This window comes from Corynebacterium glutamicum ATCC 13032, from assembly GCF_000011325.1.
GTDB classification, from domain to species: Bacteria; Actinomycetota; Actinomycetes; order Mycobacteriales; family Mycobacteriaceae; genus Corynebacterium; species Corynebacterium glutamicum.
Genome location: NC_003450.3, coordinates 2765905 through 2996590 on the forward strand (window position 1 = coordinate 2765905; position 230686 = coordinate 2996590).

Below are 230686 nucleotides of genomic sequence, written 5' to 3' on the forward strand. Positions count from 1 at the left end.
TGCGTTCACGGAACTCACGATCACCAATCACCTCGGTGTATCCCAAAGGACCCGAGCGAAGAGCGATCTCTGCTTCTTCGATGACTGCTTCTGGCGCACCAGTTGACGGCTGGCCAGCGCAGAACATTAAGGTGTCTTTGCCTTCGCGCCTGCGACGGTGGACTCGGTCCAACATCTGCATGACGCGAAACGGCTGAACATTGCTTCTAGTGCTTGGCTTCATAAGAGACAAGCCTATCTGCGTACTGCTTTTAGATCGAGATACGACCCTCTAATGCAGCCAATGCGATATCGCTGCGGTAGTGGCTTCCCTCAAGTTCAATGTCCTTGATGGTGGTGTACGCGTTATCGCGTGCAGCCTCCAGGGTCTCACCCACACCGATCACGTTAAGAACACGACCGCCCGCAGAGACCAGCTCGCCTTCAGCATTGAGTGCGGTACCAGCGTGAAGAACGTTATCTGCATCAGCGTTGCGGATGACATCACCAGTACGAGGTGCCTCTGGGTAGTTGTAAGAAGCCAACACCACAGTCAGGGCGTAAGCATCCTCCCACTCCAGTGCTGGCTGCTCTGCCAAGGTTCCAGTAGCAACTGCGTTGAGCAGTACTGCTAGAGGAGTCTTCAGTAGTGCCAGTACAGCCTGGGTTTCTGGATCGCCGAAGCGGCAGTTGAACTCCACTACTGCAGGGCCTTCTGCACCCCATGCGATACCTGCGTAAAGCAGACCGGAGTACGCGCAACCACGTGCCACCATCTCACGAGCAACAGGAACGCAGACCTCATCGACAATGCGCTGGACGCCATCTTCAGGCAGCCAAGGAAGCGGCGCATAAGCACCCATGCCACCAGTGTTTGGGCCCTCATCGTTGTCGTACGCACGCTTGTGATCCTGCGCTGGCAGCAGAGGAACTACCGTCTCGCCATCAACCAGGCAGAACAGGGAAACCTCAGGGCCATCAAGGAAGGACTCCAGCAAAACTGGATTTCCGCCCTCAAGCACTGCATCTACGTGAGCACGTGCTGCTGCACGATCGGGGGTAACCACAACACCCTTGCCCGCAGCCAAACCATCATCCTTCACAACCCAGGTTGGGCCGAAACGATCGATGGCAGCATCAATATCTTCAGAAGACGCACCAGGAGTAATAGCCTCAGCATGAGCAGTACGAACACCCTGCGCAGCCATGACATCCTTAGCGAAAGCCTTGGAGCCCTCGATACGAGCAGCGTCCTTGTTAGGACCAAACACAGCGATACCCGCCGCGCGAAGTGCATCAGCAACACCCGCAACCAAAGGGATCTCTGGGCCGATAACAACCAGATCAGAGTTCAGTTCTTTAGCCAACGCAGTGACAGCCTCTGGATCATCAGCCTTGATGCCAGGGTGGACAGTTGCGATCGATCCAAGACCAGCGTTACCTGGGGCAACGTGGAGTTCAGTGGTTGCAGGGTCAGTTGACAGTCCACGGAGGAGGGCGTGCTCACGGGCGCCCGAGCCGATTACCAGAATGCGCATGGTTGCACAGTTTATCCTGCAAAACTTGATCCAAGCTATTCCAGTATTCTTGGCGGTTCGGAAATGGTTGAAAGTGGCGTCGAAAAGCGCCTTAAAATGACCGGCTCACCTGCATTATTTTATGCAACCTCAATTTGGTTGCACGCCAAGTAGTAGTCTGTGCATATGGCTTCTGTATTCACGAAAATTATTAATGGCGAGCTCCCCGGCCGATTTGTGTATCGTTCCGAGAATGTCGTGGCTTTTCTATCCATCGAACCCCTCACCTACGGCCACACCCTAGTCGTACCCGTTGCAGAAGTTGACCGCTGGACCGACCTTCCTCAGAACATCTGGAGCGAAGTAAACGAGGCCTCCCAGCTCATCGGAAATGCAATCCGCACAGCATTCGACGCCCCTCGATGTGGTTACATCATCGCAGGATTCGATGTTCCCCACACTCACATCCACCTCTTCCCCACCGACAAAATGGCCGATTACGATTTCCGCAACGCCATGGCCGCAGACGCCACCGACCCTGCAAAAATGGATGAAGCTGCAGAGAAGATCCGCGAAGCGCTGGACGGTCTGGTCTAGTTCTTGTAGTTCTAATTGCTTTATTAAGAAAAGCCCACCCCTTTGCTTGGCTTTGGGGTGGGTTTTTGCGATCTGGGTGGGTCGATTGCGGAAAACCAAACCAGGTGACCGAAAACTTCCCGCACCGACATTTTCGGTCACCTGGTTTGGTTCTCGGGATTAAAAACCGTCCTATATGGCCAAGTATCAGGAATACATGCGGATCTTGGTCACCTGGTCTGTTTTTGAAAACTCGAAGGCCCAAACCCCAAAAATCATGACCATCCAGAATCGTTTCTAAGCGCCTTAAACCTCGATAGCTATACAAGTAGTCATTCCAGATTCTCGACCGCTTAAAACAGCACTAACTGGATTTAATTCCCCTGAATAGGAACTGCGGAGTCGACTCATGCCCTGGTGAGAGGCCAAATCGCTGGTCAAGTTCAGCCAGCCCCTCAATGGGTGTCAATGTGACTTCTTTGAGGCCAGCGTTGTGGAAAAGCTCTGCGAAATTGTGGCCAGTGGAGGTCGTTGACATGGGAAGATTCCTCAAAAGTTCCGGGGTATAGGTCTCTACGAAAGCACTCGGACCATCCACTGAATCTACTTCCGTGCCAGCATCAATGCCCTTCGGATACCAAGCCGCATCTACGCACGCAATAACCCCACCAGGTTTTAGCAAAGACACCCAACGATTAATCGCTGCCTGGGGATCCAGCAGAGTCCACAACACATACCGGCTGGTTATCGCATCAAAAGAGCCTTCCCGGAACTCGGGATCATGCGCATCCCCGACCTGAAAAATGGCAGTCGCCCGACCCGTCGACCTGCGAAGACCATTCTCCTGCGTAGCTTGATTGATCATTTCCTCAGAACCATCAACGCCGATTGTTTCGTATCCGCAATCGCTTAGAAGGTGGGTGACATAACCAGCGCCACAGCCAAGATCGAGAACCTTTACCGCTTCTTCCGACACGATAGGCAAAGCCTTCGACCACACCTTTTCCCAGATGGGGCGTTCAAATTGTGCACGCTCGCTTTGGGTTTGGTTGAGGTGGTAAGCCTCTGCCCTGCCGCTCCAATAATTGTTAAGGATGTTTTGTAATTCAGGTGATGTCACAGATTTTTCAGCCCAATCAGGAATACGTCATTTCAATATCACCCAAGATTAACCCTGTTATCCAACCTTCTTGGCCACCATCAGTGAACCGACACCGATGACGATGATCGAAATGCCAAATACCGCGAAGTATCGGAGCTCGGAGGTGTGGTTGGTGGGGTCGTAAAATTTGGACACATTACCTGCAATAGACATGCCGATGGCGAGTGTGAGGAAATACAGGGCGGAGAATCGTGTGGCAAATATTCGTGGTGCGTGGTGCGCAGTCGCAGCCATTCCTCCGGGTCCGATGAAAAGTTCTCCCAGTGAGATGAGGAAAACACTTAAAGGCAGCACCCACACTGGCGCGAGCGGCATTCCAACAAATGGAATAAGAACTAGAAGCCCACTTCCCGCAATGATCACTCCAATGCTGATTCCAATTTTCACTCTTGGGGCGCGTGATCCGCGCATAAACCACAGGGAAATCGGGATGGACAGCGCCAGGATGAAAAAAGGATTGAGTGATTGTGACCAGGCTGCTGGGATCTCAAAATCGCCAACCATGCGGTCAACACGTTCTTGGGAGTACACAGCTAGTACGCCGTAGGTTTGTGCTTGCACTGCCCAGAATGCGGTTGAGCAGACGAAGATCGGGATGAATGCCAGCACTTTTCGTTTCTCTTCGGAGCTGACTTGTGGGTGTCGTAAGGGCTGGATAATGAGCCATAGTGCTGCACCGATTGTTACTAAAAGCAGAGCTCCAGCTAGTTGGTCTGCGCTGACTGTTTCTGTAAGGAGAAGATAAAGCAGCACTCCGCAAAGCACAGCCACTGCAGCAAATGCCGTGCTAATCACATGTTTTTCTGCAGGGTTTTGGGCGCGGAGCAGCGCTTTCTTCACCTCGAGCGGGAACGATTGCAGCATTGGTTTCCGCAACGCTGCGTAGATTCCCAATCCGCCGATCATAAGGACTGCGGCTGCGCCGAATCCCATTTCAAAGGAATACCTGCTGGAGAGCCAACCGGTCAGGAGTGGTCCGAGCAGTGCACCAACGTTGATGCCTAGGTAGAAGAGTTGGAATGCGGGATCTGCCTTTGCGTCTCCTTCTTGTTCACCATGCCTGGATCCCAGCACGGTGATGGCTGCTGTTTTCACAAATCCTGAACCGATCGCGATGCATCCAAGGCCAATGGCTAGACCAATTTTCCCGCCGAGGCCAGCAAGCACAAGGTGTCCGATGGTTACTGAGATCGCACCGCCCAGCAGGGTTTTTTCTGCGCCCAGGACTCTGTCACTGACCCAACCGCCTGCCCAACAGCAGAGGTAGAGCAGTGCGCCATAAACGCCGACCAGTCCTGTTGCTTGGGTTTGATCAAGGCCTAATCCACCGGCTGCAACATCAAAATACAGGTAGTACACCAAGAGTGCTTGCATGCCGTAGAAGCTGAATCGCTCCCACATTTCAATACTGATTATTGAGGTTGCGCTTTTGAACCTAACCCGTTGATCCAGTTGGACCATGACTTCTCCTAAGACAAAGCTGCGGTAATTAAAAACACTTAGCGCCAAAAATTGAACACTGTTCAATTAACCTATTACACTGCAGATATACATCCAAACCAAGTGACGGAGGAAAATGGAAAACCCCAGCTTGCGCGAGCTTGATCACCGAAACATCTGGCACCCGTATGCCGCGCCGGGCGTGCGCAATAGACTCGTCACCAAAACCGATGGAGTGTTTTTGACGCTGGAAGATGGCAGCACCGTGATTGACGCGATGAGCTCCTGGTGGTCGGCAATTCATGGACACGGACACCCCCGACTGAAAGCTGCCGCCCAAAAACAAATCGACACCATGAGTCACGTCATGTTTGGCGGACTAACCCACGAGCCCGCCATTAAGCTCACCCACAAACTCCTCAATCTCACTGGAAATTCCTTTGACCACGTCTTTTATTCCGATTCGGGCTCGGTCTCAGTGGAGGTCGCCATCAAAATGGCACTGCAGGCCTCCAAAGGACAAGGCCACCCGGAACGAACAAAACTCCTCACCTGGCGGTCCGGCTACCACGGAGACACATTCACCGCGATGAGCGTGTGCGACCCAGAAAATGGCATGCATAGCCTCTGGAAAGGCACACTCCCCGAGCAGATTTTCGCCCCCGCCCCACCAGTTCGGGGGTCATCGCCGCAGGCGATTTCCGAGTACCTGCGCAGCATGGAATTGCTTATCGACGAGACCGTCTCCGCAATCATCATCGAACCGATCGTCCAAGGCGCTGGAGGCATGCGCTTTCACGATGTCGCACTCATTGAAGGAGTCGCCACACTGTGCAAGAAGCACGATCGTTTCTTGATCGTCGATGAAATTGCCACTGGTTTCGGCCGCACCGGTGAACTATTTGCCACGTTAAGCAATGGCCTACAACCAGACATCATGTGTGTGGGCAAGGCCCTCACCGGTGGATTCATGTCCTTCGCCGCTACTTTATGCACGGACAAGGTGGCTCAATTAATCAGCACCCCAAATGGCGGAGGTGCGCTGATGCACGGCCCCACTTTTATGGCTAATCCTCTGGCCTGTGCGGTTTCGCATGCTTCATTAGAAATCATTGAGACCGGCATGTGGCAGAAACAGGTAAAAAGAATCGAAGCCGAACTTATCGCAGGCCTTTCCCCACTTCAACACCTTCCAGGGGTTGCCGATGTCCGGGTTCTCGGCGCGATTGGTGTCATCGAAATGGAACAAAATGTCAATGTCGAAGAAGCTACTCAGGCTGCATTAGATCACGGTGTGTGGATCCGCCCCTTTGGACGCTTGCTCTATGTCATGCCTCCATATATCACCACGTCAGAGCAGTGCGCACAGATCTGCACTGCGCTTCATGCTGCAGTTAAAGGGAAATAAACCATGCCATTTTTATTTGTCAGCGGTACCGGAACTGGGGTTGGGAAAACCTTCTCCACAGCCGTTTTGGTTCGATACTTAGCCGATCAAGGACACGATGTTCTGCCCGTAAAGCTAGTCCAAACCGGTGAACTTCCAGGCGAGGGAGACATCTTTAACATTGAACGCTTGACTGGAATTGCTGGAGAGGAATTTGCTCGTTTCAAAGACCCTCTTGCGCCAAATCTGGCAGCCCGACGAGAGGGGGTCGAGCCAATACAGTTTGATCAGATTATCTCGTGGCTTCGTGGTTTTGACGACCCAGATCGCATCATTGTGGTGGAGGGCGCTGGTGGCCTGCTGGTCAGATTAGGGGAAGATTTCACCCTGGCAGATGTTGCCTCCGCTTTGAATGCACCCTTAGTGATTGTGACAAGCACCGGATTGGGAAGCCTCAACGCTGCTGAATTAAGCGTTGAGGCAGCAAACCGCCGAGGACTCACAGTGTTGGGAGTCCTCGGCGGTTCGATCCCTCAAAATCCTGATCTAGCTACGATGCTTAATCTCGAAGAATTTGAGAGAGTCACCGGCGTGCCCTTTTGGGGAGCTTTGCCGGAAGGGTTGTCACGGGTGGAGGGGTTCGTCGAAAAGCAATCTTTTCCGGCCCTTGATGCCTTTAAGAAACCGCCGGCAAGGTGATCGTGAACACCGTGCCTTCGCCTTGCACGCTGTCGACGGTGACTGTGCCGCCGTGGCCTTCGACCAGGGATTTCGTGATCGCAAGGCCGAGGCCCGATCCGCCGGATGCGCGTGAGCGGGAGGAATCGGCGCGGTAGAAACGCTCGAAGATATGCTGAGCATCTTCTTCAGACATTCCGACACCGTTGTCTGCCACGAGAATCCTCACGTTTTGTCCATCGGTGTTGATCTCAATGCTGACTTCCGCGTCCGGTCCGCCGTGGTTTAGTCCGTTGGCAACCAGGTTGGTAAGCACTTGGTGGAGGCGAGTTGGGTCGCCTTTGACAACCGGAATGGACTCAGCTTTGTTGGATACATTGACTGTGCGATCTGGCCAGGCTGCTCGCATGGATCCGCGTACTGCCAAGGCGAGTTCCAGCACGTCAACGCGGTGCTTCTCCATTTGCTGGCCTTCGGCACGCGTCAGTGACAGGAGGTCTTCCACAAGCACACTCATGCGTTGGGCTTCGCCACCGATCTTGGACATGACCCAGTTGGCATCATCTGTTGCACCTGATGAATACAGCTCGGTGAAGCCCTTCACAGAGGTCAGTGGTGTGCGGAGCTCGTGGGAGGCATCGCCAACGAATCGGCGCATCTGAGCTTCTTTTTGCTGGGCGGTCAGAATTGAGGCTTGGAGCTGCTCCAACATGATATTGAGGGCATTCGACAGCTGTCCGACTTCTGTGGTCATTGGCCACTGCGGGACACGTCGATCCAAATCACCGCCCGCAATCCTGGTGGCGGTCTCTTCAACTTCTCTCAACGGCCGCAACGAGCGTCTGACTAGGAAGAGTGAAGTAATCAAAATAGCAACCAGAATCAGCGCGCCGATGATCATCTGCACCATCACCAATCGGTACAGCAGGTTTGTTTCACGCCCCATGCTTTTACCCACCACGGTGATAATGTCACCGTTCTTTTCCGCCATCACACGCCACGGAGTGTTGGAGGCAGAACCGCTAGCAGCATCCACAGTGTGTGGACCAGTACCGATGGTGGTTTCAGCTAGATCGGGTGCCGATTGTGCATCGTTGAAGATGATGCTGGATCCATCAGGAAAAACCTTGGCCACATAATAATCGCTGGGTGGCCCTTGGCGGACGCCATCGAAATTAAACAGCTCAACGTTATGCGCCCACGTCCCCATCGAGGTCTCTAGCTCTTGATCCATGCGGGTATAGGAAACTTCACGCATGAGGCTGGAGACAGCAATCGCGTTGACCAGCAAACCAAGCCCGGCGATACCCACCACGATCAAAATGATGCGGGTGCGCAGCGGTATGGCTCGTCCGGCAGCTCTGATGGGACCTATTTCAGGTTCTTTTTCTGCTTCTTTTTTTACGCCGACTTCTTGGTTTTCGTCATCGAGCGCAGCAACATAAGGATTTTCCATAGGAGAATTTAGCTACGTGGGGTGCGCAGAACATATCCAACGCCACGAACAGTCTGAATTAGCTGCGGATCCTGGGTGTCCACCTTGCGGCGCAGGTAGGAGATGTAGGATTCCACGACGTTGCCGTCGCCACCAAAATCGTAGTGCCACACGTTATCCAGGATCTTTGCCTTGGACAGCACCACTTCAGCGTTGAGCATGAGGTAGCGCAGGAGGTTGAATTCAGTTGGGGAAAGATCGATCAGTTCGCCAGCCTTGGTGACCTCGTGGGTTTCATCGTTGAGGGTGAGGTCTGCGTACTGCAGGGAAGTTGAGGTGTCTTCTTCAACTGCTCCACCGCGACGAAGAATCACGCGCAGGCGGGTGATTACTTCTTCCAGGGAGAAAGGCTTGGTCACGTAGTCGTCAGCGCCGATGGTCAGGCCGTGGATGCGGTGCTCCACGGCATCCTTTGCGGTGAGGTACAGAACTGGGCTGTCAAGGCCTTCGCCGCGCAGCTTGGTCAGCAGCTCGAAGCCGTCCATTCCTGGCATCATGACATCGAGGATGTATGCGTCTGGACGGAACTCACGAGCAATCTTCAGGGCTTCATTGCCATCGTTGGCGGTCATCACTGCGAAGCCTTGGAATTTAAGGCTTACGGTGAGCAGCTCGACGATGTTTGGCTCGTCATCAACGACGAGTACGCGGATTTGTCCGTCAGACTGGTTGTCCATTTTTATCTCTTCCATTGGTGTCCATTAGCGGAATGATTAACTTCCCACTAGTGAACACCCTGGAACTTCAACACCACTGAATACTAACTGTGAATGTACTGAAAGAGTTGAAATTGGGATTATTCCCACTCCACATTCTCCAAGTCCACGCCTTCTACCTGCGCCAATGCTTCAATAAGTGTTAAAAGATATGAGGCGTGTCCTTTGTAAGTTTCGTTAAAACGCTCGTCTTCCACGTACATCCGAGCCAAAATTACTTGCTTGTTTGCACTCACGGTGTACCACTGACCGATGCTTGCGCGGTGCGCAAGCGCTAGCTCATTGCCCTCTGCAGAGCCGGGCGCGATGCCGCGCAGGGAGGCGTCGATAAGCTTTTCGACGAACCCCTCATGTTCATCTTTCGCCCTCTGAAAATCCTCCTTGGTCATCTTCTCCTGGATCTTTTGGGATTCTTTCCACTCCGGGGTGTCGCCCCAGCGCTGGAAAGCCTCCTCTTGGTACTTGGGCAGATCCTCGCCGAAGATCTCAATCTTTTCCTTCACGCTAATCGCATCCTTTCCAAGGATTTCATCTACTGCCCGGACCATCCGATGCAGCTGACCGATCTGTTCCACTAGGAGTTCCCGCTGGCGGCGCAGGTGCTGATTGGCCGAATCCGGCTGATCAAGCACCTCCGCAATATCCTTCAACCCGATTCCGGCGGCCCTGTAAATAAGAATCTGCAGGGCGCGCTCGACATCGTCTTCTGTGTAAAGGCGATAATCCGTTGTGGTTCGCCAGCTCGGTTGAAGCAACCCGATGCTGTCCCAATGCCGCAGTGTGCGGGTGGTGACACCGAGTAGTTCAGCAGCCTCGCCAATGGTTCGATCTGTCATGACTGTTAGTTAAATCCTTGACGTCGCGTGAAGGTCAAGAGGTTTCCCTAATTGTTTCTGCCGCGGGCAACTACCTTCCAGGTACGGAAAGTGCCATCGGCTTCCCGAACGTAGACCTCATCCACCAAATTAATCACGTTGCAGGCATGGTTGGGCACGATGTTGAGCTGCTCCCCGATTACTGGAAGTAGCACTTTATCTGGCCAGAAAATGGTTGCGTGATGCTCCGACAAAGCAGAGATTCGGGCTTCAGGATTCCCCAGAACAAAACCATTGCCATCAATCCATGCTGGTTTATCAGTGCTGAGGATTTTGGATCCCGCATCCAAAATGATCCGACGATCTGACACATTTCGGCTGACCACAGTAGACAGCACCGTCATTGCCACCTGCTTCTCAGTGCATGCTCCCGAGGTGATCTGCTGGGAATCGTTAAACACATACACGCCTGGTCGCATCTCATCGATTGCGTCTGTAAACTGCGCAGACGGCGAGGAACCGCCAGAAGTCAGGCCGCCAGCAAGTCGCTGGACGCTGTTGTTTAGAGCCTGAAGCTCATCAGCTGCTGCCTGCTCACCATTTCCCGGGCCATAAGAATGCCCAGGAAAAGTAAACACTCCTGCATACCTGCTGCCCAGCGCCTCGCGGATCTGACTCAATTCTGAAGCAGTCGCCGTGACTCCACTTCTACGATGTCCCGAATCCACTTCAATCAGAGCCTTGATATCTTCCCGCAAACCCGCCGTCGCCTGTGCCATCTCTACCGAATCCACGCCAATGGAAATTTCTCCGGGGATCGCGTTCAGGCGTTGCACTGCATGATCGGTTAGATACAGCGGATATGCAATAAAGATGTCCGTAAAACCTGCGCCGGCAAAAATTTCCGCCTCGCCAATGGTTGCGCAGGTGATCCCTCGGGCACCGGCGTCGACCTGCATCTGCGCAATTTCAATGATTTTGTGCGTTTTCACATGCGGACGCAGGGCAATCTCATGGGCACCGGCGTGAGCTGCCATCCTGGAAATGTTGGCAGTTAAGCGCTCGCGGTCAATGAGAACAGCAGGTGTATCAATCATCATGGAGTAGGAATATTCCTTATGTTCGAACGGGCCAGATCGATCATCGCTCCTACTCCTCCACCAAAGACGGTTCGGGTGGCCGCCTTGCTGAATCCCATGACCTGTTCCCACGTGATGGTTGGTGGGATCGACAGCGCATTAGGATCCGTGACGATATCGATCAGTACAGGTCCAGGATATGCCAATGCCTCAGCTAGCTGCTCGCGAACTTTCTTCGGATCGGTGATGCGTACCGATTTGATACCCGCAGCCGCCGCAATCTCTGCGAAATTCACTTCCTCATGGTCAGTACCAAATTCTGGCTGTCCCTCCACGAGCATCTCCAACTTCACCATGCCCAAAGAACTGTTGTTAAACACCACAGCCTTCAGCGGAAGTTGGTGCAGCTTAACGGTCAGAAGCTCACCCAGCAGCATGCCCAAACCACCATCGCCACACATCGCGATCACCTGGCGGTTTCGATCAACACTTTGCGCACCAATCGCATGAGGCAACGCATTAGCCATCGTGCCGTGGCGGAATGAACCCACAAAGTCGCGCGTTCCCTCCGGATTCTCGATGTACCTCGCATGCCACACATTGCACATGCCGGTATCCACAGTAAACACCGCATCCTTATCCGCCAGCTCGTTCAAAATAGAGGCAACGTATTCAGGGTGAATAGGCACATGCTTCTCGACGTTATGTGTGTACGTCTCTACCACCGAGCTCAACTTACGCTCGTGTGCCTTGAGCATCCGATCAAGGAAGGAACGATCTGTTTTTTCCTTCACATGAGGCAAAATATTTTCGATTGTTGCAGCAACATCACCGGTCACCGGATACTTCACCGTGGTACGTCGACCAATGTGCGCACCGTTGATATCCACCTGGGCAACGTTGTCTTTAGGAAGGAAATCAGAATAAGGGAAATCCGTACCCAATAGAATCAGCAGATCCGCCTCATTGGACGCATCCACGCAGGCGCCGTAACCAAGCAGGCCAGACATGCCGACCTCAAACGGATTCTCATGCTGGATGTACTGCTTACCACCCAGCGCATGCCCGATCGGTGATTTAATCTTCTCCGCCAACTCCAACACCTGCGCGCGAGCATTCTTCACGCCCGCACCGCAGAACAAAGTGACAGACTTAGCGTTGTTAATCGCCTCCACCAGCGCTGCAGCCTCAGTAGGATCCGGGAACACCACAGGAGTGCCAGAAGAAATAGTGGAATTGGAATAAGTACCGTCACCTGCGTCTTCCTTAGCGATATCACCAGGAATCACTACCACCGACACACCTTTACCCGCCATGGTGGACTGAATCGCGTGATGCAAAATGCGTTCACCCTGCTCACCACCATTCACCATCTCGCAGTAACCAGAGCATTCCTTAAACAAAATCTCCGGATGCGTTTCCTGGAAGAACGTCGAACCAATCTGGGCACTCGGAATATGGCTAGCGATGGCCAACACCTTCGCACCATTTCGATGCGAATCATAAAGACCCTGAATCAGGTGTGTGTTTCCAGGACCACAAGAAGCAGCACATACTGCCAGCTCCCCAGTGATCAACGATTCCGCACCGGCTGCAAACGCCGCCGCTTCCTCATTTCGAACGTGCACCCACTCAATATCTGATTGGCGGACAGCATCCACGATCGGATTAAGGCTGTCACCCACCAAACCATAAATTCGCTTCACACCTTGAGCTTCCAAAGTGTCAATTAATTGTTCTGCGTAGCTGTGTGCCATCTGAACTCCTCAACGTTATGGCTATTGTGTTGCCTAACTTGGTGCGACTTCAATTGTGCTCTTAAATTCCAGTTGTTGCCACGCTTCGCCCGCCTGCCAGGGAGTTTCAGGCCCGGGTGGGTACTCGGTACCAAACAGGGATGCCCACTTTTGGGATTTCCGTCGTTGCTGGGCAGTCTGGTTTGGTTTCAGCCCGTCGAAACCAAACACAGATGCCCACCGATCGCCTATTTAAACATCGTGGGCACGCCTGTCTGGTCGCCTCGAAAACTGGCCAAATTTAGACCCCGACCCCACAAAAAGTGACCTCACAGAATCGCCTCTAAGCGCCTCAAAGAACCCGACCCACGCTGACAGTCCCCTACGATTTCCGACGTCTTAAATCGCCACACAGCGCCGTGGTCTAAAACACCAACAAAAGAGTTGTAACTGTACCGACCATTCGTTACAGTTACGATCCATGACTTCAGAAACCTTACAGGCGCAAGCGCCTACGAAAACCCAACGTTGGGCTTTCCTCGCCGTTATCAGCGGTGGTCTCTTTCTGATCGGTGTAGACAACTCGATTCTCTACACCGCACTCCCTCTGCTGCGTGAACAGCTCGCAGCCACCGAAACCCAAGCGTTGTGGATCATCAACGCATATCCCCTGCTCATGGCGGGCCTTCTTTTGGGTACCGGCACTTTGGGTGACAAAATCGGCCACCGCCGGATGTTCCTCATGGGCTTGAGCATTTTCGGAATCGCTTCACTTGGTGCTGCGTTTGCTCCAACTGCGTGGGCTCTTGTTGCTGCGAGAGCTTTCCTTGGCATCGGTGCGGCAACGATGATGCCTGCAACCTTGGCTCTGATCCGCATTACGTTTGAGGATGAGCGTGAGCGCAACACTGCAATTGGTATTTGGGGTTCCGTGGCAATTCTTGGCGCTGCGGCAGGCCCGATCATTGGTGGTGCGCTGTTGGAATTCTTCTGGTGGGGTTCGGTTTTCCTCATTAACGTTCCGGTGGCTGTTATCGCGTTGATCGCTACGCTTTTTGTGGCGCCGGCCAATATCGCGAATCCGTCTAAGCATTGGGATTTCTTGTCGTCGTTCTATGCGCTGCTCACACTTGCTGGGTTGATCATCACGATCAAGGAATCTGTGAATACTGCACGCCATATGCCTCTTCTTTTGGGTGCAGTCATCATGTTGATCATTGGTGCGGTGTTGTTTAGCAGTCGTCAGAAGAAGATCGAGGAGCCACTTCTAGATCTGTCGTTGTTCCGTAATCGCCTTTTCTTAGGCGGTGTGGTTGCTGCGGGCATGGCGATGTTTACTGTGTCCGGTTTGGAAATGACTACCTCGCAGCGTTTCCAGTTGTCTGTGGGTTTCACTCCACTTGAGGCTGGTTTGCTCATGATCCCAGCTGCATTGGGTAGCTTCCCGATGTCTATTATCGGTGGTGCAAACCTGCATCGTTGGGGCTTCAAACCGCTGATCAGTGGTGGTTTTGCTGCCACTGCCGTTGGCATCGCCCTGTGTATTTGGGGCGCGACTCATACTGATGGTTTGCCGTTTTTCATCGCGGGTCTATTCTTCATGGGCGCGGGTGCTGGTTCGGTAATGTCTGTGTCTTCCACTGCGATTATCGGTTCCGCGCCGGTGCGTAAGGCTGGCATGGCGTCGTCGATCGAAGAGGTCTCTTATGAGTTCGGCACGCTGTTGTCTGTCGCGATTTTGGGTAGCTTGTTCCCATTCTTCTACTCGCTGCATGCCCCGGCAGAGGTTGCGGATAACTTCTCGGCGGGTGTTCACCACGCGATTGATGGCGATGCGGCGCGTGCATCTTTGGACACCGCATACATTAACGTGTTGATCATTGCCCTAGTATGCGCAGTAGCGGCTGCTCTGATCAGCAGTTACCTTTTCCGCGGAAATCCGAAGGGAGCCAATAATGCGCACTAGTAAAAAAGAGATGATTCTGCGCACGGCCATCGATTATATCGGCGAGTACAGCCTCGAGACGCTGAGTTACGATTCGCTCGCCGAGGCGACCGGTCTGTCCAAGTCGGGCTTGATTTATCATTTCCCCAGCCGCCATGCGCTGCTTTTAGGCATGCACGAGTTGCTTGCCGACGACTGGGACAAGGAATTGCGCGACATAACCCGCGACCCAGAGGATCCACTTGAGCGATTGCGCGCCGTCGTGGTTACGCTTGCTGAAAACGTTTCGCGCCCCGAGCTGCTTTTGCTTATCGACGCCCCCTCCCACCCGGATTTCCTTAACGCCTGGCGCACTGTAAATCATCAATGGATCCCCGACACCGATGATCTGGAAAACGATGCCCACAAACGCGCCGTCTACCTGGTGCAGCTCGCAGCCGATGGCCTCTTCGTGCACGATTACATTCATGATGATGTCCTCAGCAAGTCCAAGCGCCAAGCCATGCTGGAAACAATTCTCGAGCTGATACCAAGCCAGACTTAAATTTCTACCTTAAAGTCTTGAGCATGACTGTTCAGGAATTCGACCGCGCGACCAAACCCACACCAAAACCCCCAATTGTTTCTTGGGCGTTTTGGGATTGGGGTTCCGCCTCTTTCAACGCGGTCCTCGTGACCTTTATTTTCTCGGTCTATCTCACTGATTCAGTCGGCGCCACCCTCCCCGAGGGTTCCAACGCCACATCACTGTATTCGATGGCGGTCGCCATCGCTGGCGTCATTGTTGCGGTTGTTGCCCCAGTCATGGGCAGGCGATCAGATATCAAGGGCACTCGCCGCAGGTCACTGCGCATGTGGACACTTGTCACCGTGTTCTTGATGTTTTGTCTCTTTACAGTAAAGAACACTGATCCCACATTTTTCTGGTTTGGTGTAGCCATCATGGCGATCGCCAACATCACCTTTGAGTTCGCTGAAGTTCAGTACTATGCGCAGCTCTCCCAAATCTCGACCCGCGAAAACGTGGGCCGAGTTTCTGGTTTCGGCTGGTCCATGGGTTACTTCGGTGGCATCGTTCTACTGCTTGTTTGTTACCTAGGTTTTGTTGCCGGTGATGGCGATACCCGCGGATTCCTAAACCTGCCCATCGAAGACGGCATGAATATCCGCCTCGTCGCAGTGCTTGCAGCCGTTTGGTTCTTGGTCTCTGCGATTCCGGCACTTCTTCGAGTCCCAGAAATTGAGGCACAGGTAGCTGCCGAAGACCACCCCAAAGGCCTCATAGCTGCCTACAAGGATCTCTTTGGGCAGATCGCTGAGCTGTGGAAACAAGACCGCAACTCCGTGTATTTCCTCATCGCAGCAGCTGTTTTCCGTGACGGACTCGCCGGAGTATTTACCTTCGGTGCCATCCTTGCGGTCTCTGTGTACGGACTATCTGCCGGTGATGTCCTCCTCTTCGGTGTCGCAGCCAACGTGGTCTCTGCGTTGGGAGCACTCCTCGGAGGATTCCTAGACGATCGCGTCGGGCCAAAACCCATCATCTTGATTTCTCTTGCCATCATGATCGCCGATGCTGCAATTCTCTTCTTCGTTGAAGGCCCCACTAATTTCTGGATCTTCGGATTAATCCTCTGTGCGTTTGTGGGACCTGCACAGTCAGCGTCGAGAAGCTATTTAACACGTCTTTCCCCAGATGGCCAGGAAGGCCAGCTCTTCGGCCTTTATGCCACTACCGGCCGTGCCGTGAGTTGGATGGTGCCGTCGCTGTTTGGTGTATTTGTGGGGCTCACCGGCGATGACCGCACTGGTATTTTGGCCATCGCGCTGATTCTGCTATTCGGTATTGTGCTGCTGAGCATGGTGAAGCCACCGCACAAGGTGAAGTAGACAAAGCGCCCACAAGGATTACTTGAACTGTCTCATGAACTGATTAATCAAATTCTGCAATGCTTCTTGATTGAGAGCCAGTGTGAAGACCAGCGAGCTCAACGCGGTGAACAACGAGATCCAGCTCACGGTCTCAGCTGTAGAGCTTCCGGTCGAACCAACCTCCAGGTCGCTGCCATCATCAGAGTCTTCAATACCAACATTGTCTGGGATTTCATTCGCAGCGTCAGGCCATACATTGTCCACAGAGTCAGACTCGATATCTACTGCCACATGGTCAATTTGGAAGCGGTGTTCTGGGAACGCCTCGTTATTGTCGACCGCTGTAATCCAGCTGTCTTTGCCAGACTGCTCCACCATGGTGTTCAAAATAAGGTGCCAAGGCTGCCCGATGACTTCACGGTATTCCTCTTCCGACAACTTGAAGTGCGCGGGGCGAAGAGGTGCAGCGGCTGGGGTAACAGAGTTGCCAAAGACATCTTTGCCAGAGGAAGTTACTGCCTTGCCGTCAATGGTGAATACGATCTGGCCGTCGAAGACTTCGACGCCCCAGTCATGCCAATCCCCAAACATGGACTCTTCCATTTCCATTTGGCGAAGCTTCATCTCTGGGCGGTTGCCAGCACATCCAAGGTGTACTGCCGAGTACTGGGTGTTCACACGAGAGCTGTAGAACTCAGTAATATCCAGTTCACCATAAGGGCGTCCATCGTTGTCAGCACAGAAGTTGGTATTGTTCTGCATCCAGATAGCGGGGCGGACGCCGTCGACAAGCTCTTCGGACTGCGCCCGTGCGCGCACGGTGAGCCGGAAGTTGCCGGCGGGGATCTCTGGAAGGTGGACACGCGCTGAGCTGTAGCGTGTCACCTCACCCGGCGCGCACGGTTCCTCCTGTGCGTTTTCCGGAGTGGCGATGTCATCAGTGGTGGCCAGACAGTGGCGACGGGTCACGATATCCATGCGTCCATCAACGAATTCGACAGCTTCTGGGCGTTGCTCGAGTTCTGGATTCTGCCACGATTCCTTCAAATTGAAGTAGTTCCAGGAAGGCCTGCGGCCATCGGCAAAATCAGCACTTGCTGGCTCGTAGCGTTCCAGCACTGGCATGCGACCGAGGTATTCCAGAGTGTCTTGGGTCAAAAGCTGGGTGGTATCTGGCATGGGGGTGTCTTCAGATACTGCGGGAGATCCGGTGACCTCGATGCGGTCAATCACCATGGACCGGACTGGGAAATCTTCCTCAGAGGAACGTGGTTTTGCCCAGTCGGCGCTTTCTACCTTTTGATTAAGAGTGAGAGTCCATTCGCGGTCGACGATCTCATCAAACGTCTGCGCGGAGATCCCGAAATCATCAATTTCGGCATGCCCCAAAGTGACATCGTTGCGCCATGACTGGCGGTTAATCGCCTCATCATCAATGAAGTACTCAACGCCGTCGCGGGTGGTGCTCACAGTCCAGGTGTGCTCCACGCCATCGAGTGACTCATCTAGTTTAAGTTCACGAGGTGCACGGTTGGTGCCGTTGACACTTTCAGGATCACAACCCAAGTGGGTGTTTGATGGAGACCATGGCGAGCGAAGATCGTAAGAAAAGTGCTCTACCAGGTCTAGTTCTCCGTAGAGGCCATTGTTGGTTGCTGAGGAACACGCCTGTTCACCGTTTTGCATCCAAATGGCACTTCGGACACCTTCGACGCCACCGGTGTTAAGAGTTGCAGTGACAGAAAGGTCGAACTCTCCACGAGCAATTTTCGGAGTGACGATGCGCGCACTGGTGAACTTTTCAAACTGACCTGGAGCACAAGGTTCAACTTGCGCGGTGCTGTCATTGAGCTTTCCGCGGTTGACAGGATCACTGATCGCGAAGTCTTCGTCAACGCAGTGGCGCTGAGTGGTGATGGTGAGCTTGCCATCTTCGATACTTAAAGCATCTTCGGTATAGAGAACTTTGTCGCTGCCATAATCTGGCTGGCGGAAAATGTTCCACCCTTTGAGAGCATCCTCGGAATCAAACTCTTCCACCCATGTATACGGCGCAGAAAGATCTGGAGCTGGATTAGCCACTTGGGCAACAGCAGGAGAAACGGCAATACTTAAACCAAGCGCAGCCGTTGAAAAAGCCGTCACCACGGCGGTAACGGCTGAGGTCACATGCTTTTTCAAGATGGATAACCTTCCTTTTTCAAACTTGTTTATACGTCTATTTAAACAAGTTGCTAAGGAATTTCATATTTATTGACAACTACAAATAAGGTTTAAGCCAGCTTCTGTACTGTGTGCTGCTCTGCTGGTTTCCCTCACGATCATCGGACTAGTAAGCAACCCACCAAGCAATTACTTAGAAGACGCGGCATATCCTGCCTTAGCTCCTCCGGATTTTCCCGCTTTCCCCACCGCGTGCTGTGCTGCGATCCAACCAAAGGTCATTCCGGAACCAACCTGTGAACCAGCACCAGGATATTCAGAAGCCATGACAGATTGGGCATCATTTCCTGCGGAGTACAGTCCAATGATGGGCTCCCCATCTTCACTAACAACCTGTCCGTTGGGGTTGATGCTGATGCCAAAGGCAGTGGCCAGAGGGGTTGGGACTACAGCGATTGCGTAGAACGGTCCCTTCTTGATTGGTCCGACGTTGGGGTTTGGCTTGTTGTCTGGATCGCCGGCGGCTTGACCGAAGAGGAGTTCGCCCTTGTGGAAGTCTTCGTCGATACCCGTTTTAGCGAAGGTATTGTAGCGTTTGACGGTTTGTTCCAGGCCGCGAGCGTCCACACCAATGCTGCGTGCCAATTCATCCAAGGATGATCCTGCGTGCAGGTATCCGGAGTCGATGTATTTTTGCAGAGCGAGTTTAGGCAGGTGTGGCATGGTGATCATGCCGAGGCCGTATTTTGCCAGGGTGTGGGAATCAACAATGAGCCAGGCTGAAACAGTCGGGGTGGTTTTGTTGGATTCGTACATGGCGCGCACGAAGCGGTGGTAGGAGACGGATTCATCGACGAAACGCTCGCCTGCTGCGTTGACTGCGATGACTCCGAGGCGGCCACGGTCCCAAATGTGTGGGTACACCGCGGTGGATCCGTCGGCGCGGGTGCCGATGGACGATGGGAACCACAGTGCGTTTTCACCGTTGTCGTCGCCTAGGCGTGCTCCCACTTTCGCAGCAAGGGCCATGGTGTCGCCGGTGGCGCTTTCGTTGGTGCGGGAGAACTGTGGGGTGGGTTCTGGCATGTACTTCTTGCGCAGTTCTGGATTCTGGGAGAATCCACCTGCTGCCAGCACCACGCCCTTGTTCACGCGGATACGGTGGGATACTCCCCCATGATTGACTACCGCGCCAACAACAGCGCCATGTAAGGATCATTAACTTGCTGGCTGATCCTCGGCACAAAACCAGCCTCAGCACACAACTGAAAGGTGGAATTCCTAAACACAGACCCCGCAAACTCCGGCGTCGTCACAAACCCATCTTTAGCCAGATCCACCAAATCCACCACTCCTTCCCCCGCAAGACGATGATCCTTCGGCAACACCACGCAAAACTCTTCCAAACTAATCAGCCGAGTCTCAATCTCTGGATCCTCAATGGGCAAACCCATCAACGTAATATCCAACGCCCCCAAGCGCAGCAAACTTACCGCTTCCCTCGTCAACTTCTGACCAACGAGCTCCAACTCCACATTAGGAAGCCGTTTATGCACCTCACTGGTCAAAAGCGGCAGCGTGGAATAGTTCAGCACACCAGAAAAACCAATGCGAACAACACCAACGATCTCCCCCTCGGCAGCATTCACAGCTTCCCTCGCCACCGCAGCGCTCGCCACAATCCCCCTGGCATGTGGCAAAAACGCCCGACCCGCGGCAGTTAACTCCACCGACCGGGTACTGCGATCAAAAAGCTTCTGCCCCAACTCCGACTCCAACCGCCGGATCAACTGACTCAACGGCGATTGCGGCATCCCCAAACGAATCGCAGCATTACTAAAGTGCAATTCTTCCGCGACCGCGATAAAGCCTTCCAACCAACGAATCTCCACGAGACCCAATCCTATCGTGGAAAATCCCAGCTGTTCGTGGTTTTAGCTCCAATCGTCCATTTAAGACGTCGAGATTTCCACATGGGTATCGGCCTAGGTTGGTCCGCTAAAGGCCCTTAGAAGCGATCCTGCGAGGTCGAACTTTTAGAAGTCTTGGCCATGAAATCACCTCATCCGAGGCAAACCAGACAGGCGTGACAAGATTGGCGAAAAAGCCGAAGTTTTGGCACGTGTGTCCGGTTTCTCATCCCCTAAACCAGACAGGCGTGCCAAAACCTGGCGGAAATCCAGATTTTTGTCACGCCTGTCTGGTTTCCTCTTGGTCCAGCGAAGACACCCTCTGAAAAGGCTAAAAGAGGCAAGGAAACCACACTGTTTCCTTGCCCCTCGAGCTAAATTAGACGTCGCGTGCGATCAGATCGTCCAAGTTCTCTGGGGAGAGCAGGTATGGAGCAACTTCGAGGACGGTGAAAGCTCCGCTTTGGCCCTGCTGCTTCATGCGGTGAGCTGCGCGACCGAAAGCGATCTGTGAGGAAGCGGTGAAATCTGGGTTTCGGTCCAGCTTGAGGATGTATTCCACGGTGTGGTTGAAGCCACCGGTGTCGCCGGTGGTAATCACGTGGCCACCGTGTGGCATGCCGGTGTGCTCGGAGTCGAAGGTTGCTTCGTCGATGAAGTTGACTTCGACTTCGTAGCCAACGAAGTAATCAGGCATGGTGCGGATGTCGTTTTCGATGCGCTCGTGATCGGCCGCGTCGGCAACCACGAAGCATTGGCGCTTGTGGGTTTGCTTTCCGGTAAGGTCGCCGGCTTCGCCGCGGCGGGCCTTTTCCAGGGCGTCTTCGGATGGGAGGGTGTACTGGACTGCCTTTTGAACGCCAGGGATGCGTCGCAAAGCATCGGAGTGGCCCTGTGACAAACCTGGGCCCCAGAAGGTGTGCTGCTGGTGCTCGGCTAAGACTGCCGCTGCGTAGACGCGGTTGATGGAGAACATTCCTGGATCCCAGCCGGTAGAGACCAGTGCAACGTTGCCGGCTGCGGTGGCGGCTTCGTTCATGACCTGGCGGTGGCGTGGGATGTCGCGGTGGTTGTCGTAGGTGTCTACGGTGCAGGCGAACTGCGCGAACTTTGGTGCCTGCTCAGGGATGTCGGTGGCGGAGCCCATGCACAGGAACAGCACGTCCACGTCGTCGGCGTGCTTGTCCACGTCGGCGACATCAAAGACTGGCGTCTTTGTGTCGAGGGTGGCCCGGCGCGAGAAGATTCCTACAAGGTCCATGTCGGGCTGCTTGGCAATAAGCTTTTCGACGCTGCGTCCCAGGTTTCCGTAGCCCACGATAGCTACGCGGATGTTGGTCATGTTCTTGTAATCCTCCAAAATTGTGGTGGCACTGTCCTGGTCGAGCTTACCGAGATGCATACTTAGATGATGATTCAGGGACATCTCTTTCATCAGGACCGAAAGCGAACGTTTCGTATTGTTGAGCCTTTTGGTTCCACCACGGATGCGCTGATCTATTTTCATGGCTCCCAGCAGTCAGGATCTGTGGGGCGCAGCTTCACCAACAGGACTTTTGATCCGTTGCCGTTCATGGTGGTTTATCCGGATGGGGTGGATCAGCATTGGAATGATGCGCGGTTGGGTTTGGATGAAAATACCCGCCATTTAGGCATTGATGATGTGGGGTTCTTTGTAAAACTCGCCACGCACTTGGGCAACACGTATGGCATCAAGAGGATCTTTATTGTTGGCTATTCCAACGGTGGGCAGATGGTGTTGCGGCTCATGCATGAGGTTCCCAAGATGCTCAGTGGCGCTGCAACCATTGCATCCAACATGCCAGTTGCAGAGAATACGCTGCCGCAGGTGAAAACCTTCAAGACACATCCGGTGCCTTATTTGGCGATGGCTGGAACTGCCGATACTTTTTCACCGTATGAGGGTGGCGATGCCGGTATTGGTCGCGAACACCGCCGTGGCGTGGGCATGTCCGCCTTTGATTCAGCTGCCTATATTGCCGCCCGAAACGGACTGACCGAACACCGCCACGACGTGATTGATGATGTGGTGTCGATCGATACCTGGGATGGAGAAAATCCCGTTGAGTTTTGGACACTCAACGGGATCGGCCACTTGGTACCAAGTGGGAAAACTTATCCAGAATTTCTAGGCCCCTCAACCACATCAGTGATAGCGGCTGAGGAGATTGGGAAGTTCTTTGATGGGGTCAGGCGTCGATAAGCTCAAGCTTTAAAAACGCATTGCGCAAGCCGTCCTGCCCAACAGCATCCGTGACCAGGTCAGCAGCAGCCTTGAGCGATTCGGTGGCCTCGCCCATCGCGACGCCGTAAGCGCTCGCCTCAAATAGGGAGAGATCCTCATCGCTGTCGCCGAACGCAATGGTGTTTGCGCGATCTGCGTTCAGGTACTTCAGCAGGCGATCCACGCCGATCTTCTTGTTGACAGACACACCGATCGTGCCGAACAACGCACCCGTCTGACCACCCCACGTGGTGTGCTCCAGGTTAGGGAACGCCTCACGCGCTGCGTCCAAATCTTCCTGAGAATTGAAGATGTAACTGATCTTGTTCACATCGTCACGATCAAGGCTCGCGCCCCAGAACATATCCGGGTACATGCTATCGACTGTCACGTCGGTCTTCTCCGAAAGGCGAGACAGCACTGGCTTAGAAGCCTCACGGAAACCACGGCTTGCATACAAACCGTTGTTGGACTCGAGATAAAACTCCAAACCACGGTTGTAGAGCCACTCCACAATGTGGCGGGTCTCCTCACCCGACAAACGGCGGTGGAACACAGACTCCTGTGCGCTTTCCACATATCCACCATTTGCGCCAATGAGGCCATCCACTCCGATATCCCACAACTGAGAAGTCACCTCAGCGCTGCTTCGACCAGAGCTCAAGTACACGCGGTGTCCTTTGGCGCGTGCCTTACGGATCGCGTCAACGGCCGAACGCGGAACTTCATTTGAGTAATCCAGCAGTGTGCCACCGATGTCTACGAAAAGTAACTTTCCCATGCCCCAAACTTTACGCGTAAATGAGGTACATAATCGAGAAAATTAAAGAACTTCCAATCTGAAGGAAACTCCCGCTACCCTGCAGCCTTACCGACAAGCCCCCTCAGCTTCGCCTCAAACTTGTCACTAACAGCCAAAACAGCGAAACTCGTGGCCCAGAAATCTCCGTCATCCAGAAAAGCTTCGTCATTAAAACCAATGCTTCCATAGCGGGAATCGTGTTGGGAAGCTGGTTGAAAAAATACGATAACCGTGCCCTCACGCGCATACGCTGGAACGCCGTCTCGCACCTGAGGATCAAGGTGTGGCGCTTCATCCTTAACAACCCTGTGCAACAACTCCGCGATCTGTCGATCAAGCCCCTCCAACGACTCAATCAACGAGACACAATCTGCCGCCTCACGTTCTTTCTCTTTGGTGCCGGTCCCTCCAGCACCCTCCGCTCTCAATTCAGCAGCACGCAGCTTTAACGCTTGTAGCTCAGCAGCACTAATACCCTGGGCCATCTGGCTCTCCCTGTCATCGATTAGTTTCAACTTTTCAGTTCGATCCTAGGGTAACGATTTTAGGAGGATTCGCCTAGGGAAATTAGCCCTAATCATTCATATTGAATTTCGCCCCACCTGCCAGGCTTTCGATCCTGGACCGAGCTCAATGCCGAGCAGTGCAAAGTTTAACTCAAGATCTTAGAATGTTGCATATTGTTTTTTAGTTGTGTTGCATATTAAAACAATTTTTCATAACTTACATCCATGACAACAAATCAAGAAAAGTATCCAATCAGCGATCTAGTTCGCAACCAGCGCCGAACCCTCGACATGAATCAAGAGCATCTAGCTAAAGCCATAGACAAAACCCGATTCTGGGTAATCGACCTCGAAAAAGGAATATCCCGGAGAACCGGTGAACCATTCACCGTCGATCCAATGATGTGTATGAAGCTTGCAGAGGCTCTCGACCTTGATCCAGTAGAGGTTTTAAGTGCAGCGAAAGTTCCCGAATCTGAATGGCCAAATTTTTCGAAGATCATCTCCCAAAGTGACTATGTGAAGCATGTAGACATAACAAGACTGACCGTCCGCCAGCAAGATCTAGTCATCAATCTGGTCAACGAATTTAAGGAGCTTAATTTGAACACGCCATATGAAAAGTGACTAATTTCAACCCAAACGGGAGCCTAAGTGAAATGAAATAATCCCCTCACCAACTGGCGACATTCAAACACCGTTTCATTTCCAAACATCGAGCCAAGGGAAAAGAAAGCCCCTAAGCCCCGTGTTATTAAATGGAGACTTTTTGGAGACCTCAAGCCAAAAAGGGGCATTTTCATTAAGAAAATACCCCTTTGACCTGGTGTTATTGAGCTGGAGAAGAGACTTGAACTCTCAACCTACGCATTACAAGTGCGTTGCGCTGCCAATTGCGCCACTCCAGCACCGCAGATGCTGATGATCAACAACTACGAATACGTATCTTAGCGTATGTGTACATCACAATGGAATTCGGGGCTAGAGTATCTGGTGAACCGTGCATAAACGACCTGTGATTGGACTCTTTTTCCTTGCAAAATGTTTTCCAGCGGATGTTGAGTTTTGCGACCCTTCGTGGCCGCATTTCAACAGTTGACGCTGCAAAAGCCGCACCTCCGCCATCGCCACTAGCCCCGATTGATCTCACTGACCATAGTCAAGTGGCCGGTGTGATGAATTTGGCTGCGAGAATTGGCGATATTTTGCTTTCTTCAGGTACGTCAAATAGTGACACCAAGGTACAAGTTCGAGCAGTGACCTCTGCGTACGGTTTGTACTACACGCACGTGGATATCACGTTGAATACGATCACCATCTTCACCAACATCGGTGTGGAGAGGAAGATGCCGGTCAACGTGTTTCATGTTGTAGGCAAGTTGGACACCAACTTCTCCAAACTGTCTGAGGTTGACCGTTTGATCCGTTCCATTCAGGCTGGTGCGACCCCGCCTGAGGTTGCCGAGAAAATCCTGGACGAGTTGGAGCAATCCCCTGCGTCTTATGGTTTCCCTGTTGCGTTGCTTGGCTGGGCAATGATGGGTGGTGCTGTTGCTGTGCTGTTGGGTGGTGGATGGCAGGTTTCCCTAATTGCTTTTATTACCGCGTTCACGATCATTGCCACGACGTCATTTTTGGGAAAGAAGGGTTTGCCTACTTTCTTCCAAAATGTTGTTGGTGGTTTTATTGCCACGCTGCCTGCATCGATTGCTTATTCTTTGGCGTTGCAATTTGGTCTTGAGATCAAACCGAGCCAGATCATCGCATCTGGAATTGTTGTGCTGTTGGCAGGTTTGACACTCGTGCAATCTCTGCAGGACGGCATCACGGGCGCTCCGGTGACAGCAAGTGCACGATTTTTCGAAACACTCCTGTTTACCGGCGGCATTGTTGCTGGCGTGGGTTTGGGCATTCAGCTTTCTGAAATCTTGCATGTCATGTTGCCTGCCATGGAGTCCGCTGCAGCACCTAATTATTCGTCTACATTCGCCCGCATTATCGCTGGTGGCGTCACCGCAGCGGCCTTCGCAGTGGGTTGTTACGCGGAGTGGTCCTCGGTGATTATTGCGGGGCTTACTGCGCTGATGGGTTCTGCGTTTTATTACCTCTTCGTTGTTTATTTAGGCCCCGTCTCTGCCGCTGCGATTGCTGCAACAGCAGTTGGTTTCACTGGTGGTTTGCTTGCCCGTCGATTCTTGATTCCACCGTTGATTGTGGCGATTGCCGGCATCACACCAATGCTTCCAGGTCTAGCAATTTACCGCGGAATGTACGCCACCCTGAATGATCAAACACTCATGGGTTTCACCAACATTGCGGTTGCTTTAGCCACTGCTTCATCACTTGCCGCTGGCGTGGTTTTGGGTGAGTGGATTGCCCGCAGGCTACGTCGTCCACCACGCTTCAACCCATACCGTGCATTTACCAAGGCGAATGAGTTCTCCTTCCAGGAGGAAGCTGAGCAGAATCAGCGCCGGCAGAGAAAACGTCCAAAGACTAATCAGAGATTCGGTAATAAAAGGTAAAAATCAACCTGCTTAGGCGTCTTTCGCTTAAATAGCGTAGAATATCGGGTCGATCGCTTTTAAACACTCAGGAGGATCCTTGCCGGCCAAAATCACGGACACTCGTCCCACCCCAGAATCCCTTCACGCTGTTGAAGAGGAAACCGCAGCCGGTGCCCGCAGGATTGTTGCCACCTATTCTAAGGACTTCTTCGACGGCGTCACTTTGATGTGCATGCTCGGCGTTGAACCTCAGGGCCTGCGTTACACCAAGGTCGCTTCTGAACACGAGGAAGCTCAGCCAAAGAAGGCTACAAAGCGGACTCGTAAGGCACCAGCTAAGAAGGCTGCTGCTAAGAAAACGACCAAGAAGACCACTAAGAAAACTACTAAAAAGACCACCGCAAAGAAGACCACAAAGAAGTCTTAAGCCGGATCTTATATGGATGATTCCAATAGCTTTGTAGTTGTTGCTAACCGTCTGCCAGTGGATATGACTGTCCACCCAGATGGTAGCTATAGCATCTCCCCCAGCCCCGGTGGCCTTGTCACGGGGCTTTCCCCCGTTCTGGAACAACATCGTGGATGTTGGGTCGGATGGCCTGGAACTGTAGATGTTGCACCCGAACCATTTCGAACAGATACGGGTGTTTTGCTGCACCCTGTTGTCCTCACTGCAAGTGACTATGAAGGCTTCTACGAGGGCTTTTCAAACGCAACGCTGTGGCCTCTTTTCCACGATCTGATTGTTACTCCGGTGTACAACACCGATTGGTGGCATGCGTTTCGGGAGGTAAACCTCAAGTTCGCTGAAGCCGTGAGCCAAGTGGCGGCACACGGTGCCACTGTGTGGGTGCAGGACTATCAGCTGTTGCTGGTTCCTGGCATTTTGCGCCAGATGCGCCCTGATTTGAAGATCGGTTTCTTCCTCCACATTCCCTTCCCTTCCCCTGATCTGTTCCGTCAGCTGCCGTGGCGTGAAGAGATTGTTCGAGGCATGCTGGGCGCAGATTTGGTGGGATTCCATTTGGTTCAAAACGCAGAAAACTTCCTTGCGTTAACCCAGCAGGTTGCCGGCACTGCCGGGTCTCATGTGGGTCAGCCGGACACCTTGCAGGTCAGTGGTGAAGCATTGGTGCGTGAGATTGGCGCTCATGTTGAAACCGCTGACGGAAGGCGAGTTAGCGTCGGGGCGTTCCCGATCTCGATTGATGTTGAAATGTTTGGGGAGGCGTCGAAAAGCGCCGTTCTTGATCTTTTAAAAACGCTCGACGAGCCGGAAACCGTATTCCTGGGCGTTGACCGACTGGACTACACCAAGGGCATTTTGCAGCGCCTGCTTGCGTTTGAGGAACTGCTGGAATCCGGCGCGTTGGAGGCCGACAAAGCTGTGTTGCTGCAGGTCGCGACGCCTTCGCGTGAGCGCATTGATCACTATCGTGTGTCGCGTTCGCAGGTCGAGGAAGCCGTCGGCCGTATCAATGGTCGTTTCGGTCGCATGGGGCGTCCCGTGGTGCATTATCTACACAGGTCATTGAGCAAAAATGATCTCCAGGTGCTGTATACCGCAGCCGATGTCATGCTGGTTACGCCTTTTAAAGACGGTATGAACTTGGTGGCTAAAGAATTCGTGGCCAACCACCGCGACGGCACTGGTGCTTTGGTGCTGTCCGAATTTGCCGGCGCGGCCACTGAGCTGACCGGTGCGTATTTATGCAACCCATTTGATGTGGAATCCATCAAACGGCAAATGGTGGCAGCTGTCCATGATTTGAAGCACAATCCGGAATCTGCGGCAACGCGAATGAAAACGAACAGCGAGCAGGTCTATACCCACGACGTCAACGTGTGGGCTAATAGTTTCCTGGATTGTTTGGCACAGTCGGGAGAAAACTCATGAACCGCGCACGAATCGCGACCATAGGCGTTCTTCCGCTTGCTTTACTGCTGGCGTCCTGTGGTTCAGACACCGTGGAAATGACAGATTCCACCTGGTTGGTGACCAATATTTACACCGATCCAGATGAGTCGAATTCGATCAGTAATCTTGTCATTTCCCAGCCCAGCTTAGATTTTGGCAATTCTTCCCTGTCTGGTTTCACTGGCTGTGTGCCTTTTACGGGGCGTGCGGAATTCTTCCAAAATGGTGAGCAAAGCTCTGTTCTGGATGCCGATTATGTGACCTTGTCTTCCCTGGATTTCGATAAACTTCCCGATGATTGCCAAGGACAAGAACTCAAAGTTCATAACGAGCTGGTTGATCTTCTGCCTGGTTCTTTTGAAATCTCCAGGACTTCTGGTTCAGAAATCTTGCTGACTAGCGATGTCGATGAACTCGATCGGCCAGCAATCCGCTTGGTGTCCTGGATCGCGCCGACATCTTAAGGTGCCAGGGCTTTAAAGTGCCAGGGGTTCTGTGGGATCCGTACACTGGTTCCCATGACTTTGACTATTGAGGAAATCGCCAAGACCAAAAAGCTTTTGGTTGTGTCCGATTTTGATGGAACCATCGCAGGATTTAGCAAGGACGCTTACAACGTTCCTATCAACCAGAAATCCCTCAAGGCGGTAAAAGACCTCTCCCAACAAGCAGACACTGATGTTGTCATTTTGTCGGGACGTCACCTGGAGGGATTGAAGACGGTTCTTGATCTTGGTCAGTACGACATCACCATGGTGGGTTCACACGGTTCTGAGGATTCCTCCCGCCCGCGTACCCTCACTCCTGAAGAGGTAGCTCGCCTCGCCAAGATTGAAGCAGATCTGGAAAAGATCGTCGACGGCATCGAAGGCGCATTCGTGGAGATCAAGCCTTTCCACCGCGTGCTGCACTTCATCCGTGTTTCCGACAAGGACAAAGTCCAAGGAATCCTCGCCCAAGCAGCACACGTAGACTCTTCCGGCCTGAAGGTTACTAACGGCAAGAGCATCATCGAATACTCCATCAGCTCCACCACCAAGGGCACCTGGCTGAAGGAATACGTTGACCGCACCGAGCCCACTGGTGTGATTTTCCTCGGCGATGACACCACCGATGAGCACGGTTTCAAAGCTTTAGAAAACGATGATCGTGCCCTAACCGTCAAGGTTGGCGAAGGAGACACTGCAGCCAAAACCCGCGTCGACGATGTTGATAATGTGGGAATTTTCCTAGAGAAACTCGCCTACCACCGCATGCAGTATGCGGAAAGCGTGCGATTGGGGATTTAAGAGAGCCTAAACGCACGAAAAGTGCCACAAGCCTAGATTGGCGCAACCGTGGAACCTGGGTGGAAGGAAGTTTCCAATTCCACTTCTGGTTCCACGTATTCTTTGTCAATCATTTTCAACAGTGTTTCGCCGGCTTTGAACCCTTTGAGTTTGTTGGGTTGGATGACGGTGGTGAGATCCCGTGCGAGTGCCATGTGGGTGCCATCGAAACCAGTGAGGGATAGATCTGCAGGCGCTGATTTACCTACGCTTTTAAGGTATTCCAGAACGCCGAATGCCAGTGCATCGACGGTACAGAGTACTGCGGTGAGGTCTGGGTGTGTTTCTAGAAGTTCTTTGGCCACTTCGAAGTTGTGTTGGCGGTTGTTGATCCAGCATTCCATGATCGGCACGGTGCCGGGATCGATTCCCGCTTCGATAAAGACTTCCATGGCACCCCTGACTCGGTCGCGTTGTACCTGGTATTGGGCGTTTTCGAGGCGCTCGCGGGTGACTTCGCCGTCGTTGTTTGCGCGGTCTAGGCGGATGGACAGGATGCCGATTTTGCGGTGGCCGGCGTCGATTAGCGCTTGAGCTGCAGGGGCGATGGCTTTGCGGTTATTTGGGGCAATAAACGGCATGCCTTCTTCGCGTGCAGGCTGGTCGGCGATGACTGCGGGCAAACCACGGGCACGGATGGCATCGATGTGTGGATCACCCTTGGCAACGGAGTAAATAACCACTCCGTCAACTGCAGCGTTGTTGACTAATTGTTGAGCCGAGACATGGTCAACGCTGCTCGCGGGCGAGGCAGGAATCAGCGTTAGTTGGGTGTCTCCAGCAGCTTGAGCCACCCCGGCAAGAAAGTCCACGGAGGCCATATCTTCGAAGGCATAAGTGAGGTCCTCAGTAAGCAGCACTCCGATTGCGCCTGCTCTGCGTGTACGAAGGCTGCGGGCCACCGGATCAGGGCCGAGATAGCCCATATCTTCAGCGGTGTCGAGGATGCGTTGGCGAAGTTCTGCGGAGAGTTGCTCCGGCCGGTTGTAGGCGTTGGACACTGTGGTCCTTGAGATACCTAGTTTCGCGGCGATGGACGCGAGGGTTCCGTATTGTTGTTTCCTACCCATAATCATTTCAATCTACCAGTTACCCCTATGGCGTATCCGAGGTCTAACGCGATTTTGCGATTTTCAATAAGTTTTCATGTTGACATCCTTTTTCAATAAGCATTTAATGGCAGGTATGAAAAAGCTTCTTTGGACACTCCCCATCCTCCCACTGGTACTAGCTGGCTGCTCAACTGGATCAGCAGATTCCGCGGATTCCACCAACGCTGCCGGATCCAATTCCCTTAAAGTGGTCACCTCCACCCAGGTGTGGGCTGACGTCGCCGAAGCTGTCGCCCCAGATGTAGACATTGAAGCAATTATTACCGGTGGCGACATCGACCCTCATTCCTTCGAGCCTTCCGCTACCGATATGGCTAAAGTTTCCGAAGCTGACATCATTATCGTCGGTGGCGGCGGCTATGATTCCTGGCTCTACGGCACCTTGGAAGACGATGATCGCATCATCCACGCATTGGATCTCTCAGAGCATGACCACAGCGAGCATGATGATCACGAGCACGAAGCCGAAGAAGCCCACGAACACGACCACGATGAAGAGGGCCACGATCATGACGTCGACAACGAGCACGTCTGGTACTCCACTGAATACGTCTCTGAGGTAGCTGAAGAGTTCGCAGAAAAAGTCACCGAGCTTGATCCCGAGGCACAGGCCGATGCAACGGCTGTGACCACCAAGATGGACGAGCTGCACAATCAGATTCACGATCTTCCAGCAGTTCGCATTGCTCAGACCGAGCCGATCGCCGATCACATTTTGTCCCACTCCGACATGGTGGAATCCACCCCTGAGGGTTACCGCGCAACCACGTTGAGCGAGAGCGAGCCAACCGCAGCAGATGTTGCGTCGTTCCAGGATGCAATTAACAACGGTGACCTCGATGTTTTGATCTACAACCCACAGTCCGCGTCGACTGTCGCGACCAGCTTGAAGGATTTGGCAGAAGAAAAAGGCATCCCAGTTGTTGAGATCTATGAGACCCCTCAAAACACCGAGAATTTCCTCGATGCATTCACCAAGGCAGTTGATGATCTCACCGCTGCCACTAACCAGGTTTAGAATTATTTAAATGCTGTTGACTTTCAATGATGCTGCGGTGGATCCCCTCTGGAGGGGCCTGAATTTAGAGCTCCGACAGGGGGAATTTCTTGCGGTTTTAGGCCCCAACGGCGTGGGAAAATCCACGCTCATCGGTACGATTTTGGGCACCCGAAAACTCACCCACGGTTCGGTTAAAACTGATGCCCGGGTGGGTTATATTCCGCAACAACGAATTTTCGATGTCCCGTTGCGTGCCCGCGATATGGTTTCGCTGTCCGCGGCGCATGGCGTGGTTTCCAAAAGGGGACCCGCGAAGGGTGACGTCGATAAGCTTCTTGCCCGCGTGGGCGCTTCCGGAATCGCCGATCGACGCGTCGGCGAGCTCTCCGGCGGGCAGCAGCAGCTCGTCCGCCAAGCCCAGGCCCTTGCCACGCGCCCGCAATTATTGCTTGCCGACGAACCCCTCCTCAGCCTTGACCCCGGCGTCGCGCAGCGCACGGTGTCCCTATTTGGTGAATTGAAGGCCGAAGGCGTCGGCGTTGTTGTGGTCACCCACGATGTCAATCCACTAATGGGCCTGGTAGATCGCATTTTGTACCTCGCCCCCAACGGCCACACCATCGGCACGGTTGGCGATGTCATGCAGTCCGAAAAACTCAGCGAACTCTACAACGCACCCGTCACGGTGGCTCGCATCAACGACAGAATCGTGGTGGTTTAAGTGGATCTATCCACCTGGCTTTCCGACACCCAATATCTCATCAGCGTCGATTTCGTCCAGCACGCACTCATCGCCTCCGCGCTGTTGGGCCTGCTCTCCGGTGTGATCGCGCCGCTCATCGTGGTGCGCCAACAGTCCTTCGCAGTCCACGGCACCGCCGAACTCGCCCTCATGGGAGCCGCCGCCGCGCTGCTCTTCGGATTGAATGTAGGCGGCGGTGCAGTGATCGGTTCCGTGGTCGCCGCGATCCTACTGGCATTACTCGGCATGAAACAACAAGATTCCGCCGTCGGTGCCGTGATGAGTTTCGGACTCGGTCTGTCCGTGCTGTTCATTCACCTCTACCCCGGCCGAAGCTCCACCGCGTTCTCCCTGCTCACAGGGCAAATCGTTGGTGTTTCCTCATCATCGCTGTGGATCCTTGTGGCAGTCACCGTGATCGTGGTTAGCGCCGTGGTGATTTTCTGGCGCCCGCTGCTTTTCGCCAGCGCCGATCCGATCATGGCGCAGGCCTCCGGAGTAAACGTCCGATTCATCGCCGTTGCCTTCGCAGTTCTGGTTGGCCTCACCACGTCCCAGTCCGTGCAGATTGTCGGTGCGCTGCTGGTCATGGCATTGCTGATCACTCCCGGCGCGGCCGCTGTGGCGGTGACCGCCAATCCAGTGAAAGCCGTGGTGCTGGCAGTCATCTTCGCGGAAGTATCGGCTGTCGGTGGCCTGCTATTGTCGCTAGCGCCTGGTTTGCCGGTGAGTGTTTTTGTCACCACCATCTCTTTTGTGATTTACCTGGTCTGCCGCCTGATCGGTTGGCTCCGCGGCCGTGGAGCTCAGCGTGACGAAGATGCTTATCGACGCCGCCAGCACGATCACCACCCTCACTAGGCGTTTCGAAGTCCTATTTCAAGGGTCCACTTAAAAGGGGAAACCAGACTGTTTTGTGTCAGAGGGTTGTGCACACTCAGTGTCATGACCTTATGCACACTTAATGCCATGACCTTGTGCATGCATAGTGTCATGACCTTGTGCACACCCCAGACCTACACCACAGGCATAGTCCTAGGCTGCTCACAATTGACATCATGCCTAAACCCCTACCCCCAGAAACCCGACGCAAGATCATCGATTTCGATCCGTTCGCACCGAACAGCCCCTCGATCGAAGAGTTCTGCAGTCGGCTAAAAATATCGCGGCGCAGCTTCTACAACATCCGCAACCGATACCAACAAGACGCCAACGCAGCACTGCATCCACACTCCAGCGCCCCAATCACCGCCCGGCGAACGTACGATGAATCCATCACCAGCACCTTGCTGTCCATCCGCGCACGCCTGAAAGCCCAAGGATGGGAGTACGGCCCGATCTCTATTCGATTCGAAGGCATCTCCACCGGGGAACTGACTGCACCGATTCCATCTGTTTCAACCATTGCTCGTTTGTTACGCGCCGCAGGAGCTGTTGAAAGTAACCCTAAGAAGCGACCGAAGTCGTCGGTGGTGAGGTTTCAACGAGGTCAAGCCATGGAAATGTGGCAAATAGATGGTTTCATCTACACACTGCACGATACTGATCTGACTCGGGTAACGATCTATCAAATCCTTGATGATGCCACTCGGTTTGATGTCGGAACCTGTGTCTTCCCCGCGAATGAAAACTCAGTCGATGCCCGAACAGCGCTAGAACAAGCGATTGCTCATTTCGGTGCCCCGCATGAATTACTCAGTGATAACGGCTCAGCGTTTAACCGGATGCGGCAAGGATACGTCGGAAGCTTGGAAAGCTATCTCGCGACGGTGGGGTGTTTAAGCATTACCGGCAAGCCTGGGCATCCTCAAACCCAAGGTAAAAACGAACGCAGCCACCGCACACTATTTCGTTTCCTTCAAGCTCATCAACCACACACACTTGAGGAATGTGCGCACTATATTGAACAGTTCCGCGATCATTACAACAATCGTCGCCCGCATCAGGGGTTGCCGAATAATCTCACCCCGGCCGCGGCCTGGGAGATTGTGGGCTGTGTGGAACAACAACCCCCGATTGATCCCGTCGTGCTTCAACAGCAAGCCGATCACTATGCCCGTCGTCGAATTGAGAAGCAATCAGATGTCCCGCTTGTTCGGCAGGAGGAATCTGTTCCGGTGTCTAAGATGCAGCAGACCGAGCAACGTCGACGGGTACGTCGTTTTGGTAAAAAGCCGGTGGATCCTGATGTGTTTACGTTTGCTGGGAATAATCAGAAGGTGGTGTTCCAGGGGATGCGTATTTCTGTTCCTCGTACGATGAGGGACAGGGAGTTTTATCGGACGGTGACGGCAACTGAGCTTGGTTTCTGGGATGCGATAACCGGGGAGCTTGAGTTGTCGATTCCGTTGCCGGTTGTGGCGATTGCCCGGGGTAAGTCGTATATCAATTCTTACAACATTCGTGGGGTGTGGATGCAACACCCGACACCGTTGTGGCAACGCAAACGTGATGAGGCTGAGAAGCGATTCAAGTCGATAGATCCGGGGGATCTTCTGCGCTAGAAACTTGTCCCGAGGGGCTGGGTTGGTGTGCACACTGCTGTGGCTTTGTGTGTGCACAACCTAGTGGGATAGGGCGTGCACAAGGATATGACATTGGGTGTGCACAACGTGCTGACACTTTACAAGGGGAAACCAGACAGGCGTGACAAAAATCTAGATTTCCGCCAGGTTTTGGCACGCCTGTCCGGTTTAGGGGATTGGAAACCGGACACACGTGACAGAACTTCGAGTTTTTCGCCAATCTTGTCACGCCTGTCTGGTTTGCCTCGAGAAGGGTGATTTCACGGCCAAGACTTCTAAAAGTTCGACCTCACAGAATCGCTTCTAAGGGCCTAAAGCTGCTCTCCCCAGAACTCACTACCCATATGGAAATCTCGACGCCTTAAACGCCTATGTTTCGAGGTTGCTTCTTAACAGCGATTTCACGGTTCCAATACCTCAAGCTCAATTTCTCAGCGGCGATTTCGCTCGGTTTTCCCCGGTTTTCCGACCGAAATCGCTGTTAAGAAATCGACATTTAGGAGTTAGCCAGTTCTTTGCCCGCGATGTATCCGAATGCCAGCGCTGGGCCAAGGTTGATGCCACCTGCTGGGTAGAAACCACCCATGATGGAGGCACGATCGTTGCCTGCGGTGTAGAGGCCATCGATGATCGTGTCGTCATCGCGGAGAACTCGTGATTTTCCATCGGCTTTGATGCCATCGAAGGTGCCAAACGAACCCGGAACAACTTTCACAGCGTAGAACGGGCCCTTTTCGATTGGTGCGAGTGATGGGTTGGGGCCGATCTTGGGGTCGCCACCGTACTTGTTGAATGAAGTGGATCCGCGACCGAATTCTGGGTCTTCGCCCCGGCGCGCGTTTTCATTGAATTCCGTGACGGTGGCGCGCAAACCTGCAGGATCAATGCCACATTTTTGGGCTAGTTCCTCGATGGTTTTGCCCTTTACCAAGTATCCAGAACGCAGGTATGGGGTGAGTGGTACGGGTAGTGGCTTGGCCATTCCCAGTGGGTATTTGCGCACGAAGGTGGAGTCGGCGATCTGCCAGGATGCAACTGGTTCGCCTTCGGGGGCTGCTTTCAGCATGGCGTCAACGTAGTCGTAGTAGCCGTTGGCTTCATTGACGAATCGCTTACCTGTGGAGACAACACCGATGGAGCCTGGTTTTGCGCGGTCCATGATGTGGGGGAAGGTGCCGACTTTTCCGTTGAAGTATGGGACCAATGAAACAGGGCACCATGCTGCTGGGGATTTCAGGTCGTTGACAAAACCTGCACCGATTTCCCGAGCCATGGATAGTCCGTCGCCGGTGGTTTCTGCTGGCGCGAGGGTCCAGTGTTCTTGACCTGATGGGGTGCGTGGGAAGAGTTCCTTGCGCAGGTCAACGTTGTTGGGGAATCCACCAGTGGCGAGCACGACGCCGGCAGTGGCTTCGAAATCTACCAAGCCCTGTGGGGTTTGTACTTTCACGCCGGTAACGCGGTCGTTTTTGTAATTCAACGACACTGCGGAGTGATTGACCAGGAGATCAACGCCCAGCTTGTCTGCAGAGGTAGCCAGTCGAGCGGTGAGTGCTGCACCGTTGACCATCTGCATATTGCGTTTGTGCACGACCATGTCCCACATGTGCACGATGACGCGCCTGGCGGCATGTACCCAACCACGTGGATCGAACTGTGAAGCAGAGAGGAATTTCGTCAGGTCAGGCCCAGCCATGATGCCCATTCCCAGGAAGGAGGTTTCATACAGCTGGTGGCGCAGTTTTGGAAGAACACTCTTGGGTACTTTGCGTCCGTTGAATGGTTTTGGCCCAACGGAGCGGTGTCCAGTGCCAGCACCGGGGAGGTTGCCGTAGATGTCGTTGATTTTCGCGCCGGGGGTCCACTGCAGGTCGGTGTTTTTTTCAAAGAAATCGACCATTTCAGGGGCTGCGTCCAAGAAGGCGGAGATGTTGTCTTCTTGGTAGTACTCCCCCACTACCGCTTGCAGGTAGGTTTGGAATTCTTCTTTGGATTCCACTACTCCGTCTTTGCGCGCAAGGCTGGTTCCAGGAGTCCAAGCCCAACCGCCGGACCAGGTGGTGGCTCCACCGAGTACTGAGGCCTTTTCAATTACAGCGACTTTCTTACCGCCGTAAGCTGCACTGACTGCAGCTGATAATCCGCCAGCGCCGGAACCGACAACGATGACATCATATTGGTGTTTCATTTAGACTGCTTCCTCAATTTTTTCTAACAGAGCTTGGGTGGTGTTGTAGAGGTGGTTGATCCATCCGGCGTCGCCACGAGAGGCTACTTCCCCATCGTTGGGGGTCTCCACGCTGAGTGGGACGTTAGAATCCAGGGCGTTGACAAAGGTCAGGAGGTTTTGTTCACCTTCGCCGGGAGCCAGACGCAGGGAGCGGGATTCTGTAACCAGTCCGTCGAGGTCAGCCGGGCGTTGCAGAGGGCTATCGCAAAGCTGGAGAACTCCTAGAACATCGGTGACGTCGGTGAGTTCTTCTGGGGTGGCTCCGAACCTGGCCATGTGCAAGGTGTCCGCCACGACTTTTCCGCCGGAGTCTCTGGCGATTGCTGCTGCCTGCGGAATGGAATGCACGCTGCGGTAAGAGATTGGCTCTAGGGCTGGGGTGACTCCGAAATCACGGGCATCGTCAACCATGGCACCGATCGTGTCGGTCAGGGGCGCAATGTTGTCATCACCGGCGGCGATGGTGAAGGTTTTAGCTCCCAGTGCTCCGGCGGCTTCTAGTGCGGGAAGCCAGGCCTCGCGGGTGGTGTCTGCGTTTACCTGTAGGAATTCAGTGTCGAGCACATACAGGGCGGTTTCTTTCAACGCTTGTTGGGTTGCAGCCAGCAGTGGGGATCCTGGGGAAAGGTCATATACACGTTCGTTGGGGGTTACTGCGATGACGCGCAGACCGACAAAGGAGAAACCAGTGGCAGCTGCGAGGCGCACTAGTTGATCAGGTGGTGTGGACAGGGAGGATAAAGGTGCAAGACCGATTTGGCGTGACGTTTTAAAAGCTTCCGTTAGATCAAAGAGACCGGCTGGTGGGTGGCTGCTGATTCGTAGACACCAAGGAGAACTTTCAGAGCTCTGGTGGCATCGCGGCCGGTGATCAGTGGTGGGCGGCCTTCGTTGAGCGCATCGATAAAGTCTGCGATCTGGGCGGTGTGATACGGGATCAAAGCACCGTTGATGATGGAAAGATCGGCATTGGGATAAAGATCCGCGGGGTGGGATGGGGTGGTTTCGACGGTGTCGTTTTCACTGCGAACAATGAGCCTGCCGTCGGTACCTTCAGGGAATTCCAGGATCGTCATGGTGGCACCCTTTGTTCCCATCACCTGCACTTGTGCGCCGAGTGCTGGCTCTGCGGCGGTGGTGGCTGAAATTGTGGCCAACGCGCCCGATTCAAAACGCACAGTGGCAACGGCGCTGTCTTCGACTTCGATGTTGTCGCCGTGTTTGAAGGAGTTGGTGTAGCCGAAAACTTCCACGGGTTCGCCCAACAGCCAGTACAAAAGATCGATGTAGTGGATGGCTTGAGTCATGAGCACTCCACCGCCATCGGCTGCCCAGGTTCCTCGCCATGGGGTTGCTGTGTAATAGGAATGCTCTCGGTAAAGCGCTACCGTGCATTGGCCCATGACGGCTCCTTTTTCATTTTTTGAGCCGCGGGCCAGAAGCGGCGCTGGAAGAGCACGCCAAGTTGGACCCCTGCGGACTCGCAGGCATCGATCATGCGCTGTGCGGAATCGAGTTCGATGGCGATTGGCTTCTCACAAAGCACGTGCACTCCGGCGGCAGCAGCGGCGAGGACCACTGTTTCGTGGGTTGGATGTGGGGTGCAGACTGCGACAATGTCCACCCCGGAGGCGAGGATCTCATCGACAGACGTGAAACTGGGAGAAATTCCATATTTCGCTGCGGTTTCCGATGCTTTCGCACCATCCACATCACAGACTGCGCTGACTTCTGCGCCGGGGATTGCCTGAACTGCTTCGATATGGTTTCGGCTGATTGCACCGCAACCGATGATGCCGACTTTCCAGATCTTGTCAGACATTATTTCTTCCCTAGATCTTCAAGCTTGGTGAAGGCGGTTTCCTTGGTGGTCAAAATAACTGCGGCAGACAGTGCGATTGCGCCGATGATGAATCCCGCAACAGCTTCCCAACCGTTCCATGCGTACAGGGCGGTGGCGATGGTTGGTGCGAAACCAACGATGATCAGACCGAGCTGGTTGCCCATAGCCATGCCGGTGTAGCGCACGGAAGATGCGAACATTTCTGGGAAGAAAATGGTCCACACGCCGTTCCAGCAGGAGTAGAACAAACCTTGGTTGACCAAGCACAGTGCGAAGATCAGCACAAGGTCAGCTTCAGAGATTGCCTGGAAGTAGAAGTAGGTGGTGATTGCACAGGTGATGGCCCCGAACAGCAAGACTGGCTTGCGGCCAATGCGGTCAGAGACCCACGCGGCCAAAGGAATCGTTCCGATGGAAAGCCCCAGCGCGATGGTGTTCACCATCACCATGAAGGAACGATCGATGCCGATTTCGTTGGCGGCGTATGCCAGTGCGTAAACGTTGAAAGTGGTCTGAACAACGGCGAAGAAGGTGATCAGGAAAACTCGTGCGACATCAATGCCCTGGGTGCGCAGCACAGCCAAAGCCGGAGCGCCTGCGTCCTCTTCGGCCTTCTCAGTTGATGCTTCCTCCAGTCGGGTGCGCACGAAGTATGCGACAACTAAAACCAGTGCGGAAAGCAGGAAAGGTACGCGCCAGCCCCATGACATGAGGTGTTCTTCCGGCAGCATCAAGAACGGGATAAATACCAAGCCAGCCAGGACGTTTCCAACTGAGCAACCCGCCATCACCGATGAGGTGAAGAATCCACGCTTGCCTTCAGGAGAATGTTCCATGGTCAGTGTGGATGCACCTGCAGCTTCTGCGACTGCAGAGAATCCCTATGCGATGCGGGCGATCATCAACAGCACGGTCGCCCAAATGCCGATCTGTCCGTAGGTGGGCAGAAGTCCGATGGAAATGGAGGCGATACCCATGATCATCAACGTCACCATGAGGGCGGTTTTGCGACTGATCTTATCGCCAACATGTCCCATCACCAGACCACCGATGGGGCGCGCAATGTACGCAACACCGAATGAGGCGAGAGAGCCGATCGTCGCGACGACTGGGTCGCCCTGTGGGAAGAAGAGGTGATTGAACAGCAGCGCGGAGGCGGTGCCGTAAATGACAAAGTCGTAGTACTCCAGAGTCGAACCCAAAAGTGACGCCAAGGCGGCTTTCTTTGGGGACTTTGCTGGGCTTTCTGCCTCACGCAGCTTCAAAGATGCAGTTTCAGGAGCGGCGGTTGCGGTCCTCACGGTTTCCATGTGATCACCCTTTCTCATTAAGAATCATGAACTTAATCACGTTTAATGTTCTTTAGAATAGGTGTCACAAACACACAACCAAGTTCTTCCCATTCAATGGGAAGAGGTGGGTGTAGGGGCATTCACGCCAAATGGGCGCGTTCGAAATGCGAACTTAATATAGAGAGTCTTTTTGTAGCCTTACGCTGAGCTTTTGGCATGCATCAAGCACCACAGAAACCGCCTGATTCACATCAATTTCATCGTTCCTCGCCACTACCCCCACTGATGCCCGAACAACCCCTTTTCGATCAAAAACCGGAGCCGCAACCGCCGTATTCTCCGGAATCAGACCACCCACAAATACAAAATGCCCCGTCGCGCGAATTTCCGGGAGCATCGCAGCTACAGCAGCACCATCCGTAATATCCCCCGAAATGGAATCCTTAAACGGCGAACTCGTCACTGCCTTAATGGTTTGCGGCGAAGCAAACGCCAACATCACCAACCCCAATGATGTGGTGTGCAAATCCAAACGCCCCGCATGCCTGCCCAAAAGACGCAGCTGACTATCCGTCGAATCGAAACGCTCCACATACAAAATCGTACGATCCACAAAATCCGGCACCGCCAAACACACGTATTGCCCCAGCTCTTCACGCACATCACTCAAGATGGTCTGAGCTTGCAGCCTCATGCGCTCCAAAGGATTCGCCCTCACAAACGTCTCCCACGCATGCGTGCCGATGCCATATTTGCCGTCAGAAAAGCGCTCCAGCAACTTCACCGACGTCAATTCCACGACCAAACGGTGCGCCGTCGAGCTAGGCAAACCACTGCGACGCGCGATTTCCGAGGCCCCAACCTCGCGTTTTCTGCATCAAAGCAGTGCAACACCCGCATGGTGCGTTGCAACACCGTTTCCCCCGATGAAGAATTAGCCATGCCCAAAGTATAGGGAAGCGTCGAAAAGCATTTTGCTTTTCGACGCCAACCTCCGGCTTAACCCTTAATGCGACGCTGGCGCGAGAACTCCGACAGCACGACGCCGGCAGCAACCGAAGCGTTCAGCGATTCAACCCAGCCCTCGGTGGGTATGGACATGATGGTGTCGCAGTTTTCGCGAACGAGACGGGAAATTCCCTTGCCCTCAGAACCGACGACGATGACAACGTTGTCGGTGCCGTCGTAGGTGTCCAAAGTGTGGTCGCCGCCAGCGTCAAGGCCGACGACCTGGTAACCGTTTTGCTGGAATTCCTTCACGACACGAGTCATGTTGGTTTCCTTCGCCACTGGCACACGCGCTGCGGTACCAGCAGAAGTACGCCATGCAACAGCGGTCACAGATGCTGAACGACGCTCCGGAATGATGACACCGTTGCCGCCGAAAGCACCGACGGAACGAATCACAGCACCCAAGTTACGTGGGTCGGTGATGTTATCCAGAATCACGAACATGCCTGGCTTCTTAGAAGCCGCAGCATTGGCGATCAGATCATGAACATCTGCGTACTCGTAAGGAGGGATCGCCAGGCCGATGCCCTGGTGCATGCCGTTGCCGGTCATACGATCCAGCTCCAGCTTGTTAACCTCCAGCACTGGAAGATTTCGGCCAGCCGCAGTGTGCACTGCCTCGCTCAGACGCTCATCGTTCGCCGCACCCTCTGCAACATACAAAGCAGTCGCTGGAACGCGTGCATGCAGACATTCCAGCACTGGGTTACGGCCCACAACCAACTCTGGCATTTCACGCTGGTGGCGTCCACGATCACGACGATCACGCTCCACCTTGCGCTTGTGAGCTGCGTGATAGGTGCGATCCTCAGCTTTAGGGGTAGGCCCCTTACCTTTCAGACCGCGACGAACCTGTCCGCCACTGCCCTTGGTTGCACCTTTTTTATTGGTCTTGCGTAAGCCGCCTCGACGACTGTCATTTCCTGCCATGTTTAAATTATCTCCTTAAAAGTGTCTGTAATTACTGCAATTTCCATGTAGCGCCATCTGCGGTATCCACAACCTCAATACCAGCATCGGCAAGACGATCTCGAACCTCATCAGCAACCGCCCAATTCTTCTCAGCACGAGCAGTTGCACGACGCTCAAGCTCCGAAGAAATCAGCACATCAAGCGCCTTATCTGCCTTGCCATCAGCGCCTGCATCTGAACCCCATTCAACGGGGTCGAAGCCCAAAACGCCAGTCATCGCACGAACCGAGGAAGCAAGCTTCTCCGCTGCCTCACGATCACCCTTATCCAAGGCAGCATTGCCCTCGCGGACAGCGTTATGGATTTCAGCCAAAGCCTTAGGAACTGCAATATCCTCATCCATCGCAACTTCAAAACCTGGCGTCCACTCGCCTACCTCAACATCCCCCACACGCTCAAGGAAAGACTCAATGCGACGGTAACCCACCGCAGCTTCACTCAAAGCGCTCTCGGAATACTCAAGGACGGAACGGTAATGGGCAGACCCAAGGTAATAACGAAGCTCGACAGGACGAACCTGCTTTAGCATTTCCGGCACAGCCAAAACATTGCCCAAAGACTTGGACATTTTCTCGCCGGCCATTGTTACCCAGTGATTGTGCATCCAGTAGTTGGCAAATTTATCGCCAGCCGCATGTGCCTGGGCAATTTCATTTTCATGGTGTGGAAATTGCAGATCCAAACCACCACAGTGAATATCAAATTGCTCACCCAAATAGTAGGTGGCCATGGCAGAGCATTCCAAATGCCAACCCGGCCGGCCGTCTCCCCAAGGGGTTGGCCATGACGGCTCACCCGGTTTGGCAGCCTTCCACAGAGCAAAGTCCTGTGGCCCCCGCTTACCAAAGTTATCGGGCTCGCCCTGCTCCATATCTTCAACACGGTTTCCGGACAAAGAACCATAGTCAGATCCTTCAGCCTTGGACCACGCTGCGACATCAAAGTACACAGAGCCATCAACGGCGTAAGCAAAGCCGTTATCAATCAAGCGCTGCATGTACTTAATCATCTGAGTGACGTGGCCTGTTGCACGAGGCTCCGTTGATGGAGGAAGCACACCCAACGTGTTGTACGTCCAGGTGAATTCACGTTCATAGGTGGACACCCATTCCCACCAAGGGCGACCATTTTCAGATGCCTTGGTGAGAATCTTGTCATCGATATCAGTGACATTGCGAACAAATGCCACATCAAGTCCCTTAGCCATGAGCCAGCGGCGCAAAATATCAAACGCTACTGCTGAACGAACATGTCCAATGTGGGGTGAAGATTGCGGGGTGGCACCACACAGGTACACCGAGGCATGACCTGGTTGAACAGGTTTAAAATCTCGAAGCGTACGGGTACCGGTGTCAAAGATGCGTAGAGTCACGTCCCCTAGTCTAACCTGTGTGCGAACACTCAAGGTTTCAACTTATGGTGTTGCTGGCACCGCTTCTTTCTTTGCGACGTTGAGCAGGTTGGCTCCCGCTTCAATTTCGCCCAAACCGTAAGTGTTTACAGGTCCGGTTTTCTTGTAATTCGAAACAACAATCGGCGTGGTTACCTCATAACCTGCAGCCTTAATGGCATCAATATCGAATTCACACAGCAGCTCCCCTGCTTTGACTTCATCGCCCTGCTTCTTCAGCGGGTTAAAGTGCGTGCCGTTGAGGTTTACTGTGTCGAAACCAATGTGCATCAAGATATCCACATTGGAACCATCCTCAGCCTTGGTGCGAACTGCGAAAGCATGGCCAGATGGGAATGCCACCACAATCTTTCCACTCACCGGAGAAACTAACTGCCCCTTGGTTGGGACGATGGCAACGCCCGAGCCAAGCTTTCCGCTGGCAAACATGGCATCGCTGACGCTGCTCAGTGCAATAGCTTCACCGGTCAAAGGTGCCTGGATGATGGTGGAATCGTTTGAAAATTCTGCGGGTGCTTCTGCTTCGGCTTTGGTCGTTCCTGCAGGCACTGGAGCAGCGGTTGCATCTGGATCAATGCTGCCGTTGCGGCGAACCAAGTAAAGGCCATAAGCAATCGCTGCGCCGAATGCGATGAAGAAGGTAACAACTGCACACACCAAGAACATGACCATATCTGGAGCATCAATAGAAACAACACCCAAGAAACCTGCAGCGCCCAACGCAACTGCCTTGATATTAAAGAGTGCAATCAAAGCGCCACCGATAGCTGCGGTACCGATACCGATGAAGAACGGCCAGCGCAGGCGAAGGTTCACACCGAAGATCGCAGGCTCCGTAATACCAAGAACAGCGGAGACACCTGAAGCACCTGCAAGGCCCTTGAGCTTTTCACTCTTCGCCAGGAAGAACACTGCCAAACATGCCGCACCCTGGGCGATATTAGCCATAGATGCCGTTGCGAAGATGAAGGATCCACCCTGGTTAAACAGCTCCAGCTCAATTGGCGGGAAGGACTGGTGCAGACCAGTGATGACGATTGGTGAGTAGACCAGACCGAAGAGCAGACCGCCGACTGGACCACCGAAATCATAAAGTCCCTGTAGACCGTGTGCCAGCACATCGCCCACCCAGCGCATTGCTGGGCCAATGGCGATGAATGTAAGGAATCCGGTGAGCAGCAACGTCAGCACTGGAGTGATCAGGAAGTCTGCAGTGCCCTTGAGTCGCTTGTGCAGGAACTTCTCGATCGTTGCCAGAATCCAAGAAACCACCAGCACAGGAAGCACGGTGCCCTGGTAACCGGCTTGGGCAACATCTAAACCAAACAGGGACCACATTGGCATTTCGCCCGCAGCCATGGTGGCGGCCACGTCGTAGCCGTTCACCAAGCTCGGGAACACCATCGCCATACCAATACCGGCGCCCAGGAACTCATTGCCGCCGAAACGCTTGGTTGCGGTGAAACCAACCAACACTGGCAAGAACGCGAACGGCGCAGATGCCATGAGGTTGATCATCTCAGCAACACCGCTGATCTGAGGGAACATCTCCACCAGTGATTGCGGACCGAACAGATCCTGCGCAACCAACACATTGTTGATAGCCATGAGCAGACCGCCACCAACCAAGATTGGAATCAGCGGGACGAAAATGTCCGCCAATACCTTCACAGCACGGCTGAACCAGTTGGCGTTGTTAGCCACAACATCTTTGAGCTGCTCTGTGGACACAGCGATGTCTTTGGAGGTTGCGTCATCGAGTTCTTTGAAAACATGATCCACATCGCCTGGCCCGACGATGATCTGGAACATACCACCCGTTTCAAACGTGCCTTTCAGATCTGGATCATCATCCAGACTTTGGCGATCCACATCCTTGGTGTCTTTGAGCACGAGGCGTAAACGCGTTGCACAGTGTGCGGCGGCGACAATGTTGTCTTCGCCGCCAATGTCGCGCAGGATGCGTTGCGCGAGGTCCTTATGGTCCATGAATTTCTCCTTAACCGGGAAGAAGCAAAAATATTCAGACATGAATGTTTGTTCAAAAGCTAAACAACATTAAACCTGTTTATTTGTGTCCGATCAAGGGATTTTGCGAAGTATTTGTACAATTCGCCACAAAAGACCCTTTTTTATGACTTATCTCTCAATAGTGTCACCTTTGAAAGCCCGGAAAGCGAATGAAACCTGTCCATCACCTGCAGTTATCTCAATGGCTGTATTATCGTCCGCGATCACTAATTCGCCAGGTTTTACCTCAGCTACGCGACGATCACCACCACGATCCACAGACAAACGGACACCATCCCACTCGAGGGAAATATTGCCTCGGATGTCTACTCGGACAGGTTCAGAACCTAATACAGATCTGATTACCCCTGACTCCCCCTCTGGGAGAAGAAGCTCTTGATAGATCGCGTGGTTGCGCAAATGAAGCTTGCGGGGCACAGTCAGGCAGTGCACCCATCCTTCCCGTGCAACTGTTGGGTGATCATCCTGCGCGGGCAGCCCCATCCAGCCCACGAGCCAGGCATCAGAACCGTTTACTGCAACCTGCGGTGCGTAGAATTCATGGCCGAAATCCAGCTCGCTGAATCCTCGCAAGACGCGGAAGGTCGTTCCTTCAAGCTTGCCGACGACATATCCGCACTGGTCAGAGCTTGCGTAGTGAGTAACCTCATCGTGGATTCGGTCCAATCCTTGTGGACAGAAAATCAGCACGTCGAGATCTTCGCCAGTTTCTTCATCGCGAAGCGTAAAAAGGTTGGGGCATTCCCACATGTAGCCACCGGGAACGAGATCAGGAGCAGAACCAGGTTGTGCATCACTGAGGTCAAAGGTGATTTCACCGGAGAATTCCCAGTTTTCAAGATCTGTCGAGCGGTATAGAACCGCTGCACCGGTGAGGTTTTCGCGTTGGGCCCCAAGAACCATTTTCCAACCATCACCATCAGGGCTGATCATGGGATCGCGGTAATGGGGTGTGAAACCGCTGGCGGGTCCGTCGATAAGCGGATTTTTAGGCGAACGGCGATGAATGCCGCCCATCAGCCCAGTTGGGTCCTCGACTTCGACGAGGTTTTGGGTGGCGCGGCGCTTGCCGTCAATTTTTAGGTTGCCGGTGTAGAAAAGTTTAAGTGTGCCGTCAGTAAATACGGCTCCACCGGAATAGCATCCATCCAGGTCATAGGATGCATCCGGGTAAAGAGCGTCGGGCAGGTGCGTCCACTGCAATCGCTGCGGTCCGGTCAACGGCGTGGTGGTGTGAGCCCAGCCGGTGCGCTTTGGTGCGAAGGGGAAACCTGGATCGTGCTGGTAGTAGACGTGGAGGGTATCGCCATCGACGTACATTCCGTTGGGATCATTGAGCCTGCCCTGCGGAGGAGTCACATGGTACGCAGGGCGCAAACTGGAAAGTTCTGTGTGCATAGCCCCACACACTACTTTCCTTTTTGTTTCTAGCGCAGCTTTAATTGCTCCATGAGACGGTAGTGATCAGCGTTTTCCAGCTTGGATGCTGCTGCTTCATCAACGATGATGGTGGCATTGTTGTGCATCTGCAGGATGGAACCTGGGCACATGGCGGTCAGTGGGCCTTCCACAGTTCCGCGGATGGCGTCGGCTTTTCCTTCACCAGTTGCCACCAACACGATGTTTTGCGCGCGGGACAAAGTGCCCAAACCCTGGGTGAGGGCGTGGGTTGGGACCTCTTCGATGGTGTTGAAGAATCGAGCGTTGTCCTCCACAGTTTTAGGGTGCAGCGCCTGGACCTTTGTCAGTCCTGACAGAGAAGATGATGGCTCATTGAAAGCGATGTGGCCGTTTCCGCCGATGCCAAGGATTTGAACATCAACGGATTCTGCAGCGATCTTTGCCTCATACTCTGCAGCTGCTTCGTATGGATCAGGGTTTGCACCATCTGGGCTGTAGACCTCTTCATCAACGATGTCGATGTGGTCAGTGAACTCTTTACGAATGGTTTTGAAGTAGCTGTTTTCATCGTCGCGCGTTAATCCCACGTATTCATCCAACAAGAATGCCTTGCAGTTCTTGAATGACACTTCCCCAGCTTCATACATGCGAATGAGCTCTTGGTAGGTGCTCAAAGGTGACGATCCAGTTGCAAGCCCCAAGGTTCCGCCCTTAGTTGCGAAGGGTGCGATCAGGGCTGCCGCTGCTTTGCCGACTTCTTGCTCGTCTTTGCAGATGATGATGTCCATGGTCGGACTCCTTTTATTATCAGGAAAGTTTTGCTCGTATTTAAATTACTTGATGGTCTAAATGGACCTGTTGTAACTGGCCGTTTGAGTCAAAGACCACAAAATTTACAGGGTTGGATTTAACGATTTCGTGATCGCTAAGTCCGAGAATTTTGGCGGCGACGGTTGAGGTGTGGAGGGTCGCGTCGATAAGCGTCATACCCCTGCGCACGTGGTGCACGAACTGACTCGCTAGTGTGCTGGTACCCCCGGCGATGGCGCCGCCATCGCGCAGACGGGCGACGCCATCGGTGACGGTGACGTTCAAAACGCCCAAAATGTACTCACCGTCTGGCATTCCGGCGGCTTCCATGGCGTCCGTGATGAAAAAGGCGTTGTTGGAACGAGCTAGATCGACCGTTCCATCGGCCAAATGCACGCCGTCGGCGATCAACTCAACATATGCGTCCCCGGCACGTGCCGCAGCAAGCAAAGCGCCCACGCTGCCGGGATCCCTATGATGCAGCGGAGGCATCGCATTGAACAAATGCGTAGCCGTGACCGTCACATTTTTCTCTTTAGCCAAGGCAATTGCGCTGGTAGTGGTATCAAAATCTGCATCAGTGTGCCCGAAGGAAGCAATGATGTGGTGCGCTGCGCAGAGATCGAGAAGCTCAGTAAGATTGTCAGTTTCCGGCGCTACTGTGATCGATTTGATCCAACCTTTTCCCGCATGGATCACCTGGGCAAGATCTGTTGGGTTGCCGGGAAAAATAAAATCCGGGTTTTGAGCACCACAACGGCATGCGTTGATGAAAGGACCCTCGAGGTGAATGCCGCACAGCAGGCCCTCTTCACACAAGGGAATAAGGTTTTCCACCTGCGCTGCCAGTGCGTCAGCCGGCGCCGAAACCATGCTTGCCAACATCACGGTCGTGCCATGTTCGCGGTGATACTGCGCGGCATTCCTCGCCTGGTCCTGCGTTCCCGTAGGAAACGCGCCACCGTTTCCACCGTGATTATGAAGATCAATAAAACTGGGAACAATCGTGGGGAGTTCGGGGTGGAATCCTGCGTTTTTAGGTGCTGGTTCTCCAGAGAGTTCCGTGATGATGCCGTTTTCGAGTTGGAGAAAGCCATCAATCACCCCGTGGGGGGTAACAATTCTTCCTTCAATTTTTTTAACTGCTTGACCTGCATTTTCTTGATAATGCACCACTTCTGCCATCTTTCTGAGGTTATTTGCTTCCTTCCAGCAAGCATAGGACGTATGATGTCTTATGTCTACGGATTTAGGTTAATTATCTTCGGACTTGAGGCCTGCTGTTGCAGGTCTACTGAATTACCTCAGCCTTCCAAGCTGATGATGCATTACTTAAAAACTGCAGACACTTGAAAAACTTCTCACCCGCACTCGTTCCCTCAACCCACAAGGAGCACCATGGCTTCCGCAACTTTCACCGGCGTGATCCCACCCGTAATGACCCCACTCCACGCCGACGGCAGTGTGGATGTAGAAAGCCTCCGCAAGCTCGTTGACCACCTCATCAATGGTGGCGTCGACGGACTTTTCGCACTGGGCTCCTCAGGCGAAGCGGCATTCCTCACCCGCGCCCAGCGCAAACTCGCACTGACCACCATCATCGAGCACACCGCAGGCCGCGTTCCCGTAACTGCTGGTGTCATTGAAACCACCACTGCTCGCGTGATTGAGCTCGTGGAAGATGCCCTGGAGGCTGGTGCCGAAGGCCTCGTTGCCACTGCACCTTTCTACACCCGCACCCACGATGTGGAAATTGAAGAACACTTCCGCAAGATCCACGCCGCCGCTCCAGAGCTTCCACTGTTTGCCTACAACATCCCAGTGTCGGTGCACTCCAACCTCAACCCAGTCATGCTTTTGACGCTGGCCAAGGATGGCGTTCTTGCAGGCACCAAGGATTCCAGTGGCAATGATGGCGCAATCCGCTCACTGATCGAAGCTCGTGATGATGCTGGACTCACTGAGCAGTTCAAGATCCTCACCGGCAGCGAAACCACCGTTGATTTCGCCTACCTTGCGGGTGCCGATGGAGTTGTCCCAGGCCTGGGCAATGTTGATCCTGCAGCATACGCAGCTTTAGCAAAACTCTGCCTCGATGGAAAGTGGGCAGAAGCTGCTGCTTTGCAGAAGCGCATCAACCACCTCTTCCACATCGTCTTCGTGGGAGACACCTCCCATATGTCCGGATCCAGCGCTGGTTTGGGCGGTTTCAAGACAGCACTCGCACACCTTGGCATTATTGAATCCAATGCGATGGCAGTTCCTCACCAGAGCCTCAGCGACGAAGAAACTGCTCGCATTCACGCCATTGTTGATGAATTCCTGTACACCGCTTAAGGCCCACACCTCATGACTGATCCCACTTGCACCCTTGCCCTTGATATTGGTGCCACAAAGATTGCCTACGCACTAGTCCCCGATAACACCCCGACGACAACATTGTCCACGGGACGCTTGGGAACAAAAGAAGGCGACAGCCCTATCGAGCAGATCCGGCTGGTTCTTCTGGCAGGCTTAAAAGCTGCCGAGGAACACGGTCTCAGTGTCGCCCGCATCGGCATGGGCGCTCCTGGTGTAATTCTGGGACCAGAGGGAACCATCGTGTACAACGGTGAAACCCTCACAGAGTGGGCAGGCACTGACCTGCGAGGATTATCCCGAGAAGTCCTCAACGTTCCATTCGCGGCACACAATGATGTCCGCGTATGGGCCTACGGTGAGCACCACTTAGGCACCGGCAAAGACCTCACCGGCAGGGTACTCTACGTGTCCCTCGGCACTGGAGTCGGCGGAGCAATCATCGAAGACGGAATCATGATGAGTAGCCCCACTGGAACTGCGGGAGAATTCGCAGAAGTTGTGTGCTCTGACCATGCAGGATTAGCCGTTCGGTGCGAAAATGTAGCAAGTGGCACCGGCCTAACCAGGTACTACAACGAGGCCGCCGCAACTCAACTTGACCTTCCCGCCATCATGGAGCGCTTCCACCAAGGTGACGGCCTGGCACAGCAAATCATTACTGGAAATCTCCGAGGCTTTGGCCAAGCGCTAGGCGCATTAGTCACAGTGCTGGACCTTTCCGCAGTAGTAGTTGGAGGCGGAGTCGCAGGCATCGGCGCACCCGTCATGGATCCCATCACCGCAGGGATTTTCGATCGAGTGTTAACCCCCAACAAATCCGTACAAGTTTTAAGCACGTCCCTTGGTGCCCAAGCAGCCGTCATCGCAGCAGCAAAATATGCCCGCGATAACGCCTTTTAAGCACCTAAAACGCTGTTCTCAACACAGGAGTTTCCTTAAATAATGGACTTAAATACTCAACGCTCAAAGCTCTACGCACAGCTTCAAGGCCAGCTCATTGTTTCCGTGCAAGCTCCCGACGGCCATGCCATGCGAGATACCCATACGCTCACCCATGTGGCCGCAGCCTGTGTCGATGGCGGTGCTCCTGCCATTCGCTGTGGCGGTTACGGCGGTTTGGAAGATATCCGTTCAATCTCCAACCGTGTCGACGTTCCCGTTTTCGGACTCACCAAAGAAGGCTCCGAAGGAGTTTACATCACCCCAACCAGGGATTCCGTTCGAGCAGTGGCAGAATCCGGCGCCACTGTAGTCTGCGCGGATGCAACTTTCCGACCTAGGCCTGACGGCTCCACCTTTGCAGAGCTGGTCACTGTTGCCCACGATTCCGGAATTCTCATCATGGCGGACTGCGCAACTCCCGAAGAAGTTCTCAGTGCGCATAAGGCTGGCGCGGATTTTGTGTCCACCACGCTTGCTGGATACACCGAACACCGCGAGAAAACAGTCGGTCCAGATTTCGATTGCCTCCGCGAAGCACGTGAGTTAGTTCCCGATGCGTTCCTCATTGGCGAAGGTCGCTTCTCCAACCCTGCGGATGTGGCGCACGGTCGTCTCATTGGTGCCAACGCGATCATCGTGGGCACCGCAATCACTGACCCTGGTTTCATCACTGGACAGTTCGCGTCACTGTTGCACTAGCACTTAGTCCAGCGCTGCACGGATCCACCACAAATCGCTCTGATCAGCGGTTTTGTGGTGGATTTTTGCGTCTCATCTGCCTAAAAGCGCTAGGATCCACCACAGATTCCAAGATTCCTCAGGGATGTGGTGGATCCTTGCCCTGCTAACCCCCAGTAACCACACAGGAATCACACCAGCCTCAGTAGCCCCAAAAACAACAGTGCCAGAATCGCTTCTAAGAGCCCAACGACCCCAAAACCTACCCAGCACCCATCCCGCAATTAAAGGACCGCAAATCGGCCTCTACAGCCCCACTCCAAAATCCTGTTTAACTTCCCCCAACGAGCGACCATCATAAGGAACCGTGACGCCGTAAGCCACTTCTCCACCCTTGCGGATATCAAAAACCAATTCATCCCCAATTTCCAGGGTCTGTCGCGCGGGCTTGCCTCGAGTGCGGATTTTTTGGGTGCTCGCGTCTGGATTGGACACAATTTTGAATACACCTTCACCCCATTGCGATGCGTCAGGCAGTGCGACTTCGATGCCGTCATGGTCATCGTTGATCACCACATGGCGGAGGGATATGGCATCGGAAATGGGCTCATCGATCCGCAGCGAAATATCATTTACGCTGATCACCGTGCATTTTATCGCGCGCGTTCCCTCTGCTTCCCACACCACGGCAACATCTCCGTTGGGCATTTCCGCAGCGGTTGAATAGGCGGCTTCTTCGCGCTCGATGGTGATGCGATGCGCCCAGGTCGCTCCTTCGTCGCTGGATAAATCAACCACCAAGTGGCGTCGCAGATCAGGGTCCGCCAGGTGCGTTGCGGCGAGCATTCCAGCCGCTTTCCAGTAGAACACGTGGCCGTTGCAGCCGGGGTCGATTAGTTCAGGCACAGGCTCCAGCGGAGTGAATGTCTCCCCGAAATCATCGGACACACTGCTCAGACGGTGTCCCACCCCCCTGGAATGCAGCACAATCCGACCGCTCGGCAGCTGCGTCATCGCGGATTCGTTACCGCCGGCAATATCGGTGATGTGGCCATCGCTGCGCAGAATCCGAAGCGAAATCTCGCGCCCGCGCCGCACCACAAAACTCTGAATCCACCGCCCATCCGCCAGGACAAGTCCCGTCCCCGACGAGGCGAACGCGGCATCAACATCCGCAAAATAGTGGGCCATGCTTATCGACGTCCACCCACTCACATCCCGGCGCGCCAGCCGGGGTTCAAGGTCGGTGGGATCCTCAAAAAATCCTGCGAGGTTGGACAATCCGTGGAAGCACAGATCGCCCGTGACAAGGCAGACATCGCCCACACCGCGGTGTTCAGTTTCGACGATTGCTGGTTCTGGGGTGGTCCAGGTGATGCCGTCTGAGGATCGCGCTGACACCACGTCGATGGGTGCGGGGAGGTCGTCAACACTGAGGCGGGCGTCGAAAAGCGTTAAAAGACCCTGATCCCAGACCAGCGCGGGAATGCGGTACAACCCGCGCGCAATGAGGCTAGTGCGCATCGAGCATGTTGGAAATCATGCGGCGAAACGGCGCGTAGTGAGCGAGCACGGCGCTGCGATAATCGTCGATGTTGCCGCTGGAGAGCGCTTCGACGATGTCGCTGTGAGCTTTGATGGTTTCGTCGATGTCTGCGGGCATAGCCAGATTGAGCATGGGCTGCGCCTCGGTTTGGATCTGCCAAAACGCATCGTTGAGCTCTCTAATCAGCGGGTTTTTCGTTCGCGCTAGGAGTGCTCGGTGGAATTTTTGATCCTCCACCACAAAGGATTCGCCCTGATCGTTGTGCTCGCGCATCTTGTCCACCAGATCAAGGAGTAGCTCGCGGTCATCGTCGGTGAACACCTCGATCAGCTCTTCGCCAAGTGAAAGGTCAAGGATTTCGCGGGTATCCACCACGTAGAAAAGGTTTTCCACCGAGGTGTCATTGTCCAACACCGTGCGGAACACCATCCCGTTGATCAGGGGCTCGAGGGACATCCTGGACACGAAAGTGCCGTAGCCGTGGCGAACCTCGACGATGTCCAAGGTCACGAGCGCGCGGATCGCCTCCCTGATCGCAGAACGGGAACAACCCAATTCCTCACATAAGAACGCTTCGGAAGGAAGAAGGTCTCCCGTACGCAGCCGGTTGTCCCGAATGTATTTTTTAATGTCGCGCACTGCTTCTTGAGTAGTGGACCTTGATCGCGAAGTCTTTTTGGAGCTTTCCATTGTGTTCACTTCCTAATCTGGAGATGGTTCTGATCATATCGACTGTCGTTTCCATCAGACCCCATCCGTCTTATCTGAAGTGCTTTCAGATGTTCTACCTGCAAGTTTCTAGACGGCACCCCACTGTAGGGGTAAGTAAATGTGCATTTTCTGAAATGATTTCAAAAAATTTATTCCTAAACGTCTGATGTCTGATGTATATTGACACTACAGCAATTCAATGACACCGCTCACAATTTCTTTTAATGAGCATAGCGTCACAATTCAACTCACGGCCTGGGCCCCTCTTTTAAAAAGGATGTACCTCATGAGCACCACGATTACTCGCCGCAATTTCCTCCGAGCAACCGGAATCCTCGGTGTCGCAGCTGGCATCGGCGCAACACTTGCTGCATGTGCACCAGACAACACCGGCACCAGCGGATCCACCTCCACCGCAGCTGGCACCGGAACTGCAAATGAAGAAGGCACCATCACCGCAGCCATCTCCTACGAACTGGGAACCAACGGCTACGACCCAATGACCACCACCTCGGCTCTCACTGTGGCAGCCAACTGGCACACCCTTGAAGGCCTCACCGAAATCGACCCAGCCACCGGCGAGGTCTACGCAGCACTCGCCAGCGCACTGCCTTCAGCCGATGCGACCTCCCTAGACATCAAGCTTCGCGACGGCGCCACCTTCCACAACGGCGACGCAGTCACCGCAGACGACGTAGTCTTCTCTTTTGAGCGAGTCCTCGATCCAGCCAACAACTCCCTTTACGCATCCTTCATCCCATTCATCAAGTCAGTCACCAAGAAGGATGACACCACCGTCACCATCGACCTCGACTACGCAACCGGCATCATCAGCGAACGCCTCGCAGTAGTAAAGATCGTGCCAAAGTCCGTCGTGGAAGCAGACGCATCCGGATTCGACGCCAACCCAATCGGCTCCGGCCCATACAAGATGACCGACAACGGTGCATCCAAGGTGGTCAAGTTCGAGCGCAACGACGACTACAACGGCCCACGCCCAGCACGTGCCGCCAAGATGGAATGGCAGATCATCCCCGACGCCTCCACCCGCACCAACTCCCTTCAGTCCGGCAGCACCATGGCCATCGACTCCGTTCCATACCTGTCGATCCCACAGCTTGAAGCCACCAGCACCGTAGAATCCGTCCAAGGATTCGGCCTCCTGTTCGCCATGTTCAACTGCTCCGAAGGCAACCCCTTCAACGACGTCCGCAACCGCCAGGCATTCCTCTACGCACTGGACATGGACAAGATCGTTAAGACCGGCATGTCCGACCAGGCAACCCCAGCCACCTCCTTCGTGCAGAAGGAACACCCCAACTACAACCAGGCATCCACGGTCTACTCCCTCGACGCCGACAAAGCCAAGGCGCTGTTCGCTGAAACCGGCCTTACCAGCCTCAACCTCCTGTGCACCGACCACGACTGGGTCAAGAACTGCACCCCACTGATCCAGGAATCCCTCGCAGCCCTTGGCATCAACGTTTCCTTCACCGAACGTAAATCCGCCGACGTCTACAACACCATCGACGGCAAGCCAGAAGCATACGACGTCGTCATCGCCCCAGGTGACCCATCCGTCTTCGGCAACGACCCAGACCTCCTCATGCGCTGGTGGTACGCCGGCGACGTCTGGACCGACTCCCGCATGCACTGGAAGGGCAGCGAATCCTACGACCAGGTACAAAACCTCCTGGAAGAAGGCATCCGCGCTACCGACAAGGCAGAACAGCAAGACATCTGGAACCGCACCTTCGATGTCATCTCCGACAATGTTCCCCTCTACCCGCTGTTCCACCGCAAGGTCCCAACCGCATGGAACTCCAACGCCCTCGTCGACTTCAAGCCAATCTCACTCACCGGCTTGAACTTCTCAGGTGTTGCAACTACTGAATAACAACCCCAGTGGCTTTCAAAGCCCGGCGTAGCCAGAATTCTGCGCCGCGCCGGGCTTTTTCTCTTCAGTTTTCTCCAGCTCTCTCCAATTCTTTCCAGTTTTTGGCGTTTTTCTAGCCTGTTAGTTTTCAGCATTTTTCAGCACACTTTTTAAGATCTCATCGAAAGCGCGATACCCACTATGTCCAATCTTTTGAGACTTGTCGGCCGACGGCTCATCGCTTTACCGATCATGATTATTGGCGTCACCCTGCTGGTTTTCATCGTCATGTCATTCTCTCCTGCCGACCCGGCACGACTTGCCCTAGGCGAATCAGCCTCCCCCGAAGCACTTGAAGCCTACCGTGAAGCCAACGGCCTCAACGATCCAATGATGGTTCGCTATTTCGACTTCATCCTCGGCATGCTCAAAGGCGACTTGGGAACCTCTAGCGGTGGCGTAGCTGTTACCGACATTGTTGCCCGCGCTTTCCCCATCACCCTGCAGCTAACATTCTGGGGACTCATCATCGCTGTTGTAGTGGCGTTGATCCTCGGTGTCATCGCCGCTCTATACCGAGACCGCTGGCCTGACCAGTTGATTCGCGTGGTCTCCATTGCGGCTCTTGCTACTCCTTCATTCTGGTTGGCTATCTTGCTGATCCAGTGGTTGGGTACTATCCCTGGAGCCTGGGGTTTCTTCCCAGCACTTGTCACCCGGTGGGTCCCATTCAGCGAAGATCCCGCCACCTACTTCAACAACATCGCACTTCCAGCGATTGCGTTGGCAGTCCCCGTTGCAGGTTCTTTGGCCCGCGTTGTTCGTACCTCCATGGTGGAAGAACTGGACAAGGACTACGTCCGCACAGCAATCGGTGCAGGTATCCCCAAAACTGAAGTTGTTGCCCGCAATGTTCTGCGCAATGCGCTGATCACCCCAATCACCGTGATTGGTCTTCGCGTTGGTTACCTCATGGGTGGTGCGGTGATCATTGAGATCATCTTCAACATCCAAGCAATGGGACAGCTCATCCTAGACGGTGTGACCCGAAATGACGTCTACCTCGTCCAAGGTGTCACCCTCACCGTTGCCATCGCCTTCATCATCGTCAATATCGCCGTGGACCTGCTCTACGTCCTGGTCAATCCACGTATTAGGAGCATCTAGATGCGCCGTAAACTAACCACCACATTAGAAAACAAGCCCGGTGCACGACTTGGTGGCTTCCGCGCACTTGCACCAACTTCAAAAATCGCGCTGGTTTTCCTTCTCCTGATCTTCCTCCTCGCGATCTTTGCCCCACTGATTGCTAAATACGATCCACTGGCCTCCGGAACTCCAGTCCAGCCTCCAAGCGGTGAGCACTGGTTTGGTACCGACGCCATCGGCCGCGATATTTTCTCCCGCGTAGCCCACGGCGCCAGAGCCTCCCTGATCATTGGTCTTTTCGCTACGGGTGCAGCACTTCTAGTTGCGGCAGTGTTGGGATCTATCGCAGCGACTGCAAACAAAGCAATCTCCGAAGTTCTCATGCGCGTCCTCGACGTAATCATGTCTTTCCCAGGAATTGCACTGGCTGCAGTCTTCGTTGCAGTGTTCGGCAACGGCGTTCCAGTTATCGTGTTCGCCATCGCTTTCCTCTACACCCCGCAGCTGGCCCGCATTGTGCGTGCAAATATCTTGTCCCAGTTCGGTGAAGACTACGTCAATGCTTCCAAGGTCATTGGCGCATCAACCGCTCACATCTTGATCAAGCACGTTGCCCGAAACTGCATGGCTCCGATTCTGGTGTTCGCCACCGTCCTGGTCGCCGATGCGATTGTCTTCGAAGCATCCCTGTCCTTCATCAACGCTGGTGTGAAACCACCATCACCTTCATGGGGCAACATCCTTGCCGATGGTAAAGCCCTGCTGCTTAGCGGCGCATGGTGGCCAACCTTCTTCCCAGGTTTGATGATCCTGCTGACCGTTCTCTGCTTGAACATCCTTTCTGAAGGCCTCACCGACACCCTGGCCAGCCCTAAGCCAAAGCCTGTTTCAGCTTCTGCAAAGAAGGCACTGAAGAAGGAAGAATCCGGTGAAAAGGAAGGCTCCGGAATCGTGCTTGGGCACACCACACGTGAAGAAGCCAACGCCTCACTGCTCGCATCACTTGCTGCGCTATCCACCAGCGAAAACAATTCCAATAACCGGCTTATATTTGATGGCAACCCCACTCCTCTGTTGGAAGTTCGCGATCTAAAGATCTCCTTCCCCAATGCTCACGGAGATATCAATATTGTCGACGGCGTGAACTTCACCGTCGCCCCAGGCCAAACCATGGGTCTTGTCGGTGAATCCGGCTGTGGTAAATCGATTACCGCAATGTCGATCATGGGTCTGCTGCCTCCAACAGCAAAGATCGAAGGCGAGATCCTTTTCGACGGAAAGAACCTCCTTGATCTGAAACCAGACGAGCTCAATGCACTGCGTGGACATGAAATCGCCATGATCTACCAAGATGCACTCTCCTCACTCAACCCATCCATGCTGATCAGCGCCCAAATGAAGCAGCTGACCCGCCGCGGTGGAAAGCGCAGTGCCGAAGAACTCCTGGAACTTGTAGGCCTTGATCCAAAGCGCACCCTGCAGTCCTACCCGCATGAGCTTTCAGGTGGCCAGCGCCAGCGAGTTCTCATCGCAATGGCACTGACCAGAAACCCACGCCTCCTCATCGCCGACGAGCCAACCACCGCGCTAGACGTCACTGTTCAGCAGCAGGTTGTCGATCTGCTTAATGAACTGCGTGAAAAGCTCGGATTCGCCATGATCTTTGTATCCCACGACTTGGCTCTTGTCGCCCGCCTGGTGCACAAGCTCACCGTCATGTACGCAGGTCAGGTTGTTGAGCAAGGAACCACCCGCGAAATCCTTATCGATCCTCGACACGAATACACCCGCGGTTTGCTCGGATCCGTGCTCTCCATCGAAGCTGGTGTGGACCGCCTCTACCAGGTCCCAGGCACTGTTCCATCACCAAAGGAATTCGTGGCAGGCGACCGCTTTGCACCACGATCAGAATTCCCAGAACTTGGCCTTGACCAAAAGCCAGTACTTCGCCCCATCACGGGCACAGAGCATGCATACGCAGCAACCGATGAACTTCTTGCCGCAAAGGGAGAACAACGATGACCTCGACAATCGACACCAGGCAACCCATCCTGGTACTGCGAAACACCAACGTGATCCACAAGACCCGTACCGGAAAGCTGTTTCGCCCAGACCAGGTCCACGCCAACAAAAACATCAACTTCAAGGCCTACCGCGATGAAGTAATCGGCATCGTGGGTGAATCTGGTTGCGGAAAATCTACCCTTGCCCGCGTTATGGTTGGCCTGCAACCGGTCACCTCCGGCGAAGTGCTGTTCAAAGGCAAGCCCATGAAGCCTCGTGGTGCGCAGCGCAAAGAACTCGGCAGCTCAGTATCCGTCGTGTTCCAGGATCCTGCCACCTCGTTAAACCCACGAATGACCGTGCGCGAACAGCTCCTCGATCCACTTCGAGTACACAAAGTTGGCGATGAAGCATCCCGCAACCAGTGGGTTTCAGAGCTGATCTCCATGGTTGGCCTCCCGCAATCCGCGTTGGAAGTACTCCCCCGACAGGTTTCCGGTGGCCAACGCCAACGCGTGGCCATTGCTCGAGCACTTGCGCTGAAACCTGACATCATCGTTGCCGACGAACCAACCTCCGCGCTGGATGTATCCGTTCGTGCGCAGGTCCTCAACCTTCTGCTGGATCTGAAAACTGAACTCGGCCTGGGATTGGTATTCATCTCCCACGACATCAACACTGTTCGCTACGTTTCTGATCGCATCGCAGTCATGCTGGCTGGAGAAATCATTGAGGAAAACACCACCTCAGAGATCTTCAACAATGCGCAGCAGGACTACACCCGCACTCTGCTCGAAGCGACACCATCGCTGCTGAACAAAACTCGTTTGTAGTCTCCAACCCTTTATTCCCTCACAGCGGGCTTATCACTTTCGCACAACCGGCCTAAGTGATAAGCCCATAAGCAGTATTAACCAGTAATCCGGCACCAATGAGAAACAGTGCGATGCCACCAACCAGGGTGATAATGCGATCCGCAGACGGTAACTTTTGCAGACCAATACCCCTGACCAATGCGATTGTTCCCAACCACCACGCTCCTGAGCCAAGCACGATGGTGGCACACAATGCCAAGGTCCTCATTTTCATATCTTCCCCATTCCCAATGAACTGAGGAAGAATCGCTGCAAAGAACAACAGCGCTTTCGGGTTCGTGGCATTGGTGATAAATCCTCGAAAATAACCTGCACTCGATTGACTAGCAGCAGTTTCAGATTCCCCGGTATTTTGGGAAGCACGAAACATGTTCGTGCCCATCCACAAAAGCACTCCCGCACCAAGAAGTTGAATAGCGCTCAATACTCCCGGAGCTGATAGCAATAATGCAGTTGCTCCGGCTATCGCAAGACTCGCATGTAACATCAGTCCCGTCATGATTCCTGCCGCAGTCATGACCCCCGTGCGGATCCCGCGGGTTGCAGAATGTAGAACAAGAACAAGGTCAGGTCCGGGCACCGCTAATGCCACCAATAATGCGAGTGCGAATGCGACCCATGATGCTGCGTCCACGTGTACCTCAATTTCTGTTCAAAGAATTTCCAGAAACTAAATGTACGAATATGATTCGTTAGACTTCAAACATGAATGAATTTCAAATGAAACAAGATCAATCTCCAAAATTAGATTCGGTAGATTGGAAAATCCTCGAACTTTTACAGGTCGATGCAACAATGCCGAACAAGGACATCGCAGCCAAAGTCGGTATCGCACCGAGCACCTGTCTAGAACGGATCCGGCGAATGCGACGAAATGGAACAATCGTAGCCACCCGTGCGCACGTTCGCCCAAGTTTGTTGGGTAGAGGTGAACAGGCTTTTCTTGGCATCCAAATCCGACCCCACGCCCGTGATACAGCCAATGACTTTGTGCAAAAAGTACTCGCACTTCCCGAAACCCTCGCGCTCTACAACGTCAGTGGCAGCGAAGACTATCTTGTTCATGTCGCCGTAGCGAACAGCACCGAATTACAATCTTTGATCATCGATAAACTGCTCGCACTGCCACAGGTCGCGCACTGTCGAACACAACTAATTTTCGGTGAGCCTTGGGTCGCTCCGCTTCGACAAAGCGACGGACAATAAAGCCACCGACATTAAAGCAACAGTCGATCCCGACAAACTACAGGGGTTTACTTCCTCTTAGGTGATTTGTGGAAGTCTTTATACAGGGCAAGAAATCCACTGAGAATTAGTGTGAAAATAACTGCCCCTGCCAAACCGCCCCAAAACTTAGTCCAGGATTGCGCATCAAAAAGGAGCATTAAATTGGGTACAGCCGCAAATGCGTAGAGGCGCGGAATAAACCAATCACAGGGCTTTTTGTAATTCGAAAGTCCCCACACCACAGCTCCGATGGCTATTGCACTCGAAATCCACATCACTAATGCGGTGGAGTTGTTGTCCCGAAATCCCAAAATCTGCTCGGTAGCCATCCCGCCAAGCACGATGATAGCAACGAGATTCCAGACTTTAGGTGAACTCAGCTTGGGCATGCCCCGACCATACCTTGAAGCCAGCCCCCTCCAGTCCCCGCCAGCTCCAAACAGACCAAGTCAGCCCAATCCCTACAGAAAACTTAAGCCTTCCACACCACTGCCGTTGCTACCGATGCACGACCCTCGCTGCGACCAGTGAATCCCATGTGATCAGTGGTGGTGGCAGACAGTGAGCATGGTGCGCCGATGATTTCGGAGATGACTTGTTGTGCTTCTTCGCGGCGGGGTCCAAATTTGGGGGTTTGGCCAACCAGTTGGGCGGCGACATTTCCAATGACGTACCCGTGTGCCGAAAGCAGCTCCCGAACTTCCTTCAACAACTGTGTACCAGAAACACCATCGTATTCAGGTCTCCCCACACCAACGAAAGAGCCCAAATCCCCCAGACCAGAGGCAGAAAGGAGAGCATCCACAATTGCATGAGCTACAACATCACCGTCGGAGTGGCCTTCGCAGCCGTCGACGCCTTCAAAGAGGAGGCAGGCGATCCAGCAGGGTTTTCCCGCTTCGATTTGGTGGGCGTCTGTGGCGATTCCTACGCGGGGGATGATTGGGTTAGTCACCTGGTACCTCAAATATTGTGGGTTCGGCTTCGTCGGTGATGCGTTGTGCCAGCATCATATCAATGGGGGTTGTTACTTTAAACGCCATTGGGTCGCCTTGTACGCAGACTACATCTGCGCCGTACCATTCCATCAAGCTGGCGTCATCGGTTGGGATGAAGCCTGGGTTGGGGTCGGCGAAGAATTTCTCATTCGCTGCAACAAGTTCGGACAGCAGGAAGCCTTGTGGGGTTTGGACGGCGCGAAGTTCTGCACGGTTGGGTGTGTCGACAACTACTCCGCCATCAGGGGACACTCGTTTGATGGTGTCCGATACTGGCAGTACTGGGATGACTGCGGTGGCGCCTTCGTGGACTTTGCGCACCACGCGCGCAATCATGCCGGGTGGTGTGAGCGCTCGGGCGCTGTCGTGGATTAAGACAATTGCATCGGGGGTGGCGTCGTCAAGCGAAATTGCCTGAAGGCCTGCCCAGACCGAGTCCGCGCGCTCCCCGCCGCCGTGCACGAGCCGTACGCGTACCCCTTCGGGGTCGTTCAAAAGACCGCGTTTGCGCAGCAAATCGCGGGCGTAGGTTTCCATGTCGGGGCTGACGAGGATGATGATTTCGTCGACGCTTTCGGAGGTGAGCATGGCTTGGAGCGAGCGCTCTAAAAGTGTGCGTTCACGCAACGTGACGAATGCTTTGGGGATGGGTCCGCCGAGGCGGGTTCCGCGCCCCGCCGCCGCGAGGAGTGCGATGACGGGGATTCGTGTAGACGACATGGGCGTCTAATCTTCGTCGTCGAAGCTCAGATCGTCAAGATCCACGTCGGAATCGTCGAAGTCGTCGAATGCGTCCTTCTTCTCTTCCTCGTCGCCGAGCAGGTCAGCGCGGTGGCGAGCAATGGTCTCATCGACCTGGCTGAGGAAAGCATCCGCCTTCTCATCGTCCACGGTTTCGGCGAGCGCGAGCTCACCAACAAGAACCTGACGCGCCTTGGAGAGCATGCGCTTCTCACCAGCGGAAAGGCCACGATCCTGATCACGACGCCACAGGTCACGGACAACCTCAGCGACCTTGTTCACGTCACCGGAAGCCAAACGCTCCTGGTTAGCCTTGTAACGGCGGGACCAGTTGCCGGCTTCTTCGACGTCAATTTCACGAAGAACAGAGAAAACCTTCTGCAGGCCCTCCTCGCCGACAACGTCACGCACGCCAACGAGTTCAGCGTTCTTTGCTGGAACGCGAACGACGAGATCGGAATGATTGATCTGGAGAACCAGGTAGTCCACCGTCTCACCATTCATTTCACGCTGCTCCAGGGCTGAAATAATTGCAGCTCCGTGGTGCGGGTAAACGACGGTATCTCCGACCTTGAATTCCATTCCCACTCCTTCTAATGGCGGTTCCATTTTTGCTAGAACCAGCCGGTGGCGCCCGCATTGTCCATGCAAGCGACCTATTTAATACTTCACCCTGCTGCGCTACCCCTCAAATTTCAATCGAATTCGGGGCAGGCTTTAACCTATGGAATTCTACCATATTTAACGTAACTTCAGCGCCTTGAGGCGCAGGGATAATGCTTTTCGACGCGGCCCTCCACCCGCAATCTACGGTTGAGCGGCCGAGGCCAAGGCAGCCGTTTCTGCTCCTGTTGTTAATCAGGAAACAGAAAAGGCCATACTTGAAACCATGACGAACCCCTCCCCCGCGCTAAATGAAACCCTTTCCGGCAGGGTGCTGATCGTTGAAGATGAGCGCCCTCTTGCTCGCATGATTTCGCTTTATTTAAGCAAAGCGGGTTTCGATACCACCACGATCCACGACGGCGCCGCTGCTCCAGATAAGGTCGCTCACCTGCGCCCCGACGTGGTCATTTTGGATCTTGGGCTGCCTGGTCTTGATGGTTTGGAAGTGTGCAAACGCATCCGCGCGTTCACCGATTGCTACATCCTAATGCTCACCGCCAGGGGTTCAGAGCGGGATCGGATTACAGGTTTGGAAATTGGGGCTGATGATTACATCACCAAGCCGTTTAATATCCGCGAACTTGTCATTCGTATCCAGTCAGTAATGCGTCGCCCTCGAAAAATCGATGAAACCATCCAAAATGGTTTGACCTTGACTTATGGCCACATTGAGCTGGACACCTTGGCGCATGAAGTCACTGTCAAAGGCGTTGGGGTGACACTGACCCGCACAGAATTTGAGCTGCTTCAAGCCCTCATGCACAAACCGGGAGAGGCAGTGTCTAGGCGTGATTTGGTCAGCCAAGTGTGGGATACCACCTGGGTTGGCGATGAACGCATCGTTGACGTGCACATTGGAAATCTGCGCCGCAAGCTGGAAGCACCTGCGCCGGGTTCACACTTCATCGACACCATCCGAGGTGTTGGCTACCGGATGGCCTTCAAATGACAGCCCTCATCCCAGCTCGCCACAGCCTGACTTTTCGTCTGCTCACCGCGCAGCTTGCTGTGGTGTTGATCAGTCTGCTGGCCGCCCTGATTGTGGCTGCCTTGGTAGGGCCTGCAATTTTCAATTCTCACCTGGATCTTTCCGGCCCGATTGATCCCCGCCAGACGGATTTCCACATTCAGGAGGCCTACCGGGACGCCAATTACATTGCCCTCGCAGCGGCACTTCCCACCGCAGTGTTGAGCTCCATTGGTGTGAGTTTTTGGCTTTCCCACCGCCTGGGCCAGCCGTTGTGGCGACTGTCCCGGGCTGCAACTGCCATGAGCTCCGGCGACTACCAGGTGCGCGTACCCATTTCCGATGTGGATAAAGAGGTCGCTGCTCTATCTCTCGCCTTCAATTCCATGGCGGATCAGCTCGAACACACAGAAGAACTCCGCCGAAACATGCTCTCCGATCTATCCCATGAAATGAACACTCCCCTTTCCGTCCTCCTTGTTTATGTCGACGGTTTGCAGGACGGCATGGTGGAGTGGGACGCCGACACCCACGCAGTTTTCGCCGAGCAACTTGGCCGGCTTTCCCGCCTCACATCAGATCTTGATGATGTCTCTAGAGCCCAAGAACACCGCTTCGACCTGGTCTACAGCACCGTCGCCATCGGTGGTCTCATTCACAATGCCGCCGGAGCCGCCGCAGGTTCCTACCAAGAAAAAGGCGTGGCCCTGGAAGTAACAGGCAGCGATTCCACCGAACTCATCCGCGTTGATAGCCAACGCTTCGCCCAAGTCATGGCCAACCTCTTCTCCAACGCCTTGCGGCACACCCCCGCCGGTGGGAAAGTTCACGTCCGCGTCCTGCGTCAAGGCGTGGGAACCATCGTCATCGAAGTCATAGACAACGGCGAAGGAATCGCCCCTGAACACGTAAAATACGTTTTCGAACGCTACTTCCGCGCCAAACGATCCGACTCCGACGACCAATCCGGCTCCGGAATCGGCCTCACCATCTCCCGCGCACTCATCGAAGCGCAAGGTGGCACACTAACCGCAGAATCCGCTGGCCTGGGCAAAGGCGCGAAATTTACCATCCGACTACCCCTTTTAAGCAAATAAAAAAATTGCTTTTCGACGCTTCCCTCCACCCTTGAACAATCCACATTTAAGATTTATGCCCCTTTTGTTTGCCCCCGTTTACACCCTCCGTTTAATCAACCGACTGTGTGAATGCGCTTAAACGGACTAGGGTTGTGAGCAGCATATCCAGATTTTTCTGGATAAATCCTGGAATTTCTTAAAACCAATGGAGGACGAATCCGTGAAGTCCCTGAACTTGGCTGCCCGTCGTGGCGCGCTCGTGACCGTGGCTGCTGCGTCAGCTCTTGCGCTTGCATCCTGCAGTGCCGGACAGATCACCCAGACCTCAAGCCAGGTTGCAGCAGTTGATGGCAACCAGGCAGGCTCCGCGAACGACCCAGTTCTGGTGCGTGATGTAACCGTGCACCTCACCACCGACGGCGAAGCTGGAGTAAAGTTCACCGCCATCAACCAGGACACCTCTCACACTTCTCACACCCTTGAGTCCGTCACCGTTGACGGCGAAGAGGTTGAGCTTGATGATGCAGAGCCAATCGAGCGCAACTGCTCCCTCGTTGCAGACATCCAGTCCGAACTGGATCTGATCGAGGAGCCAGAAGTTGGCTGCATCCAGCACGTAGCAACTTCTCTTGAGAACCCAGGTTTCGCATACGGCGGAGTCGTGCCAGTTGAGTTCGTCTTCGACACCGGTGCGATCACCATCGATGCCACCGTTTCCGCACCTGTCCTCGAGTCAGGCGTAGAAAACCGCGAGGTCGGCGGAGACACTGCAGAGGCAAGCCACCACTAAGCCTCTCAAAGCTGCTTGAACCGCCCACTTCCAATGAATTGTTGGAGGTGGGCGGTTCTTTTTCACCCCTTTTCGAACACCGTTTCTCTTAATGTCCATCCCACCGTTTAAGGTAGGGGCATGGCAAAAAAGGTTCGCAGCGTACACGAGTGTTCTGAATGTGGTTATTCCAGCCCAAAGTGGTTGGGGCGCTGCCCTGAATGTGGTTCTTGGGGTTCCATGGAAGAGCGCACAGTCGGTGAGTCCGGTGGTGCGGCTCGTGCTGCTGTGTCGGGTGCTGCGCCGGCAGGCTTGACCCCAACTTCCCCGGCAGTGCCCATCGGTAAGATCGTTGCTTCCCAGGCCACAAGCATTTCCACTGGTATTGGAGAGTTAGATCGCGTACTCGGTAACGGCATCGTGCCAGGATCCGTCGTACTCATGGCCGGTGAGCCCGGTGTTGGTAAATCCACTTTGCTGCTTGAGGTCGCAAGCCGTTGGGCTTCAATGAAAGAGGGCGACGGGACCCGCACCGCGCTGTATGTCACCGCGGAGGAATCAGCAGGTCAGGTGCGTCTTCGCGCTGAGCGCACCGCAGCTGTCAAAGACACCCTTTATCTTGCTGCTGAATCCAATCTGGATGTGGTTTTCGGCCACGTTAACCAAGTGAAACCGAGCCTCCTCATCGTGGACTCCGTGCAAACTATGCATGCCGCTGGCGTTGAAGGCGTTGCGGGCGGTGTCGCGCAATCTCGCGCTGTCACAGCCGCGCTCACCACGCTTGCGAAAACCTCCGGAATCCCAATTCTCTTGGTAGGCCACGTCACAAAAGACGGCAACGTCGCAGGTCCACGCGTCCTTGAACACCTCGTTGACGTCGTTTTAAACTTCGAAGGTGACCGCCACTCCTCCTTAAGAATGCTCCGTGGCATCAAAAACCGCTTCGGTGCCACCGATGAAGTCGGCTGCTTCGAACAACAATCCGACGGCATCAAAGAAGTCCCCGATCCCTCCGGACTCTTCCTCTCCCACCGCGGCTCTACCCCAGACGGCACCGCGGTCACCGTCGCCATGGATGGCGTGCGCCCGCTATTAGCGGAGGTTCAAAGCTTGCTTGTCGACGCCCCCTCCAAGAATCCACGCAGGGTCGTCACGGGCCTCGACGCCAATCGGGTCCCCATGGTCCTTGCGGTGTTATCCGCACGCGCCGGACGCCAAACCCAAGGAAAAGACGCTTACGTGGCAACCGTTGGTGGCATGAAAGTTGGCGAACCAGCAACAGACCTCGCTGTCGCGCTCGCTACTGCCTCGGCTTTAGCCAAGAAACCACTACCAGATAAAACAGTGGTACTCGGTGAAGTCGGCTTGGCCGGAGAAATCCGTCGCGTCCCCAACGTTGATCGCAGACTAGCCGAGGCGGAACGTTTAGGTTATGAAAAAGCAGTCATCCCCGGAGGCTCAGGCATCAAACAAACAAGCCTGAGAGTCATCGAAGCTTCAACACTTGCCGAAGCACTTGCAGCAGTAAGCTTATAAAGCATGACACCAACAACCACTCCTGTATCAAACCCAGATGCCCTTTCCACTGGAACTCAGGATGTGCACACCCTCAAAGGAACGTTGCAGCGCCTCGCCCCAGGCACACCACTTCGCGATGGCTTAGACCGCATCGTCCGAGGACACACCGGCGCGTTAATCGTCATTGGTGATGATGAAAACGTCTCCTCGATCTGCGACGGCGGCTTTGAATTCGACGTTTCGTTTGCTGCAACCCGACTCCGCGAGCTGTGCAAGATGGATGGCGCTGTCATCTTGTCTTCCGACCTTGAGCGTATCAAACGCGCCAATGTTCAGCTGCTGCCTTCACCAACCTGGCCAACCCAGGAGTCCGGCACCCGCCACCGTTCTGCAGAACGCACCGCGCTTCACACCGGTGTGCCAGTGATTGCGGTATCCGAATCACAAAACACCATCACTCTCTACGTCGAGGGCAAATCCCACATGTTGGAGCAGCCAGCTGCCCTGCTTAACCGCGCCAACCAAGCTTTGGGAACAATGGAGCGCTACCGCGATCGTCTCGATCAGGTCAATAACCGCCTTCACCTGGCTGAACTCCACAGCTATGTCACCGTGATTGATGTTGTTTCTGTCATTCAGCGCGAGGAAATGCTGCGCCGAGTGGGTGAAATCATTGATGGCGATGTTCTTGAACTAGGCAAAGACGCCAAGGAGATTCAGATCCAGCTCAGCGAATTACGTGGCGATAATGACCGAGAACGTGAATCAATCATTGCTGATTACCTTGTCACCGACGGTATTCCTGCAGATGAGGAAATCCACGCAGCCCTCGAAGCGATCTCACATTTAGATGATAAGGCTCTGCTGAATCCTGCGAACATCGCGCGTGTTCTTGGACTGCCACCGACCGAGGAAGCACTTGATGAGCCAGTCACTCCTCGCGGCTACCGCACGCTCAACAGAATTCCTCGAGTGCAAAAATTCCTCATGGATAAACTCATCGTGGAATTCGGCAACTTGGATGCACTGCTCAATGCGTCAGTAGAGGATCTAAGTGCAGTCGATGGTGTGGGCTCACTGTGGGCACGCCACATCACCGACGGACTTGGCCGTTTAAGTTAGGTTAAAGGTCACCGCTGGTGAAGGGTTATTACCGACCACAGTGTGCAAGTAGTAGCCACCGGCGGGGACATCAGTGCGGTTGTTGCACTGGTTTGGCGCTGAAGTGGTACGAGACCATGTTGCCTGGAAGTAGCGATCCTCGCCGGCAGGGAACACGCTCGTGCCGTCTTCAACTGCAGGGTTGCAGTCGACATCAGACCAGATTCGTGCGTTGGTCGCGAGATTGTATACCTCGAAACGGAGTTTGTTCTCCTCGAGGTCAATTTCGCAATCAACAGCAGTCGGATTATGCACAGCCATAAATAATTCTGGCTGCGCAGAACCTGAGAAAGTCGGCTGATTAGTGCTTGCGGAAATCACCAAGTCACTAAGCTCACAGGTCTTTTTTGCATCTGCTGCAACGGTGGATGTTGCGGTTGGTTCAGCACTGGAAGTCTCTTCTTCTGTGGTGGCTTCAGTCGTGGATTCTTTAGAAGAAGAACTAGACGTCGTGGAAGATTCCATTGAGGAGGTCACTACAGCATTATTTGGCTGCTCTTCCTCAGGCTCCGATGATCCACCTCGAAGCGCGACGACTGCCCAGATAATCAAGGCAATCACGACGAGCAGAACTAGGAGCGCTGCCATGCGGCGGCGCTTGTAAATGACTTCATTATGTCTCGGCGTTCCCACACAGAACACTCTATTACTTTCATCGGCCTGTTCAGCGGATTAGCGTTTTGGGCGTGTTGAGTGTGGGGTTACGTCGAAAAACAATTAGCTGCGCTTGATGCCGATCCATCGATCTGTGGTGAACTCCTCGATCGCCCAATCGCCGTTGAAGCGGCCGAGGCCAGAGTTCTTTGAACCACCGAACATCACGTGTGGTTCATCGTTGACGGTGAGGTCATTGATGTGAACCATGCCGGAATCAATCTGCAGAGCAAACTGGGCTGCACGATCAATATCCTTCGACCACACTGCCGCGCTCAAACCAAAGTCGGAAGCATTGGCCAGCTCTGCTGCGTGTGCCTCATCATCGGCCTTCAGCACGCTGATGAGAGGTCCGAAGATTTCCTCACGAGCGATTTCCATGTCAGAGGTGACATCAGAGAACACATGCGGATGAACCAGTCGGCCTTCAATTGGCCCTTCAACCTGGACGGTTGCGCCTTCCTTTTTGGCCAACTCGATCTTTTCCTTCAAACCACTGAGCTGACTGTCATTAATGACAGGTCCAACAAGGGTTCCTTCTGCGCTTGGATCGCCGGTTGGAATGTTCTTCACTGCTTCAACGAACTTCTCTAGGAATTCATCATGAACTGCAGCATCAACAATGACTCGGTTGATTGACATACAAATCTGTCCCTGGTGTAGGAAAGCGCCAACTGCGGCAGCCTGGGCAGCGGCGTCGATGTCGGCGTCGGCAAGCACAACGAACGGCGCGTTGCCACCGAGCTCTAGTGCAACAGTTTTCATTGGTCCACCATTAATTGCCAGCTCACCGACACGACGACCGACTGGGGTTGAACCGGTGAAAGAAATCAGCTTTGGCACGGCGTGGGTGACAAAGTGATCACCGATTTCAGATCCTGCGCCCGCAACCGTGCTGATCACGCCTGCAGGAACTCCGGCCTCCTCAAAGATTCGTGCAGGAATTACACCACCAGTAACTGGGGTATCACTCGCAGGCTTAATCACTACGGCGTTGCCCACGGCTAGTGCCGGAGCAACCGAGCGGATCGAGAGGTTCAGTGGGAAATTCCATGGACTAATCACTCCGACAACGCCCTTGGCTACGCGGTACACACGGTTTTCTTTGCCCGGAGTATTCGAAGGAGAAATTCGACCATGCACACGACCAGGGAATGAAGCCGATTCTTTAGTGATGTTTCCTGCCAAAGTGATTTCCAAATTAGCCTTGGAACGCGTCGAGCCGGATTCCTTGATCAGCCATTCCACGATTTCCTCCCGGTGCTCTTCAAGAAGTTCAGCCGCACGGTAGATGATGGCAGATCGTTCCGCAGCGGGCGTAGCTGCCCACTCAGCCTGGGCCTTCTTCGCGGCTTCATACGCGGCATCAACATCAGCAATGGAAGCTTGTTTGCTTTCGGCGATTACGGAATCGTCGTAAGGATTGATATTGGTGGAAATTCGATCCGAGTTTCCCTCCACCCACTGACCTCCGATGAGGTGTTTGGTGGCGTCGATTCCAGCAAATGTTGCAGTCACAAGGTCTCCTAAAGTTGATTGTGGATACTTCACCAACTGTACCTTTAGTTACAAACTTGTGATTTTTATGAAATCAATCACTGCTGCCCTAGAGGTCGATTTGCGGGCCTGGATTTCCAAAAGGGCCATAGGGCTGAGTGGCGTTCACCGCCGTTGGAATCGATTCTGCGAGGTCACTTTTTCGCTGTTCAGGACGGGAATTGTGATAGTTTCCACAGCGATCAAACTGGTGCGCCAAGATTACCTAAAAAGCCGAACTTCTGGCACCTGTGTCCGGTTCCCAACCGGTTCTCAATCTCTAAACCTCTAAACCGGACAGGCGTTCCAAAACCTGGAAAAAACCCAGAGTCTTGGCACGCCTGTCTGGTTTCTCTAACTTGAGTCCCCCGAACTACCAAACCACACTGCCCACGGCCCCCAAATCACCGATCATAGGCAATCTCAGACCGAAAACTAACCCACGTTCTTGCTAATTACAGGTTCAGTACGACCGTCAGAGAGTCGGTAGCGCAAACCAATGATTCCCAACTCACCGGTTTCGACCTTCTGATGAATCTCTGGAGAACGGGACAACAGTTGGTTTACCGTTGCCACAACGTGGTGTTCCTCGAATTCCTTGATGGAGCTCAGGCCCTCTGCCTTGGCTTCTAGAATGGATGGTGCAACCTTTTCAACCAAAACTCGTTGGTAGCCTCCGGGAAGTGCACCGCCTTCAAGTGCTGCTGCAGTTGCTGCAACTGCACCACAGGATTCGTGGCCCATGACGATAACCAATGGAACGCCGATGGATTCAGTGGCGTATTCGATGGACGCAAGCACTGCTTGGTCGAGGATTTCTCCGGCAGTACGGACAACAAAGAGGTCACCGAGACCGACGTCAAAAATAATCTCAACTGGCACTCGAGAATCTGAACAGGAAATAACAACAGCTGCAGGCGTTTGTCCATTGCGAAGTTCTCTTCTGCGCGGGGCGTCCTGGTTTGGTCGATCTTCGTTGAAACTGATGAATCTTTCGTTTCCGGCAAGCAATGCTTCCCATACTGCGGGCGGAGTTCTATCAACATTACGCAAAGGCATAAGCTTTATTATTCCACTCGGTGTGACATATGACCTAAAGTGCCAGTCAGTACAATCATTTAGGTCATGTCATTTACAGCTTTTCAAACAGCCCTGCTCGTGTGGTTTAGAGCAAATGCCCGCGATCTTGCGTGGCGTGATCCCAATACTTCAGCATGGGGAATTCTCCTTTCAGAGGTGATGAGCCAACAAACTCCCGTCGCGCGAGTCGAGCCGATTTGGCGTGAGTGGATGGAAAAATGGCCCACTCCGGAAGATTTCGCGAATGCGAGCACCGATGAGATTTTGCGGTCGTGGGGCAAGTTGGGCTATCCACGTAGGGCGCTGAGGTTGAAGGAATGTGCGGAGGTGATCGTCGAAAAGCATGCCGGCGAGGTGCCGGATACGGTGGAGGCGCTGCTCGCGTTGCCGGGGATCGGTGATTACACGGCGCGCGCGGTCGCGGCGTTTCATTTTGGGCAGCGCGTGCCGGTGGTCGATACGAACGTGCGTCGCGTGTACCAGCGCGCGGTAGCCGGACGTTACCTTGCGGGGCCTGCGAAAAAGCAAGAGCTTATCGACGTCTCCCTTCTCCTTCCCAACACTCACGCCCCAGAATTCTCTGCCGCAATAATGGAGTTGGGTGCTCTTATCTGCACGGCCACTTCCCCAAAGTGTGACACCTGCCCACTGCTTGACCAGTGTCAATGGCAAAAACTTGGCTGTCCCTCCCCGAGTGAAGAGGAGCTGGCTTCAGCGAAAAAGCGTGTGCAGAAATTTGTGGGAACCGACCGACAAGTCCGTGGCCTAATCATGGACGTACTGCGCAATGCCACCGCACCTGTGCCACTATCCGCGATTGATGTCGTGTGGCCTGACGATGCCCAACGCTCCCGGGCGCTGTTTTCGCTCATTGAGGACGGACTCGCGGAACAAAATGAGGCGGGTTATTTCCACCTGCCACGGTAAACCACTGCGCGCCTGCAAAAAACAGTAGGTTTAAGTAATGCTTGGTCTCTCTCGTCGTAAGTTTGCCATGCTCGCTGCCTTAACTGCGGGAATCGTTGGCGTTGTTGCCACTGGTTGTAGTACGCCCGCAGAACCTGAAACGATCGATAATCCGGTGTTCATTGGTATCTCCATCGATCCAATTAAAAACCTAAGTCCGAATCACGCTGCAAACCTCTTCGCTTTATCTGCAGATGGCTCGGGAGGAATTTTCCAAGAACTCGCTCCCACATACTTTCCGTCGATCCATCGATTAGGAAACGGATTCATCGCACCCGATAGAGATTCTTTGGTAGTTGTCGACGCTTCTCTAAAGGAAGTTTATCGACACGAAGTGGCCAGGCTTGGTGTTGGAATGCAAACTCAATCAGCTAGGTCTCCACTGCATAAATCAGTTGCCTTCTCCTTCAATGAAGGAACAGCTGAAGCCCCATATAGACACCGCATCGTCTCCGCAACTGAGAAAACATCAGCTTCCGCAATGACAGATCAGCGGCACTTCGCGCTTACTGCATGCGATGACGGATCCACACGGTGGGTCGAATATTCCCCTGACCGCGGAATGGAAGATCCAATGGGCCCCGGCTCAGCACGCATCGTGACTCTCCAGGCCGACGGAGAACTCAGTGAAATTGACGTTGAGTGGAATTTCCCGGATCGGCCCTCCGCCCCAATTATTCTGTCTTGCGAAGATCCAAGCGCTTATATAGTTTCAGAAGAAGACATCATCTATGTAAAAGACGAGGTAAGCCCTGCCGAATCCATAGGAAAATTACCTGCATATGAAATTCCGGACCGCGCCCGATTCGATACAGTTTCCGGCGAAGACTACTTCGCTTTTACGTCAACTGGGATGCTGACACGCATCAATATTCCCCAAGCAAAAATCGTCTACGCACAATCCATTGACCTCTACGGCAAGCATCCGGTTTCCATAACTTTCGATTCCGACCGTGCATACGTGGTTACTTCCGGGGATTCCGGGGAAAGCCTTCTTGAAATCGACTTGAATGATCCAACATGCACTTCAGATCAGCTCTCGCTCACTGGTTTCAACAAATTACTCACAGCTCGGAAACCTAAGCCAGAACCGTCGATCATCATCGAAACCATCTTGCCAATTGACCCAAACTACTCACTGGGTTGTAAGAGTTAGATTTTGGACGGAAGTGTGTATGCCGTTTGGCGCCGTTATTTCTTCCACCTGCCGCGATAGTTCAAACCGCCAGGCAACTTCACTGAGATTCCACCACGCGAATTAATAGTCACCGGCCCGATTCGCTTCGATCCGGAAACGCCAGACTTAGAAACATTCAGCCAACTGTCTTTTCCGGTCTTAATAATTTTCCGATAATTCAGTCCCATGTGAACCAGCATAATCTTCATCACATGGTGTGTGCAGAAATATTTTTGCTGGTCTATTGTGGCGACCGAGGGCCTTTGAAGGTTCGACAAACTGTATAAGGCCTTGAATCTTGAGAATTTATTTTGAGGAAGCAAGAGGAAGTGTCATGAGCAAAGTTGCAATGGTTACCGGTGGTGCACAAGGCATCGGTCGTGGAATTTCAGAGAAGCTGGCAGCAGATGGTTTCGATATTGCCGTAGCCGACCTGCCACAACAGGAAGAACAAGCTGCAGAGACCATCAAGTTGATTGAAGCTGCAGGTCAAAAGGCTGTATTCGTTGGATTAGATGTCACCGATAAGGCTAATTTCGACAGTGCAATTGATGAGGCAGCAGAGAAACTTGGCGGCTTCGATGTGCTAGTAAACAACGCCGGCATCGCACAAATTAAGCCACTTCTGGAAGTCACCGAAGAAGACCTAAAGCAGATCTACTCCGTGAACGTTTTTAGCGTATTTTTTGGTATTCAAGCAGCATCCCGAAAGTTCGATGAGCTTGGCGTAAAAGGCAAGATCATCAACGCTGCATCAATCGCTGCTATCCAAGGTTTCCCAATCTTGAGCGCCTACTCCACCACCAAATTCGCGGTTCGTGGCCTCACCCAGGCTGCTGCGCAAGAACTCGCACCCAAGGGTCACACCGTGAATGCCTACGCACCTGGCATCGTGGGCACCGGAATGTGGGAGCAAATCGATGCCGAGCTTTCCAAGATCAACGGCAAGCCAATCGGTGAGAACTTCAAGGAGTACTCCTCCTCAATCGCATTGGGCCGACCATCAGTACCTGAGGATGTAGCCGGTCTGGTTTCGTTCCTGGCTTCTGAAAACTCCAACTACATCACCGGACAGGTCATGCTTGTCGACGGCGGCATGCTCTACAACTAGGGGTTGCTTTCCCGCACTCAACGCAGTTTTTGAGTGCGGGTTTTTTCATTCTTTTTTACTTTTCAAACACGTATAAACATTGCTATTCGGACAAATGGGCACCCCTCAAAACTTGCACATACCCAGCAATTATCAGAGGTTCTAATAATCTCCTTAGCCTCTGTTCGAATTCTTGGAAACTTCAATAAACAGGTGTCCACCATAGGGAATATAATCTACAGCTGCAGCCAAGGTTTTTCCTAGGCTACTGCCATATTCCCTCTATTTAGGAGACTCCCTTGAAGTCAAAGAAGTTACTGTCAGTGCTTACAGCAGTGGCCCTTTCTGGCGGTGTGGTAACCACAACAGCCATCGTTTCCCCCTCCATTGTTTCCGCAGCTGAGACAATGACGGACCAATATGATCCGTTTTACGATGACACTACTGTCCGGGCGGTTCCTTGGGTGCTACTGTACCCACAAGGCGAAAAGCGTCTGCCATCTGGGACGACTTTTTCACTCTTTGATTCAACTTCATATAGTCCTGAAGTCTTCTCGGATGGTGCAGTTATGATTAAACTAACTCCTAGCAGTGGCCAACTACATGTCTGGCTTAATAGCCTATGAACGCCTAAGCCTGGAGCCACAACAACCACATTCCGAATGGTCGCAGAGTACCCTGACGGATCCTCGGAAATATTCCCGGTAACGTTAAATTTAATTCCGGAAGATACCCTCGTTTATGACGCCGTCTACAAATTCAAAAGCATCCGAACTGGTTCCGAAGATCAAATAACCCCATTTGTATCAAACCAACCTGATGTGCCTTTCCCTGCAGGAACATCGTTCACATTAACTGGATATTATGAAATTGATCAGCTGAGAAGTGCAGGATGGAAATTTGAGCTTAATCCTGTAACAGGTGAACTTTCAGTCACAGTTCCTATCTCTGTAATTTACCCTGATGGGTCTCGTGATAACACAATCGCGACCATGGAATCCGTAGGCCCTGATGATTCTGAGCTTTTCAAACCAGACTTTGATTTAATCCCAATAAAATCAGGTGACTATATAGAGATAGGTGTACTCGCACCAGGGCTTCCTGCTGGTACGGAATTCCATCTCGATTACTACGCACTTCCGGATCGATTCTTTGACTTAGGCGGTTCTACAAGCCTTTCAGGCAACGGTAAGTTCTCTCTTGGAGTTCCACTTACCTGGAATGATGATCTCCAGCTCCCGATCTCGATTACTTTTCCTGACGGAAGCCACACAGTTGAGAATTTGCATGTTGACGTAACCCCCGCAAACTTTGCTGGCAACCCCATTGACGAGCCTAAGGACGATGACAAGGATCATCCACAACCGGCTCCTAAACCAAGTGGCAGCTCATTTGGTTCTAGCTAGTTCCTACTAAACAGTTCAAAACAGCCAGCTCCGCAACTACAAGGTTGCGGAGCTGGCTGTTTATCCAGAAGCGCTCATTGGCAAACAGGGCTATTCAGAGGTTTCGTGTCATCAAATCCAAACCTCTGAACTTGCGTTAGCTTCAAAAACCTCCGTCAAGATCTAGGTGTGACTATGCCACGCCAAGGACTTTTAGCCTTCCAAAGGAACCACATCGAAACCAAGAACTTCCACGCTCATGCCACGTTGTTCATCATCAGCATGGTTACCGGCAGGGCGGGCATCCGACCATGCTTGATAGTCTTCGCGGGAATCCCAACGAGTAACTACGAAGTAGCGATCCTCACCAAATTGTGGACGCAACAACTCAAATTCTTGGAATCCTTTGGCCGTATCTACAGCCTTCTTACGAGCCGCGAAGCGTTGTTCGATTTCTTTTTCAGCCCCTGCAGGGAACGTAAGAGCCGTGATGTTAACAAATGACATGATGACCTCCTCCGCAGCGGAACCCCGTCCGCTGCACTATTCACAACCGGACACCATTAGTGTAACCTAACTACATTGTTTATAGCCTTATGAGAATCATCACCTTTAACTCTCTGACCTGGCATTAATTCAATTAAATCCCGCCTGGCGCGCTTATAGCCCATTTAAGACCTCCGAGTTTTTCGAATGGGTATTTGCATACACAAAGATCCGAAAACCTCTTAAAAGCTCTTCTGGGGAAGTATGACTTTTAGGACTCAAGGGCATAATTTGAGCTCGACCAAACACGCATGCCCAAAATCTTCAAAATCCCGAACGATGGGCCCGGCACCGGAATGCACTGATCCTGAAGTCAGTAGCCAGAATCCCCTCCCTGAGCATTAAAAAAGGGCCCGCACGTTAGGATTTTCCTAAAGTGCGGGCCCTTTTTCAAAAGGTTGCTACTCCTTGCTTGGAGCAGTGCCTCCCTGATCATCGGTGCCGTAGTAGTCACCGGACACCTGATCAATGTCGGTGCCGTTTTCTACATCTTCCTCAAACTTTTCAAGGGTTTCAAGGTCAATGTCGGAAAGTGAATCGGTTTCTGGGACATCGCCGTCAGCTGCAGAATCTACATCTTGAATTGCTTCCGCAGCCTCGACAGAGATCTCAGAGAACTTACCTTCTGGCATTGGCTTTGGACGTGGTGTGAAGGTGAACTTCGCACGGTCGGTGTCCTTGGACTCGCCGTCCCAGCCTTCGACGTCAACGGTGACGATCTCGCCTGCGCCGATTTCACCGAAGAGGATCTTCTCGGACATCTGGTCTTCAATTTCGCGCTGGATGGTGCGACGCAATGGTCGTGCACCCAGAACTGGATCGAAGCCTCGGTTAGCCAGGAGGTCCTTGGCCTTCTCAGTCAGTTCGATGCTCATGTCCTTCTCAGCCAGTGCGTTGGAAACGCGACCGATAAGAAGGTCGACCATCTGAACGATCTGATCCTTGGTGAGCTGGTGGAAGACCACGATCTCATCAATACGGTTCAGGAACTCAGGGCGGAAGTGCTTCTTCAGCTCGTCGTGGACCTTGTTCTTCATGCGGTCGTACTGAGCATCGCTGTCAGTCTCGGAGGATCCGGAGAAGCCCAGGCCAACAGCCTTGGAGATGTCAGCGGTGCCCAGGTTGGAGGTGAAGATCAGGACGGTGTTCTTGAAGTCCACGATGCGTCCCTGACCATCGGTAAGGCGACCATCTTCCAACACCTGCAGCAAGGTGTTGTAGATCTCCTTGTGGGCCTTCTCGATTTCGTCGAAAAGCACAACGGAGAATGGCTTACGGCGAACCTTCTCGGTCAGCTGGCCACCTTCTTCGTAGCCAACGTATCCCGGAGGGGCACCGAAAAGTCGGGACGCGGTGAAGCGGTCGTGGAACTCACCCATGTCGATTTGGATGAGGGAATCATCGTCACCGAAGAGGAATCCTGCGAGAGCCTTGGACAGCTCGGTCTTACCAACGCCGGATGGACCAGCGAAGATGAAGGAGCCGGAAGGACGCTTAGGATCCTTCAGACCTGCACGGGTACGACGGATCGCACGGGAGACAGCCTTGACAGCTTCATCCTGTCCGATGATGCGCTTGTGCAACTCTTCTTCCATGTTGAGCAGGCGTGAAGATTCAGCTTCGGTGAGCTTGAAGACAGGAATACCAGTCCAGTTGGCCAGTACTTCTGCGATCTGCTCTTCGCCAACCTCAGCGATGTCCTCGAGGTCGCCGGAGCGCCACTGCTTTTCCTTCTCTGAACGCTCTTCGCCGAGCTTGCGCTCCTTATCGCGAAGACCTGCTGCCTTCTCAAAGTCCTGAGCATCGATCGCTGCTTCCTTCTCACGGCGAACATCAGCGATACGCTCATCAACCTCGCGGAGGGAGGAAGGTGCGGTCATGCGCTTGATGCGCATGCGGGCGCCAGCCTCATCGATGAGGTCAACGGCCTTATCTGGCAAGAAGCGGTCGTTGATGTAGCGATCAGCAAGCTGAGCTGCTGCAGTAAGAGCACCATCGGTGATGGATACGCGGTGGTGAGCTTCGTAGCGGTCGCGCAGACCCTTCAAGATCTCAACGGTGAGATCAACCGAAGGCTCTGGAACCTGCACTGGCTGGAAACGACGCTCAAGAGCTGCGTCCTTTTCAATGTGCTTACGGTACTCATCCAGGGTGGTTGCACCAATGGTCTGCAGTTCACCGCGGGCAAGCTTTGGCTTAAGCAGGGAGGCAGCGTCGATTGCGCCTTCTGCTGCACCTGCACCCACGAGGGTGTGGATCTCATCGATAAACAGGATGATGTCGCCGCGCTGGTTAATCTCCTTGAGGACCTTCTTCAGTCGCTCTTCGAAGTCACCGCGGTAACGGGAACCTGCAACCAGGGAACCTAAGTCAAGGGAGTAAACCTGCTTGTCCTTGAGGGTCTCTGGAACCTTGCCGTTAACAATGTCTAGTGCAAGACCTTCAACAACTGCGGTCTTACCAACACCTGGCTCACCAATAAGAACTGGGTTGTTCTTGGTACGACGGGAGAGCACCTGCATGATGCGCTCGATTTCCTTATCGCGACCAACAACTGGATCCAGCTTGCCGTCCTTTGCAGCCTGGGTGAGGTTGCGGCCGAACTGGTCAAGGACCAAAGAGGTAGAACGCTCGCCTGGGCTGCCCGAAGATGGACGACCGCCAGGAGCAGCTCCTGCACCAACAGCGTCACCGCCAGTAGGGGCGCCCTGGCCGCCCTCTGGGGATCCGCCCTGGCCACCTTCGTAGCCGGAGAGAAGCTGAATAACTTGCTGACGCACGCGTGGCAGATCAGCACCAAGCTTGACCAGGACCTGGGCAGCAACGCCCTCGCCCTCACGGATCAAACCGAGAAGCAGGAACTCAGTACCGATGTACTTGTGTCCCATTTGTAGGCCTTCGCGGAGGCTGAGCTCCAGGACCTTCTTGGCACGTGGAGTAAAAGGAATGTGGCCGGTGGTGGGCTGGGAGCCCTGGCCGATAATCTCTTCGACTTCCTGGCGGACGGCGTCCAGGGAAATTCCCATGGATTCCAAAGCCTTGGCTGCAACGCCCTCGCCCTCGTGAATGAGGCCGAGGAGAATGTGCTCCGTGCCGATGTAATTGTGGTTGAGCATGCGCGCCTCTTCCTGCGCGAGCACAATCACGCGGCGTGCACGATCGGTAAACCTCTCGAACATGTCTCTCCCCTTAATTCTTTATTTCTAAATTCGCTTTCACCCACTTTAACGCCCTTATTGGGCAAAACTTCCAGACTTTTTCAGCTCGGCTTGGAATTAGCTAAACACCAAACCATATAAGCCCTGTTCAGGGCTAGTTTTTGAGGCCTGAAAGGCCCTGTACGCCTGTAGCGAACACCGGGTTGGGGCGTCGAAAAGCAGTAGTAAAGCAGCAGGAAGGTGGTGGAAAGAGCAATTGAGGTACCCTTGCCGTGTTCAGGGATAACTGATTAATCAACTAGGAGACCCATGCGTTTTCTTAACAATTCCAATCCGCCCTATGAGCTGACATATTCCGATGTGTTTATGGTGCCTTCGCGTTCTGACGTAGGCTCCCGCATGTCCGTGGATCTGCGCACCAATGACGGAACTGGAACAACCATCCCGCTCGTTGTGGCAAACATGACTGCTGTTGCTGGCCGACGCATGGCTGAGACCATTGCGCGCCGCGGTGGCATGGCGATTCTTCCGCAGGATGTGCCCGCCGATATTGCTGCAGAGACTATCGCGAATGTGAAGAAAGCGGACCTGGTTTTTGATACCCCAATTACCGTAAAACCGCACCACACCGTGGGTTATGCACGCAACTTGATCCACAAGCGTGCGCACGGTGCAGCCATTGTTTTGGAGGGCGATCAGCCGGTCGGCATCGTCACCGACAAGGACCTCGAAGGCGCAGACAACTTCACTCAGGTGGGCACCCTCATGTCCACCTCCCTATTGACGCTGCCTGAGGATATTTCCCCCGAAGACGCCTTCGGAATCCTCCACGAACACAGCCGCAAACTCGCCCCCGTCGTCGCGGCTGACGGCTCACTCCGCGGCATCCTCACCCGCACCGGCGCCCTGCGCGCCACCATGTACAAGCCGGCTATCGACGCCAACGGCCGCCTGCGAGTCGGCGCCGCCATCGGCATCAACGGCGACATCGAAGGACGCACCAAAACGCTTCTCGACGCCGGCGCCGACGTTCTAGTCGTCGACACAGCACACGGCCACCAATCCACCATGATCAGCGCCCTCAAACGCATCCGCGCACTCGACGTCAACGTCCCCATCGTTGCTGGCAACGTGGTCACCGCCGATGGTGTCCGCGACCTAGTTGAAGCAGGCGCAAACATCATCAAGGTAGGCGTTGGACCAGGCGCAATGTGCACCACCCGCATGCAAACCGGCGTTGGCCGACCACAGTTCTCCGCAGTGCTGGAATGCGCAGCCGAAGCCCGCAAACTCGGCGCACACGTATGGGCAGACGGCGGAGTCCGCGACCCCCGCGACGTCGCCCTGGCACTCGCAGCTGGCGCCTCCAACGTGATGGTCGGATCCTGGTTCTCCGGAACCTACGAATCCCCCGGCGACCTCCGCTTCGAATCCGACGGACGCATGTACAAAGAATCCTTCGGTATGGCATCCCGGCGCGCCGTGGAAAGCCGAAACCAAAAGGTCGAAGCTTTCGAAAAAGCACGCCGCGCAATGTTCGAAGAAGGCATCTCCACTGCCCGCATCTACATTGACAAACGCCACGGCGGAGTCGAGGACCTGGTAGATCAAATCATCTCCGGTGTCCGCTCCTCATTCACCTACGCAGGCGCCGATTCGATTGAAACCTTCTTCGAACGCGCCACCGTCGGAGTTCAATCCACCGAAGGCTACGCAGAAGGAAAGCCACGCGCTTCGCGTTAAGTGTTGTTGTGCCTTTGAGATTGTGCCGGGAGCTTTAGGGCTCCCGGCGTTTTCCTATTCCGCATTAATGACTTATGTGATCTAAGACTCTATTGTGGTACGCACCATGACTGCTCAACCAGCCCACGAGCCGCCAAGGCATCTCCGGTTCAGTACGAGCGGGATCCTCCCGGACAATCGCGTCCAAATGTGGGAGGGCCACAATGCTCGCGCATTGCTTCCGCTCGACATTAGAACCATTGACGATCGCCCCATGCAGGCCTCCGAAACCAACCTGCACCTCCCATCAATGCGGATGGCGAGCGTATTCGGGACTTCGCAATTTGTCGAGCGTTCAGAGAGTTTCATCTCAGAAAACCCCACGGGTGTGGTTGCGATCTTCTTTGCGACTGAAGGTGAAGCAGTCTTCTTCCACCGTGGTGGACATGTAGCGCTTCGGCCAGGTCAGGCCATTGTTTACGACGCCGATAGGCCATTCCTCCGCGGATTCAACAATCGCTTCCGCGAGCTAGTTCTCACCATCCCGAAGCAGCGCTACCTTGAAATTGTTGGCTCAAAAGGCCCTGAGCTTCCCGCTATTTTTGAGTTCGGAGCAACAGGAACCGCCAATGAACAAGCTTTAGCGCGACTAGTTCAGGAATCTCTACACAGGATTGAAAGTGGCGAGCCGAAGCATATCGATTCCAGTGGACCTTTAGGAAAACCGTGGAGCGATATCGAGCACGAGGCCCACGGACTTATCCGCAATGTACTTGGCGACGCCACAAGTAGCGAAGAAGGCTTAATTTCTGCAGCCCAGAGATTTATTGACATCAATATTTCCGAAAGTGACTTACAAGCGTCGCGGATTGCTGCAGCCGTGGGAATCAGCGAACGCCAACTAAGTCGAATCTTCTCAGACTCAGGACAAACTATCGGACGCTACGTCCTAAACACCCGACTGGATTTTGCAAAGGAAGCGCTGTCGACACCGGAGCGAGACAAGGTTTCGGTCAGTGAGATCGGTAAGCGCTTTGGGTTCGCTTCCCCAAGTCATTTCAGTCGCACCTTCCGCGAGCGGTTTGAAATGACGCCGCTTCAATGGAGGAAGGAATCGCAGCGTCAATCCTTTCAAGAGTGAGGTTTTTGTTCTCAGGCGGACATCATCTTGCCTAACACAGACAATAAGCTGAATCACACTTTCATTCGCAGTGTGATCTGAACTACATTTCTGGTTACTGTACGGAACACGCTCCGTGAATGAGATAGGAAATCCCCTCGAAAGGACCAGACATGCAGTTTCATTATGAAGGATACGCAACCGGTGACCCAATGGAGATGCGCGCGGAAGGTAGCGGAATCAACCGCCCGGACGATCTCCCCGAGGTCATGGATGTTCTCATCGTTGGTGCAGGTCCGGCTGGCACCATCGCAGCGGCTCAGCTTTCCCGATTCCCCAATGTGACCACCCGCCTCGTAGAGAGAAGCGACCGTCGCCTCGAACTAGCCAATGCAGATGGCGTGCACTCCCGAACCATTGAAACTTTCCAGGCATTTGGTTTCGCCCACGAGATCCTCGCCGAAGCTCATGAAATCACCGACATGGCGTTCTGGAAGCCGGACCCGCAAAACCCTCGTGAGATCATTCGCGACAACAGCACCCGCGAGCTGCCACAGCACATCAGTGAATTTCCGATGGCGTTGCTCACCCAGACCCGCATCATCGACCACTTCAACCGGTTCATGAAGAACTCCCCAACCAGGATGAAGCCTGACTATGGATACGAGTTCGTGGACTTTGAAGTAGAAGAAGACGCAGAATATCCGGTAATTGTCACCCTCCGCCGCACCAGTGGCGAGCAAACTGGCGAATTGGTCACCGTCCGCACCAAGTACCTGGTCGGTGCCGATGGTGCACGAAGCCAAGTGCGCAAATCACTGGGATACCGACTCCAAGGTAAGCAGGCTAACCACGCTTGGGGTGTGATGGATATTCACGCGAACACCGAGTTCCCCGACGTGCGCAAGAAGTGCACCATCAAATCTGATTCGGGTCGCACCATCTTGCTCATCCCACGTGAGGGTGGCTTCCTCTTCCGTCTCTACGTTGACCTGGGCGAAGTACCTGATGATGGCAGCAAGGCTGTTCGTGATACCCCACTCCAGGATGTCATCGACACCGCGAACCAGATCATGGCTCCATTCACCCTCGACGTGAAAAACGTTGTGTGGAACTCCATCTACGAGGTAGGCCACCGCGTCGCAGACCATTTCGATGACCGTGTTTCAGAAAAAACCTCGAGCGAACACCCACGCATTTTCATTGCTGGCGACGCCTGCCACACCCACAGCGCTAAGGCTGGCCAGGGCATGAACGTGTCCATGCAGGACGGATTCAACCTTGGCTGGAAGCTTGGACATGTGGCCAGCGGAAATAGCCCACGCGAACTACTTCAGACCTACGCTGAAGAGCGCGAAGACATTGCCTACAAGCTCATCGAGTACGACAAGAACTGGTCAACACTCATGGCAAAGCCAAGCAGCGAAATGGGCAGTGCCCAAGACCTTGAGGATTTCTACCGCGCGAACTCTGAGTTCAATGCCGGCTACATGACCCACTATCCTCCTTCTTCCATCACAATGGATGGCAGCAACCAAGATCTGGCAAAGGGCTACCCAATTGGCCGACGCTTCAAGTCAGCGATGGTTGGTCGAGTCTGCGACTTCACCGAAACACACCTCGGTCACCAAGCAACAGCCGACGGACGCATGCGCGCATACGTCTTCGCAGGATCCGATGCACTTAACGGCGAGGGTTCTGAGCTAGACCGCTGGGCAGAATGGGCAGAGGCGAACCTTGACCCCACGCTTGTCGACGCCAAGGTGATTTACCAAAGCCCTTATACCGAGCTCGACACCCGCCAGGTTCCATCCGTGTTCAAACCTGCAGTCGGGATCTTCGAACTGACCAATGTGGAAAACTCCTTCGGTATCACCACGGACTCCGACATCTTTGATAGTCGCGAGATCTCCCGCGATGGTGTCGTGGTGGTAGTCCGACCAGACCAATACGTTTCCGGAATCTTCCCACTCACTGATACCCAAGGGCTTGGCGAATTCCTCACCGGATACTTCCCCAAAATGAAAGGCGCACATCAGCTAATCAACGCGAACTAAGGCACAGCTGTTAAAACAGTGGACGTTCTGCTCAAATTAAGCAGAATGTCCACTTCTGTCTAGCCGCGTACAGCTCGAAGGACTCGAAGAGTCTTAAGACTGTCCCTCACTCTGCGAGCAGCCATTGCGCTATCGGCAGCTACCTGCAAGGTGCGCTGGTGGGAAGCGTCGACAAGCATCTTTAAGTAGCGTTGATGTATGCGCTCACTTCAATCGGTCCTTGACCTGCTGACTTCTAAGTCCAAAGTGGCTACCAAAATTGTGGTGGAACGAATTGAAAAGCATCCTGTTCATGGATTGGGATGGATGATGTATCCGCCATTTCATCCATGGACTGATGCTTCGACCTTGACGATTGAGCGAAACGGAACCAGTCGGCGCGCGAGTCAGAATGGCGTTGCGGTTCTTCATCAGCATGAGCAAGTTCAAACTATCGGTCTAGCCAGCTATTTTATCGACTCCAAGATTTGGGTAAACGAGCTGGCTGGCCTTGATCGTATCAACATTTCTGAGAGTGAAGTTGCTGGTCGTGACGTATTAGTTCTGCCGTTATCTGATCTGACTTTAAGCATCGATGCGAAATACGGCGTGGTTTTGGCTGCGGAAGACAGCGATGAATCAGTGCGCGCGGTATCCGTGGAGTTCCTGGACCAGTGGGTAGATGAAGAAGAACCCCCAGCGGAAGAAGTGCCTAAATATACGGAAACCAGGGAGGAACTTCCTCCACTTGAGATTCCTCCGGCTCCTTCCGGAAATCGTAATCTCCGAGTTCTGTGCACGTGGGGAGCGATGGAAGGAATTATTCCTGAGTGGAAACCCGGCGATCAAGTTTCACTGTTTTTGTCTTTCGACCTCGACGATCCGCCGTTCGAACAGCTCAAAACCACTCGTCGCGGGTACACCGAACCTGGCGAGATTTATGGAAACCAGCGCAGCTATAAATTTCACGCTGATGGTTGGAACGCTGTTATTTCCGCCAAAGTGCCACTGCGCACCGAAGAAAACCTCACCGGCTACTTCACCCACAGCTCCTACGCGGACACGAGCCGCCGCACGTCAGCGGTCATCACCGCAGTCTACCGCCACGGTAAGGACGCAATTATCGACGTGACCCTCGACGGTGCGAAACCTCCTAGATATCAAGAATCCTTGGATTGGAGCAGCACCAGTACCTGTGACGGTGAAACAATCTGGCTGTCCGATAAGAGCTTGCCCTTCGTCCGCGGTTTCAATGTCTCCACAGGCAAGCTAGTACACGAGATCTCCATACCCACCTTCAATGAGATCGCCCTCGAATCCGGCAATAGAGCCCGCGCAGCGAAAAAACTTTGGGAACTTCCAGATCTTAAAGAGGCAACCGACCCTGTCCCAGCGATCCCCGCGGGCTGGAAACTACACAAAAGATTCGGGAAAAACTTCCATATCGTAAGCGCTGACAACGGAACCTGGAAACAAACCATCCTTAGGATCAAACCCTTCAAAGCAATTGAGCTTGATCTTGGATACGCCAAGATTTCGACGATTTACCAATACGGTGAACGAATTTATCTGCGTTCCGATCTTCACCAGATCACGTTTAATCAGGATCTTGAAATCCTCAGTGTAGAGGTCCACGGAAATCCCGATGCAGGTTATTGGCCACTTTCCGATCTTCCACCAGGGGATTCTCCAACGCTGGGATTTCCTATCGGATCACTCATGATGTTCCACGAACAACAAGATATCTACGCTTTCCACGATCCTAAAACAACAAAGCAACTAACAACTGTGAACTTGCCCAAAAGGCAGTTTGAAGTGGAATATGCTTCTCAGAACAGAATTGTTATTTCGCTGAAAAATCCAGAAAGCCGCCTCATTGACAAACTGTTGGTGTGGGAACCACAAACCAGGTGGCGGGAACAAAACCTGGAGAGCTGAGCACGGTTTGATTAACGTCGATAGGCTTGAGAAATGGAATCCGTTGATGAACTCCTGAGTCTGATCCGCCGAGGTGCAGCCACCACCGTGAGTATGAAACTTCAGGTGACCCGAGCTCCGAGCTCCCTTCACTTCGAGGGTGGGATGAGACCAACACAGCTCTTGAAGTACGTGAATCTAGATGGTCTAAACATCGATCGCAGCCACAGTACCTTCCACGTGCAGCAAGATGGGGCCGATGTATTACGCGGATCGGGAAACATACGGTGGTGCTTCGAAGAAGACGATATCCCCTACGAAGTCGACGTGGATGACTTATTTATCCTCGGTGGCTTAGACAACTTCATAAATCCCCTTGGAGTGATTGAGATAATGAATCTCCACTCCTTAGAGATTCGCCAAATTTCATCCGGCACAATTTCAGAACGAAAAACTTGGATCTTTCCCACTGCTGCTCGCTCATTCAATCAAAATCTAGTACACCCGCAAAGCATTGAAATCGATGCACAAACCGGCGTTATTTTGGCTATGGAAAACCGACTACAACGTACCGAAGTTGAATCAGTAGAGTACCCAACGGATCTTCCTAATCCTGCATGGACAGGTCCAGCCATTTCTTGGCCACTAAAAGACCCATCAATCGATTTCCCTGACCCGCTCCCCCACAGCATTTCCGAATTACCACCTCAATCCGATAATCCTCGGCATTTGCGAGTATCCATCAGCTTAGATGCAGTGGAAGGTGCTTTTCCGCGCTACCGGATCGGAGATTCAATACGTATTCCGCTTGTCTTTGCCCGGGACACGCCCTTCATGTCCGGCTTAGAAACAACACGTCGCGCCTGGATTGAGGCGGCCACGGAAATGGACATCCATAACACATGGCCCATAATCCTCACCGGTGACGGCTGGACTGCACTCTCTCATTCAGACAAACCAATACGCCACGAAGCCGAGTTAAAGGGATGGTTTTTCCACAGTTTGTTCGGCAGTGAAATGCCCTTGACTGATCTGAAGATTGAACGAATCTACGGAGGCCTGGGTACTTTCGACAGCGGAGCCACCCGGTGGCAAGAACTCACAGACACAGATGATGCCTACACAGAAAATGGCAGCTGGCTGTTGGAAGTTATCGTCGATGCCACCCTTGACGGTGCAATTCCACCACCACTTCAGCCACAACAGTTTGAAGCATCCATCACTCACATCGTCGATGAGCAACTATGGGTCCTTGGGCAGATGCTTCCAGTTCTACGATGCTGGGATCTTGAAACCGGAAAATACCTGGGGCAAACCTATGTACCTATTTCGGTTTCTCATAGTTCTCGGCTTCAGTTTTCGGAAGGGTTGATTCACGATTATGAAAATGCCTGGTCGCTGAATCCTGGGGTGCGCATGCTTGCGGAGCCACAGCCGTGGATAGAGCCTGTCATAGAACTCGACGTTCCAGCGCCATGGGAATTACAAGAAAGCTTCCCCGATGGGCTTTACTCCCTAACTGATGGAGAGCAAACAGCACTGGGTCGAAGCACTCCAGCAGGACAATTGGAAATCTGTGTAATCAGCAATGACGGATCCAGGATCTTAAACGCAGGCCGAGTAGAAGACCTGTACTTTGTGCAATTCTGGGGCATGACCGTCTTTTTGAATTCCAACTTTCAAGTGCAAAGTGCCGAAGAACATCAGCTTGGTGCGAAACGTGAACGCTGGATTACACAAGAAGGCGTAGCTGCCAAGTTCACCGAAGAAGATGAAATCGTATTCCTCGATCAGATATCTGGAAGCGAAATAACCAGGTGGAAAACACCAGAAGGATACTTCACTGAGGTCAGAATTCTGTCACCAAACCACTTCAACATACTGGTTACTCCGCCTACTGGTTCTGACTATCTCAAACCAGTACCTTCCTCTGTCTCAGTGTTTAGAGACGGTCAATGGAGCAACATTAAATTCGAGGACGTCTCTGTAGAAATCTAGGGCTTTCGACGCTTGAGCCCCGCGCACCTGCAAGGTGCGCTGTAGGGAGGCGTCGACAAGCATCTTTAAGTAGCTTTGAAGCATGCGTTCCTTTCAATCGATCCTTGACCTGGTAAATTCAGCATCCGAGGTGGCTACCAAAATTGTGTTGAAGCGCTTCGAAAAACGGATAACCAGCGAAACTGACTGGGTACCGTATCAGCGGTTTAGTCTTTGGTCGGTTGGTTCTCCGCTAACGATCGAACGCAAAGGCCCCGATGTGCGTGTGAGCAAGGACAACACTGCCGTTCTTCAGCGCTATCAAAGACCGGAAGCAGAAGGACTGATCAGCTACTTCATGGATCCAAAGCCATGGATAACTGAATTGGCAGGCCTGAATCTGGACGATGTTTCCGAAGATACAGTTGCAGGTCGGACAGTATTAGTGGTTCCCCTATCCAATGTCATTCTCAGCATCGATGCGGAATTTGGGATGATTCTAACTGCGGAAAACGACATAGAAAAGATCCACGCAATATCTGTCGAACTCTTAGAAAAATGGAGATCATCCCATTACCCTGAGCCGCATTTTCCTGCAGCGGTTCTCCCACCTGCGTCGACTGGAAACCGCAACCTCCGAGTTCTATGCCCTGAGTTTTCCATTCCAAGTGTCAACGTTGGTGATCAGGTTTTACTATTTTTAACATTTGATCAAACCCTGCCACCAGTAGATCAGCTTGAAACTACTCGCCGCGGATACACTGATCCAATCCAGCTTGACTACGACCACCGCCAATACAGGTTTCACGCCGACGGTTGGGATGCCATCATCTCCACGGTGGAGCCACTACACGACGAAGAAGAACTCACAGGTTACTTCCTGCACCGCCTTGACCCAGATAGCGCGTACCCAACCATTGCAGTCGTTACAGCAGCGCACTACCACGGTACGGACGCAATTATCGACGTGACCCTAGATGGTGTGCATCCACCCAAAAACCAAGAAACTCTTGAAGGCATCAGCACTAGTACCAGTGACGGTGACATATTTTGGCTCTCCGATGAAAGCTTGCCTTTCGTCCGTGGATTCAGCGTGTCAACAGGCGAACTATTACACGAGATCTCCATCCCCACGTTCCAAGAGATCGTCCTCGATTCCGCTAATAGAGCCCGCGTAAAACAAAAGCAATGGCCTCACGATTTCAGTGATTGCAAGGGAAAAACATGGGAGCTTCCGGATCTTAAAGAAGTATTCGAAGCTGTCCCTTCGATTCCAGCAGGTTGGAGATTGTTAGACAGCTTCGGGAAAAACTTGCACAATGTCACACGCGAAAACCCTCGTCTTAATGACAACTTTTGGCTTCAAACAATCCTTAGGCTTAAACCATTTAAAGCAGTAGATCTTGATATCGGCCGATCGATAATCACAGCAATTTACCCATACGGTGATCGAATTTACTTACGCGCTAGTAACCACCACATCACGTTTAACCAGGACCTCGAGATTCTCAACGTAGAAGTCTTTGGCGACCCTGAGGTTCCCGAATCTGGTCTAATTTATCTTCCACCTGGGGATTCTCCAACACTCGGTTTTCCCACCGGAACACTCATGATGTTTCATGAGCAAGAAGGCACATATGCTTTCCACGACCCTGAAACAACAGAACAAATAACAACTGTGAACTTAGACAGGAATAGTTTTTCAGTGGCATATTCTTCCCGAACCAAAATTGTTATTTCACTGAAAAACCCAGAAAGCCGACCTACCAACAAGCTGTTGGTGTGGGAACCACAAACCGGGTGGCGAGAACAGAACCTGGAGCGCTGAGCACGCTTAAGGTGAGGTGGCGGCGGGAGGCGTCGAGAAGCAAAAAAATGGGGCAGAAAGTCAATGACCTTCTGCCCCATTTTTTGGTATTTAGTGAGCTTCTTCCTCGACGCGAGTGACGAAGAGGGAAACAACCAAAGCGATCACCGCGATGATTGCGCCTGCGATGAACGCAACCTTGGTACCAGCGGCAACAGCTTCAGCATGCGCAGATCCCGAAGACGCTGCAATGGAAGTGCCGAAGGAAAGTGCTGCAATCATGATCGCTGTTCCGGCTGCGCCTGCGAGCTGTTGGAACGTGTTCAAAATTGCGGAGCCGTGACCATAGAGGTGCTTCGGAAGGGCGCCGAGAGCGGTGGTCATGAGAGGGGTCATCATCAAACACATGCCGATGCTGAACACAACGTGCATGACCACGACCATCCACACGGGTGAATTCTCATTGAGGAAAGTCATCGAGGATGCCGCGATAGCCAGCGCAATTGCTCCGGGAATCAGCAGCGGACGTGGACCGACCTTGTCGTAGAAACGTCCGATGAATGGGCTGATCAGACCCTGGAGGAGGCCGCCGGGCATAACAACCAAACCGGTCACCAAAGCAGTAACTCCGAGGGAAGTCTGCAGGTAGATTGGCAAAACCATGACGGTTCCGAGCATCGCGCCGAACGCCAAAAGGATGGTGGTCAAGGAGAAGCTGAAGTTCCTCACCTTGAAGGCTCGGAGATCCATCAGTGCTTTGTCTTGCTTGCCGAGTTGGTGCTGTCGCAAAGCAAAGATGAGGAGTGCGATGGCGCCAACGACGATCGCGAAGATACCTACGGTGCCTTCGCCCTCCAGGATTGCTCCGAAGGAACTGAAGCCGTACACCAAACCACCGAAGGCAAACACCGAAAGGATGACAGACAGAACATCCAGTGGGGTGATCTTGGTTTCGCCGATATTTTTGATCAAGAAGAAACCAATTACCAAAGCGATAACAACGATCGGAAGCATCATCCAAAACAACCAGTGCCAGGTCAAAGAGTTAAGAATGACACCAGACAACGTAGGACCAAGCGCCGGCGCAACAGAAATCACGATGGAAATAATGCCCATCATCGAACCACGACGCTCCGCAGGAACCACCGTCAACGTAACCGTCATCAGCAAAGGCATCACCAGCGCAGTACCAACCGCCTGAACGATACGAGCACCAAGCAGCACCGCAAACGTTGGAGCCAACGCCGCAGTCAACGTACCAACCGTAAAGAACAACAACGCAGTAACAAAGATCGTCTTAGTGGAAAAACGATCAAGCAGATAACCAGTAGTTGGAATCACCACTGCCATCGTCAACATAAAGCCAGTGGTCAACCACTGTGCAGTAGTTTCAGGCACGGAGAAATCTTCCATGATGGAAGGCAACGCAACCGACAGAATGGTTTCATTAAGAATCATGATCATCGCGGAAACCACGAGGATCGAAAGAACAACAACGACCTCCCTAGGCAGCTTCGCAGCTGCCGGAGAGGTCTGAGTATTAATTTGGGAATCCATGAATGGAGAAAAGGCCTTTCACAGCATGAAGCTCAGTTTCTAGAGTTCTCTAAAGTTGCGAAACTGAGCTATGAGAAAAAACTACTAAAGAGTGCCACAAGCAAGTGCATTGTGCAAATGGTGGTTCTTGGAGTGTTTAGGCGGCTTGCTTGAGGTGCTCAGGTGGGGTCTTCTGCAAAGTGTTTTTGAGGATTCCGATGAACTCACACTCCCCATCTTGGTTGAGGTCTAACTGTTTCGGATCGATTCTTAAGACCGCATAGCCCTGATTGAGGAAGAATTTCTCCCGATCGCGTTCAGCCATGAGCACCTCATTGAGCTCCGGGGAATCATATTTCGAACGTCCATCAATCTCCACGATGATCCACTCATTGATCAAGAAATCGACGAGGAAATACTTGTTGTGCGATTGATCGAAACGGGCCTGCACCTTCACTGACTGGATTTCCGGGAGCTTGGCCTCCCGAAGGATTAACCGAGCCCTCGTCTCCTGAGCACTATCCGAATTGGGAATCGACAACTCAATCGCCTGCCGATACGCCTTCACACCCCGATGCCTCGGGAAACTTTCCGCACTGTGCATTAACTTCTCACGCGTAAGCGATGGATTCTGTCTTCGAGCTGAATCAATAGTGACCACAGCCGCCACCACCCCATCATCCAAAGCGATGTCCAAAAATGTGCGGAACGCTCCCGTAACTCGGATCCCATGAACCTCTCGAATATCACGCGACGAGAGGTAACGATCTTTATATCGCATCCCGGACGGCCAATGCTTGGAGGATTTTGAACGTAGCCTTTCCGGCAACAGACACAACACGGTTTTCTCAACAGTCAAAGTTTGGTATCCCCATAACCTCGCCGCAGACTGCCCCGCTACCACTGCTTTGTCCACAGTCATACCCACTGCAAAAGCTCGGGCGGCTGCTTTATCCCATGCAGGAAGGCTTCGGTACTTTTCAGCATTGATTGCGACTTCATGAGTGAGTTTAATCATTTGACCATTACTGATTGCCGCAGAAGTCTCGGTATCGCTATGCAGAAGTTTCGTGAGATTGACTAGTTGGAATTCTTCTTGCCAGTTTTTCATGACCCCACTATGGATCCGAAGGCATAAGAAGCCAAGGATGAACTTTGCAGAAAACTGAAAACCTGTGGATAGATTGTTCTATCCACAGGTTTGGAGGATTCAAAATGCTGTTGGTAGCTGGAGTGTGCTAATAGGCGACTTCACGTACTCGACTTCGCGTGCTCAACTTCACGTGTGCTGACTTCAGTGGGCGATGTCAGGATTTTCTACCGAAGTCGTGTGGTGAGAAGTTGAGTATGAGAAGTCAGCACACGTGATGTCGCCCCTTCAGCCACTAAAAGATCCCCGGCAAGCCGGAGGTCCTTGGAGTCAAACAGCTCAAACTCCAGTCCATCCCAAGCACAAAGAGCAAAAACCTACTTTTGTTCTGGTTTCACCATTGGGAAGAGTACGGTTTCGCGGATTCCGAGGCCGGTGAGGGCCATGAGGAGGCGGTCGATTCCCATGCCGTTGCCGGAGGTTGGTGGCATGCCTTGTTCCATTGCGGTGAGGAAGTCTTCGTCGAGGACCATGGCTTCGTCGTCTCCGTCGGCGGCGAGGCGGGCTTGGTCTTCGAAGCGTTCGCGTTGGATGACTGGGTCGATGAGTTCGGAGTATCCGGTTGCTAGTTCAAATCCGCGGACGTAGAGGTCCCACTTTTCGGTGACGCCTGGCTTGGTGCGGTGTTGGCGTGTGAGTGGGGAGGTTTCTACTGGGAAGTCTTTGACAAAGATTGGTCCGTAGAGTTGGTCTTCGCAGAGGAGTTCCCAGATTTCTTCGACGAGTTTGCCGTGTCCCCAGCCGCCGTTTTCGGGGACGGAGAGGCCGATTACCTTGGCGATTTCGCGGAGTTCTTCGACGGTGGAGTCGATGGTTACTTCTGGTTGTCCTGGGAATTTGCGTGCGAGGGCTTCGTTGAGGGAAGGGTACATCTCGATGACTTTCCACTCGCCGCCGAGGTCGTATTCGGTGCCGTCTGCGAGGGTGACCAGGGTGGTTCCGAAGACTTCTTGGGCGACGGATTGGACGAGACCCTTGATCAGTTTCGCGCCGGTTTCGTAGGTTCCCCAGGCTTCGTAGGTTTCGAGCATGGCGAATTCTGGGGAGTGGGAGGAGTCGACGCCTTCGTTGCGGAAGTTGCGGTTGACTTCGAAGACGCGCTCGATGCCGCCGACAACGCAGCGCTTGAGGTAAAGCTCTGGTGCGATGCGCAGGTAGAGGTCAATGTCGAGGGCGTTGGAGTGGGTTTCGAATGGTCGTGCTGCTGCGCCACCGTGGAGGGTTTGCAGCATGGGGGTTTCTACCTCAAGGAAGTCTTGGTCTTCGAGGTAGTGGCGGAGTGCACGCATGACCTTGATGCGGGTGAGCGCGTTGGTGCGGGCTTGTTCGCGCATGATGAGGTCGGTGTAGCGGTGGCGGACGCGGGTGTCTTCGCTGAGGTCCGCGAATGCGACTGGCAGTGGGCGCAGGGACTTGGAGGCCATGTGCCAGGAGTCAGCCATCACGGAGAGTTCGCCACGCTTGGAGGAGATTACTTTGCCGCGGACGGAAACGATGTCACCCATGTCCACATCGGCTTTCCAGGCCTTGAGGGATTCTTCACCGACTGCTGCCAGGGACAGCATTGCTTGGACGGTGGTGCCGTTTCCTTCTTGGATGGATGCGAAGCAGAGCTTGCCGGTGTTGCGAACGAACATGACGCGGCCAGCGATTGCGACCTCAACGTCGGTTTCTTCGCCTACTTCGAGGTAGGTTACGCCTTCTTCGCGCTCTTGGAGGTCTTCTGTAATGACAACAAATTGGGAGCGCAGGTCAGAGATTGAGATGGTGCGATCAACCTCGACTGGGTAGGCGTCCAATCCACTGTCCAGAATGCGCTCGCGCTTTTCGCGACGAATTCGCAGCTGCTCAGGCAAATCGGCGGAATTGTTCTTGGAAGTGGGATTGGAATTAGTCACGATTTCCTAGGGTAGTCGAAAGGTATGCGAACTGGGTAAACCGGGATCAGCCTTCGATGTTTTTGAAGCCGATTCCAAGGGGTAGGCCGACGTTGTCGTGGAGTTGGACATCGCCAAGCGTGATGGCTGCGAAGAGTCGGGCGTCTCCGATTTCGGGGGCTGGTCCAAGATCCAGGCCACGGATTTCTACATAATCGGGGGTCACGCCTGCGGCTTTGAGCACTTGCGTGACTGTTTCTTTAACCACTGCCTCGCCGTGTTCTGCCGAATGCGCACCGGCGGTGAGGGCTGCTGCCAGGCTCAATGCCGTTTCGCGGGAGTCTTCGGGCACTGAAATATTACGCAGGGAAATGGCTAGTCCATCTGGCATGCGCACGGTTGGAACAGAATGCAGTTTTACTGGAATATGCAGATCATTAAGGGCGCGCTGGACTAGAACCACCAGCTCATAGTCCTTTTCACCGAGCACCACATCAGTTGCTCCGGTGATTCCCAACAGCCCCAGCACCTTGGTTACTTCCGCACCTTGTGGGGTAAGTGTTGGGCCACCTGTAACTTCCACCCGGATGCCGTGAGGCCATAGCGTTTCGGGATTGAACGGGAAGATCGCGTCGATAAGCTCTTCCCTTAAACGTGCGTGATCCGATTCCGGGCCGGCATAGGCGACGACGACCACCGCACCGGGGATGCGTTTTGCTGCGCGGATGAGCGCAATATGGCCTGCGTGGAGGCCATTTCCCAAGGGTACGAGCACCACTGGTTTGCCGGTTTTGCGCAGGGCGCTGCCGAACATGCGGATCTGCTCGACGGTATCAAAAACTCTGCCCTGACCATGCGTGAAACTCAACGGTCCTCCTTCTGAATTGCCCACAGCTCAATATCTTGCGCGCGGGAAATCTCTGCCTGCCTGCGCGCCAAATCCCGGAAAAGGCGTTGCCTGCCGGGGTTGTTAATCGAATCGTACTGGGCAATGACCTCATCCAACGAAGGCAGTGCCTGGAATTGCTGTGCGGAATCCATAACGATGTCAGAGGTCACATCGGGATCGCCAAGAAATTCATCCAGGAAATACGACGCATCGCGCTGCAAGGTGCTTAAAAATCCGGCATAGGTCAGCGCTGCAGCCAACTGTGCGCGCTTGTCATCGGCGATCTCGACAATCGAGCCACCGAGCTCCCCCACCAAAAGCCCCACGATGGTCTCCCCCAACTCATCCAACGCGGACGCCACCCACCGGTCCTGACCAATCGGGTGCGCAGACATCACGATGCCGCCGGACGTCTCCAGCGGATCCATCACAGTGATGCCGTGCGTGAGCGAGGTATGCAGGAACATCTGGCCACGGCGCGCAAAAGCAGAAAGCTTTTCGACGTACCCCTCCACCCCGTGGGCATCAATCACGACAAGCTCAAAGTCACGAATATCTTCGGGCGCGTGAAGCACAGTCACGTAGTGCCCGACAGAATCTAATTTCTCCGCCATGTTGACGGTGGATGATCCATCATCAAAAATTCCAACGCGAAGGCGAGGAGCCTGCATTAGTTGTTTTCCTTTTTCCTTGCTGCTGCCAGAAGATCAGCCACGCTCAAACCGCCTTGGCGTTCATCTTTGCGTCGGCGTCCGCCAGTTTCTTCGGGAGCTGCGTGCCTACGCCTTCTGCGACCTGGTGCTGGTTCTTCCTCAGCTTCGACAGCAACTTCAACTGGCTCAGGTTCTGGTACTGGTTCCGGCACCGGTGCAGGTTCCGGCATTGGCTCTGGAACTGCAACAGGCTCCGGGACTTCTGGCTGCGGTGCCTGGAACTGCTGGGAAAGCTGCTGGGATTCCAACTCAAGGATTCGTCGGGCTTCGGCACGCAGCATGGTTGGCTCATAGCCCCATTCACGGCCAGAAAGCTCAGACAGCTGGGTGCGCATTTCCTCCAGTTGAAGTTTGATTTCCTCAAGGGTTTCCTGATCGCGTGCACGACGGGATTCAGAAATCTCCATTTTTTCTTGGACGAGTTCAGCTTCTAGTCGGTTGAGTTCAGATTGGTGTGCGTATTCGAGGGTTTCCTTCTCCCGCGCAGCAGCTTCGACTTGTTTGCGGGACCGATAAACAAGGAAGAATCCGATGATTGCCGCCCACAGCGCTGCAAGAAGTGCTATTTTCATGGCGCCGTCACTGTTGGCCAGCAGCATGATGACGCTGGCAATCAGGGCAAGTCCAATGAGTACTGCTAGCAGAATCTGTCCACGGTCGACAGAATTGCCGTCGCCGGAATCCTCGTGTGACAGGTCTTGATTCATGAATTCCAATCTAGCTGATCGCTTCGCCAGATTGGGGAGGCGGAGCCTCACAGCTTCGCTCTAAATAAAGTCCGGCAGCTGAGAGTGCGATTCCGCCCAGCGCACAGGCAATAACTCCCGGAAGATCATTCGATGCTGCGGACAACTCACCGGCGCGTGGGATTACATAACTGCCAATTCCCACATAAACGCCGCCGAAAATTGCGCCACCCCACGCACACGCTCGACCCAGCATGGCCAGATAGGCAATGGTCACGGGGTTCATTTGGGATTTGTCCTGGCCGATCAGCCCCTCATCGAGGCGACCTTGGACCTTCACACCTGCGAAACCACACACCACGGCCAACAACCAAAAAGTGATGGATACCGTGATGGAAATAGAGGTCATGGATCCATAAAAACGCCACGTCAAAATGGCGGACACAGCGGCGAGGAAACCTCCCGTTGCGATCAACCAACCCGCTGACGTTTTCTGCATGAAAGCCACGACTCCTTAAATCTTGGTGACACCTTCAATGTCTGTGGGATCAAGATTATCCACATGTTCTGCAATGGTCGTGCCGTGCAGGACGGCATCAGGTTCTGCTTCCAACCAAGGGATCAACACGAAGGCACGCTGCCAAGCCCAAGGGTGTGGCAAGGTCAGTTCGGGATCCTCAGAAAGGATCTCTTCCCCATCTTTAATGATCTGCACGATATCCACATCGAGGGTGCGTGGCCCCCATTTGCGGACGCGGACCCGCTCGGCGGCTTCTTCGAGTTTTTGGCCACGGCGCAGCAACTCGATGGGGGTTTCTTCAACCTCAACAACGAGCACTGCGTTGAGGAATTCATCCTGATCCTCAATGCCCCACGGTGGGGTTGAGTAGATCGCAGACTGCGCCACGATCTCATCTTTGAATTCCTCGATCACTGTGTTGAGCAGCGCGTAGCGATCATCCATGTTGGAACCGATGGACAAAACTGCATGCATTAGGCGTTGCTCCTTCCAGCAGCCATGGATTTCCTGGAACGTCGGGCAACCACCGCGACGTCAGCAAAAGTACGTGGGATCGGTGCTTTGGGCTTATGGATGGTTACTTCCACCGCATGAAGCGCATCAAATTTAGCCATCACAGCATCCGCAGATTCCGTGGCCACCGTCTCGATCAAATCCCTGGATGGGCCTTCCACGATTTCAGCAACCAACAATGCCAACGCGCCGTAATCTACGGTGTCGGAAAGGTCATCGCTGGCACCTGCGGCATCGAAATCCATCCAGCAGGTGACATCCACAATGAAGGGCTGGCCTTGCTCTTTTTCAAAGTCGAACACACCGTGGTGTCCGAAGCATTCAAGGCCTTTAAGTTCAATACGATCAGCCATGGTGAGTTCCTCCACTTCGCCACAATGCGGCAACATCAACAGCGTCCCTTGATACTGGGACATCGTGCACGCGCACACCCCATGCTCCCATATGTGCAGACACTGCGGTCACCGCTGCGGTTGCTGGGTCGGCATCAATGGGGGTGACATCTAGGCCACGGTCTTTGCGCACGCCAGCCAGGAATCGCTTCCGGGATGCTCCCACCAGGATGGGGAAAGGTCCAGAAATAAACTCGGGCAGTGCTTGCAGCAAACGCCAGTTGTCTTCACGTGATTTGGCAAAACCCAAACCTGGATCAAGCACGATCTGGTTTTCGGCCACACCAGCAGCGGTGGCGCGGGCGACAAGATCATCAAGCACTGCGTGCACATCGGCTACAACGTCTCCACCGTGATCTGCCTGACCTGCGGCATCACCGAATTGGAGGGTGCGCCAGTGCATCAAACACACGGGAATTTGCGCTTCCGCCATGACAGAAAACATCTCAGGATCAGCCAAACCGCCAGAGACGTCGTTGATCATGGAGACGCCAGCGCCCGCGGCAGCCTGCGCCACGGAGGCCCGCATGGTGTCTACGGAAGTGTGGATGCCGGCGTCGTGAAGCGCCTTAATGACCGGCACAACCCGGTCCCGTTCCACGGACGCGTCGACGCGCACTGCCCCAGGCCGGGTGGACTCGCCGCCGACATCAATCATGTCGGCGCCAGCAGCCACCAATTCCTTGGCATGCGCGATCGCCTGATCAACGTCAATGTACTTGCCACCGTCCGAAAAGGAATCCTCAGTGACATTGACAATTCCCATGACCAAACAGCGTCCCGGGATGGTCAAAGAGGATACGTTCATTTAGTGCCCCCGAATCAGGGAGAACACCTCAGCGCGGGAGGCAGCGTTGTTCTTAAAACCGCCGCGCACCGCAGACGTCGTGGTCACAGCACCAGGCTTACGGATTCCGCGCATGGCCATGCACAGGTGCTCAGCTTCAATCACCACGGCCACGGCCTGGGCATCAAGCTTTTCGACGAGAGCATCCGCAATTTGGGAGGTCAAGCGCTCCTGAACCTGAGGTCGCTTAGCAAACATATCCGCTAAACGCGCCAGCTTGGACAGGCCAGTCACCTTGCCGGACTTACCCGGAATGTAACCAATGTGCGCCACGCCAAAGAACGGCACCAAGTGGTGCTCACACATGGAGTAAATCGGGATCTCACGAACCAGAACCAACTCTTCATGGCCCTCAGAGAACGTCTTCTCCAGCACAGTGGTGGGATCCTCATGCAGACCCGCGAAAGTTTCCTTGTACGCCCTAGCCACTCGAGCTGGGGTTTCCAACAGGCCTTCGCGATCTGGATCCTCACCCACAGCGATGAGCAACTCACGAATCGCAGCTGTTGCGCGCTCCTCATCGAACTCGCGAACTGCAGCGTGGTTATCCACGGTTGTCTCCTTCATTTTCCGGATTCTCCTGTGTGCCCTCAGCGGACTTCCCGGAATCACCATCGATGGGCTGATCTGGAACGACAGGCATTTCTGTGGTTTCAGAAGCATCCAGCACCGACTCTTTTTGCGCCTTTTCTGGGTAGTCCGAACGTTCATGATCCGGCAAACGGAACCCGATCATTTCGGTTGGGGATTCCTGTGAAACGTTACCTGGGGTATGTTCCGCACCTGTTGATTGGTCCATGAGTTCGGAATCGCCGAAGCCATAGGCCTTCATACCAGGGTGCTCACCGGATGCGGTTGGAGTCGCGTAAGGGTTGGGGCGGCCGCCACTTGAATCAGGGGACTGCTCAGGAGCTTGTGCCGGGGTCTGAGCCGGGAAGCCCTGCTCAGCTGGCTGTTCTTCTGCACGTGAGCGGTGCTTTCCAGCGGAACCGGGCACGCTCCAATCAGCTGGAGGTGGGGTGCCATAGGATCCGGCAGCTGCTCCGGCCGCAGGTGCCACGCCGGCAGAAGACGCAGGCTGCACCGGCAACTTACCCTGAGCTTCCAATTCCTTGCGACGGCGTTCGCGGGTTGCGCGGGAGGCCTCAAGAATGGAGAACTTCTTTGGTGGTTCTTCGCCACGTTCCAGTGCGAGCTCCACTGGGGTTTTTACTGGTTCGCGGTTTTCTTGGCGAGGGAATCGTGTGGACTCGTCGGGGAAGACTTCGGCGACCTTGCGTGGGACGATGTCGTCGAAAAGCGCTTCGAGGTCTGGGCGTCGCAGGGTTTCCTTTTCCAGGAGTTTTTCCGCGAGGCGGTCCAGGTGGTCGCGGTATTCAGCCAGGATGGAGTAGGACACTTCATGGGCTTTGTCCAGGAGGAACTGGACTTCGGTGTCGATGGTTGCTGCGACTTCTTGGGAGTGGTCCAAGTTTCCACCGCCACCGCGTCCGGAGAATGGGTCGCCCTGTTCTTGGCCGTATTTCACCATGCCGACAGCTGGGGACATGCCATATTCGGTCACCATGGATCGGGCGATCTTGGTGGCCATTTCAATATCGGCGGAGGCGCCGGTGGTGGGTTCGCCGAAGACTAGTTCTTCCGCGGAGCGTCCACCCATGGCAAAGACCAGGCGGGCGAACAATTCGTTGCGGTTGTACATGCCCTTGTCATCTTCTTGGGCAGTCATGGCGTGACCGCCGGTGCGACCGCGGGCCAAGATGGTGACCTTGTAGACGCGCTCGATGTCTTCCAACGCCCATGCGGACAGGGTGTGTCCACCTTCGTGGTAGGCGGTGACCTTCTTTTCCTTCTCGGAAATCACCTTGCCGGAGCGACGTGGTCCACCGACAACGCGGTCGGTTGCTTCTTCCAGAGCGTCGGCGGTGATCACGTTGCCACCCACGCGGGCGGTTAGCAGCGCGGCTTCGTTAAGCACGTTTGCCAGGTCAGCGCCGGACATGCCGGCGGTGCGCTTTGCCAATGCCTTGATATCTGCATCGGGTGCGAAAGGCTTACCCTTGGCGTGAACTTCCAGGATCTGTTCACGGCCGCGTAGGTCAGGGTTGGTGACTGGGATCTGGCGGTCGAAACGGCCAGGACGCAGCAGCGCTGGGTCAAGAACATCTGGGCGGTTGGTAGCAGCCATCAGAATGACGCCTTGACGATCACCAAAGCCATCCATCTCAACGAGCAACTGGTTCAGGGTCTGTTCACGCTCATCGTGTCCGCCACCCATTCCTGAGCCACGGGCGCGACCAACCGCATCGATCTCATCGACGAAGATGATGCAGGGACTGTTTTCCTTGGCCTGCTTAAACAGATCACGCACACGCGAGGCACCAACACCGACGAACATTTCCACAAAGTCAGAACCGGAAATTGAGTAGAACGGCACGCCAGCCTCACCAGCTACGGCACGAGCCAGCAGGGTTTTACCAGTACCGGGAGGGCCGTAAAGCAGCACACCACGAGGGATTTTCGCTCCGAGGGCTTCGTAGCGGGTGGGGTCTTCCAGGAAGTCCTTGATCTCATGGAGTTCATCCACTGCTTCTTCAGCGCCAGCAACATCCGCGAAGGTGTTGGTGGGCATATCCTTGGTCAGCTGCTTGGCCTTGGATCCACCGATGCCAAACATGCCACCACCCTGCATGCGGGTGAGGAAGAACATCAGCAAACCGAAGATGATCACCATCGGCAGGATGAAGCTCAGCATGGACATCAGGAAGCTCTCCTGCGTCACATTGGTGGTATAGGAATCAGTGTTGGATGCTTCCACCTTCTCAAAGATCGCTGGCGCGGTACGAGCTGGGTACTGCGCGAGGATCTCTTCAACGCCTTCGCGTTCATCCACCGTGATGGGTTCACGCAAGGTCAGTCGGACGCGCTGTTCCCTGTCATCGATTTGAGCTTCGGCGACGTTTCCGGCGTCAAGCTGTGCCATCGCAACAGAGGTATCGACCTCCTGGAAGTTCCTGGTGTCACTGCTAAACAGGGACACCAAGAACAGAACGATGAGGATTACGGCTGCGATACCGCCGAACTGCAGGTATTTCTTGTTTTTCATACGCAGTGGCAACCGGCTCAACTAAGGCCGTTTTGCCCGTGCCTTTCTCGGAATCGAATAAAAGGGATCTACTAGACAACTAATCAAACGAAGTTGAGGGCCAAAACGTTCCCTCTTTCGCACTTTTGATTACTAGTCGGAGTACACGTGAGGCTCGAGGGTGCCCACATATGGCAGGTCGCGGTAGCGTTCTGCGAAATCAAGTCCGTAGCCCACAACAAACTCATTTGGAATATCAAATCCAATGTCGAACATGTCGATGTTGGTGGTCAGGCGCTCTGGCTTACGCAGCAAGGTGATCACGTTGAGGGACTTAGGGTTGCGGTTTTTCAGGTTGCGCATCAGCCAGGACAGGGTCAGTCCGGAATCGATGATGTCTTCCACGATCAAAACGTCGCGGCCTTCAATTTCCTTGTCCAGGTCCTTGAGGATGCGCACCACGCCTGAAGAGGAGGTGGAGTTTCCGTAAGAGGACACCGCCATGAACTCGGACTGGGTGGGGATGTCGAGCATGCGGGAGAAATCTGCCAGGAAGTAGAACGCGCCCTTGAGCACGCACACCAGGATGAGGTCTTCTTCGGCGTCTTTGAACTCTTCGGAGACGCGCTTGGCCATTTCGGCGATGCGCTGCTTGAGCTTCTCTTCGCTGATCAATACTGATTCAATGTCGGTGCCGTATGGGTTGGCTGGAACATTGAGATCTTTGTGGTCGGCCATTTCTACGTTGTTGCTCATCGTCGCGTTCCCCTTGTGTTGTAGATTCAGGTGTCAATCAGTGATCTTAAGCTTGCCACTTTGCCGCACCACTTCCAACCTTCCATTATCGCTTTTACCCACGGCTACGCCACCCTGTCCGCGCCAATCGGTGAGCAATCGGTCAATGGCGTCGAGTTTCCTCGAGGTCACAGCGATGCCTTCCCCACGCAAAAAATCCGCCAACATGCGTCGCCTAAGGCCCGTAGGTTCCCCGGCCAACGTCACAGGAAAACCGTCCTGCCACTCTAAACGCCGCTTCTCGACGTCGCCCTCCACCACTTCGGCATCCTCCACAGCGCGTCGCGCCGCAAGTGCCAAACCAGGTACAGGGTCTCCCCCGTGCACCTGCGCAAGAAGAGGAATCACCTGGTTTCGGATGGCTACCCGCCGAAAGGCATCGTCAAAATTTTGCGGATCGTGCCACGGTTTCAACCCCAACTCCACGCACGCCCCGTGCGTGTGCGCACGCCGAGCCCCCAGAAGGGGTCGAATAATGGATAGCTCGGGGCGTCGAGAAGCATCTTTCATGCCCGCGGGATTCCCCCGCAAACCGCCAAGGAGATAGGTCTCGGCTTGATCATCCATGGTGTGCGCCACCCAAATCTCATCGGTGAGCTGCGCAAAAGCCGCGTACCGAGCCTCCCTGGCGGCGGCCTCCATCCCCTCCCCCGGCGCGACCTCGATGCTCTTCACGATCGCCTGTGCGCCCATGTGGCGCGCCATCGCAGCAGCGTTGTGCGTGACTTCAGCAGAACCGGTCTGCAGATTATGATCGATACAAATCGCCGTTACCTGGGATTTCTCCGCGAGCACAGCAGCCACCAGCGCCAATGAATCCGGCCCGCCCGACAACCCAATGTGCACATGCTCTTTCAGGTAAGGGCGCACCGCCTTGCGTAATTCCAAGAAATTAGGGCTTACCCTAGGCAGCTCAAGATTCCCGATGAGGGATGCCACCTTAAAAGTCCCTCAGAATCGACGCCATCTCATCCAAAGCCTCACGCGCCGGCACAATCGCGGAACCATTAGACACAAAAGCAAAGGTAAACACACGCCCCGACTCCGAGGTCACCACCCCTGCCAATGCCGATGTATCCGTCAGAGTGCCAGTTTTCGCCCGCACCCAACCCGCACCTGAGAGTCCGTCGTAGCGATCCTCCAAGGTTCCGGTTCCATGCGCGATAGGCAGCGATGTCAATAGTGAACTCAACTCAGGTTCCGTGGCGGCGCGGGTCAAAATATCATCAAGCAGGCGGGGCGTGATGAGGTTGTCAAAGCTCAAACCCGAATTATCCACAATGGACACGCCACTCAAATCGAAGCCCTTGTCCTTGAGAATCTCCAACGTCATCTTCGAGGTACTCGCCGAATCGGTAGCCAAATCCTTCGACGCGGCCACTTCCTTAGCGATACCCTCTGCCATCACATTGTCAGAATCCTTCATCATCCGAGCAAGACGCTGATCCAACGTGTCAGACTCCACGGATGCCAGCACGGTTTTGTCCGGAGCGCTGCCCTCATCTACGGTGTCCGCGCCGACACGATCCGCCAACGCCTGCGCAACATCTAACGCCGGAGTATGAGACCTCGGCAGATCCCCCTCCGACCCACCAATGCGGGCAGCCTCAATCATCGCGGGCTCCACATCAGCGATATAACCAGCATCAACATCCACTGGATCCCACGTACTAGCAAAGCCCTCATCAGGCCAAATAGACGTATCGATCAACACAGTGCCAATATCTTGCCCCTCAAGCTGGGTGGCCAAATCATCGAGCATCTCCTCACTCAACGTGACATCACCACCCGCCTTAATCACCACCGTTCCCGGCTGCTCCCCCTCAACAACCTTCGTTGTGATGGTGTCCTCACGGCCAAGCTCATACAACGCCACCGCCGCCGTCAAAATCTTCGTCGCCGACGCCGGCCTCACCGCAGTCCCCTGATTCTGCTCCCACACCACCTCACCAGATTCCACATCCCTGGCAACACCGACAAAAGTGCCCAACCGAGAATCCGCAGCCTGCGAGGTCAAATCCTTCTCCAAAGTGGCAAAATCTGGGGCTTCCAAAGCATCCGGATCAATCGCAGAAGAAAACAGCTGCTCAGGCATCTCCACCGACATGGGCTCCGGGTGATCCAAACCAAAACCAGAATGATTCACCCACACGCCACCACCGATGACAGCCCCCACTGCAATCAGTACACCAACCGATGAGCCAACCCACCACGCATTTTTCATGGGCGCTCCTTCTCCTGCAAATTTTCTTGCGATTCTTCTTGCGATATCAGGACTCCAACCTTATATCGACCGTCGTCTCACGCACGAACCATACGCGCGGTTCCAAAATTTTCGAGGATTTCCTTGCCCCGGGTCTCGTTTATTTTTGAACACGCTAGAATTCAAGGGCAGTAACTAATTTCAACCCGGGAGAAATACCTATGAGCATCGAAGTAACCGTCGAAATCCCTAAGGGATCACGCAACAAGTACGAAATCGACCACGAGACCGGAAAGGTCTACCTCGACCGCTACCTGTTCACTCCAATGGCATACCCACTGGACTACGGCTACATCGACCACACCCTCGGCGAAGACGGCGACCCATTGGATGCACTGGTCATCCTCCCCGAGTCCGTTTTTCCAGCAGTTGTGGTTAAGTCCCGAATCATCGGTGTTTTCAAGATGACCGACGAAGCCGGCGGCGACGACAAGCTGCTCTCCGTTCTCGACGACCCACGCTACGACCACATCCAGGACATCTCCGACGTGTCCGATTTCCTCAAGGATGAGATCGAGCACTTCTTCGTCCACTACAAGGACCTGGAAAAGGGCAAGCACGTTGACGGTTCCGGCTGGGGCGACAAGGCTGAGGCTGAAAAGATCCACGCTGAGGCAATCGACCGCTACAAGGCATAAGTCTTTTGTAAATTAAGAGCTGCGCATCCCTGCGATTCCGGTTTTCCGGTTTGTTTAGGTGGGGTGCGCAGCTTTTTGCATGCTCGCTTGGGCTGGGAGGGGTGTCCGCGGCTCTTCAACTCCGCAAAACCTGGCACATGTGACAAAGATGTCGGATTTTCAGATTCTTTGTCCCACTGGTCTGGCCCGAGCCCCGCCTGATTCAGCATTCGAGTGCCGCGATCAAACCACGGTGCCCACCAAATCCATTTTCATGATTCGTGGGCATCGTGGTTTGGTTTCAAGACCTCGAAACCAGTCACAGATGCCCACGAAACTCATTTTGGACCTTCGTGGGCACGCCTGTCTGGCTTTCCAAAAGTCAGCCAGAATTCCAGCTCAAACCCCAAAAATCACACCATCACAGAATGCGATTTAAGGGACTTTCACACCCATCCCGATACAAATACTCATTCGAAGATACCGATCGCTTACATCGCCACACAGCGCATCGTTGCAGCTAGTCGCCTGATTCGCGGTATCCCTTGCGCAGATCCTCCACCACGCGGGGATGATCCAGCGTGGAAGGTTCCAATTCACGAGGCTGATTATCCAACCCAAACACCCCAGCAGCCACCAGAACTTCATCATTAAGGAAAGTCAGTGGCGGGGTGTCTTCCCGAAGCTCTAATTCCATGTCGGCAGGGCCACACAGTTGGAAGCCCCAGTCGCCAAATGTGGGAACATGCACGTGATATGGGATGACTTGTTCACAGCCCGCCGATTTCAAGGTTGCTCCAACTCGCCAGAACACATCTGGAGTGGTGTAGGCGCTGGAGGATTGCACCACCATGCGGCCTTGTTCGTTCAGTCGTGCTCGGGCCAAGGTGTAGAACTCTTCTGAATACAGCCTGGCCATGGTGTCGTTGTTTGGGTCGGGAAGATCGATGATGATGGAATCGTAAGTTTCGCCATTATTTCCGCCGGAGCGCAGCCAGGTGAAAGCGTCGTCAACGATGATGGAGACGCGGGGATCTTCCATCGCTCCCCCATTGTCAGAGCGCAGCACTGTGTTGGCTACTTCGATGACTTCTGGGTCTAATTCAACTTGGGTGATCTGCATTGATGGGAATCGGAGGAGTTCCCGTGCTGCGAGGCCATCGCCACCGCCGATGATTAACACCGATTCTGCCTCTGGATTAAGGCTTGGATACACCAGTGATTCTGTATATCTATGCTGGTCACGAGTGGAATACTGCAAACCGCCATTGAGGTAGAGGCGTCGGTCTTTGCCTCGTTCTGTCACTACGATGTCTTGGTAGTCAGATTGGTGTGAATAGATCACGGGGTCGCGGTAGAGCTGTGCGCGGGCGGTGGCAACGATCCCGTCGGATTTCACCAACACGGTGGCTAGCGCTGCGATCGCGAGAAGAAGCGCCACCACGGATACGAAGAAGTGGGTGCGCGGAAGCAAATGTCGCAGCAGCACACAGCCCACGAATAGTGCTGCAACGAGGTTGATCATTCCGGCTGCTGCGGCACCGCGCATCATGCCAAGCCACGGCAGCAACACAAAAGGCCAGGCCAGGCCACCTAAAAGTGCGCCAAGGTAATCAGCAGCATTCAAGGTGGCAACCAGAGATCCTGTGGTTTTGGCGTCGGCGAGGCGGCCTTGCTGGATCATGGTCATCAGCAGTGGAAGTTCAGCGCCGACCAGGATGCCAATTGCAGCGGTGGCAATCACCAGAATCCACAGGGATTGGCCGATGGTCGCGAAGGTGAAATACAGCACCAGCGCGGAACAACCACCAATAAGTCCAAGGAGGGTTTCCACACCGAGGAAGGTTTGCGCAGGCCAGTTGAGAAACGGCTTGACCAGCAGTGCACCAAGTCCAAGGGCAGCTACATAACCTGCGACGATGAGGGAGGTTTCTACAATTCCGCCACCGTTCAAGCTGGTGGAAAGCGATACCAGGGCTAGCTCATAGACCAGCCCCGATGCCGCACAAATGGAGACGGAAACTAATAACAGCCAGCGCCAGATGGGTCCTAAATCAGACATGCAGCGTTTACGGTTCCCACCACGATCAAGATGACGGCGGCCACGACGGCACCGGAACGGAGTTTGGGATCTTCCACGAGATCACGGAAACGTCCCGGAATGACAGCTTCCAACACCGCCATGACCACCACTTGGATAACCAGACCAAGGGCACCGAACACTGCAGTCTCCAGCAAACCTTCACTCAAAATATCTGAGGAGGTCAGCACAGCAGTGACCACGATGATTCCGATGGAAACCTGCTGCGCCACGGTGATCACAGCGGCGTTGGGCAGATGGTGCACAAACACGAGTTCATGCAGTTTACCTGGGGTGATCAAGTCCAAAATCACAAAACCGACCACGAGGATCACTGCGGCCAACACGAAATATGAAAGGGTGCCGAGCACTCCGTCGACAAGATATTGACTCATAGTGTTCTTTCTATTTCACGCCACCGCCGGAACCGGAGGATCCGCCGCTGGAACTGCTTGGTGAGGATGGGCCGAAACCGCCGCCGAGCCAGATGAACGCACCACTGTTGACGCGGTCAAGGCCTTCGACGGTGATGGTGCATTCCGGCGTGCCTTCACCTGAGATGATGATCAGGTTTTTGCTGTATCGCAGGTAAGTATCGCCAGTTGCGGGGTCGGTGGCGCGGTCGGTTGGGGTGGACATGTTCACGATTTCATCCACCACCCCACTTTCGCCAGCGCATGAGTAGGTGCCGTTGTTTCCGGGCCAGCGGTCGGAGACTTGGCTTCCCACCGCAGGCTTGGCAAAAACCGCAGCGAACAGGCACAACACTGCTAAAAACAGCAGGATGAATCCTATGCTTCGGTAGTTTCGGGAGCTCATGGTTTGTAAATGCTCCTCGTGCTCACGATGGTGAGCTCTTCTGGGTAGAGGTGGTGGCTAAACCATTCCCATACGTCTTCCAGAAATTCTGCGGTCAGCGCGGTGAGGTGGTGTTCGCCGGCGCCGGGGAAACTGGCGATCAACCAGTCGTCGTCGCCGTTGGAGATTTCTTCGGCTGCGCGGGCAAAATCTTCCTCAGACAGCACGGCGACGTTGGTTTGCAGCAGGTAGTTTTCCCGCGTGATGCTGTCGGGCAGCGGCCAGCGGGAATCTTCCGCTTCTTGTGCATGGCAGGAAATTTCTTCCCGGAAACGCCCATCGGGCGTTTCAACGGTAACCACATGCGAGCCGCCAATCACCGCTAAATGGCAGGTGCTGGGGTGTGGGGATGCGTCGATAAGCTTATCGACGAGCACCTCCGGCGATTCCCCATTCCAGCTCACGCCGAGCGCTTCGGCGGAGACATCTGTAGGCATGCAATCGATGTGATGAATCATGAGGCCTCTGGTGCTGGGTAAACGGTGAGTTCGCCGGGCAGCACCGTCCACCCGAGCGATACTTCAAATGGACTGTCTTTGCCGTAGCGTTCAAAACTGAGCAACCTGTTTCCGCCAACTTCGGCGAGATCCCAGTATTCAAATTCACCTTGATCAGCCACGCCGGTGGTGCCTTCGGAGGTGAAGGTGCCCACGCCAGATTCGGTTTTACGGTAGCGAACGCCCTCCACGGTGACATCATGTGCGGGCTGTTGTGCCAGGTCAGGGCGGGTAATCCACCATCCGAGGTTGAGTTGGCCCTCATCGTATTCCACGCTCAGGTACTCACTGCCTTTGCCACCGTCGAGTAGATACTCGTGCCAAATGTATTGGCCTTGACGGAACTGGATGGCTCCGCGGCAGACATAATCCACGCCACCGCGGGAAATAATTGCTCCAGGACCCAAAATGCGGGCATTAAAAGTGTCGGATCCGTCGGCAAATTTCAGAGGATCTTGACGCTGACGAGGAGGCTGCGGTTCGCTCTTTTTCTTCTGTGCTGAAAGATAAAAGAACACGACAGCGATGATGGCTAAAACACCGGCCAGGATAAGCCACGTGATATTCATGCGAAACTCCCATGAGTTTTCTAAGTTCGGTACGAGCCAATCCTACAGACCGACACGCCCCTCCTCTTATCGCGACAACTTCATCAAACTCGCTACATGCAACGCCAACTGCAGCACCACTGGAATGCCCAGGAAGGTGACGTCATTACCAGCCTTTTGGAAAGCCACCAGAGTCATCGACTGGAGTTCACCGTCAACCAACACGGTTACTGCCTGAAGCTGTGTGTGCAGCAATGCACCAGCGAGTGCGACTGATGTAAAGACATTGGCACCGAATTTACGAGCCGCAGTAATCGCCAAAATGACTGCCAAGAACATGAAAAGGCATCGCCTGCAGCATAAAGAATTTGATAGGTCGTGGATGTCGTATCCACCGAGTGCGCTGCAGCTGCAACAGCTAGAAGGCCTTTGAGGATACCAACACCAGCCATGGGTCCCAGAATCGGAGCAAAGATGGAAGACACGATATCCACTGCTTTGCCGAGACAGTTTCCAGAACCTCCACCTTGCGCAGCGCCCTCTGAATCCGCAGTGATCGATGCCGGTAGTGCTGCGTAAACCTAAGGAACGTTGTTTCCAATCACAACTTGGAACTGACCACCGGATTCCACAACGGTGATAACACCTGGCAGCTTCTTGATATCGTCACCGTTCACTTTGGCGCGATCTTTGAGTACAAACCTTAAACGCGTTGCGTAGTGAACAACTGAAAAACATTTTCTTCCCCACCGATGCGCGACATTATCTCACCCGAAAGGGCTTGATAATCCACTTTTGTGGCCATGATGGACCTCCCTAAAAACCTTTAAGGACTGCTTTCCATCTGTTTCTGAAATGCAAAAAACCTGGCCACCGTTGGCTAAAACGCATCCTCAAAAAAGGAGGCAGATTCAGCATTTGAAGACCAGGTTTTGCTTCCAGTGCCTGGAATAACAACCCTGATGGACTATTGCTTATGCAACTGAAATTTGCTCTAGATCAATTCTTTCAAAAAATGCAAGAGTGATTTCCAACCCACTCCGCCCCAGACAAGAAAAGGCCACGCCTCCCCTCTTTGCAAAAGGGCAGCGCGGCCATCAAACACACTGCTTAGAGCTCTGAATACGGAACTTCTGGATCCACTAGCTTCTCGGTGTCAACGCTCTTTCCTGATGCGATGAGAGGCTTGATTTGATCAGGAACATCCCACACATTCACGTTCATTGCGGCGAGAATTCGGTTTTCAGTATCAACCCAGAAGGCGACAAATTCTCGTGTTTCAAGGTTTCCACGGATGAATACCTTCTCCTGCGAACCGGTGGCGTGGCCGACGTATTCACAACCCAGATCGAATTGATCTGTAAAGAAGTACGGAAGGTTGGTAAACTCGGCGTCTTTGCCAAGTAGGGATTTCACCGCAGCCGCAGGTTGATTCAACGCGGTGGCCCAGTGCTCCACGCGGATGCGGTGTCCTAGAACTGGGTGATCGTGGTTCGCAATGTCTCCAACTGCGTAGATATCCGGGTCGCTGGTACGCAGTGCTGCGTCCACCAAAACACCATTGTCGATTTCCAGTCCAGCAGTTTCCGCTAGGTCAATCACTGGGGTGACACCGATGCCAATGACTACTGCGTCTGCGGGAACCACTTCGCCGTCATCAAGTCGCACGCCAACTGCACGTCCATCTTCGGTGACGATGTCCGTAATTTTCACTTCGGTGCGCAGGTCAACGCCGTTTGCCACATGCAGATCGGCAAAGACTTGCGCGACCGTTTCACCAAGGACTTTCAAAAGTGGGAGCTTTCCACCTTCCAAAACAGTGACGTCAGTGCCAGCTCCTCGTGCCGCTGATGCGACTTCGAGTCCGATCCAGCCACCACCGATGAGGACCAGCTTTTTACCTTCACCGAAGGTTGCCTTGATCGCGTCAGAGTCTTCCACGGTGCGCAGGTAGTGCACATTAGAGGCGTCGGCTCCCGGAATTGGAAGTTTGCGCACTGCTGATCCAGTAGCAAGAACTAGTTTGTCGTAGTTAATGGTCTCAGTGTTTCCGCCATCATCAACGGTGACTTGGCGTGAACCCGCATCAATTGCCGTTGCACGCACACCTTGACGCAGCGTGACATTGTTTTCTTTGTACCACTCCGCCGGGTGAACAATCGCCTTGTCAAAGCCCACTTTTCCAGCCATGTACTCCTTTGACAGCGGTGGGCGCTCATATGGCAGATAATCCTCTGCTGCGATGAGCGTGATGGAGCCTTCATACCCGTTTACACGTAGTGCCTCTGCGGTTTTCGCTCCGGCTAAACCGCCGCCGATAATGACGATGCTTTGTGGTGTGCTCATGCTGTACTCCTAGTCCCTAAAAAAGTGGACGGTCAGGCGCAAGGTCGACCGCATGGATCTATACACCATGCTAGTTAAAAGGCCGAAACCCTCGGCGAGCGCGCTAAATACCCGGCCCTAATTGGGGGTGTGAGGCAGCACACAAGACCAAACTCTAACGAAATCGCCGGACTCCTCGCAATCACAAGAAGCGACGACTAGCCTGTGGGGACAAACTATTTCAAGAATTTATTCAACAAAGGAGTTCTTCACAAATGAAGGAAGTAGCAGTCAACGAAGTCCCAGCAGGCGCACAGTTGATCGATGTCCGCGAGACCGATGAATACGCAGAGGTTCGAGCACAGGGTGCCGTCAACATTCCTATGAGCGAGTTCGTTGGCCGCATCGATGAGATCGATCTGGACCGCGACATTTATGTCATTTGCAAGCTGGGTGGACGCTCAGCTCAGGTTGCCGAATACCTTGAGCAGCGCGGAATTGAAGCCATCAACGTAAACGGTGGCACCGACGGCTGGGTTGCTGCAGGATTGCCAACCGAGGCATAAGAACCCGCCGCAAAAGATCCCGGCATCTGAATTCACGTCAGATACCGGGATTTTTCACGCCCTACAAAGCCCCTACATGCCCTACAAAGCCCCCAACACACCAACCCAGATACCTCCACCCTCAAGTAGAAGTCGAGATTTTTCATTTCACTGCAAACATAGTTCTAGATCAGACCATTTAAAAAATTACACCCTCACCTGGAATTTTGCAGAAATAGGGCAAGAATCAAAATAGTGGGAAATCCCCATGTTTCGCGAAGTCCCATTGTTGGAGTTAGGCTTATACCCATGGCTACGCATCCAGATATTCCCACAGAGTTGCTTGAATCTCCGAGCTATCAACTTGAACGACTTCGACGACGCACTCGTGACCATGTTGAGGCCGAATTGGCCAAGCATGAGACCACGATGAGGGAATTCTGGACGCTTACATGTCTGGTTCATTCCGACGCTGCAAGCCAGTCAGTTCTGTGTGAGCTGCTGGCCATTGATGCATCGGATATGGTCAGACTCGTTGACTCACTTGAGGTACGCGGCTGGGCGAAAAGGGAACGTGATCCCAAAGACCGTCGTCGCCAAATTGTTGCGTCAACGAAGAAGGGAAAAAACGCCCAGGCGGATCTGCACAAAGTTGTGCTTGAGGCAGAGGATGCTGCGTTGGATGAGTCTACGTCCAAGCAGTTGAAGCACCTTCGTAAATTGGCCGCAGCAATTATCTCCACCGAAGAGGACTAAATATAACGTGGCATTGAGCAGTGTTCCAGCACAGTTCCTGAGATCCGCCCAGGCGCCCCCGAAGCGTACTTTGTGGGACGTCTTAGAATCCGTCGCCTCTACTTATCCTGAGGCAGCAGCTATTGACGATGGCCAGGTGTTGACCTACGCAGAGTTGATGGAAGAAGTCACCGCGTTGGCTGATTCCATTCATGCACAGGGCATTCGCCGTGGTGATCGCATCGGTATTCGCATGCCGTCTGGTACGCGTGACCTTTACATCGCTATTTTGGCCACTCTCGCTGCTGGTGCTGCTTACGTGCCAGTTGATGCAGATGATCCTGAAGAGCGCGCCGAGATGGTGTTTGGTGAAGCAAATATTAATGCGCTTTTCGACGCCACCGGCTTCCATATGCTTCGCCCGACCGCGGGCGGCGATACCCGTAGACCACGCTTGGATGATACGGCGTGGATTATCTTTACTTCCGGTTCCACCGGCAAGCCTAAGGGTGTGGCTGTGTCCCACCGTTCAGCTGCGGCTTTCGTGGATGCCGAAGCACAAATGTTCCTTGTCGATCACCCTTCCGGCCCCCTTGGCCCAGAAGACCGAGTCCTTGCGGGATTGTCTGTAGCCTTTGACGCATCTTGTGAGGAAATGTGGTTGGCCTGGGGCCACGGCGCCTGCTTGGTGCCAGCACCACGCTCCCTAGTCCGTTCCGGTATGGACTTGGGCCCATGGCTGATTCGCCGCGACATCAGTGTCGTCTCCACCGTCCCAACTCTGGCTGGTCTGTGGCCAGCAGAAGCATTGTCACAGGTCCGCTTGCTCATCGTCGGCGGCGAGGCTTGCTCGCAGGAGCTCGTTGAACGCTTATCGACGCCTGACCGCGAGGTGTGGAACACTTACGGCCCCACCGAAGCAACGGTGGTTGCCTGTGGCACTCAACTCTATGCTGGTCAGCCAGTGGGCATTGGTTTGCCACTTGCTGGTTGGGATCTTGTTGTTGTCGACGATGCCGGCGAACCTGTCGGAATCGGCGAGGTCGGCGAATTGGTCATCGGTGGTGTGGGTCTTGCACGCTACCTTGATCCAGAAAAAGACCGCGAGAAGTATGCGCCACTGAAGTCTGTTGGTTGGACCCGCGCTTATCGTTCCGGTGACCACGTTCGTCTGGAAGAAGATGGCCTCTACTTTGTGGGCCGCGTTGATGATCAGGTGAAAATCGGCGGTCGACGCATCGAGCTCGGTGAAGTTGATGCCAATGTGGCAGCGCTTTCCAACGTTCGTTCCTCCGCAGTGGTTGTTCAGACCACTGGTGCGGATCAAAAAGTTCTGGTTGCATACGTTTCTTTGGAAGATGCTGCAGCTGGATTTGATCACAACGTCGCGACTGCCCGACTCACCGAAACCATGCCTGCTGCTTTGGTTCCGCGCATTCACGTGATGGATGATCTGCCTGTCACCACCTCCGGCAAGGTTGATAAGAAGTCTTTGCCGTGGCCTCTTCCTGGCACCGTGGTGGAAGCTAATGACCTCAGCGCAACGGAAGCCTGGATTGCTCAGGAATGGGTCGATATCCTCGGCACTTCTGTGAGCAGCAAAGACGCCGACTTCTTCTCCCTTGGCGGTACCTCTCTCGCGGCTGCGACTTTGGTTGGCCGGGTACGTGCAAAGGTTCCCACCGCTGCGGTGCGTGATCTTTACGATCACCCTCGCTTGGAGAAATTCGCCGAGCGTGTCGAGGCTATCGCCGCCGACACTGGCATTTCTTTGGAGGCGCCAAACCAGGTGGAGGAGCGCGTCGTCAAGCCTGTTTCTTTTGGCACTCGTGTGATGCAGACCCTCATCCAGATTCCGATCATGACGCTGCAAGCAGCACAGTGGATTGCATGGTTGCTGTTGGGCAACAACATCATGGCAGCGCTTGATTTCGATTGGGCTGTTCATGTCTCCTGGTGGCTTGTCATCGGCATGATTTTGGTGTTCGCTACCCCGATTGGTCGCTTGCCGATCGGCGGTTGGGGCGCCCGCATCATCACCCGTGGCATAACTCCTGGCTCCTACCCTCGTGGCGGTTCCACTCACCTGCGCATTTGGTCCGCCGAGCGCCTTGCTGATGCCTCTGGCTCTCGCAATATTTCTGGCGCAACCTGGGTGAACTACTTCGCGCGTTCCCTGGGTGTGAAGATGGGCAAGGGCGTGGATCTTCACTCCCTGCCACCAATCACTGGCCTTTTGACCTTGGGCAACAATGTTTCCATCGAGCAAGAAGTTGACCTTCGTGGCTACTGGCTCGACGGCGATATCCTGCGTGTAGGCACCATTGAGGTCCATGACAACGCTCGTATCGGCGCTCGTTCCACCCTGCTTCCCGGCACCGTGGTGGGCACCGGCGCTCACCTGCTGCCTGGTTCAACAGTGACTGGTGATAAGACCATCAAGCCTGGTTCTCGTTGGGCTGGCTCCCCTGCACAAAAGGTGGGTCGTGCAAAGCACCGCTTCCCAACCTCCCATCCTCCACGCAGGTCCCGGTGGGTTCCGGTGTTCGGCGCGACCTCCATCGTGTTGTCGCTGCTGCCACTTCAGGCTCTCGCTATTGGCGCTGCTATCACCTTGTGGCTGGCCACGATTAGCCCGCTTCCACTGATCTGGGGTGTGCTGGTTTTTGCTACCGTCGGCGCGTTGGCTGCGTTCTTTGCTTACACCGTGACCATCTGGGTGCTTGTCCGTTTGATCCAGATCGGCATCAAGGGCGGCACCGCACCAGTGAGGTCCCGTCTTGGTTGGCAGGTCTGGGCAGTTCAACGCCTCATGGACGATGCCCGCACCTATCTCTTCCCGCTCTACGCATCCCAACTGACCCCACTGTGGTTCCGCAGCTTGGGCGCGAAGATCGGCAAGGATGTTGAGATCTCCACCGCGGTGATGGTTCCTAAACTGGCTGATATCCGCGAAGGCGCATTCCTGGCCGATGACACCCTCATCGGTGGCTATGAGCTGGGTAATGGTTGGCTGCTCAGTGGTGAAACCCGCGTGGGTAAGCGTTCCTTCATTGGTAACTCTGGCATCGCAGGACCTGAGCGCAAGCTCGCTAAGAACTCCCTGGTTGCAGTGCTCTCCTCCACCCCGAAGAAGGCTAAGGCCAACTCCAACTGGTGGGGTTCCCCTCCAGAGCGCATGCGTCGTGTCACTGTCGAAGTTGATGAGGGCGAAGCAAAGACCTACAGCCCTGGCTTTGGTGTGAAGTTTGCACGTGGCGCGGTGGAAACCGCACGTCTGCTTGCTCCAATAACCTCTGGTGTGTTGGCTGCGCTGTCACTGCTGCTCATGCAGTACCTGCTCACTGAGTTCAACATGTGGATCACCTGGTTGCTTGGCGGACTGATCCTCATGACGGTTGGTGTGCTCGCCATGGGCATTACGGTTGTGATGAAGTGGGTTTGCGTCGGCAAGCATAAGCCGTCTGAGCACCCTCTCTTCAGCCGCTTTGTGTGGCTGAATGAGCTGCAAGATGCGTTCGTGGAATCCGTGGCTGGCCCATGGTTCCTCGTGCCCAACCTGGGCACCGGCGCGCTGAACGCCGGCATGAGCGCGCTTGGCGCACACATCGGCCGTGGCGCATGGATCGAATCCTACTGGCTGCCGGAAACCGACCTCTGCTACATCGGCAAGGGCGCAACCGTGGGCCCTGGCGTGGTCGTGCAGACCCACCTCTTCCAGGACCGCGTGATGAGCCTAGATACGGTGACCGTCGCTGACGGCGCCACCCTAGCGGACCACTCCGTTGCCCTTCCTGCTTCGCTTATCGACGCCTCCGCCACCATCGGCCCAGGCTCGCTGGTGATGCGCGGCGACAAGGTACCAGCGCATACCCGCTGGCAAGGCAACCCAATTGAGCCGTGGAGCAACTCTTAAATAACAACAATCAGCCGGATCCTTAAAGCAAGGGTCCGGCTTTTTGCTACGGCAAAACTTTAAAGATTTTGCCCAGCTTTAGCGCTGTGGCCACGGTGTCTGAGTACACCTTTCGCGGCATTTTGGCCGGCCCACGCATAGACATCCAGCGCTGCTCCGCGATGTTTCGGATCTCCGCATATTTTGTAATTCCCTCCGCACCATGGCGGTGCCCCAGCCCCGACTGCTTCATGCCACCCAGAGGCGTGGACACGCTCGCCCACGTCGCGGCGTAGCCATCATTAATACCGATACCGCCAGCTTCCAGCTGGCCTGCAACAAGATTGCCGGTTTCCGACGACCCAAAGACGGACGCATTCAGGCCGTAGGGCGTGCCATTTGCCTTATCGACGGCTTCTTCCAGTGTGGCTACCTTTTCGATGAACACCACCGGCCCGAAGACTTCCTCCGTGAGCAGTGGGGTGCCCTCTGGGACATCCGCCAATACCGTGGGCTCATAGAAGAAGGGACCAATATCAGGGCGTGACTTGCCACCGCACAGCACCGTGGCGCCCGCAGCTTTAGCCTGATCAACAAAGGTGCTCACCCGATCCAGCTGCGCCTGATTGATCAACGAACCCATCTCATATTTCCACTCAAATCCGGCACCAATGGACATGGCTTTCGCCGCCTTGCTAAACCGTGCAATCACCTCCTCGTACACGTCTTCCTCGACATAAATACGTTCAGTGGAGACACACAATTGCCCCGAGTTGGAAAAACACGCCTGCGGAAGCTCAGCTTCCACCTTGTCCAGATCTGCATCCTTGGCCACAATAAGAGGGTTCTTTCCGCCTAATTCCGCAGAGAAACCCACCAAACGCTCACCCATTGTCCGACCCAAGATCCGGCCCGTGGCCGTGGATCCAGTGAACATGAGGAAATCACACTGAGCTGCAATCGCACCGCCAACAATATCGCCAGGGCCGGTGACAACCTGCATCAAATCACGCGGCAGACCGGCTTCAATGAGCAGGTGCACCATGATCAAGCAGGAGAAAGGTGTCGCGAGGTCAGGTTTAGCCACCACTGCGTTTCCTGCCAGCAGCGCCGGAACAGCATCAGATACTCCCAAAGTTAAAGGGTAATTCCACGGCGTGATCTGCCCGACCACTCCCTTGGGCACATACTGTTGTGTGTTTTTCGTGATGATCGGAAGCGCGCCGGGGCGTTTCTTGTCATTTAAAAACTTTCCTGCATTGTTTGCGTAGAAGCGGGTGGTGATCGCAACGTCCAACACCTCATCGGCAGCCGATGCTCGATTTTTGCCTGTTTCCAACTGCACGATGTCCATGAGCAGCTCACGGTTTTTCAATACCAGATCATGAAACTTCAGGAAGATCTTCTTCCGTTCCACTGCCGTGGTGTGCACCCACTTTTTCTGGGCTGCCCTTGAAAGTGCAAAAGCATGCTCGACGTCTTGCTCATCACCATCAAAAACAAATCCGAGGGTCTCGCCAGTAAATGGCGCTATAACCTCCACTTTCGCCGCATCTTGGGCATTTGCGGTCAGATCAAGCAGAGTCTGATGAAGTTCTTTAGGCAGCGGACCTAAAGGAAGACGTTTGATCATGGGCTTTTACCTTCGTTTCGCGTTCTGATGCTCGTGTGGTGCCCAGCTTATGCAGAATCCTTCACAGCTGATTTAAGACCCGCCAAGTAGTTGTCCACTGCCCATTTAGAGAATCCTGGTTCAATCGTCTCCACCTGAACCGGCAACGGCCGTGAAGTGGCAACTAACCCAAAGTGAAAACGAATTGGACTTAGATCAGGTGCCGCAAAACAACGCATTGGCTCGTCGTCGGATTAATGCGCCTTTGCCATGATGAAAAAATATAAGTTTTATCGCGATCCTCAGATCTGCCAGGAGATCGCAGCAGCATAGAACACCGAACTAGATCACAACCGATTGGGCTTACTTAAATAAAAAACTCCCCAGCACCTTCTACTGAAAGGTGCTGGGGAGTTTTTTCATGCCCGCCTAGTGACTAGTCACCGATCTGGTCGCGCCCACGAAGCACAACCTTAGGGTCAGGCTCACCAACGAGCTCGTAATCCTTGTCGGTGTAATCAAACTTGGACAATACATAACGCATCGCGTTGATACGCGCACGCTTCTTGTCATTCGACTTGATGGTGATCCACGGGGACTCATCAGTGTCGGTGTAACGGAACTGCTCTTCCTTAGCGCGGGTGTAATCATCCCAGCGATCAAGTGAAGCCAAGTCCATTGGGGAAAGCTTCCACTGACGCACAGGATCAACCTGGCGGATAGCAAAACGGGTGCGCTGCTCTTTACGGGTCACCGAGAACCAGAACTTGGTCAAGCTGATACCAGAGCCCAGGATCATGTTTTCCAGCATTGGAACCTCACGCAGGAACTCTGCATGCTGTGATTCGGTGCAGAAACCCATGACGCGCTCCACGCCGGAACGGTTGTACCAAGAGCGGTCAAAGAAAACGATCTCGCCAGCAGCTGGGAAGTGCTGAATATAGCGCTGGAAGTACCATGAGGTGGATTCGCGTGGTGATGGCTTCTCCAACGCAACAGTACGGGCACCACGAGGGTTCAGGTGTTCGTTGAAGCGCTTAATGGTGCCACCCTTACCAGCGGCGTCACGCCCTTCGAACAAAATGATGTGGCGCTGGCCAGTTTCCTTGGTCCAGTTCTGCCACTTCAGCAGCTCGATCTGGAGGGAGCGCTTGACCTTCTCATAGTCTTCGCGGGTGACGCGCTCTTCATAAGGGAAGTCTTCGCGCCAGGTTTCAATGGGGGTTCCATCTGGACGCAGAAGTACTGGATCATCTTCATCCGAGTCATCTACAACATAGCCTTCGATTTGGGCAAGGTCGATAACTGGAAGATCATTTTCGTTGGTTTCAGCCATGATGGGAAGTTTACCCACCATTGACTAATTCGGCGTGCCAAAGGGGCGTCTTTCTGGTGGCAGATACGAAAAAACTCTGATCCATATGGATCAGAGTTTTTGAAAACTTTGCCCGTGGGCGAAGTTAATTAGCCAAGCAGACCGATGAGGTCAGCAACTGCGCCAGCCCACTTGCTGGAAGCGCCGAGGAAGTCGAAGACGTAGCCGATGAGGCCGGAGCCGGAAAGGACATCAAGGTTTCCAAGGAACTCGTAAACGTTTTCCATTTTAAATTCTCCTATTAAGAGTTGAGATGAGGGGGAAGGGGGAAGGCTGTGGATTTTAGCCAATCAGCCAAATCGGATTTCTCTTAGGAAGAGAAGTTATCCAGATTCTCGCCGGTGGTGTCAGCGAGATCTCCGAAGTTGTCGAAGAAGTTAAGGATGGAATCGAGCAGGGTTGGGATGCTCTGAAGAGCGGTACCGATGTTGCCACCGAAGGTCTCGTAGTTGCCGAGGGTTTCCTTGAGAAGGGAAAGATCCATGAGAAATCTCCTTGAGAGGACCAGCAAAGAAAGCTGGTGATGGTTGCCAGTTTGCTGACGCCCTCAGGACGTCACTCAATTATTCAATCACATTTTGACAACACGTCAAGGCGAATCAGGAAAGTTTCCCAGCGTGCTTTTCAACCAAACTCAGCAAAGAATTATTTGACGATTTTTCCCGTAAATATATCTTGACCTGCAGAAATGTTAGATATTTAAGTGAACAGGGAGAAAACTTTCCAGCTAAACCCCATGAAGGTGTAACACTACTTAACAACGGCTCGATTAAAGCGAAACTTTAAAAAAGCGATTGTCATACACACCCTAATATGGGGGTAATTTACACCATTGGCTAAGTGGGGTGGTCGAAAAAAGGTGTGGAGTTAGTCTTTTTTATCAAGATTTGAGATGTCTAGCAGGTTAACGGAAGGTTGCCGTGCATGTCACCTTACGCCCCTCCGAAGGTGTGGGGAGACGTCGAAAAGCAATATCTTTTGACACGCAAAAGCCCTCCCGCAAAGCGTGCGGGAGGGCAATTGAGGTGCGCGAATGAGGGGCTTAGAAGCCGCCCATGCCGCCCATCTCGTCTGCACCTGGCATGCCAGCTGCGCCTGCAGGCTGTGGCTTGTCAGCAACGACAGCCTCAGTGGTCAGGAACAGAGCTGCAATGGATGCAGCGTTCTGGAGTGCGGAGCGGGTGACCTTAACTGGGTCGTTGATGCCCGCAGCCATGAGGTCGACGTACTCGCCGTTTGCAGCGTTGAGGCCCTCGCCCTGTGGGAGCTGGGAAACCTTGTCAGCAACAACGCCTGGCTCGAGGCCAGCGTTAGCAGCGATCTGCTTCAGAGGAGCAGTCAGAGCCTCGCGGACGATGCGAACGCCGGTTGCCTCGTCGCCGGAAAGCTCAAGATCGTTGTCCAGGACGTGAGCAGCCTGCAGCAGCGCAACGCCACCGCCGGCAACGATGCCCTCTTCAACAGCTGCCTTAGCGTTACGGACAGCATCCTCAATGCGGTGCTTGCGCTCCTTGAGCTCAACCTCGGTAGCTGCGCCCACCTTAAGCACTGCAACGCCGCCGGCAAGCTTAGCCAGACGCTCGTTGAGCTTCTCACGGTCGTAGTCGGAATCGGAGTTCTCGATCTCAACGCGGATCTGGTTGACGCGGCCTTCGATCTGAGCCTCAGAACCTGCGCCGTCAACGATGGTGGTGTCATCCTTGGTGACAACAACCTTGCGTGCCTGGCCTAGAAGTGGCAGATCAGCGGTCTCAAGGGAGAGGCCAACCTCTTCAGAAATGACCTGGCCACCGGTCAGAACAGCAATGTCCTGCAGCTGAGCCTTACGACGGTCGCCGAAGCCCGGAGCCTTAACAGCAACAGACTTGAAGGTGCCACGGATCTTGTTGACAACCAGGGTGGACAGAGCCTCGCCCTCGACGTCCTCAGAGATGATCAGCAAAGGCTTGCCGGACTGCATGACCTTCTCCAGCAGTGGGAGCAGGTCCTTGATGTTGGAGATCTTGCCGGAAACCAGCAGGATGTAAGGATCTTCCAGAACAGCCTCGAGGCGCTCCATGTCAGTTGCGAAGTAACCGGAGATGTAGCCCTTATCAAAGCGCATACCCTCAGTAACCTCGAGCTCAACACCGAAAGTGTTGGACTCTTCAACAGTGATGACGGAATCCTTGTTCAGCTTGCCACCGCCAACTGCGTACATTGCCTTAGCAATCTGTGCGCCGATAGCTGGGTCAGCTGCGGAGATACCAGCGGTAGCAGCGATCTGCTCCTCGGTCTCAACTTCCTTCGCAGCCTCGAGCAGCTTCTCAGTTACCTGAGCAACAGCCTTCTCGATGCCACGCTTGATGCCCATTGGGTTAGAGCCAGCAGCAACGTTGCGCAGGCCTTCCCGAACCAGAGCCTGTGCCAATACGGTAGCGGTGGTGGTGCCATCGCCCGCGACGTCATCAGTCTTCTTAGCGACTTCCTTGACCAGCTCTGCGCCGATCTTCTCGTAAGGATCCTCAAGCTCGATCTCACGTGCGATGGTGACACCATCGTTGGTAATGGTTGGGGCACCCCAAGCCTTTTCCAAAACGACGTTACGGCCCTTTGGTCCCAAAGTAACCTTAACAGCGTCAGCCAGGGTGTTCAGTCCCTTTTCTAGGCCACGACGTGCTTCCTCATCAAAGGCGATGATCTTTGCCATGTGTTTGTGCTCCTGAAATATTTGTAGGACGACACTCACGTCTTCTGCCCGGTAGGCGCCCGCGACGGCACGGTTAGTGAGTGTGGACCAACCTCACCCACCAAGCAGTTGATGATCAATATTGGCACTCTGATTAGTTGAGTGCTAACTACTTTTCTAGCACTCAAGGGGTGTGAGTGCAAGATTTTATAGCTTCAAATGCCCTAATCAGATACGTGACCAGATAAAAACCATCACGAGCACAATAATTACGGCTGCCGCAATGCCAGTGCCGATCCACAACATCGCAGAACGATTCCGCGCCTTTCGCTTGGCCTGTCGCTGCGCCTCATATTCTTCCTCTGCGCGAACCGCATCAAGCCTCACGCCTTCGGCATGCTGAAAACTCATTTAAACCACCTCAGGAATCCACGTTTTTTAGGTTCTTCAACCGGGGCCTCTTGGGCTTCAGGCTGGCTGGTCGGGGCAGGTTGGGCAGGCGGGATATTGCTTTTCGACGTCTCCAGCCCCTCTAGAATCCCAATTTCCGAGAACAACTCTCTCAACGGATCCAGGCAACGAAACGGTGCGATACCGCTTCGATTAATCCGATCACCTTCAGGACTTGCACCCAGAGGAGACACCGCGAAGCACTGGAACGGATAAGCCTCTTCACCAGCTAGGGGCTGATTGAACTGGTTCAGCAAATGCGTCGCATCCAAGCACTGCAGCATGCTTCGAATTTCCAGATCCAAAATCTCGCCAGCAACGCGATCATATGCACCATCAAGCGGAGCACTGTCCCTGCGGAAAGTTGCACCAAAGTTGCTCATCACGCGCTGCCAATTCACCATGTTTGCTCCTGCATAGTGCAGGTGATCTTGGTTCACTTCAGCTAGCTGCTGCATGGTGTCGAACTTAGACATGCACAGGGAAATCTTGGGGCGATAATCCGGTCCCAACACTCGGAGCACGTTTCTTAAGACAACCATCGGCCCATCAGTGTCCACCTCATGAGTGGGGACTGAACCTTCCAACATCTGTCGGATTCGTGGAACAGACATGGGATCAAACAGAAAAAGAATGCGGTCCGCGTTTTGGAAAAACGCTAGTTCGTCTTCACGAGCCGAAAAATTCTCTTCCTGCAGATCTTCGCCTGCCACATCCCTAAAGACTAAAAAGAGTCGCTGCTCTGGATGATTCGAGGTTGAAATATCAAAGATCAATGGACGCTGCTGATGTGCATCAGGAGCCGATGCTGGCGGAGTAGGCGGAAGCAATCCCATCTGTTCAAACAGTGGCTTCTCGTATTTTTCCTGGTAAATCCGGCGGGTGTGCTCATCGGCGTATAAAAATGATCCACCGTTGGCAACGACCAGTTTGCGCAGCAGCTTCACGATCACCGCAATGTACATACTCTTGCCCGATGACCTGTCACCTGCCATTGCGAAAGTCAGAGTTCCGGAATTTTGCCACCCGTCTGGCAGGGTCGCATCCTGGACCGTCGCATCAACAAAAGGTGATGAGGTCGCTTCTGGATCCGGCAGCACTTGGAAAGTGAAAGGACACCGTGTGGGGAGCAGACCAGTGGAGGGTGGGTAAACATCAGGAGCGGTCATGTCGTTGGATCCTCTCGTCGTGCAACCGAAGTCAACGCGTTAAACATTTGGTGGACAGGTCCAGCGAGAAGACGCTGATCATGATTTTTAATAGCGTTAATCAGCACTGGATCGAAATAGGTGGTGCTGGTTCCATGTTCCACCAAAGGTTTCCGAGAACTCAAAACATGCAGGTTGTTGGAGAGTTTTAAGATCTCGGCAGGAATGTCATCAGAGATCACCACCAGCGCATCGTCTGGGGAAATCTGGTGCAAATCCGAATTCCACCCCACTTCCCTCACCGGCGCGTACTTTTCCGAAAGCTTGCTGATCTCCTCCGGATTAGCGACACGCACTTTTGGATCCGTAGCGCTACTGGTCATCACATGGATGGAGCGTCCCTGGCTCACTACTGATAAAACACCAGTGGCGAAAGAACACATGAGATCAAAGGTCTCGCGGCTGGTGCTTGCTTTCATCGACGCCGTCTTATCGACCAACACGGTGACATTAGCTCGAGCAATATCAGCTGAGCCGTCCTTATCAATGGTGCGTCCCAACGCTGATCGAACTGCCGAAGCCTCAGAGTCCAAAGAACTGTCATTGCTCACATCGCCAGCCTGCATGCGAATGATGCCCTGGCTTGGGAAAACGTTAAGAATCGGGATGGAGCGTAAACCACCGATAGGATACGTTGGAAGCTGCAGCGTAGTTTCTTGGCGCCCAGCCTCCTGAATCACCACAGTTACATACAGCTTGGTTCCCGAAGGGAATTCTCCCCGATCGCCATCAGGAAACACCGTGACCTCGGTATTTCCTTGAGGATTACGAATCCACCACGTATTGCCACGTCGGTTGGTTTCTGTGGAAGGAACCTCTACCCGGAATCCTAAGTCCTCGCTGAGATCAAATTCCAGACGTGCAGAAAATCCCTCGCGTGGTACGTCATAGGTCTGGTTGGAATCCAGTCGAATCACGTTCATGACCGCATGTCCTTTCCAATATTATTCCGGCTAATTGCTCTGATGATAGCGCGCGCCATCTCAGTAAAAATCTGGTTAACATCCCTAGACCGGGACACTTTCTTATTGATGATATCTTGGTCGATATAGCCGAGATATTGCTGTACTGCTCGAGCATTGGTGAGAATCGACGGCAAATCCTCTCGGGCAATCTGCTCACCATATTTCTCGAATCGTCTAATGTCTTCCGTTCTGCCCTCTTGAAGAGTTAACTGCACGAAACTAAGAACAGAATCGACCGTGAGAGTAGTAAAAGCCCTGTAGGTATCTTCGTCGCCGATCAAAGCGACTCCAAAATACGCCCGCAAAAGATCCCACATGAAGTGGCTTCTACCAGTTTGAACAGACGCACCCGCAATGATTCCTGCAAAGATCTGCTGAGCTTCATCGCTTCTCGTCCAGTCTTCGATGTCTGGCAAAGACCGATCTCTGCTGAAGTTCGGAACGATATGGTCCAAGACGATTGCCGCAGGTGCTCTGTTCCTAGCATCGCGTTCTGCGTCCACGAGTAGTTCCCTCAAGCGAGGGTGCGCATCCTCGGTGAACTTAATGTGTCGCCAGTTGTCCATCGCTGGAAAGTCTGAAAAACTACTCCGAAAAAAGGGATCCGAAGCATTAATGCTTGTCGCAAGCTCAGTTTTCAAAAGGAAATCCAAATAGGCAACAAGATCCTGTGCCGGCGAATCATGAAGCTTCTCAATGCTGTTGATCGCCTGCTCTGACATATTGATGATCCTGCGCCGACTATCCGGCAATCGCCTCAGACTTGGCCAATCTTGTGATTCTGATGCTCTCCGAGGATTGTGAACTACCTCAGATGCACGCGCCCAAATTGCATTGGGGTTTGGTGCCGGAGCGACAGGCTCCACCTTAGGTGCTGGCTTGTCTGGCACCTTTCCAAACATATGCTGATCAGCAAGTACGCGAAGCGGGTGCGTGCCGGAAAAACGGCCATTCCGGATAAATCGCGCTAAACCGTCTCCAAATTGAGCGAGTTCCTTTTGGCTATTATCCAGGTTCTCGTTGGCACGAATCAGCCCTGCGACAAGTTCATCAGCATCAAAACCGTCGGAGAAGAGCCCTTCTGTCATTCGGGACCAGGATCCCTGCGGGCCGAAAGGTTGGCTCTGTGGAATCTCCGGATCGATAATCACAATCCCTGAATGCTCCGCCAACAATTCACGATCAATTCCTGGGACCACAAACAGAGAACGAGCCTCCATTGATTTATCTGGAGCTGGCAAGGTAGCAGCACGCTCAAAGGTTGAGAAGTGCAACAGACGCCGGGCTTCATTCGGAGTCAATGTAGAAGACAACGCTTGAAGCCAATATGCTGCCTCGTTAGTGCTGTTCAGAACCAAAACAGTAGCTTTATCTCCAGCTTGGAGAGCATCTTGAAGCTGGTAGAACTGCTGTCTGCGATCGCCAAACATGCTGTCGATCATCATCCACGACAAGGACAGATCAGTGATGGGGCCAATTCTCGGCTCGCCTGCATCCAAAGGGAGCTCGGCAGCGTTGACCGCGGCTGCACGAAAAGGGGTCAGCAAATCAGGTGAACGGTACAGGGAAATGGGATAAACAGACTCCAGTGGGCTTTCTAGATCCCCATCAAATACTGCATGGGTGAACACATTCCCTGGACGTCCAGTGGCATCTTTACCTGCAGGAACAGACTGCATGATCAACGATCGGCCTGCCAAAGGACGGTACTCAAACCTCCTCGGCAACGCATCGATATCTTCTGATGAGATGAAATCATCAAAAGGGGTCACCGTTTCAATATGAGTGGGCGCAACCTCCGCGATAAATTGGAGGTCTTCTTTAGTGGCCTGAGCAGACCAAGTTCCCACCTTCCACCCACCCCTACCTGCAGTTCCTCTAAAGGACGCGTAGGTGACATGAGTCCATCTCAAGGCCACGGGCAACTCACCTGCTTCCACCAATCCACGTTCCCAGATTCAGCAAGGAGGGAGCGGGATCGATTAGAGCTTTCACATGAACGTCATCGGACTCTTCTTGGTGGATGAATAGGCGAAGATAGCTAGTTGGTGGAAGGCTAGCAATCTTAGGATCGATCTCCCAGTATTCAACTTCCGGTTCTTGCTCAGATCGTAAAGATGAGGAACTAATGCCAGCTAGAAGATCAGCATACTGCTGCCCTCCCCCATCATTGATGATCTTTCGAGTCATCACTTCTTGACCATCTTCTGGTTCAAGCGGGAGACGGGACGGGTGAATCCTCAAAGAGAACTGGTTGAACTGATTGTTTGGTCGCTCGCTGTAAATAGAAAGGAACAAACGGTTATTCATCAAATGCAGTTTGTAACTGAATTTGTCTAGACCTCGGTACTTGAGGATCTCAGGCTGTCCCCAAATCTGGCGTCCTTCATAAACTCGGGAGGCAAACAGCGCAACATCGCCGGCACCAGGCAGTTTCACCCGCATGCCACCTTCCTCCTCGTAGGCTTCCCTATGGATGGAGACAAGACTAGAACCTGGGGCATCGGCAGTTGGTCCTACTGAATGACCTGAACCGGGCTCGCCAAAAACAGCAGTGACTTCGTGTGCTTCTTCAGGCCAACCAAAAGTGAGCAATTGGTTATTCACCCGCTCGTACAGCTTCGGACGGCTAATCTCTCCCACCCGAACTCGTGAATAGGTTTGTCCAACTTGAGCTTGGTTGCCCACAACATTGACTGGGGTGAGGAAGATCGAATACCAATCTTCAGGCCACACCACATTGCAGGAGGTCTTGGTGTCCTCCAGGTCATTGGCCCAATCTCTTCGCGCCAGGCCAAAGCTTTCCAGTTGGTCTGTTTCAATCGCGTTGAACTGCAGGTCGCTTTCTGGTGCTTCCTGAGTTCGGTAAATCCAGACTTCACCAGAGTGAGGAGCATCCCACGTCACGTCAAAACTCGTGCTGAATCCGTCGAAACGCTCTTCGATCGAAATTGGCACCTCGACGACCTCAGCTGGGACGTCGATGACGAACTCCTCTGACGGCGCCGAGCCGACCAGCTTTCCGTGGATTTCCGCAAAACGGCGCGCGACAAACTTGTACTCCCGGCCGCGGTGCTGCGGATGGAAACGGAATCCCTGGAAGTTGTTTTTATCAGCGGCGATCTCATTTCGAGACGCCGTGACCAGGCGTTCATTGCTCGGAGCTGCGTAGACAGCAACTCGGTGGGTGTGTTCAGCAGGAGCCCACTGCCCCTTCACCTCAGAACCTGCCACCGACAACTCAATGTTGGAAACTGGGTTGATAAACACTGATTCCCCCACCAATTGCGGTTGGGAATTCACTGCCGAGGACTCCGTAACACCCTCGTACATCCACACCTGATACATGCGATAAGCAGTGGTCAAAGGCTCCTGATCCACCCAATGGGTGCCCACAGTGCTCACTCGGTGCTCCGCTAAATCAGGATCCTGCTCAAACGCCATCTCATCACTAACAATGCGGAAAACCCGAGATGCATTGATATAAGACTCCGGCGCATCCCACTCCAGATCCAACCCACCCGTGAGGTTTGCTGTAATCCGGAGGAAACCACCGTGAGCCTGCTTGACCTCTGCAAAGCCATCAAGTCGTGCGAACTCATAGTCCTGCCAATTGCGGATATCACGATCAATTGATTGAGCTTCAGCACTTGCCGAACGATGTGATCCGGTGTTTTGGCGTCGTCGACGTGGTGCAGGGGTTGGATCAGGTTCAGGGGTTTCAGGGATTTCAGCAACGCTTGGTTCAGCTTGGTGCGCTGGCTTGCGAACCAGCTCTGGTGCAGGTTCAGCCATAGGCTCAGGTTCAGCCACAGGCTCAGGAGCCGGCTCTGGTTCCGGCGTAAATTCCGGAGTAAATTCCTGCTCAGGCACTAGCTCAGGCTCTGGATCCAGCACTGGTTCTGGCGCTACTACCTGCTCAAATACCTGCTCAGGCACCTGTGCTGGCCCTGGAACAGCATGCACAGGCTCCGATTCCAGTTCCGGTTCATACTCAGGCTCATCAATCACTTCCGCGTAGTGATAATCAGCTGGCTCATCGTCGTAGAACTCTGCGTCAACGGGTGTGTCTTCGAGCGCGTCCACGGAAGCATCTTCAGGTTCAAAGTGCTTATCAAAATCAAGGTCAGGGGTGAACATCGCTGCGTCGGTGCCCTGCTCAATGACGTGAAGGGTGCCTACTTGGACGTATCCCAGGACTCGTCGAAGGGCTGTCGCCCACACGAGAAGAGCTGGGTAGTCGCCGCCAGGTTTGAGCTGGTCAGGGTCCTTAGCGGTGGCGAGTAGTTCCTCGTCGGTGGGGAGCTGATCTTCGTTGAATTTTATGCGGGCAATGTCGCGCCAGGTTTTAAACGCACTGAGAATTTGGTATTCGCTAGCCATTAAAACTCTCCCGTACCTGGTAGTTCTGGCCGCTTGTGAGATTGGTTTCCGCGGTCAAGGAACGGCGATTCAGCGGGATTCTCTGAGCGGAAGTCTTCATTGGTGGGCATTCTGTCGAACAAGGTTGGATCAAAGGTTGTTTGTTGAGGTCGGACAAATGAGATGTCAGCGTCTTCGGCGGGTTCACTGATTTGGAGCAGCACTTCGCTGATTCCGATGGCATCTGATTCGTTTTCTTGTGGCTGGTACATGCACAGGGAAGGATCCAGGCTGAGGATGCCTTTCACGCGACCTTTTTCGCTGGCGATTTCGCCGTTGAAGAAACCAACAGTTACCAGGTCTTTTAGTGGTTGTTGGTATGGTGCGTCGACCTTTTCGCCACCGCGATAGATCTGGAGTGAATTCAAAATACCGGATCGAACTTCATGGCTTTCCTGCGAGAGTTGCAGGGTGATGTCATCCCAGATCTGCACGCTGCGATCTGTTTGGCGGAATTTTTCGCCGGTCACGAAATCCGACAATCTGGCTAGATCACCGTAGGAGCCTTCGCCGGTGCTGCCAAAAAGGGTGCGTTCATTGACGCTGTTTCCAGACTCCGCTGCCAAGGCATCTGATGCGGAGTTCAGCGCAGCCATTACCCGTTCGCTCACCCATCCCTGCTGGTATAGGTCTCGGCGGAATTGTCTGGTCAGTTTCTCCACGGCATCTGAATCAGGAATAGCCTCGGCGAAAATGACTGAATCTGGCATCGAGTTAATGGGGATCGGTGATTCCCTGCGGGCTCGTTCAATGTTGCCGAAAGGTCGTTCCAGCAGTGCACCCATAATCTTGGATACAGACAGGAACTGTTGGTAGCCCACTTGAATGCGGAGCTGTGCCTGCTGCGAAATCTTCAGGTTCTTCTTCGCAGCATCAAGCTCGGTGACTAGGTCTTTACGCAGGTGAGTAAATCGAATTTCATCGCGAGTCTCAAAAATGCATTGCGCAATCCAACAAATCAGCCAGATACCAAACCAAATTCCGAAGAATTTCCACTTGAAAGCGGTGTCTGTCGCAGCGAAACTTACAGCCCAGCGACTGATGTCCATTGGAGTTTCAGCCAAGTAGTATTCTGCAGCCCACCACACGCCAAAGATGGCCGCGGACCAGAACGATACCCAACCCAACCAGCGGAAAACTCGGGATCCTAAACCTGTTCCATCGAAGGATTTTCCTTGTTGGGACAGGCGATTAATTTCTTGATTCCACCGCTTTTCCTGAGATTCCATCTCCCGTTGGAGATTTTGCAGCCCAGATCCCACGAAGTAGGCAAAACTCTTCGAGTTTTGGTCTTGCCAGCGCTTGAATTCGCCAATAACCTGGCCCATTCCGCGCTGCCCGCGGTCGCTTTCTTTTGCTAATCGACGCTCAAACTCAGCGACGCCTTCCAGGTCGTACGGGGGCACTTCTTCGACATCGACAGCCACTTTGACCTCAACGGGCAGCCCATCGCCATAGTTAGTTTCTGGGCCTGGGATAACGTCAGCGCTTCGTCGTGCAACAACCACTCGTTGGGATTGTCCAGTGTGAACGACCGACGGGGTTCTCATCCCGTTTTCACCGTAAGCAATTGCGCGAGGCTGAGCATCAAGAAGGCTCATTGCGGTGTTGGCATATGCTTGCCACAGTTCTTGAAGATCAGCGGCATATCTGATTTTGAGGTCCTCAGACTGCACTGCCCTCTGGTTTTTGTTTCCACTCAAAGCAGACGCAGTGACACGATCACCCACGCGAGTACCCGAACCGGAATTGCCGTAGACACTTGCTTGAAGTGCATCTTCTGCGAAGGTCTTTGATTCAGCAGAAAACTCAGCAAAGAAGCGGTTCGGTGTAGTCACCATCTTCTTGATCCAGACGCTGAAGAACTGCTTAACTACCGCACTTCCAGAAATCGTCTTCGTTTTCTCAACATGAGCTGCAGCTTCTTCACCGATCAGTGGAGTTCTGAACTCATCAAGAATTTCCTGAGCTGCTTTTTGGGCGAAGGTATCCGGATTTTCTGCGTACTGCGCAGTGCGCTCCTTACCTGGAATGTCCAAGCGAGGAAGCGGGTTTTCCGCGGTGCTGAGAATCTTCTCCTTGAGACGAGCCTGAACTGCTTGGCCGTCAATTCGCCTGTAAAAAGACCTCACCAAACGAAAGCTGGAACCTTTCGCAGGTACGAGCTGTTCGATTGGTGTGGATGTGCTGCCTTCCCACAGTCCGTACAAGCTGGCGATATTAGCCACGCAGTGCAGGGTGAAACGGTGATCGCTGAAACCATGACGGTAGGTCACTGTTGCGGTGCCTGGGCTGTGGCTATCTTCAGGTGCCAGCATCAGGTTCACATAACCACGAAGAATTGGAAGTTCCTCATCAAGTGTGGCAGCCACCGCACCGATCATCACGTTGGATCGGTGAATTTGGTGGTGTGAACAGACACTGTCGATGATCCCAACCAATGGGTTGAGTTCTTCTGCATGAAGCATGCCTTCGCTGCCATCAATGACGTTGATGACACCGATGTGAAGCTTGGTGGTTCGTGACCGGGACACCAACTCATTGAAAGGTCGTCGCTGAAGCTCCGGAAGACCGTCTTGGTTGGTTGCCAAGTGGGTGACTTCAGATGAAGACTCGTGGAAACTATCGGCATCAATCCACACCAGGTTGCGGACTAGGCCGGTTTCTGCGAAGTCTTCTAGGGTCTGTCGGATCCCTTCAGCGGTCAGACCCCTCCCCAGAAACACCGTCAAAATGGTGTCCTGCGAATAGGCGGCGGACATTTAGAACTCACCCTCACCAGGTAGAGAAGGTCCTGAAGAAACGTCGCGGCGAGCTACGTTCATGTCAAAGACCTGTGCTGATGGTGGACCTGCAGCCAAGCACTTTTCCAGGATGTCGATGATTTCTTGGGTGCCATCAAAAACATCGGCTGCAAGGTCAGCAAACACTGGAATCTGTGCTGCTAGTTCACGATCCTTGACGTCGCCAAATGGACGATCAGCGGTGGTGAACAGACGGCCTTGGCGAAGCTTGTCGCTTGGGACGTAATTTTGCGAGATCTCGTTCTGGCGCTGCAGGAAGTTCTTCGCAGCCTCAAAACGTGCAGCTGGGGTGACACCAGCTTCGGTTCCTGGGATCTGGAGGACGTTTCCAGCCATGCGGTTGCCGTCGAAAAGCCAATCGTGCAGCAGCTTCTCACCGCGGGTGGTGCGTCCTGGCAAGGATGGGCTCGCAGCATCATCCCACAGTTGGCGGAGCTGGATGTAAGGCTCGACGGATTCAAAGACAGGACGCTCGCCTGCCCGTGCCCATGCCAATGATGCTGATTCCAGAAGGTTTGGCAGCCAATCGAGGCTTCCACGGAAACGGGACACTGGGGTGAGCATTGGGGTGGAGAAGTTGATCCACGAATCAGACTTCTCATCGTAGATCTGCACTGGAGTGGTATCCGCAGTGTCTAGAGTTGCGGGGAAGAATACTCGTCCGACCAGACGACCGATGTACCAACCCTTGACCATGGCGTTGCGCTCTAGGTCTGTCATTGGAAGTGCAGCAGTCAAAGGACGAGTACGGCGGCCATGCCAGAATTCCGTGCGATCGCCGGTGATCTGACGCCACTGCTTCTCGATTGGAGGCAGCAGGGAGTCAAACACGATCGGCGCGTAGTTGGGGTAAGAGCCGAAGATATCAATGGAACGCTCTTCACCTTGGGAGACCAAAGCCTTGCCCAGTGGCTTGGAAATATCTGCTGGTCGGTGGTTCGGGTAATCACGAACTGCCTGTTCCAGGCTGGATCCAAGCTCATCGCCGGCAAATGGGATGCGAGAGAAGTTGAAGTTGTAGCGGACTTCATCGCCGTAAAGCGCACGAACCAGTTGAGGGTTGATCTGAGCCAATGGAAGCGCGTAGGTCATTGCCTCACTGAACTTGCTCAGCACCTGCTGACGGCGCGCGCGACGCTCGTGGTCTGCCAAGCCCGGCGCGGTGATGAATTCACGCAGTGAGCTGGCGATGAACTGCTGGAAGGAGAAACCAGGGCGGCGGATGTACTGGCGGGAGCGCTCGAGTACTTCGCCGGTATCAATCTTCAGCTCAAAGCGTGCTTGCTTAGGGTCGCGGAGGCTTCCCGAACCGGACGGATCCCTGGTCAGGTCACGGGCAACCCATACGTCGATGAGGCGGATGAGATCGCGTGGTGCTTTTTCAGAGCCGGACTTGGATTCCCACACACCGCTGACTACTCGAGTTGAGGCCTCTTGCAGGGCGCTCGAGTAATCGTTTTGTTCGTTGATGTCATCGGTGGACGAGCGGACGTGTGCTTGGAACTGCTCCGGGAAGGAGGCGACATCGGTCAGGAAGACTTCGTTGGCTGCCTGACTGAAACGTGACGGGACGGTAGTTTGAGATTCATCTGGCCACAGTGCTGGAACGTTGGTTTTCAGCTGGGAGATTCCCAGGTTCACATCGTTGGTGAGCTGGTAGTCCTTTTCTAGGGAGTGGTGCTCACGTTGGATGGTGCGCTGAAGTGGGTAGATGAAATTTTTGAGGAAATCGTCCAGAACCGAAGCCATGTGGTCCGCAATGTATTGCACTGCGCGGGTGTGTAGTTGACCAGTGGATCGTGACACGATTTCCTGGATGTAGCTGTCAGAATCGTCGATCCTGCCCTTGCTGTTGTCCAGTTCACTGCGGCTGACATCGTCTAGTTGAACAGCCTCAGGTGCACGGTTGTTTGCCAGATCAGAAAGCTGTCCGATGAGTTGGTTTTGGATTGTGGCGCTGAGAGATTCGATCACGCTGACGCCGTAAGGAACGCCCAGTTTTGCGATCTCATCACGAAGCAACTCGACTACTCGGCGCTGCAACACATCAGCACTGGCCCAGTCGGCGACACCCATGTAGAGCTCATGGCGGGAGTCATTATCAATCATCTGGCTGGATGATTGGAAAGCACGCTGGACATCCCCGAGCCATTCACTTCCGCGCTGGCCATTAGCTGCAGGAATTTGGCTCTTGATGATTGCTTTCATACGCTGGGTCCAGTTTTCAATCATCTGGTTGAAACTATGGAAAATCCAGTCCCCTGCCGGCGCGTTGACGGGCAAAACGTCGCTGAGGTTGCCCATCAGCGATGGACGGTTGTTCTCGAGTCGCTTTTGAAGCTGCTGGTCAGAGGCCGCATCATTGCTTGGATCAAAGTGTCCCTTGAGCAGACGATCCACGGCAGAGCGTGCCAGTCGCTGGGCGGCGTATTCTGCGTAGCGATCACGACCCATGGATAGTTGTGAGTAGCCGTAGCTGCCCCACGGAATGTTCTTAGCTTCCTGTGCACCCCATGCGTACTTGCTCTGATCGGCACTTCCGCCACCACGGTTGCCGAGGGTGAATTGCTCGAAGTTGTCCATGGACACTTCATCAGCCATCAGAGCTGCAAGGCCACGGCCGAGTGCGCGGTAGACGGTATCTGGCTTGCCATCACCAAGCAGAGCGCCGTTTTCACCGGAGCGAATACCCACTGGGAAGATACGTCCAACTGGGATGGAGTCATCGCCAACAGAAACACCCAAAGCGTTAAACAGTCGGGCATCTTCTTCGGAAGCTGCACCCATCTGTGCTGCTGCGAGCTCGGCAAACATGGCCAGCGCGTTTGGGTTAGTTCCGGCAACCTGGTCTGGGGAAAGCTGGGAGAAGATATCCGGGGTCACCATAAACAGTGAGCTCAGACCCACTGCGTTGCCTTCAAGACCGGTGAGCAGGCGGCAGATATCTAGAGCCATCGAAGCACCGGCGCCACCAGCCATGGAGGAGACAACGAAGATAATTGGCTGCTCTTTAGAGGTTTCACCACTGGAAACAGACGTGCCATACAGTGCAGAACGAAGGTCAGCGAGCTCACGTTCAGTCTCACCGCTGAACAACACATCCCATGATTTACGTAATTCAGCCTGAATTTCCTGAAGTCGGCTCAGGATCAACATACGGCCAATGGAGCGGTACTGGCCCGCACCTTTACTAATTGGGGTGGTTTCAGAATCAGGGTTTCGAAGCGCCCATGAAGAAACGCCACCCAACGCGCCCCTGGAGGAGAGCTGGTTGGACACCGCAGTATCAACGGTGGCATAGCGATCCGAGGAACCACAGGAAATATAACGTCCACCGGCTTCTGGAACATTCGGAAGGTTCGGGCCGGGGCTTTCTGGGGAGGTCGGAACATCCACCGACACGAACTGCCACGCACCAGGAAGTTTTGCTTCCTTTGGATTTGGGTAACGCTCGGGAAGACTATCCGCCAGGGTGGTCTTGAGCTGGTCCATCATATAAGCGAGCGTTTTGGCACCTGAACCACCACAGCCGACAACGAGAACTTTCTTCATGTGTAAATCCTTAAGTTAGTTTTTAATCGCAAGTTACAGGTTATCGCGCGCCGAAGCCGCCGCTGGAACCAAATCCACCATTTGTGTCGTTGGATCCGCTACCGGAGCCAAAGCCTCCACCATTGCTGGAGCCGAAACCACCACCGGAACCAGTGCCAAAACTAGGAGCTTGCTTTTCGACGTGGCCCTGCGCGGCTGGGGCGCGCGGTGGAACCTTTGCGGGCTGGGAGGTCGCGGCGTCGTCAAGCAATTTTTGTAGTTCGCGTGCCCTATCAGGGGCTTTGCTGGTGATACCTGCGATCATGCGGTCGATTTGGCCCTGCTCGAGCGGCAGGTTTGTCAGGGCGATGAGTTCCATCTTGGAAGGGTCAGCGCCGCTTGCAGTGAGGAACCAACTGCCTTGGACCGCCAGCGGGAGTTTAGCTTGTGTGCCCTTTTGTTTGCCGTCGAAGCTGATCGACGGGTCGGTCTGCACGATCACTGCAGGAGACGCAATCGGGTTCAGCTGGAAGCGCTGGACTTTAAGTTTGTGGCCTTCCACATTGAAGGTGTCTCCATGAACAACGACCTGCTTGGTGGCGGTGGTTTGCGATGCGAGATCAGGCATAGTGCTGCCCGCATAGCGCAGAGCTTCACCGGAGAATTCCACTGGAATGCGCACGCCACTCATCGCAGAGGACGGAACCTTTGCGGAGAGGAAACGCACAATATACAAAATGAGCAGCGGAATCAGGAGGGAAAGCACAAGGGCCAAAATGAATGCCAATGCGAAAGTGGAGGCGTTAATGGGAACGCTCAACGTGCCTTCTGTCGGCAGATCCACGCTGGTTTCATTGGCGCCCTCAGCGTTGGAGATCTGGAGTGGAATCGAGCCGTTGACCAGTCCGTCACGAAGATCGCTCACGGTTAGTTCAACAGGAATCGTGCCCTGCTCATCCAGTCCGAGCACCAAAGCATTATCTGGGCTGTCGAAAGTACTTGATGCTGCAATGCCGTCCACGCCGTCTGGAAGCACTCCGCTGAGCTGGGTTCCCGGTGCAATCCATACCTTGCCGGGGCCGGTGATGGGGATGTCTACGGTAACAACGTCCTCATCCGCTGTGAAGCGAACCGACGCTGGCAGCTGAGGCATATCGCGCTGAGTGATGGTGATGCGCGTGGTGTTGAGAATTGGGCTCAACGTGGTGCCGGGGAGATCATCGACGCCTGCGGTGGTGATCGTGGTACGCGCTTCCACCGTGCCGATGGCTGGGAGCTGCGAAATCGTATCCAGCGGGAAGCTTAATTCGCCGCCAGAAATATCAATTCCTTGAGCCAAAGGGGCGAACTCGCCGGTATCTGCGCGGGTGAAACCAAGATCGACCAGCGCGGACCCCTCAAGGATGCGTGGCTGACCATCACGGCCCACCAGCTGCATATTCAGCTGCTGATCATCGCGAAGGTTAAGTGCACCTGACGTCGAATCACCGCCACTGAACACAAGCTGGAGGTCAGGCTGGATCTCCACTGAGTTGAATACGCGTCCATCAACCGCTGCAGGATCAATTCCTTGGAACTGAATCTGCCAGACACCCTTCCAATCCCCACCTTGCTGCAGGTTGAGGGAACCATCAGCCATTTTTACTGGGCTGCTTTCGGCTTCCCAACTCACGTCAGTGCTGTTGGCGACGCTGCTTCCAGAATCTTTGAGCTCAACCGTTTCGCCGTTGGGTGCGGTGAGCACCAAGTGGGCGTTCGGGCCGAGATCATCCTTGGCGATCGCGGTGAAACGCACAGAGTTCACCGAGTTGTCCAGGGTGAAGCTGAAAGGATCACCAGCTCGGGTTTCACCAATTGTTTCACCACCAATCGCAAGGGCTTCACGGAATGCTGCGAAAAGTCCGCCCACGTTATCTGCTGGGAAGAATGCACCGTTAGCTGGTTCGACACCACATGTTCCGCCACCTGCGGTGGTTCCGCGCAGCAGGCTGAAATCAGATGGGTTGGTAGGTGCCGATAAACCGATGCCGATGTGGGTGATGCCAGCACTGCGCAGTCGATCGGTGACGCCACCCGGCGCGCACAGTGCTGCTTCTGCAACATCGGCGCCTTCTTGAGCGGTCAGTGCGCCGTCGGTGAAGGTCACCAGCATGCGGCAGGCGTCCTCAGAGCCGGACCTAGTGAAGTCCTGGTAAGCGCCCTCAATCGCGGAGGCGTAGTTGGTGTACTGCTCCTGGGTGCGGTCAGCGAAGCGGGAGATTTCATCTTGTACTCCGCCAACGGTGGAGGCATCTAGTTGCGTCCATGCTCCGTAATTGTCTGGATCAGTGGCACCAGATTTGTACGTCTGGCCGAAACCAGCAACACGGATGCGGGTGTTCAGATCACCATCGCTTTGCTTGGCTAGAAGCTCATCCACAAAGCTCTGTGCTGCAGGAACACGGTGGTGCTGTGCGTCCGCGCCTGGTTCATTGGCGTTGACCACGCCGTCACGAGCTTCATGGATCAAGGATTCTGTCTCATCGATCATGATGATGACATCAAGAGTGCCTTTATCAGCGATGCAGGCACCCAGGTTGCTCAAAGAACCTGACGCTCCGGCCTCAACTGCAGGTGGTTCCTGCGCCAACGCACTAGGCGCGAGGCTTACCAAAGCGCCAAAAAATAGCGCTGTGGCTGCAGCAACAACGCCTCTGGCAAAACGGGGTACATTCACGGTTTTAGAGTTCAACGTGTTCACCATGACTGCTTTCCTACCCACAGGGCAATATCCAAGGCCGACCACACAACAGCAAACACCAATAGGACGGCTGTCGCAGTAAAGAGCGCTTTCTTCCACGGCACTTCTGTATAAAAGCCTGTCGACTTTCGCTCATTTACTGCTGACATGTACTTGCCGATGGACAGCACGCTCAAAATTCCTGCCAACACCCACGCAATTCCAGCAACGATGAGAAAAAGATTATCGGTGGCCACTGGCGCACCGAAGGTAATCCACGCATTGAGTCCCAGGCTGATCAGCCCTAAAACTAGGCCCGGAAGAATCCATTCAGTGGGTGCCGATTGAAGGCGCCCACCAGCTCTTTTTCGCCCCGATGAGCGCCCCGGCGCTGGGCTTTCTGCAACCTTTGGCGTCGAAAAGCCCGATGGGTTTGACGTTGCTCCGGCCGGGGTAAACCCGCCAGTTGAACCGCCGAACGAGCCATTCGATGAACCCCCAGAGAAACCGCCTGAAGAGCCACCAAAACCACTGTTTTGGGAGCCTCCACCGAAACCTGATTGCCCGCCTGAAAATCCGCCAGAGGAAGAACCAAACGTTCCCCCGGGTGGTTGGGTAAATCCTTGTGACATCAGCTACTCCGCACGTGAATAATTGATCGAAACTCTAAAGCTGCCAAGTTTCCTTGAGATATGCCTTCTTCTCTGACATTTTCCTGTTTGATTAATATAACCCACGGGGTGGACACCGCTCTCGTCCTAATCCATAAACGAAGTAGAGTTTTCGAACACTTCAACGCTGCCCCTCTATGCTGCTCCTAGTTACCCCTGCACAAATAGCGGTTTTTCTCACGCATTCTGCATCGAGTCGGGTCGACGTATATAAGGTGGAAAGGCATGACCCAATTCGAAAACGCGCAAGTACTTAAAGAGAACATCGAAAACCAACGCGAGCAGATCTTTACCCAGTTGAAAGAAATTGTGTCTTTCAACTCCGTGCACAGCGATCCAAACCTACTGGAGGACTACGCCGGCGCGAAAGAATGGGTAAAAGAAACACTGACCAACGCAGGTCTCACCGTCAGCGAATTCGCTGCCGAAGATGGAACCACCAACTTCATCGGCACCCGCAAGGGCTCCGAAGGTGCACCAAAGGTACTGCTGTACAGCCACTTCGACGTTGTCCCATCCGGCCCTTTGGATCTCTGGGACACCAATCCTTTTGAACTCACCGAGCGCGACGCTGGCCACGGCACCCGCTGGTACGGCCGCGGCGCCGCTGACTGCAAGGGCAACCTGGTCATGCACCTCGCAGCACTGCGCGCCGTCGAAGCCAGCGGCGACACCACACTCAACCTCACCTACGTGGTCGAGGGCTCCGAGGAAATGGGAGGCGGAGCGCTCAGCGCGCTCATCAAGGACAAGCCTGAGCTTTTCGACGCAGATGTCATCTTGATTGCAGACAGCGGAAACGCTTCCGTGGGCACCCCAACCTTGACCACTACCCTGCGCGGTGGCGGACAGGTCACCGTCACCGTGGACACCCTTGAAGGCGCTGTTCACTCCGGCCAGTACGGTGGCGCTGCCCCAGATGCTGTTGCTGCTCTCGTGCGCGTTCTGGATACTTTGCGCGATGAACACGGACGCACCGTCATCGACGGCGTCAACACCACCGCAAACTGGAAGGGCGAGCCTTATGATCCAGAGACTTTCCGCAGCGATGCCGGCATCCTCGACGGTGTAGACATCATGGGCGACGGCGACAACCCAGCAAGCATGCTGTGGTCCAGGCCTGCAATCTCCATCACCGGATTCACTTCCACCCCAGTGGCAGAAGCACTCAACGCAGTGCCCGCAACGGCATCCGCCAAGCTAAACCTTCGCGTGCCAGCAGGCCTGGAAGCAAACGATGTGGCCGAGAAGCTGAAGCAGCACCTGATCAATCACACACCTTGGGGCGCAAAGATCACGGTGGAGATCGATGACATTAACCAACCGTTCTCCACCGATATTACCGGCCCTGCAATGTCCACCCTGGCGTCCTGCCTGAGCGCTGCGTACGAGGGCAAGGATCTTGTCACCGAAGGCAGCGGCGGATCCATTCCACTGTGTACCGAACTGATTGAGGTCAACCCAGAAGCAGAATTGGCACTCTACGGTGTGGAAGAACCCCTCACCGTTATCCACTCCGCTAATGAATCTGTTGACCCCAATGAGATTCGCGATATCGCCACCGCAGAAGCATTGTTCCTGCTCAACTACACCAAGTAGACCCAAAAGCAGGCGTTAACACTGCCACCTTTACAAAATTAACCACCCCCTGATGGGGTGGTTTTTTCATGAGCTGAAAAAAGTGTCTTGATTCACTTTGTGATGACGGTTACCATAGCCATCGTGACTAAAAACATTGACCTTAAGCGAGTAGCCAAGGCTACGTACCCTACTGCGGGATAGATGGACTGGCTCCCCGCACTAGGGAAGTAGTCGTTAATCAACACCAAGAAGCTTAAGAGTCGGTCCTCCACCTAACAGGATCCTTCACACCCTTCTTTTCAATATCTAGAAAAGACCGATCCGCCCAACATCTTTTTCATGACGCAAAGGACCGTGTCAATGTCTCTCTACACCCGTACTCAAAATACCCGTCACTCCACCATCATCGAGTTCCGCCGCGAGCAGACTCGTAATCACACGATGGAGCCAATCCAGTCCGAGCCACGGATCTACGCTGACGATCCTTTCCGTGCACGCTTCGGACACCAACTCCCCCGCGGACTTCGCGAAGAAGCACGCGGCATGGAATGGCGCACCTTCACCAACACCTACGCACCAACCGGCAACCTGCGCATCAGCAACCTCGAGTCCGAGGCACGCCGCGGAGGAATGTTCCACTTCAACGCAACCCTGATCAACAACTGCCAGGGCGAGCGCACCACCACCGACGCTCACATCATGGCAACCGGCCCAGTTTCCGCATGCACCAACTTGCTTGCCGACGCCGGCCGTCGCGTTGAAATCCTCGAATTCCACCAATTCGACATCTTTGAAGCAACCGTCACCTTCATCTACACCTGCAACAACGTTTCCCGCACCTGGGCAATGGGCTTCGGCGGTACCCCTGAGCAGTCCGCTGCTTCCGCAATGAGCTCCGCAGCTCACTTGCTCTACGGATAGGTTGCAATAACATTCATTCCCCGGGAGCCTTGAGGGCATCCGGGGAATTTACTATTTTCTATAAATCTCTCACCTACCTGCTACAACCTGTTGAGCTGCAGCAACACTTGGCAAGCGTGCGCAATAGCCCCCAATATATACAGTGCAATTCGGATTTCCGTTGGGATCTCAGTCAAGACACAGGTAGACTGCCCCTGTATTGGTCGCGCCCTGTGCGACGCCGACTGAGCTTTAAAAGTGTTTCTCAGTTGACAGACTTGGTTTCTTAATTACTAAAAAATCGATGTGTGTTGCTAACTGGGGGTGGCACGCACGTTGGCGTTGTTGTTTGGTGTGGCTCCAGAGTAATCCACAACGCGCAAAGGGGAACTGGAGAACACGTGCTCATTCTTTTTCTCGCGCTCACTGCAGCCGCAGTAGTCGCCCCCATCCTGATCCGAACTCTCGGTCGACCAGCTTTTGGTCTGCTGGCGCTTGTACCTGGCATTGGTTTTTTCTGGGTGCTTTCGGAGTTCATCAAAGGCACTTTCAAGGATGGAGGTGAACTCCTCCTCCACTATGCCTGGATGCCTTCGGCTCACCTCAATATCGATTTCCGTATGGATTCCCTCGCGGCGCTGTTCTCACTCATCGTCTTAGGCGTGGGCGCCCTAGTGCTGCTGTACTGCTGGGGATATTTTGATTCCAACGCGGGTCGCCTCAGTGCCTTTGGTGCTGAACTGGTGGCCTTCGCCATGGCGATGTTTGGTCTTGTCATTTCAGACAACATCCTGCTGATGTACGTCTTCTGGGAAATCACCTCCGTTTTATCCTTCCTCCTGGTTGGTTATTACGGCGAACGCGCATCTTCACGTCGCTCTGCAGGTCAAGCCTTGATGGTGACCACCCTGGGTGGATTGGCCATGCTGGTGGGCATCATTTTGATGGGTACCCAAACTGGCGTGTGGCGATTCTCTGAGATCCCTGCCTACTCAAGCTCCTGGGCAGATGTGCCGTATATTTCCGCTGCTGCTGCCCTTATCTTGGCTGGCGCACTATCCAAATCGGCTATCGCACCAACCCACTTCTGGCTTCCCGGCGCGATGGCCGCACCAACGCCGGTGTCTGCTTACCTGCACTCCGCAGCGATGGTGAAGGCGGGTATTTACCTTGTGGCTCGCCTCTCTCCAGACCTCAACGTAGTTGGTTCGTGGTACCTGATCATCATCCCGTTGGGCATGTTGACCATGCTCATGGGTGGTTGGATGGCGCTGCGCCAAAAGGATCTCAAGCTGATCCTGGCGTACGGCACGGTATCCCAGTTGGGCTTCATTATTTCCGTGGTGGGCATTGGTACCCGCGAAGCTTTGCTGGCAGGTCTTGCACTGACCGTTGCGCACTCCTTGTTTAAGGCAACATTGTTCATGACAGTTGGTGCCATTGACCACACCACCGGAACTCGTGATATTCGTAAACTCTCCGGTCTGTGGCGTAAACAACCGATCCTGTTCGCCGTTGCTGCTGTTTCGGCGGCGTCCATGGCTGGTATTCCGCCACTGTTTGGTTTTATCGCCAAGGAAACAGCGCTGGATACCGTGTTGAATGAGCAGATGTTGCATGGCATGCCAGGTCGATTGATGCTGGCTGGCATCGTTTTGGGTTCCATCTTCACCATGGCATATTCCTGCTACTTCCTGTACGAAGCCTTTGCCACGAAGCACTCCAAATTCCCAGAGGCCAACGGTGTCTCACCTGCAGTGGAGGCAATGCATCCGGTGAAGTTTAAGCTGTGGATCGCACCTGTCATCCTGGCTATTTTGACCGTAGTGTTTGGTGTTTTCCCCAAGCCAGTGTCGGAAGCAATTGTCACGCATCTTGATAACGTCACGCCATCGCTTGATGATGTCCACACCAAACTGGCCTTGTGGCATGGTCTGAATCTACCGCTGCTGCTGTCTGTGGTGATCATCATTTCCGGATTCATCATCTTCTGGGAGCGAGACACCGTCGAACGTTTGCGCCCTAACACCGCAGCGTTTGGCAGTGCCGATACCGCCTACGACGCCATTCTTGATGCACTGCGTGTGCTCTCCCACCGCCTGACTGCATCCACCCAGCGTGGTTCTTTGACCCTGAACGTCGGTGTGATCTTCTTCGTCCTCACGATTGTTCCGCTGATCGCTTTGATCACTGGCGAACAAAGCGATGTCCGCATGGAGCTGTGGGATAGCCCTATTCAGGGCTTCATCGCGGCCATCATTATCGTCGTTGCGATTGTGGCAACCACCATGGATAACCGTTTGTCTGCGCTGATTTTGGTGGGTGTGACAGGTTATGGCATTGCCGTTATCTTCGCGCTACATGGCGCACCGGACTTGGCGCTAACCCAGGTGCTGGTGGAGACCATCGTCATGGTGGTATTCATGCTGGTGCTGCGTAAAATGCCGACAGAAGTTGCGTGGAAGGCAGAACCTAAACAGTCTCGCGTGCGAGCGTGGCTTGCTGGCGCCACCGGATTGTCCGTTGTTATTGTCACCATTTTTGCCATGAATGCTCGCACCACTGAACCGATCTCTGTATACATGCAGGATCTGGCCTATGAGATCGGACATGGCGCAAACACCGTCAACGTACTGCTCGTAGACCTGCGTGGTTTTGATACCTTCGGTGAAATTTCCGTCCTTGTGATCGCGGCAACCGGTATCGCCTCCCTGGTCTACCGAAACCGCAGCTTCCGCAAGGATTCTCGCAGACCAACCCTGGCTACCACTGGTCGCCGTTGGTTGGCTGCTGCTGTTGATACCGAAAGGGCGCAGAACCGCTCGCTGATGGTTGATGTGGCAACGCGCATCCTCTTCCCTGCCATGATCATGTTGTCTGTGTACTTCTTCTTCGCCGGACACAACGCGCCGGGCGGCGGATTCGCCGGCGGCCTTGTTGCCTCCTTGGCGTTCGCCTTGCGCTACCTTGCCGGTGGACGTGAAGAACTTGAAGAAGCGTTGCCTATCGACGCCGGCCGTATCTTGGGAACTGGACTATTTGTTTCTGCAACTGCAGTGCTGTGGCCCATGGTTCTTCTTGGTGAACCACCGCTGACCTCCCATATTTGGGATCTCACACTGCCACTTATCGGTGAGATTCACATTGCATCCGCGCTGCTCTTTGACCTTGGTGTCTACCTGATCGTCATCGGTTTGACCATGCACATTCTCAACAGTTTGGGCGGCCAGCTCGACCGCGATGAGGAAATGCGTAAGCAGCGTGCGCGCGACCGAGCTCGACGCTTGGCGCGCAACCAGCGTCGAGAAGCAGCAACCGTCGGCGCACGCAGGTCGAACGAGAAATCGACACGCCAAATGCCGACGATTCGGCCTCCAGGGGCAGACACAGAATCGGTGGAGCAGAACGGTGAGAACCAGACGTCGATAAGCACAAAGCGTTTAAAGCAGGAAGGAAAATAACACATGGTAGCCAACCTTTTCCTGCTCCTAGCTGCTGGAACTCTCATTTCTGCGGGTGTGTATCTGCTGCTTGATCGCGCGATGACCAAAATGATCATGGGTCTCATGCTGATCGGCAACGGAGCCAACCTGCTGATTTTGGTCGCTGGAGGTTCCGCTGGATCGCCACCGATTCTGGGGCGTGAAAGCGAAATCTACGGCGACAAAACCGCTGATCCGCTAGCCCAAGCCATGATCCTGACCGCCATCGTGATCTCGATGGCGCTGACCGCGTTCATGCTGTCGCTTGCCTACCGTCAATACCGTTACCGCACCGAGGACTTCATTGAAGATGACACCGAGGACGTTGCAATCACCGTCCGCCCCAGTTTTGCGTCTGCTGCACCTGACCACGATGCATCTGACGACCCAGAAACTGGTCGCATGACCTCAGACGGCGACGATTTCGGCCCAGAATCCTTCGAAGCACCACTGAAGGGAGATAAGGATGACTAGTTTGTACGAAACTCTCGTCCCGTTGATCCCTTATATGGTCCCGCTGCCCATCATTTTGCCTGCGGTTGCGGCGGCGCTGGCATTGATTTTGTCGAAATATCTGACAGCGCAGCGCACCATTACTTTGTCTGTTTTGGCGTTCCTCATTGGTCTTAACGCCACCATGCTGTACGTGGTGGATCGCGAAGGCATTCAGACTTTGCAGTTGGGTGGCTGGGATGCCCCGATCGGAATCACCCTGGTGGCCGACCGACTGTCTGTTTCCATGCTGACGGTGAGTTCCATCGTGCTGTTTTCTGTCATGTGGTACGCGATCAGCCAGGGTATTCGCGACGGCGGCAAGGACGAACCTGTTGCAGTGTTCCTGCCTACTTACCTGCTGCTCTCGATGGGCGTGAACCTGGCGTTCCTCGCTGGCGACCTGTTTAACCTCTACGTTGGTTTCGAAGTGCTGCTGGTGGCGTCATACGTGCTGCTCACCTTGGGTGCATCGCCGGCACGTGTACGTTCCGGCGTGGGTTACGTGATGGTGTCCATGGCGTCATCGATGGTGTTCCTGTTTGGACTCGCAATGGTTTACGCCTCAGTGGGCACGTTGAACATGGCTCACGTTGGCCTACGCATGGAAGATGTTCCGTCTGGAACTCGCTCCGCGATCTTCGCAGTGTTGCTCGTGGCATTCGGTATTAAAGCTGCCGTGTTCCCCCTAGATTCCTGGCTGCCGGACTCCTACCCCACCGCGCCATCGCTGGTCACCGCGGTGTTCGCAGGTCTGTTGACCAAGGTGGGTGTGTATTCCATCATTCGAGCACGCTCGATTATTTTCACCGATGGATCCCTTGACACCATGCTGATGTGGGTGGCACTCGCCACCATGCTCATTGGTATTTTGGGCGCGATGGCGCAAAACGATATCAAACGTTTGTTGTCATTTACTCTGGTCAGCCACATCGGCTACATGATCTTCGGCGTAGCCCTTGGATCTGCACAGGGTTTGTCTGGTGCGATCTTCTACGCAATCCACCACATTCTGGTTCAGACTTCCCTGTTCCTGGTGGTCGGTCTGGTGGAACGCCAAGCCGGATCCTCCTCGCTGCGACGCCTTGGATCCCTGGCATATATCTCCCCACTTCTTGCGATTTTGTACTTCATCCCCGCCATCAACCTGGGTGGTATCCCACCGTTCTCCGGCTTCCTGGGCAAGATCATGCTCATCGAAGCCGGCGCCGAAGATGGCAGTTGGCTGGCATGGGTCCTTATCGCAGGCGCCGTTGTCACCTCACTGCTCACCTTGTACACCATGGTTCTGGTCTGGTCCAAGGCCTTCTGGCGCGACCGTAAAGACGCCCCCGATGGAGCAACCGCACTAGCAAGACCCGCACCTTTGGTAGATATCCAAGACGAAGTCGCCGTTAAAGACCGCAACGATGTCGGACGGATGCCTTGGGGCATGGTCTTCTCCACTGCCCTGTTGGTTTCCGCATCCCTTGCTGTATCCGTGCTCGCAGGACCACTGTCATCTATTACTGGACGCGCCGCCGAATCCGCACAAGATGTCAACATCTACCGCGCCGCAGTACTCGGCCCCAACTACCTCGACCCATCACGCACACTCGAGATGGAGCGTTACGACGCCAACCGCGATGACATCAACCACCGCGTCGACACCAATGGAACGGAGGACCAACCATGATCAGTGGATTCAAACGACGCTTCCGCCCCGTCTTCATCATCGGCCTCACCCTGATGTGGGTCATGCTCATGGCAGAATTCACCTGGGCAAACTTCGTCGGCGGTTTCCTCGTAGCTAGCGCAATCGTGCTGTTCCTCCCACTTCCAGCCATGCCGATTGAGAACATCTCCATCCGCTGGGGATCACTCATCCTGCTGATCCTCAACTGGTTCAAAGACCTCGCCGTGGCATCAGTCAAAGTTGCTTGGCTCGCACTACGCCCAGCCGACCCACCGCGCACCGCCATTGTGCAAGTACCCATGCGCGTTCAAAACGACCTAGTTTTGTCATTCGCCACAATGCTCTACAACTTGCAGCCCGGCGGAACCGTCACAGACATCGACATCGCCAACAGAATGTGGACCATCCACGTACTCGACGCCGACGACGAAGAAGACCTCCGCCGCGAGATCCAAAACGTCGCAGACCTAGAAGCCACCCTGATCCACACCTTTGAAAGGAGCTAAGCGATGGACAACACCCTCTACACAGCAGGCCTCACAATCGCAGCTGCCTTTTTCATGCTGTCGTTCATCTTCACCATCTACCGCATCATCGTCGGGCCCAACTCCATCGATCGCCTACTCGGCCTGGACGGAACCGTCTCCATGATTCAATGCTCCATGGCCACCTACATCTGCTGGACACTCGACACCACCGTCACCAACTTCATGATGGTCATCGCACTCTTAGGATTCATCAGCTCTGTATCCGTAGCCCGCTTCCGCAAGAGGGATGGTGCCTAAATGACCCTGCAACTATTCACCGACATCGTGTCTCTGGTGTTCATTCTCAGCGGCGCATTCTTGTCATTCTCCGCATCCATCGGCCTCATACGATTCAAAGACACCATGTCCAGAGTCCACGCCATGACCAAACCCCAAACAACCGGCCTTATCCTCACCGTTGTAGGCGCAATCATCCGCATCTTAGGCCACGAACACTTCGATCAATCACAACGCAGTGACCTCGGAGTCCTTGTTCTCCTCGTACTGTTTGCACTGCTCACCAGCCCAGTGACCGCGCAGCGTGTCGGCCGTGTGTCCAGGCGTGAAGGACTCTACGGTGCAAAGGACGATATGTCGGATAACCAGGCTCCTGCGGAGTTGAAGCCGAAGAAGTCTTGAGTTTTCTGAAGGCTTTCTGGAGGTTTTAGAGAGAATCAGCGCCCGGGAGCTGTTTGGGACTCTCCTGGGCGCTGATTTTTGTTATTTCAGGGTGGTTTTCGGGTTTATTGTGGCCTGGGTATGCCCCGAGTAGGCCGATGTGCAAGGGCGACTCCGCAGAACCGGACAGGCGTGCTAAAATGTCGAATTTTCAGCACATCTTGGCACATGTGTCTGGTTTCAAGCTCTCATAACCGGACACACGTGCCAAAACCTACGGATTTCCAGGATTTGTGGCACGCCTGTCTGGTTTTCCAAAAGTTAGCCAGAATTCCAGCTTAAAGCCCAAAAATTACACCATCCCAGAATGCGATTTGAAGGACTTTTACACCCGCATCCACACAAACACCCATTCGAGAATATTAGGGCCTTAAATTGGCGTTTAGGCGTGCCCTTCTATTGGGCGAGGAATTCCGCAATCGCAGCACCAGTTTGGCGTCCATGCGTTGTGTAAGTCAGCCAATTGGCACCAATAATGGTGGTAGCCCGAGCGCTCGGGATTTGTTTTTCCAAGTCAGAATCAATTCCAGCCTTCGCAGCGGAGCCTCGGATGATTAACGTCGGCATGGTAATCTCGGAAAATCCCATCGGAACTGCAGTACGGGCTTCTTCTACCTGCTGCAGGAGGTCTTTCTTGTTCTTCTTTCGGAAGAAGAATCCTGGCATCATTTTCAGTGCGGTGCTCATGCCTTTGAGTTGTTTCTCATCAAAGGTCACCAACGGTGAATCCAGCACGAGGCGTTCCACGCGGCGGGGTTGGTTCTTGGCAATTTCCAACGCCACTCCAGCTCCGGTTCCAGCGCCGACCAGGATGACGCGCCGGATTTCTTCACGGTCGAGGATGGATTCCACAGCCTGCACACCTGCGGAAACACTACCGCTCCACGGTACGATCCGTGGTTTGATTCCGGCGGGAATCTCGTTGACTACCTCGGTAAACTCGTCGGGTGTTTGTTGGGATTCCGGGATGAAAATGATGTGTTGGGATTCCACCATAGCTATTTAGTCCAGTGCTTTGAGGTCGTTGAGTTCGTCGCAGGCTAAATCAACTGCAGCTTTCCAACTGCCAGTTTCTTTAAACACTCTGCGTTGGCGTTCGTATCCACCACCACGTTCCAGGATTTCCAACACAAGTTCAAGCTCACGAGCGCAGCCGAGTTCGTTGGCTAGAGGCATCAATTGCGCTACTAGTCGGCGGAGTTCGTCTTGAACCATCGCTTCATCGGTGTCTCTGGAAATGATGATTTCGGCATCCAGACCATACCTAGCCGCGCGCCATTTATTTTCCGAAACGTGCCATTGTTGCAGGGAGGGAAGCTCTTCGCCAGCGTCGATCATGCGGTCGTAGTGCACCACGAGACAGTGGGTCAACGCCACGATGGCAGACAGTTCCCGCAGGTTGGAGGTAGAATCGGCCACGCGGACTTCGATGGTTCCCCATTTGGATGCGGGGCGGATATCAAAGTGCATGGATCCGGTGTGGTTGATGACACCGGATTTATCTTGATCCGCCATGTAGCTGCACCATTCATCCCAGCTTTGGAATTGGTATGGCAGTCCGGCTGTAGGCAGCTGTTGGTAGAGCATCGTCCGGTTGGAGGCATAACCGGTATCAAGTCCGTCCCATGCTGGAGAGCTTGCAGAAAGTGCCAACAGATGTGGGTAATTTGTCAGCAGCGCATTGATGATCGGCCACACGCGATCTTCATGGCTGATGCCCACGTGGACGTGAATGCCCCAAATCAACATCTGGTTTCCCCAGTATTGGGTGCGCGCGATGATCTCGTCGTAGGAGCCTTTTTCAGATACTGGGTTTTCGCGGAAATCCGAAAATGGGTGGGATCCAGAGGTCCACAACCGAAGCCCGAGAGAATCCGCTGCTTCTTTCAGCGCATCTAGATCGTGGGAAAGCTCTGCCACCGCTTCGGGGACGGTGTCGCACACTCCGGTGACAAGCTCCACGGTGTTTTGGAGGAATTCGCGCTCGAGGTGCACCTCAGGGTGGTTCTTGGCCACAATCTCTAGTATTTCTGCAGCGCGCGGGGCTAGATCACGTGTTTCTGGATCAACAAGTGCAATTTCCCACTCAACGCCCAGGGTGGGTCGCGGTGAACGCTTAAACTCAATGCCCATGGCGTGAGCCTCCTTAAAATCCGACTAATTACGACTAGTTCCAACAAATCCGAGAAAACTACAGCGCTACGTCTTGGACCAGCACCAAAACGAGGGCATCTTTGCCTTCTGTTTCGGTTGGCAGTGCATCGCTGCGTTCCATTGCTACGCCACTGACGCGGTCAGCGAGTTCACGTGCAGCCTTTTCAGCTTCGGTGTTTCCAGCGGTGAAGTACACAGTGTTCTGCGGAATGATGGTGTCTGGAAGGTTTCCGGACTCTACCTTTTGGTAGTCACCGCTTAGGCTGTCTGCCACTCGTGCTGCAAGTTGTGGGACGGTGGAGTTGTTGAGCACGTACAGAGTGTTCACTGGGGTGGAGTTGCCGTTAGCCGAACTAGCGCCACCAGCAGCAGCGGCCCCAGCAGCATTAGCGGCTTCGCCATCTGCAGCTGGCTGCTCAGCAGAGGTTTCTTCGGAGGTTCCAGGTTCTGCTGATGCCTGCTCGGAATCCGAAGAGCCAGAAGATTCAGCAATAGTTCCCGCGTTGGTTTCCGTGGACTGGGTTTGTCCGGCGCTGGTGGTGGAGGTGTCGTCTTTGCCCTGCATTGACCACAGTGCCCACGCTGCGAGCAATACGGCCACGGCGATCAAAATCATGGCCAAACCGCGCATGGGCAGTCCGCCTTGTTTTTCTTCTGAAGGCGTGGCCGAGTGCTGTGGAGAATTCTGCATGTCCGAAGTCATGTGGCTTAGTCTATCTTTCCGGCGCGACGTCGTAACCTGGACACCAAAGTTGGATTCACTTTCATGGCTTCGGGGGTATCGATGATCACGTTGAGGCGTTGGTAATAACGCACCGGTGAGATACCAAAAGTGGCGCGAATGGCTTCCTCTTTAGCCCCGATTGCGTGGGGTGCGTGAGCCTCAAACTCGAGGAGGGTTAAATCATCTGCGGAAAGCATGCTTAGAATGTTGCCATGACTGTCCGACCAATCGTTATTCATGGAGATCCTGTTCTCCACAACCCTACCCAGCTTGTTACTGAGGATGTCTCTGAACTGCAGGAACTAATTGCAGATATGTACGAGACGATGGATGTCGCCAATGGTGTGGGTCTTGCGGCCAACCAGATTGGTGTGTCCAAGCGCATTTTTGTTTATGACTGTCCTGATGATGAGGGCGTGATGCACAAGGGTTGTTTCATCAATCCTGTGTTGGAAACCTCTGAAATCCCAGAGACCATGCCTGCCGATGATGGCTCCGACGAGGAAGGCTGCCTGTCTGTTCCTGGCGAGGGCTTCCCCACTGGCCGTGCTCATTGGGCGAAGGTTACTGGACTGAATGAAAAGGGCGAGGAAGTTTCTGTTGAGGCTGAGGGTTTCTTGGCTCGTTGCTTCCAGCATGAGGTTGGCCACCTTGATGGTTTCTTGTACACCGATGTGTTGATTGGTCGGTGGAAGCGCATGGCTAAGAAGGCTATTAAGGCCAATGGGTGGACTGAGCCTGGTTTGACCTGGATGCCGGGTGAAGATGAGGATCCTTTCGGGCATGACGCCTAGTCTTCCCCGTTTCCGCAGCCAGAAACCTGCCGTCGGCGATCGTGTTGTTGCACGTCGCCGGATTCCTGGTGCCAATGTGCATTGGACAGATGTCATTGGCCATGTGATTGGGGTGGATCCGTTGGTGGTTCGCCCGCAGTCGGTTGGTGGGATGCCGTCTGATGCGGAAGAAATTGTCATTCCTGATGATCAGCTTGAGGTGATTAAGATTTTGTCGCCGCGCACCATTAGGAATTCGGATATTCGTGCGGTGGAGGTTGCCACGGCGAAGGCCTTTCCGGGGCTGGTCAATGAGTGGCATGATGGTTGGCTGCTGCGTGCCGGTGATGGCATTGCGGAGCGTTCTAATTCTGCGTCGCCACTCGGCCCAAGTGTCGGTTTTGAGCCGGTACCGATGGAGGATATTTCGCGGTTTTATGCACGTCACGATCTCCCCGTGAAGCTGCACATTCCGGAGCGGATTGGTCGGCCTGCGCAGAAAGTCATTGACGCCGATCCCCAGAAATGGGTGATGGGCCCGGAGATTTTGGTGATGACGAAATCTTTGGACCATGTGGAGTCGCACGAATTGCCCGGTGGCCTAGAATTTAGCGTCGATAAGCAGCCTGACCAGGAGTGGCTGGGCATGTACCATTTCCGCGGACAGGCGTTGCCCGCTCACGCCCTTGAGCTTTTGCGCACGCAAATCGAGGGCCGCATGGGGTTCGGGCGCCTGACCACGCCGGCGGGGCAAACCGTCGCGATCACGCGCGCCACCATCACGGCTGCGGAGGAGCGCATATTTTTGGGCTATTCAGCGGTCGAGGTGGATCCTGCTTTTCGACGTCAGGGGCTGGGCACCGCGCTCGGCTCGCGCATCCAGGAGTGGGGCGCCGAGCAACACGCACAGGAGGCATATCTCCAGGTTGTCGCCCATAATGAAGCAGGTATCGGCCTGTATCAAAAGCTCGGGTTCAGTGAACACCACCGACACCGGTACGCCGAACGGAAATTCTAAAATCCAAAACAGCTAGGGTATAAGTCATGCGCATCGTTAATTGGAACGTCAACTCTGCTCGCACTCGTGTGGACCGGATGGTCGATTTTTTGCTTCGCCATGATGTTGATGTATTAGCGGTGCAGGAAACCAAGTGTAAAGATGAGCAATTTCCCACCGAGCGTTTCACCGAAATCGGCTATGAGGTAGCCCATTTCGGCCTTAACCAGTGGAATGGTGTCGCCATTATTTCCCGCGTTGGCATTGAAAATGTGGAAACCCACTTCCCTGCCCAACCGGGATTCAACAAAGACATCACCAAGGAACAATCCATCGAAGCCCGCGCCATCGGCGCCCGCTGCGGTGGTGTCCAGGTGTGGAGCCTCTATGTTCCCAACGGCCGCGAAATCGCAGATCCTCACTACGACTACAAACTGCGCTGGCTATTCTCCCTGCGCAACTACGTGATCGACACCTTGGAATACCGCCCCGAGGAAAAACTGGTGTTGCTCGGCGACTTCAACATCGCGCCCACAGACATCGACGTCTGGGACATCGCAGCCTTCGAAGGAAAAACCCACGTCACCGAACCAGAACGTGCAGCTTTCGACGGCCTCATCGAAGCCGGACTCAAAGAAACCACCCCCGGACCTGGTACCTACACCTACTGGGATTACAAAGGCGCACGCTTCCTCAAAGGCGAAGGCATGCGCATCGATTTCCAGCTCGCATCCCCGGCCCTTGCTGCAACCGCGGGTGAAACCTTTGTGGACGTTGAAGAACGCAGCGGAACCGGCGCCTCTGACCACGCACCAGTCATCGTTGATTACAAGGTGTAACTGCGTATGATCTTTCAGATCAACCTCGAATCTTGGCAAACCGTTGGTTTGATCATCGACTACACCATCAAAATCATCGCCATTGGCTACGTACCCGAAGGACGCCGACCCAGCTCCTCCACCGCGTGGCTCCTGGCAATTTTGCTGCTCCCCTACGTCGGACTCCCACTGTTCCTGCTTATGGGATCGCCATACATCAACCGGCGACGCCACCGCATCCAACAAGAAATCAACGACCTCATCGAAGACGTCCACGACGACGTCCCCGACATCCCCACCGGAATGGATGTCTCCGCGGAAGTTGAATCTGTCATCAAACTCAACCGCCGCCTCACCCGCATGCCAGCAGTGACCGGCGGAAACAACGGCTTCTACTCCGACTACCGTGAATCCCTCAAACGGATGACCGCCGCAATCGACGAAGCCGAAGAATACATCTACGTCGAGATCTACATCATGGCCTGGGATTCCTACACCCAACCATTCTTCGCAGCACTCGAACGAGCCCACAACCGCGGCGTCAAAGTCCGACTCCTTTTCGACCACGTCGGCAGCTGGAAATACCCCGGCTACCACCGCCTCAAAAAAGAACTCAACCGCATGGGCTTCGCCTGGTACCTCATGCTCCCCCTCCAACCCTGGCGACGCCGCTTCCGCCGACCCGACCTGCGCAACCACCGCAAAATGCTCATCATCGACGGCCACACCGCATTCATGGGCTCCCAAAATCTCATCGCCCCGAGTTACCTACAAAAGAAAAACATCAAACTCGGCCGCGAATGGAAAGACCTCATGGTCGAACTCACCGGCCCCATCGTCTCCTCCATGGAAATGATCTTCGCCGGCGACTGGTACGTCGAATCCAACGAAGCCCTCGACATCCGCGACCACGCAGAAGCCCACGGCTACATCGGCAACACTCAAAAAGACTCCGCCACCAACCTCGTGCAGCTCATCCCCTCCGGCCCTGGTTACACCACAGAACCCAACCTGCGCATGTTCAACTCCATCGTTCACCACGCCAAAGAACGACTCATCTTGTGCAGCCCCTACTTCATCCCCGACGAATCCCTCCTCGAAGCCGTCACCTCAGCCTGCTACCGCGGAGTAACCGTCGAACTATTCGTCTCTGAACAAGCCGACCAATTCGCCATCGACCACGCCCAATCCTCCTACTACCAGGCACTCCTTGAAGCCGGCGTGAAAATCTACCAATTCCCCAAACCCGACGTCCTCCACACCAAGTACATGATCGCCGACCCCGACGACACCACCGGCAACGAAGCCCTCGGAGTCCTCGGATCCTCCAACCTCGACATCCGCAGCTTTGGCCTCAACTACGAAATCTCCCTGATGATCGCCAAAGGCAACCTCATCCACGAACTCAACGCCCTCACCGACCGTTACCGCACAGTAAGTTTCAAGCTCACCTTGGATAAGTGGAACCAGCGCAGTTGGCGGCGCCGCTACGTGGACAATGTCATGCGTTTGACCTCGGCGCTGCAGTAGTTTGGCGCGTTTGGAGTGCGTTTGAGGTGGCTTTTAGAGGGACCGACTTACCCATCGCCATTATGCAAATATCCGTTCGAAACTTTGGTCGGGCCACGCGTTTGTGGTGGATTTTTGCACCTTGCAGCCAGTTTGATGCGAAAATTCGTTCGGTTTAATGGTCGGGCCACGCGTTTGTGGTGGAAATTTGATCAGGGAACTGACAGGATCCCCAATGGTCCCATCATCCCCAAAAGTCACACCCCTAGATTGCCGTTTAAGGGCCTCGAATCACCATTTCCACCCATGCGTCCATCCGGCACCTCAAAGCCCTTAAAACGCCACCTAGAGCTACTTCATTTCTGGAATACCTTTTCGACCTGCCAGGTACGCACACCCACACGCCAGCAGTGCACAAGCAGTCATTGCGATTCCCATAGTCAAAGCCTTATCAGAGCCTAATCCGACCAGTGAACTCACCAAAGCACCCATCGTGAATTGCACGAAACCCAAAATTGCAGAACCCGATCCCGCCCTGCTTCGCACCACTTCAGTTCCCAGAGCTGTCGCGTTAGCCATAACCATCGGAATATGGGAAACGATAAGAAACAGCAGCAACAGGAACAGCGGTATCCAATTAATAAACAGCACTTCAATCAGCAAAAGCGCACACAGCACAGTAAAACTGGCCAGCACAGTTTGCATGATGCGGTGTGGATGAATCCGCTGCAGAAGTCGCCTATTGACCATTCCGCCCACAATCAAACCAAAAGCATTCACTCCGAAAATAATGGAATACAGCAGTACCGGAATGCCCATTTGATTCTGCAGCACGAACGGCGACGCCGAAATGTAGGAGAACATCGCCCCAAAAGACAGCCCCAATGTGAATACATATGCCAAAAATTGAGGATTCTTCAGCACAAAGACATAGTTGGACAGCATTCCGCCAAGTCCTGCTGCGGTACGCTCTTCAACTGGCTTCGACTCCTTAATCTGCAGCAAAGCAACAAGCAGCTGCGCAAAATTCACCAGTGCAAGTGCCCAGAAAATTCCCCGCCAGCCAAAAGGCCCGACCAGCACACCACCAATGAGCGGAGCTACCACGGGAGCAATTCCCTGAATAATCATCAGCAGTGCAAAGGCGTGCGCAGCCTTTTGTCCGCGTTCAAGGTCTGGCACGATCGCGCGCGCAATCACCACGCACGCACCGCCGCCAAGCCCCTGCACCAGGCGTGCGATCACTAATACGCTTATCGACGGCGCCAGCGCGCACACCACACTAGCGACCAGCGCAGCCACCGCACCTGCAACGAGCAGGCCTTTCCTTCCCAATTGATCCGACAAAGGACCAATGATCAATTGGCCAATCGCCATTCCAGCCATAAAGGAAGAAAGAGTTAACTGCACCATCGGTGCAGTTGTCCCCAAATCTTCCGCAATACCAGGCATTGCCGGCAAATACATATCAGTCGCTAGCGCGGAGCTGGCTGACAATAATGCCAATCCCATAATCAGGGCGGTGCTCAGCTGTTGTTTTTTCTGCATCACTGTCTCGTGTATCTATATCGAAGATTTGGGGGTATTTTTAATTAGAAATTTTCATTCAGGTACCATCAGCACCGGAAGATAGCACCAATACTTAAAACTTTTAAGAGTAACGGATTTAAATCGGGCACGTGAACAAATCGGGAATTTTGTTATTGGTTTGTTCACTCCCATGCAATGTACGATCGGTTCTAACGTCTACGGCAATTGACACGTCAATTTAATTCAGGAAAGGGGTGGGGAGAATTTATGTCTAGTGGTTTTGAATATGTTCAACATCCTCGACGAGCCCTCCCTCCGCCTATACCTGAACGGAAAGGTCCTGCCGCAGCATTCCTGCCGGGAACTTTCCATCCCATTAATCCAAAGAATATTGCAGCGAGCCACGATCAGGTGCTTCTATCTGGTTGGGGCAAATTTGTGCGTTGGCTCTTGGTATTGTTGTCCATTTTGGTCATCATCATTGGCATCAACCTCATCTTGGACGGTGTCTACGGATTTGGTACTTTTTCAACCACCCAGATGTACCAAGTTGCGAAAGATCCACTCATTGGTGTGCTGATCGGTATCTTGGCTACGGCCTTGGTGCAATCATCAACCACCACCACAACGTTGACGGTGACTGCAGTTGGTACGGGCATTGTGTCGGTGCCTGTGGCGATTCCGATCATTCTTGGCGCAAATATCGGTACGACGATCACCGCGATGCTCGTTGCGTTTTCTTATGTGGGTGAACGCAGGGAGTTTAAGCGAGCTTTTACGGTTGCCGCCATGCATGTGTGGTTTAACGTGCTCGTCATTCTTGTTCTATTTGTTGTGGAATTGCTCTTTCATCCATTCCGCACAATTAGTGGTGCGATCGCAACGGAGATCACACTGACAACTGGTGGCTCTTTGCCTACCAGTGGTGTGATGACCAAGATTTTTGATCCCCCAACCCAACTTCTGGGTATGAATGGTCTTATCGGTTCGATCGGCAATCCTAGTATTTCGGCGATTGTATGTCTTGTGGTGGGCACCATTCTTATTCTGATTTCGGTGCGTGCCATGAGTTCTCAGATCCGAACCATTACGGCAGCGACCGTAACCTCAATTATGGACAAGGTGATCAATCCAGAGAACAGCCCCAAGGCGACGATTCTTTCCAATTTCTGGAGCTTCATTCTTGGAGTTTTGTTCACGCTCATGGTCACTGCCTCGTCAGTGACCGTGGCTTCCATGCAGCCAGTGGCTGCCTCTGGTGTCGTTAAGCAAAAGCCATTGCTGGGCGTCATTTTGGGTGCCAACGTGGGCACCACGGTGACCGCAATGTTTGCTACTTTCGCGATTGTCAGCGATCAGGGTGAGTTCGCTATTCAGGCTGCGTTGATCCACCTCATTGTGAACTTCACCGGCGCATTACTAGTGCTGTGTATTCCGCAGCTTGCCAATGTGATTATTCACTTGGCCGAGAAAACTGCGAACCTCACTGCCCGCAGTTACTCCATCACCCTGGCCACAATTGTAACGGCCTATGTCTTGGTTCCTTCAGCTGTGTTGATGATTTACTTCTTCATTTAAAACTCTGCTGTTCCTTGAAAGATCGTGGTCACAGAGCCGCCCACCCAAATCGCATGAGATTCAATACTGATGTGGATTTCCCCGGCGCGACCGATGGCGGTTCCTTGGGATGCCAAGTAACCTTCGCCGGCGCGACCATCTCGGTGTAGCCACTGCGCAATGGATGCATTGAGGCTTCCTGTTACTGGGTCTTCACCGATTCCTTGAGCGAATGCCCGTACTTCAAAAGCGTGGGGAGCCCCTTCGGGATAGGCCCCAATCACTCCGAGTTTCAATGTTGGATGTGCACTGAAATCGGGTTCCAGATCCAATACGTGTTGGGCGCTCGGTAGCTCCACTACTGCCCAGCCGGGGCCGTTGTCTACCCATTGGTGGGCTCGAATGAAGTCGGGGCTGATTCCTAAAGCCTCACAAGCTGCGTCTAGGTCGGAAGCATCCAATGGCCCGTCTTTGAGTGTGGGTGGAGCCTGAAAAGCCAATCCACTTGCTGGCCCGTCAATAGCGCGCACAGCAACTAAACCGGCGACACATTCCTGAACCAACTGGGTTCCCTGTTCACCGTGCAGTTCCCTAAACACGTGGGCGGTTCCGAGTGTTGGGTGTCCAGCGAAGGGGAGCTCACCGGTTGGGGTGAAAATGCGTACCCGGTAGTCAGCACCTTCTTGGGTTGGCTTTAAAAGAAATGTGGTTTCTGAGAGGTTTGTCCACCTAGCGATTCGGGCCATTTGTTCGGCACTTAAGTCATCAGCATCGGCGATGACAGCAAGCGGGTTTCCCATGAACGGCTCGGAGCTGAATACATCTACTTGGTAATAGGGCCGCGATATTTTAGAGGGCATTTTAGGCGTCTTTCTTTTCTAGGACGACGATTCCGAGTGCGAACAGCACGAATGCCCACGCTCCGAAGTACACCGCTCCCATGGTGGTGGACCATCCTGGATCAATTGATTGATAGTCGGTGATGAATGCGTAGAGGTTGGTGAAGGGACCATACTTGCCGACGTATTCGCCGATGCGTGGCAAGAAAGACAGGAGGTTTTCGATAGCGAAGTGCCACATAAGCACCAGTGCCACTGCTCCTGCAGTTTGACGCAGCAGGAGCGCAATTCCGGAACAGAAAGTTACCAATAGTGCTGCTGCCAGTGGGTATTGCCACATGATTCGTCGTGCTTGCGTATCTTCCCACACCACCAGGGTGGAGCTTGCAGTGTCTGATGCCAGGGCTTTGGCTAGATAGAAGCACAGAATCACGGTGATGAAGGTCAACACTACGGCGAACACGAGGTACAGCAACCATTTGGAAACGGCGACAACCCAGCGTTTTGGTGTGGCGAGGAAGGTTTGGGTTTGGTAGCCGAATCGAAATTCGGTGGTGAACATCATGATGGATTGGATCATGATCACCACGAAGCCAAGGAGGTAAAGGCCGGTGACTGTGCTGCCTGCGAGAAGGAACAGTGATGCAAAGCTTTCGCCGGTGGCGAGTGATCCGGTGAGCGCTGCGTATCCCAGGCTGAAGACCAGAATTAGTGCGGTTGTCCACCAGAAGGATTTGGTGGTGACAAGTTTGGTCCATTCGGAGCGGATGGTATTAATCATTGTTGTCCACACTTCCAGCCTGGTACTGCACTGCTTCGCCGGTGGTTTCGAGGAATGCTTCTTCCAGGGATGCTCGGGTTTCGGACAGTTCTAACAAGGCAATTCCTCGTTCGAATGCCAAACGGCCGATGTCATCGGTGGTGGAGCCATCGATGCGATATGTCATGCGTCCGCTTTCATCTGGTGCTGTGTTGAATGCGACTCCGGCTTCTTTCAACGCGTTTTCCAAAGCGCCGGGTACTGCTGCGCGCACCACAACTGTGGAAGCGGAATGGGAGCGCACAAACTCATGCATGGGCATATCGGCGACCAGCTTGCCACGCCCAATCACGATCAAATGTTCCGCAGTTTGCGCCATCTCGGACAGCAGGTGGGAACTCACGAGCACGGTTCTGCCCTGCTTGGCGATGTTTTGCAACAAGGTGCGCACCCAGTGAATGCCTTCTGGGTCAAGGCCGTTGACGGGTTCGTCGAGAATTAAGTATTCCGGATCGCCGAGCAATGCTGCAGCAAGTCCTAGACGTTGGCCCATGCCTAGTGAAAACCCACCGGTCTTCTTTGACGCAACACCAGTCAGTCCCACGAGGGTGAGAACTTCATCGACTCTTTTGGTGGACAGCCCATTTGCACGGGCGATCCACTTGAGGTGGTTTTCTGCTGTTCTATTTGGGTGTGTTGCTTTGGCATCAAGCAGTGCTCCCACTTTGGTCAGGGGATTTTTGAGCGATCGGTAGGGTTGTCCTTCGATCGTGGCATGCCCTGCAGTTGGATTATCTAAGCCAAGGATCAGCCGCATCGTGGTGGATTTTCCGGCGCCGTTGGGGCCGAGAAATCCGGTGACTATTCCGGGTTTTACTTCGAAGCTCAGATCATCGACTGCGCGGACCTGACCATATTGTTTGGTGAGGCCTTCAACGTTGATCATGCGCACCAGTGTCGCATAAACCTACTCTGTTGTGTTCAGTAGCTTTCTTAAAGAGGGCCACGCTTTGGCGAATGCTGGCATCAAAGCCAAAGAGTCAACCGCTGCGATATCTACCCACCGTAGTTCGAGGGATTCTTCATTAGCGGTGGTATCTAGGGTTTCGCCGGTTTTAGTTCGTGCGATGACCGTGGTGTAGGTCCAGTTGCCGGCAAGTTCTGGGCGTTCTGGATCGGCGGGAAAAGGGCCTGCGGTGACTATTGAATCTAAAACTTCCACGTCGTCGGGCAGGATTCCAGTTTCTTCAAATGCTTCACGCAGGGCTGATTCCGCTGCGGTTTCATGTGAGTCTCGTGCGCCTCCAGGGAGTGCCCAGGTGTCGCCGTTGTTGGTCCATGCGGCTCGGTGCTGCATGAGCATTTGTTTATCTGCTACCAACAACAATCCTGCTGCTCCGTTTTTGCCCCATACTGCCCCGCCATTGGGTGCTGCTGCCCATCCATCGCCGTCGCCTTTCATGGTGTCCACATTAGGCTAAACGCTGGGGGTATTCATCAAGGTAGCCAATACTTTCAACATGTCATGAGTCACGCTATTCTGAAACAATGATCCGGGATGGAAATGGGGAGCATTCAGAGGTGCCTAATCCTCTGGATGATTCTGCGGTGCAAAATTCAGCCCCACATTCAGCCCCACATTCAGCTCGGACCCGGTTGGAGTTTTTGGATACCGATGACTCGCCTGATCATTGGCTTGATCCGTTAACGGAGAAGGATACTTCTAAGCGCACTCTCGTTAATTCGATTGTTCAGGAAACTTTCGGCCAGCCTATTTTTGTTGCCCGCAAGATTTGGGCTTTCGTCAATACGTCGCCGGGCCGGATGACGTTGATGACGATTATCATTTCGATCGCCATTTTTGCTGCTGGTTACGCCATGTCGGTGTCTTCGGATACTAGGCAGTCCAATTTGGATGATTTGATCACTAATGCGGAGCCTGTTTCCTATAACGCGCATGTGCTGTATACATCATTGTCGGTTGCTGATACCACTGCTACCACTGGTTTTGTTCAGGCTGGTGTGGAGGGCCCGGTGAATCGGGTGAAGTATCACACTGCTATTGATCGTGCTGCGGTTGCTGCTACTCATACTGCGGCGTCTGCGGATAGTAGTAATGAGCATTTGATGGAGTTGGTGCTGGAGATTCAGCGTCAGTTGCCGGTGTATACGGGGTTGGTGGAAACTGCTCGGACTAATAACCGTGCGGGTAATCCCGTGGGTGTGGCCTATATGTCTGAGGCCAGCGCGATGATGCGTAATGAAATTTTGCCGATGGCGTCTGAGCTTTACAACCTGACGAGTCGTGCGGTGTCTGATCAGCAGCGTTCGGTGACGGGTCCGCAGTGGTTTCCGCTGTCTGGATTGCTTGCGGCTCTTGCCATGTTGATTGTTGCGCAGTGGTGGTTGATGCGGATTACGCGCAGGCGCATCAACAAGGGGTTTGCCCTGGCCACGGTGATGATGATGACGGCAACGTTATGGGTGTCAGCTGCAAACTGGGCGACGTGGCAGGCTGGCACGAAGGGTTTTGAGGAAGCGTCGGGGCCGTTGAATTCCATGACTACGGCTCGTATTTATGCGCAGCAGACCCGCACGACGGAGACGTTGTCGTTGGTGCGTAGGCAGTCGATTCAGGGCAGTGGCACTGGTTTTACCGCAACGATTAATCAGATTAAGCGTGCGCTGGATGAGTATGAAACCACTGCGCAGTCACAGACTCCGGAGCATCAGCAGTTGATTACGGCGATTCGTAATGCGATTGCTGCATGGACTGCCGATCACGATGAGTTCACGGTGTTGTTGGCGTCTGGTGATTACAACGGTGCGGTCAATGCGGTGCTCAACAAAGATGAGGAGGGCCAGACCAGCTTTGATGAGCTCGATACTGCGCTGGCTGAGCTGATCGCGGATTCTCGCAGCTCCATGCGTTCCTATATCCAGTCGGGCCTGCAGGCCACGGAGTTGGTGTCCGTCATGGTGATGATTCTGTCTGTCGTTTCTGTGTTGGCTTTGTGGGTCGGCATCCGCCCCCGTTTGCAGGAGTACTTATAAATGCACGCTTTTCGACGCCCCCCTCCACTCACCACGCGAGTCGGCGCTGCATTGCTGGCCGCAACGCTGCTTGCTTCCTGCACTCCAACACCTGTGGAACCGGCAGAAACCTTGACTGCTTTGGATCCCGATGCCGGTCCACCACTGCCACCGGATTCTTCGATTGAAGCTCCCGGTGAAAAAGAGCCCATTGTGGAAGTAATAGAGAATTGGCCAGGTTCTTTACGCCCGGATGATCTGACCCCTGAGGAGCGGGTACCTGGCATCGTCAACCGGGGTCGCATCATTGTGGGTGTGGATCAATCGCAAAACTTGCTCAGTTTCCGTGATCCGGTGACTGGTGAGCTGCGCGGTTTTGAAGTGGAATTAGCGAGGGAAATTTCCCGCGACATTTTCGGTGACCCCAATAAGGTGGATTTCCGATTCGTCGGCTCGTCCGACCGTCTGCGTTCCCTTGACCAAGGTGATGTAGATATTGTGATTCGTTCCGTCACGATCACCGACGAACGCGCCAAATTGGTGGAATTTTCCACACCGTACCTGCGCACCCAAACCCGCATGTTGACCATGGAATCTTCAGGAATCACGTCCATCGCAGATCTACCCGGCCACACCATTTGTGTCACCGATGGCTCCACTTCATTGCAGCGAGCCCGCACCATTGCGCCGGAGGCCTCAATCTTAAAAACTCGCAATTGGTCCGATTGTCTCATGGCGTTGCAGCAGCATCAGGCTCAGGTCATTTTGGGCGATGATGTCATTTTGTCCGGCATCGCAGCACAGGATCCCTACACCGAGATTCTTGATACCTCCCTCGATTCCCATTCCTATGGAGTGGCAGCGGCATCGACCACTGCTGAAACAGACTCTTCGGGGTTGATTCGGCAGGTAAACTACACAATTGAACGGATCCGCACAGACCGCATGTGGTGGACAATGTTCGACGATTGGTTCGGACCTTATCTCTGGTCCTACGGTCCACCACAGCTGCAGTACATGCCAGAGGAAGAAGGGACAGAAAACGATGAAGGATAATGAAGATTTCGATCCAGATTCACCAGCAACCGAAGCTGTTGCCTTCAACCCTTTCGACGATGACGATGAGGATGATTCCCCCGCTACCTCAGCCGTTGCCTTTAACCCTTTTGAAGATGACGATGACGACGATGAGTTCCAAGGCGAAGGCCTAGAATTCCTGCTGCGCGACCTCGACAATCTGCGAGCCACCCAAGGTCAAATGGTGGTGGAACAACCAGCAGTTGAAGACAGCCTCGGGTCAGCATCTGCGCATACGGAGACAACTGCGGCCTCACTGCGTCCCCGCCCAGAGGTGGATCCAAGTGAGAGGAGTCGTCGACAAGCAATTTCGCTGTTCCGCGAACGGCGCCGCGTAAGGCGCCAATCCCGCCCAGTTGCTGATGGCATGGTGGAATTGCCGTTCATCACCCCCAAACCGGAAGATGAGCTGCTCATCGACCCGGAAAAGAAGCGCAAACCTGGTGTGGCAGCGCCGCAACTTGTCGCGGGCGATATCGTCGCAGAGCAATATGAAGTCCTCGGCGTCATCGCGCACGGCGGCATGGGTTGGATTTACCTCGCCAACGACCGCAATGTGTCCGGCCGCATCGTGGTGCTCAAAGGCATGATGGCGCAATCTTCCGTTCAAGACCAAGGCACCGCTGAAGCCGAACGCGAATTCCTCGCCGACATCACCCACCCCGGCATCGTGAAGGCCTACAACTTCATCGACGACCCCCGCGTCCCCGGCGGATTCATCGTCATGGAATACGTCAACGGCCCCTCCCTGAAAGACCGCTGCAAAGCCCAACCCGACGGCGTGCTCCGCGTCGACCTCGCCATCGGCTACATCCTCGAACTCCTCCCCGCCATGGACTACCTGCACCAACGCGGCGTAGTGTACAACGACCTCAAACCCGAAAACGTCATCGCCACCGAAGACCAAGTTAAACTCATCGACCTCGGCGCGGTTACCGGCATCGGCGCATTCGGCTACATTTACGGCACCAAAGGATTCCAAGCACCCGAAGTAGCCACCCATGGCCCCTCAATCTCCTCCGATATTTTCACCATCGGACGCACCCTCGCAGCACTCACCATGCCCCTCCCCGTTGAAGACGGTGTCCTCGCACCGGGCATCCCCTCGCCCAAAAATTCACCTCTTCTGCGCAGGCATTTGTCGTTCTACCGCCTCCTGCAACGCGCCACCGCCGACGACCCCCAACACCGATTCCGCAACGTCAGCGAACTACGCACCCAACTCTACGGCGTACTGCGTGAAATTTTGGCAGTCCGCGACGGCAAACAATACCCGCCACAGCACTCACTATTCTCCCCACAGCGAAGCACCTTTGGCACCAAACACCTCGTGTTCCGCACCGACCGCATCATCGACGGCATCGAACGACAAGCACGCATCACAGCACCAGAAATTGTCTCCGCGCTGCCTGTCCCACTCATCGACCGCACCGACCCCGGCGCCCGTATGCTCTCCGGATCCTCCTATGCAGAACCCTCCGAAACCCTGGAAACTCTGCGCAACTCCATGGAAGACGAGCAATACCGCCAATCAATCGAGATCCCCCTCGGTGTCGTCCGAGCCCTCCTTGACCTAGGCTTTACCACCGAAGCACGCCAATGGCTCGAAACCCTAGAGGGACGCATCGGCGACGACTGGCGACACAAATGGTTCTCCGGAATCACCTACCTCCTCCTCGACGACTACGCCACCGCCCAAGTATTCTTCAACCACGTCCTGACCATCCTGCCCGGCGAAGCCGCTCCTAAACTAGCCCTCGCAGCTGTTGACGAACTCATCCTCCAACAAATCGGCGCCGAATCCACCGCCTATCTCACCCCAGACATCGTCTCTGCAACCGCGACCCTCAGCAAAGATTTCGAAGACCTCGACGCCTCCGCCTTCGAATCACTCAGCGACACCTGGTCCCACATCTCCAGCGACCCACACGTAGTCCGCTTCCATTCACTGCGCCTCTACGCACTTGTCTGGGCAACCAACCCCACCACCGTGTCCTCCGCGTTCGGGCTCGCCCGCCAACTCATGGCCGAAAACCAAATCGAACTCGCAGTCCAAGCCCTAGACAAACTCCCCCAATCATCCACCCACTACCGAATGGCCACCCTCACCACCATCTTGTTGCTGGTCAGCTCCAATTTGAGTGAATCCCGCATCCGACGGGCTGCCCGCCGACTCACCGAAATCCCCACAAACGAACCCCGCTTCAACCAAATCAAAATTGCCATCATGTCGGCAGGCCTCAGCTGGCTTCGAGAGCGAAAACTCAAAGCTTCCGCCTCCGCGAACCCTTTGTTTGAATACCCGTTCTCCCAAAAAGGCCTGCGCACCGGCATCTCCGAGGCACTCCGCATTCAGGCACGTTCTGCACCGTTCCCGCACCACCGTTACGCACTTGTGGATATGGCGAATGCCGTGCGGCCACTGAGTTGGTTCTAGCTGTTTTGACTTGGGGCTATTTGGTAGGTGGCGATTTAAGGGCCTTTAGGAGTGCGATGTCCCCTAGTTTGACTTTGGGCGAGTTAGGCCCTTAGAAGCGATTCTGGGGGAGTTACTTTTGGGACAATTGGGGCTGATGTGATTTCTGCGGGGTTACTGCAGGTTTCCTGTTCAACTTCTCGTTACGGGTTGCTGGAATTCGATGAAATGGAACGAATATTCGCATAATAGCAAGGTGTTAGAGCAAATTTTCGACCAAAACCGGCCTTTTAATGTTCGGTGGGGACGAAAATTCGCAACCCCAAGAGGTCTAGGGGCCAACAAGCGATTCCTGTGAAGCTCCAGGGCAAGGATCCACCACGTTCCAAAGGAAAACTGGGATCTGTGGTGGATCCGTGCAGTTTCACCCCTTAAAAACGCAAAAATCCACCACAAAACCGCTGATCAGAGCGATTTGTGGTGGATCCTAACCAGGAGAGCTAAGCGAACTTCACCGCGTACCTAGCGATAGCTAACTCTTCATTAGTTGGAATAACAAACACCTTCACCTTGGAGGCATCGGTGGAAATCAATCGAGGACCATCGTTTGGCAATGCGTTACGCTCTGGATCGATCTCAATTCCGTACATTTCCAAACCTGCCAAGGCATCCTCACGGACAAACTGGGCATTTTCACCGACACCGGCGGTGAACACGATGGTGTCTACCCGTCCCAGTGCCACCATGTAGGAACCGAGGTAGCGGCGGAGTTGGTGTATGTAAATGTTGTACGCGGACCAGGCATCTTGATCATTGTTGTCGATCATTTCCCGCAGTTCACGGAAATCATTAACACCGGAAAGTCCCTTTACACCCGACTTTTTGTTCAGCAGATTATCGATCTCATCGATGCTCATGCCAGCGGTGCGGGAAAGGTGGAAGACGATACCTGGATCAATGTCACCGCTTCGGGTACCCATGACAAGGCCCGCGAGAGGTGTCATACCCATGGAAGTATCTACCGCACGGCCACCTTGAACAGCAGCCATGGATGCGCCGTTGCCCAGGTGGAAGGTGATGGTGTTGATGTCTTCGGTGGGCTTTTCCAGAATTTCCACCACGCGCTTGGACACAAATTCATGGGAGGTGCCGTGGAAACCATAGCGCCTGATTCCGTGTTCAGCTGCGACATCCTTGTTGATGGCATACAGCGCAGCTGCTGGTGGAAGTGAGTGGAAGAAACCGGTGTCAAAGACAGCTACGTGTGGGACATCGGGGAGAATTTTTCGAGCAACATCAATGCCGTCAACGTTTGCAGGGTTGTGCAGTGGTGCGAGTGGAATGAGATCGCGGATCATTTCCACGATTTCATCAGTGATAAGTTCCGGTGCGGAGAACAAGATTCCGCCGTGGACCACGCGGTGTCCAACTGCGGTGATTTCCAGTTGGGAAGGACCACAGTTGTGCTGGTCCATGAGATCGAACGCCAGGTTTAGGCCTTCGGAGTGATCTGCGATGGGTGTCTCTAGGGTATATTTTTCACCCTCTATTTTGAGTACGATGCGGCCGTTTGGCTCACCAATCTGCTCCACAAGACCAGAAACATATGGCTCGTCGATGGCAGAGTTTTCGGGGTTGACCAGCTGGAATTTGATGGAAGATGAACCGGAGTTCAAAACAAGTGCCAATGCCATTAGCTGCGTCCTCCTGCCTGAATTGCTGTGATGGCTACTGTGTTGACGATGTCAGGGACTGTTGCGCCACGGGAAAGGTCGTTGACTGGTTTGTTTAGGCCCTGCAGAATCGGACCAACTGCCAGGGCGTGACCGGTGCGTTGTGCAGTTTTGTAGCCGATGTTTCCGGCTTCCAGGTCAGGGAAGATAAACACATTTGCCTGGCCAGCGACGTCAGAGTCTGGCATCTTCTTGCGCGCCACACCCGGGTCGACGGCGGCGTCGAACTGAAGTGGTCCATCGACGCATAGTTCTGGGTTAAGTCGGCGTGCTTCTGCAAGAGCGTCGATGGCGCGATCCACATCTGAGCCTCCGCCGGAGTTGCCAGTGGAGTAGGACAAGATGGCTACGCGAGGATCAATGCCAAATTGTGCTGCAGTTTTTGCTGACACAACGGCGATTTCACCAAGCTGTTCAGCAGTTGGGTTCGGGTTAACAGCACAGTCGCCGAATGCCCACAGTCGCCCGCGCAGCACCATGAGGAAGATGGAAGAAACGACGGATGCTTCTGGAACAGTTTTGATGATCTGGAAGCTTGGCTTAATGGTGTGTGCGGTGGTGTTTGCTGCACCGGATACCATTCCGTCGGCGTCGCCGTTGTGGACCATCATGGTGCCGAAGTAGGAAATATCCTTCATGATTTCGCGGGCTTCATCGATAGTGACGCTCTTTGACTTGCGCAGCTCCGCGAATTGTTCGGCGAATTCCTCCAGGCGAGGATCTGTCAGCGGATTGACCAGGTATGCAGTGTTAAGGTGCAGGCCAAGTTCGGTAGCGCGCTCCTTGATCTTTACTGGATCGCCCAGGATCGTGATGTCACAGATGTCTTGATCAAGCAGCTGGTGGGCAGCCATCAAGATGCGGTCGTCGTCACCTTCTGGCAGCACAATGTGGGAGTGCTCTGCGCGTGCGCGCTTGAGCAGCCAGTTTTCAAAGAGTTCGGCGCTCATGACTGGTTCGAGGTTGCTGTGGTTGCGCACAGCCTTGCGCAGCTTATCCGGCATTGGCTCTTGTTCAGCGGTAAATGCTGCTGCAACAACTGCGCCGGCATTGTTTACCTGGGTGCGAGCAAGAGCAACGTGCTTGCCTTGCTTGTCTACCAGCAGTAGCACTGGGACGCCGAGGGCAGCGGCGACCTGGGCGTCGAAAAACGTGTTTCCTACACCGATGATGAGAGCTGGCCCCTCAGCGAGGAGGTCCGCCGCGAGAACTTTGGATACTTCTAGTTCTTCGTCGGGCAGGTAGGTGAGCCGAACTCCAAGGTCTGCTGCTACTTCTTCCAAATCGAATCCATCGAAGCTGCGGTTGACCGTGGTGATCAGAGCTGAGGTCGGTGTGTCAGACATACATCGCCTTTCTAATTTCAGCCTGAACCTTCTCATTGATGACACTTCAGGCTTGTGCCTCCTGGCACTAATGAGGGGAGGTTGTGATTTCTTACATAGTTTAGCGTTCGTCCGCCTTGCGTACAGCCCGGTTTGCAAAGTTTTATTTTGTAATTTTCAAACCGATCTCAATTCCACGCTTTGAGCAGCACAAATGCTTATTGCCGTAGAAAACAATACGGAGCGGTTACAAGTTGCGAAGCACCCTTTGCAAAGTTTTTAGCGGTACTTTACAGCTCTTCACCCCCCATTAATGGGGTCTATGAAAGCGCGCAGCGTGACAAATCTGACCCCAGCAAAGCCCCCAATACTCCCCGACTGGCCTTTATTAGTCTGCACTTACCACGTATCATGGAGGGTTGATAGCAGGGCACCATTAGCAGTCGCACCCCGATAGGAGTCGAATCTACAAGTGGAACCCCCGCTCACATACTCCACATTTTTTAGAACCCCTTTAAGGAATCGAACTTTATATGTCTCGCCCTTTGCGTGTTGCCGTTGTCGGTGCAGGTCCAGCAGGAATCTACGCGTCTGATTTGTTGATGAAATCCGACACGGACGTGCAGATTGATCTTTTTGAACGTATGCCAGCGCCTTTCGGTTTGATCCGTTATGGTGTTGCGCCTGATCACCCTCGCATCAAGGGCATCGTGAAGTCCCTGCACAATGTGATGGACAAGGAGCAGCTGCGTTTCTTGGGCAACATTGAGGTCGGCAAGGACATCACTGTTGAGGAGTTGCGTGAGTTTTATGACGCGATCGTGTTCTCCACTGGCGCTACTGGCGACCAGGATCTTCGGGTTCCAGGTTCTGATCTGGAAGGTTCGTGGGGCGCTGGCGAGTTCGTTGGTTTCTATGATGGCAACCCGAACTTTGAACGCAACTGGGATCTTTCTGCTGAGAAGGTAGCGGTTGTTGGTGTCGGTAACGTGGCGTTGGACGTTGCTCGTATTTTGGCGAAGACTGGCGATGAGCTGCTAGTTACTGAAATCCCTGACAATGTCTATGAGAGCTTGGCTAAGAATCAGGCTAAGGAAGTGCACGTTTTTGGTCGTCGTGGACCTGCTCAGGCGAAGTTCACTCCGTTGGAGCTGAAGGAACTTGACCATTCCGACACCATCGAGGTGATCGTGAACCCTGAGGACATTGATTACGATGCAGCTTCGGAGCAGGCTCGTCGTGATTCCAAGTCTCAGGACCTCGTGTGCCAGACTTTGGAAAGCTACGCGATGCGCGATCCTAAGGGCGCTCCTCACAAGCTGTTCATTCACTTCTTTGAGTCCCCAGTGGAGATCCTCGGTGAGGACGGCAAGGTTGTTGGCCTCAAGACTGAGCGTACTCAGCTGGACGGCAACGGTGGCGTGACTGGCACCGGCGAGTTCAAGACCTGGGATATGCAGTCAGTTTACCGCGCGGTAGGTTACCGTTCTGATGCGATCGAGGGTGTTCCTTTTGACGATGAGCGCGCGGTTGTCCCCAACGACGGCGGCCACATCATCGATCCTGAGGTCGGCTCCCCCATCACTGGCCTGTACGCCACTGGCTGGATCAAGCGTGGCCCAATTGGACTGATCGGCAACACCAAGTCCGACGCCAAGGAAACCACTGAGATGCTGCTTGCTGATCACGCTGCTGGTTCTTTGCCTGCGCCTGCAAAGCCTGAGTTGGAGTCCATCATTGAGTTCCTCGATGAGCGCAAGGTTGCGTTCACCACATGGGATGGCTGGCACCTGCTGGATGCTGCGGAGCGCGCGCTGGGTGAGCCTGAGGGCCGCGAGCGCAAGAAGATCGTTGAGTGGAATGACATGGTGCGCCATGCTCGTCCAGAATACGACATCTAAAGTCGCTTAAAGCCTCAAAAAAGGGCGCTGTTGGAGGTTAATCCACAGCGCCCTGTGTGCACTCTATTAGTGAATATCCGGTGAATGCTCGTCCCTCGACTGTCTACTTAGTAGGTTTGCAGGCTAGTCTTTTGTCATGACCCGATACTTTGCAGTTTCCAATCTTCAGGAGCTTGGCTCCCTCGAAGTACACAAATTGTACAAACTTCGTGTAGATATTTTCGTCCACGAGCAGCAGACTCCGTACGCGGAGATCGATGACACCGATGCTGCCCCAACCACCAATCACATCCTGGTTTGGGAGCGCGCCGACGCCACCCCAACCAACCTCATCGGCTGCGCACGCCTCGCGCCCATCACCGCCGCCGAGCTTAAGGCGTACACCGGCAAGGGCATTTCGCTTGACGACGCCACCCCGCTCTCACAACTCGGCCGCGTAGCGGTGGCACAGGAAGGGCGGGGCTCGGGGCTCTCAGGTGAGCTCATGCGCAACGCGCTGCGTCTTGCATATGAGCAGTACCCCGACCGCGATGTTGTCCTGACCGCGCAGAAGCCTTTGGTAGATTTCTACGCAGAATACGGCTTTGAGGTCTTGGGTGAGGAATACCTTGACTCGGGTGTTCCTCACCTTCCGATGTTGCTCAAGGCTGATGAGCTTGAAAGGTTCTCAGACCTAGACGCCTAATCCGTAGTCACTGGAACTCACCCACATCTCCTCGCCGGTCGCGGTGCGGAAACGCACCCGATCGCCGTCGAGTGTTACGGAGAGGGAGGCGTCGAGAAGCGAATTTGGCGCCTCAATGAGCTGGCGGCCGCGGAAATAGTCGAGGCCGGGGTTGCCCACTTGGGTGCCCATCAGGCTGAGTTTTCCGCCGGTGACCGTCAAATGAATGAGGTTGCTGCCGTCGTCCCAGCCGGGGGTGCTGAGTGTTTGGCACCAGAAATCTTGCGATCCCGGCGCGTCAAAGAAACATGACATGGCGTTGCCGTCACTGAACCGTAATTCCGCGATGTTGGAAAATGCCTGGTACAAGCCACCTTGTGTGGTTAGTTCCGCGTCGCGCTGGGCATTTGAGAGCATCTCAAAACCCTGCGCGCTGATGCGGAATGTTTCATTGGTCGCGTACTTAATGCAGGAAATTTCATCGGCAGACTCGGTGAAACAAGCCATGGTGTGTAAATCGATGTAGGTTCCCGGCGGCAACGTGGTGTAATTTTCCGGCATGACATGAGAAATCGCCGTGGTGTACTCAGCAAAACCTGGTCTGTTTTCCACATTTGTATCCGCCACTACGTAACCATCGTCGAATTGGCACGCACCCTGCACGAAACTCAACCGCCAATCGGTGGAGGGCTCCCGGTTGATAGGTGCGTCCTGTTCCATGGGGCGAAACTCACATTTAATGGTTCCATCAGCTGAGGAAAAACTCACCTGTCCAGGCTGATAACCACTGGAAAAGTGCCCCACATTTTGGCGAGTGTAGCGAGGCGTCAAGTTGATACCTTCTGCCTGCTGCGTGGTCGTTTCCGCAGGTGTCGTGGGTTGTGGTGGCTGCGCTGCCGTTTCAGAAGTAGGTTGCGGGGCGGTTTCTGTCACTGTTTCTGTAACCGGCGGCTGCGTATCAGAGCATGCAACCACCGCAAGCGCCACGAATGGAATGATCGCTAACCACTTGGTTTTCATCAGTGCTCCTAAAATTAGTGTGTGCCGGCTCCAAAATCGTGTGTGTTTGCCCAATACTGATTCCCCTGAGGCGTGGTCAGCGTGAGGGTGGTTCCATCAAATTCTGCACTCACACCGTTCGCGAGGAGATACGATCCCGGACCGAATATTTGTTGAGATTTATAAACGCTTTGCGTTGGATTCGTGGGGCGAGCACCCTCAAACTCGGAGTCGGCCTGGTTCAGATTCCACCACAGGGTGTTGGCAGGGCCAGCTGAAGTTGACCAGCCTCCAGGACCACTGTTGTGGCACAAGAACTCTTCCGCCTGCAACTCACTGACACAGGTGATGCTGGTGCCATCGGTGAACTGGAAATTCGTCATTTTCGATAACGTTTGAACCTGGCCACTCGAATTAATTAGCTGCTCAGTGGCTTTTGCAGGATCAAGCTCATGGAAGCCCTGTTCATTCATGGTGAACGCCTGGTTGGAGGCGAAATCGAGACAACTAAACTCCGATACACTCGGCGCCCAACAACCCATGTGACCAAGATGCACCATCTCACCAACATCGAGAGTCGCTTGCGCTTCTGGTAATTCTTCTTCGGTTTCACTCAATTCGGCAAAGCGTTCCCGGACATTTTCATCCGTGGTGACGCTGATGTGTTGATCACCAAAAGCGCACGTTCCCGCAGTTTCGTCGAAATCAAACTCCTTGATCTGATAGCTGGTCTCCCCCGGTGTTGCCTCGAAGAAACACTGCGCTGTGATCCCATCGCCAGTGGTAAATACGGCAGTTTCTTGGTCTTGGACACCGATGTCATACGTTGCTGGATCGATGTGGAGATAATCCAACTCGGTGGCTGCTATGGGAGTTGCTATGGGAGTTGCTGTGGAGCTTGCTGAGGAGGTTGTTGAGGCTTGAGGAGTCTCGGGAGCCTGCGAAGTCAGGGTGGGCGCTGGCGTTTGTTCTGGGGTTTGTTCCTGTTCGGAGCAGGCCTGGAGCATCAAAAGCCCGACTGAACTAAGCGCCATGAGAACTGCGTGCGCTGTTGTCGTTCTAGCCATGATGAACCTGCCATCTCACGAGGTGTGCTGGAGTCCACTTGTTTCTAAAACGTTAGTCTCCCGAAACCTTGATTAATACCCTCACGGCTAATTGTTATAACCTCGTTAAATTTTTATGCCTACTCTGCTGCCTCTCCTGAAAGCGCAAAAAATCGTGATCACCAACCACAACACTGCACACCCAAAGTTAATGAGCGCAGGGTGGAAGATCACCGGGTCACTCACTGGTGTAGTCCACACGAGGTAACTGATGAAAAACAGGGCAGCAATTGCCCCTGAAGCCACCACCTCAGAGGTGGTGGTGTGCCTGAGAGAAATCCCAATGATGTACAAACAAAGCGATACCACGGCAAACACTACCCCAATACCTAAAGCCCACCAGCCGGCAGCCCCGCCGGAGTCAAGCTGCGGGCCAACAGCTACCGCCGCGTATCCGATCAGGATGACACCGATGGCAAGCAGGATCGTAGAAACCCACGAAATGCTGCCCCGATGCTTTCCCAGCATGTTAAGCCTCTGCGGAATTTCCTGGATGAACCTTGATCGCCGCGGCAGCCAAAGTGGCGCGGTCCCTGGCTGCAGCCACATCCTCAGCGGTGGACACTGCAACACCCATGCGACGCTTGGTGAAGGCCTCTGGCTTGGCAAAGATACGAAGATCAGTTTCAGCCACTGCCAGCGCTTCAGCCAACCCGGTGTAGCTCACGCCTTCAGATTCGATGCCACCGTAGATGACAGCGGAGGCACCTGGAGAAATCAGGGTGACATCAACAGGCAATCCCAGAATTGCCTTGGCGTGGAGTTCAAATTCAGAGAAACGCTGGGTGGCAAGGGTGACAAGGCCGGTGTCGTGTGGGCGTGGGGAGACTTCAGAGAAGTACACGTCATCGCCGGAGACAAAGAGCTCCACACCAAATACGCCGCGTCCGCCCAATGCGTTGGTGATGCGTGCGGCTACTGAGCGTGCGTTTTCCAGCGCGCGAGGAGTCATCTCCATTGGCTGCCAGGATTCCACGTAGTCGCCGTCTTCTTGGCGGTGCCCAATGGGCTCACAGAACCAGGTCGCAGGCTTAGAGGTGGTGGGATCGATGGACCTTACTGTCAACAGGGTGATCTCGTAATCGAATTCCACGAAAGCTTCCACGATGACGCGGGAGTTGGCCACGCGTGCACCGCTCATCGCATAATCCCATGCTGCCTGCAGATCGTCTGAACTACGCAAAACAGATTGGCCCTTGCCGGAAGAACTCATCACTGGTTTCACCACGTTGGGGTAACCAAGCTTTTCAGCAGCTGCGGAGAATTCCTCGAAAGTGGAGCAGAACTCATAGTTGGAGGTTGGAAGACCCAGTTCCTCTGCCGCCAGCTTGCGGATGCCTTCGCGGTTCATGGTCAGCTTGGCTGCACGTGCAGTGGGCACGATGGTAGCTAGCCCCTCTTCTTCGATCTTCACCAGTTCATCGGTTGCCAGTGCTTCGATTTCAGGAATGACAAAATCTGGGCGCACACGCTCCACCAATTCCCGCACCTGGGCTGCATCTGTCATGTCGATGACATAGGAGAAGTGAGCGACCTGGTGGGCTGGGGCATGTTCGTAGCGATCAACTGCATGGACTTCCAGGCCGAGACGCTGGAAAGCGATGGCTACTTCTTTGCCTAATTCTCCTGATCCCAGCAGCATCACTTTCGTGGCATTGGGGGTCAAAGGGGTGCCGATCGACTCTGGGATGTACATGCCTTTTAGCCTCCGTTGGAAGATGTCAGAAATATTGGTGTTCACTTTATCTGACGCCACCTCGTGAAAGCTCTAAACCTGTTAAAAAGGTTGCTTAATTTTGCGACAACTGATTGCTGTTAACTGCGCTGGAGACCAAGATCAGTGGCCGGTTCAAGTCTTAACGGCGCATCCCGCGAAATGAACACTGGTGGGCTGAAATATAGAAGTCGATTTAAGAAGTTAAAGTATCTCATCTCTATGGATGAGACTCATTGAAACTGTGTGGAATGAGTCTGCAAAGCGTGATTAAAGATTAGCAAGATACCTGAACAAAAGTTCGGAGTTCTCGATCCAAATACCCATTATGGATCAAAAGCGAGTTCAGACCCCATAGAACAACCCAAAAGTTGCAATGTAGATAGACGTGCAACAAGTCCTGAAGAACCCAAGACAGCGTTCTTCGAGACGATCAATCAGGGGATATCCTGCCTTCGGACCAACCAGGCTATAGCGATTATTGGCCCACCGGGCAGCCGTAACTAAAAGAAGCTGGGATCAACTGTCCCGAAATAGCTGCAGAGATAACCATAAGCCTGGATTCACCAAGGCCAATTCAAAGCTACACACGAAATTAGAAAATGCCGCCCTGAGCTAGAATAACCTAGATCGCACATAGCCTGATCCGCCCTAAACATGACACGGACTATCCATGCAGTAATTCCGTTTCAGAAGGTGTTCAAGGTCATGTAACGCGATCCCCAATCCGTGATTTCCACACAAACTTGAACCAAGCCACAAAGTAACTAAATCTCAGGTCCACATCCTTCAGTCGAATAATGCAACGATTCCCCACGCTATGCAATCTGGAACACGTTGCATCAACTCGACCCCGAAATAGTTTTAAACAGGTTCGCTAATCTTACTCCTTTAAAAACTTTTGACACCAAGGGTATTTTTATTTTGAATCCTGACTAACAGAGAGATTGCTAGCCAGCCATTCACCGTTTACCCCCTTAGAAAAACTGAGGGTCGGGACGGTTAGTTTATTTACTAAAGAAGTGGTTGAATCACAAAGTACCACATCAGACGGGTTCAATAAATCTGATTCAACTGAATCATCGGACCAAAATACAATGCCTGATTGCTCAGAGCCTTCCAAATCCGGAACCAACTCTATGGGTAGATCAAGCACTTCAGATGAATACGTACTGGGCGTATCTGCGCAAATGAACGCGAAAGCTGTCCACTCGCTCCCGTAGATATCAGAAAGGTTAACTACCGGACGATTGAAATTAGATTCCTCGAGAAAACTCAAAAGCGGTGATTGTGAATCAGAACAGCTAGTAAGTAATAGACAAGAAAATAATACTGCAGTTCCTTGCTTAACAAACCGGGCTTGAAGCATGATTGCCCTCAAATCAATAAACTAGCGAAGTTTCCAAAGCTAACCCTGATCCGGTTTGGATCTCTAAGATTTCGTTACCTTGGGTTATGCGTTGAAAGACACCGGCACTTACCATTTCAATATTATGAGAATTAGAGTTCTCTATGATTTCATTCGGCTTCTCTGATGATTCTGGGAAAACCAGAAAACTTAGTTCTTTCGTGCCATCATTCAATGAAATGCTTCCACCCCTGCTCTCAAAGGCCTCTGCGGAAACATTGGTTACAGCTTGAACTTCAGGACTTACAATTTTTAACTGAACATCCCCCGCAGAACTGTGAACTTCCTGAAGGGACCAGGATCCATCGGTCCATCTAGTACTTTCAGACGCAATACTGAAAATTTCATCCTGACTATCCGCAATAGACATTCCCCCACTTGGGATTCCTCCAATCCATGCTCGAGCTGGCGCTTCTTGGCCACCCAATCGATATTCATATGTAAAAGAAGCACGTTCATTATTGAGCTGAGAAGTGCTAACACTACAAGTGTCTCCACCAACTGAAGAATAAATCCCCAGTCTACAAGTCATAACTACCAAAGGGTTATCGGTAAGACCGCTGCTTGCATTACTGGAAGTTCTTAAAAAGCCCCACGATCCTGCACCTTCATACATTGTAGTACCTGGCGTTACAACACCATTAAACCAAGTATTATCCACAGCGTTTGCAAGTGGAGCTGACATCAAAGGAGCTGCAAACATAAGAGCTACAAGACATCTTGTGGCTTTGCTTAGTTTCATGTTAAACCTTTCGAGTTTAGGAAGGAGAACAATTTGAATATAGCTAACAAAAACAACAAATAACTTTTCTAAGCGAAAATTCCCGAAAAGTGCCCAAATCTTGAGGGTGCAAAAGGTATACATTCAAAACGTGAAGTGCAGATAAGAAATGCTATAGTTCTGTCAAAATAAAACCTTCCTGATAAGCGTGTTTAATCACTGATCTAACTCACTAGGGTTGTTGACTGACTCTAAACTATGGTCACGGTCCCGAAGATTGGGACCTGCCCCCTGGAAACACAGGCGATTTAATCAGGAAACAGATTTCAGAATAGCTAAATTTCTACTCTCGAACACCGCAGGCACCACATAGCCACACCAAGAATGCCTGCGATTTGTGCTGTACCTGGTACACCAGCGAAATACCTCCCGGCGGCACACCAACTGATTGGCAAACGTCTTGGAATCCTGCAGCACCTCTCGCTTGAGGGCGGCATTAAACGACTCCGCCAGCGAATTATCCGCACTGGTACCAACAGCACCCATCGACTGACGAACACCCAACTTTTTACAAGTGTCCTGAAACGCCTGCGAGGTGTACACACTGCCGTGATCCGAATGAAACACCGCACCCTTCAGGCTGCCTCGCTGACTCTTCGCCATCAGCAATGCCTCCTGCACCAATGACGTGCGCATATGATCCGCAATCGCAAAACCCACCAGCCTACGGGAATAGCAATCAATGACCGTAGCCAGATACATGTTCGTGCCATCTGCGATCGGTAGGTAAGTAATATCCCCGACGTAAACTTCATTTGCTGCTAGTGCGTTAAAATGACGTTTGACCAGGTCAGGGAAGACAGGCTTCTTTTTATCAGACACGGTCGTGATGACCCTGCGTTTCTTCGTGAAACCAAACAGCTTTAATGATGCCATGATCCGGGCGACTCGTTTATGGTTAACCGGAGTGCTGCCAGGATCATCGTTGAGCTCAGCCGTGATGCGTTTTGAGCCGTAGCAGCCGCGTTCTTTCGTGAAGATGGACTTGATCTTCGCTCCTAAGACTGCGTCGCTGAGCAGGCGGTTGCTCCTGGTCGGGGCAGTCTTTTTCCATTTGTAGTACGAGGAGCGGTTGATTTTCAACACTTCGCATAACCGCTTAACCGGATAGGTTTTTCGCACGTCGTCAACAAACCGGAAGCAGCTCACCAGTTTGTCTCTTGCCGGGAAATATTTAGCAGCTTTCCGCAGGATGTCGCGTTCTTGCGCGTTGTAGCGCGTTTTCCTTCTTCAGCTGCCGGATTTGTTCAGCTTCAGAGACTGCCGCAGATGGGGTTGTCCCTTGTACGTTGTGGTTGGATCCGTATTTGATGATCCAGTTTTTCAGGGTTACTCGGTTGATGCCGAGATCGTTGGCGATCTGTTGGAGTGAGGCCCCGTCGGAGTTCTCGTACAAAGCAACGGCGTCGCGTTTGAACTCCTCGGAATAGGTCTTGGTTGGCATGATCGGTAGGTTACCTTTCTATCCCAGAATGTTGGGATGTTAGGTGTCTACCAAACAGGGGCCAGGTCCCTTTAACGACAAACAGGGAAGGTGGGTAAAATGTCGCAAATTCCAGCAGTTATAGTAAGTGATTGAACAAGTTCAACAAATAGAGACAATTTAAGAATCCTCACATTTCAAAGGTAGTGAAATAACTACTTTCCAGTATCCTTGCAGTGAAGTCACACAGACCTGTCCTTTAATATTACGTATCCTTCTGGTTAAGCTTTCTACGCCAATGCCCACACCTGGAATTGCGGACTCCCCATTTGCATGCCAATCTCCAATAGGATTCATTACTAGAATCTGAAGAGACTGTGCTTTTTCTGTTATGCGAATAGTAACGTTTGCCTTGGGCGGAGAATGTTTAATTGCATTACAGACTGCCTCATTGAAGGCTAAAGCAAACGCCGTTTCAGCAATATGGTCCAGCTTATAGTTCTTTTTTCTACTGTCAAAGGAAACGACATGTCCTGCATCTACTAATAACTGAATGGCAGAATTAACCGTGTCATGAATAGAAACTGCAGCCCATGCTCCAAACGCTGTGGCTTTTTCAGCAGACTCCTCGACCACGAGGTGTCTAACTAATTGATGCAAATCAGCCACTGCCTCTTGTCCAATTTTGGCAATACTGTTTAGTTTTTCTTGAATCTTTTTTGGATCAGGCTCTAGTTCAGTCAGCTTTGATTGAACTATCATTATTGCCAACGATCTTGCCATACTGTCATGCAAATAGTGCGCTATATCAGTACGGATTTTTTTGATGATTTCCTGCTGAGTAATTGCACGTTGCTTGCGTTCACTCAAAATTTTCCACCGACCTGCCCCTGTGCCAGCTGCTACAAGTATGAGCAAAATTTCGGTAATGAGAGATGGAGAGTCTTTAGCCTCAAGAGGCCTTTCCAAAGCTACCCCATAAGCAATTAAGATCCATTCAACTCCCAAAATCAATGCGAGAGCGAAGCGCCCACGGCTTGTTGCGTATTCCACAGCAAGATAAACAATAAAACCAGTTAGGAGAAGATGGTCTGCCCAAGCATTAAGCCATACAGTCGCCACTAATGCGAGAGGTAAGGCGGCAACGGGAAAACGTACATTAATAAGTGGGATCATTGACAGCGCGATTACCTGGATGCCAAAATTTCCCAAGCCTATTGCAGGCATAGTTAATGATAAAGTTATTAGGAACAAACTCGTTATACATTCGAGACTCCCATTATCTATATATCGAAGTAACGAGAAGAGTTTCTCCTTCTTCATTTTTTACTTTCATCTCCCTGGGCGTGATTAGTCTGTAATGAAGAATCTCAAGTTAAGCGTGTATCGCCCCCTCTCAAAGTCGGGTCGATGCTACGAGTTCCAGACGACTTGATACCTGAAATCGTTGCATCAATCGACTAACGGATTTTTTGACTGAAACTGTCGATAATTTCAGCTCTGCAGCGATATCTGCATTACTCTTCCCCAAATGAAGAAGGGTGAGAACATCTCGCTCTCTGGTCGGAAGATCACTTATGGAGGAAGGAGGCTGCGACAAAAATTTACGTAAATTTGTTGCTATTTCAGGGGAGATGGTAGTTCCCCCCATAGCTGCTGATTGGACAGCTTCTATTATCTCATCTCGGTCGGCACTTTTGAGTAAAAATCCAAAGGCCCCAAATTGAAGCATAGAGAGCATCGCATAATCATCTAGAAAAGAAGTTAATGCTAGCACTCTGCAGGTAAGTTTCTTTTCAGCAAGTATTTTCATCAACTCCACACCGCTCAAAAGTGGCATACGAACATCACATAACACCACATCCACGATAGTCTTTGATAGAATGTCTAGCGCTTGCACGCCGTTCTCTGCCGTTGCGACGACATTGATGTTCTCATTAGTGGAAAAATAAGTTTCAAGTGCATTAATGAAAAAGGGTTCATCATCAACAATTAGAACTTGAATCGGGCCAAGCATGAGAGAATCCTAACTATGAAAAAGGAAGAGTGAGCGCAGTATATTTATGCTCATATCATTGATTTTAAGATCTGCCATAACTGGGTAAAACGTGAATACTTCCACTACTTTCCGAGTCGACGTAAATCTCTTGCGAAGCTCGCCTTTCAACGGCTAGGTACACCTAGAGTCCACTTCTCCCGAAATTCTATATTCCGGGAAATTACTGCTAGATAAGTACACGTTGTTGCATATGATACAAGATCCCATGAGGATAGTGTTCTTCACATGATGCATTTAATTCTGATTCAGACATGCATCTTTGCTTTGGTCACATAATCACTGATGCGCTTGATTACTTCTCAGCCTCGCCCCGCCCGGCCAATCGGTCAACCTGGTATTTTCGGCAACCACGTCCACCGAAACCTAATTAATCTGTCCATCGTGGACTTTCCCATCAAACCGGAGCCATTAATGGACTTGCCAAAAGAAAAACTCCCCGACTGTTGGAATCTGATTTCTCAGGCCGACTTCCGGGGAGTGGAGAAACTCACTGATGTTTATCAGTACTAGTTGTCAGCTAGTACGTCATGCAGGACGATGGTCTGATCGCGACCAGGTCCAACACCGATGTAGGAGAAGCGAGCACCAGAGAGTTCTTCCAGACGTCGGACGTAGTCCTGGGCCTTTTGTGGAAGATCCTCGAAGGTCTTGCAGTCGGTGATGTCTTCGTCCCATGCAGGCATGGTTTCAAAGATTGGGGTTGCGTGGTGGAACTCTGACTGGGTCAGTGGCATTTCATCGTGGCGAACACCATCAACGTCGTAAGCTACGCAGATTGGGATTTCACCGATGCCGGTGAGCACGTCTAGCTTGGTCAGGAAGTAGTCGGTGAATCCGTTGACGCGGGATGCGTAACGAGCAATCACGGAGTCGTACCAGCCACAGCGACGCTTACGGCCGGTGTTCACGCCGACCTCGCCACCGACGGTCTGCAGGTACTCGCCCCACTTATCAAACAGCTCAGTTGGGAATGGGCCGGCACCAACACGAGTGGTGTAGGCCTTGATGATACCCAAGGAGCTGGTGATCTTGGTTGGGCCGATACCTGAACCAACACTTGCGCCACCGGCGGTTGGGTTGGAGGAGGTGACGAATGGGTAGGTGCCGTGGTCCACGTCGAGCATGGTTGCCTGGCCACCTTCCATAAGAACGTGCTTGCCCTGATCAAGTGCCTCGTTGAGCACCAAGGTGGCATCGATGACCATGGGGCGCAGACGATCAGCGTAGGAGAGGAAGTACTGCACGATTTCCTCAGCGACGATGGCCTTGCGGTTGTACATCTTCACCAGCACCTGGTTTTTGTAATCCAGGGCGGATTCGACTTTTTGACGAAGGATGGATTCGTCGAAAATGTCTTGAACACGGATTCCCACGCGGGATACTTTGTCCGCGTAGGTTGGGCCGATGCCACGGCCGGTGGTGCCGATTGCGCGCTTGCCCAGGAAGCGTTCCTGAACACGGTCCATCACCTGGTGGTATGGAGCAACCAGGTGAGCGTTTGCAGAGATGCGCAGGCGGGATGCATCCGCACCGCGAGCCTCAAGGCCGTCGATTTCTTCGAACAGTGCCTCAAGGTTGATCACAACGCCGTTGCCCAAAATTGGGGTGGCCGTTTCGGAGAGGACGCCGGCAGGAAGGAGCTTTAGCTCGTACTTCTCGCCGCCGACCACAACAGTGTGTCCAGCGTTGTTACCGCCATTGGGCTTAACCACGTAATCGACGAGTCCGCCGAGAATATCCGTGGCCTTACCTTTGCCTTCATCGCCCCATTGAGCGCCGACAATAACGATTGCAGCCATTGGTTTACGTCACATCCGATCCATGAAGTTGGAGTATGCACGCGTGTGCGCACACAGACGTTATTTCATCTTACTATCCCATGTGAGGTTTTTAATCATCGCGATACTAAGCTTGCGGTATGCGTCTTCTGGTTTTGCGGTGCGATGCCCCACACATCAACGAATTCCCTGCCCTTTCCACCTCTGTGGAGATCCACGATTTGCCTGCGGTGCCCACCCGAAAAGACCTCAAAATTCTTGATGATGTGGCCTTTGATGTGCTCCCTCAGGATCCCACGCCTTCTCTCGATGAGATCGCCAAGCAGCCTGATGTCGAGCATTTGAGCAGCCCTAAGTTTGCGCCACAACAGCCTGAAACCCGTTTGCGCATCGTGGTGATCGGTTCGGATGCAGCGCTGTCTGCGGTCCTGACTCGTCTCATGCGCGCCGATAATTTGTGGGCGGAGATTGGATTCGTGCCCGTTGGTCCTTCAACGGCTGCGAAGAACTGGGGTCTGCCCGCCGATGAGGCTGCCGCGCTTGAGCTCGCACTGACCGGATTGGTCAATCCTGCCCCGCTCATCCGCGATGACGTTGCGGTCGCCGTCGCCGGTTCAGCCACCATCACCAACTGGGAGCCGGGTGAGATCACCGGCGAAGTCATCGTCGATGATCATGTTCTCATCCGCCACGAGGCTGCCTCGAAGGCCCCACGCCGTGGCGTCTACGGTGCCCGCTTGGTGCCGATGCTTGACGCCCCAGGCATCGCTGCGGTCATCATGGACACTCCCCTGCCCGGCGAGGTGCCCTCCCGCAGCCTGTTCCCTCGCCCCTCGGGCTCGGTTATTCCAGAGAGCTTTTCGACGGGCCGTGCCATGCAAGCCGGCGGCCCCTCGCTACAAATCCGGGTTGACGGAATTTCCCGCAAACGTAAAGTGGAGCGCGTTACCTTCTATCGACATTTGCGCGATCTCCAAATCGTGCGGCCGTAAAACAAGGAGCCAGCATGGCACCAGCGACATCTCTCCCGCTTGAATCAGGAAATAATATTCTCTTCCCGCCAATGTATGACCTTGTTTGGTCTGTGATTCCCTTCGTCATTCTCTTGGTTGTGGCCATCACCGTCGCAACTGTGGAATACACGAGAAAACGGGATGTAGTGGCTTCATTGGGCTGGGGAGCTCTCGTGTTGTTCCTCCCCATCATCGGATTTGTCATTTGGGCAGTAGCAGCGCTTATTCGCCGTGAAAACCGAACCGCGATAAAAGGCTAGTCTTCGTCATCCCACAGCTCCGGAGGGTAAGCCGGACTCTCTGAGGTCGGAACCAACACTGCCACCGCAGATTCCCTGGACATGCCGCAGATCTGCAACAGGTCCACAATGATGGATCGCGATTGCGCCAAAATTACTTGTGCGGATAGCACTCGATCTTCGGCGATGTCCTCGCCCACTTCACTGCCCAGTTGACGCAGTCGGTTAACCAACTCAGGAATTTCCAGTGCTTCACTGATTTCTTTGTGGTGCTCATAAAGGTCTGACAGTCGCAGTGCAATGTCTGCGATTTCCTCAATCACGTGGATTTGTTCATCACTGACGGTGTCATTGTCTTCGGTCAGCACCACTGCCCGTCGCGCAAGGACTCGAGCATTTCGGATGACGTTGTCCACTGGCGCCAGAATGCGATACAGCGATCTCACGCGGGCCCTATCTCCCCATAAAAATGGCGATACGGTGGTTGCTTCCTTGCCTGAAGATGCCGCAGTTTCCAGCTTGTTCACCGACGCCTGCGACCTTCTCAATGCTTCCAAAGCATTGTTGAGTTTGGCTGCATCCTTGGCTTTTAGGGAAGCTGCCACGTCTTCCAGCACACTAGCTGCGATCCCCAAAACGTTGGCCACTTGATGCCGGCCTGCGTCAAGAGGAGATGAGGGAAGAAGTGCGATGACCAAAATTCCCACGCCACCACCAATGAAGGCGTCGATCATACGGTCAATGCTTCCACCATCACCTGGCGGGAACATCGTGGCAATCAAAATGCCACCAATGGCCATCTGATTACTCACCAACGGTGCCGGTGAAACAAACGAGGCCACCAGCAGCGCTAATCCAACTACCACAAATATCTGCCAATAGCCCGTGCCGATTTGCATGATCAGTAAATCACCCAAACCAACGCCTAAAGCACAGCCCAGGGTGAGTTCCGTGGCTCTTTTGATGCGGTCTCCTCCGGAGAGACCCAAAATAATCACCGCGGACATCGGTGCGAAAAACGGTTGTCCGTGTTTGATCACTTCCACGGCGATCCAATACGCCACACCCGCACCAATTGCGGAATGAACAATAAACAGCAGTCGGGAACGAACCCGCAGCAATCTATTGCGCAGGGACTTATCCAGTTCAGACAGTCTGGCGACAGTCCCCAGTTTCTTCTTTGCCATGGCCTCAAGATTAGCTATGCATATTCACAAGAGCATGAGAAGACACGAAAAAGGGCAGTCCCCCTGATGCGGAACTGCCCTTTTTAACTGCTGAGATTACTTAGAGGTGGTCTTTCCAACAGACTTGAGGTCCTGGCAAGACTCGATAATGCGCTCAGACATGCTCTGCTCAGCCTTCTTCATGTAAGAGCGTGGGTCGTAAGCCTTCTTGTTTCCGACCTCGCCGTCGATCTTGAGAACGCCGTTGTAGTTCTCAAACATGTGGGAGACGATTGGGCGGGTGAATGCGTACTGGGTGTCAGTATCAACGTTCATCTTGATGACGCCGTAGGTCAGCGCCTCTTCGATCTTTTCCTTCTCGGAGCCTGAGCCACCGTGGAAGACGAAGTCGAATGGAAGTGCGTCGTCTGCAAGTCCAAGCTTCTTGCGTGCAACCTGCTGGCCCTCAAGGAGGACCTCTGGGCGCAGCTTGACGTTGCCTGGCTTGTAAACGCCGTGGACGTTACCGAAGGTAGCTGCTAGCAGGTAGCGGCCCTTCTCACCGGTGCCGATTGCATCGATGGTCTTCTCAAAGTCTTCTGGGGAGGTGTAGAGGTTTGCGCCAGCCTTAGCCTCAACGCCGTCTTCTTCGCCACCGACAACACCGATCTCAACTTCCAAGATGATGTTCGCTGCCTTGGCCTTAGCCAGCAGCTCCTGTGCGATTTCGAGGTTCTCGTCGATTGGGACAGCGGAACCATCCCACATGTGGGACTGGAACAGTGGAAGCTCGCCGCGGTCGACGCGCTCCTGGGAGATAGCCAGCAGTGGGCGGACGTACTCGTCCAGGACTTCCTTCTGGCAGTGGTCAGTGTGCAGAGCAACGTTGATGCCGTAGCTCTTTGCTGCCTCGTGGGCGAAGGCTGCAAGCGCAACTGCGCCCTTGACCTTGTTCTTTACTGCCAGGCCGGAACCGAACTCTGCACCACCGGTGGAGAACTGGATGATTCCGTCAGATTCAGCCTCTGCGAAGCCCTTGAGAGCTGCGTTGATGGTTTCCGAGGAGGTGCAGTTGATGGCTGGGAAGGCGAATCCGCCTTCCTTAGCACGATCGAGCATCTCGTTATAGACCTCGGGAGTTGCGATAGGCATAAGGTGTCTCCTCCAAAAGGTGACTGTCACTGAACTATGTATGTAATTTCATCATGCAGAAACATGGTGAAGCGCGAACCGATAATCCCACATTCACAATGTCTGATTCTGTTGGATCAAACATTGATTGTGGCATCTTCAGTTGCCTATAGCCAATTATGCCTGCATCACTCAACTTTTGTCGTGTGATATTTCCTTCAACCTAAGGAAAATGCATAAACGCAGGTCAGCACATACACTATCGGGGCTATCGGGAGCGACCGGTGTAACTATTGCCGTTGTTTTCCAGTTCTTCGGCCACTTTCGCTGCTGCTTCCATGAGCATCCAACCGGACAATTGCACGGACAGATCACGTTCATCCACGCGCACAACACTCACCAGATCGCTCAAACTAGAGGAACTCAAACCAAAGTTTTGTGGCAGGCGTGCATCCGTTGTCCAGTCTGTGGCGAATACCGGAAGGCCATCAACTTCCAATCGGTGGTTCCATACGCTTTCCGCCGATTCCAGTACCAGGCGTGCTGCAATCTTTTTGGTTTCCCGGTTGGTTGGTGAATCGTCAGGCAGGCGGATGGCCACATCAGCTAAATAGCGGACCAAAATGCCCTTGAACAAACCGCCGTCGCCGTCACCGGTGTCCCAATCAATAACGCCGTGGAAGTTGGTCATCTTCCGCGACACAGCCTGAACCACAGCGTGGATGTGTGCAAAGTATTTGAGGGAGTCTTCTGCCTTATCGGCATCCGACCAGTGATCCACCACAGTAGTGGTCAAGCCTGCGCGCTCACGCAGTTTGAGAGCAATTTCCAAACACGCACCAATGGCGACACCTTGGCAATACGGGTGGATGGAACGGACAAGCTCAGGTCCGTGCATGCGCATGCGCAATCCGTCCATCACAAGGCCGTCGCCATCGATCAGGTTGTCAAAAATCCAATCGGTGATTTTCATAGCCTCGTCCAAACGGTCGGTGCGGGCCATCATGATCGCAGCAGGACCGTTGGAGGGAACGTTGTAGAAGGTTTCGCCGGAACGCCACGGCAGCACACCAGTAAGGGAATCAATGCCATCGACGATGTTTTGTTCCAACGAGGGCAATGATTTTGGTGTGCGCACCTTTCGCACTTTTCCGGCACGCCCAAGAGCAAGGGCCAGCCAAGCTTTGTCGTCGTAATAACGATTCGAGGTCAGCTTGCCCACATTGCGCACCGAAATGCCGCGGATGGTGTCCCTGATGCGGTCGCGACGGGCCTTTGTGGTGCGTCGACGAGCAGCATCCACCAGGCAGTCTAGATAATGCGCTTGCCACCAGTAGTGCCAGTGGATAAACAGTTTTTCTTTGGCGTTGGATGGCCATGCCACAAACCCAAGATTTGTTCGAGGCAGACCCCAAACCCTCGCGGAATGCCTTTCGTTGATGGCGGATTCCGCTAGGTCAGCTCTGTTTACCCATTTGTCTAACACTGAGTGTTTCTTCGCTCCAATGCAGGTGTTGTACAACTAAATACGACACCCAAAAGTATAACGAAAGTCTAACGATCTAGGGTATAAAATTACCAGGCTTGCGATAAGTCGGCATGTTGACGAATCCATGCATGCATTGCAATACCAGCAGCTACACCCGCGTTGATGGATCGAGTGGAACCAAATTGGGCAATCGAACAGGTCATTAACGCACCTGCACGCGCAGCTTCGGTGACACCTGGGCCTTCCTGACCAAACAGCAACAGGCAGTTCTTCGGCAACTCAGCGGTTTCCAAAGGCACGGAACCTGGGGTGTTATCGATCGCGACGATGGTAAGCCGCTCCGCGATTGCCCACGCAAGCAGCGAATCAACGTCTTCGTGGTGCATGAGGTGCTGGTAACGGTCAGTCACCATGGCTCCCCTGCGGTTCCACCGACGCCTGCCCACAATGTGGACTGTGTTCACGGCAAAGGCGTTGGCGGTGCGCACGACGGTGCCGATGTTGGCGTCGTTTTCAAAGTTTTCGATCGCTACGTGGAGGCTGTGGCGGCGGGTGTCGATATCTTCAACAATCGCCTCACGGGTCCAATAACGATAGGCGTCAACAACGTTGCGGCGATCGCCCTCGTTGAGGAGGGTGACGTCGAAAAGCGGGCTTGTAGGCCGAGGTACGCCGGGGTTTTCCTCTTCCCATGGACCTTTGCCCACGCGGGACTCGCCCCACTCCGTGGGGCCGGGGGTGTTAGTTGAGTCCAAGATCAGAAAGTCCCAGCAAGCTGCGGTAAGGAAGGCCTTCCGCTGCGATAACCTCATCTGCACCGGTTGCGCGATCGACCACGGTGGCAACGCCCACAACCTCAATGCCAGCTTCACGCAACGCGGCAACAGCTGTCAGAGGGGAATTTCCGGTGGTGGTGGTATCTTCCACCACGAGCACCTTCTTGCCCGTCAGGTCAGGGCCCTCAATGCGACGCTGCATGCCGTGCTTCTTGGCCTCCTTGCGCACCACAAACGCGTTGATATCGCGGCCGTCGGCGTGCATGATGGCGGTGGCAACCGGGTCAGCGCCCAAGGTCAGGCCGCCAACTGCGTCATAGTCCCAGTCAGCGGTGGCTTCGCGCAGCAGCTGACCGATCAGGCGAGATGCGCGCGCGTGCAAGGTGGCACGACGGACATCGATGTAGTAATCAGCCTTCTTGCCCGAAGACAAGGTGACTTCACCGTGGACGACAGCTAGCTCTTTGATCAGTTCAGCAAGCTCAGCGCGCGCTTCTGCGTTAATGGAATTAGATGACATGGATTTCCCAGCCCTTCCCTAATTTGATGATTGAGGTTTAAACCCGCGTTTGTTACAGCATAGAACCTGGGGTGGACACGGCCGAAAAACACCAGTTTTCTACCACTTTTTTGGTGGCTCATCCGCGTCGGTGGAATCTTGGAAAATACTGGACTGACCATTGAGATCACGCAGCACACGCGTGCCATAAAGATCGCTCGGACGCTCTGGATCGCCCTCCGCAATCGACTCCACATCATCCGCACCCAATGACCGTGGCTCGACCACTCCGCGGCTTTCCTGCACACCGCGAACCGGCATCTGCAACGGCTCCTCGGGGCGGATCACCAACGGCTGAGACAAATCTTCTTCCGAAGCATTGGGAGTAAACGCTGGCTTTTCTGGCTGCTCCGGCTTCAGACGGCTTGGTTCCAAATGCTTCAAATCCAAGGTTTGCGCACGCGTGGAACGAGGTGGCAACGTGAAAGACGCGTCCGTGAGCAGCGCCAACGGCCGCAAAATCTCTTCCCAATCGGAAGGCGTGGAACCCTTGATGGTTTCCGCCAACACCCAATCAGATTCCATCCACACAGCAGTCACAGCTTCTGGCATGGAATCCAAACCGACGTGAATGCGCTCGTCGACAAAACGCTGCGCAACCCCCGCCACGTTACTGAGCAGGCGGAATCCAGAGACGGTATCAATCTCGACTAAATCATCAGATTCTTCACGCTCTGGATCGGCAGGCTGCTCACCGCGGCGCGCATCAATGACCACGTCAGAGGTAATTCCACGGCGCATCGCCATCACGGGCACGCCCGCCAAATCCACCAGATGCGTTTCATATCCTTCAGCCATGCCACTGACCACATCACGTGCAACGGCACCAGTCGATGCCGCACCCCTTGACCATTCATCGGTCAAAAAGGCATCTTCCTTGATGAAATCGAAGTGGTGCTTCGCCGCCCAGTTTCGGCGCTCCCGGCGCTGCGAACCAGGCAAAGAGCTCAAAAACGAATGCTTATCGACGCCCCGTTGCTCCTCGTCCGCAGCTACCTCCGCCGTGGCAGGGGCTTGAGGTTGCTCAGACTGCACTGGCTCTTCCGGGTAGTCTTCTACCTCAGTAAGCTCAGCCAAGGCATTTTCAACATCAGCATCGAGTTCAGGGGAATCATCAAAATAAATGTCCTCAGCCTGATCCGGCTCAAGATCTTGAACTGGTTCTGGCGCAAATCTAGGCGCAACTTCCAGCTCTGGTTCTGGTTGCGCTTCTGGTTCAGGGTCCAGTTCTGGCTCAAACTCAGGGTCCGGCTCTTCTTCAACCAGCACGGGCGCAGGTGCGACTGAGCCCACAGGTGATTCAGCCTTTTTAGCTGCCTGTTTAGACGAGTCCGCGCGCCACAGTACGATGCCTGCCACCAAGATCAGTGCGGCGATGATCAAGACACTTATTTCCATCACATCACACACCTTACTGGCAGTGCGTACTCAAGCCACGATTTTAGGCCTCGATAGGATTCTCGGGGTTAGCGCTCCACTGTGACCAACCAGCAAAATAATGGCTCGCACCGGTTAGCCCCGCGTGCTCCATGCCAGCCAGCAACTGGGACGAGTGGTTACCGGAACCGGAATAAACGATGACGTTCTCTCCGCTGGTTACCCCCTTGTCCGCAAAAATCTGGCGGATTTCTTCTGGTGATTTGAAGGTGAAATCATCTTCCAGCAAAGATTTAGCGTTGATGTTGATAGCGCCTGGAATGTGTCCGGCTTTCAGATCGAGCTTTTCACTGCGACCCGCAAATCGTTGTTCATCGCGAGAATCAATCAAAATGCCCTGATGTGCCTTGACATCTTCGATGGTCGCTACCGACAGCTGACCTGGGTTGGGACGCACATTGCAAAAGTGCGGGAAGTTTCCAGGCCCGCCAGCGTGTCCCAGCTCATGGTCTTCCCACTTCTGGAAACCACCGTCAAGGATGCGAACGTTGGGCATGCCCGCCCATCGGAGGATCCACCAGGCGCGTGCAGCAAAAAGGCCACGTCCCTGATCGTAAAACACGATTTCACGATCGGTATTCAAACCCCAGGTCCTGAAAGAACGTGCCAACACATTCAGCGGTGGCAGTGGGTTGCGGCCATCTTCAGAGGAAGGAACTCCGGAAAGCTCAAGGGCAGGGTCGCAGAAAATGGAAGTTGGGATGTGCTCAGAGCAGAAAACTGTGCGGCCTGCTCCTTCAATTGGAGCCCAGAAAGCAGCGAGAACAGTTTGTTTCTTACCAGCGTGGATTGATTCAGCAAGGGTGGACGGAGAAATCAACACGGTCATAGCCCCGAGCCTAGGCGTTAATGTGACCAAGCGCAGCGCGGGCAAAACCTAACCGGTATAAGACACCGAAACTTCCCCTACCATTCACTTTGGTAACCCGTTGGGGTGCGTACGCTAAGTATTTTAGCGCCAACCGCTCGTGAGGTAATCGGCTTCCTCGAACATGTGGAGGCTGTGTAGATCAATAACTAATTGCACAGGTGCCACAAAATTTAGCCTGTCCTGGGTGTAACTTCCCACCAGTTCCGTGACCGTTGCGGGCAGGAGAATTAGATCGGCGTCTTCTGCCACATCAACAATGGTGCCCAGCGCTGAGACATCGAGATCGTGGGCAGGTTCGTGCCACACAATCGAATTCCCCAGCACAATTTGTCCCATGATCACCGTGGCAGCCGCAGCGCCCGACAGCGCCCATTTGGTTTTGTGCTGTTGGAAAAGCTCCGGTAGCTCAGCGATGCCGCGTGGATTGAGTTTCACAAACTGCGCATCCTGGCGATGTGTGATGCCCTGAAGCGTTCCGGCTTCAGAGACAAGGGTGAGCGGATCGTTGATATTCCACCGCTCAAAACGGTGCAACCAAGCGAGAATTTCCTGGTTGTGGGGATTTTCGGGGACGGAGGCGTCGATAAGCGTGCGCGCTGCAGCGGCCGCAAAGGGATCGCAGGCGTGGTGCGCGGCGACCTTAATATCAAGCCCGAGCGCCAACGCGACCTCACGCAGCGTCGACAGGGTGGGCTCGCTGGTGCCATCGCCGACCCGCTTCAGGGTCGAGCGCGAGACACCGGAACGCCTGGAGATGCGAGTGGGTTGCTCCGCGGCGAGAGCAATCAATTCATCGATCTTCACAACAAACCATGCTAATCATCACGGTTTTTCGCTCAGGCACCGGCCAACGCTTTTCGACGCGCCCCTCCACCTTTTCAGTAGCGTCACGGGCGCCAATCCTGTATTTTTAGCAGCAGTTTGAGGGTTTTTGCTCCCCATCTTTAGGAGACACCCCGTGTCCACGTTTCATAAAGTTCTGATCAACACCATGATCTCCAACGTCACCACTGGATTTCTGTTCTTTGCCGTGGTGTTTTGGATGTATCTTTCCACTGGCAACGTCGCACTGACCGGCATCGTCAGTGGAATTTACATGGGTTTGATCGCCGTTTGTTCCATCTTTTTCGGAACCGTTGTTGATCACAATCGCAAGAAGTCCGTCATGCTGTTTTCCAGCGTCACCACACTCGTGTTTTATTGTCTCAGTGCCCTGGTGTGGGTGTTTTGGCTGGAGGAAGACGGCCTGAGCATCGGAAATACCGCCCTGTGGGTGTTCGTTTCTTTCATCCTCATCGGATCAATCGTGGAACACATGCGCAACATCGCACTGTCCACCGTGGTCACGCTGTTGGTTCCTGAAGCTGAACGCGACAAAGCAAACGGCCTGGTAGGAGCCGTGCAAGGTGTTGGATTTTTAGTCACCAGCGTCATTGCTGGTTCCGCCATCGGGTTCTTGGGCATGGAAATCACCCTGTGGATCTGCCTTGGGCTCTCACTTGTCGCGCTGCTGCACCTGCTGCCGATTCGCGTCGACGAACCGGAAATCATCACCCAAGAAGACGCACAGCCTACTGTTTCTGACGATTCAGTTCCCACACCTACCTCCGATTTGGCGATCGTGTCCAAAGGCATCGACCTAAAAGGATCAATGAAAATCATCCTGAGTGTTCCGGGACTGCTCGCGCTTGTGTTGTTTGCGTCCTTCAACAACCTCATCGGCGGCGTGTACTCCGCACTCATGGACCCTTACGGCCTGGAACTTTTCAGCCCACAGCTGTGGGGGCTACTGCTTGGACTCACCAGCCTCGGCTTCATCGTTGGTGGTGCTGTGATCTCCAAAACTGGCTTGGGCAAAAACCCTGTGCGCACCTTGCTGCTGGTTAATGTTGGTGTGGCTTTTGTTGGCATGTTATTTGCCATTCGCGAATGGTGGTGGCTCTACATCCTGGGCATTTTCATCTTCATGGCTATCACCCCAGCTGCCGAAGCCGCAGAACAAACCATCCTTCAACGAGTCGTCCCATTCCGCCAACAAGGCCGCGTATTTGGACTAGCCATGGCAGTGGAAATGGCAGCCAACCCGCTCTCCACAGTGATCGTGGCGATTTTGGCCGAAGCCTACCTCATTCCATGGATGGCTGGCCCCGGCGCGGACACCATCTGGGGCGTGATCCTCGGCGAGGGTAAAGCTCGCGGCATGGCACTGATGTTCCTCGCATCAGGTGCCATCATGTTGGTTGTCGTGCTGTTGGCATTCATGTCGAGGTCCTACCGGAAACTCAGCCAGTACTACGCCACCACCAGCCAAGACATTGCGGGAGCTGCTGAGAAGTAAGTGCTCTAGACCGTTGTTTGATTGGCTTTTCTTGCCTGTTGAACGAGGGAAAGAAAAACAAACAGTCCTGAAGCTACACCCAAAGAAGCAGCATAAATTGGTTCCGCAGGGAACCCATTGGCAACAAAACACAAGATAATCATTGCGCCAACTTGCCAAACCGGGGCCCGCTTTTTCCAAAATCGAACTGTGGAGAATTTATTAATCCCCCATGACAAGGCAACAAGGAGGCCGATGAAAGCTATGGCTAAAAGAACTTGATTCAGAGTTAGCGAGTAAATGAACAATCCAAAAAAACATAGAAGCGATAAAACTCTGCCAGTACATATTCACCTTGAGAGGCTTTGGGTATCGGTAGTCAACTGATACAGAGGGATCTATTAAGTACATTTAAGAGTACTTCACTTTGAATCGTTGTTCTGGGATTCTCTCAACCCCGGGCCTAAAACGTCAGCTCTCTACAATTAGGCGCTCTATAACGCCCTGAAAATTACCCCCTGAGCATGCAGATCATCGAGCAGGATCTCCAAACCGTGCGACGGTGAATCGGGGGCAATATTGACAGTTAGCATTTCTGACATGGGAGCTTCCACGTGTAGCCCAAGTGTTTCTAGTTGGGCTCGCACGTGGTCAGCAGCGATGGCATCAACGAGCACCCGGAGGGTTTTGTTTCCGCCAGCAACTGCCACTTCTTGAAATTCCAAGACCTCATCAACATGATGTGCCCGCACGACGTCACCCAGGGCACAGTCCTGGGCGACAGCCGGCAAAGTGGCTACCAGGTAGTAGCCTTCGGCAAGCAGTTCTACACCTACCTCTTCTGATTCCACTCCCGGAACATCGAGAGGAATGCGCAGCTTTTCCTGCTTGCCCACGAGCCGTTAGACCGCCCTGGAAACGTCGAGCTTCTGGCCGCCGTCGGCGACGTCGACAAGCACACCATCGCCATCACGGACGTTGCCTGCCAGCAGTTCCTTAGCCAAAGTATCACCGATGGCCTGCTGGATCAGCCTGCGCAACGGACGAGCACCATAAGCAGGGTCGTAGCCACGCTCCGCCAGCCAAGCCTTCGCGCTGTCGCTGACTCGAAGGTTAAGCCTGCGGCCAGCCAAACGGTCAGTCAGCTGCTTGATCTGGATATCAACGATGCTGGTCAGCTGCTCAGGGGACAAACGATCGAAGATCACAACATCATCGAGACGGTTCACGAACTCAGGCTTGAATGCCATCTTCACAGCATCCATCATTTGTTCGCGAGTACCGCCTGCGCCCAGGTTAGAGGTGAGGATCAAGATGGTGTTGCGGAAATCCACGGTCCGGCCTTGGCCGTCGGTGAGGCGACCCTCGTCGAGAACCTGCAGGAGGATATCGAAGACATCAGGGTGAGCCTTCTCCACCTCGTCGAAAAGCACGACGGTGTACGGACGACGGCGCACTGCCTCAGTGAGTTGACCGCCCTGGTCATAGCCGACGTATCCCGGAGGGGCACCGACCAGACGAGCAACCGAGTGCTTCTCACCGTATTCGGACATATCGATGCGGATCATGGCGCGATCATCATCGAAGAGGAACTCCGCGACAGCCTTGGCCAGCTCAGTCTTACCGACGCCGGTAGGTCCAAGGAACAGGAAGGAACCAGTTGGACGGTTTGGATCGGCAACACCCGCGCGTGAACGACGCACCGCGTCAGACACTGCAGTTACCGCTTCTAGCTGACCGACCACACGGTTGCCCAAGACGCGCTCCATGTTGAGCAGCTTCTCGGTCTCACCCTGCATCATCTTGCCTGCAGGAATGCCCGTCCATGCGGAAACCACATCGGCGATCGTGTCTGGCGTGACCTCCTCAGTGAGCATGGCATTTTCATTGACCTCGACCTTGGATTCTGCATCCTCGATCTGCTTTTCCAGCTCAGGGATTCGGCCGTAGCGCAGCTCTGCGACACGACCATAATTGCCGTCACGTTCTGCAATATCCGACTCAGAACGCAGCGCTTCCAGCTCTTCCTTCATCTCACGGACATCGTCAATAGCAGTTTTCTCATTCTGCCAACGAGCCTTCAACTCAGAGAGCTTTTCGCGTTCATCAGCAAGTTCCGAGCGCAGCTTTTCTAGACGTTCCTTGGAAGCTGCATCGGATTCCTTGGACAGCGCCATCTCTTCGATCTCGAGGCGGCGGACGATACGCTCCAGCTCATCGATTTCCTGAGGTGAAGAATCAATCTCCATGCGCAGGCGTGATGCTGCCTCATCAACTAAGTCAATAGCCTTATCAGGAAGGAAACGGCTGGTGATATAGCGGTTTGAGAGTTCAGCTGCGGCGACCAGTGCGGAGTCCTGGATGCGGACACCGTGATGGACCTCGTAGCGTTCCTTCAATCCACGAAGAATACCGATGGCATCTTCTACCGTTGGCTCACCGACATAAACCTGCTGGAACCTACGCTCCAGGGCAGCGTCCTTTTCGATGTACTTGCGGTACTCATTCAGCGTGGTGGCACCAACCAAGCGCAGCTCACCGCGGGCAAGCAGTGGCTTAATCATGTTTCCGGCATCCATGGCGGATTCACCCGAAGCACCAGCGCCGACGATGGTGTGCAGCTCATCGATGAAGGTAACGACTTCGCCGTTAGCTCCCTTGATCTCATCCAGAACAGCCTTCAGTCGCTCCTCGAATTCACCGCGATACTTAGCGCCGGCAACCATGGAACCAAGATCAAGACTGATCAGAGTTTTGCCCTTGAGGGATTCTGGAACGTCACCAGCAACGATGCGGCGTGCAAGGCCTTCCACGATGGCGGTTTTACCGACACCTGGCTCACCGATCAGAACAGGGTTGTTCTTGGTACGACGGCTAAGCACCTGAACGACGCGACGAATTTCCTGGTCACGGCCAATAACAGGATCAATCTTGCCTTCACGAGCAAGCTTGGTCAGGTCAGTGGAGTACTTTTCCAAAGCCTGGAACTGTCCCTCTGGATCCTGAGTGGTGACACGCTGAGATCCACGAACCGAAGGGAAAGCCTCTTTGATGGCGTCATAGGTTGCACCCTTGTTGGTCAACAGATCCGCAGCATCAGACTTTCCGCGAGCGATACCGGCAAGAAGTACTTCGGTTGAGACGTACTCATCGCCCAACTCACCGGCAAGCTCCTGAGCTGCAGTGAACGCATTGAGGGCATCCCGGTTGAAGTTTGGATTAGCCATATTGGCGCCAGAAGCCTTGGGGTAAGAAGCAACCAACTTCTTGGCCTCTGCGAGGATCTCCTTAGGATCCACACCAGTAGCCATGAGGACTGGCGCTGCTACGCCATCAGTTTGCTCCAAGATGGCAGCCAACAGGTGAGCTGGACGAATATCAGGGTTGCCAGCCGAGGATGCCTGCTGAAGAGCAGCCTGCATGGCTTCATTGGTTTTGGTAGTTGGATTGAATGAACTCATCTTTCAACGCCCTTTCTTTGTTGGGCGCCAACCTACACAATCAGTGTTGATCTCAATTTCCTGCAGGTCAAGCGCCATTATTTAACTCTCTAATATCTATAACGCACAAAGAGTTGAGTATGTTCCACTCAAGTTCAAAAAATTTGAAAATAAATTGAGTGGACCGCAGTCAATTTTAAGCACTGACTACCACTTAAGCATCAGGGAAAACCCGTAACTTTAATGTTACGTGGAGGGAGGCGTCGAAAAGCATACGAAAAAAGCGCCGGACCTAGACCCGGCGCTTCCAACCTTTATTGCGGCTTACCCTCGCCGCGGACATGTCCGCGCTCCGGCAACCACTTCAGACCCCACGCGAGGCCAAAAATCACGATCGCAACAATCAACGACGCCCAACCCAACCCCATGGTAAAGCCTGCGAGCACCGCGATCGGCGCGATGATGGTCATGCCGATTTCAAATGGAGCAAAACCGATATAAGCCACGCCGTACTCATTAAGCGCTCCCGACTTCAACTTCGGATCCACGATCTTCAGCAACGCGATACCGGTAGCAACCGCGGCAGTAGCCCAACCCCAACCGAAGATCGCGCGCTCCAGCCACTTCTCGCCAAAGAAACGAGGCGCAACCCAGAAAAAGAAGAAACAACAGTAGATGGTGCCCAAAACAAACAGCACCACAAGAGGAACCCAGTAATCAGCAATCGCAGCAGGAGCAATCGAGGCAATACCAAACGCAATGAGGTAATCCGTCGCCGCGCCCGACACGGAATTCACGGTGTCGCGATCCAAATACTCAGGCTTCTTCAACAAACGCATAATTCCCATGCCCACAATGCCGACCACAAATGACATCGCAAACAACGGAATCTGCACGGTTGGGAACATGCTACCCAACCACTGATTAATGGAATACGCAACCGCAACAGTCAACAAAATAATGCCAGTATGCAGCGCCAAAGGCTCAATCGCAGACGGATTCGTACTCGCCTTACCAATCGACGGACGATCACTCAGCTTATCGATATAACCCGAACGCAAATCCCACGGCAACTGCGCAGGCATCGCCGCAGTCTTGCCCTTCTTAATACCCCACGTTGTGAAAATAATTCCACCAACAATCGCAGCAAAAGTACCCACCGTCGCAGAGGTAAAGCCCAAAGACATCGCAGCCTCCGCACCCGAAGACTCCAACGCAGTACCCACCGCAGCAGCAGTACCAAAACCACCAACAAAACCAACCGGCAACATCATGCCGAACCACTCATCGGTACCCCACACCGGCTGGAACAAAAACAGACCCAGCAAAATGAACAGACCCCACTGCCCCACAAACATCGCAGTCGAATACGCCCACATCGTCTTCATGCCAGTACGCACGCCACGGTCAAACTTCATCGAATACGGCATCGAAGCAAACACAATCGCAATGAGCACCGTAGTGTAAGTGGAAAGATGATCCGACCAACCAATCAGACCCAACACCTTAGGCCCCAAAATCATGCCGATGATGCCAGCAGTAATAGAGGAAGGAATGAGCAAAGTCTGGAAAAACGGAATCTTCCGGCGCATGATATTGCCGATGATCATCAACCCCGAGATCCACCCCACATCGAGAATCAGACTAAACGGTGTGTACTCCATACCTAAAGCACTTCCTTCCACTTCTTCATAGAAATCTTTTTTGAGATTCAGTTACATTCGGCCGGGTTCAGCCTTACTGGTTTTTGTTTTGCGTTCTAGTGCGCGGGTTTTGGGGCGCAATTGTTGAACAAAACACAACAACCCTAATCGAGTGGCGCGGATCTTCCACATTTCCTATACGGATCGACAAAATCTGCAGGGAATGGGCTCGGGTTGGTGGCATTGCCGGGTGCTGTTGGGGCTTTATTGGTGCATTCTCGGAACTTTCTCAGGGCATGAAAGGTGCGCATGCCTCAGTGGTGATTTAAGAGGCCGAGTTTTTGGAATGAACATAGATGTGGTCGCGACACTTTCAGGCCCTTAGAAGCGATTCTGTGAGGTTAACTTTTCTGGGATCTTGGCCGTGAAATCACTCTCTTCGAGCCAGACCAGACAGGCGTGACAAAGCCAAGTGAATTTCCAGATTCCTGTCACCCAGTCCGGTTTTCCAAAACTCCACCCCTCGATGCCCTAATTAACGCCTCAATTAGTGCCAGACCTTGCCGACCGCAGACCAAACTTCACCATTTCAAACCATCCCTAGCCACAACAACGGCAGTTGTGCAATGATCTGCGTATGAATGCAGATAAGAAAATGTGCGGAATGAACCCGGATAGCCAATACGTCGAACTTGCCGTCGAAGTTTTCGGACTCCTCGCGGACGCCACTCGAGTTCGCATCATCTTGGCACTTCGAAACAGTGGTGAACTTTCCGTAAACCACCTCGCGGACATCGTCGATAAATCCCCCGCAGCAGTTTCCCAACACCTCGCCCGGCTGCGCATGGCCCGAATCGTGTCCACCCGTCAAGAAGGTCAACGAGTTTTCTACAAACTCACCAATGAACACGCATCACAGCTAGTCTCCGACGCTATTTTTCAGGCGGAACACACCATTGCGGACGGCCAGACTCCCCCACACCACCACCGAGAACGAGAACAATCATGACCACCCACAGTCACCAAGAACATAGCCACTCCACACACAACCACTCCACACACAACCACGAGGGTCACGACCACCATCACCCCACCGGATTCAAAGGATTTTTGTACGAGATTTTCGTTCCACACTCCCATGACACCGCCGACTCGATTGATGATGCTATGGAGGCGAACTCAGAGGGTATTCGAGCGCTGAAGTTTAGCCTTGTATTGATGCTGCTCACGACGGTTTTGCAGGCTATCATTGTGTCTTTTTCTGGATCTGTTGCACTGTTGGCGGATACGGTTCACAACCTTTCCGACGCATTGACTGCGATTCCTCTTTGGATTGCTTTCATACTTTCCCGGCGCGCAGCGACTCAAAAATATACGTATGGATTCAATCGTGCAGAGGATTTAGCGGGGTTGTTTATTGTCGCGATGATTGCTCTTTCGGCGATTGTTGCTGCATGGCAGGCGATCGACCGGATGATTAATCCTCGCCCGATGGAGAATATTGAATGGGTGATTGCGGCAGGTGTTATTGGTTTCTTAGGAAATGAGGCTGTGGCAATGTATCGCATTCGGGTTGGTAAGAGGATTGGCTCGGCTGCTTTGGTTGCAGATGGCGTTCATGCTCGCACGGATGGTTTTACTTCACTTGCAGTTGTCGCAGGTGGTGTTGGAGTTTTTCTGGGATTCCCCCTGGCTGACCCAATTATCGGATTGATCATTTCTGCGATGATTGCCACCCTTCTTGTTGGTACGATCCGTTCGGTTGGCAGACGCCTCATGGATGGAATTGAGCCGGAGTTGGTAGAGAAGGCTACGCACGCGATCTGGCATGTGAAGGAAATTGAGTCGATTGATCGACTGAGGTTGAGGTGGGTTGGACACCGTCTTCACGGCGATGCCACGGTCAGCACTTCTACATCATCGCTATCGGAAGCCACCGCAATCGCCCTTGAGGCTGAGCTTTCCGTCAAACAACATCTTCCCAATGTGGATGAAATGACTGTGACCATCACCCCTTCCAAACCTTGAGTCCCGTGATACAATTGTTGATATGTCAACAAATTATGAAGCAATCATCATTGGAGCAGGTCAGGCTGGACTCGCGGCGGCGCATGAACTTTCCCGCCGCGGTTTCACTCCCGGAAAAGATTTTCTCGTCCTCGATTCCAACGACGGGCCCGGTGGCGCCTGGCGGCATAGGTGGGATTCACTCACATTAGGTAAAGCCCACGGAATCGCCGATCTCCCAGGGCTTCCCATGAATCGCCCCGATCCGAAAACTCCGGCTTCCACATTGGTTGCTGGTTATTACGGCGCTTACGAGAACGAGTTCTCCTTCGCAGTTGTGCGCCCAGTCAAAGTCTCACGAGTTGAGCCCACTTCCGAGGATCCTTCGAGCCCATTGCGCGTGAGCAGCGACGATGGTCGAGAGTGGATTACCCGCATGGTTCTTAATGCAACAGGTACGTGGACAAACCCTTATGTTCCGTACATTCCTGGCATCGATAAATTCCAGGGCAAGCAGCTCCACACCGTTAATTACCGCAAGGCCGAGGATTTCAAAGGTAAGAAAGTCCTGGTCGTCGGCGGTGGTTTGAGTGCTGTGCAATTTCTGCTGGAGTTGGAAGGCTTGGCGGAAACCACCTGGGCGACGCGTCGTCCGCCGAACTTCACGCAGCGCGAGTTCGACGCCGGCTGGGGCATTGCGGTTGAGCGCGCCGTCCGCGAACGCACGTTCAACGGTAAAGCTCCTGCTAGCGTCGTGCGCACCACGGGAATTCCGCAGATTCCTGATTATCTCGCTGGCGTGGATCGTGGACTCATTGTCAGCCGCGGCATGTTCGAGGAAATCACGCCCACCGGTGTGGTTTTCGGTGAGCCTCCCGCCGAGAGATCTGAAGGTTTAGGCCCTTCGGCAGGCACGACGCTGGCGGTTCCGGAAAGCTGGAAGCCATATCCTGCAGGCACGCACCTGGATGTGGACGTCATTTTCTGGAATACCGGCTTCCGCGCCGCACTGCGTCACCTCGCACCAATGAAACTCCGCGGGCAAGGTCGCGGTATCGAGCTGATCGACGAGGTCAGCCCCGCCTCCGACGCGCGCGTCCTGCTCGTTGGCTACGGCTCCACCGCATCCACGGTCGGCGCCACCCGCGCGGGCAGGGTCGCCGGCCGGGTTGCTGCTAAAAGATTGCTTGTCGACGTCTCCCCTCACGTAAATTAAGGTAAAGAAAATGAAAGCATTCGGTTTTTTAAGCTTCGGGCACTATCAAATCGGCCACGAACGTTCCATGCTGAAACAAGCACTGGAATTAGCAAAAGAAGCAGATGCCATTGGAGTAAATGGCGCATACTTCCGCGTTCACCACTTCGCTCCCCAAGGTACATCCCCGATGCCACTTCTTGGAGCCATCATCGGTGCCACCAAACACATTGAAGTGGGCACTGGAGTAGTGGATATGCGTTATGAAAATCCCTTGTATATGGCCGAGGAAGCAGCTGCTCTCAATCTGCTTGCCGACGGCCGACTAGCCCTCGGAGTTTCCAGGGGATCACCCGAACCAGCCGAGAAGGGTTGGGAAGCTTTCGGCTACGACGGCGGTGATGATCCTAAAGCTGCAGGCATGGCACGGGAGAAATTCCTTCGCTTCCTCGATGCCATCGATGGTCGCCCCATGTCCATCGCTTCCGAGAATCAATACCCACGCCTCTACCATCCGGGCACTCCCCTGCCGATCTTCCCGCATGATCCTGACCTGCGTAAATCCATTTGGTGGGGCGCCGGTTCCCACAACACCGCCGAACAAGCAGCACGCGATGGCGTTAACTTGATGAGCTCCACCCTCGTCGCCGAAGCCACCGGCCAATCCTTCGGGGATCTGCAAGCCGATCAAATCGCGTTCTACCGCCAAGCTTGGAAAGAAGCCGGACACGATTGGACCCCACGTGTGTCTGTCTCCAGGTCCATCTTCCCGATCGTCACCGACCGCGACCGTGAGCTTTTCGGACTTCAGGGACAAGGCGGTGACCAAGTAGGAATCCTGGATGATACCCGATCCACGTTCGGTCGCAGCTACGCCGGAAGTCCCGATGAACTCATCGACCAGCTCAAGGAAGACAAAGCTGTGATGGAAGCCGACACCTTGATGCTCACCGCCCCCAACCAAATGGGTGTTGAGATCAACGCGTCGATCCTGAAGAACTTCGCTGATCATGTCGCCCCAGCACTGGAGTGGCAACCAAACACTGAAGGTCTGGTTACTGGCTACGAGTTCTAACCCAGAACTTTGTCGATTGAGGCGTTGAGGTCTTCCCATAGATCTTCAACGTCTTCAATTCCTACGGAAACGCGGCAAAGAGTCATCGGTACTCCTGCCACCACTTCAGCATCCCGCCTGGTGCGACGTTCAATGGCTGTTTCCACACCTCCCCAACTGGTCGCGTGGGTTAAAAGTGACAGGCTTTCGAGAATCTCATCAGTTCGTTCAGGTGTTGCATCAAGCTCAAATGACAACATGTTTCCACATCCAGAGGGTAGGACTCGCACGGCTTTTTCATGTTGGGGATCATCAGGAAGTCCTGGATAATTGACGCGGGTAACCGAAGGATGCGCGTTAAGTCGCCGCGAAAGTTCTGCTGCGTTGGATTCTGCTCGATCAAGACGCACCGCCAAGGAATACAATCCACGGAGAGCAAGAAACGCTTCAAGACCTCCCGGCACTGAACCATGATCATGACGGTGAGTGGCAAGAAACTGCGCATGGTGCTCAGACTTGCACACTGCGACTCCAAGAAGAAGATCAGAGTGTCCACCGATAAGTTTGGTTGCCGAGTAAAGCACAATATCAGCACCAAGTTCCAATGGACGTTGACGAAGTGGCGTTGCGAAAGTCGCGTCAACGACAGTCAAAACTCCAAGCCCACGCACACCGTCGACTATTGCAGGGATATCAGCTACCACCATCGTCGGATTAGCGATCGATTCCACCCACACCACATCTGCACCTTGAGCAGCAGCAATCACTTCTTCGGTATTGTCTGCATCAACAGTTCGAACCTTCAGCCTTCCGCGGGCTTCCATCCTGGCGAAAATATTGGTCACGCCATAATAGGCAGCTTTAGGTAAAACAACTGTGCCACCAGTAGGAACCAAATCAGCAATCGACGTTGCCGCTGCCAAACCTGAAGAATAAGATACCGCGAACCCACCATCTAGAGTTCCCATGGCAGCCTCAAATGCACCCCATCCATCATTGCCATCGCGCCCATAAGCTTTTTCTGAATCATGAACATAAGTGCTGGACAACGTGATAGGTGGGTTCATCGGCGCACCAGGAGTTCTGGCTGGCCGTCCCGCTTGCACAGTTACTGTGGGTGGACGCCACGCAGGGTTAATAGGTACAGATGGTGGGTAAAAATTCATCAGGCTTCCTTACTTGTTATATCAAGCACGAGGTACACGCTTGTCCAAGGCAACTAAATACCTAGTGGCTACGGTGGTGGGATTAGCAAAGTCGGTATCTCGCGGAGGCCCAAACCGTAGACAATCCCCCGTTGAAAGTTCGTGGACCTCTTCACCTTCAGTAATACGAACGGCCCCTTCGAGTACCCAGACCACCTGATCCATGAAACGATAAGCATCAGCTGGGTAGCCAACTTCCGCCCCAGGAGGCAGCATTACTTCCACTAGTTCTAGTGGGGATTCTGACGGCTGTGACACTGCACGCCGTGTGTAACCGGTAGCTGGATCTGTCCATACAGACTGCTTTGACCGCCGAGCGCCCCGGTCATAGCCACCTTCAGCCTGTGCAATGAGCTCCGAAAGCGTCATACCCAATGCACCGGAAAGGCGTCCAAGTAATGCAGCGCTTGGTTGCGCCTCTGCGTTTTCCACGCGGGAAATCATTGCTCGCGACACACCGGAGGATTCAGCTAACGCCGAGATAGAGAGCCTGCGTTGGGTTCGCGCGTCGAAAAGCGCTTTGACGAGAGCAGCACTGAGATCGTCTTCCATGCAGACAATAATGTCGCTTTAAGAACAATTTTATCTACTATGAGAACATTTTTAGAGAAAGTAGCCCGCTCTGTGGGAGTAGCATTGGATTGCACAAAACGGATCGGGTCACGGGGCTCGGAAGACTACGATGATTCACCCACCTACCGAAAGCGCTTACTGCGATGAATAATCAGCTAGATCAGGGCCCCCTTTTCCACGGAACAATAGCGCGGCTTCAACCTGGTGACCTCCTTAAACCTGGTCATAAGTCTAATTACCGTCCTGACATAATCATGAACCATGTTTATTTCACCGCTCTGATTAATGGCGCTGGGCTTGCTGCCGAAATCGCTGCTGAATTAGACGCTGGCCTATCGGACGATGTTTTTCAGTTCCCCGGAAAACTCCGCGAGTTTATGAAGTGAAACCACTGGGGAGTTTTGACAACGATCCCAACGTGACCGACAAGAAGTTTCCAGGCAATCCAACGAGGTCTTATCGCAGTGACGAACTGCTGCAGATTATTCGAGAGATCACCGATTGGACTCGGTTAACTCCTGAGGCACTAGCGAAGTGGAGGGAAAGGTTACGCAATTACCCCCAATAAGAGCGTAGAAATCATTAACTAGCTGCATCGTTCAATATTAGTGAACGTTCAATATTGATGAACACACGCTACACTTAGATTATGCCAATAGTAACTTTTGAGGACTGGAATGAATCGTTCCTTCAGACGGGACTTCCCTTTGAACTCCTTGGACAGGTTCAAGGCAAGACTTTAGAAGACGAACCCTTCGCCGATATGGGCGAAGCCAAGTTAAGGATTAAAAATTTTGAATCGGTGAATGCGTCAAAAATAGTGCATGCGCTATATTTCCCCAACTTGAAATATCTCCGATTTACACTGCCACAGTCTGTGGACAAGTTCTTTATCTTATCCCCAAGTATTCCCCCTCGAGTTGCTGAACTTTTGCGCGAACAAGGGTTTATGTTCGCCGACCAACGAGGCAATGGTTTCGCATCATGGCCTGGGGTCCATATCGATGTCCGCGGTAAAACAAGCACCGATTCATCAAAGAAAATCAAAAGACGAACACCAGATCGTCGAACTGCATCACTTTTCACTCCTCGCAGAGCTCAAGTATCCGGAGCATTGCTTGCACAACCAGCCATATTAAGGTCACCAATCCGCGAGATTGCAGACTCAGCGTCCGTCTCTGTTGGCACCGCGATCCAAACTCTTGAATTACTCACCGAAGCTGGCTACTTGCGCAAAATAGAAAGCGGATACCGACTCATGAAAGGCGATGCACTGCTTGATTCATGGGCGCATGCCTATCCGACTGGGCTCGGTGTAAGCCAACAAACTTTCAGAGGCAATGGAGACCTTAATCGCTTTAAAAACATTGAACCTCTTGGGTGGATCAGTGGCGAACAAGCTGTCCCAAAACTTATCAGTGGCGGAAATACTGCACATATTTATGTCAACGATGACAGCGACGACAAGGCCACTAACAAAATCATTCAACAAGGACGACTTCGGAGAGATGATACCGAGGGCCAGGTATTAGTTCGACGAGCATTTTGGCGGCAATCAAAAAAGCATAATGAAAGCTACCATAAAAGAAATCTATCGCTAGCTTTTCCAACCCCATTTAACATGTGGCCGATCGCTCCATTACCAGTAATCTATGCAGATTTACTGTCCGTTGGGGATCCGCGCCTATCGGAAGTTGCCTACATTATAAAAACTCAGATTCAGGAATACACAGACCATGATGAATTCACCGAACGCGGACATTATTTTAGTAGTTAACAAGCTGTCCAAGTTTATTGATATCGAAAATATTATGCTCGTTGGAGCACGATGTAGAGACATTCACCAGCAAAAATATCGCGATCAAACAGCGGGTAGAAGAACTAAGGATGTTGACTTCGCTTTAGCTTTAGAAAGCTGGGACGACTTCAATCTATTAAAGCAACAATTCTCACCGACTGGTAACGCATGGCAAGGAATCACCATTGGAAATATTCCAGTAGATCTCGTGCCATTCGGAAATATTGAAAACCCACCCGGTGAAGTCTTGTCCAGAAAAGGTCATCTACTTAATGTCGCTGGGTTCAAGGAAGTATTCGAGCAAGCTGAGCTATATCCCCTAAATGATGCGATAGACATTAAGTTGTCTACAGTTCCCGGACTTACTGCGCTAAAGCTACATGCATGGCTCGACCGTAAAGAAAATAACATCAAAGATGCAAGCGATCTAGCATTAATCTTGTCGTGGTACGAAGAGGATGTAGAAACTTTATGGAATCGCTATTTTGCCCTGGAAAATCAAGGATACATAGGTGAACCAGAGGCAATGGCAGCTGAATTACTAGGACTTGACACTGGAAGAATACTCGGCCACAAGGAAACTCAAGCCCTCCTTGATCGATTTAATGAACAGTCTCCTCCTGAGCTAAACCAATTTGCTGAATCACTTGAAGCCCCTCCTGAACACAGTCACCCATTAGAACGGCGTCGTATCCAGGTCGAGGCACTGTTAGGTGGACTTAGAGATTCCCTCGGTTACGATGAATAGCTTCCAATCCCGCATTGTTCAATATTACTGAACGTTCAACATTAATGAACACGGCTGTTTAATTTTCTTTTATCCATCAGTCATTTTAAGCTTCCGCCCCTCGGCAAGGTGACGAAAATTTTGTTATTCTCTACGGTTTGAGGGCTTCTCGCGGGAAGGATTGGGTGAGGAGGGAGGCGTCGAAAAGCAAGAAACGCCTGACACGCGTAGCCGTGGCTGCGCACCTTTTACCTTGATTAGGTGCACAATAGGGAGTGTGACACCTCGCCCTGTTTCTTCTGTTGCGCGACTCGTTGAGGATAACGCGCAAGATTTTCTTCGCGCCGTTCAGGCGAAACTTTTAACGCTCGCGCCACAGGCTCGTGGGCATTTTCCCACTGCGGATGATGCGACTCATATCAGCATCGCCGAAATGGTGAGTGCGCTGTTGGAAGGCACTGGTGAGGAAGGGAAAGTAGACGACAAAACACTGGAGTTCTTTAAAGAAGCGGCGTTAGATGCGCGTCGATTTGGCCTGACCCCAGAAATGCACAGCGCTTTGGGTGAGGCCGTGCGCAGCGAACTATTGTCATTATGCGAGGATCTTCCCTTTGAAAATGTGCTGTTTGCCGAGCGTGCGATTGCTGCAACCACGGCTGTTTCCGTCGAGGCGGTTCGTGAAGCTGATGAGGCACACATTCCTGCCTCATATCAGGCAGAAATTGTAGAAGTTGAAAAGCGCAGCCGTAGGTTCACCGTCGTGCGCATGCAAGCTGAAACGCAACTGCCCTACCTACCGGGACAATATCTTGCAGCAACTGCGGATTTTCTGCCCAACACATGGCGCTACCTGTGCCCTTCGATCCCCACTAACGAATGGGGGCAGGTGGAGTTTCACATCCAATCAGACGCAGATGATATCGCTGGACTTTTAGCCACCACACGCCTTGGCGATAAATGGCGACTTGGCCCCGGTCGTGGAGATTTCGGACAAAGCAAAATTAGTTCCGGCAATGATTTGTTATTTATTGCACATGGAACGGGCCTAGCTCCTCTTCGCGCTTACATGTTTGAGCTGATGAACCAAGCAGCACCTCCACGTTTGCACTTTTTCGTCGGTGCCGACTACCCCGGTGAGCTGTATGAACTCACCGGCATGTGGAATTTTGCTGCAGCCAGCCCATGGCTTTCTGTCGTACCGGTGTCAACGCATGACAAGGATGCGTGGTGGGTTCAAGCCACCGAAGCATCGCAGCCACCGAGGGGTTTGCATTTGCATCAAACGGGTTCGATGGCGAAGATCGTCACCGAAGCAGGTGCTTGGGCCGACCGCGACGTGTTAATTGCTGGCCCTGAATCGTGGGCTCGGGATGTTCGGCGCGCGATGATTAGGCGTGGAACTCCGGCCCAGCAGATTGAGATTTTAGGGTTCTAGGTTGCCTCACCGGGCTGACCAATCAGAAGCGCCGACGTGCCCAACGAGTGATTCCTTAGACAGTGGTTAAAGAACAGGCAATGCCTCCCGAATTTTGGCCAAACCGCTGACATCAATATCCGCGATCAACATTTCTGGCTCATAACCCGCGCTAGCAATTACTTCACCGTGTGGGTTTGTCACCATGGAATGACCAATCCCCGTAGGGCCTTTTCGTTCATCGCGTAATTCTTCTGGAAGTCGCGCTTGCCCACACGCTACGATCCAGCAGGTGGAATCCAGTGCACGCGCGCGAGGGAGGACTTCCCATTGTTCTAATTTTCCAGGACCGTCTTGCCACGACGTGGGAACCACAATTATCTGTGCACCGTTGCGGGCGAGGTCTTTGAACTGTTCTGGGAATCGAATATCGTAGCATGTCGCCACACCAAATTTAATATCGTCGACCTCGAATACAACCAGCTCATCGCCCGGTTTCACAGTGTCGGATTCCCTATAACCGAACGCGTCATATGTGTGAATTTTGTTGTATCCCTGATGCAATCCAGCGCCACTAATCAGCACGGTGTTGTTGACGCGCGAGATCGTTTTTTCACCGCGCTGCACGGTGTCAGCAGGGGTGAACATGCCCGCAACGATGACAACGTCCAGCTCATCGGCTAATTTTCGTACCGCGGTGGAGAATTCGCCATCGAGCTCCTCCGCCTGAGTATCAAGCCTTCCCGTACCAAAGCTTTGCGAAGTCGCCTCCGGAAACACCAACACCCGAGCCCCCTGTTCCGCAGCTTTTTCAGCAGCATCACGCAGCAGGGCGAAGTTGTCCATCTTATCGGAATTCGTCGAGATCTGAAGCAAGGCAATACGCATAATCCACAGCCTAGGCGCTTTGAGGCAAGTTATACACAGGTTCGCGTGATCACTTCTTGCCCAGCATCGTAAAAACCACTTGAATCAGCAGCATGTACCTACAAACCGACCTCCCCAATCACCTCATCCACCGCGACATCACCTATCCCAGCCCCACACTTAACTGCACGCCCAGCCACACGGCCACCGCGCTGAGCAGCGCGAATCAACACTGGCGTCTATTGCTTTTCGACGCCAACCTCCATCTCAACAATCATCTTTCCGATATGCGCACTGTCAGCGAGCAGATGCTCAACATAGACGTCGATCTTGGCCACACACTGAATAAGTTGCACTGATGCTCGCCCTCAAAAGTTCAGAATTAGAAGGCATAGCCACATCACTCACCGCCGTGGCGGGTGCGCTCCACGAATCAAACACTGACCGGTTGCAGTCCTGGCAGCAGCTCGAAACGATGACCTCTGCCAGCTCCCTTATCCAGGGCTTTATCAAGCTTGTCGATTACAACCGACCCACAGTGAATATCGTGGAACAAATGCACAAAACCGCATCCACGCTTTTCAACACCGCTGATTTCCTACGCACTTTGGAAGGCTATGTTGATGTACTGGAAAAACAAGCCGATAAATCTATAACGCTCACCGTCATGCTTCGATATATTGCCAGCTTGAGTAGCCTTTTAGACCTCATGTGTGCACGCGAGATCAACGCGTTGTGCACAGCGATTACTCCAGAACCATTGAAGCATCTGGGCGATTTTGGCACTCTACCCGCCTCAGCAATCCACGAGTTTCATTTGGTGAATGCCCCACCAGAAATCCGTGCCTTAGCCGAAGCCCATCCCGATATGCAGATCCTAGAAGCCGGCGATGGTTCATTGGTAGCATCGTTTGGGGATATTGATAGGGCTACGACCGTGACCACCATCGTGGCAGGTGTGGGTTCCTCCAACCCAGAAGGGTGGAATACATATGTTGACCGTGCCCGCACAGTATCTGCTTCCACCGGTTCCGCAACGGTGTTGTGGCTGGGATATCAAGCACCCGCTTCGATTCCTGCTGCGGTATCCGGCGCGGCAGCGAATCGCGCTGCCGCGGATCTCCAGAGGTTTCAAGCGGCACTACAGTCCCGCAATCCCCACCAAAGAAAAGTAGTGATGGGCTACAGCTACGGTTCCACAGTGGTGGGAAAAGCTGCGTCTTCCGGCGAGCTCAGTGCCGATGCGTTGGTATTGGTTGGCAGTCCCGGCGCGGGTGTCTCGCACTCTTCCCAGCTTGGCGCACCTGTGTATGCGGTAACAGGGTCTGCTGATCCCATCGGTTTTGCCGGCACCCAATATGACGGCATCCACGGCACTGATCCCACCGCTGCCCTATTCGGTGCAACAGTGTGGGATTCGCCCTCAACGCATTCCGGTTATTGGAATGACCAGGAGTTCCTGGGCAATGTGGCGGAGGTGGTTCGCGGCAAATAGAAAAGCCGCCGCACACTGGAGGATGTGTGAGGCAGCTTTTCTAGGACTTAACGCTTAGATCAGAACAGTCCGGTTGGGTTTGGATCGTAGGAGACCAACAGGTTCTTGGTCTGCTGGTAGTGGTTCAGCATCATGAGGTGGTTCTCACGGCCGATGCCGGACTCCTTGTATCCACCGAAAGCGGAGTGCGCTGGGTAGTTGTGGTACTGGTTGACCCAAACTCGACCAGCCTGGATTGCGCGACCTGCACGATAAATGGTGTTTTGGTCACGGCTCCAGACACCAGCGCCGAGGCCGTAGTTGGTGTCGTTTGCAATACGGATGGCCTCATCGAAGTCGCTGAAGGTAGCAACAGAAAGGACTGGTCCGAAGATTTCCTCGCGGAAGATCCTCATGTCGTTGGTGCCGCGGAAAACGGTTGGCTCAATGTAGTAACCGTTCTCCATGCCATCAACCTTGTTGACCTTGCCACCAGTGAGGGTTTGAGCGCCTTCTTCTGGGCCGATCTTCAGGTAGGAGGAGATCTTGTCCATCTGCTCCTGGGACGCCTGAGCACCCATCATGGTTTCAGTATCAAGTGGGTTACCCAGCTTGATGTTCTGAACTCGCTTCACGCCAAGCTCGAGGAATTCATCAGCGATGGACTCATGAACAAGTGCACGGGAAGGACAGGTACAAACTTCACCCTGATTGAGGGCGAACATCGCGAAGCCTTCAACTGCCTTCTCTGCGAAGGCGTCATCCTGTGACAGAACATCGGAGAAGAAGATGGATGGGGACTTACCGCCGAGCTCCAGGGTGACAGGAATGATCTTGTCGGATGCAGCGCGGTTGATCAGCTTGCCGACCTCGGTGGAACCGGTGAAAGCAATCTTGCCAATCCGATTAGAGCCGGACAGTGCAGCGCCTGCTTCACCGCCGAGTCCGTTGACGATGTTGAGGACGCCCTCTGGGATGAGATCGCCGATGATGTTAATCAGATACAAAATGGATGCTGGGGTCTGCTCAGCTGGCTTCATGACGATCGCGTTACCTGCAGCAAGTGCCGGTGCGAGCTTCCAGGTAGCCATGAGGATTGGGAAGTTCCAAGGAATGATCTGACCAACAACACCGATTGGCTCGTTGAAGTGGTAAGCAACAGTGTTGTGGTCGATCTGTGAGGAACGATCTTCCTGAGCACGGATCGCGCCAGCAAAGTAGCGGAAGTGGTCGATTGCCAGTGGGATATCTGCAGCAAGAGTCTCACGGACTGCCTTGCCGTTCTCCCAGGTTTCTGCAACTGCGATTTCTTCCAGGTGCTCTTCCATGCGGTCCGCAATGCGGTGCAGGATCAGAGCACGTTCAGCGACAGAAGTCTTGCCCCACGCATCAGCGGCTGCATGTGCAGCATCCAGTGCAAGCTCCACGTCCGCTGCGGTGCCACGTGCGACCTCACAGAAAACTTCACCAGTGACAGGTGAAATGTTCTCAAGGTACTGGCCCTCTACCGGTGGAACCCACTTGCCACCAATGTAGTTCTCGTAGCGCTTTTCATAGTTAACGATCGAGCCTTCGGTTCCTGGATTTGCGTAGACAGTCATTGGGTCTCCTTTGGGCCACCTCCACCTGAGCACTACCTGTGCGTCAGGTGACACTTGGTCAACGATTGTGACAACGCGCACATTCGCACGCTTAGCAGCCACCATATTCACGAAAATCAATCCGCGCTAGAACCCCCGTTAAATTCACCCCCTTTTCTCAAAATTCTCGCAGCTCAACGCCGAAAGCCTTTCAAAAGTTATTACCCCTGTTCGGGTGGTTATACATGTATCTAATTGGCGAAAGCACGAAACGGGCACCTCCAAAAGATAAATGGAGGTGCCCGCTTAATTTGCTAGAAAGTGGCGTCGACAAGCATGTTTTTACTTGGAACGCCCCTTGCGGCGTTCCCACATGACCACCGCGGTGGAGCGGGGCACGTGCACCAGCTCGCCACGCGGACGCCCGCTGCGTAATTGATCTTTGAGCTGCTCATTCTCAGCTGTGACCTTACGCAGGGATTCTTTGAGGTTTCGGTTTTCTTCGCCGAGCTCGATGATCGCCTTGATTCCGGCGAGGTTTACGCCTTCCTCCTGGCTGAGGTGCTGAATTTCTCGGAGTAATTCCACGTCAGCGCGGGAGTAACGGCGACCGCCTCCGCGAGTGCGTATCGGGGTGACCAAACCCATGCGATCGTAGGTTCGCAAAGTTTGGGCATGCATGCCGGCAAGCTCGGCTGCGACAGAGATAACGAAGACTTCCCCTTGAAAATCGACACGGTCAAACTGACCTTCATCGTTGGATTTTTTCGGTGTGGATGCCATGTTTCGTCACCTCCTTTCTCAAAGAGAACGTCTAGCGGTTCTGGCCCGCCCAGTTAGCGCGGGGATCAAAACCTGAATTAGTTTCTGCTTCAGCATATGCGCGGAGAGCTTCCGCAGCGTTGTCATCCAGATTCTTCGGGACAGAAACCTGGACTGTAACCAGCAGATCACCAGTGGAATCACGTGCTTCGATACCGCGACCGCGTACACGCAAAGTACGACCATCTGGCGTTCCCGCAGGTAGCTTGAGTTTTACAGGCTTGTTGAGCGTTGGCACAGAAATAGCGCCACCCAAAGCCAGCTCGCTGAAGCTCACGGGAATGGTGATCAAAATGTTGCTGCCGTCGCGTGTGAACACATCGTCCTTTTTCACGTGGACTTTCACAAAGAGATCGCCCGCTGGTTTGCCATTTGGTCCTGCTTCGCCTTGGCCTGCAAGACGAACTTTCTGTCCATCTTCCACACCAGTTGGGATACGCACGGTGATGGAACGAGACTTCCGGACGGTGCCTCGGCCGTGGCAGTTATCGCAAGGATCAGTGATTATTTCACCAGTGCCACCACAGGTTGCACATGGAGCGGAGAATCCGAAAGCACCCTTGTTCTCAGAGGTGAATCCGGTTCCATCACAGGTTCCACATTTTGCGGGGTGGCCTGATTTGGAGCCCGATCCGTGGCAGGTGTTGCAGGGCGCATCGCCGGTGAGTTCCACTGGGATGGTCGTGCCTTTCGCTGCCTCAACAAACGAGAGAGTTATTTCGGTTTGTACATCCGCCCCCCGCGTCGGCCTAGCTGACTGGTGAGAACCAGCGCCGCGGTTGAAAAGGCCACCGAAGATATCGCCCAAACCGCCGTCCGTAGAAAACCCTCCACCTTGTCCTCCTCCGAAGAGGTCTGAGGTGTCGAATCCTCCCGTCGACGTGCGAAACCCGCCGGGGAATCCCGCACCTCCGCTTCCGAATCCTCCGCGGATTCCACCAGAAGCTAGAAGTGCTTTGAGCTCGTCGTATTCTTTTCGTTTCTTGTCATCACCAAGTACGTCATATGCCTCGGCCGCTTTTTTGAATCGATCTTCAGCGGCCTTGTCACCTGGATTTTTATCTGGGTGATTTTCCCTGGCGAGCTTGCGGTAAGCCTTTTTGATCTCATCTTCTGAAGCGGACGAGGAGACCCCCAGGTCTGCGTAATAGTTCTTATTTGCCCATTCGCTGTTGTTCACTGGGCATCCCCTCCTTCCATGAGTCTTATATGCGGTGAATTGTATGCAATTTCTTAAGTTATCTTGTGTTGCAAGTTTTGTTGTCCGGACACCGGCGGATACCTTTGAGTATTTATTACTTCAAGGATATCCGCCGGTGTTGTTCAAGGAGTTCCATCTGTGGACCGTGGACAACGGCGGAAACCACTAAGAGACTTAGTCTCTCTAGCTCTCCTCTGGATCCCCAATGAGGACCATTGCGGTGCGGATGACGCGGTCGCCGAGGCGGTATCCCTTGCGGAGTACCGTTCCCAGAACCTTGACATCACCCTGTGAGAGATCCTGTACTGCTTCGTGGATCTCTGGATCGAATGCTTCGCCGATCTCGCCGAAGGATTCCACCTTCAATCCACCCAGGATGTTGATCAGCTTGTCAGACAGTGACTTCAGCGGACCTTCGTTAAGGTCACCGTGCTGTTCAGCCAGGTCAAGATCGTCGAGCAACGGCAGAAGTTGGGTAACAACACCTGCGCGTGCGGTGTCGATGATGCCCTGGCGTTCACGCTCGGTACGTCGACGGTAGTTGGCGTACTCAGCGGTGACTCGCTGCAGATCCTCAGTGCGTTCGGCAAGCTGTGTTTCTACAGCGGACACTTCACCATCGCCATCCAAATCTGGATCAACATCTGATAGAAGATCATTGATCTCTGCTTCGAGCTCTGGAGAAATTTCTTCCTCTGAGGCCTGTCCAAATGGAGATTCCTCCGCTTGGCGGGCAGCTGCTTCTTCAGCTGCCTGCTCAGCACGATCAGCAGAGGTTGCCTCTGGATCGGTATTTTCAGGATCCCCAGGATTGTCGGGCATTCCGTTAGGGGTAGTCATTTACTTCTTGTCCTCACCATTGTCAGCTGCGTCGTCTTCGACAACTTCAGCGTCAACAACATTGTCATCTGCAGCGCCTTCTGCACCTGCGTCAGCCTGGGTTGCACCAGCAGCAGCGTCAGCCTCGTAGATAGCCTTACCCATTTCCTGGGACTCGGTGTTCAGCTTCTCAACTGCAGCCTTGATTGCCTCGAGGTCCTCGCCCTTGAGTGCTTCTTCAACGCCCTTGGCTGCCTCTTCGACCTTTGCCTTGAGGTCTTCGGAGACCTTCTCGGAGTTCTCTTCAACGAACTTGCGGGTCTGGTAAACCAGGGACTCAGCGTTGTTGCGGACTTCCTGCTCCTCGCGGCGCTTCTTGTCCTCATCAGCGTGAGCTTCAGCATCCTTGATCATGCGATCAATTTCATCCTGGGAGAGACCGGAGCCGTCCTGAATGGTGATGGTGTTTTCCTTGCCAGTACCCTTGTCCTTTGCGGTGACGTGGACGATGCCGTTGGCGTCGATGTCGAAAGTGACCTCGATCTGTGGGACGCCACGTGGTGCAGGTGCGATGCCGCCGAGCTCGAAGGATCCGAGCAGCTTGTTGGCGGTTGCGATTTCACGCTCGCCCTGGAAGACCTGGATCTGAACAGAAGGCTGGTTGTCCTCTGCGGTGGTGAAGGTCTCGGAACGCTTGGTAGGGATGGTGGTGTTGCGCTCGATGAGCTTGGTCATCACGCCACCCTTGGTCTCAATGCCGAGGGACAGTGGGGTGACGTCAAGAAGAAGAACATCCTTGACCTCGCCGCGGAGAACACCGGCCTGAAGTGCTGCACCAACTGCAACAACCTCATCTGGGTTAACACCCTTGTTTGGCTCACGTCCACCGGTCAGTTCCTTGACCAGTTCGGTAACAGCAGGCATACGGGTGGAACCACCGACGAGAACAACGTGGTCGATCTCCGAGACGGACACGCCAGCGTCCTTAACAACCTGGTTGAAAGGAGTCTTGGTGCGGGCCAGGAGGTCCTGGGTGATGCGCTGGAACTCGGCACGGGAAAGGGTCTCATCCAAGAACAGTGGGTTCTTGTCTGCATCAACGGTGATGTAAGGAAGGTTGATGTTTGCACTCTGGGAAGAGGACAGCTCGATCTTTGCCTTCTCAGCTGCCTCACGCAGACGCTGCAGGGCCATCTTGTCCTTGGTCAGGTCAATGCCGTTGGAGGACTGGAACTTCTCTACCAGCCAGTCAACGATACGCTGATCCCAGTCGTCGCCACCGAGCTCGTTATCGCCGGAGGTTGCGCGAACCTCAACAACACCGTCGCCGATCTCTAGGAGGGAGACGTCGAAGGTGCCGCCACCGAGGTCGAATACCAGAATGGTCTGCTCCTGCTCGCCCTTCTCAAGGCCGTATGCAAGTGCAGCCGCGGTTGGCTCGTTAACAATACGCAGAACGTTAAGGCCTGCGATCTGACCAGCTTCCTTGGTTGCCTGGCGCTGTGAGTCCTCGAAGTATGCAGGAACGGTAATAACAGCATCAGTGACGTCCTCGCCCAGGTATGCTTCAGCGTCGCGCTTCAGCTTCATCAGGGTACGAGCCGAGATTTCCTGTGAGGTGTAGTTCTTGTCATCGATAGCAACGGACCAGTCGGTGCCGATGTGGCGCTTGACGGAGCGAATGGTGCGGTCAACGTTGGTGACCGCCTGGTTCTTAGCGGACTGGCCGACTAGAACTTCACCGTTCTTTGCGAATGCAACGACGGAAGGGGTGGTGCGTGAGCCTTCTGCGTTTGCGATAACTACTGGCTCGCCGCCTTCAAGTACGGAAACCACAGAGTTGGTGGTTCCAAGGTCAATTCCTACTGCACGTCCCATAATGGTGCCTCCTGTTTTAGGTGATTTTAGTACTGTCCACGGCTTGAGCTTTGACTTGCTTCCCACCGACTTTCGCCGGTAAGAAAAACTCCTCATTGAGCCTGCCTGACTCAAGCTTACATATATAGCAACGGTAAATGCCACAAAGTTGTTCCAACTAGACTCAACTTTCTTAATTTACGCAGGTCAAAGCGCTTCACTTGAGAAAAAATCCGGGTTTACCCCTAATTTTCAACCACCCAATCAGGGAAGATAAGAGCTGTTTTCAACAGGTCCCACTCAACTTTGACACCAAGTCTCACGCAAAATTAACAGCCATAAACTTTAGAAGGACACCCTGTGTCCCACACCTGTGGCATAGTGATTTTTGTGAGCACAGAATCAGGAAACACCCCAAAAAGGGATGATGCAAAAAGCACCATCCCTCCGAAAGATTTGCCTGACACCGTCTTAGACGCGATTGAAGGCAATTTTGAGCCACCGCTAAATACCCAGAAGTCGGCGGTTCCCCCTAATGCCGAAGCAACTGTCGAGGCTGATTCTGAAGGAACTACCGACCGCTCTGTCATTTTGGGCAGGGACGGCCGCTGGCTGTCCGGATGGGCATTGCGCTTCATCGTGCTGGTTATCGCCGGCGTCATTGCACTTCGTATGCTGGGCTTCATCTGGGTTGGCATCCTCCCAGTCGTCCTCGCACTTCTAGTCTGCACCGTGCTATGGCCACCAGTGAAATGGCTGCGCGAGCATAAGATTCCCGCGGCGCTCGCCGTTGTCATCACAATTTTGGGTTTCTTCGCCCTCATCGGCGGAGTTTTTGCAGCCATCGCGCCAAGCGTGTCTTCCCAGACAAAGCAAGTGGTAGACCAAGCAACTGTTGGTATCGAAGATCTAATGGATTGGGTTCAGGGCCCACCTTTTAACTTAGATATCTCACAGTTTGAAGGCGCGCTCAATGACCTAACATCCATGCTGCAATCACAGTCTTCCACCATTGCTTCTGGTGTGTTCTCTGGACTGTCAACGGCATCATCCATCGTTGTCACACTAGCAGTGATGCTGGTGTTGACCTTCTTCTTCCTCAAAGACGGTCCTCGTTTCCTGCCATGGATGCGCGGCTTCACTGGTGAAAACGCAGGTTGGCACCTCACAGAAGTCCTGACCCGTACCTGGAATACCTTGGCCGGATTCATCCGTGCTCAGGCATTGGTGTCCATGGTTGACGCAATATTCATTGGTATCGGATTGCTGCTTCTTGGCGTCCCAATGGCCCTCGCGCTCGCGGTCATCACATTCTTCGCGGGCTTCATCCCCATCGTCGGTGCGGTGTCTGCAGGCGCCCTGGCTGTCATCATCGCGCTAGTTACCAACGGCGTGACCAATGCGCTTTTGGTACTTGTATTGATCCTGGCGGTTCAGCAGATCGAGGGCAATATCTTGTCCCCATTCCTGCAGTCCAAGGCTATGAACCTGCACGCAGCGGTTGTTTTGCTATCCGTCACCGTCGGCTCCACCATGTTCGGCATCATCGGCGCATTCTTGGCTGTTCCAGTAGCCGCGACGTTGGCTGTCTGGGTGCGCTACCACTCTGAAATGGTTGCTTTGCGCGCCGGTGAGATCACCAGTGATGACATTGAGATCGCCACGACGAAAGGTTCCCCAACCAGCCTCAATGGCCAAGAAACCCTTGCTGCCATTCGAAGCAGATTCGCCATCCTTGGCCGCAAGAAGCCGACATCTGCCACTGCAGAAAAAGCAGACTCAGAAAGCTAGCCAATAATGCTCACTCCCGATGCCGCCAGGCATCGGGTTTTTGTTATTTAAACTCCTTCACAGCCTCCGCCAACTGTCGTGCGCCCGCATCGACCGCATCAAACCACGACCCCGAAGCCTCCTCATCCGCGCTGTCACTAACCTGCTTCAGCAGCGTAATCGGAACACCAAAATGCTTTGCGACGCCCACCAGCGCCGCGCCCTCCATATCGCAGAGGGAGGCCCGGGTGGCCAGGTGGTTGCGGGTTTCTGAATCTGCAATAAATGAGTTTCCTGTTGCCAAACTCGCTACTGGGAAGTGCCCACTCGTGGCCAAAGTTGAACCATTTGAGCATGGCTTTCCTGTCATTTCAGCGATTAACTCGCTACTGAAATCATGCTGCAGAACGTATTCGATCTCGTATACGCCAGCCAATCCATCCACCAAAGCTCCCGCCGTACCAATATTGACAATTCGGGCAGGAAGCACCTCCCGAGTAGCCAACTCCTTAGTCAAAATCATCGTTGCTGCGGTCGTTCCGATGCCAGTCACCAGCAAGTCGATTCCATCTGGAAGATACACCGCTTCCTCAGTTGTGGCGGATACAAAAAGAGTCTCAGTCATGGTGACCAAGCATAGAACGACCAAGAGGTTACAGGCTGAGTTGTTTAATAAAAAACAACTCTGAAACAACTTCACCCACGAATTACTTTCTCGATTTCTTCAACAGCAACATCGAGGCGGATGCGTTCTTGTTCAATGCGGAGCTCACCGTCTGTAATGAGTAGGTCAAGTGCGTCAGATTCAAAATCATGAAGGTTGTCAAAGCTCTCTGCCTTGAATTCTCGGTCGGCAACGCCAAGGTAGCGCCAGCGGGAGACGGTTTCAGAGTTCATCAGCACGGATTCGGTGTGAGGAACATGGCTGCGGACGCCGTCGAGAATTTTGAAACCGTCCAGGTCAAGGTCACCCCAGTACAGCAACCGACCATTAGAAAAGTAGGGTCCTCGAACAATGTCTACTGCACGGTAGCCCGCACCCCAAGCAATTGTTACGCCCGGCCAAGTGGGTAAAGCGAGAAATGAATCGAGGTTTTCCACCATCAGAATTACTTGCGGTTCTTGTAATTCACACAGGTTGGAAAGCGGTACTTCAATGTCTGTGAGCCCAGCGGGAGCATCTACGGAATGGAAGCGGAGCCGGACGCGAGCTTCGGCGTCACCAAGTCCAAGATCGGCACGACCAGGTTCACCACGTTTGTCGGCCACTAACGTTTCAATGAGTACGCGGTGGTTTTCGAGCCATTTGGTATGCACGCCTTCAACTGCGACGGCGCGTTTCAGCAGGCCAGAGTTAGGGTGTTTCAAAAACCAATCCACAACTAACACTGCCTTAGAGAGATCATCGTTAGACAGCGAACGCCACAGCGACACATGTTTCGCCACCACCTCCGCTGTAAAACCAGACAGCTGTGAAAACCTCTCGTGAAGTGAAGACCATTCATCCTCTACCTGCGCAAACACAACTAATTCCTCAGTCGTGTTCAACGTCAGCCTAACGGGTACTTCAGTTTTACCTAAGCCCACAGGAGACCAGTTTCGAATGGCATATTCCACATCATCACGCCCCTCCCATTGGCGGATAAATTCCCTCGTGGCATCAATATCGGCGGCGGCTTTAGCTGCCGTCGGTGGGTGCAGGGGCAGGCTGAGGCCTGCAAATTCGCCGAGGAGCAGCTCGCTTAAGTGCGCGTGGAAGTATTTTTTGCTGCGGTGGAGGGCGTCGTCGATAAACAATGGCATGTTATTTCTCGATCCTAGAGAAACTGGAATTGCCCTGAATTGCGCCCTGGGCGTTTGGTTTTTCGGTGTAGCTGACCACGATGGTGGAGCCGACATAATCGCCGAGGGTTTGGATAAGTTTCAGCGGGGTCGCGAGCACCATGTGGAAGCCGAAGCTGTGGAAGACGTTCATGGTTTGGCGGGTGAAGGCGGGGTCGGCGCGGTCGAAGGCTTCGTCCAGAATGACGGTGGCGTAGGTGGGATAATGGGCGCCGGGTTCGGCTAGCTGGTAGCGCAAGGCAGCGGCGAGGCAGAAAAACACCAGCTTCTGGGCTTGTCCGCCTGAAAGTGATGCGGAGTCGACGTAGGTGTTGACGGTTGCGCCGTCGGAATCGCGCTCGAGGCCGATGAAGCGAACGTGGCGGCGGGTGTCTAGAACGGTGTTGCGCCAGCGGGCGTCGGCGGAGTCGTGGGAGGCGAGTTTGGAAATGATTTCAGCGATCAGCGCATAACGGGCGAAGGCTTGTTTCTCGGTACTGGTTCCCAGGTCACCGCTGGTAGCGGCATCAAGTTTCTGCTGGAATTCCCTCACAATCGGACCACTTTGATCACGGATGTCGATGTGCAGGAAGCGACCTTCGTTGAATTCCGACTGCGCCAAGGAGGCGTTGATCGGCTCGATGCGCTCCTCGATTTCCCGGCGCGCATCACGTAGACGCCGCGAGATTTGGCCGAGGTTTCGGGTGGACATCTCGTTCATGAGCCCTAGGAATTTGGCCGTGAATTCTGCCAAACGATCGCTGCGAAGCTCGCCGAGGCGGTTGATGGCCTCACCAACAAACTCAGGTTCGGCTTGTAAGTCAGCGCGGTTCGCAGGCCACGTTTCAATATAGCTGCGCAAAATGCCAACAATTTGGTTTTCACAACGTCGAAGTTCTGCCTCATTGGCATCGATTTGTTTGTCCAGATCCTCGCGCAGCGCAATGGTCTGCTCATCCACGTTGGCGGCGTGAACCCGGCGGGTGTTGGCAAGAAATAGTTTCTCCACTTCCCGCGCGATTTCTTCAGAAACCTCCGCAACCGGCAGGCTTTCGAGCCGTTTCAATTCAGTTTCGGCGCGTTTCAGGTTCATCGACGCCACGGTTTCCTCACTCTGAGCTGCGACAAGCAAGTCAGAAACCCTCGCGAGCGTCTGCTTCGCCGCCTCATGCCGCGCGGAAAGCTCGGTGGCCTCTGGAGTGTTGTTCAGCTCTTCCAGCAATCGGTCCAGCTCAGCAATCGCCGCGTCGGCTGATTCCACATCAATCTGAGCCCACGACACTTTCAAAATTTCTTGCGAAGCTTGATACTGCCGTTCAAGTTCCCGCAGCTCAGCGCGGTTTGCAGCAATGCGATTATCAGCTGCCTGCACAACTGCTTTGCCAGCTTTCACGGTTTCCCGAAGCGTTTCCACCTTGGCATCATTGGTGGAACCCAAACGGTATGTGGAACGATCCCCCAGCTTTCGGCGATCATCTTTTTCCCAACGCGTCGTCGGATCGCCTGTCTGCTGCGCAAATTTTCGCACACCCAAAATGGTCACGCCCTGATCGCGTGGCCCCAGCGCCGACAATTCCTCAGGAGTGCGCACGCACCGAATATTAAAACGCTTGCCTAATTCTTGATTTACCCAATCGCGAAACGGCGACTCCACAACATCAACTTTTCGGATCAGGGAATCCGCCGGAAAACGCGAGGTTTTGTACTCCCCCGTTGTCACCACGCCGTTGAATTTCAGCAGCGCTGCCAAATGTTTGGCATTTACCCAATCCCGAACCCGTGGCAACAACCCATGAGGAACCAACATTTCCGCAGCAAAACCACCCAAAATGCGCTGCACAACGGGTTCCCATTCCGCATTATTCGGATCAATCAGCTCACCGGCAAAGGGCATATCCCGCGGGCTCACGCCCAAATCCTGACACAAATTTTCCCGCACCTGCAGCAAACGGTACTCAATATTACTGCTGCCTTTACTCAAAGAAGACAGCTCTTGATCCGCCGCTTTGAACTCATCAACCGCACGGGTTCGGTCCTCTACATTCCTCTGACCTGCAGATTCAAGCGCTTCCCTCGCCGCCGGATACTCATCCACGGTCAGCCGCGCAGCGTTGTTGAGCTCCAAAAGCTCCTCCGCCGATTCCGGCGCCGCACCGCCCAGCCCCTTAACCAATGCGTCCAGACCAGCGCGCGCAGTGCTAATTGTTCTTCGCTTATCGACGGCCCCCTCCCTCTTCGCACTCAAAATTCCATGCTGCGCTCCCACAATTTGTTTGACGTTGTCGTGCGCGAGGGTTTCCATTTCGCGGGCACGATCTGTCTCAATTTTGGCGGACTCCACCTTCGACTTCGCCTGCGTTTGCTCGACAGTAAATTGTCGAACCAGCGTTTCTTGCTCTTCCTTCTTAATGCGATTCCCGACAGTCGGCAGCGCCTTCTTCAGTGCATTGGCATGATCTTTGGACTGTTGCGCTTTCTCTCGCCGATTCTTCAGCTGCACCAAAGGATCCAGGGTGTGGATCTGCCGTTTAATATCTTCGACCTGCTCATAAGCACCTTCAAGGTCTTGGAATTGTTCCACGGCAGTTTTGGCAATGCTGAACGTATCCGGTTCCACCAGCATGTAATCCCGAAATAGATCATCCAAGCTTTGAAGATCTTTCGCCGACTGCGCGCGGTGCAACAACAGCAAAGCTTCCTCACTGGAGATCCCCAAACGGCTTCTAAACCTGCCGGAGAATACAGAATGCTGCTCGCTAAAGATGGCTTCCTTGAAAGCAGCTCTGATCTGGCGTTTATCGATGCCCTCTTTCAGGAAATCCAGCAGCGCATTGATGTCTTGATCAACGGGAAACACACCATAATATGAAGAAATATCGGAGGTTAAATTGTGTCCCGATTTCAGATAGAAAATAGCCACCAAGGTGTGCTCGACGCCTTCACCGTTGGAATAAGTCAATCCAACCAGCGAATAGGTTGCGCGGGGACGTAGGTACGTGGAGACAATCTGATCCTGCAGCGGATCCTCCTGCGCACGCCAAGCGCCACGGATATAGGTAACCAAACTGCGTCCCTTATTCCGCGGAGTATTAGCCTGTGCGGCAGAGTTAAACCTCAGCTTTCCTTGCGGAAGCAATACCGCCGTGATCGCATCAATCAGCGTGGATTTTCCTGATCCCGAACCACCGGTAACTAAGATTCCTTCCCTGGTCACAGGAATGTCCACCGTTCCGTGGAAGGTTCCCCAGTTGATCAACTGAATCCGAGAAAGACGGAACTGACCTGGGTGGATAGGATCTAAAGCTTGTTCGCTGGTCACTTCTGTTCCTCTTCATTTCCATCATGGGCTGCTTTGTTAAATTTTTCGTACTCAGCGCGCACACCTGCCACAGTGTCGGCATCAAAAATCTGGCGCAGTGCTGGTGAGACCTCAAAACGTTCAGGTGTCTCTGTCTTTTTAGCTAATGAATAATCCACGATGCGCCTAAATGCAGCGTCGAATCGCTTAGCTAGTTTGGCTTCATCTCGCTCTTCATCAACGCGGTAGAGCAACACTTGTTCGCGGATTTCTTCACGATCCACAATGACTCGTTCCCCCGGTGGCGCCATGGTGAGTTCTTGGCGCAGAATCAAAATGATCAACGTATCAAAATGCGACAGCGTCTCCGTGCGCAGCACTTTGGGCATCGCTTCAGTTTTGTTATTTCCAACCAATACTTCTTGTCTACCATTGGCAGGCCGAGTAAATGCAACACCCGCATCCTCATCAAGAACCAACTCGAGGAACAAATTGTTAAGCACAGCATTGAGCGCATCTTGATCTGTGGTGATAGCCCGCCACACTTCAACATGCTGCAAAGCATTCACCATGGGACCTTTGAGTAATTGCACCAGAGCTTTCCTGGACCCAAAAGTCAGCGTTCCAGTGTCGCCTTCCCACAGCTGATCATTCATTTATCCATCTCGCTTTCTGCCAAATCTTCACTGTTTAAACCCCTGATGAACTGCCATCCTGTAATCCGCCGGCGGTGTGTGGCATCATCACTTTCCCACTCCACTATTTGCGCGCGACCTGTGGGAACACCATCACGCATCGCCAGGTATAACAATCCAACAATGCTGGCGAGACCTTGCGTTGCCGGGAAATGTTCTAGTACCTCGGTGATCGTGGCGTGCGATTGCTCGGCAAGAACTAAAGAAACAGCCTCTTCCAATTCCTCAAAATCAATCTCGCTTGCCCGAATTTGTTCCATCAAGACTTCAGTGTCTAGTTCTTGTTCTTCAACTGGCTCAGGCAAATCTTCGACGCGTTCTTCACCTGGGTTCTTCAGTTTCAACCCCGCAATCGAGCGAACATCCATACCAATGCGCACGAGTGGTGTGTCCATGTGATTGAGTGAGGTCACTTCACCAGCCTCGGCGGCCTTAGCAGCGGCACTGCGGGTATCGCGAAGCAACTGAATCATGCGTCGGCTCTCTGCGAACTCCTCGGTAGTGACATAGTGACGCAAACTTCGAGCCAGCCCTGTCATTTCCCCGTTGACCTCGAAGCTGGCATCCTCCATATCCCGGAAAATTCGGTACAGCCCTGTCCTTAATTTTGAATCCAGATCAATAGCCTCATCGCGTCCCAGAACTTCTCTGATCCATCGATCAATCAGACTTGAGCGTTCCCGATCGAGCAAAACATCAAAGAAACTATTGAAGCTGCGCCCCGCATCGGAATCCCCAATCAGATCAACTCCCCTGAAGATCTCTTCCAAAACATCACCACGGGAATCTTCAGGATCAAGCAACTGCCTGCGCAGCTTCCGGTTCAGATCGCTCAGCTCATGCCTTACCCTGGCGAAATCTGCAGGAATAGATGCTGCTAGATCCAAAATATCTGCTACCCGATCACCAATCTGCACGGTGGTGAGGACTTCAAATTCACCAGCGTGGACCGCTTCAATCTGGCGTTCAATCCTGTCGCGTTCACGCTCTAACTCAGCTAAACGTTTCGCTGTGCTGGGGTCCGATTCCAACGCCAAAGTCTGCAACGCCTGCGTCAACGATTCAATTCGAGACGCCGAAATGCTTCGATGCGGGTTATCCCACCGCTGCACCGAATCCAGCACCGCCAACAGCTCTTCACTCGGTTCCACGGTCTCACCAGTCTGCGAACTACCCGGACGACGCACAAACCACCGGGACTTCACCCAATCACTCACATAATCCGACGGGCTTTTCGGCAGCTCAAATCCTTCTTCACGCAGCACCCGAAAATCATCGCTGAGCAGCTGATACAGCTCTGAGGCCGGCTTAGCGATAGCCCCCTGCGGAAAATACTGCGCTACCACGGCGAGCACCACCGGAAAGTTGTCACTGCGCAACAAAGACAGCTCCAGGGATTCCTGCCTAAATCGCTTAAACCCAAGCGCGTGCGATACAACGGTCATGCCAATTGACTATTCCAGAAGGGGTGGACACGTGTCGTACATTCCTGTTCGAATCCGGTCACACTCCCCCATCACCGCACCAACTTCAAACAAAGGTCATGCCTTAAGCAGCAAAAAGCCACGCCCCTCCTTTAACTGGCTATGAACCAGCTATATATAAGGAGAAGCGTGACTTTTCAATGATGAGAATGATGAGAATGATGAGAACGACCAGAACGATGAGAATGTCGAGAACTACAAAAGCGACGAAAGCTCAGCCAAAGTTCGTCACATTTTCAGCCAAACCGCTCTGCAGCAACCGCCTCAAAGTAGCTTCAGAGCAGTTTCAACACAATCCGTTAGAAACGAATCGCCACACGACCATCGATCTTGCCGTTTCGCATGCGGTCAAGCACACCATTGACCTCATCGAGGGAGCACTCACTCACGGTTGGCTTGATTAGTCCGCGTGCAAAGAAATCGAGCGCTTCGGCCAAGTCTTGGCGGGTTCCCACGAGGGATCCACGGATGGTCAGGCCCTTGAATACGATGTTGAACACGGATGCTGGGAACTCTCCCGGTGGCAGACCGTTGAACACAATTGTTCCTGCACGTCGAGCCATATCCAGTGCCTGGCCGAATGCTGCCTCGTGAACTGCAGTCACAAGCACGCCGTGTGCGCCACCGTTGGTGTACTTCTGTACAGCTTCGCCTGAATCTTCATTACGCGCATTCACGGTAAATTCCGCACCGTGCTTACGGGCAAGTTCCAGCTTGTCATCGGCAATATCTACCGCAATGACACGCATGCCCATCGCCGCTGCGTATTGGACTGCGATGTGGCCAAGTCCGCCGACACCGGAGATCACCATGAATTGGCCCGGGCGGGTTTCAGAGACTTTGAGTGCCTTGTAGACAGTCACGCCTGCACACAGAATTGGTGCTGCTTCGAGGTAGTCCACGCCGTCTGGGATGCGAGCGGCGTAACGGGTATCCACCAGCATGTACTGGCCGAAGGATCCATTTTGGGTGTAGCCACCATACTCAGCTTCGTTGCACTGAGTTTCCCTGCCGGTGATGCAGTATTCGCAGGTGCCACACGCTGACCAGAGCCACGCATTGCCGACAATATCGCCGACCTTCACATCGTGTTCACCTGGTCCGAGCTCAACAACTTCACCTACACCTTCGTGTCCTGGTACGAA

Annotated in this window: 195 protein-coding genes, 1 tRNA gene and 3 pseudogenes (2 of these 199 running past the window's edge); 76 read left to right on the forward strand and 123 right to left on the reverse strand. The window is 53.7% G+C overall.

What is annotated here, in order from left to right; all coding sequences use genetic code 11:
* Window positions 1-181: the 5' end (the start) of a pyridoxal phosphate-dependent aminotransferase gene (locus tag CGL_RS12970; protein ID WP_006285864.1), read on the reverse strand. It extends 929 nt beyond the left edge of the window; only the first 181 of its 1110 coding nucleotides appear in the window; its start codon is at window positions 179-181; its stop codon lies off the left edge, out of view.
* 70 nt (window positions 182-251) lie between these two features.
* Entirely contained in the window at window positions 252-1517 is a 1266-nt protein-coding gene (gene purD, locus CGL_RS12975) for a phosphoribosylamine--glycine ligase (protein WP_003863105.1), read from the reverse strand.
* A gap of 165 nt (window positions 1518-1682) precedes the next feature.
* Between purD and CGL_RS12980 the strand changes: the two genes are divergently transcribed.
* Window positions 1683-2093, forward strand: a complete 411-nt coding sequence (locus CGL_RS12980; RefSeq protein WP_011015240.1) for an HIT family protein — start codon at window positions 1683-1685, stop codon at window positions 2091-2093.
* Between the two features lie 343 nt (window positions 2094-2436).
* On the opposite strand, the gene CGL_RS12985 is transcribed toward CGL_RS12980, so the two are convergent.
* Both CGL_RS12985 and CGL_RS12990 read right to left on the reverse strand, forming a co-directional pair.
* Window positions 2437-3192, reverse strand: coding sequence for a class I SAM-dependent methyltransferase (locus tag CGL_RS12985; RefSeq protein ID WP_011015241.1), 756 nt, complete (start codon window positions 3190-3192; stop codon window positions 2437-2439).
* A gap of 57 nt (window positions 3193-3249) precedes the next feature.
* Window positions 3250-4695 carry a peptide MFS transporter gene (locus tag CGL_RS12990; protein ID WP_011265978.1) on the reverse strand — a complete coding sequence of 482 codons (1446 nt, stop codon included), beginning with the start codon at window positions 4693-4695 and terminating at the stop codon, window positions 3250-3252.
* 115 nt (window positions 4696-4810) lie between these two features.
* On the opposite strand from CGL_RS12990, the gene CGL_RS12995 reads away from it, so the two are divergent.
* Together CGL_RS12995 and bioD are read left to right on the forward strand one after the other, a co-directional pair.
* Window positions 4811-6082, forward strand: a complete 1272-nt coding sequence (locus CGL_RS12995; RefSeq protein ID WP_011015243.1) for an adenosylmethionine--8-amino-7-oxononanoate transaminase — start codon at window positions 4811-4813, stop codon at window positions 6080-6082.
* Window positions 6083-6085: 3 nt separating this feature from the next.
* Complete coding sequence (bioD, locus tag CGL_RS13000; protein ID WP_011015244.1) at window positions 6086-6760, forward strand: dethiobiotin synthase; 675 nt, start codon at window positions 6086-6088, stop codon at window positions 6758-6760.
* Here bioD and CGL_RS13005 read toward each other — a convergent pair.
* From CGL_RS13005 to CGL_RS13025, 5 genes are all read right to left on the reverse strand, one after another.
* Window positions 6738-8195, reverse strand: a complete 1458-nt coding sequence (locus tag CGL_RS13005; protein WP_011015245.1) for a sensor histidine kinase — start codon at window positions 8193-8195, stop codon at window positions 6738-6740. The two genes, bioD and CGL_RS13005, sit on opposite strands and share 23 nt — an antisense overlap.
* 8 nt (window positions 8196-8203) lie before the next feature.
* Window positions 8204-8911: a response regulator transcription factor gene (locus CGL_RS13010; protein WP_003863097.1), complete on the reverse strand. Its 708-nt coding sequence runs from the start codon at window positions 8909-8911 to the stop codon at window positions 8204-8206.
* Between the two features lie 119 nt (window positions 8912-9030).
* Window positions 9031-9786 carry a MerR family transcriptional regulator gene (locus CGL_RS13015; protein WP_011015246.1) on the reverse strand — a complete coding sequence of 252 codons (756 nt, stop codon included), beginning with the start codon at window positions 9784-9786 and terminating at the stop codon, window positions 9031-9033.
* 47 nt (window positions 9787-9833) lie between these two features.
* The gene (locus CGL_RS13020; protein ID WP_003863093.1) at window positions 9834-10865 is read right to left on the reverse strand and encodes a D-TA family PLP-dependent enzyme; all 1032 of its coding nucleotides are present in this window, start codon (window positions 10863-10865) and stop codon (window positions 9834-9836) included.
* On the reverse strand, window positions 10862-12601 hold the full coding sequence (locus CGL_RS13025) for a pyruvate dehydrogenase (RefSeq protein WP_011015247.1): 1740 nt from the start codon (window positions 12599-12601) through the stop codon (window positions 10862-10864). Before CGL_RS13025 ends, CGL_RS13020 begins: the two co-directional genes overlap by 4 nt.
* Window positions 12602-13061: 460 nt before the next feature.
* Between CGL_RS13025 and CGL_RS13030 the strand changes: the two genes are divergently transcribed.
* From CGL_RS13030 to CGL_RS13040, 3 genes are read left to right on the forward strand one after another with little or no spacing between them, the layout of a single operon-like run.
* Window positions 13062-14546 (forward strand): MFS transporter, encoded by a 1485-nt coding sequence (locus tag CGL_RS13030; RefSeq protein WP_011015248.1) that lies wholly within the window; start codon window positions 13062-13064, stop codon window positions 14544-14546.
* Complete coding sequence (locus CGL_RS13035; protein ID WP_011015249.1) at window positions 14536-15069, forward strand: TetR/AcrR family transcriptional regulator; 534 nt, start codon at window positions 14536-14538, stop codon at window positions 15067-15069. Before CGL_RS13030 ends, CGL_RS13035 begins: the two co-directional genes overlap by 11 nt.
* A gap of 23 nt (window positions 15070-15092) precedes the next feature.
* Window positions 15093-16415 (forward strand): MFS transporter, encoded by a 1323-nt coding sequence (locus tag CGL_RS13040; RefSeq protein WP_011015250.1) that lies wholly within the window; start codon window positions 15093-15095, stop codon window positions 16413-16415.
* 18 nt (window positions 16416-16433) lie between these two features.
* On the opposite strand, the gene CGL_RS13045 is transcribed toward CGL_RS13040, so the two are convergent.
* The 4 genes from CGL_RS13045 to CGL_RS13060 all read right to left on the reverse strand — a co-directional run bounded on the left by CGL_RS13045 (window position 16434) and on the right by CGL_RS13060 (window position 21812).
* The gene (locus CGL_RS13045; RefSeq protein WP_011265980.1) at window positions 16434-18578 is read right to left on the reverse strand and encodes a glycoside hydrolase family 16 protein; all 2145 of its coding nucleotides are present in this window, start codon (window positions 18576-18578) and stop codon (window positions 16434-16436) included.
* Between the two features lie 171 nt (window positions 18579-18749).
* Window positions 18750-19712 (reverse strand): FAD-binding protein, encoded by a 963-nt coding sequence (locus CGL_RS13050; RefSeq protein ID WP_011015252.1) that lies wholly within the window; start codon window positions 19710-19712, stop codon window positions 18750-18752.
* Window positions 19713-19744: 32 nt separating this feature from the next.
* Window positions 19745-20452, reverse strand: a complete 708-nt coding sequence (locus CGL_RS13055; protein WP_011015253.1) for a LysR family transcriptional regulator — start codon at window positions 20450-20452, stop codon at window positions 19745-19747.
* A 397-nt stretch (window positions 20453-20849) separates the two neighbouring features.
* Complete coding sequence (locus CGL_RS13060; RefSeq protein ID WP_011015254.1) at window positions 20850-21812, reverse strand: diaminopimelate dehydrogenase; 963 nt, start codon at window positions 21810-21812, stop codon at window positions 20850-20852.
* A 66-nt stretch (window positions 21813-21878) separates the two neighbouring features.
* Here CGL_RS13060 and CGL_RS13065 point away from each other — a divergent pair, with 66 nt between their 5' ends.
* The gene (locus CGL_RS13065; RefSeq protein WP_011015255.1) at window positions 21879-22694 is read left to right on the forward strand and encodes an alpha/beta hydrolase family esterase; all 816 of its coding nucleotides are present in this window, start codon (window positions 21879-21881) and stop codon (window positions 22692-22694) included.
* Here the strand turns inward: CGL_RS13065 and CGL_RS13070 are convergent.
* Together CGL_RS13070 and CGL_RS13075 are read right to left on the reverse strand one after the other, a co-directional pair.
* Entirely contained in the window at window positions 22681-23496 is an 816-nt protein-coding gene (locus tag CGL_RS13070; RefSeq protein WP_003853955.1) for a Cof-type HAD-IIB family hydrolase, read from the reverse strand. The two genes, CGL_RS13065 and CGL_RS13070, sit on opposite strands and share 14 nt — an antisense overlap.
* A 74-nt stretch (window positions 23497-23570) precedes the next feature.
* Entirely contained in the window at window positions 23571-24002 is a 432-nt protein-coding gene (locus CGL_RS13075) for a hypothetical protein (protein ID WP_011265982.1), read from the reverse strand.
* Window positions 24003-24248: 246 nt separating this feature from the next.
* On the opposite strand from CGL_RS13075, the gene CGL_RS13080 reads away from it, so the two are divergent.
* Entirely contained in the window at window positions 24249-24650 is a 402-nt protein-coding gene (locus CGL_RS13080) for a helix-turn-helix domain-containing protein (protein ID WP_003853941.1), read from the forward strand.
* A 208-nt stretch (window positions 24651-24858) separates the two neighbouring features.
* Here the strand turns inward: CGL_RS13080 and CGL_RS13085 are convergent.
* Window positions 24859-24931, reverse strand: a tRNA-Thr gene (locus tag CGL_RS13085).
* Window positions 24932-25078: 147 nt separating this feature from the next.
* Here CGL_RS13085 and thrE point away from each other — a divergent pair.
* The 5 genes from thrE to otsB all read left to right on the forward strand — a co-directional run bounded on the left by thrE (window position 25079) and on the right by otsB (window position 29737).
* Entirely contained in the window at window positions 25079-26548 is a 1470-nt protein-coding gene (thrE, locus tag CGL_RS13090; protein ID WP_003853939.1) for a threonine/serine exporter ThrE, read from the forward strand.
* A gap of 79 nt (window positions 26549-26627) precedes the next feature.
* Complete coding sequence (locus CGL_RS13095) at window positions 26628-26957, forward strand: hypothetical protein (protein WP_003853934.1); 330 nt, start codon at window positions 26628-26630, stop codon at window positions 26955-26957.
* 12 nt (window positions 26958-26969) lie between these two features.
* Window positions 26970-28427, forward strand: a complete 1458-nt coding sequence (locus CGL_RS13100; RefSeq protein ID WP_011015258.1) for an alpha,alpha-trehalose-phosphate synthase (UDP-forming) — start codon at window positions 26970-26972, stop codon at window positions 28425-28427.
* A complete protein-coding gene (locus tag CGL_RS13105; protein WP_003863057.1) occupies window positions 28424-28912 on the forward strand; it encodes a membrane protein in 489 nt (162 codons plus the stop codon). The genes CGL_RS13100 and CGL_RS13105 overlap by 4 nt, the downstream gene beginning before the upstream one ends.
* Before the next feature lie 54 nt (window positions 28913-28966).
* Window positions 28967-29737 carry a trehalose-phosphatase gene (otsB, locus tag CGL_RS13110; protein WP_003863055.1) on the forward strand — a complete coding sequence of 257 codons (771 nt, stop codon included), beginning with the start codon at window positions 28967-28969 and terminating at the stop codon, window positions 29735-29737.
* Window positions 29738-29769: 32 nt separating this feature from the next.
* On the opposite strand, the gene CGL_RS13115 is transcribed toward otsB, so the two are convergent.
* On the reverse strand, window positions 29770-30852 hold the full coding sequence (locus CGL_RS13115; RefSeq protein ID WP_011015259.1) for a LacI family DNA-binding transcriptional regulator: 1083 nt from the start codon (window positions 30850-30852) through the stop codon (window positions 29770-29772).
* 100 nt (window positions 30853-30952) lie between these two features.
* Here CGL_RS13115 and CGL_RS13120 point away from each other — a divergent pair, with 100 nt between their 5' ends.
* From CGL_RS13120 to CGL_RS13135, 4 genes are all read left to right on the forward strand, one after another.
* The gene (locus tag CGL_RS13120) at window positions 30953-31906 is read left to right on the forward strand and encodes a metal ABC transporter solute-binding protein (protein ID WP_011015260.1); all 954 of its coding nucleotides are present in this window, start codon (window positions 30953-30955) and stop codon (window positions 31904-31906) included.
* A gap of 10 nt (window positions 31907-31916) precedes the next feature.
* Complete coding sequence (locus tag CGL_RS13125; RefSeq protein ID WP_011015261.1) at window positions 31917-32609, forward strand: metal ABC transporter ATP-binding protein; 693 nt, start codon at window positions 31917-31919, stop codon at window positions 32607-32609.
* The gene (locus CGL_RS13130) at window positions 32610-33491 is read left to right on the forward strand and encodes a metal ABC transporter permease (RefSeq protein ID WP_011015262.1); all 882 of its coding nucleotides are present in this window, start codon (window positions 32610-32612) and stop codon (window positions 33489-33491) included.
* Window positions 33492-33688: 197 nt separating this feature from the next.
* Window positions 33689-35134 (forward strand): integrase core domain-containing protein, encoded by a 1446-nt coding sequence (locus CGL_RS13135; protein ID WP_011013842.1) that lies wholly within the window; start codon window positions 33689-33691, stop codon window positions 35132-35134.
* Between the two features lie 517 nt (window positions 35135-35651).
* Here the strand turns inward: CGL_RS13135 and CGL_RS13145 are convergent.
* The 11 genes and pseudogenes from CGL_RS13145 to CGL_RS13200 all read right to left on the reverse strand — a co-directional run bounded on the left by CGL_RS13145 (window position 35652) and on the right by CGL_RS13200 (window position 49341).
* Window positions 35652-37343 (reverse strand): FAD-dependent oxidoreductase, encoded by a 1692-nt coding sequence (locus tag CGL_RS13145; protein ID WP_011015264.1) that lies wholly within the window; start codon window positions 37341-37343, stop codon window positions 35652-35654.
* Window positions 37344-38093, reverse strand: a complete 750-nt coding sequence (locus tag CGL_RS13150; protein ID WP_011015265.1) for a TIM barrel protein — start codon at window positions 38091-38093, stop codon at window positions 37344-37346.
* Window positions 38094-38167: 74 nt separating this feature from the next.
* A pseudogene (locus CGL_RS15870) lies at window positions 38168-39207 on the reverse strand (Gfo/Idh/MocA family protein).
* A pseudogene (locus CGL_RS15875) lies at window positions 39207-40538 on the reverse strand (MFS transporter). The pseudogenes CGL_RS15870 and CGL_RS15875 overlap by 1 nt, the downstream one beginning before the upstream one ends.
* Window positions 40539-40692: 154 nt before the next feature.
* Window positions 40693-41349 carry an IclR family transcriptional regulator gene (locus tag CGL_RS13170; RefSeq protein WP_011015270.1) on the reverse strand — a complete coding sequence of 219 codons (657 nt, stop codon included), beginning with the start codon at window positions 41347-41349 and terminating at the stop codon, window positions 40693-40695.
* A gap of 170 nt (window positions 41350-41519) precedes the next feature.
* Window positions 41520-42461: a 23S rRNA (guanosine(2251)-2'-O)-methyltransferase RlmB gene (gene rlmB / locus CGL_RS13175; protein WP_003863034.1), complete on the reverse strand. Its 942-nt coding sequence runs from the start codon at window positions 42459-42461 to the stop codon at window positions 41520-41522.
* Window positions 42462-42492: 31 nt separating this feature from the next.
* Window positions 42493-43875 carry a cysteine--tRNA ligase gene (gene cysS, locus CGL_RS13180; RefSeq protein WP_011015271.1) on the reverse strand — a complete coding sequence of 461 codons (1383 nt, stop codon included), beginning with the start codon at window positions 43873-43875 and terminating at the stop codon, window positions 42493-42495.
* A 42-nt stretch (window positions 43876-43917) separates the two neighbouring features.
* On the reverse strand, window positions 43918-45903 hold the full coding sequence (locus CGL_RS13185; protein WP_011015272.1) for a sucrose-specific PTS transporter subunit IIBC: 1986 nt from the start codon (window positions 45901-45903) through the stop codon (window positions 43918-43920).
* Window positions 45904-46053: 150 nt separating this feature from the next.
* Complete coding sequence (gene scrB / locus CGL_RS13190) at window positions 46054-47355, reverse strand: sucrose-6-phosphate hydrolase (RefSeq protein WP_011015273.1); 1302 nt, start codon at window positions 47353-47355, stop codon at window positions 46054-46056.
* A gap of 17 nt (window positions 47356-47372) precedes the next feature.
* Complete coding sequence (gene nagB / locus CGL_RS13195) at window positions 47373-48134, reverse strand: glucosamine-6-phosphate deaminase (protein WP_011015274.1); 762 nt, start codon at window positions 48132-48134, stop codon at window positions 47373-47375.
* 40 nt (window positions 48135-48174) lie between these two features.
* Window positions 48175-49341, reverse strand: a complete 1167-nt coding sequence (locus CGL_RS13200; protein ID WP_011265984.1) for an N-acetylglucosamine-6-phosphate deacetylase — start codon at window positions 49339-49341, stop codon at window positions 48175-48177.
* A 213-nt stretch (window positions 49342-49554) separates the two neighbouring features.
* Between CGL_RS13200 and CGL_RS13205 the strand changes: the two genes are divergently transcribed.
* The 3 genes from CGL_RS13205 to CGL_RS13215 are packed head-to-tail and all read left to right on the forward strand — an operon-like array spanning window position 49555 to window position 52158.
* The gene (locus CGL_RS13205; RefSeq protein ID WP_011015276.1) at window positions 49555-50493 is read left to right on the forward strand and encodes a dihydrodipicolinate synthase family protein; all 939 of its coding nucleotides are present in this window, start codon (window positions 49555-49557) and stop codon (window positions 50491-50493) included.
* A 12-nt stretch (window positions 50494-50505) separates the two neighbouring features.
* The gene (locus tag CGL_RS13210) at window positions 50506-51417 is read left to right on the forward strand and encodes an ROK family protein (protein ID WP_011015277.1); all 912 of its coding nucleotides are present in this window, start codon (window positions 50506-50508) and stop codon (window positions 51415-51417) included.
* Between the two features lie 42 nt (window positions 51418-51459).
* The gene (locus CGL_RS13215; RefSeq protein ID WP_011015278.1) at window positions 51460-52158 is read left to right on the forward strand and encodes an N-acetylmannosamine-6-phosphate 2-epimerase; all 699 of its coding nucleotides are present in this window, start codon (window positions 51460-51462) and stop codon (window positions 52156-52158) included.
* A gap of 285 nt (window positions 52159-52443) precedes the next feature.
* On the opposite strand, the gene CGL_RS13220 is transcribed toward CGL_RS13215, so the two are convergent.
* Together CGL_RS13220 and CGL_RS13225 are read right to left on the reverse strand one after the other, a co-directional pair.
* Window positions 52444-53661, reverse strand: coding sequence for a sialidase family protein (locus tag CGL_RS13220; RefSeq protein WP_011015279.1), 1218 nt, complete (start codon window positions 53659-53661; stop codon window positions 52444-52446).
* Entirely contained in the window at window positions 53651-54373 is a 723-nt protein-coding gene (locus tag CGL_RS13225; RefSeq protein ID WP_011015280.1) for a FadR/GntR family transcriptional regulator, read from the reverse strand. Before CGL_RS13225 ends, CGL_RS13220 begins: the two co-directional genes overlap by 11 nt.
* A gap of 307 nt (window positions 54374-54680) precedes the next feature.
* Between CGL_RS13225 and CGL_RS13230 the strand changes: the two genes are divergently transcribed.
* The 4 genes from CGL_RS13230 (at window position 54681) to CGL_RS13245 (ending at window position 60256) form a co-directional block, all read left to right on the forward strand.
* Window positions 54681-56291, forward strand: coding sequence for an ABC transporter substrate-binding protein (locus CGL_RS13230; protein WP_011265985.1), 1611 nt, complete (start codon window positions 54681-54683; stop codon window positions 56289-56291).
* A 180-nt stretch (window positions 56292-56471) separates the two neighbouring features.
* Window positions 56472-57437 carry an ABC transporter permease gene (locus CGL_RS13235; protein ID WP_003853884.1) on the forward strand — a complete coding sequence of 322 codons (966 nt, stop codon included), beginning with the start codon at window positions 56472-56474 and terminating at the stop codon, window positions 57435-57437.
* A complete protein-coding gene (locus CGL_RS13240; protein WP_011265986.1) occupies window positions 57438-59441 on the forward strand; it encodes a dipeptide/oligopeptide/nickel ABC transporter permease/ATP-binding protein in 2004 nt (667 codons plus the stop codon).
* Window positions 59438-60256, forward strand: a complete 819-nt coding sequence (locus CGL_RS13245) for an ABC transporter ATP-binding protein (RefSeq protein ID WP_011015284.1) — start codon at window positions 59438-59440, stop codon at window positions 60254-60256. The genes CGL_RS13240 and CGL_RS13245 overlap by 4 nt, the downstream gene beginning before the upstream one ends.
* Before the next feature lie 52 nt (window positions 60257-60308).
* On the opposite strand, the gene CGL_RS13250 is transcribed toward CGL_RS13245, so the two are convergent.
* Window positions 60309-60932 (reverse strand): LysE family translocator, encoded by a 624-nt coding sequence (locus CGL_RS13250; RefSeq protein WP_011015285.1) that lies wholly within the window; start codon window positions 60930-60932, stop codon window positions 60309-60311.
* 71 nt (window positions 60933-61003) lie between these two features.
* Between CGL_RS13250 and CGL_RS13255 the strand changes: the two genes are divergently transcribed.
* Window positions 61004-61504: an Lrp/AsnC family transcriptional regulator gene (locus CGL_RS13255; RefSeq protein ID WP_011015286.1), complete on the forward strand. Its 501-nt coding sequence runs from the start codon at window positions 61004-61006 to the stop codon at window positions 61502-61504.
* A gap of 47 nt (window positions 61505-61551) precedes the next feature.
* Here the strand turns inward: CGL_RS13255 and CGL_RS13260 are convergent, their stop codons facing one another.
* From CGL_RS13260 to CGL_RS13275, 4 genes are all read right to left on the reverse strand, one after another.
* Window positions 61552-61914, reverse strand: coding sequence for a hypothetical protein (locus CGL_RS13260; protein WP_011015287.1), 363 nt, complete (start codon window positions 61912-61914; stop codon window positions 61552-61554).
* An 83-nt stretch (window positions 61915-61997) separates the two neighbouring features.
* A complete protein-coding gene (ispF, locus tag CGL_RS13265) occupies window positions 61998-62480 on the reverse strand; it encodes a 2-C-methyl-D-erythritol 2,4-cyclodiphosphate synthase (protein WP_011015288.1) in 483 nt (160 codons plus the stop codon).
* Window positions 62473-63243 carry a 2-C-methyl-D-erythritol 4-phosphate cytidylyltransferase gene (gene ispD / locus CGL_RS13270; protein WP_011015289.1) on the reverse strand — a complete coding sequence of 257 codons (771 nt, stop codon included), beginning with the start codon at window positions 63241-63243 and terminating at the stop codon, window positions 62473-62475. The genes ispF and ispD overlap by 8 nt, the downstream gene beginning before the upstream one ends.
* A 6-nt stretch (window positions 63244-63249) precedes the next feature.
* The gene (locus tag CGL_RS13275) at window positions 63250-63846 is read right to left on the reverse strand and encodes a CarD family transcriptional regulator (RefSeq protein WP_003853867.1); all 597 of its coding nucleotides are present in this window, start codon (window positions 63844-63846) and stop codon (window positions 63250-63252) included.
* A gap of 307 nt (window positions 63847-64153) precedes the next feature.
* Here CGL_RS13275 and CGL_RS13280 point away from each other — a divergent pair, with 307 nt between their 5' ends.
* From CGL_RS13280 to disA, 5 genes are all read left to right on the forward strand, one after another.
* Entirely contained in the window at window positions 64154-64879 is a 726-nt protein-coding gene (locus tag CGL_RS13280) for a response regulator transcription factor (protein ID WP_003853866.1), read from the forward strand.
* Window positions 64876-65994 carry a sensor histidine kinase gene (locus CGL_RS13285; RefSeq protein WP_011015290.1) on the forward strand — a complete coding sequence of 373 codons (1119 nt, stop codon included), beginning with the start codon at window positions 64876-64878 and terminating at the stop codon, window positions 65992-65994. Before CGL_RS13280 ends, CGL_RS13285 begins: the two co-directional genes overlap by 4 nt.
* A 187-nt stretch (window positions 65995-66181) precedes the next feature.
* Window positions 66182-66766: a hypothetical protein gene (locus CGL_RS13290; RefSeq protein WP_011015291.1), complete on the forward strand. Its 585-nt coding sequence runs from the start codon at window positions 66182-66184 to the stop codon at window positions 66764-66766.
* Window positions 66767-66886: 120 nt separating this feature from the next.
* Window positions 66887-68281, forward strand: a complete 1395-nt coding sequence (gene radA, locus CGL_RS13295; RefSeq protein WP_011015292.1) for a DNA repair protein RadA — start codon at window positions 66887-66889, stop codon at window positions 68279-68281.
* A gap of 3 nt (window positions 68282-68284) precedes the next feature.
* Window positions 68285-69385, forward strand: coding sequence for a DNA integrity scanning diadenylate cyclase DisA (gene disA / locus CGL_RS13300; protein WP_011015293.1), 1101 nt, complete (start codon window positions 68285-68287; stop codon window positions 69383-69385).
* On the opposite strand, the gene CGL_RS13305 is transcribed toward disA, so the two are convergent.
* From CGL_RS13305 to CGL_RS13315, 3 genes are all read right to left on the reverse strand, one after another.
* Window positions 69377-70066 carry a hypothetical protein gene (locus CGL_RS13305; protein ID WP_011015294.1) on the reverse strand — a complete coding sequence of 230 codons (690 nt, stop codon included), beginning with the start codon at window positions 70064-70066 and terminating at the stop codon, window positions 69377-69379. The genes disA and CGL_RS13305 overlap by 9 nt on opposite strands.
* A 75-nt stretch (window positions 70067-70141) precedes the next feature.
* Window positions 70142-71596 (reverse strand): aldehyde dehydrogenase family protein, encoded by a 1455-nt coding sequence (locus tag CGL_RS13310; protein WP_011015295.1) that lies wholly within the window; start codon window positions 71594-71596, stop codon window positions 70142-70144.
* Between the two features lie 453 nt (window positions 71597-72049).
* Window positions 72050-72673 (reverse strand): carbonic anhydrase, encoded by a 624-nt coding sequence (locus CGL_RS13315; protein WP_003853851.1) that lies wholly within the window; start codon window positions 72671-72673, stop codon window positions 72050-72052.
* Between the two features lie 66 nt (window positions 72674-72739).
* Here CGL_RS13315 and CGL_RS13320 point away from each other — a divergent pair, with 66 nt between their 5' ends.
* Window positions 72740-73621, forward strand: coding sequence for an A/G-specific adenine glycosylase (locus tag CGL_RS13320; protein ID WP_011015296.1), 882 nt, complete (start codon window positions 72740-72742; stop codon window positions 73619-73621).
* Between the two features lie 37 nt (window positions 73622-73658).
* On the forward strand, window positions 73659-74816 hold the full coding sequence (locus CGL_RS13325) for a hypothetical protein (RefSeq protein ID WP_011015297.1): 1158 nt from the start codon (window positions 73659-73661) through the stop codon (window positions 74814-74816).
* Between the two features lie 35 nt (window positions 74817-74851).
* Here the strand turns inward: CGL_RS13325 and CGL_RS13330 are convergent, their stop codons facing one another.
* Window positions 74852-75025: a DUF4236 domain-containing protein gene (locus tag CGL_RS13330; RefSeq protein WP_020948639.1), complete on the reverse strand. Its 174-nt coding sequence runs from the start codon at window positions 75023-75025 to the stop codon at window positions 74852-74854.
* Window positions 75026-75171: 146 nt separating this feature from the next.
* Here CGL_RS13330 and CGL_RS13335 point away from each other — a divergent pair, with 146 nt between their 5' ends.
* Entirely contained in the window at window positions 75172-75948 is a 777-nt protein-coding gene (locus CGL_RS13335) for an acetoin reductase (RefSeq protein ID WP_011015298.1), read from the forward strand.
* A gap of 641 nt (window positions 75949-76589) precedes the next feature.
* Complete coding sequence (locus tag CGL_RS13340; protein WP_011015299.1) at window positions 76590-77333, forward strand: Rib/alpha-like domain-containing protein; 744 nt, start codon at window positions 76590-76592, stop codon at window positions 77331-77333.
* A 192-nt stretch (window positions 77334-77525) separates the two neighbouring features.
* Here the strand turns inward: CGL_RS13340 and CGL_RS13345 are convergent, their stop codons facing one another.
* Both CGL_RS13345 and CGL_RS13350 read right to left on the reverse strand, forming a co-directional pair.
* Window positions 77526-77819 (reverse strand): antibiotic biosynthesis monooxygenase family protein, encoded by a 294-nt coding sequence (locus tag CGL_RS13345; RefSeq protein WP_011015300.1) that lies wholly within the window; start codon window positions 77817-77819, stop codon window positions 77526-77528.
* 440 nt (window positions 77820-78259) lie between these two features.
* Window positions 78260-81037 carry an ATP-dependent Clp protease ATP-binding subunit gene (locus CGL_RS13350; RefSeq protein WP_011015301.1) on the reverse strand — a complete coding sequence of 926 codons (2778 nt, stop codon included), beginning with the start codon at window positions 81035-81037 and terminating at the stop codon, window positions 78260-78262.
* A gap of 288 nt (window positions 81038-81325) precedes the next feature.
* On the opposite strand from CGL_RS13350, the gene CGL_RS13355 reads away from it, so the two are divergent.
* From CGL_RS13355 to CGL_RS13380, 6 genes are all read left to right on the forward strand, one after another.
* Complete coding sequence (locus CGL_RS13355) at window positions 81326-82759, forward strand: GuaB1 family IMP dehydrogenase-related protein (RefSeq protein ID WP_011015302.1); 1434 nt, start codon at window positions 81326-81328, stop codon at window positions 82757-82759.
* Between the two features lie 187 nt (window positions 82760-82946).
* On the forward strand, window positions 82947-83879 hold the full coding sequence (locus tag CGL_RS13360) for a helix-turn-helix domain-containing protein (RefSeq protein WP_172820748.1): 933 nt from the start codon (window positions 82947-82949) through the stop codon (window positions 83877-83879).
* A gap of 152 nt (window positions 83880-84031) precedes the next feature.
* The gene (locus tag CGL_RS13365; protein WP_011015304.1) at window positions 84032-85915 is read left to right on the forward strand and encodes a phenol hydroxylase; all 1884 of its coding nucleotides are present in this window, start codon (window positions 84032-84034) and stop codon (window positions 85913-85915) included.
* A gap of 198 nt (window positions 85916-86113) precedes the next feature.
* Entirely contained in the window at window positions 86114-87832 is a 1719-nt protein-coding gene (locus CGL_RS13370) for a hypothetical protein (RefSeq protein WP_011015305.1), read from the forward strand.
* Between the two features lie 33 nt (window positions 87833-87865).
* Window positions 87866-89809, forward strand: a complete 1944-nt coding sequence (locus CGL_RS13375; RefSeq protein ID WP_011015306.1) for a hypothetical protein — start codon at window positions 87866-87868, stop codon at window positions 89807-89809.
* Between the two features lie 82 nt (window positions 89810-89891).
* Window positions 89892-91616 (forward strand): hypothetical protein, encoded by a 1725-nt coding sequence (locus tag CGL_RS13380; protein WP_011015307.1) that lies wholly within the window; start codon window positions 89892-89894, stop codon window positions 91614-91616.
* A 90-nt stretch (window positions 91617-91706) separates the two neighbouring features.
* Here CGL_RS13380 and CGL_RS13385 read toward each other — a convergent pair whose 3' ends face one another.
* The 15 genes from CGL_RS13385 to dacB all read right to left on the reverse strand — a co-directional run bounded on the left by CGL_RS13385 (window position 91707) and on the right by dacB (window position 106822).
* The gene (locus tag CGL_RS13385; protein WP_011015308.1) at window positions 91707-93152 is read right to left on the reverse strand and encodes an MDR family MFS transporter; all 1446 of its coding nucleotides are present in this window, start codon (window positions 93150-93152) and stop codon (window positions 91707-91709) included.
* A 136-nt stretch (window positions 93153-93288) separates the two neighbouring features.
* Window positions 93289-94242, reverse strand: coding sequence for a DUF559 domain-containing protein (locus tag CGL_RS13390; protein ID WP_011015309.1), 954 nt, complete (start codon window positions 94240-94242; stop codon window positions 93289-93291).
* A gap of 356 nt (window positions 94243-94598) precedes the next feature.
* A complete protein-coding gene (lysS, locus tag CGL_RS13395; protein WP_011015310.1) occupies window positions 94599-96179 on the reverse strand; it encodes a lysine--tRNA ligase in 1581 nt (526 codons plus the stop codon).
* Window positions 96180-96225: 46 nt separating this feature from the next.
* The gene (locus tag CGL_RS13400) at window positions 96226-97026 is read right to left on the reverse strand and encodes a 4-phosphopantoate--beta-alanine ligase (protein WP_011015311.1); all 801 of its coding nucleotides are present in this window, start codon (window positions 97024-97026) and stop codon (window positions 96226-96228) included.
* A complete protein-coding gene (locus CGL_RS13405; protein ID WP_011015312.1) occupies window positions 97023-97718 on the reverse strand; it encodes a hypothetical protein in 696 nt (231 codons plus the stop codon). The genes CGL_RS13400 and CGL_RS13405 overlap by 4 nt, the downstream gene beginning before the upstream one ends.
* Window positions 97718-98467 carry a DUF6779 domain-containing protein gene (locus tag CGL_RS13410; protein ID WP_011265991.1) on the reverse strand — a complete coding sequence of 250 codons (750 nt, stop codon included), beginning with the start codon at window positions 98465-98467 and terminating at the stop codon, window positions 97718-97720. Before CGL_RS13410 ends, CGL_RS13405 begins: the two co-directional genes overlap by 1 nt.
* A gap of 10 nt (window positions 98468-98477) precedes the next feature.
* On the reverse strand, window positions 98478-98945 hold the full coding sequence (locus CGL_RS13415; protein WP_003853810.1) for a DUF3180 domain-containing protein: 468 nt from the start codon (window positions 98943-98945) through the stop codon (window positions 98478-98480).
* 15 nt (window positions 98946-98960) lie between these two features.
* Window positions 98961-99440, reverse strand: a complete 480-nt coding sequence (gene folK, locus CGL_RS13420; protein WP_011015314.1) for a 2-amino-4-hydroxy-6-hydroxymethyldihydropteridine diphosphokinase — start codon at window positions 99438-99440, stop codon at window positions 98961-98963.
* Entirely contained in the window at window positions 99440-99832 is a 393-nt protein-coding gene (gene folB, locus CGL_RS13425; RefSeq protein ID WP_003853806.1) for a dihydroneopterin aldolase, read from the reverse strand. The genes folK and folB overlap by 1 nt, the downstream gene beginning before the upstream one ends.
* Window positions 99825-100679, reverse strand: coding sequence for a dihydropteroate synthase (folP, locus tag CGL_RS13430; protein ID WP_003853803.1), 855 nt, complete (start codon window positions 100677-100679; stop codon window positions 99825-99827). Before folP ends, folB begins: the two co-directional genes overlap by 8 nt.
* Window positions 100680-101285: a GTP cyclohydrolase I FolE gene (gene folE / locus CGL_RS13435; protein ID WP_011015316.1), complete on the reverse strand. Its 606-nt coding sequence runs from the start codon at window positions 101283-101285 to the stop codon at window positions 100680-100682.
* Window positions 101263-103824, reverse strand: a complete 2562-nt coding sequence (ftsH, locus tag CGL_RS13440; protein ID WP_011015317.1) for an ATP-dependent zinc metalloprotease FtsH — start codon at window positions 103822-103824, stop codon at window positions 101263-101265. The genes folE and ftsH overlap by 23 nt, the downstream gene beginning before the upstream one ends.
* A gap of 132 nt (window positions 103825-103956) precedes the next feature.
* Window positions 103957-104541, reverse strand: a complete 585-nt coding sequence (gene hpt / locus CGL_RS13445; protein WP_006285928.1) for a hypoxanthine phosphoribosyltransferase — start codon at window positions 104539-104541, stop codon at window positions 103957-103959.
* 51 nt (window positions 104542-104592) lie between these two features.
* The gene (gene tilS / locus CGL_RS13450; RefSeq protein WP_011015318.1) at window positions 104593-105537 is read right to left on the reverse strand and encodes a tRNA lysidine(34) synthetase TilS; all 945 of its coding nucleotides are present in this window, start codon (window positions 105535-105537) and stop codon (window positions 104593-104595) included.
* 1 nt (window position 105538) lies between these two features.
* Window positions 105539-106822: a D-alanyl-D-alanine carboxypeptidase/D-alanyl-D-alanine endopeptidase gene (gene dacB / locus CGL_RS13455; RefSeq protein ID WP_011015319.1), complete on the reverse strand. Its 1284-nt coding sequence runs from the start codon at window positions 106820-106822 to the stop codon at window positions 105539-105541.
* Window positions 106823-107022: 200 nt separating this feature from the next.
* Here dacB and CGL_RS13460 point away from each other — a divergent pair, with 200 nt between their 5' ends.
* A complete protein-coding gene (locus tag CGL_RS13460) occupies window positions 107023-107499 on the forward strand; it encodes an inorganic diphosphatase (protein WP_011015320.1) in 477 nt (158 codons plus the stop codon).
* A gap of 499 nt (window positions 107500-107998) precedes the next feature.
* Here CGL_RS13460 and CGL_RS13465 read toward each other — a convergent pair whose 3' ends face one another.
* From CGL_RS13465 to CGL_RS13505, 7 genes are all read right to left on the reverse strand, one after another.
* Window positions 107999-109540, reverse strand: a complete 1542-nt coding sequence (locus CGL_RS13465) for a polyamine aminopropyltransferase (RefSeq protein ID WP_003862946.1) — start codon at window positions 109538-109540, stop codon at window positions 107999-108001.
* A complete protein-coding gene (locus tag CGL_RS13470) occupies window positions 109528-109953 on the reverse strand; it encodes a DUF350 domain-containing protein (protein ID WP_011015321.1) in 426 nt (141 codons plus the stop codon). The genes CGL_RS13465 and CGL_RS13470 overlap by 13 nt, the downstream gene beginning before the upstream one ends.
* A gap of 10 nt (window positions 109954-109963) precedes the next feature.
* Window positions 109964-110377: a DUF4247 domain-containing protein gene (locus tag CGL_RS13475; protein WP_003853779.1), complete on the reverse strand. Its 414-nt coding sequence runs from the start codon at window positions 110375-110377 to the stop codon at window positions 109964-109966.
* A complete protein-coding gene (locus CGL_RS13480) occupies window positions 110374-110874 on the reverse strand; it encodes a DUF2617 family protein (RefSeq protein WP_003853776.1) in 501 nt (166 codons plus the stop codon). The genes CGL_RS13475 and CGL_RS13480 overlap by 4 nt, the downstream gene beginning before the upstream one ends.
* Window positions 110871-111482, reverse strand: a complete 612-nt coding sequence (locus CGL_RS13485; RefSeq protein ID WP_003862941.1) for a DUF4178 domain-containing protein — start codon at window positions 111480-111482, stop codon at window positions 110871-110873. Before CGL_RS13485 ends, CGL_RS13480 begins: the two co-directional genes overlap by 4 nt.
* A gap of 66 nt (window positions 111483-111548) precedes the next feature.
* Window positions 111549-111800, reverse strand: a complete 252-nt coding sequence (locus tag CGL_RS15745; protein WP_003862939.1) for a hypothetical protein — start codon at window positions 111798-111800, stop codon at window positions 111549-111551.
* Between the two features lie 771 nt (window positions 111801-112571).
* Window positions 112572-113807, reverse strand: a complete 1236-nt coding sequence (locus CGL_RS13505) for an NAD(P)/FAD-dependent oxidoreductase (protein WP_011015323.1) — start codon at window positions 113805-113807, stop codon at window positions 112572-112574.
* A 254-nt stretch (window positions 113808-114061) separates the two neighbouring features.
* Between CGL_RS13505 and CGL_RS13510 the strand changes: the two genes are divergently transcribed.
* The 3 genes from CGL_RS13510 to CGL_RS13520 all read left to right on the forward strand — a co-directional run bounded on the left by CGL_RS13510 (window position 114062) and on the right by CGL_RS13520 (window position 118982).
* Window positions 114062-114352 carry a rhodanese-like domain-containing protein gene (locus CGL_RS13510; protein ID WP_003862931.1) on the forward strand — a complete coding sequence of 97 codons (291 nt, stop codon included), beginning with the start codon at window positions 114062-114064 and terminating at the stop codon, window positions 114350-114352.
* Between the two features lie 288 nt (window positions 114353-114640).
* Complete coding sequence (locus CGL_RS13515; protein WP_011015324.1) at window positions 114641-115087, forward strand: MarR family winged helix-turn-helix transcriptional regulator; 447 nt, start codon at window positions 114641-114643, stop codon at window positions 115085-115087.
* 7 nt (window positions 115088-115094) lie between these two features.
* Complete coding sequence (locus tag CGL_RS13520) at window positions 115095-118982, forward strand: Pls/PosA family non-ribosomal peptide synthetase (RefSeq protein WP_011015325.1); 3888 nt, start codon at window positions 115095-115097, stop codon at window positions 118980-118982.
* 46 nt (window positions 118983-119028) lie between these two features.
* Here the strand turns inward: CGL_RS13520 and CGL_RS13525 are convergent, their stop codons facing one another.
* The 14 genes from CGL_RS13525 to CGL_RS13590 all read right to left on the reverse strand — a co-directional run bounded on the left by CGL_RS13525 (window position 119029) and on the right by CGL_RS13590 (window position 141347).
* Entirely contained in the window at window positions 119029-120594 is a 1566-nt protein-coding gene (locus CGL_RS13525; protein ID WP_011015326.1) for a succinic semialdehyde dehydrogenase, read from the reverse strand.
* 415 nt (window positions 120595-121009) lie between these two features.
* Window positions 121010-121909 (reverse strand): polyphosphate kinase 2, encoded by a 900-nt coding sequence (gene ppk2 / locus CGL_RS13530; protein ID WP_003862924.1) that lies wholly within the window; start codon window positions 121907-121909, stop codon window positions 121010-121012.
* Window positions 121910-122037: 128 nt separating this feature from the next.
* The gene (locus tag CGL_RS13535; protein WP_011265994.1) at window positions 122038-122175 is read right to left on the reverse strand and encodes a PorA family porin; all 138 of its coding nucleotides are present in this window, start codon (window positions 122173-122175) and stop codon (window positions 122038-122040) included.
* Window positions 122176-122258: 83 nt separating this feature from the next.
* Complete coding sequence (locus tag CGL_RS13540; RefSeq protein WP_011265995.1) at window positions 122259-122432, reverse strand: PorH family porin; 174 nt, start codon at window positions 122430-122432, stop codon at window positions 122259-122261.
* A gap of 558 nt (window positions 122433-122990) precedes the next feature.
* Window positions 122991-124637 (reverse strand): chaperonin GroEL, encoded by a 1647-nt coding sequence (groL, locus tag CGL_RS13545; RefSeq protein WP_003862917.1) that lies wholly within the window; start codon window positions 124635-124637, stop codon window positions 122991-122993.
* Between the two features lie 207 nt (window positions 124638-124844).
* Window positions 124845-125027 carry a hypothetical protein gene (locus CGL_RS13550; RefSeq protein WP_011015328.1) on the reverse strand — a complete coding sequence of 61 codons (183 nt, stop codon included), beginning with the start codon at window positions 125025-125027 and terminating at the stop codon, window positions 124845-124847.
* On the reverse strand, window positions 125024-126235 hold the full coding sequence (locus CGL_RS13555) for a TRAFAC clade GTPase domain-containing protein (RefSeq protein ID WP_011015329.1): 1212 nt from the start codon (window positions 126233-126235) through the stop codon (window positions 125024-125026). Before CGL_RS13555 ends, CGL_RS13550 begins: the two co-directional genes overlap by 4 nt.
* Window positions 126232-127197 (reverse strand): hypothetical protein, encoded by a 966-nt coding sequence (locus CGL_RS13560; RefSeq protein WP_003853745.1) that lies wholly within the window; start codon window positions 127195-127197, stop codon window positions 126232-126234. Before CGL_RS13560 ends, CGL_RS13555 begins: the two co-directional genes overlap by 4 nt.
* Window positions 127194-129179, reverse strand: coding sequence for a hypothetical protein (locus CGL_RS13565; protein ID WP_041625578.1), 1986 nt, complete (start codon window positions 129177-129179; stop codon window positions 127194-127196). The genes CGL_RS13560 and CGL_RS13565 overlap by 4 nt, the downstream gene beginning before the upstream one ends.
* Window positions 129166-131622 (reverse strand): hypothetical protein, encoded by a 2457-nt coding sequence (locus CGL_RS13570; protein WP_011015331.1) that lies wholly within the window; start codon window positions 131620-131622, stop codon window positions 129166-129168. The genes CGL_RS13565 and CGL_RS13570 overlap by 14 nt, the downstream gene beginning before the upstream one ends.
* Complete coding sequence (locus tag CGL_RS13575) at window positions 131622-134423, reverse strand: hypothetical protein (protein ID WP_011015332.1); 2802 nt, start codon at window positions 134421-134423, stop codon at window positions 131622-131624. Before CGL_RS13575 ends, CGL_RS13570 begins: the two co-directional genes overlap by 1 nt.
* A complete protein-coding gene (locus tag CGL_RS13580; RefSeq protein WP_011015333.1) occupies window positions 134424-138017 on the reverse strand; it encodes a tubulin-like doman-containing protein in 3594 nt (1197 codons plus the stop codon).
* A gap of 40 nt (window positions 138018-138057) precedes the next feature.
* On the reverse strand, window positions 138058-140739 hold the full coding sequence (locus CGL_RS13585) for a vWA domain-containing protein (RefSeq protein WP_011015334.1): 2682 nt from the start codon (window positions 140737-140739) through the stop codon (window positions 138058-138060).
* Window positions 140733-141347 (reverse strand): hypothetical protein, encoded by a 615-nt coding sequence (locus CGL_RS13590; RefSeq protein WP_011015335.1) that lies wholly within the window; start codon window positions 141345-141347, stop codon window positions 140733-140735. Before CGL_RS13590 ends, CGL_RS13585 begins: the two co-directional genes overlap by 7 nt.
* Window positions 141348-141611: 264 nt before the next feature.
* On the opposite strand from CGL_RS13590, the gene CGL_RS13595 reads away from it, so the two are divergent.
* The 8 genes from CGL_RS13595 (at window position 141612) to mnhG (ending at window position 150682) form a co-directional block, all read left to right on the forward strand.
* A complete protein-coding gene (locus CGL_RS13595) occupies window positions 141612-142985 on the forward strand; it encodes a dipeptidase (RefSeq protein ID WP_011015336.1) in 1374 nt (457 codons plus the stop codon).
* A gap of 342 nt (window positions 142986-143327) precedes the next feature.
* Window positions 143328-143888 (forward strand): hypothetical protein, encoded by a 561-nt coding sequence (locus CGL_RS13600; RefSeq protein WP_003862907.1) that lies wholly within the window; start codon window positions 143328-143330, stop codon window positions 143886-143888.
* Window positions 143889-144268: 380 nt separating this feature from the next.
* Window positions 144269-147328 carry a Na+/H+ antiporter subunit A gene (locus tag CGL_RS13605; protein ID WP_011015337.1) on the forward strand — a complete coding sequence of 1020 codons (3060 nt, stop codon included), beginning with the start codon at window positions 144269-144271 and terminating at the stop codon, window positions 147326-147328.
* A gap of 3 nt (window positions 147329-147331) precedes the next feature.
* Window positions 147332-147823: a Na(+)/H(+) antiporter subunit C gene (locus CGL_RS13610; protein WP_003853720.1), complete on the forward strand. Its 492-nt coding sequence runs from the start codon at window positions 147332-147334 to the stop codon at window positions 147821-147823.
* Complete coding sequence (locus tag CGL_RS13615; RefSeq protein ID WP_011265998.1) at window positions 147816-149516, forward strand: Na+/H+ antiporter subunit D; 1701 nt, start codon at window positions 147816-147818, stop codon at window positions 149514-149516. The genes CGL_RS13610 and CGL_RS13615 overlap by 8 nt, the downstream gene beginning before the upstream one ends.
* Window positions 149513-150022 (forward strand): Na+/H+ antiporter subunit E, encoded by a 510-nt coding sequence (locus tag CGL_RS13620; RefSeq protein WP_011015339.1) that lies wholly within the window; start codon window positions 149513-149515, stop codon window positions 150020-150022. The genes CGL_RS13615 and CGL_RS13620 overlap by 4 nt, the downstream gene beginning before the upstream one ends.
* A gap of 3 nt (window positions 150023-150025) precedes the next feature.
* On the forward strand, window positions 150026-150301 hold the full coding sequence (locus CGL_RS13625; RefSeq protein WP_003862899.1) for a monovalent cation/H+ antiporter complex subunit F: 276 nt from the start codon (window positions 150026-150028) through the stop codon (window positions 150299-150301).
* Complete coding sequence (gene mnhG, locus CGL_RS13630) at window positions 150302-150682, forward strand: monovalent cation/H(+) antiporter subunit G (RefSeq protein ID WP_003853711.1); 381 nt, start codon at window positions 150302-150304, stop codon at window positions 150680-150682.
* 435 nt (window positions 150683-151117) lie between these two features.
* Here mnhG and CGL_RS13635 read toward each other — a convergent pair whose 3' ends face one another.
* The 4 genes from CGL_RS13635 to CGL_RS13650 are packed head-to-tail and all read right to left on the reverse strand — an operon-like array spanning window position 151118 to window position 153796.
* The gene (locus CGL_RS13635) at window positions 151118-151717 is read right to left on the reverse strand and encodes an alpha/beta fold hydrolase (protein ID WP_003853708.1); all 600 of its coding nucleotides are present in this window, start codon (window positions 151715-151717) and stop codon (window positions 151118-151120) included.
* Window positions 151718-151723: 6 nt separating this feature from the next.
* On the reverse strand, window positions 151724-152854 hold the full coding sequence (locus CGL_RS13640) for a glutamate--cysteine ligase (RefSeq protein WP_003853704.1): 1131 nt from the start codon (window positions 152852-152854) through the stop codon (window positions 151724-151726).
* A gap of 58 nt (window positions 152855-152912) precedes the next feature.
* Complete coding sequence (locus tag CGL_RS13645) at window positions 152913-153578, reverse strand: LytR C-terminal domain-containing protein (protein WP_011015340.1); 666 nt, start codon at window positions 153576-153578, stop codon at window positions 152913-152915.
* A gap of 5 nt (window positions 153579-153583) precedes the next feature.
* Window positions 153584-153796 (reverse strand): DUF3263 domain-containing protein, encoded by a 213-nt coding sequence (locus CGL_RS13650; RefSeq protein ID WP_003853699.1) that lies wholly within the window; start codon window positions 153794-153796, stop codon window positions 153584-153586.
* A 15-nt stretch (window positions 153797-153811) separates the two neighbouring features.
* Between CGL_RS13650 and CGL_RS13655 the strand changes: the two genes are divergently transcribed.
* From CGL_RS13655 to CGL_RS13670, 4 genes are read left to right on the forward strand one after another with little or no spacing between them, the layout of a single operon-like run.
* Window positions 153812-154393, forward strand: a complete 582-nt coding sequence (locus CGL_RS13655; RefSeq protein WP_003862894.1) for a peptide deformylase — start codon at window positions 153812-153814, stop codon at window positions 154391-154393.
* A complete protein-coding gene (locus tag CGL_RS13660; RefSeq protein ID WP_011015341.1) occupies window positions 154383-155390 on the forward strand; it encodes an N-acetylglutamate synthase, CG3035 family in 1008 nt (335 codons plus the stop codon). Before CGL_RS13655 ends, CGL_RS13660 begins: the two co-directional genes overlap by 11 nt.
* Before the next feature lie 26 nt (window positions 155391-155416).
* A complete protein-coding gene (locus CGL_RS13665; RefSeq protein ID WP_003853692.1) occupies window positions 155417-156208 on the forward strand; it encodes an exodeoxyribonuclease III in 792 nt (263 codons plus the stop codon).
* 6 nt (window positions 156209-156214) lie between these two features.
* Window positions 156215-157717 carry a phospholipase D-like domain-containing protein gene (locus tag CGL_RS13670; RefSeq protein WP_003853689.1) on the forward strand — a complete coding sequence of 501 codons (1503 nt, stop codon included), beginning with the start codon at window positions 156215-156217 and terminating at the stop codon, window positions 157715-157717.
* 330 nt (window positions 157718-158047) lie between these two features.
* Here the strand turns inward: CGL_RS13670 and CGL_RS13675 are convergent, their stop codons facing one another.
* Window positions 158048-159244 carry a multidrug effflux MFS transporter gene (locus CGL_RS13675; RefSeq protein WP_003862889.1) on the reverse strand — a complete coding sequence of 399 codons (1197 nt, stop codon included), beginning with the start codon at window positions 159242-159244 and terminating at the stop codon, window positions 158048-158050.
* 420 nt (window positions 159245-159664) lie between these two features.
* Here CGL_RS13675 and CGL_RS13680 point away from each other — a divergent pair, with 420 nt between their 5' ends.
* On the forward strand, window positions 159665-160804 hold the full coding sequence (locus CGL_RS13680) for a Na/Pi cotransporter family protein (protein ID WP_172820770.1): 1140 nt from the start codon (window positions 159665-159667) through the stop codon (window positions 160802-160804).
* Here the strand turns inward: CGL_RS13680 and CGL_RS13685 are convergent.
* From CGL_RS13685 to CGL_RS13700, 4 genes are read right to left on the reverse strand one after another with little or no spacing between them, the layout of a single operon-like run.
* Window positions 160801-161643 carry a PhzF family phenazine biosynthesis protein gene (locus tag CGL_RS13685; protein WP_011015343.1) on the reverse strand — a complete coding sequence of 281 codons (843 nt, stop codon included), beginning with the start codon at window positions 161641-161643 and terminating at the stop codon, window positions 160801-160803. The genes CGL_RS13680 and CGL_RS13685 overlap by 4 nt on opposite strands.
* Before the next feature lies 1 nt (window position 161644).
* A complete protein-coding gene (locus CGL_RS13690) occupies window positions 161645-162403 on the reverse strand; it encodes a multidrug ABC transporter permease (RefSeq protein WP_003853677.1) in 759 nt (252 codons plus the stop codon).
* Window positions 162396-163328: an ABC transporter ATP-binding protein gene (locus CGL_RS13695; protein ID WP_011015345.1), complete on the reverse strand. Its 933-nt coding sequence runs from the start codon at window positions 163326-163328 to the stop codon at window positions 162396-162398. The genes CGL_RS13690 and CGL_RS13695 overlap by 8 nt, the downstream gene beginning before the upstream one ends.
* A gap of 21 nt (window positions 163329-163349) precedes the next feature.
* Window positions 163350-163844, reverse strand: a complete 495-nt coding sequence (locus tag CGL_RS13700; RefSeq protein ID WP_011266001.1) for an NUDIX domain-containing protein — start codon at window positions 163842-163844, stop codon at window positions 163350-163352.
* A 119-nt stretch (window positions 163845-163963) separates the two neighbouring features.
* Here CGL_RS13700 and CGL_RS13705 point away from each other — a divergent pair, with 119 nt between their 5' ends.
* From CGL_RS13705 to CGL_RS13715, 3 genes are read left to right on the forward strand one after another with little or no spacing between them, the layout of a single operon-like run.
* Entirely contained in the window at window positions 163964-165436 is a 1473-nt protein-coding gene (locus tag CGL_RS13705; protein WP_011266002.1) for a hypothetical protein, read from the forward strand.
* Complete coding sequence (locus tag CGL_RS13710) at window positions 165437-166471, forward strand: glutamate ABC transporter substrate-binding protein (RefSeq protein ID WP_011015348.1); 1035 nt, start codon at window positions 165437-165439, stop codon at window positions 166469-166471.
* Window positions 166461-168929 carry a serine/threonine protein kinase gene (locus CGL_RS13715; protein ID WP_011015349.1) on the forward strand — a complete coding sequence of 823 codons (2469 nt, stop codon included), beginning with the start codon at window positions 166461-166463 and terminating at the stop codon, window positions 168927-168929. Before CGL_RS13710 ends, CGL_RS13715 begins: the two co-directional genes overlap by 11 nt.
* 479 nt (window positions 168930-169408) lie before the next feature.
* Here CGL_RS13715 and CGL_RS13720 read toward each other — a convergent pair whose 3' ends face one another.
* A complete protein-coding gene (locus tag CGL_RS13720; protein ID WP_003862874.1) occupies window positions 169409-170602 on the reverse strand; it encodes an acetate kinase in 1194 nt (397 codons plus the stop codon).
* Window positions 170602-171987: a phosphate acetyltransferase gene (gene pta / locus CGL_RS13725; protein ID WP_011015350.1), complete on the reverse strand. Its 1386-nt coding sequence runs from the start codon at window positions 171985-171987 to the stop codon at window positions 170602-170604. Before pta ends, CGL_RS13720 begins: the two co-directional genes overlap by 1 nt.
* Before the next feature lie 512 nt (window positions 171988-172499).
* On the opposite strand from pta, the gene CGL_RS13730 reads away from it, so the two are divergent.
* Window positions 172500-173867, forward strand: coding sequence for an FAD-dependent oxidoreductase (locus CGL_RS13730; protein ID WP_011015351.1), 1368 nt, complete (start codon window positions 172500-172502; stop codon window positions 173865-173867).
* 136 nt (window positions 173868-174003) lie between these two features.
* Window positions 174004-174552 (forward strand): GNAT family N-acetyltransferase, encoded by a 549-nt coding sequence (locus CGL_RS13735; protein ID WP_011015352.1) that lies wholly within the window; start codon window positions 174004-174006, stop codon window positions 174550-174552.
* Here CGL_RS13735 and CGL_RS13740 read toward each other — a convergent pair.
* The 10 genes from CGL_RS13740 to CGL_RS13785 form a co-directional block, all read right to left on the reverse strand.
* On the reverse strand, window positions 174541-175551 hold the full coding sequence (locus CGL_RS13740; protein ID WP_011015353.1) for a hypothetical protein: 1011 nt from the start codon (window positions 175549-175551) through the stop codon (window positions 174541-174543). The genes CGL_RS13735 and CGL_RS13740 overlap by 12 nt on opposite strands.
* A gap of 14 nt (window positions 175552-175565) precedes the next feature.
* Window positions 175566-176597 (reverse strand): hypothetical protein, encoded by a 1032-nt coding sequence (locus CGL_RS13745; protein ID WP_011266003.1) that lies wholly within the window; start codon window positions 176595-176597, stop codon window positions 175566-175568.
* A gap of 105 nt (window positions 176598-176702) precedes the next feature.
* The gene (locus CGL_RS13750; protein ID WP_011015355.1) at window positions 176703-177104 is read right to left on the reverse strand and encodes a hypothetical protein; all 402 of its coding nucleotides are present in this window, start codon (window positions 177102-177104) and stop codon (window positions 176703-176705) included.
* Between the two features lies 1 nt (window position 177105).
* The gene (gene purT, locus CGL_RS13755; protein ID WP_003853648.1) at window positions 177106-178332 is read right to left on the reverse strand and encodes a formate-dependent phosphoribosylglycinamide formyltransferase; all 1227 of its coding nucleotides are present in this window, start codon (window positions 178330-178332) and stop codon (window positions 177106-177108) included.
* A gap of 937 nt (window positions 178333-179269) precedes the next feature.
* A complete protein-coding gene (locus tag CGL_RS13760; RefSeq protein WP_227747700.1) occupies window positions 179270-179629 on the reverse strand; it encodes a hypothetical protein in 360 nt (119 codons plus the stop codon).
* Between the two features lie 103 nt (window positions 179630-179732).
* Window positions 179733-180500 (reverse strand): hypothetical protein, encoded by a 768-nt coding sequence (locus CGL_RS13765; RefSeq protein WP_011266004.1) that lies wholly within the window; start codon window positions 180498-180500, stop codon window positions 179733-179735.
* A gap of 291 nt (window positions 180501-180791) precedes the next feature.
* A protein-coding gene (locus CGL_RS13770) for an IS3 family transposase (protein WP_096633838.1) occupies window positions 180792-181983 on the reverse strand; the annotation gives its coding sequence in 2 pieces (ribosomal slippage) (window positions 180792-181745 and window positions 181747-181983; 1191 coding nt in all).
* Window positions 181984-182142: 159 nt separating this feature from the next.
* A complete protein-coding gene (locus CGL_RS13775) occupies window positions 182143-183285 on the reverse strand; it encodes a sensor histidine kinase (RefSeq protein ID WP_011015359.1) in 1143 nt (380 codons plus the stop codon).
* A 73-nt stretch (window positions 183286-183358) separates the two neighbouring features.
* A complete protein-coding gene (locus CGL_RS13780) occupies window positions 183359-183979 on the reverse strand; it encodes a response regulator transcription factor (protein WP_011015360.1) in 621 nt (206 codons plus the stop codon).
* 548 nt (window positions 183980-184527) lie between these two features.
* Window positions 184528-185820, reverse strand: coding sequence for an adenylosuccinate synthase (locus tag CGL_RS13785; protein ID WP_011015361.1), 1293 nt, complete (start codon window positions 185818-185820; stop codon window positions 184528-184530).
* A 119-nt stretch (window positions 185821-185939) separates the two neighbouring features.
* On the opposite strand from CGL_RS13785, the gene CGL_RS13790 reads away from it, so the two are divergent.
* Together CGL_RS13790 and CGL_RS13795 are read left to right on the forward strand one after the other, a co-directional pair.
* Window positions 185940-186791 carry a hypothetical protein gene (locus CGL_RS13790; RefSeq protein WP_020948641.1) on the forward strand — a complete coding sequence of 284 codons (852 nt, stop codon included), beginning with the start codon at window positions 185940-185942 and terminating at the stop codon, window positions 186789-186791.
* 14 nt (window positions 186792-186805) lie between these two features.
* Window positions 186806-187072 carry a PLDc N-terminal domain-containing protein gene (locus CGL_RS13795; RefSeq protein ID WP_003862858.1) on the forward strand — a complete coding sequence of 89 codons (267 nt, stop codon included), beginning with the start codon at window positions 186806-186808 and terminating at the stop codon, window positions 187070-187072.
* On the opposite strand, the gene CGL_RS13800 is transcribed toward CGL_RS13795, so the two are convergent.
* The 8 genes from CGL_RS13800 to CGL_RS13835 all read right to left on the reverse strand — a co-directional run bounded on the left by CGL_RS13800 (window position 187069) and on the right by CGL_RS13835 (window position 195284).
* Window positions 187069-188238: an FUSC family protein gene (locus CGL_RS13800; RefSeq protein WP_003853634.1), complete on the reverse strand. Its 1170-nt coding sequence runs from the start codon at window positions 188236-188238 to the stop codon at window positions 187069-187071. The genes CGL_RS13795 and CGL_RS13800 overlap by 4 nt on opposite strands.
* A 96-nt stretch (window positions 188239-188334) precedes the next feature.
* Window positions 188335-189369: a class II fructose-bisphosphate aldolase gene (fbaA, locus tag CGL_RS13805; protein WP_011015363.1), complete on the reverse strand. Its 1035-nt coding sequence runs from the start codon at window positions 189367-189369 to the stop codon at window positions 188335-188337.
* A 247-nt stretch (window positions 189370-189616) separates the two neighbouring features.
* Entirely contained in the window at window positions 189617-190834 is a 1218-nt protein-coding gene (locus tag CGL_RS13810) for a glycoside hydrolase family 76 protein (protein ID WP_011266006.1), read from the reverse strand.
* An 89-nt stretch (window positions 190835-190923) separates the two neighbouring features.
* Window positions 190924-191592, reverse strand: coding sequence for a TrmH family RNA methyltransferase (locus CGL_RS13815; protein ID WP_011266007.1), 669 nt, complete (start codon window positions 191590-191592; stop codon window positions 190924-190926).
* On the reverse strand, window positions 191579-192133 hold the full coding sequence (gene pyrE, locus CGL_RS13820) for an orotate phosphoribosyltransferase (RefSeq protein ID WP_003862850.1): 555 nt from the start codon (window positions 192131-192133) through the stop codon (window positions 191579-191581). Before pyrE ends, CGL_RS13815 begins: the two co-directional genes overlap by 14 nt.
* A 99-nt stretch (window positions 192134-192232) precedes the next feature.
* On the reverse strand, window positions 192233-193570 hold the full coding sequence (locus CGL_RS13825) for a hypothetical protein (protein ID WP_041625587.1): 1338 nt from the start codon (window positions 193568-193570) through the stop codon (window positions 192233-192235).
* Window positions 193571-193613: 43 nt separating this feature from the next.
* The gene (locus CGL_RS13830) at window positions 193614-194438 is read right to left on the reverse strand and encodes a sulfurtransferase (RefSeq protein ID WP_011015366.1); all 825 of its coding nucleotides are present in this window, start codon (window positions 194436-194438) and stop codon (window positions 193614-193616) included.
* 123 nt (window positions 194439-194561) lie between these two features.
* Window positions 194562-195284, reverse strand: coding sequence for a helix-turn-helix domain-containing protein (locus CGL_RS13835; protein ID WP_011015367.1), 723 nt, complete (start codon window positions 195282-195284; stop codon window positions 194562-194564).
* A gap of 154 nt (window positions 195285-195438) precedes the next feature.
* On the opposite strand from CGL_RS13835, the gene cmr reads away from it, so the two are divergent.
* Window positions 195439-196818: a multidrug efflux MFS transporter Cmr gene (cmr, locus tag CGL_RS13840; RefSeq protein ID WP_011015368.1), complete on the forward strand. Its 1380-nt coding sequence runs from the start codon at window positions 195439-195441 to the stop codon at window positions 196816-196818.
* 473 nt (window positions 196819-197291) lie between these two features.
* On the opposite strand, the gene CGL_RS13845 is transcribed toward cmr, so the two are convergent.
* From CGL_RS13845 to CGL_RS13855, 3 genes are all read right to left on the reverse strand, one after another.
* A complete protein-coding gene (locus tag CGL_RS13845) occupies window positions 197292-197693 on the reverse strand; it encodes a DUF4265 domain-containing protein (RefSeq protein WP_011015369.1) in 402 nt (133 codons plus the stop codon).
* A 6-nt stretch (window positions 197694-197699) separates the two neighbouring features.
* Window positions 197700-200258: an ATP-dependent chaperone ClpB gene (gene clpB, locus CGL_RS13850; RefSeq protein WP_011015370.1), complete on the reverse strand. Its 2559-nt coding sequence runs from the start codon at window positions 200256-200258 to the stop codon at window positions 197700-197702.
* 293 nt (window positions 200259-200551) lie between these two features.
* Window positions 200552-201901, reverse strand: coding sequence for a sodium/glutamate symporter (locus CGL_RS13855; protein ID WP_011015371.1), 1350 nt, complete (start codon window positions 201899-201901; stop codon window positions 200552-200554).
* A 616-nt stretch (window positions 201902-202517) separates the two neighbouring features.
* Here CGL_RS13855 and CGL_RS13860 point away from each other — a divergent pair.
* The 4 genes from CGL_RS13860 to CGL_RS13875 are packed head-to-tail and all read left to right on the forward strand — an operon-like array spanning window position 202518 to window position 206157.
* Entirely contained in the window at window positions 202518-202889 is a 372-nt protein-coding gene (locus CGL_RS13860) for an ArsR/SmtB family transcription factor (RefSeq protein ID WP_020948644.1), read from the forward strand.
* The gene (locus CGL_RS13865; protein ID WP_011015373.1) at window positions 202886-203908 is read left to right on the forward strand and encodes a cation diffusion facilitator family transporter; all 1023 of its coding nucleotides are present in this window, start codon (window positions 202886-202888) and stop codon (window positions 203906-203908) included. Before CGL_RS13860 ends, CGL_RS13865 begins: the two co-directional genes overlap by 4 nt.
* A gap of 22 nt (window positions 203909-203930) precedes the next feature.
* Window positions 203931-205103, forward strand: a complete 1173-nt coding sequence (locus tag CGL_RS13870; RefSeq protein WP_011015374.1) for an NAD(P)-binding domain-containing protein — start codon at window positions 203931-203933, stop codon at window positions 205101-205103.
* 10 nt (window positions 205104-205113) lie between these two features.
* Complete coding sequence (locus CGL_RS13875) at window positions 205114-206157, forward strand: LLM class flavin-dependent oxidoreductase (protein WP_011015375.1); 1044 nt, start codon at window positions 205114-205116, stop codon at window positions 206155-206157.
* Here the strand turns inward: CGL_RS13875 and CGL_RS13880 are convergent.
* Together CGL_RS13880 and CGL_RS13885 are read right to left on the reverse strand one after the other, a co-directional pair.
* Window positions 206154-207302 (reverse strand): aminotransferase class I/II-fold pyridoxal phosphate-dependent enzyme, encoded by a 1149-nt coding sequence (locus CGL_RS13880; protein WP_011015376.1) that lies wholly within the window; start codon window positions 207300-207302, stop codon window positions 206154-206156. The genes CGL_RS13875 and CGL_RS13880 overlap by 4 nt on opposite strands.
* 21 nt (window positions 207303-207323) lie before the next feature.
* Window positions 207324-207893 carry a helix-turn-helix domain-containing protein gene (locus tag CGL_RS13885; protein ID WP_011015377.1) on the reverse strand — a complete coding sequence of 190 codons (570 nt, stop codon included), beginning with the start codon at window positions 207891-207893 and terminating at the stop codon, window positions 207324-207326.
* Window positions 207894-208057: 164 nt separating this feature from the next.
* On the opposite strand from CGL_RS13885, the pseudogene CGL_RS15860 reads away from it, so the two are divergent.
* From CGL_RS15860 to CGL_RS13910, 4 genes and pseudogenes are all read left to right on the forward strand, one after another.
* A pseudogene (locus tag CGL_RS15860) lies at window positions 208058-208504 on the forward strand (NAD(+)--rifampin ADP-ribosyltransferase).
* A 59-nt stretch (window positions 208505-208563) separates the two neighbouring features.
* Window positions 208564-209691, forward strand: coding sequence for a type IV toxin-antitoxin system AbiEi family antitoxin (locus tag CGL_RS13900; RefSeq protein ID WP_011015380.1), 1128 nt, complete (start codon window positions 208564-208566; stop codon window positions 209689-209691).
* Complete coding sequence (locus tag CGL_RS13905; protein WP_011015381.1) at window positions 209651-210460, forward strand: hypothetical protein; 810 nt, start codon at window positions 209651-209653, stop codon at window positions 210458-210460. Before CGL_RS13900 ends, CGL_RS13905 begins: the two co-directional genes overlap by 41 nt.
* A 256-nt stretch (window positions 210461-210716) precedes the next feature.
* Window positions 210717-211874 carry a hypothetical protein gene (locus tag CGL_RS13910; RefSeq protein WP_011015382.1) on the forward strand — a complete coding sequence of 386 codons (1158 nt, stop codon included), beginning with the start codon at window positions 210717-210719 and terminating at the stop codon, window positions 211872-211874.
* A gap of 66 nt (window positions 211875-211940) precedes the next feature.
* Here the strand turns inward: CGL_RS13910 and CGL_RS13915 are convergent, their stop codons facing one another.
* Window positions 211941-212741, reverse strand: a complete 801-nt coding sequence (locus CGL_RS13915) for a carbon-nitrogen hydrolase family protein (protein WP_011015383.1) — start codon at window positions 212739-212741, stop codon at window positions 211941-211943.
* A gap of 92 nt (window positions 212742-212833) precedes the next feature.
* Between CGL_RS13915 and CGL_RS13920 the strand changes: the two genes are divergently transcribed.
* Together CGL_RS13920 and CGL_RS13925 are read left to right on the forward strand one after the other, a co-directional pair.
* Window positions 212834-213079, forward strand: coding sequence for a hypothetical protein (locus tag CGL_RS13920; RefSeq protein ID WP_011015384.1), 246 nt, complete (start codon window positions 212834-212836; stop codon window positions 213077-213079).
* Window positions 213079-214215: an alpha/beta hydrolase gene (locus CGL_RS13925; protein WP_011015385.1), complete on the forward strand. Its 1137-nt coding sequence runs from the start codon at window positions 213079-213081 to the stop codon at window positions 214213-214215. The genes CGL_RS13920 and CGL_RS13925 overlap by 1 nt, the downstream gene beginning before the upstream one ends.
* Before the next feature lie 59 nt (window positions 214216-214274).
* On the opposite strand, the gene CGL_RS13930 is transcribed toward CGL_RS13925, so the two are convergent.
* From CGL_RS13930 to dnaK, 5 genes are all read right to left on the reverse strand, one after another.
* The gene (locus CGL_RS13930; protein ID WP_011015386.1) at window positions 214275-215795 is read right to left on the reverse strand and encodes an acetaldehyde dehydrogenase ExaC; all 1521 of its coding nucleotides are present in this window, start codon (window positions 215793-215795) and stop codon (window positions 214275-214277) included.
* Window positions 215796-216116: 321 nt separating this feature from the next.
* A complete protein-coding gene (locus CGL_RS13935; protein WP_011015387.1) occupies window positions 216117-216557 on the reverse strand; it encodes a heat shock protein transcriptional repressor HspR in 441 nt (146 codons plus the stop codon).
* Window positions 216558-216588: 31 nt separating this feature from the next.
* Entirely contained in the window at window positions 216589-217776 is a 1188-nt protein-coding gene (dnaJ, locus tag CGL_RS13940; RefSeq protein ID WP_011015388.1) for a molecular chaperone DnaJ, read from the reverse strand.
* 204 nt (window positions 217777-217980) lie between these two features.
* Window positions 217981-218637 carry a nucleotide exchange factor GrpE gene (gene grpE / locus CGL_RS13945; RefSeq protein ID WP_011015389.1) on the reverse strand — a complete coding sequence of 219 codons (657 nt, stop codon included), beginning with the start codon at window positions 218635-218637 and terminating at the stop codon, window positions 217981-217983.
* Window positions 218638-220494 (reverse strand): molecular chaperone DnaK, encoded by a 1857-nt coding sequence (gene dnaK / locus CGL_RS13950; protein WP_011015390.1) that lies wholly within the window; start codon window positions 220492-220494, stop codon window positions 218638-218640. It abuts the gene before it with no gap.
* A gap of 339 nt (window positions 220495-220833) precedes the next feature.
* On the opposite strand from dnaK, the gene CGL_RS13955 reads away from it, so the two are divergent.
* A complete protein-coding gene (locus tag CGL_RS13955) occupies window positions 220834-222264 on the forward strand; it encodes an AI-2E family transporter (RefSeq protein ID WP_011015391.1) in 1431 nt (476 codons plus the stop codon).
* A 43-nt stretch (window positions 222265-222307) separates the two neighbouring features.
* Here the strand turns inward: CGL_RS13955 and CGL_RS13960 are convergent, their stop codons facing one another.
* The 6 genes from CGL_RS13960 to adhP all read right to left on the reverse strand — a co-directional run.
* The gene (locus CGL_RS13960) at window positions 222308-222868 is read right to left on the reverse strand and encodes a nucleosidase (protein WP_011015392.1); all 561 of its coding nucleotides are present in this window, start codon (window positions 222866-222868) and stop codon (window positions 222308-222310) included.
* Between the two features lie 71 nt (window positions 222869-222939).
* Window positions 222940-224046, reverse strand: a complete 1107-nt coding sequence (locus CGL_RS13965) for a Wadjet anti-phage system protein JetD domain-containing protein (protein WP_011015393.1) — start codon at window positions 224044-224046, stop codon at window positions 222940-222942.
* A 1-nt stretch (window position 224047) separates the two neighbouring features.
* Window positions 224048-227383 carry an ATP-binding protein gene (locus CGL_RS13970; RefSeq protein WP_011015394.1) on the reverse strand — a complete coding sequence of 1112 codons (3336 nt, stop codon included), beginning with the start codon at window positions 227381-227383 and terminating at the stop codon, window positions 224048-224050.
* Complete coding sequence (locus CGL_RS13975; RefSeq protein WP_011015395.1) at window positions 227380-228018, reverse strand: DUF4194 domain-containing protein; 639 nt, start codon at window positions 228016-228018, stop codon at window positions 227380-227382. The genes CGL_RS13970 and CGL_RS13975 overlap by 4 nt, the downstream gene beginning before the upstream one ends.
* Window positions 228015-229502, reverse strand: coding sequence for a DUF3375 domain-containing protein (locus tag CGL_RS13980; protein WP_011015396.1), 1488 nt, complete (start codon window positions 229500-229502; stop codon window positions 228015-228017). Before CGL_RS13980 ends, CGL_RS13975 begins: the two co-directional genes overlap by 4 nt.
* A 338-nt stretch (window positions 229503-229840) precedes the next feature.
* Window positions 229841-230686, reverse strand: partial view of an alcohol dehydrogenase AdhP gene (gene adhP / locus CGL_RS13985; RefSeq protein WP_011015397.1) — the 3' portion only. 192 nt of this gene lie beyond the right edge of the window; the window shows 846 of its 1038 coding nt (coding positions 193-1038); its start codon lies off the right edge, out of view; it ends in the stop codon at window positions 229841-229843.

Bases quoted from the DNA above. Each gene is read 5' to 3' on its own strand.
- CGL_RS13550 (WP_011015328.1), bottom strand. From the start codon at position 125,027: ATGAGTTTTCAGCATGCCGAAGGCGTGAGGCTTGATGCGGTTCGCGCA.
- pyrE (WP_003862850.1), bottom strand. From the start codon at position 192,133: ATGTCATCTAATTCCATTAACGCAGAAGCGCGCGCTGAGCTTGCTGAA.
- fbaA (WP_011015363.1), bottom strand. From the start codon at position 189,369: ATGCCTATCGCAACTCCCGAGGTCTATAACGAGATGCTCGATCGTGCT.
- CGL_RS13930 (WP_011015386.1), bottom strand. From the start codon at position 215,795: ATGACTGTCTACGCAAATCCAGGAACCGAAGGCTCGATCGTTAACTAT.
- CGL_RS13335 (WP_011015298.1), top strand. From the start codon at position 75,172: ATGAGCAAAGTTGCAATGGTTACCGGTGGTGCACAAGGCATCGGTCGT.
- CGL_RS13590 (WP_011015335.1), bottom strand. From the start codon at position 141,347: ATGTCACAAGGATTTACCCAACCACCCGGGGGAACGTTTGGTTCTTCC.
- CGL_RS13830 (WP_011015366.1), bottom strand. From the start codon at position 194,438: ATGACCGTGTTGATTTCTCCGTCCACCCTTGCTGAATCAATCCACGCT.
- CGL_RS12995 (WP_011015243.1), top strand. From the start codon at position 4,811: ATGGAAAACCCCAGCTTGCGCGAGCTTGATCACCGAAACATCTGGCAC.
- folK (WP_011015314.1), bottom strand. From the start codon at position 99,440: ATGCATGCAGTTTTGTCCATCGGTTCCAACATGGATGATCGCTACGCG.
- CGL_RS13860 (WP_020948644.1), top strand. From the start codon at position 202,518: ATGAATGCAGATAAGAAAATGTGCGGAATGAACCCGGATAGCCAATAC.
- mnhG (WP_003853711.1), top strand. From the start codon at position 150,302: ATGACCCTGCAACTATTCACCGACATCGTGTCTCTGGTGTTCATTCTC.
- CGL_RS13290 (WP_011015291.1), top strand. From the start codon at position 66,182: ATGGAGGACGAATCCGTGAAGTCCCTGAACTTGGCTGCCCGTCGTGGC.
- CGL_RS13215 (WP_011015278.1), top strand. From the start codon at position 51,460: ATGGACTTAAATACTCAACGCTCAAAGCTCTACGCACAGCTTCAAGGC.
- CGL_RS13570 (WP_011015331.1), bottom strand. From the start codon at position 131,622: ATGGCTAGCGAATACCAAATTCTCAGTGCGTTTAAAACCTGGCGCGAC.
- clpB (WP_011015370.1), bottom strand. From the start codon at position 200,258: ATGAGTTCATTCAATCCAACTACCAAAACCAATGAAGCCATGCAGGCT.
- ftsH (WP_011015317.1), bottom strand. From the start codon at position 103,824: ATGAAAAACAAGAAATACCTGCAGTTCGGCGGTATCGCAGCCGTAATC.
- dacB (WP_011015319.1), bottom strand. From the start codon at position 106,822: ATGAAAAATGCGTGGTGGGTTGGCTCATCGGTTGGTGTACTGATTGCA.
- hpt (WP_006285928.1), bottom strand. From the start codon at position 104,541: ATGGCCGACCACAAAGATCTCAATGTTCCAGCCAACCCATACGGCACC.
- CGL_RS13120 (WP_011015260.1), top strand. From the start codon at position 30,953: ATGGCAGGTATGAAAAAGCTTCTTTGGACACTCCCCATCCTCCCACTG.
- CGL_RS13695 (WP_011015345.1), bottom strand. From the start codon at position 163,328: ATGATCAACGTTGAAGGCCTCACCAAACAATATGGTCAGGTCCGCGCA.
- CGL_RS13960 (WP_011015392.1), bottom strand. From the start codon at position 222,868: ATGACTGAGACTCTTTTTGTATCCGCCACAACTGAGGAAGCGGTGTAT.
- CGL_RS13080 (WP_003853941.1), top strand. From the start codon at position 24,249: ATGACAACAAATCAAGAAAAGTATCCAATCAGCGATCTAGTTCGCAAC.
- CGL_RS13900 (WP_011015380.1), top strand. From the start codon at position 208,564: ATGCCAATAGTAACTTTTGAGGACTGGAATGAATCGTTCCTTCAGACG.
- CGL_RS13470 (WP_011015321.1), bottom strand. From the start codon at position 109,953: ATGAGTCAATATCTTGTCGACGGAGTGCTCGGCACCCTTTCATATTTC.
- CGL_RS13385 (WP_011015308.1), bottom strand. From the start codon at position 93,152: ATGGATTCCCAAATTAATACTCAGACCTCTCCGGCAGCTGCGAAGCTG.
- CGL_RS13380 (WP_011015307.1), top strand. From the start codon at position 89,892: ATGCGTTCCTTTCAATCGATCCTTGACCTGGTAAATTCAGCATCCGAG.
- CGL_RS13555 (WP_011015329.1), bottom strand. From the start codon at position 126,235: ATGACCGCTCCTGATGTTTACCCACCCTCCACTGGTCTGCTCCCCACA.
- CGL_RS13645 (WP_011015340.1), bottom strand. From the start codon at position 153,578: ATGACTTCGGACATGCAGAATTCTCCACAGCACTCGGCCACGCCTTCA.
- CGL_RS13640 (WP_003853704.1), bottom strand. From the start codon at position 152,854: ATGGGCATTGAGTTTAAGCGTTCACCGCGACCCACCCTGGGCGTTGAG.
- CGL_RS13730 (WP_011015351.1), top strand. From the start codon at position 172,500: ATGTCTCGCCCTTTGCGTGTTGCCGTTGTCGGTGCAGGTCCAGCAGGA.
- ppk2 (WP_003862924.1), bottom strand. From the start codon at position 121,909: ATGGCTGAAACCAACGAAAATGATCTTCCAGTTATCGACCTTGCCCAA.
- CGL_RS13275 (WP_003853867.1), bottom strand. From the start codon at position 63,846: ATGGAATTCAAGGTCGGAGATACCGTCGTTTACCCGCACCACGGAGCT.
- CGL_RS13885 (WP_011015377.1), bottom strand. From the start codon at position 207,893: ATGGAAGACGATCTCAGTGCTGCTCTCGTCAAAGCGCTTTTCGACGCG.
- radA (WP_011015292.1), top strand. From the start codon at position 66,887: ATGGCAAAAAAGGTTCGCAGCGTACACGAGTGTTCTGAATGTGGTTAT.
- CGL_RS15745 (WP_003862939.1), bottom strand. From the start codon at position 111,800: ATGTTCTTGGCAGTCATTTTGGCGATTACTGCGGCTCGTAAATTCGGT.
- CGL_RS13720 (WP_003862874.1), bottom strand. From the start codon at position 170,602: ATGGCATTGGCACTTGTTTTGAACTCCGGTTCATCTTCCATCAAATTC.
- thrE (WP_003853939.1), top strand. From the start codon at position 25,079: ATGTTGAGTTTTGCGACCCTTCGTGGCCGCATTTCAACAGTTGACGCT.
- groL (WP_003862917.1), bottom strand. From the start codon at position 124,637: ATGGCAAAGATCATCGCCTTTGATGAGGAAGCACGTCGTGGCCTAGAA.
- CGL_RS13015 (WP_011015246.1), bottom strand. From the start codon at position 9,786: ATGACAGATCGAACCATTGGCGAGGCTGCTGAACTACTCGGTGTCACC.
- folP (WP_003853803.1), bottom strand. From the start codon at position 100,679: ATGAACGTATCCTCTTTGACCATCCCGGGACGCTGTTTGGTCATGGGA.
- purT (WP_003853648.1), bottom strand. From the start codon at position 178,332: ATGTACATCCCAGAGTCGATCGGCACCCCTTTGACCCCCAATGCCACG.
- CGL_RS13355 (WP_011015302.1), top strand. From the start codon at position 81,326: ATGCGTTTTCTTAACAATTCCAATCCGCCCTATGAGCTGACATATTCC.
- CGL_RS13600 (WP_003862907.1), top strand. From the start codon at position 143,328: ATGTCTCTCTACACCCGTACTCAAAATACCCGTCACTCCACCATCATC.
- folE (WP_011015316.1), bottom strand. From the start codon at position 101,285: ATGAAGGAGACAACCGTGGATAACCACGCTGCAGTTCGCGAGTTCGAT.
- CGL_RS13765 (WP_011266004.1), bottom strand. From the start codon at position 180,500: ATGAAACTAAGCAAAGCCACAAGATGTCTTGTAGCTCTTATGTTTGCA.
- otsB (WP_003863055.1), top strand. From the start codon at position 28,967: ATGACTTTGACTATTGAGGAAATCGCCAAGACCAAAAAGCTTTTGGTT.
- CGL_RS13330 (WP_020948639.1), bottom strand. From the start codon at position 75,025: ATGGGACTGAATTATCGGAAAATTATTAAGACCGGAAAAGACAGTTGG.
- CGL_RS13980 (WP_011015396.1), bottom strand. From the start codon at position 229,502: ATGACCGTTGTATCGCACGCGCTTGGGTTTAAGCGATTTAGGCAGGAA.
- CGL_RS13785 (WP_011015361.1), bottom strand. From the start codon at position 185,820: ATGGCTGCAATCGTTATTGTCGGCGCTCAATGGGGCGATGAAGGCAAA.
- CGL_RS13610 (WP_003853720.1), top strand. From the start codon at position 147,332: ATGGTAGCCAACCTTTTCCTGCTCCTAGCTGCTGGAACTCTCATTTCT.
- CGL_RS13740 (WP_011015353.1), bottom strand. From the start codon at position 175,551: ATGAAAACCAAGTGGTTAGCGATCATTCCATTCGTGGCGCTTGCGGTG.
- CGL_RS13920 (WP_011015384.1), top strand. From the start codon at position 212,834: ATGTACCTACAAACCGACCTCCCCAATCACCTCATCCACCGCGACATC.
- CGL_RS13460 (WP_011015320.1), top strand. From the start codon at position 107,023: ATGAGCATCGAAGTAACCGTCGAAATCCCTAAGGGATCACGCAACAAG.
- CGL_RS13905 (WP_011015381.1), top strand. From the start codon at position 209,651: ATGATGAATTCACCGAACGCGGACATTATTTTAGTAGTTAACAAGCTG.
- CGL_RS13230 (WP_011265985.1), top strand. From the start codon at position 54,681: ATGAGCACCACGATTACTCGCCGCAATTTCCTCCGAGCAACCGGAATC.
- CGL_RS13655 (WP_003862894.1), top strand. From the start codon at position 153,812: ATGACTGTCCGACCAATCGTTATTCATGGAGATCCTGTTCTCCACAAC.
- purD (WP_003863105.1), bottom strand. From the start codon at position 1,517: ATGCGCATTCTGGTAATCGGCTCGGGCGCCCGTGAGCACGCCCTCCTC.
- folB (WP_003853806.1), bottom strand. From the start codon at position 99,832: ATGGCTGATCGTATTGAACTTAAAGGCCTTGAATGCTTCGGACACCAC.
- CGL_RS13650 (WP_003853699.1), bottom strand. From the start codon at position 153,796: ATGCTTTCCGCAGATGATTTAACCCTCCTCGAGTTTGAGGCTCACGCA.
- CGL_RS13575 (WP_011015332.1), bottom strand. From the start codon at position 134,423: ATGTCCGCCGCCTATTCGCAGGACACCATTTTGACGGTGTTTCTGGGG.
- grpE (WP_011015389.1), bottom strand. From the start codon at position 218,637: ATGACTACCCCTAACGGAATGCCCGACAATCCTGGGGATCCTGAAAAT.
- CGL_RS13735 (WP_011015352.1), top strand. From the start codon at position 174,004: ATGACCCGATACTTTGCAGTTTCCAATCTTCAGGAGCTTGGCTCCCTC.
- CGL_RS13935 (WP_011015387.1), bottom strand. From the start codon at position 216,557: ATGGCATCCACACCGAAAAAATCCAACGATGAAGGTCAGTTTGACCGT.
- CGL_RS13025 (WP_011015247.1), bottom strand. From the start codon at position 12,601: ATGGCACACAGCTACGCAGAACAATTAATTGACACTTTGGAAGCTCAA.
- CGL_RS13625 (WP_003862899.1), top strand. From the start codon at position 150,026: ATGGACAACACCCTCTACACAGCAGGCCTCACAATCGCAGCTGCCTTT.
- rlmB (WP_003863034.1), bottom strand. From the start codon at position 42,461: ATGGCAGGAAATGACAGTCGTCGAGGCGGCTTACGCAAGACCAATAAA.
- CGL_RS13510 (WP_003862931.1), top strand. From the start codon at position 114,062: ATGAAGGAAGTAGCAGTCAACGAAGTCCCAGCAGGCGCACAGTTGATC.
- CGL_RS13560 (WP_003853745.1), bottom strand. From the start codon at position 127,197: ATGAACGTGATTCGACTGGATTCCAACCAGACCTATGACGTACCACGC.
- CGL_RS13125 (WP_011015261.1), top strand. From the start codon at position 31,917: ATGCTGTTGACTTTCAATGATGCTGCGGTGGATCCCCTCTGGAGGGGC.
- CGL_RS13005 (WP_011015245.1), bottom strand. From the start codon at position 8,195: ATGGAAAATCCTTATGTTGCTGCGCTCGATGACGAAAACCAAGAAGTC.
- CGL_RS13750 (WP_011015355.1), bottom strand. From the start codon at position 177,104: ATGCTGGGAAAGCATCGGGGCAGCATTTCGTGGGTTTCTACGATCCTG.
- CGL_RS13515 (WP_011015324.1), top strand. From the start codon at position 114,641: ATGGCTACGCATCCAGATATTCCCACAGAGTTGCTTGAATCTCCGAGC.
- CGL_RS13485 (WP_003862941.1), bottom strand. From the start codon at position 111,482: ATGAATATCACGTGGCTTATCCTGGCCGGTGTTTTAGCCATCATCGCT.
- CGL_RS13280 (WP_003853866.1), top strand. From the start codon at position 64,154: ATGACGAACCCCTCCCCCGCGCTAAATGAAACCCTTTCCGGCAGGGTG.
- CGL_RS13345 (WP_011015300.1), bottom strand. From the start codon at position 77,819: ATGTCATTTGTTAACATCACGGCTCTTACGTTCCCTGCAGGGGCTGAA.
- CGL_RS13620 (WP_011015339.1), top strand. From the start codon at position 149,513: ATGATCAGTGGATTCAAACGACGCTTCCGCCCCGTCTTCATCATCGGC.
- CGL_RS13255 (WP_011015286.1), top strand. From the start codon at position 61,004: ATGAATGAATTTCAAATGAAACAAGATCAATCTCCAAAATTAGATTCG.
- CGL_RS13320 (WP_011015296.1), top strand. From the start codon at position 72,740: ATGTCATTTACAGCTTTTCAAACAGCCCTGCTCGTGTGGTTTAGAGCA.
- CGL_RS13245 (WP_011015284.1), top strand. From the start codon at position 59,438: ATGACCTCGACAATCGACACCAGGCAACCCATCCTGGTACTGCGAAAC.
- CGL_RS13790 (WP_020948641.1), top strand. From the start codon at position 185,940: ATGCGTCTTCTGGTTTTGCGGTGCGATGCCCCACACATCAACGAATTC.
- CGL_RS13375 (WP_011015306.1), top strand. From the start codon at position 87,866: ATGGAATCCGTTGATGAACTCCTGAGTCTGATCCGCCGAGGTGCAGCC.
- CGL_RS13715 (WP_011015349.1), top strand. From the start codon at position 166,461: ATGAAGGATAATGAAGATTTCGATCCAGATTCACCAGCAACCGAAGCT.
- CGL_RS13390 (WP_011015309.1), bottom strand. From the start codon at position 94,242: ATGAAAAACTGGCAAGAAGAATTCCAACTAGTCAATCTCACGAAACTT.
- CGL_RS13915 (WP_011015383.1), bottom strand. From the start codon at position 212,741: ATGCGTATTGCCTTGCTTCAGATCTCGACGAATTCCGATAAGATGGAC.
- CGL_RS13115 (WP_011015259.1), bottom strand. From the start codon at position 30,852: ATGATTATGGGTAGGAAACAACAATACGGAACCCTCGCGTCCATCGCC.
- CGL_RS13370 (WP_011015305.1), top strand. From the start codon at position 86,114: ATGCGCTCACTTCAATCGGTCCTTGACCTGCTGACTTCTAAGTCCAAA.
- CGL_RS13410 (WP_011265991.1), bottom strand. From the start codon at position 98,467: ATGAATCAAGACCTGTCACACGAGGATTCCGGCGACGGCAATTCTGTC.
- CGL_RS13225 (WP_011015280.1), bottom strand. From the start codon at position 54,373: ATGGAAAGCTCCAAAAAGACTTCGCGATCAAGGTCCACTACTCAAGAA.
- dnaK (WP_011015390.1), bottom strand. From the start codon at position 220,494: ATGGGACGTGCAGTAGGAATTGACCTTGGAACCACCAACTCTGTGGTT.
- CGL_RS13340 (WP_011015299.1), top strand. From the start codon at position 76,590: ATGGTCGCAGAGTACCCTGACGGATCCTCGGAAATATTCCCGGTAACG.
- CGL_RS13880 (WP_011015376.1), bottom strand. From the start codon at position 207,302: ATGAATTTTTACCCACCATCTGTACCTATTAACCCTGCGTGGCGTCCA.
- CGL_RS13525 (WP_011015326.1), bottom strand. From the start codon at position 120,594: ATGATCAAACGTCTTCCTTTAGGTCCGCTGCCTAAAGAACTTCATCAG.
- CGL_RS13580 (WP_011015333.1), bottom strand. From the start codon at position 138,017: ATGAAGAAAGTTCTCGTTGTCGGCTGTGGTGGTTCAGGTGCCAAAACG.
- CGL_RS13825 (WP_041625587.1), bottom strand. From the start codon at position 193,570: ATGGAAATAAGTGTCTTGATCATCGCCGCACTGATCTTGGTGGCAGGC.
- CGL_RS13675 (WP_003862889.1), bottom strand. From the start codon at position 159,244: ATGCAGAAAAAACAACAGCTGAGCACCGCCCTGATTATGGGATTGGCA.
- CGL_RS13360 (WP_172820748.1), top strand. From the start codon at position 82,947: ATGTGGGAGGGCCACAATGCTCGCGCATTGCTTCCGCTCGACATTAGA.
- CGL_RS13145 (WP_011015264.1), bottom strand. From the start codon at position 37,343: ATGAAACACCAATATGATGTCATCGTTGTCGGTTCCGGCGCTGGCGGA.
- CGL_RS13965 (WP_011015393.1), bottom strand. From the start codon at position 224,046: ATGCCATTGTTTATCGACGACGCCCTCCACCGCAGCAAAAAATACTTC.
- CGL_RS13035 (WP_011015249.1), top strand. From the start codon at position 14,536: ATGCGCACTAGTAAAAAAGAGATGATTCTGCGCACGGCCATCGATTAT.
- CGL_RS13700 (WP_011266001.1), bottom strand. From the start codon at position 163,844: ATGAAAGGCGACGGCGATGGATGGGCAGCAGCACCCAATGGCGGGGCA.
- CGL_RS13220 (WP_011015279.1), bottom strand. From the start codon at position 53,661: ATGCGCACTAGCCTCATTGCGCGCGGGTTGTACCGCATTCCCGCGCTG.
- CGL_RS13065 (WP_011015255.1), top strand. From the start codon at position 21,879: ATGATGATTCAGGGACATCTCTTTCATCAGGACCGAAAGCGAACGTTT.
- CGL_RS13870 (WP_011015374.1), top strand. From the start codon at position 203,931: ATGTCAACAAATTATGAAGCAATCATCATTGGAGCAGGTCAGGCTGGA.
- ispD (WP_011015289.1), bottom strand. From the start codon at position 63,243: ATGTCGTCTACACGAATCCCCGTCATCGCACTCCTCGCGGCGGCGGGG.
- CGL_RS13745 (WP_011266003.1), bottom strand. From the start codon at position 176,597: ATGGCTAGAACGACAACAGCGCACGCAGTTCTCATGGCGCTTAGTTCA.
- CGL_RS13635 (WP_003853708.1), bottom strand. From the start codon at position 151,717: ATGGTGGAATCCCAACACATCATTTTCATCCCGGAATCCCAACAAACA.
- CGL_RS13875 (WP_011015375.1), top strand. From the start codon at position 205,114: ATGAAAGCATTCGGTTTTTTAAGCTTCGGGCACTATCAAATCGGCCAC.
- CGL_RS13660 (WP_011015341.1), top strand. From the start codon at position 154,383: ATGACGCCTAGTCTTCCCCGTTTCCGCAGCCAGAAACCTGCCGTCGGC.
- CGL_RS13350 (WP_011015301.1), bottom strand. From the start codon at position 81,037: ATGTTCGAGAGGTTTACCGATCGTGCACGCCGCGTGATTGTGCTCGCG.
- CGL_RS13665 (WP_003853692.1), top strand. From the start codon at position 155,417: ATGCGCATCGTTAATTGGAACGTCAACTCTGCTCGCACTCGTGTGGAC.
- CGL_RS13855 (WP_011015371.1), bottom strand. From the start codon at position 201,901: ATGGAGTACACACCGTTTAGTCTGATTCTCGATGTGGGGTGGATCTCG.
- CGL_RS13975 (WP_011015395.1), bottom strand. From the start codon at position 228,018: ATGAATGATCAGCTGTGGGAAGGCGACACTGGAACGCTGACTTTTGGG.
- CGL_RS13405 (WP_011015312.1), bottom strand. From the start codon at position 97,718: ATGCAGGCTCCTCGCCTTCGCGTTGGAATTTTTGATGATGGATCATCC.
- CGL_RS13200 (WP_011265984.1), bottom strand. From the start codon at position 49,341: ATGGCAGAAGTGGTGCATTATCAAGAAAATGCAGGTCAAGCAGTTAAA.
- nagB (WP_011015274.1), bottom strand. From the start codon at position 48,134: ATGGACATCATCATCTGCAAAGACGAGCAAGAAGTCGGCAAAGCAGCG.
- CGL_RS13240 (WP_011265986.1), top strand. From the start codon at position 57,438: ATGCGCCGTAAACTAACCACCACATTAGAAAACAAGCCCGGTGCACGA.
- CGL_RS13670 (WP_003853689.1), top strand. From the start codon at position 156,215: ATGATCTTTCAGATCAACCTCGAATCTTGGCAAACCGTTGGTTTGATC.
- CGL_RS13260 (WP_011015287.1), bottom strand. From the start codon at position 61,914: ATGCCCAAGCTGAGTTCACCTAAAGTCTGGAATCTCGTTGCTATCATC.
- CGL_RS13315 (WP_003853851.1), bottom strand. From the start codon at position 72,673: ATGCCTTTGCGTAATGTTGATAGAACTCCGCCCGCAGTATGGGAAGCA.
- CGL_RS13235 (WP_003853884.1), top strand. From the start codon at position 56,472: ATGTCCAATCTTTTGAGACTTGTCGGCCGACGGCTCATCGCTTTACCG.
- CGL_RS13070 (WP_003853955.1), bottom strand. From the start codon at position 23,496: ATGGGAAAGTTACTTTTCGTAGACATCGGTGGCACACTGCTGGATTAC.
- CGL_RS13415 (WP_003853810.1), bottom strand. From the start codon at position 98,945: ATGCAGAAAACGTCAGCGGGTTGGTTGATCGCAACGGGAGGTTTCCTC.
- CGL_RS13710 (WP_011015348.1), top strand. From the start codon at position 165,437: ATGCACGCTTTTCGACGCCCCCCTCCACTCACCACGCGAGTCGGCGCT.
- CGL_RS13040 (WP_011015250.1), top strand. From the start codon at position 15,093: ATGACTGTTCAGGAATTCGACCGCGCGACCAAACCCACACCAAAACCC.
- CGL_RS13285 (WP_011015290.1), top strand. From the start codon at position 64,876: ATGACAGCCCTCATCCCAGCTCGCCACAGCCTGACTTTTCGTCTGCTC.
- CGL_RS13865 (WP_011015373.1), top strand. From the start codon at position 202,886: ATGACCACCCACAGTCACCAAGAACATAGCCACTCCACACACAACCAC.
- disA (WP_011015293.1), top strand. From the start codon at position 68,285: ATGACACCAACAACCACTCCTGTATCAAACCCAGATGCCCTTTCCACT.
- CGL_RS13685 (WP_011015343.1), bottom strand. From the start codon at position 161,643: ATGCCCTCTAAAATATCGCGGCCCTATTACCAAGTAGATGTATTCAGC.
- pta (WP_011015350.1), bottom strand. From the start codon at position 171,987: ATGTCTGACACACCGACCTCAGCTCTGATCACCACGGTCAACCGCAGC.
- CGL_RS12980 (WP_011015240.1), top strand. From the start codon at position 1,683: ATGGCTTCTGTATTCACGAAAATTATTAATGGCGAGCTCCCCGGCCGA.
- CGL_RS13800 (WP_003853634.1), bottom strand. From the start codon at position 188,238: ATGGCAAAGAAGAAACTGGGGACTGTCGCCAGACTGTCTGAACTGGAT.
- CGL_RS13595 (WP_011015336.1), top strand. From the start codon at position 141,612: ATGACCCAATTCGAAAACGCGCAAGTACTTAAAGAGAACATCGAAAAC.
- CGL_RS13010 (WP_003863097.1), bottom strand. From the start codon at position 8,911: ATGGACAACCAGTCTGACGGACAAATCCGCGTACTCGTCGTTGATGAC.
- CGL_RS13585 (WP_011015334.1), bottom strand. From the start codon at position 140,739: ATGGTGAACACGTTGAACTCTAAAACCGTGAATGTACCCCGTTTTGCC.
- CGL_RS13925 (WP_011015385.1), top strand. From the start codon at position 213,079: ATGCTCGCCCTCAAAAGTTCAGAATTAGAAGGCATAGCCACATCACTC.
- CGL_RS13795 (WP_003862858.1), top strand. From the start codon at position 186,806: ATGGCACCAGCGACATCTCTCCCGCTTGAATCAGGAAATAATATTCTC.
- CGL_RS13780 (WP_011015360.1), bottom strand. From the start codon at position 183,979: ATGCTTGGCCCGATTCAAGTTCTAATTGTTGATGATGAACCCTTTTTC.
- CGL_RS13690 (WP_003853677.1), bottom strand. From the start codon at position 162,403: ATGATTAATACCATCCGCTCCGAATGGACCAAACTTGTCACCACCAAA.
- CGL_RS13075 (WP_011265982.1), bottom strand. From the start codon at position 24,002: ATGGCCCAGGGTATTAGTGCTGCTGAGCTACAAGCGTTAAAGCTGCGT.
- CGL_RS13775 (WP_011015359.1), bottom strand. From the start codon at position 183,285: ATGAAGAAGGAGAAACTCTTCTCGTTACTTCGATATATAGATAATGGG.
- bioD (WP_011015244.1), top strand. From the start codon at position 6,086: ATGCCATTTTTATTTGTCAGCGGTACCGGAACTGGGGTTGGGAAAACC.
- CGL_RS13210 (WP_011015277.1), top strand. From the start codon at position 50,506: ATGACTGATCCCACTTGCACCCTTGCCCTTGATATTGGTGCCACAAAG.
- CGL_RS13535 (WP_011265994.1), bottom strand. From the start codon at position 122,175: ATGGAAAACGTTTACGAGTTCCTTGGAAACCTTGATGTCCTTTCCGGC.
- CGL_RS13135 (WP_011013842.1), top strand. From the start codon at position 33,689: ATGCCTAAACCCCTACCCCCAGAAACCCGACGCAAGATCATCGATTTC.
- CGL_RS13020 (WP_003863093.1), bottom strand. From the start codon at position 10,865: ATGATGATTGATACACCTGCTGTTCTCATTGACCGCGAGCGCTTAACT.
- CGL_RS13030 (WP_011015248.1), top strand. From the start codon at position 13,062: ATGACTTCAGAAACCTTACAGGCGCAAGCGCCTACGAAAACCCAACGT.
- CGL_RS13365 (WP_011015304.1), top strand. From the start codon at position 84,032: ATGCAGTTTCATTATGAAGGATACGCAACCGGTGACCCAATGGAGATG.
- CGL_RS13185 (WP_011015272.1), bottom strand. From the start codon at position 45,903: ATGGACCATAAGGACCTCGCGCAACGCATCCTGCGCGACATTGGCGGC.
- CGL_RS13465 (WP_003862946.1), bottom strand. From the start codon at position 109,540: ATGTCTGATTTAGGACCCATCTGGCGCTGGCTGTTATTAGTTTCCGTC.
- CGL_RS13480 (WP_003853776.1), bottom strand. From the start codon at position 110,874: ATGATTCATCACATCGATTGCATGCCTACAGATGTCTCCGCCGAAGCG.
- CGL_RS13105 (WP_003863057.1), top strand. From the start codon at position 28,424: ATGAACCGCGCACGAATCGCGACCATAGGCGTTCTTCCGCTTGCTTTA.
- CGL_RS13100 (WP_011015258.1), top strand. From the start codon at position 26,970: ATGGATGATTCCAATAGCTTTGTAGTTGTTGCTAACCGTCTGCCAGTG.
- CGL_RS13060 (WP_011015254.1), bottom strand. From the start codon at position 21,812: ATGACCAACATCCGCGTAGCTATCGTGGGCTACGGAAACCTGGGACGC.
- CGL_RS12990 (WP_011265978.1), bottom strand. From the start codon at position 4,695: ATGGTCCAACTGGATCAACGGGTTAGGTTCAAAAGCGCAACCTCAATA.
- CGL_RS13505 (WP_011015323.1), bottom strand. From the start codon at position 113,807: ATGAGCACACCACAAAGCATCGTCATTATCGGCGGCGGTTTAGCCGGA.
- CGL_RS13615 (WP_011265998.1), top strand. From the start codon at position 147,816: ATGACTAGTTTGTACGAAACTCTCGTCCCGTTGATCCCTTATATGGTC.
- CGL_RS13325 (WP_011015297.1), top strand. From the start codon at position 73,659: ATGCTTGGTCTCTCTCGTCGTAAGTTTGCCATGCTCGCTGCCTTAACT.
- CGL_RS13540 (WP_011265995.1), bottom strand. From the start codon at position 122,432: ATGGATCTTTCCCTTCTCAAGGAAACCCTCGGCAACTACGAGACCTTC.
- CGL_RS13205 (WP_011015276.1), top strand. From the start codon at position 49,555: ATGGCTTCCGCAACTTTCACCGGCGTGATCCCACCCGTAATGACCCCA.
- CGL_RS13475 (WP_003853779.1), bottom strand. From the start codon at position 110,377: ATGAGCTCCCGAAACTACCGAAGCATAGGATTCATCCTGCTGTTTTTA.